The organism is Ruegeria sp. HKCCA4008 (assembly GCF_013033125.1).
In the GTDB taxonomy this organism is placed as follows: domain Bacteria; phylum Pseudomonadota; class Alphaproteobacteria; order Rhodobacterales; family Rhodobacteraceae; genus Ruegeria.
The window spans coordinates 394,965-617,136 of sequence record NZ_WQDM01000001.1; the positions used below are offsets into that span (position 1 = coordinate 394,965).

Here is a 222,172-nt window from a genome sequence, read left to right on the forward strand (position 1 = left end):
GCTTGCGGCGGAAGCGCAGGGCAAGCTGGACAAGACGGCGACGTTCATTGCCATGCTCAAAGATGCGGCCGAGGATGGGCAGCTTCGGATCGATGATCCGGAACGGGCCGGGCGCGAATTCATTGGCCTGATCAAGGCGCGCGCCTTCTGGCCGCTGCTGTTTACGGGTGGGGTGCTCAGCGAAGCCGAGATGACGGAAACGATCGAAGGCAGTGTCCAGATGGTGATGAGTCGATATGGCGTCTGATCGGAAGCAGTTGAATTCTGATGGTCGCCGTCGGGACGTCGTCAGAGGAATGTGTTAGGGCTTTTCGACTTGATTCGGATGGGCAAGGCCGCTGACAGTCCATCGGATTTCGAAGCATAGCAAGACGGAGGCGTTGCTGTGACAGGCAAGGCAACACAGTCTGCGCGTTTAAGCGTGGCACCCATGATGGACTGGACAGACCGCCACTGCCGCTATTTCCATCGGCTGCTCAGCGCGGAAACGTTGCTGTATACCGAGATGGTGACGGCGCCGGCGCTCGTGCGGGGCGGCGCGTTGCATCTGTTGGACTACTCTCCCCAGGAACACCCGATTGCTTTGCAACTCGGCGGCTCTGACCCGGAAGAACTGGCGCAGGCCGCGAGACTGGGGGCTGAGGCCGGGTATGATGAAATCAATCTGAACTGCGGCTGCCCGTCGGATCGGGTGCAATCCGGCACTTTCGGCGCGGTCTTGATGAAAGACCCGGCCCGCGTTGCCGACTGCGTGACTGCCATGCGCGAAGCGGTGAATGTGGATGTCACCGTTAAGTGCCGCATCGGAGTCGATGACCAGGAGCCCGAAGATGTGTTGCCCGCGTTTCTGGGGCACATCAGCGCGGCAGGTTGCCAAAGGGTGACAATCCATGCCCGCAAGGCGTGGCTGCAAGGGCTGAGCCCCAAGGAAAACCGGGATATCCCACCTTTGGACTATGACCTTGTGCATCGGATGAAGGATGAGTTTTCGGATCTTCACATATCGATCAATGGCGGCATCAACACGCTGGACGAGGCAGCCGCACATCTGGAAGCCGGTCTGGATGGGGTGATGATCGGCCGGGCCGCGTACCATCAGCCGGGCGATGTCCTGTCGGATGCTGACCGACGCATCTTTGGTACCGGATCGACGCGTGATCCGTTCGCGATCGTTCAACATATGGTGCCTTATGTGGAACGGCACCTTGCCAATGGCGGGCGCCTGCACCAGATCACGCGTCATATGTTGGGCCTTTTCGCAGGTCGTCCCGGAGCCCGCGCATGGCGGCGCGCCTTGTCTGAAGGGGCTGTGCAGGATGGGGCCGGACCCGAGGTGATGCTGCGGGCGCTGGATCATGTGGCGCCCATGGCAGAAATTTAAGCGGCAGGGGGAACGATGCCCGAGACGATGTTGCTGGCCCAGATGCTGGGCCTTTTGCTTGCAATCGGAGCGCTGGCCGGCGTGCTTGCCGGATTGCTGGGGGTCGGCGGTGGAATCGTCTTGGTGCCCGCCTTTTTCTATGCGTTTCAAACTCTTGGCTATGGCGGTCCGCAGTTGATGCAACTGTGTCTGGCCACGTCGCTGGCCACGATCATCGTGACATCGGTCCGATCCGTTCTTGCGCACAACAAAAAGGGTGCGGTGGATTGGGATATCCTGCGCGGCTGGGGGCCGGGGATCGTCGTCGGTGCGATCATCGGAGTTCTGGTTGCCTCGGCCCTGCGGACCGAAGCCTTGCAGGTGCTGTTCGGCATATTGGGAATGGTGATCGGGGCCTATCTGGGGCTGGGTCGTTCGGAATGGCGGCTGGGTGATGTTATGCCCGGTGGGGTAAAGCGGGCCATCCTGTCCCCCGCGGTCGGGTTTCTTTCGGTTCTGATGGGAATCGGCGGCGGTAGTTTTGGTGTGCCGCTGATGAGCCTCTACAACACGCCGATCCACCGTGCCGTCGCAACCGCCGCCGGGTTTGGTGTGATCATCGCCGTGCCCTCGGTCATCGGTTTTTTGTTTCTGGATATCGCACCGGAACACCGGCCTCCGCTGACCATCGGGGCGGTCAATCTGGTGGCCTTCTGTATCGTCGTGGCAATGACGATGATCACCGCGCCCTGGGGGGTGAAGCTGGCCCATGCGATGGATCCGAAACCTTTGAAGCGCGTTTTCGCCGTGTTCCTTACGCTGGTGGCGCTCAATATGCTGCGCAAGGCGGTGGGTTTGTGAAGGATTTTGACGTCAGGGGCTGGGTGAAATTCCCGTATGATCCAGTGCTTGCGGCCTGGGTGGGACATGCGCTGCCTGCCGCACGGGCCGCGGTGACGGACCCGGCCCATGCTGACTGGCTGGATTGTGACGGAACGTGGTTCATCGGTGTTGACGCGTTGCCCAATGACGCTCAGGGCAGGGTTGGCCAATCGGGGCCTTTGGCCGGAACCGCCATGTCATTCATTGCAGGGCGTTACGGGCAGTTGCCGCTTCACAAAGGCCAAGTCTCGGTTACGCATCCGGGATATCCACGCCCGCGTCGCGGGGAAAACGAAGCCGCCGCGCGGTATCGCAGAAATCGGGACGCGGCCCATGTGGACGGTTTGCGCCCGATGGGGCCGGATCGTCGCCGCCGGGTGGATGAACCGCACGCCTGGATTTTGGGCATACCGCTGACCGAGGCCAGCCCGGATGCGTCGCCCATGGTGTTGTGGGAAGGCAGCCATCATATCCTGGGCGCGGCGTTCAGGCACGCCCTTGCGGGGACGCCACAAGAGCGTCGGCATGAAGTCGATGTTACGGATATCTACCAATCCGCCCGTCGCGAGGTTTTCGAAACCTGCCCGCGAATCGAACTGCCGGCCAAGCCGGGCGAGGCTTACGTGCTGCACCGCCACTGCCTGCACGGGGTTGCCCCTTGGGCGGAAACGGCAAGCGCAGGGCCGGATGGACGGATGATCGCCTATTTCCGCCCGGAATGCTCCGGGGGTGTGGCGGAATGGATCGAATCCACGTAACCTCCTGTCATTGTTTGGCTTTGGAGGTTTTGACCGATGATTACGGTCCATACGAATTCTGATGGTGCATTGATAGAAGTGGAGTTGTCGGGGCAAGTCACCAGCGCCGACTATGCCGATGTCCTGGTTCCTGCAATCGAAGCAGCGCTGACAGAACACGATTCCGTTCGGCTTTTGACCATCGTGCAGCCAGAGTTCAAGGGGTATGATTTGGGCGCGGCCTGGTCCGACACCAAGCTGGGGCTCAGCCACTGGCGGGGGTTTGACCGGATCGCGGTTGTTGCCGATCAGGGCTGGGTGCAAACCAGCATCCGATTGGCCGCCCCGATCCTGCCATGCCCCGTTCAGGTCTTTGAACTGGCCGAGCTTGAAGCCGCCCGGCGCTGGATGCGCGAGTCGCTGGGATCCATTCACGTGACCGATCTTGAGGGCCCATGTGTGCAGATCAGCCTTTTGGGAAAACTGGACCCCGAGGAGTACAAGCAGGCCGAGCGCGACCTGGACGCTTTGTTGCATGACCGCTCCGGGTTTCGGTTGCTGATCGACCTGCGGGAATTTGACGGCTGGCAGGGGTTGTCCGCTCTTGCAGCGCATTTTCGTCTGGCCAGTCGCCACATCGGACAACTGGATCGCGCGGCCATCGTCGGGGACAAAAGCTGGCAGCACATGGCACAACGTGTCGCCAGTCATGTATTGGGCACACGGACTCAGTTCTTTCCGTCCGAGGAAATCGAAAACGCTAAAACCTGGCTGGCCGCGGGATAAGGCCCTGCTCTGCGCCTCAACCTGCATCCTGTGATATTGCAGCCAACAGGCGGCTTGCGTGCTTTGTTCTCTGGTCAGAACAAAGCACCTTTGAGCGCGAATTGACCAAATCTGATTGGCTTTTTTCGCGGAACGACACGCACCACATGTCTTGAAACCGGTCTTGATGCCGTACCGGTCCAGAATTGTGACGTAAGGGAACTGGTGGGTTTTTCCGTGGAATTTCTGACCTTAAGGTCAACACGGACCAAAAACCGTGTGTTTTCCCCCTAAATTTGACCGGAAATGCCCTTACCTACGCCCTGTCGCTGCGGGCCTCCACTCACGTTGAACAGATGCGTTCATGAGCTGGCCCCTTTAAGGAGCTCGAACTCGGCCCGCGGCGGCACAGTTATTGGAAGCGGGAAGTTTGCGATGACACTTAGGTTATTGATGGAAAGATTTGCGGCACGCAAGACGACAGTTTTCAAGGCGGACAAGACCAGCACGAAGCATGTCCAACGTGCAGCGAAAAAATACGGGACTGCAAAAACAAGCAGATCCGAAATCGCGGCACTGTTCGAGTCAGAGCTGCGCGGACAAGACACAAACTGGTCGGTCCGCGACGAATCCAATGACCACAGGGATACGTCCCCAAAGCAGGCTGGCTGACTTCAGGAACCGTTTATGCGCGCTGCACGCCCGCCACGACGTTTGCTGAGGCGCGGCTTTCTGGTTGGTAGATCTTCCATGATTTCGGCGCGTTCGCTGCTGTCCATCTTGGACCAACGGGTGATTTCGTCAATCGTGCGATAGCAGCCGGTACAGATGCGTTCAGTCGGGTGAACGACACAGATCTGGACACAAGGGCTTTCGACCTCATTCCTTTTCCAAACCATATTCGTCATCACTGGTCTCCGACCCGTTACAAAAAGCGCAGCCTGTCCAACGCCCCTTGCAAGATATAACTGGCCGCAACGTGATCAATAACCTGTCCGCGACGTTTTCGTGTCGTATCCGCCTCAAGTAGTGCTTTTTCTGCCGCAACCGTGCTGAGCCGCTCGTCCCAAAATCCGATGGGCAATTCGGTCAGGCGGGACAAATTGCGCGCAAATGCCCGCGTTGACTGGCATCTTGGCCCTTCGCTGCCATCCATGTTCTTGGGCAGGCCCAGCAAGATGCCCCCGATCTCGCGATCGGTGACAATTTCGATCAGGCGCGCGGAATCGAGCGTGAATTTCTTGCGCCGTACCGTTTCCAGCGGGCTGGCGACACCGCGCATGCGGTCGGACACGGCGACGCCGATTGTCTTTTCCCCAAGGTCCAGCCCCATCAGGGCACTCATCGGTTGCAGCGCAGCTGCAAATTCTTCGAAAGCGTCATGGATCATTGAGCGATCCCGGCTTGAAGGGCCGCCGCATCGATGATCTGCAACGCCTCTGAATTGCCGGCAAAGACCTCCATGGCCTCATCGCGAATATCGATGGCACGCTGGCCCTGGCCAAGAACGCCCAATGCGGCGATCAGGCGGGCCCATTCCTCGGGGGATCCGCCTTCTGTCGCCAGCCGATCAGACAGCTGGTCCACCATGCCCTGAATCATCTGCTGCCGTTCTTCGGGGCTCAGCTCTGCGGCGGCGGCCATGTCTTCCTCGCTGGGGCCGGGCGCTGTGCTCAGATCCGGTGCATTGAAAACGCCGGCCCGAAAGGCAAGTTCGTCGATCTGAGCCCGAATTGCTTCGGCCCAGGGCGCACCCGCGGGAGAATCCTGCAACGTTTCGACCCAAATGCGATAGGCAAGGTCCGGCCGCCCGATCTGGGCCAGCATCTGCCCCCAATAATAGCGCGCCGGGCCGTGACGGGGGTCACGGTTCAGCGCTTCGATCAGCGCCTGTTCCGCTTCGGGTGAGACATACCCACCTGCGGCCAGAATCATCATTTCAGCCAGATCCGCATAGGTATCAGCCGTGGCGCTGTCTCCGGACAGCTCGATCACCTTTTGCTGCGCGGTGTACCCATCCTTGAAGTTGCCCGCATTCGTCTCGTGTTGCGCCAGTAACATCTGACCCTGCAAATCGTCCGGCCGGCTCGCAACGGTTTCCCGCAACTGCTTCAGCAGGTTGGCATAGCTTTCTTCCAGCTGCGCTGGTCGAGGTGGGGTCGCCAGTTCTTCCGCGGCGCTTTGGGATGGCCGGCTGGCGCGCACTTCCTTGGCCAGTTCAAGCCGGGCGGTCAGCGGCATGTCAGGTAAACCCACGGCCCCGGTGCGATGATACATCGCCAATGCTCCGCCGATCAGAAGCAACGAGATCGCCAGGATCGACAACACCGAAACCGCACGAGATGGCCCGGCGCCGGCACCCTCTTTCTTCATTTGATCATCTGCGGCCAGTATGCGACGGGAAATTTCCGTGCGCACCCGTTCAGCGTCGGCCTCGCCAATGACCCCGCGCGCCAGATCCCGGTCCACACCGGCCAACTGTTCGCGATAAACCCGCAGATCGTATGCCGCCGCGGGTTCATCCCCACGGCGTTTGCGCAGCAGGGTAAAGCTGAGAAAAGCTGCGATCAGCAGCGCGACAAGAAAAATCAGAACCCAGAACGTCATGGTCCCTCCGAGGATGCTGCCCTGACTTAGACCTGTGAGGCGTCCGACAAAAGGGACAAATGGCCGCGAATGAGCGACATGTCGCAATAGTGCGATATTGCGGCGTTGCACGGCAGGGTTAAAATGCCGTCACACGGCATATCTGCGCCCAATCACCGAACCGGATGGATTCGCACATGAAACACTATTCAGCCTTTGCTGTGGCGCGGGAAGCTCTGCGCTATCACACCGGATGGGAGCGCGCCTGGCGCTCACCCGAACCCAAGAAGCGCTATGACGTCATCATCGTTGGCGCTGGCGGTCATGGTCTGGCGACCGCGTATTACCTTGGCAAGAACTATGGCATCCAGAATGTCGCGGTTATCGAAAAAGGCTGGCTGGGCGGCGGCAATACTGGTCGCAACACGACGATTATCCGTTCGAACTATCTGCAAGACCCGTCTGCGGCGATCTACGAGAAATCGCGCAGCCTTTACGAGGACCTGAGCCAGGAACTGAACTACAACATCATGTTCAGCCCGCGCGGTGTCATCATGCTGGCGCAGACCCAGCACGAGATCCGCGGCTACCAGCGCACGGCCCATGCCAACGCGCTGCAAGGTGTCAAGACGGAATGGATCGGCCCCGAGCGCGTCAAGCAACTGGTGCCAATCATCAATCTGGACGGCCCCCGGTATCCGGTTCTGGGCGGCCTTTGGCAGGAACGCGGGGGCACTGCGCGCCATGATGCAGTGGCTTGGGGCTATGCGCGAGCCTGTTCGGCGATGGGTATGGATATCATCCAGCAATGCGAAGTCACCGGTGTGCGCTCGGACAAAGGTCGCGTTGTCGGGGTCGATACCACCAAGGGTGCCATCGATTGTGACAAGCTGGGCATCGTCGTCGCGGGCCATTCGGGTCAGTTGGCCGAGATGGCGGGCTTCCGCCTGCCGCTGGAAGCCGTCGCGTTGCAGGCACTGGTGTCCGAGCCCATCAAACCCTGCATGGATGTGGTCGTGATGGCCAACACCGTGCACGGCTACATGTCGCAATCCGACAAGGGCGAAATGGTGATCGGCGGTGGAACCGACGGGTTCAACAACTTCACGCAGCGCGGGTCATTCCACCATATCGAGGAAACGGTGCGGGCGCTGGTCGAAACCTTCCCGATGATTTCGCGCCTGAAGATGCTGCGCCAGTGGGGCGGGATCGTGGACATGACCGGTGACCGTTCGCCCATCCTGTCGAAAACACCGTTGCAGGGCTGCTTTATTAATGGCGGCTGGGGCACAGGTGGTTTCAAGGCGATTCCGGGTTCCGGCTGGGGGATGGCACAGTTGATGGCGACGGGCCATTCACCGCTGACCGAAGCCTTCTCGATGGACCGCTTCAAGGAAGGCCGCTTCATCGACGAAAGCGTCGCCGCCGGGGTGGCGCACTAGGGGGATTCCCGAAGGTGCCAGAAAACAGAATTCAGGTCGGCCCCCGTGCCGACCGACCGCCAAAAGGATGACAACATGCTAATCCTGAATTGCCCCTATTGCGGCGTAGACGCCGAAGAAACCGAATTGGCCGCCGGCGGCGAAGCGCATCTGAAGCGTTTCGGTCCGGGCTCGTCCGATGACGAATTCCACGACTATCTGTTCATGCGTGAAAACCCGAAGGGTGTTCATTTCGAGCGCTGGCGGCACGCCAATGGCTGCGGCAAGTGGTTCCACGCCGCGCGCTGCACGCAGACACTCGAAGTGTTCGGCACCTATTCCGCGCAGGTCACCGAGCCGCCGCAAGACATCAAGGATGCCATCACTGCCAAACGGCCCGGCTGGACGTGGAGAGAGTTCTCCTGATGCTTCATCTTTTCAAAAATACTCCCGCCGGAGGCTTTGACGCCTCCACATGCGAAAGGCCCGCACAATGAGCACCCGTCTCGCAAAACAAGGCCGGCTGATTGACCGGTCGAAAAAGGTCACATTCACCTTCAACGGAACCTCGATGCAGGGCTATGAAGGGGATACGCTTGCCTCGGCTCTGCTGGCCAATGACCAGATGATGGTTGGCCGGTCGTTCAAATACCACCGTCCCCGCGGCGTTGTCGCCAGCGGCGCGGAAGAGCCGAACGCGCTTGTCGGCCTGGGGCAGGGCAACCGGTTCGAGCCGAACCAGCGTGCCACGACGACCGAGGTGTTCAACGGCTTGACCGCGATTTCACAGAACCATTGGCCAAGTCTTGAATATGATATCGGTGCGGTGAACACGGCCTTTGCCCGGTTTCTGCCGGCCGGTTTCTACTACAAGACGTTCATCCACCCCAAACCTTTCTGGAAACACGTCTACGAACCGTTCATCCGGCAGTCGGCGGGATTGGGCAAGGCGCCCGACAAAGACAACCGGGATGCCGACACCTATGAACATTTCTACGCCTTTACCGATGTTCTGGTGATCGGTGGCGGTGTGGCTGGTTTGCAGGCAGCCAAGGCGGCGGCACAATCCGGTGCCAAGGTCCTGCTGATCGAGCAGACCGCGCATTGGGGCGGTCGCGCTCCGGTTGACGGCGGCACCGTGGATGGTGAGCCTGTGGATAAGTTCGTGGAGCAATTGGTTTCCGAACTCGAAACAATGGACAACGTCATCATGCGCACGCGCTGCATGGGAGCGGGTGTTTACGACCATGGTTATGTGTTGGGATACGAACGCCTGACGGATCACACGCCGGGCGTGCAGGGCCCGCGCCACCGCTTGTGGCGTATTCGCGCCAAGCAAATTGTAACGGCAACGGGTGCAATTGAAAGACCATTGTCCTTTGCTGGCAACGATGTTCCAGGTGTGATGCTGGCATCGGCCATGCGCGACTATGTCGTGAACTGGGGGGTTACTCCGGGCGATCGGGTCATCGTCGCCACCAACAATGATGACGCTTACCGCACCGCGATTATCCTGAAACAGGCAGGTGTGGATGTTTTGCGCATTGTTGACGCACGCGCAACGGCCGGACCTTTGGCAGAGGAAGCTCGCCAGTTGGGTATCCGCGTTGATCCGGGCAAGGCCATTGCCAAGGTCAAGGGCGGCAAGCGCGTCAAGAAAGTCGCCATCTGCAACCAGGAAGGTGTTGGTGGCGCGCGTGAAGAGGTTGAGGCGGATGCAGTCGCGATGTCCGGCGGCTGGTCTCCGGTCGTGCACATGTGGTCCCATTGCGGGGGCAAGCTGATCTGGGATGATGCGAACGCGCATTTCCGGCCGGATCCTCAGCGTCCGCCGCTGGGGGCCGACGGCAAAGGGTTCGTTGTTGCTGCTGGCGCGTCCAACGGTCCTCTGGCGTTGCAAGATGTTTTGACAGACGCCCATGCCGCTGGTAAGGCGGCTGCCAAGGCGGCTGGCTTCAAGCCCAAGAACACCAAAGCGCCCGCAGGGGAAACAACCGCCGAAGCGCCGATGGAAGCGGTCTGGCTGATGCCGGCAAATGCAGAAGTCCAATTGCGCATGAAATCCTGGCTGGATTTCCAGAACGACGTCAAGGTTTCTGACGTCCAACTGGCCGCGCGCGAAGGGTATGAAAGCGTCGAACACACCAAGCGCTATACCACGCTGGGCATGGCGACAGATCAGGGTAAGTTGAGCAACATCAACGGATTGGCGATCCTTGCTGATGCGCTGGAATCCGAGATTCCCAAGGTTGGCACAACCACCTTCCGCCCGCCCTATACACCCATCTCGATGGGTGCGATCGGCGGTGAGGCCCGGGGTGAGGTCTTTCAGCCGATCCGTTGGACACCGATGCACAACTGGCACGACAGGAACGGCGCCGACTGGGAGCCGGTCGGTCACTGGCGCCGGGCCTATGCCTATGTCCGCCCCGGTGAATCCGTGCATGACGCGGTCAATCGCGAAGTCAAGAACACCCGCGAGAATCTTGGCCTGCTGGATGCCTCGACGCTGGGCAAGCTGATCGTCAAAGGCCCGGATGCCGGCAAGTTCCTGGACATGATGTACACCAATATGATGTCCACGCTGAAGGTCGGCAAATGCCGCTATGGCCTGATGTGTTCGGAAAACGGCTTCCTGATCGACGACGGCGTTGTCGCCCGCATCGACGAAGACACATGGCTGTGCCACACCACCACCGGCGGGGCCGAGCGTATCCATGGTCACATGGAAGAATGGCTTCAGACCGAATGGTGGGACTGGAAAGTCTATGTCGCCAACGTGACCGAGCAATACGCGCAGGTCGCCGTGGTCGGCCCCAATGCCCGCAAGGTGCTTGAAAAGCTGGGCGGCATGGATGTCAGCAAAGAGGCGCTGCCGTTCATGGAATGGCGCGATGGCAAGATCGGAGGCTTCGATTGCCGGGCCTACCGCATTTCGTTCTCGGGCGAGCTGTCTTATGAAATCGCTGTTCCCGCCAGCCAGGGTCAGGCGTTCTGGGATGCCTTGATGGAGGCAGGCAAAGAGTTCGGCGTGATGCCGTATGGAACCGAATGTCTGCACATCCTGCGGGCCGAGAAGGGCTTTATCATGATCGGGGACGAGACCGACGGCACCGTGATCCCGCAGGATCTGGGGCTACACTGGGCGCTGTCCAAGAAGAAAGAGGATTATCTGGGCAAACGTGCTCATTCCCGCAGCCACATGGCGGATCCTGAGCGTTGGAAACTGGTCGGTCTCGAGACTGTGGACGGATCGGTTCTGCCGGATGGTGCTTACGCGGTGGGCGAGGGCGTCAACGCCAACGGTCAGCGCAACATGATCGGCCGTGTGACGTCGACATATTACTCGGCCAATCTGGGCAAAGGCATCGCCATGGGGCTGATCAAACACGGCCCCGACCGCATGGGTGAGGTTGTCGAGTTTCCGGGCACCGACGGCAAAACCTACAAAGCCAAGATCGTGGACCCGATCTTTTATGACAAGGACGGGGAGAAGCAGAATGTCTGAACCCATCAGCGCATTGAACCACGCCAGCTATGACGGCATCGCCAAGGTCCAGGAATGCGGCCTACAAGGCATGATAACCCTGCGCGGCGACCTGTCCGACAAGGTGCTGGCCAAGGCCGTCAAGGATGCAACCGGTCAGAAAGTGCCGGGTCAGCGCCAGGTGCTTGTGACCGGCGATACCGGCGTGGCTTGGATGTCGACCGACGAGTTGCTGGTTCTGGTGCCTTATGCCGAGGTCGAAGCCAAACTGGCCGACATGGTCGGTGCCCTGAATGGCACCCATGCTTTGGCGGTCAACGTCTCGGATGCCCGCGCCGTATTCAGCGTCTCTGGTGCCAGCGCAAGAGAGGTGCTGGGCAAGGTCGCACCTGTCGATTTGTCGGCGGATGCATTCCAGCCTGGCCAAATCCGCCGCACGCGTCTGGCGCAGGTGGCCGGTGCTTTCTGGATGGATGATGAACAGACCTTCCGCGTGGTCTGCTTTCGTTCCGCTGCGGATTACGTGTTCAAACTGCTCAAGGTGGCAGCACAGCCCGGCAGTGAAGTCGGGGTCTACTGAACAAAAAGCCCCGGTTCATCCGGGGCTTTTTCTTACTTGACTGTCGAACAGGTGCCGACTCCGAAAGGTTTGTTGGCGAAATTTCCCTGAACGAACGCCATGCGAACGGCGACCGTATTGTCGGATGTTTTCAGGTTCGCCTGATATCGAACGCGGACATTGCCGCCGGCAACCATTTTTTGATCGAGGTTCCAGATAATACGATATCCTTTGGCGCCGCGGTCTTTGAATTTTGCCTTGGCCCAATCCTGGTACGACGTTGCGGCCATCGCCGAAGCCGCGGCGGGGTCGATCCGGAACGCATACTCTGGCGCAATCCAGCCATGGGCGTCCTGTTTGGTCATCTTGCAATGATAGGTAACCGTTTCTGCGGCAGCGGTTTGTGCAAGAAATGCGGCGACTGCAATCGGTAAAAGTCTTTTCATTTTATCCACTTGGGTATGATTCTTTGTAAGTGCACTCAAACTGATACACCTCAATGCCGCAAGCGGGACCTCGCGTGAACGAAGAAAAAACGCCAGACGTTCTACCCATGCAAGAGAACGGTGTGAAAACGGTTCAGGCCGTCTTCGGTCAGCAAGTCCGAAACCTTTACAGGCTGCGCCTTGTCATCCGACAGCTTTGCGTAATAACCCAGTTCATCCATCAACGCGCTGACACGTTCGTGCCTCAGGTCTTCCGGAAGCAGAGGTGCGTGAAGAGACAGAAGAAGGGCGGGGCGGTGTTCCTTCAGCCAGGCGGACAGAGTGGGGGCAACAATGAACTCCGCGCCTTCGATGTCCATTTTGACCAGCGATACCCGTGACAGGTCGTTTGCCTTTTCGAATTGGTCCCAGGCGATCGTCAGCGCGTCAGACCCATGCGCCCCGTCGTGCAGAAGCGAACTGGTGGAATCCCCGGGTTCACCGCGCACAGAGGCCATGCGTGCCACGCCAAATCGATCTGACAGGGCGACCCCGAATGCCGAAACGTTCTGAATGCCGTTCAGATCAAGGTTCCATGCCAGATGCCGAAACGCGGTCGGGTCAGGCTCAAAACACCAGACATGCCGTGCCCTTCGCGCACCATACAGCACCGTCGGGCCAATCCACGCGCCGATGTCCAGATAGTCGCTTTGAGGGGACAGGAACCGGTCAAGAACTGCAAATGTTTCAGGTTCCCAAGCGCCCGCAGTGGCTTTGCGCCAGAATTTCGAATGGTACGGGTCCAAACGAAACGGCTCGCCGTTCAGATTGCCCGCATAATATCCGCGGGCGCGATAGAACATCTTGCGCGCCTGTGTCAGCATCGCCTGCCTCCGGGTTTTCTTGCCACGCCCCTTGACCTGCGGCGGCTGTCAAAGCATTTAACCTTGGGAACCGCAACTTACATTTAAACAGGGGGCCGACATGGCTTTTGAACTTCCTGATCTTCCTTATGCACATGACGCGCTGGCAGCCAAGGGTATGTCCGCGGAAACGTTGGAATATCACCACGACCTGCACCACAAGGCCTACGTCGACAACGGCAACAAGCTGATCGCCGGCACCGAATGGGACGGCAAGTCGCTGGAAGAGATCATCGTTGGTACTTACGACGCAAACGCCGTGGCACAAAACGGTATCTTCAACAACATCAGCCAGTTGTGGAACCACAACCAGTTCTGGGAAATGATGGGGCCGGGCGAGTCCAAGATGCCGGGCGAGCTGGAAAAGGCGCTGACCGAAAGCTTCGGTTCGGTAGATGAATTCAAGTCGCAATTCAGTGCCGCCGGTGCGGGTCAGTTCGGTTCAGGCTGGGCGTGGCTGGTCAAGAACGCCGATGGCTCGCTGGCCGTCACCAAGACCGAGAATGGCGTGAACCCACTGTGCTTTGGTCAAACCGCGCTGCTGGGTTGCGATGTTTGGGAGCACTCCTACTACATCGATTTTCGCAACAAGCGTCCAGCCTACCTGTCGAACTTCCTCGACAATCTGGTGAACTGGGAAAACGTCGCATCGCGGATGTAACGTATTGAACCGACGTCGGTTTATAAAGGGCCTGCTGGCGGTGACGCTGGCAGGCCTTGTCACGGCCGCCTACGGGTTCATCATTGAACCCGCGGTTCGGTTGCGCGTGCGCAAATGGCGCATTCAGCGGGACGACTGGACAGCGCCGCCGCTCAGAATCGCCGTACTGTCCGATATGCATGTGGGCGAGCCCTATGTCGGCCTGAACCGCGTAAAGCAGGTGGTCCGTCGAACCAATGCGCTGGCTCCGGACGTGATCCTGCTGTTGGGTGATTTCTTTGCAAGCCACAAAGGTGTCTCGGACACGGTCAAGATGCAGGACCTGGCCCCTGTGCTTGCCGGGCTTGAGGCAAAAAATGGTGTCTTTGCCGTTCTGGGCAATCACGACTGGTGGGATGACAGGTCGGCTCAGCGGCGCGGGTCCGGGCCCAATCGCTATGCCGAAATTCTGGAACAGAACGGCATTTCGGTGTTGTCCAATGCCGCGATCAAACTCGAAACTCAGGGCATCTGGTTGGCCGGGCTCGAGGATCAGCTGGCGATCTGGCGCAATGGCAAGCCGCAAGGATTGGACGATCTGGAAGGTACTCTGGCGCAGATCACCGATGACGCTCCGGTTGTGATGATGGCGCATGAGCCCGATGTGTTTCCCACTGTGCCCAGTCGGGTGGCCTTGACCCTTTCAGGGCACACACATGGTGGCCAGGTTCGCCTGTTCGGCTGGTCGCCTGTGGTGCCATCGAAATTCGGCAATCGCTATGCCTATGGCCATGTACGCGAAGATGGGCGCGATCTGGTCGTTTCGGGCGGTATCGGCTGCTCGATCCTGCCGGTTCGTCTGGGCGTGACGCCCGAAATCACCGTTGTCGAGATGTCCGCCTAAAGGGTTGATGACCAGCCGGTGAAAACCCGCCGATACGTGCCCTTTCTGCATGACGGTATCTTGTTTGCTGTTTTCCAGTACACATCTCTGTAGGGCAGAGGGAGAAACTGCATATCACGTCAAACAATGATCGGGCTGCGCACTGTTCGTGCGTCAACAACCCCGCATGTCCGGCAGGTCGAGGGATACCCAGAACACAACCTAATCAGGAGATCGCAATGGTCGCACTTACACAGGGAACTTGGGTTATTGTTGCAGATGGAGAGAAAGCGCTGGTGATGGAGAATATCACCGATGCCGACGATCCCAACCTTGTCGTCGTCGCTGTCGAAGAACAAGACGGCCCGACCGGAAAACCGACGGACCGGGCAGGTCGTCGCAACGACGGCGGACCAAAACAGAAATCGGCAATTGAAGAACCCACGTGGAAGGCGCACGCAAAATCTCTGTTCGTGCAGGATCTGGCGAACCTGTTGAATCGCAAGGGGCTGAAAGGCGCCTATGACAGGCTGGTTCTGGTGGCCAGCCCTCATGTTCTGGGCCTGTTGCGGCGTCGGTTGCACAGCGAGGTGCTGGGAAAGGTCGTGGCCGAGGTCAACAAGACCCTGACCAATCATCCTTTGCACAAGGTCGAACAGGTGGTGCGCCACAGTCTGCAACCCAAAGCCAGACTGGCCTGATCAATACGGCGGGCGGTTCGACCGCCCGCATGGTTTCCCATCCTCAAGTCAGCTTGTTCCGCAGGGCGATCATGGCTGTATCGGCGTCTTCAACCCAGGTGATGAAATCCGCCAAAGACGTGTCGGCAAAGCCTTGCCCGATCACCTGATCCAACAATGTGTGCAACGCGTCCCAATAGCCGTTCACATTGACCACGACGATTGGCTTGTCATGCAGGCCAAGCTGGCGCCATGTCAGCGCTTCGAACAGCTCGTCCAGCGACCCCGGACCGCCCGGCAGAACCACGACGGCGTCGGCGTTCATGATCATGACCTTCTTGCGCTCGTGCATTGTCTCGGTGATCACGAAATGGGTCAGATCCGTTTTTCCGACCTCGCGCTTGACCAGATGCACCGGAATGACGCCGAAAGTTTCACCACCGGCATTCTGCGCGGCACGGGCCACTTCACCCATCAAACCGACATCTCCGGCTCCGTAGACCAGCCGCCAGCCTTCCTGCGCCAGCAGGCTGCCGAACTGCCGTGCAGTTTCAGAATAAGCCTTCTCGGCTCCATTGCGTGACCCGCAGTACACACAGACTGATTTCTGAGACATCAAAGAGGGGCTCCGGGGTTGTGTCAGGGGTTTTGACCCGTGATAGCGGGATTGATAGATTGGCTCAACTGTCCGTCGGAAAGCTTTTCAACGCATAGCTTTTGCCCGGCGGAGTGAAAGGAAAATAATGGACGCCAAATCGGGAAACGGAAGCTCGGGCAATTTCATCTGGGGGGTGATTGCGGGTCTTGTTGCGATATTGGGCGCGGGTGGATTGTATCTGTCCGGCGTCTTCACCAAAACGCCCGAGCCGAGCGCCCCGCAGGAAACCGTCTCTGCCGTGGCCCCGGAACCTGTAGGGCAGGATGCGCAGGTTTCGGAACCGGAAGTGGCTGAACAGGCGGCTCCTGCGGATGAAGGGCCCACGACCGAGCCTGCCGAGGACACAAGTGAAACGGCAGACGCCTCTGACGCGGATACTGCCGTTGTCAAGACGGATGATACCGAGCCCGAGCCAGCGGCCCCTCCTGCGCTGGATCAGATTTTTGTTGAGCCAGATGGCACGGCGCTGTTGTCCGGCGATGCCGAGCCCGGCAGCCGGATCGAGGTGCTGTTGAACGGCGAAACCCTGCACAGCTTTACCGTGGACGGCAGCGGCCAGTTTGCCGAATTCGTTTCGATCCCGTTCAGCGACGCGGCTCAGGGGTTGGTCCTGCAAAGCAAGGATGGCGAACGGATCACACAGTCCGACGACTATCTGATTGCGGCATTGCCAAAGCCGGTCGAAGAAGCGCCTGAAACTGAAGAATCGCCGGCATCCGATCCGGACACGACGGCCGATGCCGAAGACGCCACAATCGCGACAGCCGATGCAGAAGTTGAGCCCGAAACGGCGACCGAAGTTCCAGCGCCAGAAACTGACGTGACCGGAACCGAAACCACCGTGCCGGAGGCCGAGGAAACGCAAACCGCCGACTTGCCGCCGCAGACACCCGAACCGGATCAGCAGATTGCGGTGCTGCGGTCCGGCGAAGAAGGGGTTGAACTGGTGCAGCCGCCTGTGGTGCGGGATACGCCCCCCGATCAGATCGCACTGGATACCATCGGATATTCTGATACCGGCAATGTTCAGTTGACAGGACGTGTGCAGGACGGTGCAGCCGTTCGACTGTACCTGAACAATCGTCTGGTTGCCGATCTCGACCCGAAAGAGGATGGATCCTGGCGCAGCGATCTGGAGGGGATTGATCCGGGTGTCTACACGCTGCGCGTGGACGCGGTGAATACGGACGGGACGGTGCTGAGCCGGGTCGAAACGCCGTTCAAGCGAGAGCCGGTTGAAGTGCTGGATGCCGCCGTGGCGGCCAGCCAGGCCAACGCGCAGGGCGAAGCAGCTGCCATCCGTTCGGTTACGGTTCAACGGGGCGACACGCTGTGGGCCATCTCGCGCGACCGGTTTGGCGACGGGGTCCTGTATGTACGGCTGTTCGAGGCCAATCGCGACCTGATCCGCGATCCGGATCTGATCTATCCGGGGCAGGTCTTCACCATACCTGAATAAGCATCGCCTTTGGCCCAAGCGGGCCGGGGTCAATCTCTGACCGCAGTTAAGGTACGTGATGAGACGAACACCTACTATGACCCCGGACGATACGGCGCCGCGCGACGAACGAAGCTCGGGCTGGCGCACGATCCGCAAAGTGGCACCCTATCTTTGGCCACAGGATGAGCCATGGGTAAAGCGCCGCGTGGTGATTGCCATGGTCATGCTGGTTCTGGCCAAGCTGATCGCGGTCTATACGCCGATCCTTTACAAAGGTGCCGTTGACGCCTTGGCAGGTGAAGGCGTGCCGCCGGTGGCGCTGGGCGCGGTCGGGCTGACGGTCGCCTATGGCGTGGCGCGGATGCTGACCGTGGGTTTCCAACAACTGCGGGACGCGGCCTTTGCGCCCGTGGGGCAAAGGGCTCTGCGGGCGTTGGCGCTCGAGACCTTTCGGCATATTCACAACCTTTCGATGCGTTACCACGTGTCCCGCCGTACCGGGGGGCTGAGCCGCATCATCGAACGGGGTGTCAAGGGCGTCGAGTTCCTGTTGCGCTTTCTGCTGTTCTCGATCGGGCCGCTGATCCTGGAACTGCTGCTGGTGGCGATCATCCTGATGTGGCTGTTCGATGTCTGGTATCTGGTGGTCGTCGTCGTCACAATCGGTCTGTATATCTGGTTTACATTTGCCGTGACCGAATGGCGGGTGAAGCTTCGGCGCGAGATGAACGATCAGGACACCGAAGCCAATCAGCGCGCCATCGACAGCCTGCTGAATTTCGAAACTGTCAAGTATTTCAATGCAGAAGCCCGCGAAGCTGAACGATATGATGTGTCGATGAAAGCCTATGCTGGGGCGGCGCTGAAAACGGCTTATTCGCTGGCATTTCTGAATTTTGGCCAGTCATTCCTGATCACTTGTGGTTTGATCGGTGTGATGGTTCTGGCTGCAATCGGGGTTCAGAGCGGGAACCTGACAGTGGGCGACTTTGTCATGGTCAACGCCTACATGATCCAGATCACCGTACCCCTGAATTTTCTGGGGACGGTCTATCGGGAAATCCGGCAATCGTTGGTCGATATGGGGCAGATGTTCGATCTGCTTGAACAGCCCACCGAAGTCACCGACAAACCCTGTGCGCCCAACCTCAAGGTGAATGGCGGCGAAGTCACGCTGGATGACGTGCATTTCGGCTATGACCCTGAAAGAGATATCCTCAAAGGTGTTTCGTTGACCGTTCCTGCCGGGCAGACCGTGGCCATCGTGGGGGCAACGGGGTCTGGCAAATCAACCATCGGGCGGCTGCTGTTCCGGTTCTACGATGTGACCAAAGGATCCTTGAAGATCGACGGGCAGGATGTGCGGGATGTGACGCAGACCAGCCTGCACGCGGCCATCGGCGTTGTGCCGCAGGACACGGTACTGTTCAACGACAGCATCCGGTACAACATTGCCTATGGCCGCGATGACGCCACCCCGGAGGAGGTCGAGGCCGCCGCCCGAGCTGCACAAATTCACGATTTCATCACCTCGCTGCCCGAAGGCTATGACACTATGGTCGGTGAACGGGGGCTCAAACTGTCAGGTGGTGAAAAACAAAGAGTCGGCATCGCGCGGACTTTGCTCAAGAACCCGCCGATCCTGTTGCTGGACGAGGCGACCTCGGCCCTGGACACGGATACCGAGCAGGACATCAAGGATGCGCTGGCGCGCGCGGGAGAGGGTCGTACGGTTATCACCATTGCCCATCGCCTCAGCACCATTGCCGAAGCGGACCGGATCGTGGTTCTGGAAGCGGGCGAGGTCATCGAACAGGGCACGCATGATGAGTTGCTGGCGCGGTCGGGGCGGTATGCCCAATTGTGGAACCGGCAGCAATCGGACGGGGAGGCGGCCTAAAAATCCAAACTTGGAGCGAAACAGGGTAGAATACACCAAACCAGGAGGGTGCCTGTCATGATGAAGCGACTGAATTCACGACTATCGTCTGTTGTGATCGCGATTTGTCTGCCCGTTATTGTGGCGGCCGATCCCATCGTGGGTGTCTGGAAGACTGAACCTGACCGCAAGAACCTGATTTCGCATATCAAAATCACGGCGTGTGGAGATAAGTTCTGCGGTCGGATCCTTTCGGCCTATGACGCTTCAGGCAAGGAAGTCCAAACACCGAATATCGGCAAGAAACTGTTCTGGGACGTGGCCGGTGAAGGCGATGGAAAATACGGCGGCGGCGAATTCTGGGTCCCGTTGATCAACGTGGATGCGGTGCCACAGATGACGTTGCAGGGGGATAAGCTGCTGGTCAAAGGATGCGAACACGAGATCTGCGCACATCAGACGTGGTCCCGGTTGTGATGATGGCCAAATGAAAAAGGACCGGGAAAACCGGTCCTCTTCCTTTATTCAGCAGCTTTCAGCGGCGGGCCAGAGGGGCGACCAGACTGATCTGATCGACTGTCCTGTTCTGGTCCTTCGGAACGCGAGTCGTCCTCCCACACAATTTCAGTGGCCTGCATCTGCCGGGCAGAGCGCCCTATCGCCATGTCCTGCGCGATCTGGCTGGACCGGCCTGCCGTTACACGGGCCAGAACTCGGCTGAGCCAAATCGCATAGGTTGTCACCCAGACCCGCAAGGCCAGAAGCGATGGCGTCACGATCAGCGTCAGAACAGTTGCAATGCCCAGGCCAAAGACCACCGCTGTGGCCAGCTGTTTCCACCACAGTGCGGTGGGGCTGTCGATTGAATAGCCGCCGTTGATGAAGTCCAGCGATAGGCCGAACATCATCGGCGTCAGACCGGCCATCGTTGTCAGCGTGGTCAGCAGCACAGGGCGGATACGGGACTCCGCGGTGCGGATGATCGCCTCGATCCTTGGCATATAGCTGCTGTATTCCTGATAGGTGTCGATCAGAACGATATTGTTGTTCACCACGATACCGGCCAGGGCCACGATGCCGGTCCCGGTCATGATGATCGAGAAGGGCTGTTCCATCACGATCATGCCGATCAGAACCCCGGTAGTGGACAGAACCACCGCCAGCAGCACGAGAACTGAATTGTAGAACGAGTTGAACTGCGCCAGCAGGATCACGAACATCAGCCCCAGGGCGCCCATGAACGCGTTCACCAGGAAGGCGCCGGATTCTTCCTGTTCTTCCTGATCACCGGTCCATTCCCAGCTGATCGCGTTGGCAAACGGGCCGGTTTCCAGCCACTCCGTCAGCACCGCAATACGCTCGTTCGGGTTGATCAGCGCAAACTGAGCGTCCCCGTCTTCGATTGCGCTGCGCAGCTGGTCGACACTTTCTGCGCCGGTCAGTTGCACCAGTTCATATGACTTTCCACCCGTACCATTCAGAACGGTGCCGGTCGGTGTGTAGCCTTCCGTCACTTCACGCATGACGGCCAGCCGCACCTGTTTTCCATCGGGGCCTTCGGTCACGACCTTGCTCAGCCCCGGTTCGACATCCGCTTTGACGTCGTAGTATCGCTGCTGGTCGACGCGGTTGATTTCGGCCAGCTTGGCCACGGGTTTGCGCGTCACGAAGTTCGACAACGGCACCAAACCGTCCGGGGTACGAACCTTGAGTGTATCCAGTGTCGACAAAACGCGGTCTTCTTCGGGCAGACGAACGCGAATTTCGATCTCTTCGTCATTGCTGTCCGGGCGCATCTCGCCCAGCAATATGCCGCGCGTGACCAACTGGACCATGGCGCCGACGGTTGCCACGTCGGCTCCGAACCGACCGGCCTTGGCCACATCCACGTCAATCTGCCAGTCGATGCCGGGCAGTGGCAGGGTGTCTTCGGTCTTGATCAGGCCCGGCGTGGTGTCGAAAACCTCGCGGGCGGTGATCGCTGCCGAGGTCAGGTCTTCCCACCCGTCACCCTTGATGCGCAGATGCACAGGCTTGGCTGAAGCAGGGCCTTGCTCCAAGGGCAGAATCTCGACGATGATACCGGGGATCGTTGCAAGTTGGGCATTCAGTTCATCAATCACGAAGTCGCCGTCATATTCGGGCGCCACGAAGTGCCGCTCGAACAGGCCCCACAGAGCGGATTCCGAGATGTTGGGACGATCTTCCCACGGGATGATTTCGAACTGAACCCGGCCCACTGTATCGGCCGGCGCCTGAGCGCCACCGTTATTCTGGTTCAGGCCACCTTCGCCCGCAAAGGCAAAGACATTGATGACCGCGGGATGAGATCCGATGATCTCTTCGGCGGCAAGAACCATCGCGTCTTTTTCCGCCAGGGAAAGGTTCCCGCGGGCACGCACATATGCGGTGGCCTGTTCAGGTTCGCTTTCCACGAAGAATTCAACCCCGCGGGATTCCCGAGGAAACCAGACGAAGGCCACGAAATACACCGCCGTGAAAACCGTCAGCAGGGAAACGATCGGCATGATCGGATTGCCGACAAGGAACCGAACGACGTGGCCAAAAAACGTGTGTTCGTCCGCTGTATGAACGTGGTCCTCTTCGGCGCGTTCAATTTTGGCCGCGCTCAGGGTTACAGACCCGGCAAACGCCCCGAACAGGAACAGCAGGGCGCCGGCGATCGAGCCACCGGGCAGCAGGTAGTTGGGGTTCAGAACCTGCATCGCACCCAGAAAGATCATGTATAGCGACGGCGGCACCATAAGCACCCGGACCCACCATGGCGTGCGGGCCCGCAACCAGGTCGAAGACCGATCGAAGAGGCGGCTCAGCCGGCCGGATACACCGCCCATGACCGGCAGATAGATCAGCGCCACGATCAGTGAAGCCGACAGAACGAAGATCAGCGTGACCGGCAGCATTCCCATGAACTCGCCGGGAATACCGGGCCAGAACAACATGGGCAGGAACGCACAGAGTGTCGTTGCGGTCGAGGACACGATGGGCCAGAACATGCGCTGGGCGGCCTCGACATAGGCGTGCATCGGGCCCACGCCTTCCTTGATGCGTTTGTCGGCGTATTCCACCACGACGATGGCGCCATCCACCAGCATCCCCACCGCCAGGATGAGGCCGAACATCACGATGTTCGAGATGCTGACACCCATGACCGCCAGAAACGCAAAACACAGCAGGAACGAGGTCGGGATCGCAAAACCGACCAGCAGGGCGGCCCGCGTACCCAGCGAGGCAAGAACCACGATCATCACCAGCGCAATCGCGGTCAGAACCGAGCCTTCAAGCTGGCTGACCATCGAGCCGACGATGCGGCTCTGGTCGTTCGATGTGCCCAGGTCAACCGCCGCCTGAAGCTCGGGCGGCCACTTGGTCTTTGCATGCGCAATGGTTTCCTTCACCTGCGCGACGGTGTCGATCAGGTTATAGCCCTTGCGCTTGACCACCTGCAACGCGACGGTCGGTTCACCGTTGAAACGGGCCGTCCCTTCGCGGTCTTCGAAAGTGTAGTTGATCTGTGCCAGTTCCCCCAAGGTGACGACCCGATCACCGTTGACCTTGATGGGCAGGCCGTAAACATCCTGTGCGGTTTTAAACGACGACGGTATCTTGACCGAGAAGGTGCCTTGCGCGGTTTCAACTTCACCGGCCGCAATCAACTGGTTGTTGTTTCGCACCACGTTGATCAGCTCGTCCGCCGTCACGTTGTACGCCTCGAGCCGAAGCGGGTCGATCACGACCTCGAGCATCTCGTCGCGATTGCCTGCGATACCGGCTTCGAGAACGGAATCCAGAGCCTCAAGATCGTCCTGCAGATCCTTGGCGACACGAGCCATCGTGCGTTCGGGAACGGGACCGGTCAGGTTCACGATGACGATCGGGAATTCGGAAAAGTTGATCTCGGTCAGGGAATATTGTTCTGCGCCTTCAGGAAAGTCCGCCTGAGCTGTGTTCATCGCGTCACGCACATCGGCCATGATCGCGGTCTTGTCCCAACCGAAGTCAAATTCCAGCGCGACCCCCGCATAGTTTTCGGCAGCGGTCGATGTCATTTCCTTGAGCCCGTCGAGATCCGCCAGTTCGGTCTCCATCGGCTTGATCAGCAGGTTTTCAGAATCCTCTGCGGAAATCCCGGGAAACTGCACAGATACAAACAGGGCAGGGATTTCGATATCCGGCTCGCCTTCTTTCGGAAGCGAGACATAGGCAAATCCACCGATAACCAGCGAGATGGCGATAAATGCCAACACCATGCGGGCCCGATCAGCGGCCCATGCGACAACACCGGTCATTGTGAAGCTTCCCGATAGGTCGGCGCAACGGTCACACCGCGTGTCACGAACTCTTGTCCGACAATGATTATGTCGGCTGTTTCGGGCAGACCGTCGACCCAGACACCCTCTGCCGTGTCACGCAGAATGCGGACAGGCAGGAAATCCACCACATTGCCGGTGCCGACAGTACGGACACCCAATTGACCCTCGTTGCTTAGGGTCAGGGCGGATTGCGGCAGCAGATGTGCCTTTGTGCCTTCGGCTGCGATGCGGATGGTCGCGGTCTGACCGTCGCGAATGGTCAGATCCGGGTTCGGAACCGTGATTTCAACTTCGAACGTACGCGTTGTTTCATCAGCCGACCGGCTGAGGAAAGTGACGCGGCCGCCAAGCTGCCGACCTGTGACCAGCGTTGCCGATGCCTCGGACCCCACCTGAACACGGTTGACTTCGGTTTCCGGCACGAACCCGACCAGTTTGATCGGATCAAGCTGAATGACGGTTGCGCACAGCGATCCGGGCTGCATCAGGCTGCCCAGTTCTGCGGTGTCGCTTTCCAGCAGGCCCTTGAACGGAGCTTTGATGGTCAGGCGTCCAACCTCTCGCTGCGCGGCTTCAACTGCGGCTGTGGCTGCTTCGATTCCGGCCCGAGTCGCCTCCAGCTCGGCTTCGGCGGATTTTACACCTGCTTTGGCGGCGCTCATCGCAGCCTCGCTGGAAATCCGGCGGGTTTCCGAAGCAAACCCGGTTTCCGCCAGTTTGCGCGAAGCCGTCAGATTGATTTCGGCCTCGGCCACACGGGCATGCGCCTCCTGCAAACGGGCTTCAGCCTCGGGAATGCGGCTTTCGGCTTCGAGTTTTCCGGCCAGCGCCTCGGCCAGTTGCGCCGGACGCGTGCCGGGGTCGAGTTCACACAGAACATCCCCGGCCTCGACAAAGGCACCTTTGCGCTTGGGTTCCGAGATCACCGTGGATGTGGTTTCAGACAGAACCTCGACCTGCCGGTTCGCCTTGGTTTGTCCACGCAGCAGAACCGCACTGTCAATTTCGCGCGCCTGCGAACGCAGGGCGACCACGCCAACGGCATCAATATCGGTCTCGTCGGATTCGGCGGCTTCGGTCTGCGCCGCTTCTTCCGCTTCGCCACGCCCGGCGAAAGCAAACAAAGAGTCGCGCTCAAAAACAAGAAAATACAACGCAATAATAACCAGAAGGGCGTTGATGAAAGAAATCAAACGCATTCAGTGTTTCTCCTAGAATTCGGTGCCAACAAAAGCGGGGCCGTCTTGGTATGAAATGGGGCGTCGGCTGTGTAATTTCTACACTAAACTGAATAGTTCGGTTTAGTTTTTTTCGCAAGAGAGAAGCCAAGCGGTGAAAATGCGCAAAATCGGACCCTTGGCTTGGCGTTGGCGCCGGGGTATGACATGGCGCACTTATGCAAGACACACAGCCCAGGGGGCAGGAATGAGCGACACCGACAGTTTCATTGATGAGGTCACGGAAGAGGTACGCCGTGACCGGATGTATCTGCTGCTGCGCCGTTGGGGCTGGGTTGGTGTGGCGGCGGTCGCGCTGATTGTTGGCGGGGCGGCGTTCAATGAATACCGCAAATCCCGCGATACGGCCCAGGCGCAGGATCTGGGTGACTCGATTCTTGCGGCCCTGTCGGAAAACGATTCTGATGCACGGGCAGCCGGTTTGCGGGAAATCGAGGCGCAGTCGCCGGGCGGGAATGCTGTTCTGAACATGCTGCTGTCTGCGTCTCAGCTTGAAGCGGGATCGCGCGAAGAGGCGGTCAACAGTCTGAACGCGGTTGCCGTGCAGGGGGATTTGCCCGAGATCTATCGTGCGATCGCAAGCTTCAAGGCGCTTTTGTTGCAAAGCGACACCTTGCCCGCCGCCGACCGTCGACAGCAGTTCGAAGCGCTGGCAGCGCCGGGTGCGCCCCTTCGACTGCTGGCCGAAGAGCAGTTGGCCCTGATCGACGTGTCCGAGGGCAATGTCGATGCGGCACTGGACCGCTTGCAGGCGCTGCGTCAGGACGCCGAGGTCGGTATTGATCTGCAACAGCGTGCGGCCCAGCTGATAGTTGCGTTGGGCGGCGAACCCGAGCCATTGGTGGCGCAACAGGGCTGACCAGGCGGGACAAAAGACTTAATGACAGGCGAGTTCGGAACACCATGGTAACAAGACTAATTTCCCGCGCGGGATTGCCGGTTGCGGCACTGGCTTTGACCGCATTGACCGCCTGTGAACCTCCCGAAGCGATTTTGCCCGGAGAACGCGAAGACATCCGTCCGGCGTCTGATCTGGAAACAGTGGAAAAAAGCGGCTCTCAGCCCATCAGCCTGCCAGCTCAAAAAGCCAATGTCAGCTGGCCGCAAAGCCCTGGTACGGCTGCTTACCGAACCTCGAACGCGGCACTGCGTGGCACGCCACAGCGGGTCTGGTCTGTGTCGATCGGGCAGGGCGACTCGCGCAAGCAACGTATCACCGCCGAACCGGTGGTTGCGGGCGGGTTGATCTATACACTGGATGCGGGGGCGACGGTGTCAGCGGTCACGCCGCAGGGCCAGTTGGCCTGGGATACCGATCTGGTTCCGCCAAGCGACGGTGATGCAGACGCCACCGGTGGCGGCATGGCGTATTCGAACGGCGTTCTCTATGTGTCCTCCGGGTTCGGGCGACTGACCGCATTGGATGCAAAAACGGGCGCCGTGCGGTGGCAGAAGCGATTGGACGCAACCGGAAGCGGCTCTCCGATGGTCAATGACGGGTTGTTGTACCTGGTTGCGGGGGACGAAACCGGGTGGACCATCAACACCAAGGATGGGCGTATCGCCTGGCAAATCGAAGGCACGCCCAGCGTCGGTAACGTTCTGGGCGCACCGGCACCGGTGATTGCCTCGGACCTGGCAGTGTTTGCATTCGGGTCCGGCGATGTTGCGGCCACCTTCCGCCGTGGGGGCATCCGTCGCTGGAATGCGTCGGTCGCAGGCGGGCGGCGGGGACGGGCCGCCGCGCAGATCGTTGACGTGACCGGCAGTCCGATGGTTGTCGGAAACACAATCTATATCGGCAACCATTCTGGCCGGACCGTTGCCTTTGACGCCGCCACCGGTGAACGCCGCTGGACCGCCGATGAAGGAGCGGTTGATACTGTCTGGCCCGCAGGCAACAGCATCTTCCTGATCAGTGACCGCAGTCAGCTGGTGCGCTTGAATGCGGCCGATGGCTCGGTCATCTGGGCGCAGGATCTGCCAAGCTTTGTCAAGGACAAGCGAGGCCGCCGCGGACCGATCTTTGCACATTACGGTCCGATCCTGGCCGGAGGCCGTATTGTGATTGCGTCCAATGACGGTTATCTGCGCTTCTTCAATCCGGTTAACGGGGCACTGGTTCACCAGGTCGAAGTTCCCGGAGGTGCAACTACAGCTCCGGTTGTCGCCGGGCAAACGCTGTATGTCGTTTCCTCCAAGGGGGATCTACACGCTTTCCGTTGACGGCAAGATGCGCTAAAGGGCGCTTCTTGAGTCTTGAAAGTTGAGTATCATGTCGCTGACCCTCGCCATCGTGGGGCGCCCGAATGTGGGCAAATCCACCCTGTTCAACCGCCTTGTGGGCAAACGTCTGGCCCTTGTCGACGACCAGCCCGGCGTGACGCGTGACCTGCGCGAAGGCGAAGGGCGTCTGGGCGATCTGCGCTTTACAGTGATTGATACGGCGGGTCTTGAGGACGCGACGGATGACAGCCTTCAGGGGCGGATGCGCCGTCTGACGGAACGTGCCGTGGACATGGCTGATGTCTGCCTGTTCATGATCGACGCGCGCGTCGGTGTGACACCAACGGATGAAATGTTCGCAGAGATCCTGCGCAAACGGTCCAAGCACGTGATCCTTGCGGCCAACAAGGCCGAAGGCAATGCTGCGGATGCGGGTGTTCTGGAAGCTTACAACCTTGGTCTGGGTGAACCGGTCCGCTTGTCGGGCGAACACGGTGAAGGGATGACGGACCTCTATGCGCAGCTGATGCCTCTGGCAGACGCGGCAGAGGAAAAACAGGTCGAGGAAGCCCCGCAAACCGACATTGAACTGGACGAAGACGGTGAGGGTGAGACGCCGCTGATCACTGCGGCCAAACCCTTGCAGGTTGCGGTGGTGGGGCGTCCGAACGCTGGCAAATCCACCTTGATCAACAAGATCATCGGCGAAGACCGTCTGTTGACCGGGCCAGAAGCCGGGATCACGCGCGACGCAATCAGTTTGCGAATCGACTGGGCTGACCCGGACGGCCAAAGTACGCCGATGCGGATCTTTGACACCGCAGGGATGCGCAAGAAAGCAAAAGTACAGGAAAAGCTGGAAAAGCTTTCCGTGTCCGACGGCCTGCGCGCGGTAAAATTTGCCGAGGTCGTCGTTGTGTTGCTGGACGCCGCGATCCCGTTTGAACAGCAGGATCTGCGGATTGCCGATTTGGCCGAGCGCGAAGGCCGGGCCGTTGTCGTCGCCGTCAACAAGTGGGACATAGAAGACAACAAGCAGGAAAAGCTGCGCGAGTTGAAAGAGTCGTTTGACCGTCTGCTGCCGCAACTTCGCGGCGCGCCGCTGATCACGGTATCCGCCAAGACGGGCCGGGGGTTGGAGCGTTTGCGCGCCGCGATCCTGCGCGCCCATGACGTCTGGAACCGCCGGGTGCCGACTGCCGCCTTGAATCGCTGGCTGACCGCGATGCTGGAACAACACCCGCCGCCAGCCCCACAGGGACGCCGGATCAAACTGCGCTACATGACGCAGGCCAAAACCCGACCTCCGGGGTTTGTTGTGATGTGTTCGCATCCGGACAAAATGCCTGAAAGCTATACCCGTTACTTGGTGAACGGTTTACGGCAGGATTTCGACATGCCCGGAACACCGATCCGCCTGACGCTGCGCGGGCAAGGGGACAAGAACCCCTACAAGGGTCGACGCAAGAAAAACGCGGGCGCATTGGCCAAGCATCTGAAGGGGCGCGGGTAAGCTGCGCACCAGAATCAGGGCTTTGATGACACAGGCAGGTTGTCTCAATCGTTCCCAAGGACGAATGCGCGGTTCGCTTCTGCGGCATTGGCGATACCCTCCGACGTCCCATTGCCCTGTTCTATGGCCGTCGCCAGCTCGGTCGCGGCTGAGCCGGTCGTGAAGATCGATGCAATTCGCGTTCGACCTCCGAAAAGACCTTTGGAAGCGCCGGCATTGTCCTAGCTCAGGTCAAATGTCGAAACCAAACTGACCGCCTCATCATTGGGTCGATTGTTTTGATTGCGCGATATGGTCGGAACCAGCGTTGTCACGCGGCGCTGTATACCTGCGTTGACCTCGACAGGTAGCGCCTTGGCAGGATCAGAGCGCAAGGCGATGTTCACGCCGCTGCGTTCCCCATAGACCAAACTGCGATCCTGAATCCAGGTGCAACCCGCGACCGCGCAACTCGTGCAGGACTGCATTGCCAGTCAAGATGGCGGCAGAGGATGAGGTGCCGAAGCCGTTAAAAGAGCACCCCGCAAGCGAGACGCAGATGAATGGCGCAAATGGCAAAATATTTCTCGATAAAGTCAATCGACAGGCCTGAAAATACTGTTTGTTTTTCTGATCGGAAGCCTCCACGCGTCAACTCAGAGGGGCATGCGAATACGGTTGAAGCGTTCCGAGACACTTCAGGGCAGTATTTCTCGGGCGCTTCCTTCTTATGAGAGGCTCGCGTTTTTCAGTGCCGGTGATCCTGACGCCAGCGCGTAACTGCGCCAATTTTCAGCGTTTTCGCTCTGAGGGCGTGACAGCCCCTGTTCTGCGCGCTAGCATTCATGTGTGTGCATCTGTCAGCACATGCATTGCCTGCACGCGGTCAAGCCGCGACTCGATTTTAGCAGATTAAAACAGGGCCATCGTGGGGAGCGGACTGGATGGATCTGAGGGAATACACAAGACACTACGCAGTTCAGGACAACAGATTGGCTGCACTGAGCTATTTCGGCACGTTTGCGGTGTATTTCGCATCGCTGTCTCTGGCGATCGTATTCGTGGATCGCTGGTACATCATGATCCCGGCCGGGATCGTCTTCGCCTTTTCGGCGGTACGTCTTTATGTGTTGCAACATGATTGCGGGCACCATTCGCTGTTTGAAACGCGAATGCAGAACGAATGGGCAGGGCATGGTCTTTCGCCATTCACCTTTGCACCGTTCGAGGTGATGAAACAGAACCACAATCTGCACCACGCGGGGATCGGAAACCTCGAACATCGTGAGACCGGCGAAATTCACACGATGACATTGCGGGAATGGAAAAATGCGGACTGGAAAACACGTTTGTTTTACAGGCTGTATCGAAACCCTTTCATTCTGGTGCCGGTCGGTGCGCTGTTCACATATTTCATTCGCTATCGCTGGCCCAAGAACACTGTTCGTTTCGGTGTCAAAGGCGTCTTGCTGCACAATGCCTCGATCATCGTATTTTTGGGCCTGTTGTACCTGGTGGCGGGCATGACCGGTATTCTGGTCTGGCTGGTGTTTTCTTTTCTGGGCGGAATGCTGGGTGTGTTTCTCGTGTATCTGCAACACAATTTTGAAGATACCTATTGGGATCGCCGTCCTGATCTGAACCCGCAGACTGCAGCGTTGCATGGATCTTCTGCACTGGATTTCGGATGGTGGTTCGATACTGCCGTCGCCTGCATCACGCTACATGACATCCATCATTACAACGCACGTATCCCGTCGTACCGGTTGCGGGCCTGCCACTATAACCTGCCGCCTGAATTCACGCCTCGTCGGATCAAGTTCCCCGAGGCAGTGGCGGCTTTGAACCTCAAGCTTTGGGATGAGGATGCGAAACGCCTCGTGCCATTCCCGAAAAATGACCGAACCGCTGGGTTGGCGCATAGCTGATCCATTGGCTCTGAGAAGGCAAGCGCTGAACTGGCGTACATGCATTTCCAATGTATACGCGATGAGGCAGGGCGATAGAGAAAGGACCCTTAGATGACTGCAGTGACCGACGTAAAAGGTGTGGGAGAGGCGCTGGAAAAAGCCCTTGCAGCCAATGGCTTCAAGACCGCAGAAGCGATAGCGAAGGCGTCACCCGCAGATCTGGTCAAGGTTCCTCGGGTCGGTGAGAGCCGAGCCGCCGTATTGATCGAAGCCGCAAAAGCCGCGATAGCCGCAACACCCACTGCCGGGAAGCCTGGCGCGCGCAAGGCGCCGGCACGAAAGCCAGCGGCACGGAAGCCAGCGGCCGCAAAACCAGCCGCCCGAAAGCCGGCGACACGAAAAGCCGACCCGCGCAAGACCGTTGCCGCTGTAGCGGCAGAAAAACGGGCGGAAGAAGCTGCACGCAAAGCGGCAGAAGAACAAGCAGCGGCCGAAAAAGCCGAAGCCGCCGCCAAGAAAAAGGCCAAGGCCAAGGCGAAAGCTGAAAAAGCCGCCAAGAAACGCAAAGAAATGGAAGCAGCGTTTTCCAAGGCCAAGGATAAGGTGAAAGCAAAGTCCAAGAAGGACAAAAAATCGAAAAAGGACGAAAAGAAAAAAGACGCCAAGAAGGGCAAAAAAGACGCCGAGAAGGGCAAGAAAAAAAGTGACAAGAAGAAAGATAGCAAGAAGGACAAGAAAAAGGCGAAGAAATAAATTCCTTCGCCCCGTCTTGCATTGTGAACCGGCGCCCGGTGGTGCCGGTTTGTTTTTCAGGCCAGTGTGCCGTCCAGTTGCAGGGTCAGTTTTCCGCCCAGATAGGGGCTCAGGACTTCGGGCAGGGTCACGGTGCCGTCCGCGTTCTGGCCATTTTCCAGCACGGCAATGAGGCAACGCCCAACAGCCAAACCCGAACCGTTCAGCGTATGGACGTATTCCGGCTTGCCGCCACCTTCGGGGCGGAACCTTGCGTTCATGCGGCGGGCCTGAAAATCACCGCATGTCGAAACCGAGCTGATCTCGCGATAGGTGTCCTGACCGGGCAACCAGGCCTCGATATCATAGGTGCGGCGGGCGCCAAAGCCCATGTCTCCGGTACACAGGATGACAGTGCGGTAAGGAATGCCCAGCTTTTCCAGAATGCCCTCGGCGCAGCGCAGCATGCGCTTTTGTTCTTCATCGGATTTGTCCGGATGCGTGATCGAAACCATCTCGACCTTTTCGAACTGGTGCTGCCGCAACATCCCGCGGGTGTCTTTGCCCGCGGATCCGGCCTCGGACCGGAAGCACAGGGAATGCGCGGTGTAGCGTCGGGGCAGATAGCTTTCCTCGATCAAACTGTCGTTGACGATATTGGTCAGCGACACTTCGGAGGTCGGGATAAGCCACCAGCCTTCGCGGGTCTGATAGCTGTCTTCGCCAAATTTCGGCAATTGGCCGGTGCCCTGCATCATTTCGGACAGAACCAGAACCGGGCCGTTCACTTCGGTCAGCCCGTTTTCGGTGATATGCGTATCCAGCATGAACTGCGCCAAAGCGCGATGAATGCGGGCGACGCCACCGGACAGCAGCACAAATCGCGAACCCGAGAGTTTGGCCGCGGTTTCGAAATCCATACCTTGCTGAACGGCTTCGATCTCGAAGTGTTCCTTGGGCGCAAAATCCAGTTCACGCGGTGTGCCCCAGCGGTTGATCTCGACATTGTCGTTTTCATCCACGCCATCCGGCACATCCTCGGCGGGCAGATTTGCGATCCGGATCAACTGATCCGTCAGCAGGGCATCCAGATCCTTGGCCTCGGTCTGCATCCGCGCGATTTCGGCTTTTTTCTCGGCGACAAGCGCGCGCAGGCGTTCGAATTCGGCTTCGTCGCCTCGAGCTTTGGCAGCCCCGACTTCCTTGGACGCTTTGTTCTGTTCGGCTTGCGCTGTTTCGGCCGCCAGAATCTTGGCGCGGCGGCTTTCGTCCAGCCTGAGCAAATCTGACGACACCGGCGCGTCCCCACGGCGCGCTAAAGCGGCGTCGAATGCGGCAGGGTTTTCGCGAATGGCGCGGATGTCGTGCATGTCTCAGATCCTTGAATGCGTGAATCACTGAAACCGCTTATGCACCATCTGTGGGGCAGGGTGTAGCGCCGGTTACGACTTATCGGCCTCGTCGTGGGTTTCATGTGCCAGATGTCCGTCCCAGTCCTCGGTCGGGATTTTTGGTTCTGGCGGATCAGCCATGTAAGATGGCGTCATGATCTGCACTTTGTTCTCGTTGAAAACGGCGACAATGTTGCGATGCAGGTCCGAGCGGATTTTCGGAATGATGCTGCCGCGGGTGGTGTAACCGTTGATCTGATAATTGATGGCGTAGTCGGCCAGCGCCGTCCACAACACGAAAGGTTCAGGCTTGGCCTTGATCCCCTTGGTGCGGTTGGCCGCCTCGATCAGCATCGCTTCGACTTTTTCGGGCGGTTCTTCATATCCGATGCCAACCGTCGTGTGCAGCAGCAACCCACTGCCATCGGTCTTCTTCGAGAAATTCACGACGTCCGAATTCATCAATTGGGCGTTCGGGATCGAAATCAGCTCGTTCTTGATGGATTTCAGATGCGTCTCCATCAGTTTGATCTGAACCACGTCGCCGATATGCTCTCCGATCTGAATACGGTCGCCAATTGACGTGGAACGGCGATAGATCACGAAAAGCCCTGCCAGCATGTTGGACACGACCGAGTTGGCACCCAGCGACAGCATGGCGCCGACCAGAATGGTCAGACCCTGGAAGGCGGCCGAATCCGAACCGGGAATGTAGGGAACGGCAAAGACGAGCGCGATCAGAATCACGATAACCCGAGCGATGTTGAACGTCGGATTGACCCAGTGTTTTTCAAAATCGCCCATTTCGAACGAACCGGCTTCGACCGCGTCGAAGAACACGCGCATGCCCTTGATTATGTACAACGTGACCCATGCGATCAGGCTGAGCATAATCAGGTTTGGGATATAGCTGAGTATTCCCTTGAATATCAGCAGTACCGGTTCTGTCAGATAGGTCAGCAGCAGTTGCGCGAAATAGCGTGTTTCCGCAAAGGCCAGTAGAACGAAGGACAGGTAGTAGTAGAAGCCGAGAAAGAAGATGACCAACAGGGCAAAATTCAGCCCGTATCGGATCAGGGCTGCGATTGCTTCGGCCTGAACGCTTTTGGCCGTCGCCGTTTCGACATCCTTCAAATAACGCTTTACCAGTTTCAGAGTGCGCCGCCTGATCCGCCGGTGCAGCCAAAGGATAACCAGCACGAAGACGACAAAGCCTAAGGTCCATCCGGCGGCTTCAATCGCTCCGGATACCCGGGCTTGATCTGTACGGTTGGAGCGGTAGGCAAGGATGGCCTCTTCGATGGCCTGACCATGCAAGAAGCCGAGGACATCCAGCTCCATCTGGTCCAGTTCGGCGTCTGCAACTGTAACGATCGATACGATTTCACCGTCGGCGCGAATGCGTATACCCAGGTCGGTTTCTTCAAAGGTGATGTCGACCGTGGGGCTTTCCGAGGCTTCGGCCACCTCAATGATCTTGTTCTGCACGCTTTCGGCACGTTCCGGCGCGGGCAGGGCGCTGGAGCCGCGCAGGAAGAACAACATGTCGCCGTCCACGATGACGGGTGCCTTGAAACTTTCGGTTTGTTCCGCTTCGGGTTCGGTGGCTTCGGCAGGCAATTCCTGGGCCTTCACCGGTGCGGCCAGGCACAGGAGCAAGGTCAGCACAGACAGCAAAAGCGTCAACGATTGGAATGGTTTGTATCTAGCTCTCATTGCCCCCCCCTGATGTTCGACTATAGCCAAATTGAGATATCTGCATAGGACATATCTGCAACGATTGACCGGTTCATGTGGCACCTTTGTCAGGTTGCGGCCGATCACATGACCACCTTTGCTTGCAAACGCGCATTTCAAAGCATAGGTTCCGGCAAAATTTGCGGAACGGTGCCGCAAGATCTGAACAAAGGAATATCCCATGGAAGGTGGCGCAATCGCCCAGTTTCTCCCGCTTATCCTGATCTTTGCGATCATGTATTTCCTGCTGATCCGTCCGCAGCAGAAGAAAATGAAGGAACATCAGGCCATGGTCGATGCCGTGCGTCGGGGGGATCAGGTTGTCACCCAAGGCGGGCTGATCGGCAAAGTGTCGAAGGTCAAGGAAGGCGAAAACGAGATCGAAGTCGAGATCGCCGAAGGTGTCAAAGTGCGTGTCGTCAAATCGACCATCGCTCAGGTTCTGAACAAAACCGAACCCGCGAAATAACACCACCTTACAAATCCTTGAAAAGGCAGGGTAATGCTGCACATTGATACCTGGAAGCGGGTTCTGATCTGGCTGGTCTGCGTGACTGGCCTGATCATGGCCCTGCCAAATGCGTTTTACACACGGGTCGAGCAATCAAACGACGCCAAAGCCGCGATCGAACTGGGCGTGGACACGCCCGAGTTGCAGGCCGAGGCGGGGCAATGGCCGAACTGGCTGCCCTCGTCACTGGTCAATCTGGGCCTTGACCTGCGCGGCGGTGCACATCTGTTGGCCGAAGTTCAGGTGCAGGACGTCTACGAATCCCGGATGGAGGCGATGTGGCCAGATATCCGTGACGCCCTGCGCGATGAGCGTTCGACCGTTGGGACGGTCCGCCGTCAGGAATCGGCCCCAGATGAGATTCGCGTGCGCATCAGCCAGCCTGAGGGCATGGCGCGGGCACTGGAGGTCGTGCGCGGTCTTGCCCGTCAAGTGCAGACCCTGACAGGTGTCGGGGCAACGGATATCGAGGCACGTGCCGAAGGCGACACGATTGTCGTTCAGTTGTCCGAGGCAGAAAAACTGGCCTCAGACGACCGCACAGTGCGTCAATCGTTGGAAATCATCCGCCGCCGGATCGACGAAGTGGGCACCCGAGAGCCGACCATTCAGCGTCAGGGTGCCGATCGTATCCTGATTCAGGTGCCTGGCATCGGCAGCGCGGGTGAGTTGAAAGAGATCATCGGCACGACGGCGCAACTGACCTTTAACCCGGTTGCCGGACGCGGCACCGATCCGGATGCCGTTGCAGGCATCGGCGAAGAAATCGTGCCGTCGATTGACGAAAGCGGTGTTTACTACACAATTGAGTCCGCTCCAGTCGTTACCGGAGAGGAACTGGTGGATGCGCAGCCCGCATTCGACCAAAACGGTCGCCCCGCGGTCAATTTCCGGTTCAACACGTCTGGTGCGCGCAAATTCGGGGATTACACCCGCGACAATATCGGAGCCCCCTTTGCCATCGTTCTGGACGACGAGGTAATTTCGGCCCCCGTGATCCAAAGTCATATTCCGGGCGGCTCGGGCATCATCACCGGCAACTTTACGGTTGAGGAAAGCACCAACCTGGCCGTCCTGCTGCGAGCGGGCGCACTGCCAGCCGGTTTGGAATTCCTCGAAGAACGTACCATCGGACCCGAGTTGGGGCAGGACAGTATCGACGCGGGCAAAGTCGCCACAATCGTGGCCTTTGTGGCAGTACTGGTTTTCATGGCGCTCAGCTATGGTCTGTTCGGGATCTTCGCCAACATCGCGCTGATCATCAATGTGGGCCTGTTGTTCGGTCTGCTGTCCGTGATCGGAGCAACCTTGACCCTGCCGGGTATCGCGGGGATTGTATTGACTGTCGGTATGGCGGTGGACGCCAACGTGCTGATCTTTGAACGTATCCGCGAGGAATTGAAATCCGCCAAAGGTCCGGCGCGTGCAATCGAACTGGGCTATGAGAAGGCGCTGTCTGCCATTCTGGATGCGAATGTGACCACATTTATCACCGCCGTGATCCTGTTTGCCATGGGCAGTGGCCCGGTGCGCGGCTTTGCAATCACTCTGGGCCTCGGCATTCTGACCTCGGTCTTCACCGCGATCTTCGTGACGCGCCTGATGGTCGTGATGTGGTTCGAACGCCGCCGTCCGAAAACGATCGAGGTTTGACATGAGACTGAAACTCGTACCCCAGAACACCTCGTTCGATTTCTTCAACCGCTGGAAGGTCTGGTTGGGCATTTCCGGCCTGATGATGGTGATTGCCTTCACCTCGTTCATGCTGCAAGGGTTGAATTTCGGTATTGATTTCCGGGGTGGCACGACGATCCGGACGCAAAGCGCGGTCGAGATCGATGTGGGCACATACCGAGATGCCATCGCCCCGCTGGAACTGGGCGATGTGACCATCACCGAGATTTTCGATCCAACCTTTGCGGATGACGAAAACGTTGCGATGATCCGCATCCAGGCGCAGGAAGATGCCGAGGCTGTCGAAGCAGCGACCATCACCGCCGTAGAGGACGCGTTGCAGCAGGTAATACCTGATATTCAGTTCGTCTCCGTAGAATCCGTGGGCCCCAAGGTCTCGGGCGAGTTGATCCAGACCGCCGTCATCGCGGTGGCTTTGGCGATTGGCGCGGTGCTTGTCTATATCTGGCTACGGTTCGAATGGCAGTTCGCGCTGGGGGCCGTGGCGGCACTGGTTCACGATGTGATCCTGACCATCGGCATCTTCTCGGAACTGCAAATCCGGTTTGACCTGGCCATTATCGCGGCCCTTCTGACCATCGTCGGTTATTCGCTGAACGATACCGTGGTCGTTTTCGACCGGGTGCGTGAGAATCTGCGGAAGTACAAAAAGAAAGACCTCAAAGAGGTGCTGAACATTTCGATCAACGAGACGCTCAGCCGGACGGTGATGACCTCGGTCACCACGTTGCTGGCGTTGATCTCACTTTATGTTCTGGGCGGCGATGTGATCCGCGGCTTCGTATTCGCGATGATCTGGGGCGTGATCGTGGGCACCTATTCATCGGTCTTCGTCGCCTCGACCATCCTGTTGTGGCTGGGGGTCAAGCGCGACTGGTCCAAGCCGTCGAACACGGCGGGCAACCAGTTTGCCAATATTGATGCCTGAGGCGTTGCAACAGGCCTTGTCCCTGCCGGGGCTGGGTTGGTTGGTTCTTACCATCGGAGCCGCGGGACTTGTCCGCGGCTTCACTGGTTTTGGCACCGCGATGATCTTTGTTCCGGTGGCCACTCAATTTCTGCCGATTGCCGATGTCGTCTTTCTGATGGCGGCTACCGGGATCGTATCGACCTTTGCGCTGGCGCCGCAGGCATGGCGTGAATGCGACAAGACTGAAATCAGCACTTTGGGCGTTGCAGCGGCATTAACCGTGCCGCTTGGCCTTTGGGTCATGGCACAGGCCGACACGGTCGTTCTGCGCTGGATTGCCTGCGGTATCACCGGCGTGACCCTGTTGGCGATCGTCACTGGTTGGCGCTGGCAGGGGCGGCTGGGTGTGCCGGGACGGCTGGCCATCGGAGGCAGCGCAGGCGTGATCGGCGGCATGACCGGACTGACCGGCCCGGTCGTTATCGTATTCTATCTGGCCAGCTCTTCAGACGTACGCAAGATTCGTGCCAACACGATCATCTTTCTGGCTTTGCTGGACGTGGCCATCGTCTTCAGCATCCTGATCGGAGGCGCTGCGGATCTGTCGATCCTTTGGATTGTCCTGCTGCTGGGCTTGCCCTATCTGAGCACGACACTGATCGGCAAGGCTCTGTTCGATCCAAAGCTCGAACGGATCTATCGCGCTGCGGCTTATTCGGTCATTCTGATAGCAGTCGTTTCCGGCTTGCCGATCCTGGATTGAAGGAGGGAAGGAATGCGCCTGAACCAAGTTACGTTTTCGGATGCCAAGCCGGTTGATGGCTATGGCCCCGGGTTTTTCCGCATCGGCGGTGATGTGTTCGAAGGCGCAGTTCTGACCGGCCCCGCAGGACCTGCCACCTGGGGCGGTTATGAAGATGCGCAGCCACTTCTGGAGTTGGCCGATGGAATTGACGTTCTGCTTGTCGGTACGGGCAAAGACATGGCCCACATTCCCCAGTCTTTGCGCACCCAGCTGGAGAGTGCCGGTGTCGGCGTCGAAATCATGAATTCTCCGGCTGCGTGCCGCACCTACAATGTCTTGCTCTCTGAAGGTCGCCGAATAGCGCTTGCTCTGATCCCGGTCTGACGGGATCACTTCATCTGGCTGAAAATATCCGGGGTGTGTGAGGGGCTGGCCCCTCACTCGGACCTCTCTGCTCAGAGCTCCCACAACCGAACTGCGGCAAATCCCACCTTTTGCCTCTGATGACATTCCGATAAGCGGGTCTCATGACTCTGATTGTAACCGACCTGTCGATCACCCGTGGTGGCATTCCCGTCCTGGAGCATCTCAGCTTTCAGCTGCCTCCTGGCAAAGCGCTGATTCTGCGTGGGCCGAACGGGATCGGTAAAACGACCCTTCTTCGCACATTGGCCGGGTTGCAGCCGCCGCTGAAGGGTCAGATCCAGGGCGCGGAAGACCAGATTGCATATGCGTCCCATTCGGACGGGCTGAAACCGACGCTGACTGTATCCGAGAACCTGACGTTCTGGGCTTCTGTTTTTGGCACCAACGGCATCCAGACGGCGCTGGACGCGTTCCAGTTGAACGAGCTGGCGGATCGCCATGCAGGGAACCTGTCGGCAGGTCAGAAACGGCGGCTGGGGCTGGCACGCATGCTGGTCACCGGGCGGCCGATCTGGATGCTGGACGAGCCGACCGTTTCTCTGGACAGAAATGCGGTGCAGATGTTCGCCGATGCAGTCCGCGCGCATCTGGGGCAGGGTGGGTCAGCCCTGATCGCGACCCATATCGACCTTGGTCTGGATGGCGAGGTTCTGGACGTCGGCCCGAACAAGGCCAAACCCAAACCCATTGACGATTTCGACGGAGGCTTCCTGTGATCGCCCTTCTGCTGCGCGACCTGAAACTGGCCTTCCGTGCGGGCGGCGGATTTGGTTTGGGATTGGCCTTTTTCCTGATCGTGACCTTGATGGTGCCATTTGCAGTGGGGCCACAATCGTCACTGCTGTCCACCATTGCGCCCGGTGTGCTCTGGCTGGGGGCGTTGCTGGCTTGCCTGCTGTCTCTTGACCGTCTTCTGGCGCTGGACTGGGAGGACGGGTCACTGGACCTGCTGGCCACAGCGCCGCTGCCACTGGAATCAGTCGTGACCATCAAGGCGCTGGCCCACTGGCTGACCACAGGCCTGCCTTTGGTTCTGGCCGCACCTTTTCTGGGGGTCTTGCTGAACCTGCCTGCGCAGGGGTTCTTCTGGCTTGTCATCTCGCTGCTGATCGGCACCCCGGCCATGAGCGTGATCGGAACGTTTGGGGCTGCCCTGACTGTCGGTCTCAAGCGCGGCGGGTTGCTGTTGTCGCTCCTGGTGTTGCCGCTTTACGTCCCCACCCTGATTTTCGGGGCCGAGGTCGCCCGGCGTGGGGCAACGGGGATGGACGTGCAGACGCCGTTGTTGATGCTGGCGGGGATCACGGCGGCCACTATCGCGTTGTTGCCCTTTGCCAGTGCGGCTGTGTTACGTATCAATCTGCGGTGAACCGTCCCAACTTTGACTGATGTCAATTGAGAAAACCCCCAACTCGGACTAGATAGGGCCCATGTCGATAGCAGCCAAAGCCAATGCCCTCTGGGAATACGCCAACCCGCGCAAGTTTCTTGCATCCAGTGAACGTGTCCTGCCGTTTTTCTGGATTGTCTCGATCTTATGCATCGTCGTCGGGCTAGTCTGGGGGTTCTTCTTCACGCCGGACGACTACAAACAAGGGTCGACGGTCAAGATCATCTATCTGCACGTCCCGGCGGCCCTGATGGCGATCAATTGCTGGCTGATGATGTTGGCAACTTCTCTGGTCTGGCTGGTGCGGCGTCATCATGTCAGCGCGCTGGCGGCACGGGCGGCTGCGCCGATCGGGATCGTGATGACCCTTATTGCGTTGCTGACCGGGGCGATCTGGGGACAGCCCATGTGGGGCACCTGGTGGGCGTGGGATCCGCGCCTGACGTCGTTTCTGATCCTGTTCCTGTTCTATCTTGGCTATGTCGCATTGTGGGAAGCCATCGAGGATCCGGACACTGCGGCGGACCTGACTTCGGTTCTGTGTCTGGTCGGATCCGTGTTTGCGCTGCTCAGCCGATATGCGGTCAACTTCTGGAACCAGGGCCTGCATCAGGGCGCATCGGTCATGCGCGCGGCAGCCGTGACCGGGGCCGATACGGAAGAAAAAGTCAGCAATATATACTTCTATCCGCTGTTGCTGTGCATCATCGGATTTGTGCTGCTGTTCATCGCTTTGGTGCTGTACCGCACCGGAACTGAAATCCGCGCGCGGCGCATCAAGGCGTTGCAGGCGCGGGAAAGGGTGGGCGGATGATACCCGATCTCGGAAAATATGCTGACGCGGTTTTGTCGTCTTATGCCGTGACCATCGTGCTGCTGGTGGCATTGATCGTTTTCAGCGTGATGCGAGGGCGCAAGGTACGCACTGAAATGGAAAAGATCGAACAAAGGATTTCGCGAAATGGCTAAGATATCGCCCCTGATGATCGCGCCGCCTTTGATTTTTGGCGCTTTCGCCGTGTTGGCCGGGATCGGTATGTTCCGTGAAGACCCCAACGCGTTGCCCTCTGCCCGCGAAGGTCAACCGGCTCCGCCCGTGGTTCTGAGCGAGTTCCCGGAAAAGAAGCTGTTTGATGATGCCACGCTGCGGGATGGAGAGGTCAAGCTGGTCAACTACTGGGCCAGCTGGTGCGCGCCATGCCGTGCCGAGCATCCCAATCTGGAGGCCTTGGCCGCCGAAGGCATCCCGGTCTATGGCATCAACTACAAAGACCAGCTGGACAACGCCCAAGCCTTTTTGACCGAACTTGGCGATCCCTACGCCGCGATTGGACGTGATGAAAAGGGGCGCATGGCATTGGATTGGGGCCTTTACGGCGTTCCCGAAACCTATGTGGTTGATGGCGACGGCATGATCATTCTGCGCTTTGCCGGCCCGATTACGCAGCGTGTGATTGAAAACACTCTGCGTCCGGCGTTGGAAAAGGCTGCGGGCGGTTGAGCAATTTGAAAAACGAGGTTTAAGCTATCTTACAAGCGATAGCCTCCGGTCACGCCCAGAACCTCTCCGGTTACGAATCCCGCCGCGTCCGAGGCCAGAAACCGAACGACCCTGGCAATGTCTTCCGGAGTTCCGATCCGGCCCAGCGCCGTTTCCTTGACGAATAGCGATGTCAGATCGTCAGGACGGGGGGCTTCGGGGATGTTGATGGCACCCGGCGCAACCGCGTTGACGCGGATTCCGTCCGGGCCAAGTTCTTTCGCCATGGCGCGCGTCCAGAGGTTCAGCGCGGCCTTGCTTGCCCCATAGGTCGCGGCGTCGCGCGGTGGCAATGTTGCGTTCATCGATGAGATGCTGACGATCGAAGCGCCGCGTTTCAGATGCGGCAATGCCGCAGCAAGCAACGCGGCGGGGGCCAGCACGTTGAGGTCAAGAATGGCGCGATGGTCCTCGGCCTGAAACTCTTGTTTAGGAGTGGAGCGAACAAGACCGGCATTGTTCACGATCACGTCCAGTCGCCCGAAGTGATCGATGACCTTTTCGACCACCCGGGCGGGTTGGTTGTCTTTTGTAAGGTCCGATTGAATCGCCAGAACGTCGCCTTTCAGCACTTCAGAATCGGGGTGGCTGGCCAACCAGGTGAAGGCGACATGGTGATCACCGCGCAGGTCTTCGACTATTGCCCGCCCAATTCCACGGGCACCGCCGGTTATGAGTGCAACTTTTTCCATGAACTCAGATGACCGGCAAAGCGCCCAGGATTCAACGTTGATTTTTGCGCTGCCGGAATGCGGTCACTTGCGCAGCAATATCCAGAGCATTGCCGCGATGAACGCGAAGGTGACAAGGTTCATCAATGTGTCCGTGAGATCACCGATCAGCATTGCGTTGGCCCTCCTCTCTGAGCCCGCGGAACAGGCAAACCATCAGCAGGACCGAAATGAAGACAAAGGGCAATGCGCCAAGCGAGATGAGGATCTTAACCGAGTCCACGGATCCCGAAAGGATCATTGCAACGCTCAGCAGTCCCAGCAATCCCCCCCAGATCAGACGCACACGCGGCGGGGGGTTCTCGTCCCCGCCCGTCGAGAAGGTGCCCAGAACAAAGGCTGCGCTTACGACGCTGGTCACGATGAACAGAAAGGCGGCCAGCACCGTTGCAAGCGTGGTGATTACGGAAAGTGGAAGTCGGTCGAGCAGGGCGAAGGTTACGCGTTCGATGTTTGTCTGCGTATAGGCCAGCAATTCGCCCGCACCATTGAGTGCCTCGAACAGGCCAATGCCACCAAAGGCACCGAACCAGAGGATTGAAAACAGCGTGGGGGCGAACAGGACGCCGATCACGAATTCCCGTATCGTGCGACCGCGAGAGATGCGGGCGACAAAGACGCCCACGAACGGGCCCCAGGCAATCCACCAGACCATGTAGGTCAGGGTCCAGTCGCTGAACCATCTGGTGACGTCATCGCTGAAGAACGTAAAGGTCTGAAATCCCCTGGGAATGACATTGGTGACATAGTCGCCGAACCCCTGAACGATGGTATTCAGAAGGTATTCGGTGGGGCCAAGGACCACCGTGTAGGCAACAAGGCCGATTGCGATCAGCATGGCGGCATTGGACAGGCGCGCCATGCCCTGGCCCAGATCGATCATGAGTGCCGGGATATACGCAGCAACCATTGCCAGAAACACGACACCAATCAAAAGGGCGCCGACCGTTTCCCGACCGCCCAGCACTGCGATGCCGTCAGCCACCTGAAACACGCCCATGGCCATGGAGCCGCCAACACCAATGGATATGGCGATGATCGCCATGAAGTCCGAAAGCCACCCGACGCGTTCAGCCCAGCGTTCACCGGGAAACAGGTTCTTGATCGGCGCACTGACCATCATCCCGGTACCGCGCCGAAAGCTGAAATAGGCAATCGTCAGCGCGGTGGAGCCATAAATCGCCCAGGCATGCAGCCCCCAATGGAAATTTGTCGCCAGCATGGCCTGCTGCGCCGCGATGAAATCCGGAGCCATGCCGGAGATGAAATTGAAATGGGTCAGCGGCTCTGCCACCGCCCAAAACAGCAGGCCGACGCCCATACCGGCGGAGAACAACATTGAAATCCATGTGGCGGTGGAAAACTCGGGTTCCTCGTCATCCCGGCCGAGGCGAATGTTTCCATAGGGTGAAAACGCCAGAAACAGGCATCCGATCAACATGCCCGAAGCGGCGAGCATCACGAACCAGCCGCGGCTGTGGAAGGTCTGCTGGACGATGCCGCTTGCCCAGGTCACCAGGCTTTGAATGTCCACGACACCCCATATCCCGATCACGGCAATTACGCTGAGCGAACATACCAGCAAGGCGTTGGGTTTCTTCATGGCGTTTGGTTTTCCGTTGATGACCTTGCCCAACAGTTTCAGGTTTTCGAATGAATGACCAGAATACAAAAAAACCCCCGGCGGGTGCCGGGGGTTTGAATTGCACGCTTTGCTATTGGTTATGACGCCTTCGCAAGATTGCGCAGGACGTAATGCAACACGCCACCGTTTTCGATGTATTCAATCTCGGGGGCGGTATCGATGCGGCATTTCAGGGTGATGGTCTTTTCGGTTCCATCGCCATAAACGATCGTGCAGGGGACTTCCTGTAGCGGCTCGATCGTATCCAGCCCGTGAATCGAAACGGTTTCATCCCCTTTCAGCCCCAGGGTTTTGCGGGTGTCGCCACCTGTGAACTCGAACGGAATGACACCCATACCAACAAGGTTCGAACGGTGGATACGCTCAAAGCTCTCGGCGATTACGGCCTTGACGCCCAGCAGCGCCGTGCCCTTGGCCGCCCAGTCGCGGCTTGAGCCTGCGCCATATTGCTCGCCACCGAATACCACAAGCGGGGTGCCGTTCGCCTGATAGGCCATCGAGGCGTCATAAATTGACGTCTGTTCGCCGTCCGGGCCTTTGGTGTAACCGCCTTCGACGCCGTCCAGCATTTCGTTCTTGATGCGGATGTTGGCGAATGTGCCGCGCATCATCACCTCGTGGTTGCCGCGACGTGAACCATATGAATTGAATTCACGCGGTTGAACCTGACGTTCAATCAGGTACTGGCCTGCGGGCGAGGTCGTCGCGAATGACCCCGCGGGCGAGATGTGGTCGGTCGTGACCATGTCACCCAGAATGGCCAGAACCTTGGCGCCTTCGATGTTGGAAATCGTGCCCGGTTCGGGGCCCATGCCCTGGAAATAGGGCGGGTTCTGGATATAGGTTGAAGTCGGCGGCCAGTCATAGGTTTCCGCATCGGTGGTTTCGACCGACTGCCATTTCTCGTCCCCTTTGAAGACGTCGGCGTATTTCGACTGGAACGCTTCGCGCGTGACGGTCTGTTCGACCAGTTCCGCGACCTCCTGCTGCGTCGGCCAAAGGTCTTTCATATAGACGTCGTTGCCGTCCTTGTCCTGACCGATCGGTTCGGATGTCAGGTCGATGTCCATGGTGCCTGCCAGGGCGTACACGACGACCAGAGGCGGCGAAGCCAGATAGTTTGCGCGCACGTCGGGCGAGATGCGGCCTTCGAAGTTGCGGTTGCCGGACAAGACCGAAGTGGCGACCAGATCGCCTTCCGCAATGGCCTCCGAGATTTCTTTCTGGATCGGCCCCGAGTTGCCGATACATGTGGTGCAGCCGTATCCGACGAGGTTGAAGCCGATCTTGTCCAGATCCTCCTGAAGGCCTGCGGCCTCGAGGTAAGCGGACACAACCTGCGACCCCGGTGCCAGTGAGGTTTTGACCCAAGGCTTGCGATCCAGCCCCAGCGCGGCTGCCTTGCGCGCCACGAGACCCGCTCCGATCATCACGTAAGGGTTCGACGTGTTGGTGCAGGACGTGATCGAGGCGATCACGACCTTACCCGATTCCATGCCATAGTTTTCGCCTTTGACCTCGACCTGTTTGCCCATCGGACGCTTGAAGGTCTCGGCCATTTCCTTGGCGAAAGCGGCCTTGGCGTCAGTCAGCGCAACATAATCCTGCGGGCGTTTGGGCCCCGAGATTGCCGGAACAATCGTGCCCATATCCAGGGTCAGGGTGTCGGTGTAGATCGGCGCATAGTTTTCATCGCGCCAGAAACCGTTTTCCTTGGCGTAGGCTTCAACCAGCGCGATGCGATCCTCGTCGCGGCCGGTGTTGCGCATGTAGCGCAGCGTTTCGCCGTCAATCGGGAAAAAGCCGCATGTCGCGCCGTATTCCGGGGCCATGTTGGCGATGGTCGCACGGTCGGCCAGCGGCAGACGATCCAGGCCTTCGCCGTAAAACTCGACGAACTTGCCGACAACGCCTTTTTCGCGCAGCATTTCCACGACCTTCAGAACCAGGTCGGTGCCGGTGGTGCCTTCGACCAGATCACCGGTCAGCTCAAAGCCCACGACCTCGGGGATCAGCATCGAGATCGGTTGACCCAGCATCGCGGCCTCGGCCTCGATCCCGCCGACACCCCAGCCCAGCACGGCCATGCCGTTGACCATGGTGGTGTGGCTGTCGGTGCCGACCAGCGTGTCGGGATAGGCGACTTCTTCACCGTTCTGGTCGGTGTCGGTCCAGACGGTCTGGGCCAGATATTCAAGGTTCACCTGGTGGCAGATACCTGTGCCGGGGGGAACAACGCGGAAGTTGTTGAATGCACCCTGACCCCATTTCAGGAACTGGTACCGTTCCATGTTGCGTTCATATTCACGGTCCACATTCATCTGGAACGCGCGCGGGTTGCCGAACTCGTCGATCATGACCGAATGGTCGATGACCAGATCGACCGGGTTCAGCGGGTTGATCTTTTGCGCGTCGCCGCCCAGCGCCTTGATGCCATCACGCATCGCAGCCAGATCCACAACGGCAGGAACGCCGGTGAAATCCTGCATCAGTACGCGGGCAGGGCGATAGGCGATTTCACGAGGGTTTTTGCCACCGTTGGCCCCCCATTCGGCAAAGGCCTTGATGTCATCGACCGAGACCGAGAACCCGGCATCCTCGAACCGCAACATGTTTTCCAGCACCACCTTGAGTGCGGCAGGCAGTTTCGAGAAATCGCCCAGACCGGCCTCTTGCGCGGCGGGGATCGAATAATAGGAAATGGATTTACCATTCACGCTCAGGCTGCGGCGCGTTTTGGCGGTATCCTGTCCGACTTTGATGGGCATCTGTGGCCTCCCTCTCAAATGACTTGGATATTAGGATTTGCTGAGTGTTATCTGCATCACCAAGCCCCCGTGTTCAAGGCTGAACACGCGATGAGAGGCAATTTTGTATACTATTGTACACTTTTTCGCGGAGGGAATGTATCAAAGCCTCAAGAAACCTTGATTGGCTGTTGAGTGTCGAAGCAGCTATCCCTGAGATCCAACCACTCAACCCGAGAGTTCTCATGTTCAGATCCATTGCCTTGACCACCGTGTTTTCCTGCCTTGTGGCGGTACAGGTCGCGGCCGAGGAAGACCCGGTTGTGGTCGAGCTGTTCACGTCTCAGGGGTGTTCATCCTGCCCGCCGGCGGATCGGATCATGCATGATTTGGCCAAGCGCGACGACGTCATAGGGCTCGCTTTGCATGTCGACTACTGGGACTATATCGGGTGGAAGGACGAATATGCGAACCCCGATCATACGCTTCGGCAGCGGGCTTATGCCCGCGAGGGGGGGCGTTCCATGATCTATACCCCGCAGATGGTGATCAACGGGCAGCACGACATCGTCGGGGCGCAATCCCGTGAACTTGATCGATTGATCGAAGCGCATCTGAAAGCAGCGCCCGAAGCGCTTGTGACGGCCGTGCGCTCAGCCGATGAAGTGACAGTGGATGTGACGCCCGTCGAGTTGCCGAAAGGCGATACCTATGACGTGCATGTGGTTCAGTATTCTCCCATGCGTCACGCTTCGATCCGTCGTGGAGAGCTGGCCGGGCACGAGCTGGACTATGCCAATGTCGTTGAGGCCTGGCAGATTGCGGGGCAATGGGATGGAACTGCATCGCAATCATTCACGGTTCAGCTTGGTTTGGACCTGCCGGCAGTCGTTCTGGTTCAAAGGGCCGGGGAAGGGCCGATTGTTGCCGCCACCCGGGTCAAGTGATCAGGGCATTTCTTCCGGTTTGATGCCCAACCCGTTCCAATGTTTCCAGCGACGGTGAATCCAGAACCATTGCCCCATATGCTGCCGCACCATCTTTTCCAGATCGTCATTGGTGAACTGGGTCATGGTTTTAGGGTCCGTGTGCGGAACCGGTTCGTGCAGAACGATCTCAAAATCGATACCGTTGGGCTGACGCACCGCGTAACACGGAATCAGCTCGGCATTGTATTTGATGGCCAACTCGGCGTTCAGCACGGATGTCACGGCGGGTTTGCCGAAGAACATCAGTTCCTCACCGCCCATTGCATGAAGATCGGAAACGATGGCAATGATCCCGCCCTTTTTCAACGAGCGTACCATCTCGACCATTCCGCGCCGCCCCTGTTCGAACATCGGGGCGCCTGTCTTGTAGAAGGCTTCGACATAAGCGTCGTTGAAATACGGGTTGGCCATCCGCCGATACAGGCAGCCGATGGGCTGACCGCTGTATGTCTGCAAGGCGATGCGCGCTGCAAGGTAGTGACCGAAATGCGCCGTAATCATCATGACCGGACGCCCCTCGGCAACAGCCGCGTCTAATGCAGCGATACCTGGCCCAGAAATCTTGGCCTTGCTCTGCCGTTCGATAAAGTCTTCCGGAGAAAAATGTTCCATGATCGCACGACCGGCATTGTCCGGCACATCGCGGCAGATCTGCCTGACTTCGGCTTCAGGCAAGTCCGGGCAAGTCAGCTTCAGATTTCGACGGACACGTTTGCGAAACCCGACGACAGGTGCCAGAAACCGCACGATGGCCCCCATCGTTGCAATACGCCGCTCATAGGGAAGCATGCGCATAACGCGGATGACCCCCTGCAGAAACAGGTTGGCGACATAGTATTTCCCAAGCTCAAACCGGCTGAGCTCCGACTTTTCAACGGGCATGGAGGTGTCTCACCGCGTGTTGCGAATTGCTGAGGAAGACATACAGCCCGATGCCTGCAAGCTCAAGCGCCCAGACGGGCGGAAAACCTGAACCCGCAGCAGGTGGCCGGATCGCGCAATACCCGTGGGTTCGCGGGGTCAGGCTGCATCTTCCTCGTCATCGTTTTCGATCAGAACAATGGAACCTGCATCGACCAGAACGCGAATGGCGGCCACGACCTGTGTCATGGCATCTTCGGCTTCCGATTGTTTGACGCGCCCACGTTCGGCCATTTCCTCGCGCAGATTATCGGCCATGCGGGACGAAATGTTTGACAGAATGAATTCAACGGAGGCCTTGTCATCATCTGCGGCGGCACCTGCCAATGCGGTGACAAGAACCGGCTGTTCCACTTCACGCAGGATGGCGGGAACTTCGCGGGTCGCGATACGGTTTGGGATATGGGCAAAGGTGAAGATCGATTGGCGTACCAGATCCGCAAATTCGGCGTCGTCCTCGTCCAATGCGTTCAACAAGTCGTCGCGTGTTGCGGCCGCCGACTGGTTCAGGATCGCGCCCACGCGTGCGTCGGGACCATTGTCGAAAGCCTGAGCAGGCCGCTGATCCAGTTGCGCGGCCAGCGACCAGCCAATACGTTCAACCGCTTCGGGGGTGACATTTGTTGTTTTCGAGATGGCATAGGTAATGCGCCGCGCAACCGGGCCCGGCATATGGGCCAGCATCTGCGCCGCCTGTGCGGTATCCATCTTTGAAAGCATGACGGCCGCCACCTCGGTGCTTTCCGCCTGGGCCATTTTGGCAAGATCCTCAACGGATACCTCACGCAGGCGTTGCCATGGATCGCCGATCTGGCGCACCCCGGCAAGCTTGCGCAGGCGCGCGGCTGTCGATGGTGCGATCTTTCCGTTCACCGCATCCAATGCACCTGCAAGCCCATGCGGAAATGCCAGCCCGATGTTGTCCAGAGCTTCGCTGAATTCCTGGGCCACCGCGCCCAGAGTTGCCCGATCCACAAGGCCCATTTGCCCAAGCTGATGGGTCAATGTCTCTTGCAGGTCGTCGGGCAATTCCTCAAGTGGAATATCGGCGCCTTCGTTCAACAGAAGGCGCACGACAACGGCCGCTTTTTGCCGGCCGGTCAATGTTCGCGGAACAACTTGCGGCGCGCCGTCATCCCCCGCAGCAAGCGGCGCTGACCCCCCATTTGCCATTTGTATCAAAGCGTTTGTGTCCTGCATCTGCCCGTAGTGCCAAGTTTTCCGAACCACGGGCAGATTAACGGGAGTTGGGTTAAATAACCCTGAAGCTCAGTAGCTGTAGGTCAACCCTGTCCGGATGGCCTTGCGCAGAGACGTCTCGGCCCAGGTCCCTTCGCCGCCGCGGGCCTTGATCTCGCGCCACTGCTCGATTGCCAGATCGGTTTTTCCTTCGGTTACAAATCCTTGCGCCATGTAGCTGCGCGCCAGAAGATTGTCGGGATTGGCATTGATGGCATTCTGGTAAAAGACGTTCGCCAGCTCCAGATCGCCCATCTTGCGGTAGGTAAAGCCCCAATAGGTCAGCACACGGTCATCGTCCTGATCCATGATCCGCAGGATATCCTGCGCGTGCCCGTATTGCCCGTCATAGGCCAGTTCGCGGACGGCGTCGTAAAGCTGATCTTCTGACAGGTTGGTTTTGTTGGGTTTGACGCACCGGCCTCTGGCTTCGTCATAGACCCGACCGAACAAACATTTCTTGGTCGTATTCGTCGGTTTCGGCGGGCTGCTGCTGTCGCCGCCTGCGGCGTGGACCACCGGGGCAAAGGCGAAGGCCTGCAAAGCGAGGGCTGAAGCTAACAAAAGGCGCATATTCTTACTCCGTTCTCGGGGCTGCTCACAAAATCATAGTGCGATCTACAAAAAAGCTAACAGTGGAACGGTTGCTTTTATTCACAAGTCGGACAGAAATTTGTCAGCTGTTGACGGATTTCGCGCAACTTTGCGTTTCAGTGTCCCAGGTTGTGCCGGGTGCGCAGGATTGCGTTTGTTTGGAATGCCCGCTGCATGCAAGGCTGGCAGATGCCACACAAACAAGTGCAAGTGAGCAAAGAACGGTACGGATCATGGTGCCTCTCCCCAAAAAATCATCCACAGAATAACCGATTTCGGGCAGTCTGGCAAAAAACAAGGCCCGGCCTGTGAAATGCAGACCGGGCCGTGGGAAGGCGGCGTCGAGACCTACGTTATTCGCCGAATACCCGGGCGAAGATCGTATCAACGTGTTTGGTGTGATAGCCGAGGTCAAATTTCTCTTCGATTTCTTCGGGGCTGAGCGCGGCAGTTACATCGGCGTCCGCCAGCAGTTCCTGTTTGAAATCGGTGCGGTGTTCCCAAACCTTCAGCGCGTTGCGCTGGACCATGGCATAGGCGTCCTCACGGCTGACCCCTGCCTGGGTCAGAGCCAGAAGAACACGCTGGCTCATGACAAGACCGGGAAATTTGTTCATGTTTTCCAGCATGTTTTCGGGGAAGATCAGCATCTTGTCGATCACACCGGTCAGACGGGCCAGCGCAAAATCCAGTGTAATCGTGGCATCCGGTCCGATCATGCGCTCGACCGAGGAATGCGAGATGTCGCGTTCATGCCAGAGCGCGACATTCTCCATTGCCGGGATCACTGCCGCGCGTACCATGCGGGCCAGCCCGGTCAGGTTCTCGGTCAGTACCGGGTTTTTCTTGTGCGGCATGGCGGACGAGCCTTTCTGGCCCATCGAGAAGAATTCCGCGCCCTCCAAAACCTCGGTCCGCTGCATGTGGCGGATTTCGATGGCGATGTTTTCGATGCTGCTGGCGATGACGCCAAGCGTTGCAAAGAAGGCCGCATGGCGATCACGCGGGATCACTTGGGTGCTGATCGGTTCGGGCACAAGGCCCAGTTTGTCACAGACATGTTCCTCGACGGCGGGATCGATATTGGCAAATGTGCCGACGGCACCGCTGATGGCCCCGGTTGCGATTTCCGCTCGGGCGTCGCGCATACGGGACAGGTTGCGGTCCATCTCGGCATAGAACCGGGCAAAGGTCAGGCCCATTGTCGTGGGCTCTGCGTGGATGCCGTGGCTGCGGCCGATGCGAACCGTGTCCTTGTGTTCAAACGCGCGGCGCTTGAGCGCTGCCAAAAGCCCTTCGAGATCGGCGATCAGAAGGTCCGCCGCGCGTGTCAGCTGGACGTTGAAGCAGGTGTCCAACACGTCCGAACTGGTCATGCCCTGGTGCACGAACCGGGCCTCTTCACTGCCGACATGTTCGGCGAGATGGGTCAGAAAGGCGATGACGTCATGCTTGGTCACGGCTTCGATCTCGTCGATGCGCGCGACGTCGAATTCCACATCCTTGGCTTTCCAGACGGCTTCTGCATTCTCACGCGGGATCACGCCCAGATCGGCCATGGCATCGCAGGCATGCGCCTCGATTTCGTACCAGATGCGAAACTTGGTTTCGGGCGACCAGATGGCAACCATGTCAGGACGGGAATAACGGGGAATCATTGGCGGCAGCACCTTTATGTGATTGGGATGAGGCGTTGGCGCGGGGTTTAGCCGCCTGTGCGCAAGGGAACAAGATGTGAGAGCAGGTATGAGACGGTTTGCCCTGATTTTCGCCCTTTGGCCGGGTGTTTTGGTGGCCGGAGACTTCCAGAAACTGTCCGGAGAGGAAATCCTGTCAGCCTTGGCGGGCAAGAAGCTGGAATACGGTGCGGGTGTTTGGCAGGTTTTCGAAGCCAGCATGACCACGCAGTATTTCTCGGGCGGGCCCAGTGTCGGGCGCTGGGCGGTGAGAGGGGATCAATACTGCTCGACATGGCCACCTGCCGATTTGTGGGCCTGCTAAGACGTCTGGCGAAATGGGGACGCGATCCGTTTCGTTGATGATGCGGGCGGCCAGACCGTCGGGGTCTATGCGAAATAGAATTCATGTATTTGTCTGAAAGATTGGAGCGTGATGTTTGCAAGACTCAGGTGACATTTGTGGGGAAGGCAAATACCTGAACGCGGTTTTCCTGGGTCTTCGCAACGCAGTGCTGGACAAGTCGCGCCTTGAGCGGTCAAGCTGAGGGCGAAGAAATCATCAGGTTATTGAGATATGCGTTTTTTATCATCTCCAATTCTTGCCGCTTGCGCCGCTGTCTGGCTGGGTGGGGCAGGAACAGCACTGGCCGACACTCCGGTGACATATACCGAGGATGGTCGCGCCCTGTTTCGGTTCGACGTGCCCGATTTCTGGGTGCTGCGCACTGGTGGCCCGCGTGAGATCGAAGACACCGGGTTGGATGATCCGCGTGCGGTGGCCCGGGTCATGGGGCTGCGCCCCGTAACGGACGACAACGTCTGGATGGGGTTTGTTTCGCCTTCAGGGGTTGCAACCATTCAGGATGGGGTCCGCTACTTGCAGGACATCGACAAATTTCTGGTCAAAGACCCGACCCTTACCAGCACCAGCGACATCCGCATCGGCGGGTTGCCCGCCCGGGTCTTTCGGGGGACGGGGCGCCGGGATGGCAAGGGGGTAAACTTCACGGCCACTGTCATTGATTTGCCGCGCAACCGTGTCGCCATAGCTGTTGCCATCCTGCGGGACGGGGCAGACCCGGATTTCGCCGAAGATTTGAACGCCGTTTTCGCGTCGTTCCAGTCGCTTCTGTGAGGGGGCAAGATGCGCGTTGAACTGATCAAACGGATTTCCCTTGCATTGGGGCTGGGGGCCGCGACTTTGACGTTGTCGGCCTGTGACGGCGTAACGGTCGGCGTTGGATACGGGTATGACCCGTTCTATGACTCGATGCTGTGGAACGATTACTATCGCGATGTCGATGTGAATGTTGATATCGACCGCCCGGACCGCCCAGATCGACCCGTGCGTCCCGAGCGTCCGAATCCGCCGGTTGCCAAACCGCCTGCGCGGCCGCGACCCCCGGTGGCCCGGCCACCGGCCGCGCGGCCACCAATCCATCGTCCGGCACCACGCCGCAGATAGTCAAAAGGCCGCCTGTCCGGCGGCCTTTTCTCAGGTAAGAAGTTCGGTCGTAATATGCGCCGAACCTTCAAGTGTCCGGTGAACCGGGCATTTGTCTGCGATTTCCAGCAGGCGCTGTTTTTGTTCCTGATCAAGCGGGCCGCTCAGGCGGATTTTGCGGCGGAACTGATCCACTTTGCCCTCATTTGCCAAACCGGCATCCTGAGCATGAACTTTGTCATGGCAGACATCGACGCTGACACTGGTCAGCGGCCATTTTTTGCGGCGCGCATACATCCTTATCGTCATGGACGTGCAGGCGCCGAGGCCGGATGAGACAAAGCCATAAGGCGACATGCCCTTATCCGTGCCGCCATAAGAGGCAGGCTCATCCGCAACCGCATGATGGTGCGGGCCGGCCTGAATATCCTGCATGAAGCCATTCGGATCCGCCTCTGTCACGCGAACGACACCTTCCGGCGCACCCGGGGGTGGCGCGGGGGGGCAAAGTTTCAGATAGCGCGAGACCCAAGCCGAGATGACATCCGCGGCGTATTCAGCATCAGAGGCCCGTGTGATCAGGTGATCGGCATCGTCGAGGGTGACGAAGCTTTTTGGATGCTTTGCAGCCAGGAAGATGGTGCTTGCGTTGTCTATACTGACCGTTTCGTCCCGAGGGGCGTGCAGTATCAGCAGAGCGGCTTTGAGATCAGCGATCGAGGCAGACAGGGCCGATCCCGCAATGTCATCCACGAACGCTTTGCCAATTCGAAACGGGCGCCCGCCCAAGGTGACCTCGGCGCTGCCCTCCTGTTCGATCTGGGGCAGGGCATCCTCGAAATGATGGGACACGTGGCCGGGATCCGCCGGTGCGCCCAAGGTGACCACAGCCTTGACTGTCGGAATTCCGGCACGCGCCCGCAAAACCGCCGCACCGCCAAGCGAGTGACCGATCAGCAGGGCAGGGGCCATGTTTCGTCCGGCCAGATATTGCGCGGCCGAGATCAGGTCCTCGACATTCGACGTGAAGGTCGTGTTGGCGAATTCTCCTTCGGAATGACCCAGGCCGGTAAAGTCGAACCGAAGCACTGCAATTCCCATGGCCGCCAGGCGGGCCGAAATGCGCCGGGCCGCAGGTATGTCCTTGGAACAGGTGAAGCAATGGGCAAACAGGGCCGTCGCAAGGACCGGACCATCCGGCAAATCCAGCCGCGCGGCCAATTGGCTGCCGTCATGTCCGGCAAAAGTGATGCGTTCCGTGGGCATGTCGGCTCCTTGAACGGTTCGGGGAAACATCCCCAATACTGTGGTCAAGCCCGCCGGGTCACAACCCTTATGTCAAACGCGTCACGGGAAGGTGAGAACCAAGCGAGCGTCTTGCAATCCGAAAGATGCCACGGGCGGTGACAGGCGTGGCCGCTAATTGGGGGTGTTTGGCGCTCCATCAATGTGTGTGATGCAAAACCGAACAAACATTCGTTTCACTTATGTCGCAATCAGGCCCATCTACGGCCTACAGCAATTGATAAAGGAGACGCAGATGGCACATGCAGACGCTGCCGCACACCTTCCAAAGATACTTCCCGGTACAGTCATGGCGATTGTTCTGGCTGGCCTCGTGGGTTTTGCCGTCGGGCAATCCCGGCCCGCAGTTTTCAGCGGGCCGCAGGCTCAGGTAAGTCCAACTGTCGAAGACTGGCACGGCAACGTGCGCCGGTCTCATTGGTCAGAATGAGGCGCCGGCCTCACTCGAGCCCCATCAACCGGGCATCGAAGGGGTATTTCGTCAGGTTTTCATATCCGTCTTCGGTTATGAGAACCTGATCCTCCAGCTTGATGCTGAAATCGCCACCCACTTCGCCCACGCAGGCTTCGACACACAGGACCATTCCGGGTTCCAGCGGATAATCATAGGCCCCTTCAACCGCCTTGTCCGGATAAGCAACCAGCGGCCATTCATCGCAAAGCCCGACGCCGTGCATCAGACAGCCATATTTCTGCGCCTGGAACTTCTCGTCCAGCCTGTGGGAATTTGCGGTCAGTTCGGGGATCATCACGCCGGGCTTGAGCATCTCCATATTGGTCATGATGTGTTCATGGGCGTGTTGCATGGCATAGATCATGTCCTCGCGCGGCTTCTGATCGCCAATCCACCAACTGCGGGAAATATCGATGCAAATCCCGTAAGAACCGATCAGGTCGGTGTCGAACGAGATGATCTCGTTCTGCTGGGTGATCCGCGGGCCACATTCCTGAAACCACGGGTTGGTGCGCTGGCCCGAAGCCAGCAGACGGGTTTCGATCCACTCACCGCCACGCTTGATGTTTTCGGCGTGAAGGACAGCCCAGATATCATCTTCCGAGGTCTTGCCGTCGCCGACATTGGCACGGGCAAACCGTTCCATTTCGGCAACCGCAGTTTCGCAGGCATGGCTGGCGCAGCGCATGGCCAGGATTTCGTCGGGCCCTTTGACGGCGCGGGTCTTCTCGGTCAGCTCTTCGCCTTCCATGATGTCGAACCCTTGCGCCTCGAGCGCGCGCAATCCGTGCAGCATGATCTTGTCGACGGCCAGGCGCATGTTGCCGCCGCCGTGTTCTTCGATCAGTACGCGTACTTCGTTCGAGAACACATCCGCGGCCACGTCAACCTTGTCGCCCCGGTCGAAGTAAAACAGGTCAGCGCCCGAGCGCTGCTCGCGCACAAGTGGGTTGAAGGTGCTGAGGAAGGGGGAGTTCTTGTAATCCCAGATCACCATATAGCCATCCGCACACAGCAAAACCGCCCGAAACGGATTGTGGGTGTTCCACAGCTGCATATTCGTGCTGTCGGTGGCATAGCGGATATTCAGCGGGTCAAAAATCAGCAAACCGCCATAGCCGCGATCCACGACGGCCTGTGTCAGCCGCTTCCAGCGGTGTTCCCGCATCCGGGCCAGATTGGGAAGTTCCAGCCCCGCAGCGGTCCACTCGTCAAACGCAAGCTGCGTCGGGCCAATCTCGATCCGGTCATTTTCGTTTGGCGTACCATCGCCCAATGTCGTGCCACGGCTGGGGTCAATCTTGCGCGTGTCTCGGTAGTGCTGGTTCATGGCTGGCCTCGTTGCTTGTTCCAATTACAATTCATCCGCCACGACCAATCGTCTGAGAAAAATGCGACGGCGAGGTTGTCGTTTTCGACCGACAAGAAAAGCTGCGCATGCTAAGCCCCCGGCATGACTCGTATTCTGCAAAACAAGATCCCGTATGATGTCGAAAACCCACGCGCTTTGCCGGGTATTCAAGCGGCAACCATGGAAAACTGGCTGCATAAGGATGAGGCTTTTGCCGACCAGATGCGGCGTCGCGAAGAAATTCTGGCTGAACGGCGCGACGATGTTCTTGCGCTTGATCCTGGGGCCAAACCTGCCGCGCAAGAGTTGCTGGATCTGGTGCTGATGCAGACATATCCCACGGCCGGGGCAGAGGCCGCAAGGCCGGATGGTATATCCGTCGCGATCGACCGCGACCGACCGCTTGATACGCTGTGCAGGCTGGTGCAGGAGGACTTCTGCATTCTTCAGAAACGGGGAAATGAGCATGTTCTGACGGGTGCCATTCTGTGTTTTCCTGCCAGTTGGCGCTTGTCCGAGAAATTCATGCGGCCGCTGATTGATATCCACGTGCCCGTGGAAAGCTATGACGCCAATGTCGCGAAACGGGTACAGAGGCTGTTTGACGGTATTCAACCCGGTCGCCCGCTGTGGCGCTTCAACGCCCTGTGGTACGAAGACCCGGAGTTGTTCCAACCTCGCAGTGCCAGTGAGCCGCGCGAAATACGGGACCGGCGTCAGGCGTCTTATCTGCGAAGCGAGCGGCAGACGTTGTTGCGTTTGCCGAAAACCAACGCGGTCGTGTTTTCCATCCACACATACGTTCTGGCCGCAAACGCGATCCCAAAAACGGAAAACCCCGCCTGATGGCGGGGCCTCCTAGGAGGGTCTTCGATAATTCTTTTACATGCCCAAGGCACCCGCAACATCAGCCAACGCGTTGCTGGCGTTCAGCGCGACAATGGCGAATGTGAGCACAAGCACCTGTGTGTTCAGGCGGAAATCCTCGCCCCGGATCAGGTTGACTGCGGCCATCGATACGGCAATTGGCGCTGAAATGCTGGCCAAAACTCCGGTCATGCACCAACTGCTGAGGCGCAGGATGTCGCTTGGCTTGTCATCATTATCCGCGATGGCCCCGCGCGCGTCCATCTGGGCGGGCAGGTCTGCCTCGTCGCTTCGGAACGCAATGCTGAGCAATTGTTCGTCGGTCAGTTGAATCGGACGCGCGGCAGGAGAGTGTAGGGCAGTGATCGTGTCATCCTGTTCAGACTGCTGCATCCCGGCGAACTGTCCGGTCAGTGATTGAAAGATCTGCTTTCGATCCCGGCTTGTTCGGCTTGGTGTCAGGGTGTCAAAGGCGCTCATGAAGTGCTCGACTGTAAGAACCGTGTGCGGCGACAACCATTCAACCCGTCGGGTCGAACAGATATCGACCATGCGATACAGAGTGACCACCAGCATCAGTTCCGAAATCTCGGCGTCGTCCAAAAGTGGCGAGACTGGCGTAATTGTCAGCACCAACCTGTTTTGGGGATGCGACACGCGGGGCTTTGTTATGGTTTTCAACCCTGCGGCGCGATCCATGCGCTTGTAGCGGTCCTGCTGCCCGGAGGCGCCTGTATCCAGAGTCATCCGCACAAGATACTGGCTCGAGACGATGCTGGCCTCGGTCGCGCTGAGCAGGGCCTTGCGCTCGACCAGATGACCGTAGTCTTCCAGCGTCGTGGCAACGATGGATCCAAAGCGCTCTATTGCGCCGGTTGCGTCGCCATCAAATTGCAGGCCGCCATGGTAGCTGTGCTTCCGTGCCACTGCCCCGTCCTTTTCTGCGTTCTGTTATTCAAATACTAGCACCCCATCTTGGAGAGAATTTGGCGAAAAATGCAAAAAAGTGAAATTTCCTAGCGATTGGTTACGCTTTGGAAACCAAGCAACTAAAGGCTTTTGTTTGTCACTGTGGCGGAAATGTGGCGAAATCAGGTGCGGCGCGTGGTGCCGGTGCGGCGGGGCTAATTGTCGATTCGGGCAGCCATTATTGCGATGGATTGCTGATAGACCGAGGCAGCATTCCACTGCTGCAAGACGCGAAAATTTGGTTCTCCGGGTTGATAACCGCGTCCCGGTTTCCACCCTTTCTGGCGAAGGAAATTGGCGGTTGAGGCCAATGCATCCGTCATGTTGTAGAAGTCCACGCGCCGATCGCCCGTAGCATCGACACCATAGGTCAGGGCGTTGCCTGGCAGGAATTGCGTGTGGCCCAGTTCGCCATGTTTTGCCCCTTTTGTCGCCATTGTGATACTGCCCATGTCGACCAGTTTCAGTGCCCCAATTGCGTGCGGAATAAAGAACTCTGACCGGCGACAATCATAGGCCAGTGTTGTGATTGCGGAAACAACCTGACTGTCGCCCATGAAATTGCCAAAGCCGGTTTCCATGCCGTGAATGGCGATCAGAACACCCGCAGGAACACCATATTGCCGCTCAAAGGCGGCATAATAGTTCGGGTTGGCGGCTTTGCGTTTGCGCCCCTGTGCGACGATTGTATCGGCCCCTCGGACACGCATGAATTTGTCCAGCGAGTATTTGAAGCTTTTTTGATTGCGGTCCGCGGCGATGGTGCGCGTGGCATATTGTGTCTGGGACAGCGCTTGCAGACCTTTCTTTTTCACTCCCGCCTTGCGTGCCTGTTTGGCAAAATCGGCCTTCCATGCCTCAAATCCAGCACTGGTGTTGCCACAGGGTGCGGCCAGAACCGGGGGCGTCAGGGAAAGGGCAAGAATGGTGGCAAGGCGAAACATGGGCGTAATCCGATGGAATTGAAATCTGCGGTTAGCCTAGCGTGGGCTGCGTCTTGGGCAAAGCGGTTAATAAAGGTCCAACTCGCCCTTTTTCCTGAGCGTTTCGAACCATTCCTCAGGCGTGGCATTGATGCGGGCGTGTTTCACCATCATCGCATTCATATTTGGCAGATGGGTCGAATCCGGCCAGTCTTCGGGTTGCCACAGATGTGCGCGGATTACACACTTGGGACAGTGTGCAAATGCTGTCTCGACGTGGATGAGCAGCGCCAGTTTGGGTGGGTGCCCGTCAATGGCCATGGTTTCAAGCAAACGGGGGTCAGCACAGATGCGGGCCGTGCCGCGAATGCGGAGCGTTTCCATCTTGCCGGGAACAAAGAACAGGACGCTGACGCGCGGATCCTTGAGAACATTGTGAAACGTATCCACGCGTTTGTTTCCCGGCCGATCCGGGATCGCGATCAGGGTATCGGACAGCACCTGAACAAAGCCGGGCGGGTCACCACGGGGTGAAACATCAAGATGCCCATCCGTGCTGGCCGAAGCGATAAGGCAAAAGGGCGAGGTCGCTATGAAATCGCGACACATTTGATCGAGGGAGGACACCTCCTTGGCAGTGATCTGTGGCAGCGGATGGCCAGAGATCCTCCTCAGCTCCTGTTCGGATGTCACAAGGTTTGTGAATTTCGAGAAAGGTGAGGTATCGCAAGGCATGCTGTCGTCTCCGGTCGGGAGTGTTCTCACCAGTTTGTTGGATCAACGGCGGCGCGTCAAACCGTGTGGGCAGAAATGACAAGGGCGCCCGAAGGGGCGCCCTGCCAAATCGTTTCCTTACTCAGCTTAGCAGCTGTAGTACATGCCGTACTCCACCGGGTGCGGAGTGTGCTCGTAGGTTTCCACCTCTTCCATCTTAAGTGCGATGTAACCGTCGATCTGGTCTTTGGTGAACACATCGCCCTGAAGCAGGAAGTCGTGATCGGATGCCAGAGCTTCCAGAGCCTCACGCAGGCTGCCGCAGACGGTCGGGATGTCGGCCAGTTCCTCGGCGGGCAAGTCGTACAGGTTCTTGTCCATCGCTTCGCCGGGGTTGATCTTGTTCTTGATACCGTCCAGGCCAGCCATAAGCAGAGCGGCAAACGCCAGATAGGGGTTGGATGACGGATCGGGGAACCGCGCCTCGACACGTTTGGCTTTGGGGCTTTCAGTCCATGGGATACGCACACAACCCGAACGGTTACGTGCCGAATAGGCTCGCAGAACGGGGGCTTCAAACCCGGGGATCAAGCGCTTGTAGCTGTTGGTCGACGGGTTGGTGAAAGCGTTCAGGGTCTTGGCGTGTTTCAGGATGCCGCCGATGAAGTACAGCGCCTCGTCCGACAGGTCGGCATATTTGTCGCCAGCAAACAGCGGCTTTCCATCTTTCCAGATCGACATGTTCACGTGCATGCCGGTGCCGTTGTCACCTGCGACAGGCTTGGGCATGAAAGTGGCCGATTTGCCGTAGGCGTGCGCGACATTGTGGATGACGTACTTGTATTTTTGCAGCTCATCGGCCTGCTTGGTCAGGCTGTCAAAGACAAGACCCAGCTCGTGCTGGCACGAGGCCACTTCGTGGTGGTGCTTGTCGACCTTCATGCCCAGACGTTTCATGGTCGACAGCATTTCCGAACGCAGGTCCTGCGCTTCGTCGATGGGGTTGACCGGGAAGTAGCCGCCCTTGACGCCCGGACGATGGCCCATGTTGCCCATCTCGTATTCGGTGTCGGTGTTCCACGACGCATCCGTTGCATCAACTTCGAAAGATACTTTATTGATGCTGTTGGAAAAACGAACGTCATCGAACAGGAAGAATTCAGCTTCGGGACCCATATAGGCAACGTCACCGATACCGCTGGACTTCAGGTAGGCTTCGGCTTTCTGCGCGGTTCCGCGCGGGTCGCGGCCATAGGCTTCACCGGTGTCGGGCTCAACGATCGAGCAGTGCAGACACAGTGTCTTCTCCGCATAGAACGGGTCGATGTAAGCCGAAGTCGTGTCGGCGATCAGTTTCATGTCCGAGTTTTCGATCGATTTCCAGCCTGCAATGGACGAGCCGTCAAACATGAAGCCTTCTTCCAGGAAGTCTTCGTCGACCAGATCGACGTCCACCGTGACGTGCTGCAGTTTGCCGCGCACGTCGGTGAAGCGGATGTCGACATATGCGACGTCTTCTTCGCGGATTGTATTGAGAACTGCCTCTGCGCTCATTCCCTTGGTCCTTCTGATAGATGTGTCAGTAATGTTGTGAGTTAGAGTGCTTCCGAGCCGGTCTCGCCGGTCCGGATGCGAATGGCTTGGTCGACAGGCGAGACGAAAATCTTGCCGTCTCCGATCTTGTCGGTTTTGGCGGCCGATACGATGGCTTCGATCGCGGCGTCGACCTGGTCGTCGTCCAATACGACCTCGACCTTAACCTTGGGCAGAAAATCGACGACATACTCGGCGCCGCGATACAGTTCGGTATGGCCTTTCTGGCGACCGAAGCCCTTGACCTCGATGACGCTGAGGCCCTGGACGCCCACATCCTGCAATGCCTCTTTCACTTCGTCCAGTTTGAACGGCTTGATGATCGCTTCGATCTTTTTCATCCCGGCTCACCTTGAATGGTTGTCTCAGGGGCAGTGATCACGTCTAAGATCGGGCGGCAATGTGATTGCGATATCGTGCGGGTCGGGGTGCTTGGAAAAACGGCTGGGTGCTATTTTTTGAGCGACTTGCACAAAAAGTAATCAAAATTGAATCGAGCAAGGGGTGAAAGGATGGAATTGCTGACAGCGGCACAGATGCGGGCCATTGAGCAGGCCGCCATCAAGTCTGGTGACGTGACCGGTCTGGAGCTGATGGAGCGGGCCGGGCGGGGTGTTGTTGACGCGATTTTCGAAGAATGGCCCGTGTTGGACAGGCGAGGGGCCAGCCCCTCGCGCTCCCCGGGATATTTAGGGCCAGATGAAGAGGATCCGCTGCGCGCAGTGGTGCTGTGCGGACCGGGCAACAATGGGGGTGACGGGTTTGTCGTGGCGCGGCTTTTGCAGAAGCAGGGGTGGGAGGTTGAGGTGTTCCTTTATGGAGACCCGGAAAAGCTGCCTCCGGATGCGCGGGTGAATTATGAGAAATGGGGGGCAAAGAACGAGGTTCGCGTCTTCGCTGTCGACTCCGCCCCGTTGGCGGATGATGTTCTTGGGTTTCCACAGAGCATTGATCTGGTTGTCGACGGGGTTTTTGGCACGGGTCTCACCCGGTCATTTGCAGGGGCGTTCTCCATGCTGGCCAATGCGCCGGTCAGAGCCCTGCTGCGAGAGCGAGGCGTAAAGGTCGTTTCAATTGACGCGCCAAGCGGCCTGTGCGCCGACAGTGGTCGCATTCTTGGTCAGGCGATTGTTGCGGACATGACGGTGACGTTTCACAGCAAAAAGCTTGGGCATGTTCTGTGCGATGGTCCGGAGACCTGCGGGGCGGTCCGAACCAAGTCGATCGGGCTTGAAACACTGGAAGACGGTCAGATCGTTCACACGACCCAGGCTGACGGGGTGAAGCTGTCGAAAGGTTCGGTTGGCCACAAATACTCACATGGTCATGCTTTGATCCTGTCCGGGCGCTCGGGCAAAACAGGGGCCGCGCGTTTGGCGGCGCGGGGGGCTTTGCGGGTTGGAGCGGGGCTGGTGACGCTGGGCGTGCCGCCGTCTGCGCAGATGGAGGTGGCCAGCCAGATCACGGCCCTCATGTTGCAGCGGGTTGATGGGGCTGATCGAATGACTGAAATACTTGAGGATACGCGCCTGAATGCACTCTGCCTTGGGCCTGCGCTGGGATTCGAGCGGGCGCAGGCGCTGGTGCCGATGGCGTTGGCTGCGCGGCGGGCGACCGTGTTGGATGCGGATGCTTTGTCAGCTTTTGCAGAGGATCCCGGCGCCCTGATCGCGCGATTGCACGACAAATGCGTACTGACACCGCATGGCGGGGAATTTGCTCGGGTATTTCCGGACATCGCCGCGCAGATGAACGCGCAACCGGCCAAAGGCCCGGCGTTTTCCAAGGTAGACGCAACGCGTGCTGCCGCAAAACGGGCTGGGTGCGTGGTTCTGTTCAAGGGCCCGGACACGGTGATTGCTGCGCCGGATGGCCGGTGCGTGGTGAACTCGGCCGTTTACGAAAGAGCGGCCCCCTGGTTGGCGACGGCCGGGTCCGGCGATGTGCTGGCCGGATTCATCGCAGGGTTGTTGGCGCGAGGTTTGGCACCGATGCAGGCGGCGGAAACTGCGGCGTGGCTGCATGTGGAATGTGCGCGCCAGTTCGGGCCGGGTTTGATCGCGGAAGATTTGCCGGAACAGGTGCCGGAGGTTTTCAGAAAGTTGAATATTTGAGTTCGTTGGGCGTGGAACGGCTCAATTCCCGGCGAGTCGGCGGAAATCCGCCGTCAAGCTTCACGTCAATGCAGACCGAATGTTTGCCAGATGCATAGCTGGACGTCACAATTTATTTGCACACGGTGCCGCGGATTTTCGAATGGATTCGTAACTGTATGATATAAAATGCGAAATGACCTGTTTTTTGACATGCCATGTTGCGAATTTGCAATGTTTGCGAGGGAGCGAATGCGGGCCACTGGAACGCTCGCAGTTCGTAAACAAATGGACAGTATCTGAACCCCGAACCTTTCATGGTGAGTGAAATGACCCTTAACATCAAACCGATATCAGTAGCCGCTGTTCTGACTGCGACGACCGCCATCCCGGCTGTGGCGGAAATGAAATACGAAAACAATAGTGGCGGATATGTGCTGCTGTATGGACAGTTGCACCCCGCCTTGATCTCGGTGGATGACGGACAGGACACCGAGACCCGTGTTCTCGACAACGATCTGTCGAACAGCCGTGTTGGCCTGCGACTTGTGCAGCCATATGGAAGCAACGAATTCCAGTTTTGGTTTGAAACAGGCCTTGGCCTGCCGGGTTCGGCGTCTGCCGATCAATTCGGAACCAACGCAGATGGATGGAATCGCGAAGACATTCGACATGTGGATTTCTCGCTGAAAGGTGGCTACGGCAAGTTTTCGGCAGGTCAGGGCAGCATGGTCGCCGATGGTGCCGCAGAGGTTGATCTGTCATATGTCGGAACCGCGCTGTATTCGTTTACCAACGATGAAAACGCAGGGTTCTTCTATCGCGACACGACCGGAATGCTGAGCGGTATTACGGTTGGTGACAGTTCCAGCAACTTTGATGGCGCGCGGCGTGGTCGTGTGCGGTATGATACGCCGTCGTTCAACGGCTTTTCCGCCGGATTCGCTTATGGTCAGAACATTTTGTCCAGCAGCGACGACGACGATTACTACGATGTCGGTCTGTTTTATGAAAACACCTTTGCCGGTGGTGTGGAATTCGCTGCAGCCGTTGCCTATTCGGTAAGAGACCGGGATAACAATTCGGGGGATCGCAAAGATACGATCGGTTCCGCTTCCGTCCTGCTTCCCAGCGGGTTGGGCTTTACGATTGCGGGCGGTACACGCGACGATGATCAGGCCGGTGCCACGGATCCGAACTATTGGTACGGTAAGATCTCGTACGAAGGCAACTGGGTGTCTTGGGGCAAGACCGGCGTCGGTATCGACTATTATGATGGCTCGGATTTCCAGAGCAACGGTTCTGACACCAAAGCTTGGGGTATCGCGGTCGTGCAAAAAGTCGAGCCGATCAACACGGATGTTTATCTGAAATACCGCAACCACGATTTCGATGACGGCTCGTCATTCGACAACAACGAAGCATGGGTTCTGGGCGCACGCTGGAAGTTCTGATTGTCTGGCTGGAACAAGTGCGAGCGCCCCGGTTTCCGGGGCGTTCTTTTTTGCGGTTTTGGCGATCAAATACCACTGGATTCTGCCTTTGCCCCTTGCACGTGGGCGGCTGGGCAAATAGAAGGCTTCAAATTTGCCCGGCGCGCCCTATTTGCGCGCCCCGAATCCTATGGGGACTACCATAATGCAGGTTACCGAGACGCTGAACGAAGGTCTGAAACGTGGCTACAACATCGTTGTGTCAGCAGCCGAGCTGGACGAGAAGGTCAATGAAAAGCTGACCGAAGCGCAGCCGGAAATCGAAATGAAAGGTTTCCGCAAAGGCAAGGTGCCGATGGCGCTGCTGAAAAAGCAGTTCGGCCAGCGCCTGTTGGGCGAGGCGATGCAGGAAACCATCGACGGCGCCATGAACAAGCATTTCGAAGACAGTGGTGATCGCCCCGCGCTTCAGCCCGAGGTCAAGATGACCAATGAGGACTGGAAAGAAGGCGATGACGTAGAAGTCGCCATGTCTTACGAGGCGCTGCCAGCGATCCCGGAAGTTGATCTGAAATCGGTCAAGCTGGAAAAGCTGATCGTCAAGGCCGATGACGCCGCCGTTGAAGAAGCGCTGAACAATCTGGCGGAAACCGCTCAGGATTTTAAAGCGCGCCGCAAGGGGTCAAAAGCCAAGGACGGCGACCAGATCGTGTTCGATTTCGTCGGTAAGGTTGACGGCGAGGAATTCGAAGGTGGTTCGGCAGAGGATTACCCGCTGGTACTGGGCTCGAACAGCTTCATCCCCGGCTTCGAAGAGCAACTGGTTGGCGCGAAAGCCGAAGAAGTAAAGGACGTCAACGTTACGTTCCCTGAAGAGTACGGCGCCGAGCATCTGGCAGGCAAAGACGCTGTTTTCACCTGCACCATCAAGGAAGTCAAAGAACCGGTTGCTGCGGAAGTGAACGACGAACTGGCTAAAAAATTCGGTGCCGAAGATCTTGAAGCCCTGAAAAGCCAGATCGCAGAGCGCCTGGAAGCTGAATATGCAGGTGCATCTCGCGCCGTGATCAAGCGCGCTTTGCTGGATGCGCTGGACGAGAAGGTGTCGTTCGATCTGCCGCCGTCGCTGGTTGAAGCCGAAGCCAAGCAGATTGCGCATCAACTGTGGCACGAAGAAAACCCAGAAGTCGAAAGCCACGACCATGACCCGATCGAGCCCACGGACGAGCACACCAAGCTGGCCGAGCGCCGCGTGCGTCTGGGCCTGTTGCTGGCTGAACTGGGCCAGAAGGCCGAAGTTGAAGTTACCGACGCTGAGATGACACAGGCGATCATGAACCAGGCACGTCAGTACCCGGGTCAGGAACGCCAGTTCTTCGAGTTCGTTCAGCAGAACGCGCAGATGCAACAGCAGCTGCGTGCCCCGATCTTTGAAGACAAGGTTGTGGATTACGTGTTGGAGCTGGCTCAGGTCACTGACAAAGAAGTCAGCAAGGACGACCTGCAGAAAGCCGTTGAGGCACTGGAAGAGGAGTAATCCTCTTCCTTCCCTTCGTCAGAAGAAGGGACAAAAAACGGAGCCGCCTGCAATCAGACGGCTCCGCATGGGTGGCTTTTGTATCTATGAGGTGAGGGGGTCAGGCCTCATGAGCAAAAGCACGGGGGGTTTCCAAAAGAGCGGTTCTCTGCTCTGGCGTGAACGTATCCGTTAGCGCTTCGATCAGCTTGAGAACATCCTGCCGTTCAGCTTCTGTTTTTGCGGCGCTCATCTGTTCCACAAAATATTTCTCGAGATCGGTGAGTGGTTTGTGATCCTGGTTCGCGGGGTTCTGTGCTGCGGCTTTCTTCGCGGCGAACAGAGCTAACGCTTCTTCTTCGTCCATAAAGACGTCGTTGTGAATGCCCGCAAATTCACGCAGGCCGGCGATGCGTTCTTCGGTGCAGTCCAGCAGAGCGGCCAATGCGTGAACCTTGCCCATTGGAACTGTCTTACCGACGTAGTCGTAAGGCGCGCAATTCGAACGCTTCAACACCCGATCCATGACCGGATCAATCACGGTGATGATGTCCTGAATACCTGCATTTTTCGCATATTCCAAAGATCCGATCATCAACTCGCAAGTCGCGTAGGAGACCGAGTTCTTTTCTTTGCCACGCGTGAGCCGTTGCGTGTCGACGCAGAACCGGGTCGATTCCCACATGGTCGCACTGCGAAGTGGTGCTTCGCCGCAAAGGATCGCCGAGAAGACATCCGACAACATGTGTGGTCCGGTGGTCTGGAGGGCACGCACGGCTGCGACGACATTCCCCTCATCGTCGAGTCCGATTACATATGCCGGGTCCAAGTGATCGAACTCGTCGATCTCTCTACCATCTTCAATGTTGACATCCCATCCCAGGCGTTCGCCAAAAACTCGTGCTCTCAACTCGAACATTTCATCAAGAACTTCGCTGAACATATGTCTGTTCAGGCCATCTACCACGATGATCATTTCTTCCCCCTTCGAGTGGTTATTCGGTAACTTAGACGTTACCGGACACAGGGGATTTTTCTATTGGGGGTTTCCCGTATTTTGGCGAAATTTTGCGTTTTTTTTGTTTAACTTGGGGTAATAAGCCCAATTGCAATCGCCCGGCCAACGGCCTGAGGGGTGGTCAGCGCACTAAGCTTTTCTCGACTGGAACGCAAGTGCACTTCTACGGTTCGGTGTGAAATGGACAAAATATCGCCGATGTCCTGTTGCGATTTCCCTGCTGCAACCCACTGCAAGATCTCTGTCTCACGTCTGGAAAGTGTTGGATGATACAGCGCGCTGGTCAATTCGTCTGAGGAAACCACGTTGTCATGGATGTGCACTGCCATCGATTGCAAGTCACTGATGACATGCGTGTATAGCTTGCGCCATTCCTCTTTGCTGCAATTGCGCGTTGCGCTCAGCAGGCCGATATCTCCGTAGGGACCGCGCACGGGAATTGTAACGCCTTGGTTTGGCAATCCAAAATCATGGGCATCCCGGAATACACGTTGGAAGTCGGGGCTGCGCTCAAGTCGGCTCCAATCCACTGGCGCGATGCTGCGGCGGGCCATATGGATGGTCGGATCAATCATGATCAGACCCTGGTTTTGGTAGTGCTCATTCCAGGCGTCGTCATAGGTAACAAAGCCGGCAACCGTGCCGGCAGCAGGGTTCATGCCAGCATAAGCAGCATGATCCATATCATGCTTCTCACAGATTTGCCTTAGAAATTCGGTGTATCGAACTTCTGAATCCGGCAGAGTGCTCAGATCGACAATTTCCATGTGGTGCCTACCAGCTGCGGCCCATCTTACAGCCCGATGGTGTCGTCGAGCATGCATATAACACAGAGTGGAACCCGTTTACCTCACCGAGCCAGAACACCATACTTTCCTAAACATGACAAGGCGAGGTACTAATTGTCTGCGCAATTCCAAATAATGAGACATTCAATAGAACATTTTTGTCACTATTCGGCAAAAAGTGCTAATTTCACGCGGCTTTCTGACGCTAATCACCGTCAGTTGGCGGGTTTCAGCCCAGTTTCCACCAACAATCCGCGCGCTTTGGCCTCGGGGTAAAAGCCCTTGGCATAAAGAAATATGGCCCGATCCTGGTTGCCGTCAGCCAGAAGCCAGGCGCCACGAAGGTATTTCCCGGCGAACTCAAGGTTGGTGTCCGCGTCCAACAGACCTTTGGCGTTTCCGGTGTATCCCATGGATCGTGCGGTGGCCGGAAGGATTTGCAACAACCCATAATAGGGCCGGTTGACCGCCCAGGGGCGATGCGTGCTTTCACGAATAGCAAGCTTGTGAACAAGCTCTCGCGGAAGCTCGTAGTGGTCCGCCCATTTGTTGATCGACGCGCGAAGTTCCGGCGTTTCGTTTGGATAGAGCGGAGGATTGAATTGTTGTGTTTCCGCCTTGGATACCTCTCCTGCACCGCAGGCAACCAACGGGGCTGTCAGTAAGAGTGCCAAGAGATTGCGACGGGTGAACAGGGGCATAAGTTTCTCCGGGGTTTCGAGTTGCAATGATATGGCCTGAGTATTTAGCTGCAAGATTATGGATGGAGTTGGGCTAAAATTTGCTGGTTTGGCTCGGAGACAAGAAAAAAGGCCGCGCTTGAAGCACGGCCTTTGTTGTGTTCGAAACCTTGCCGGATCAGGCTTTGGCTTCGTCTTCCTCGGCAGGAGCGGCTTCCGGAGCCAGCTCTTCGTCCTCGGATGCAGCTGAGCCGATGTCGTCGAACAGTTCGGCGATCTCGAATTCAGCGGCTGCTTCTTCTTCGGCGGCCAGTTCCTGGATCGATTTGCCCGAGGCCTGAAGCTCGGCTTCTTCTTCCGAACGCGCCACGTTCATCTTGATTTCAACTTCGACTTCGGGGTGCAGCTTGACTGCAACCGAGTGCAGGCCCAGTTCCTTGATCGGATTGACCAGAACAACCTGCTTTTTGTCGACGGTGAAACCAGCTTCGGTTGCAGCGTCTGCGGCGTCACGCGGGGTGACCGAGCCGTACAGAGCGCCAGCATCCGATGCCGAGCGAATCACGATGAACTGCTGTCCGTCCAGCTTTTCAGCCAGCGCTTCAGCTTCTTTCTTGGTTTCCAGGTTGCGTGCCTCAAGCTGCGCTTTCTGGGCTTCGAACGAGGCGATATTGGCCTCGGACGCGCTCAGGGCTTTGCCTTGCGGCAGCAGGAAGTTGCGGGCGTAGCCGGGTTTGACGTCAACGACGTCGCCCATCTGACCCAGTTTCGCAACGCGTTCCAGCAGGATAACTTGCATGTCAGTCTCTCCTTACTTCACGGCGTAGGGCAGCAGGGCGAGGAAGCGGGCGCGCTTGATAGCACGGGCCAGTTCACGCTGCTTTTTCGCCGAAACGGCGGTAATGCGCGAAGGAACGATCTTGCCGCGCTCAGAGATGTAGCGTTGTAGCAGACGGGTGTCCTTGTAGTCGATTTTTGGCGCGTTCTCACCCGAGAACGGGCAGACCTTGCGGCGGCGGAAAAATGGTTTTGCGGCCATGGTTTAGTGTCCTTTCCTCAGGCGGTGATCAACGACGCTCGCGGCGGTCGCCACGTTCGTCACGCTTCTGCATCTGAACCGACGGGCCGTCTTCGTGACCGTCAACCTTGATGGTCAGAACGCGCATGACGTCATCATGCAGGCGCATCAGGCGTTCCATTTCCTGAACCGCACCCGAGGGCGCATCGGTCTTCATAAAGGCATAGTGGCCCTTGCGGTTCTTGTTGATCTTGTAGGCCATCGTCTTGACGCCCCAGTACTCGCTGTCGACAAGCTTGCCGCCGTTGTCAGCCAGAACGGTGCCGAAATGTTCGACGAGGCTTTCCGCCTGCGCGTTGGACAGATCCTGACGCGCGATCATTACATGCTCATACAGTGGCATGTGCACTCCTGTTTATGTCAAGGCGCATTTCATAGGCGGGGCCATTCGGTCCTTCGCGACCCTGCCACGAGAGGCTGCGCGATTCATCTGATTGCGAAGGATGGCTCCGTATACACGTTTGAACCGCAGGAGCAAGCCCCGCCACATATGCCTTTGAGACGCCGCCCAATTTCCTTTGGGCCGCCCAAATGCTGACGCTTTTCGGCTCAAAGTTGTTTTGCATACCGGACGTTACCCGGACCAAACAGAAATTCGACAGTAACCTGATAAAAGGTGAAGTGTTATGACCGCGACCAATACAAACACATACCGGGAAGAGGCGGCGGGCTCGCGCTTTGAGCATTCGGTGCCGGTAATGATTGCCTTCGCGCCAAACTGGAAGGCCCGTTTGATCCTGGCGCGGTTGGTAGGAGCGTTCTTGATCTTTTCGGCGTTTTCGATGTGGCTGATGCCGGGTTCGATCGTTGGCGCAGATGTCTGGCCGATCAAGATGGTGGCATCCATGCTGTTTCTGATCGTCGGTGTCAGTTTGCTGACAATTGAAGTTCTTGATCAGCGCCCGGATGCCTATTTTGACCCGATCCGCCGCGAAGTCCGTGTTCTGCAAAAGAACGAAGACGGACGCCCTCAGACGGTGCTGCGCCGCAGCTATGAATCGCTGGGTGGTGCGCGTTTTGAAGAAAACGAAGTCCACTTGTTTGATGTGGACGGGAGCCTTTTGATGAAGCTGCCCCTTGAATCGGCGGATGTCAGCCGAGCGCTGAAAGGGCAACTGAGCAAGAGCGTAACAATTTTCGGCTGAACTTTATTCTGTTCAAAAAGGAACAGATGTTGTGACTCGAAAAAGGTTGTGTGCCGCCGACAGGCGACACATTTTGTTTGTGAGCAACCCTACCGGGTTGCGTTCACAAAAACGCGGAGATTGTTATGAAATCCACCCTTCTTGCTGCTGCACTGGCCGTATCGGCGACCACGGCATTCGCCAGCGCCGAGAAATACGTGCTGGACCCGAGCCACAGCCAGGTTGTCTTCAGCTATGACCACCTGGGCTTTTCAACCACAACCGGTATGTTCTCGGGCTTTGAGGGCGAGATCATGTTTGATCAGGAAAATCCCGCCGCTTCCAGCGTGAGCGTGTCGATGCCGGTATTGGAGATGTTCACCGGTTGGAAGCCGCGTGAAGATCACTTCATGACCGAGGATTTCTTTGGTGCGACCGAGGGCGATCTGATCACCTTTACCTCGACGGGTATCGAAGTGACCGGTGAAAACACTGCCAAGATCACCGGCGACCTCACCATGAACGGCGTGACCAAATCCGTTGTTCTGGATGCCAAACTGAACAAGGTTGATACCCATCCAATGGCGAACAAGCCATGGGCCGGTTTCGACGCCACCACGACCCTTGTCCGCAGTGAATTTGATCTGGGCCAGTTCGCACCGTTTGTCAGTGACGAAGTGCAGGTGCAGATCTCGGTCGAAGCGCAAAAAGCCGAATAAGCGCAAGACGGCGAACACGAAAACCGCCGGTGATCCTGTCACCGGCGGTATGTATTTGGCATCACTGACTGCGGGACGCGGCGAGTTCCACAGCGACTGTGACGGTGAAGCCGAGCGAATCTTCGGTGGGCTGCGATGCGCCGATGCCGAAATCCAACCTGTTCAGATCAACCGAGCCTGTCATGGTCGCGGTGTCGTCCTGAAGGTCCAGTGAAAACGGTAGTATGATATCGATCGTCTTGTCGCGGATTGTCAGTGGTCCGCGTGCCTCATATCCGCTTTCGGTTTTGAAAAGGTCAGCCGCGAACTGGGCCGTCGGAAACTGGGCGTTGTTGAAGAAATCCGCACCCATGGCCTGTTCGGTTACGGTTCCGAGGCTGAGAGAACCTATTGCGATCGTGACCTCGACGGACCCGGCCGGGCCAGGCTCGGCCGGGTCGTCAAAAGCAATTGCGGCTGTCCAGTCGGAAAACGAGCCGGTGACCGGGCTGCCCAATTGCGAGATCGTAATGGACAAGGTGCCGTTCTGAACCTGCCAGTCTGATTGCACCTCGGCCAGTTGGACGTCGGCGTCATCATCGTCGGCCTCACGCGCAAATTCGCCGGAGACCCAGCCACCGGTGAGGACAAGCGCCCAAACGGCCACCGCGGAGACGGCGGGCACAAGGGAATGATGCTGGTGCGGAGGCTCCGGTGCGTCCGACCCACCCGGCAACATCCTGCGCAACGTGCTGTCTTTGTCTATGATGTGATGCTTCAACGCTCCGGCAACATGCAGGACCAGCGCGCCGACGAGCGTCCACATGAACAGCCAATGCAGAACGCCTGTCACCTCGGCCACAATAGTTGATTTCGGTACAAAAGGCAGGTTTTGGCCGAAGGGCCAGAGGATTGGAGCAAACCCTTCGGTTGCGGCGTGGTGCACCCAACCGGTCAGTGGCACAAGCACCAGTGACCCATAAAGAAGCCAGTGGACAGTTTCGGCGGCAAAAGCCTCGGGCTTGTTGTCGGCATTCAGCAGGCCGGGCTTGGTTTGCGTGAAGGCCCACATTATCCGAGCCAAAGCAACGAAGAACACGGTGACGCCTACGGTTTTGTGCAATGAGAACATGCGCGCCGCGCGTGCGATTTCGGCCTCGCTTGGGGCTGTGGAGGCATGCAATACGGCGTGGGCCAGGTTGTCCGCGATCCAGCCGAGCGGCAGGGCCGTGAAGATCAGCAACGCGGTGAGCCAGTGAAACGTCTTTGCGACACTTCCGTAGCTTGAGAAGGAATTGGTCGAGGCCATGGGTGCAACGCTCCAAGATTCTGTGCTGCGCCCAAGTTAAGGTTATCGGAAGTCGGCACAAGTAAGCGCTTGTGCACAGCCAAGGTGCCAGAATGCAGAACACAGGCAATGCTTGTGCCAGACGATCAGTCAGTTTACACCCCGCCGCAACCTGACATCATCCATGAGGTTGCAATGACACTCGCGTTCGTTTTTCCGGGGCAGGGCGCCCAGACCATCGGTATGGGCAAAGCACTGGCCGATGCCTATCCGGCGGCGCAAGCCGTCTTCGATGAGGTGGACGAGGCACTGGGAGAGAAGCTGAGCAGCGTGATCTGGGAAGGCGACATCGCCGACTTGACGCTGACTCAGAATGCCCAGCCGGCTCTTATGGCGACATCCATGGCGGCAATGCGTGCGCTGGAAGCCGAAGGCGTTTCGGTTGGTCAGGCGGCTTTCGTGGCGGGTCATTCCTTGGGTGAATACTCGGCCCTTGCGGCTGTGGGGGCTTTGTCGGTTGCGGACACCGCGCGCTTGCTGCGCACCCGCGGTCTGGCGATGCAAAGTGCCGTACCGGTGGGCGAGGGCGCAATGGCGGCCATTCTTGGATTGGATCTGGAGGCGGTGCGCGCCGTCGCAGAAGAAGCCGCGCAGGGGCAGGTCTGTCAGGCTGCCAATGACAATGATCCAACCCAGGTCGTTGTGTCCGGTTCCAAGGCTGCCGTGGAGCGTGCCGCCGAGATTGCCAAGGAAAAAGGCGCAAAACGTGCTGTTATGTTGCCTGTAAGTGCTCCATTTCACTGTGCGCTGATGCAGCCTGCGGCAGATGTCATGGCGGAAGCGCTTGCTGCCGTCGAGATTAAGGCGCCTTCCGTGCCTTTGGTGGCCAATGTGCGCGCCGAAGCCGTCAGTGATCCGGATCTGATACGTCAGTTACTGGTGGAACAGGTGACGGGGTCGGTTCGCTGGCGCGAAAGCGTTCAGTTCATGGCCGCGCAGGGCGTGACTGAAACGTGGGAAATCGGTGCCGGCAAAGCGTTGTCCGGCATGATCCGCAAGATCGATCGTGCCATTGCAGGCAAGGCTGTGGGCACACCGGAAGATGTTCAAAAGGCCATTCAGGCCGAATCGTAAGCTCAAAAAGCGTCGTGGCCGACGCACCAAGAGGAAAACCGAATGTTTGATTTGACAGGTAAGAATGCGCTGATCACCGGTGCTTCGGGCGGTATCGGAGGCGACATTGCACGTGCGTTGCACGGTGCTGGCGCAGCGGTCGGATTGTCCGGTACACGAGTCGAGCCATTGCAGGCTCTGGCAGACGAACTGGGCGAACGCGCGCATGTGTTGCCTTGCAATCTGAGCGATCCGGAAGCCGTTGAAGCGTTGCCAAAGCAAGCGGCCGAGGCGATGGGATCGGTGGATATCCTAGTGAACAATGCGGGTATCACGCGCGACAACCTGTTCATGCGCATGTCCGACGAGGAATGGCAGAGCGTTATTGACGTGAACATGACCTCGACGATGAAACTGTGCAAAGGTGTGATCCGCGGCATGATGAAATCGCGCTGGGGCCGGATCGTGAATGTCTCGTCCGTGGTGGCCGCAATCGGCAACCCGGGGCAGGCCAACTATGCTGCGTCAAAAGCCGGGATGATAGGGTTTTCCAAGGCGTTGGCGCACGAAGTGGCAACGCGCGGAATTACCGTGAATGCCGTGGCACCGGGTTTCATCACGACAGCAATGACCGAAAAGCTGACCGAGGAGCAGAAAAAGGGTCTGTTGCTCAAGGTTCCGGCGGGCCGCATGGGTGAACCCGAAGAAATTGCAGCGGCTGTTCTGTATCTTGCCAGCCCCGAAGCGGGTTATGTTACCGGAAGCACCTTGCATGTGAACGGTGGTATGGCCATGTTGTGATCGCCACAGGGGCAGCGCGAAAGCGTTTGCCTCTTGCGTCGACTATGCTATAGGCGGCGCATCTATGCGGGGCCGGTTGTTCAGGTCGGCCTTCGACTTCCCGGTTCGCCGGGACCCAAACCGCCCGAAACGGGCAAATCAAAGCCAACCCGTGCGGGCAAGGGCAGAATCGGGCAGACCGCCCTGTAAAGGAATGAGGAATAGACATGAGCGACGTCGCAGATCGCGTTAAGAAGATCGTTGTTGAGCACCTGGGTGTTGAAGAAGATAAAGTCGCGGAAAACGCGTCCTTCATCGATGATCTGGGCGCAGACAGCCTGGACACCGTTGAACTGGTCATGGCCTTCGAAGAAGAGTTCGGCATCGAAATCCCCGATGACGCTGCCGAGACCATCCAGACCTTCGGCGACGCGGTCAAATTCATCAGCGAAGCGTCCTGAGCGTTTCCTTCTGATCAAAAGCGGCGCTTCCGGGCAACGGAGGCGCCGTTTTTTTTGCCCGCTCAAAATTCATGCTTGCGCGTGCATTTTCGGATGCGCACTGTTTCCATTGAGGCAAAATTCAAAGTGGACAGGGCATGATAAGATCCACTCCCATGATAAATACCGCGCGTTTGACGCTGTGTGCCATGCGCCCGGAGGACTTTGACCGGTTCGCCGAGATCTGGAGAGATCCGTGCGTCGTGCAGCATATTGGCGGCTCACCCCGATCGCGCGGAGAGGCATGGGATTCCTTTTTGCGCAATGCCGGGCATTGGCACATGGCCGGGTTTGGACAATGGGGTGTGCTGCAACAATCGAATCGAAAGCTGATCGGACAGGCCGGTTTCTTTTACGGAAACCGTCAGATGGGCGATGATTTCGACGGCTTTCCCGAAGCGGGCTGGGTTCTGGCGCCCGAAGCGCAGGGGCAGGGGCTGGGGTACGAGGCGGCCAAGGCAGCGCATGACTGGTTTGACCGGGTGATTCCCGGGCCTTTGGTTGCGATGGTGAATGCGTCCAACGCCTCGTCGCAGAAACTTGCCAAAAAGCTGGGCTATGTATTGATGCGGGAAGGGGTGTATAATGAAACCCCGGTGCATTTGCTTCGGCGCAACGGGCCACCGGCGCTCGCGTAAATCCGCCACTTCGACACTATGCCGCAAAATGGCCAAACTGTGCCGATCCCGGTGATATTGGGAGGGCGTTCAAGGTGTATGCTTCCGGGGATTTTCAGAGCGATTGAGCGGAGGACCGAGCTCATGAGGATATACCCCACTATGGAATTGCAGAACGGCCGGTGTGTCACGTTGGACAAAGGTCGTTTGGACAACGCTATGATTTGGCATGTAAACCCAGTCGAAACAGCGCGAAGCTGGGCCGAAGCGGGTGCCGAATGGATGCATCTGACCGATTTCGACGCGATCGAAGGCAAGGATACCAACGTCGAATTGATTGAAGAGATTATCCGCGCGGCCGAAATCCCGGTTCAGTTGGCGGGGGGTATGCGGACCCGCGAACAGGTCGAACGCTGGATCGACAAGGGCGTCGGTCGCGTCGTGATCGGGACGCTGGCAGCGCGCGAGCCGAAACTGGTCAAGGAATTGGCCATGCTCTACCCGGATCAAATCGTGCTGTCGGTCGATGTCTGGCAAGGTTATGTAATGACGGATGGCTGGCGCAGCCAAAGCGTATTCACGCCCGAAGCGTTTATCGATGCATTCGAAGGAGCGCCATTTGCTGCTATCGTGGTGACGGATATCGACAGCGATATGGAGGACGTCGAGGCTCAGCTTGGCCTGATCTCGGGGCTTGCCAGCCATTCGCGCACCCCTGTGATAGCGAGCGGGGTTGTACGTACCGCGGATGACATCTCGCGGCTGGCCTATATTCCCAATATCTCGGGTGCAATCGTGGGACGTGCACTGTTTCGAAAGACACTTGACCTGACGGATGCACTGGAAATGGCAAAATCGGCGCATGAGCCGGTGGCACAGTTCCAATAAACACGCTTCGCCCTTTCAACTAGATCCGTGAAAGGGCGGGCACCGATTTCCGTGACCCAAAGCGGTACTGCTTCGGTTGCCCGGCGGCGGGAGGCCCGCCTGAAATCGCCGTTGCTCTTGCCCCCGCACCCCGGGCCGGGGTAAGAGCGGTTCTCATAACAGGAAGCAGGCAAGAGGCACTTCATGCGCAGAGTCGTTGTAACCGGTCTTGGATTGGTCACTCCTTTGGCCAGCGGGGTCGAGGAAACTTGGTCGCGGCTGCTGGACGGAGAGTCCGGCGCTGGTCCCATCACGCATTTTGACGCGGAAGGCAGTGGTGTCGCCACGACCTACGCCTGTGAGGTGCCCCGCGGGGACGGAACCAACGGGACCTTCAATCCCGATGACTGGATGCCGCCGAAAGAGCAGCGCAAGATCGAGGACTTCATCCTGTATTCCATCGCAGCCGCGGAAATGGCCTGCAAGGATGCGAACTGGTTGCCGGAAGATGAAGAGGATCGCCTGAGAACAGGTGTTCTGATCGGTTCGGGCATCGGGGGGCTGGGTTCAATCGCGAATACCGCCAATCTGATCCGCGACAAGGGCCCGCGCCGGGTTTCACCATTCTTTATTCCGGGTGCTCTGATCAACCTGGCATCAGGTCAGGTGTCGATTCGGCATGGCTTCAAGGGGCCGAACCATTCGGTCGTGACGGCGTGTTCCACCGGTGCCCATGCAATCGGGGACGCCAGCCGTATCATTCGGGCAGGGGACGCAGACGTCATGGTTGCAGGTGGCGGCGAAGGTTGCATCTGCGAAATCGGCATCGCCGGGTTCAACGCATGCAAGGCGTTGTCGACCAAATATGCGGACAACCCGAAGGCGGCCAGCCGACCCTATGACGTTGATCGCGACGGATTCGTCATGGGTGAAGGTGCGGGCATCGTCATCCTGGAAGAGTATGAACACGCCAAGGCCCGCGGTGCAAAGATCTACGCCGAGGTGCTTGGCTATGGCATGTCGGGCGACGCATATCACATCACGGCACCGTCCGAGGATGGTGACGGGGCAGAACGTTCGATGAAAGCCGCGTTGCGCAGCGCGGGGCTGGAGCCGAAGGACCTGGATTACATCAACGCTCATGGCACCTCGACCATGGCGGATACGATCGAACTGGGTGCGGTCGAACGTCTGCTGGGAGACCACGCCGCGAACGCCACCATGACGTCGACCAAATCGGCAACCGGGCACCTTTTGGGTGCAGCGGGGGCGATCGAGGCAATCTTCTCGATTCTGGCGATCCGCGATCAGGTCGCACCTCCGACGATCAACCTGGACAACCCTGCGGTGGAGACACCGATTGATCTGGCCCCGAACGCCAAGCGTGAGCGCGAGATCAACGTGGCCCTGTCGAACTCGTTCGGGTTTGGCGGCACCAATGCCAGCGTGATCTTCGGAAAGGCCAACTAAATGTGGCGGGCCATTGCTTCGAACGCGCTGACCATTCTGGTGGTCGGCCTGTTCCTGATGGGTGGACTGATCCTTTGGGGGCAGACCCAGTACAAGGCCGAAGGCCCGCTTGAAACCGCGATCTGCCTTCAGGTCAGAAGCGGATCGAACATGACACGTGTCAGTCAGGAACTGGAAGAGCAGGGCGCGATCCGCAGTGCCACGATCTTTCGGATGGCCGCCGATTACACGGATCGGGCGCAGCAGTTGAAAGCCGGCAGCTTTCTGGTGCGGGAAGGCGCGTCGATGGAGCAGATCATCGACGAAATTACCAGCAGCGGTGCCAGCACCTGTGGATCCGAGATTGAGTATCGTATCGGTGTGACGCGTGCTCAGACCCGTGTGCGCGAGTTGAACCCGGCGACCCTGGATTTCGTCGAAATCGCGTCGTTTGATCCGTCGGGAGACGAGGTGCCCGAGGCCTATAACGAGAAACGCAACGAGGCGGACACCCGTTACCGCGTATCACTTGCCGAAGGTGTGACCTCGTGGCAGGTGGTCCAGGCGTTGAAGGCGTTCGACGCATTGACAGGTGAGGTGACCGAGATCCCGGCCGAAGGGATGCTGGCGCCTGACAGTTACGATGTTGTGGCGGGCCAGGACCGTAACGACATTTTGCAGGCGATGCAGGACAAGCAACAATTGCGGATCAATGCCGTTTGGGAAAGCCGTCAGGACGGGTTGCCGCTGCAAAGTCCCGAAGAAATGCTGATCCTTGCGTCGATCATCGAAAAAGAAACCGGAGTTCCGGAAGAGCGCGGGCAAGTGGCCAGTGTTTTTGTGAACCGGCTGAAACAGGGGATGCGGTTGCAGACGGACCCGACCGTCATCTATGGCGTCACCAAAGGGCAAGGCACGTTGGGGCGCGGGCTGCGCCGCAGTGAGTTGAACCGACCAACCCCATGGAACACCTATCAGATAGACGATTTGCCGCCGACGCCGATTGCCAATCCGGGCTTGGCCAGCCTTGAAGCTGCTGTTGCGCCGGATGACACGGATTTCGTGTTTTTCGTTGCCGATGGCACGGGTGGCCATGCATTTGCCGAAACCTTGCAGGAGCACAATCGCAATGTCGCCAAATGGCGCGAGATTGAGGCAGAGCAGAATTCGGGGAATTGATCTGAACGAAAAATGGTTTCGTTCATCGTGTTGCGCCAACGGCGGTCATTGAACCGGCGTTGGCTTTTTTATGTTCCGATCTTAGGCGGCCGGACGTTTGCCGCGTGGGCGACGCCGTTTGTTTGCTGCGGGTTTTGACCCCGCGTCGGCGGGTTTGGGTTTGAACCCCCGGCGACGGTTGTTTGGGCGGCGCGCCGGTTTTTCAGGTTGCACGGCTTCGGGCATCGCGCCACTGGCAACTGGAATCTCGATCTTCATCAGCTTTTGAATCTGGCGCAGCAGATCAACTTCTTCCGCGGAACAGAAGGCGATGGCTTCGCCCTCGCGCCCTGCACGGGCGGTGCGCCCGATACGGTGGACGTAGTTGTCAGGCACCTCGGGCAGGTCGAAGTTGATCACATAGGCGACGCCCGGGATGTCGATGCCCCGGGCGGCAACGTCGGTGGCCACCAGAATGTTGATGTCACCCGCGCGGAACGCCTTGATCGCGCGATCGCGCTGACCCTGGCTTTTGTTGCCGTGGATGGATGCGGCGTTGTAGCCATCGGCCACAAGCCCTTTCATCAGCCGTTCCGCGCCATGTTTGGTGCGGGTAAAGACCAGTGTCAGGGCGTCCATGTCCTTCGAAAGGATTTCGCGCAGCTTGGCCGGTTTCCCGGGTTTGGAGACGAAGTGCAGAGATTGCGTAATCTTGTCTGCGGCTTTGCCCGGAGGCGAGACCTGCACCCGCTGCGGGTTGGTCAGGTAAGCGCGGCTGAGCTCTTCCATCTGCTTCGGCATGGTGGCCGAAAACAACATGGTTTGGCGTGGGGTGCCCAGCGCCGGAGCGATTTTTCGCAGCGCATGGATAAAGCCTAGGTCAAGCATCTGGTCTGCTTCGTCCAGCACCAGATGGCGCACCGCTCCGAGGTTGACCGCGCCCCGCTCCATCAGATCTATCAGGCGGCCCGGTGTGGCGACCAGAATATCGGTGCCACGGGAAAGGAACATTATCTGCTTGTTGATCGATTGGCCGCCGACAACGGTGGCCACACGCAGCTTGGTGCCTTTCGTCAAGGTGCGGAGGCTGTCGGCGATTTGATTCACAAGTTCGCGGGTGGGCGCCAGGATCAGCGCTTTGGCGGTTTTCGGGTCGGGCTTGCCGGGTTGGGCCAGAAGGTGATCGATCAGAGGCAGGCCAAAAGCCAAGGTCTTGCCGGTACCGGTTTGCGCCAGTCCCAGAATGTCGTGACCATTCAGAGCAAGCGGAATCGCTTGGTTCTGGATCGGGGTGGGTTGAGTGAAATTGGCACGTTTGAGTGCCTCGTTCAGTGCCGGGGCAAGGCCCAGCATATCAAAGTCGAACAAATAACTATCCTTTGCAGCCCGGAGCGTTGGCCCGCGGACAGGTCATGACGGGTCGCGCGTTGGCGACCGGCAGGGGTTGTGCGAGACCTCGGGACGAGCAGGCGTATCCTGCGCCATCCGGCCGCCGCGTCAAGAACCCTGCGTGATGGGGAACTGAAATGATGAGTTGGCGCTGTGGGGCGGACGAGGTCCGCTTGGGTTCACGCATCAGCGCTGTGATGTGGGGCACATGAGGGTTTCGCCATGGAATGTCAAGCGCTGGCAAGCCTTCTGGTGGTCTACTGAGTCGAATTAGGCACTGTTCGCGGCACCAGACTGCCATTGAATTACAGCGTAAAACCAACGGCCCTGTTGATCGCCATTCCAGTACTCACGGCCTGATAGGTTGGAAATGGCATCCTCTCGGCGGTGTGAATGTCGCGTCGGATCCAGTTTTGTGCTTCCAACTGGTGAAGGGATGAGGACAGCGCCCGATCTGTGATGATCGTAAGACCAGATTTGATGGCCGAGAAACGATGAGGGGTGCCTGTCAACGCCAGAACTGGCACAGTCCAGGATTTTCTTAGCAGTCTGATTTCATCCTCAGAGCGGGCAGCAGTAATTATCTTGCTGGCGATCGCGGCAGCCTCGGTTCCGAATGGCGTAAGTCGAAATTCTGGACGCAGAGGGTGCCCATGTCCGGGGTTTCTTTCGATCATTCCAAGTTCAATAAGATGAGAAAGGCTGGCTGCAAAGGCCGTTCGGCTTGCGTCGGTCGCTGCCAAAAGCGGGGCTTGCCGGCCCGGAACTTTGGCGTGCAGCAGGGCAAGAATTTTCAGGGACCAAGCCCGCGATGTCAGCTTGACAAGTGTATTTATGTCCATAAAGTATAGTAAATATATTTTTCAAAAAGGAAAAGCCTTATGTCGCTCGTTTCATTGAAAAACACCATCACACTTGCGATGTCCGTTCGGGATCGGCATGCCAGTGCGGAATGGTACGCCGCCAAGCTGGGATTTGAGCTTATCCACCACATTGATGAAGCGGGATGGAGCGAATTGCGAACCAATGTCGACCGTGTCACTTTGGGACTGGGCGAACAGGCCGAAGCCTCTCCGGGGAATTGCGTGCCTGTCTTCGAAGTCGCGGATATCGCGGAAGCGCGCGGAATGTTGGAACTTGCGGGGGTGGAATTTGACGGTGAAACGGACACGATTGAGGGGATGGTCAGCACGGCAACGTTTTATGATCCGGATAGGAATGCGCTGATGCTGGCGCAGGATTTGACAGGCCAGAGCTGAGAGTAAGAGGAAAAGGAAAACTCAACACAGCGACCGCTACGTGTTGCGTCGGCGTTGCGCAACTCATTGACTTTGCGCACTTAATACCGTATAGCTTGTGTCATGCTAGAAGAAGTGGTCAACGGCCCCGGGGCGACCCGGTGGCCGTTTTTTGCTTCTCTCGTGCGGAGAAAACTTACGCATGAGGTCACAGGCAAACATGACTTTGATTACCCCGGAAGAGCGGATTTCCCAGACGGCTGAATTGTTGCAGTCGCTTGAGAGGTCCATTCGCGATCTGCGGCAAGCGGCGGAAGAACTGCGCAAACAGATCGGAGCCGGGGAGGATGCAGATCTTGCTGGTTCAGCCAAGCAACTCGGGCAGTTAGAGGGGCTGATCCGAAGTTGTCAGAAAGTGGAGACAAGCTTTGTCGAACAACATCACAGACAAGCCGGAATTGCCCAAGGAGGGTACGCGCTCGATCTTGACCGAGCTCGGTTTGAAGTCGGGTGCAGGCTGGCTCGCCTCCGCGCTTGTTGCGGTGCAGAACAGATTTCTGAGTGAGATCGGGGAGGGAGGGCTGTGTGCCCTCCCTTTACTGTTCGAATTCTGGGCGCTGCCGCATCAGCTGGCACCCAAGGGCGACTGGCGGTCCTGGGTGATCATGGGCGGGCGCGGTGCGGGCAAGACGCGCGCCGGGGCCGAGTGGGTACGGTCGATGGTCGAAGGGTCATTGCCCTTGGAGAAGGGCCAGGCCTGTCGGGTGGCCTTGGTCGGCGAGACCTTTGATCAAGTGCGCGATGTGATGATCTTTGGCGACAGCGGGATATTGCAATGTTCACCGCCGGATCGGCGACCTGTGTGGAAGGCATCCGAGCGCAAGCTGATCTGGCCCAACGGGGCCGAGGCGCAGGCGTTTTCGGCGCATGATCCCGAGGGGCTGCGCGGCCCGCAATTCGATGCGGCATGGGTGGATGAGTTGGCCAAATGGAAGAAGGCGGGCGAGACCTGGGACATGCTTCAATTTGCTTTGCGATTGGGGGATCAGCCTCGGGTCTGCGTGACTACGACGCCGCGCAACGTGAAGGTGCTGAAGGATCTGCTGGCCTCGCCGTCCACGGTTCAGACCCATGCTCCGACCGAGGCGAACCGGGCCAATCTGGCGGACTCGTTCCTGCAAGAGGTGCGTGCTCGTTATGCGGGCACGCGGCTGGGGCGGCAGGAGCTGGACGGGGTATTGTTGTCGGATGCCGAGGGGGCGTTATGGACAGGCTCGATGCTTGATGCGGCGCGGGTCGAGGCAGTGCCCGAGCTGGATCGCATCGTCGTTGCGCTGGACCCGGCGGTGACGGCGGGATCAAACGCCGATGCCTGCGGGATCGTGGTGGTGGGCGCGCAATTGCAAGGCCCGCCCGAGGAGTGGCGCGCCTATGTGCTGGCTGATCGGACGGTGCAGGGCGTCGGCCCGGCGGGCTGGGCGCAGGCGGCGATTGACGCGATGGACGAATTCGGGGCCGAACGGCTGGTGGCCGAGGTCAACCAAGGCGGGCAACTGGTGGAAGAGGTGGTGCGGCAGGTGGATCCTCTGGTCCTGTTCCGGGCGGTACGGGCGTCACGCGGCAAGGTGGCGCGGGCAGAGCCGGTGGCGGCGCTGTATGAGCAGGGACGGGTGTTCCATGTGGCCGGGTTGGACGCGCTGGAGGAACAGATGTGCCAGATGACCGCGCGCGGGTTCGAGGGGCAGGGCTCACCCGACCGCGTCGATGCGCTGGTCTGGGCGCTGCATGAGTTGCTTGTGGGGCCTGCGGGGGTGTACCGGCGGCCGAGGGTGCGGAGTTTGTAAGGCCAGTGCGGCGAATACATCAAGCGCTTTGGACAGGGGCGAGTTCATCTGGCCATCGTCTGGGGTGTTCAGAGACAATCAGCAGAACGTCAGCCCCGGCCAATACGGTTCGAACATCGCGTATCAAATCCAGGTTGAGGCGGTCGATTTCGTGCGCGAAAACGGAACGACATGGGTCGTAGTAAACAGTCACTAAATGGGATCGGCCCAGTTTGGTAACAGACATATCCCGGATCCGCCCGCCATCTTCAATGAGAGTTGCACATACGGCGCGGCGCGCGGTCGCAATGGTGGCGGGGTTGGCGCTTAACCCTGCAAGCTCGCCCAATCCGCCTTTGAATTCACGGATGTACGCCCCGAGGGCCAGCAGGCAAAGCAGTAGGACAATCACGGAATCCCCGATCGGAGCGATCAAGGCAAGTGGTCCTTCCCTGAAATAGTAGATGGCAGCCAAGCCGATGCCTGCCGCGGCAGTGATCATCCCGTCAAAAAGCGCCGCTTTGGCCTCCAGTCGCAGGATTGCGCTGTTTCGTCCGATGCGACGCCAGGTGAAATGATGAAAGGCCCAGAGCAAGGTGCAGGTCAGCCCAATCCCTGAGAAATAGAGGATCATCGGCGCAAAGCTCAGAGGCTCGGGGGGCAGGCCGTTCAGATAGTTGTAGATGCTTTTGAGGGCGCTGGTGATCGCAAACAATACAAGACCCAACAGGGATAGAGAGCGGAGTGTTGAAAAGATGGCCTCGTCTGCGGCATAGCCAAACGGTCGTAGCTTGTCGGGTCCGGCATCAATTCGTTGGCTGATCCTTCGGCCGAGAACGGCTGAAGTAAAACCGATCAGTGAGAACAGCCCGTCCATCATGATCGCGTTCGAATTCGACAGAATGCTGGCCAGGATTCCTGCGGCACCCATGAAGAGATTTCCCCCCATTGCTACCACGAGTGCGCGGCTTTCCAGTCGTTTTCTGATGGCCAATTCTGGCTGGGTCATTCGATCGGTCCCGCTTTGCTTTCGGTACTTCTACCAATAGCCATCCATTCGGAATTGGCCACCCACTTTGGTTGTCCGTGTTGCCCAACCCCCGTACGCCCCATTCCCAAGGCTTAAACTTCTTTCCGTCATAACTCCTTTCAACAAGCCGGGCAGAGCGGCGGCAGAAAGGAGCACAGATGGTATTCGATTTCTTGCGTCGTGGATCGGCTGAAGCGGCGCCCGAGGCAAAAGCAAGCGCGGCTGGGCCGGTGGTGGCGTGGCAGACGGGCGGGCGCGTGGCCTGGAGCCCCAGGGACGCGGTGTCGCTGACGCGGACGGGGTTTTCGGGGAACCCGGTGGGGTTTCGTTCTGTCAAGCTGATTGCCGAGGCGGCGGCGGCTTTGCCGTTGGTGTTGCAGGATCAGGCGCAGCGCTATGAGACCCATCCGATCCTGTCCCTGATGCGCCGTCCGAATGCGGCGCAGGGGCAAGCGGAGTTGATGGAGGCCCTGTTCGGGCAATTGCTGCTGTCGGGCAATGCCTATGTCGAGGCGGTTCAGGCAGAGGAAGGCCTGCCGGTCGAGCTGCATGTGTTGCGTTCAGACCGGATGAGCGTCGTGCCGGGGGCGGATGGATGGCCCAAGGCGTATGACTATGCGGTTGGCGGCAAGAAGCATCGGTTTGCGGCGGAAGCCATCTGCCATATCAAATCGTTCCACCCTCAGGATGACCACTATGGGCTCTCGCCGATGCAGGCGGCGGCGATGGCGATTGATGTGCATAACAGCGCGTCGCGCTGGTCGAAATCGCTGCTGGATAATGCGGCGCGGCCTTCGGGGGCTTTGGTCTGGAAAGGCGATGGCCACGGGGTGATGGCCGAAGATCAGTTCCGGCGTCTGTCAGACGAGATCGAGGCGAACTATCGCGGGGCGCGCAATGCAGGCCGTCCGATGGTTCTGGAAGGGGGGCTGGATTGGAAGCCGATGGGCTTTTCGCCTTCGGACATGGAGTTTCAAAAGACCAAGGAAGCCGCCGCCCGCGAGATCGCGCTGGCCTTCGGTGTCCCGCCGATGCTGCTGGGGATTCAGGGTGACGCGACCTATTCGAACTATCAGGAGGCCAACCGGGCGTTCTATCGCCTGACCGTTCTGCCCCTGGTGACGCGGGTGGCGGCGGCGGTGTCGGACTGGCTGGCGGGCTTTACCGGCGAGGAGCTGGTGTTGAAGCCTGACATGGACCAGGTGCCTGCGCTGTCCGCAGAACGGGATGCGCAATGGGCGCGGGTCAACGGGGCCGACTTCCTGACCAACGCCGAGAAGCGTGCCTTGCTGGGCCTGCCGGAGCGTGCGGATGGGTGAGGGGTATCCCTCGTTCGAGTGCGCGCCGGGTCTGCGTCTGGCCGCGCACGAACGGGTGGCCGAGATCCAGCATGCACATCTGTGTCGGCGTCTGGATCAGATCGAAGAGATGATGGAGCGGCTGGAGCGTCGGCTGTGGCTGACGGTCTATGGCGTGGCGGCGGTGATTCTGGCGCAGGCGTTTCAATCCCTCTTGGTGGTGGCGCCATGAGTTCAATGGGTTACGTGGAGAAGTTCATGGATTTAGAGCACAAGTTCGCAAGGTTCGGTGACGGTTTGTCGGTTACGGATGATGCGGTAATCGAGGGTTATGCCAGCCGGTTTGGGCAGGTTGATCAGGGCAGTGACGTGGTGCAGCGTGGCGCCTATCGCGGCTCGCTTGACAGGCTGGCCAGGGCGGGGCAGCGCGTCAAGATGCTGTGGCAGCATGATCCGGCCCAGCCCATCGGCGTGTGGGACGAAGTACGCGAGGACGACAAGGGCCTGTGGGTCAAGGGGCGTCTGCTGGAGAGCACGCAGAAGGGCCGCGAGGCGGCAGAATTGATCCGGGCAGGTGCGATGGATGGTCTGTCGATCGGCTACCGCACCAAACGGGCCGTGAAGAATGACAAGGGCCAGCGGGTCCTGACCGAACTGGAGCTGTGGGAGGTGTCATTGGTGACCTTCCCGATGCTGCCCAGTGCGCGGGTGGCGGCGAAGGGAAGGACACCTGACACCGAGGAAGCCCTGCGCTGTATTGCCGACGTATTAAACGACGCCCGGCAGGAGCTGGCGCGGAACTAGCGCGCCTCAAAACCACTCAGAATAGGACATGCTGATGAGCAAGACCGAAACCCCGGCCTTGACCGGAGAGGGTGCGCCCCTGGTTCAGGAGGTGAAGCAGGCGATGGCTGTCTTCGTGAATGAATTCAAGGGCCTGAAAGCCGAAGTTAACACCAAACTGCAACAGACAGAAGAGCGACTGACCATGCTGGATCGTAAATCAAAAATCGCGGCACGCCCGCATCTTGCCGCTTCGATCGAAGACGGAGCCCCGCATCAGAAGGCATTTGACGCCTATGTGCGGTCCGGCGAAGATGACGGGCTGCGTGGACTCGAGATGGAGGCCAAGTCCCTGTCAACAGCGGTCAACAGCGATGGTGGCTATCTAGTTGATCCGCAGACTGCCGAGACGATCAAGTCGGTTTTGAACTCGACCGCCTCGATCCGTTCGATTGCATCGGTCGTGAATGTCGAGGCAAATTCGTTCGACGTGCTGATCGATCACACCGATGTAGGTGCGGGCTGGGCTAACGAAAACTCGGCCACAGCGGAAACCGGAACACCGTCGATCGATCGCATCTCGATCCCGCTGCACGAGCTGAGCGCGCTGCCCAAGGCGTCGCAGCGTCTGCTGGATGACAGCGCCTTCGACGTCGAAGGTTGGCTGGCCGGGCGCATTGCCGACAAGTTTGCACGCGCCGAGGCGGCGGCATTCATCAACGGCGATGGCGTCGACAAGCCCAAGGGGTTGATGATCCACCGAGCAGTGCCGAATGATGGCTGGTCGTGGGGCAGCCTTGGCTATGTCGCGACCGGTATTGATGCGGGTATTGATGCGGATGCGATTGTCGATGTGGTTTATGCGCTGGGCGCGCAGTACCGGGTCAACGGGACTTTCGTGATGAACTCGAAGACCGCAGGTGTGATCCGCAAGCTGAAGGACAGCGATGGTCGCTTCCTGTGGTCCGATGGTCTGGCCGCAGGTGAGCCGGCGCGTCTGATGGGGTATCCGGTTCTGATCGCCGAGGACATGCCGGATGTGGCAACCGACAGTTTCTCGATTGCCTTTGGTGACTTCCAGGCTGGTTACACCATTGCCGAGCGTCCTGATCTGCGCGTGCTGCGCGACCCGTTCAGCGCCAAGCCACATGTCCTGTTCTACGCGACCAAGCGCGTCGGCGGCGATGTCAGCGATTTTGCTGCGATCAAGCTGGCGAAATTCGGCACCGCCTGACGCGGGCTGAATCCGGGGGGCCCTGGCCCCTCGGACGGCGGGCGCGGGCCGGAGTGAGATCCTCTGCGTTGTCTAGCTGCTCCCCTCCGTCCGAGCAACGTGGGGCGGCGCGTGCCCGCCATTTTCCAAGGATGGGGCCCTGGAGGGGTCCGAGATTGCGGAGTGAGTGGATGATGTTGATCGAAGAGACCGCCATCGCGGATGCGGCGCTGCCGGTGGATCAGTTCAAGGCGCATCTGAGGTTGGGCAAGGGCTTTGCCGAAGATGATGTGCAGAATGAAGTGTTGAAGGGGTTCCTGCGGGCTGCCATCGCGGCGATCGAGGCGCGCACTGGCACGGTTCTGATCACACGGGATTTCTCGTGGAGTTTGAACAGGTGGCGCGACCCGTCGGGCGAAGTGCTGCCTGTGGCCCCGGTGGTTTCAGTGCAGGCCGTGACGCTGACTGACAAGCAAGGAGCCGAAACAGTTGCGGACGCCGCGACCTATCGTTTGGAGCATGATAGTCAGCGGCCCCGGATCCGCCCATTGGGATCCAGCCTGCCTGCCATCGAAACGGGTGGTTCCGTGAAGATTTCGTTTGTCGCTGGGATGGCGCAGGATTGGGGCGGGTTGCCTGCCGATCTTGGGCAAGCCGTGCTGCTGCTGGCGGCGCATTACTATGAATACCGGGATGAAACCTCATTGGGCGCTGGATGTATGCCCTTTGGTGTCACCAGCCTGATCCAGCGCTATTGCATGGTGCGTTTCGGGGCGGGGGTATCGCAATGAATACGCCGCATCTGAACCGTAAACTGGTGCTGGAGGCGCCAATGCGAAGTGCTGATGGGTCGGGGGGCTATACCGAAACATGGGCTGCGATGGGGACGCTATGGGCCGAGGTGACGGCGCGCAGTGGCGCCGAACGGCAGATCGCCGGAGCGTCCGTTTCGCGTGTCGGGTATCGCATCGTGGTACGTGGTGCGCCCATGGGATCTTCGGTGCGCCCCGCGCCAGATCAGCGGTTTCGCGAGGGAAATCGCTGTTTCGTAATCCGGGCCGTGGCCGAGCATGATCCGCGCGGCAAGTTCCTGACCTGTTTCGCAGATGAAGAGGTGGCGGCATGAGCTATGGCGTTTCCGCCGCTTTGCAGGCGGCCGTGTATCAACAGCTTTCAGCGGACGCAGCAGTCAGCAGCCAATCGGGGGGCGCGATCTATGATGCCGTGCCCGCGGGAACCGTGCCGCAGACCTATGTGACGCTGGGCCCCGAAGAGGTGCGCGACGCGTCGGACCGAACAGGCGCGGGCGCGATACACCGCTTCACCGTTTCGGTGGTGTCCCAGGAGGCAGGGTTCGGTGCTGCCAAAACACTGGCGGGCGCGGTGTGTGACGCGCTGGAAAACGCGCCACTTAACCTGGTTCGCGGGCGTTTGGTGGGGCTGTGGTTCGAGCGGGCCTCGGCCCGGCGCACCGGGACCGGCGGCACCATCCGCCAGATCGACCTGAAGTTCCGCGCCCGCGTGGAAGATGACTAAGCAATCAACGGAGAGAGCACATGGCTGCCCAGAACGGAAAAGACCTGTTGGTCAAAATGGATATGAACGGTACCGGCCTGTTCCAGACCATCGCGGGGCTGCGGGCCACGCGCATAAGTTTCAATGCTGAAAGTGTGGATGTCACGAGTCTGGAAAGCCAGGGTGGATGGCGCGAGCTTTTGTCCGGGGCGGGGGTCAAATCGGCTTCGATCTCTGGCTCTGGCGTGTTCAAGGATGCTGGCACGGATGAACGCGCGCGGCAGTTGTTCTTTGATGGCGAAACTCCGGCCTTTCAGGTCATCATCCCTGATTTTGGGATTGTAGAAGGCCCGTTCCAGGTGACCAGTATCGAATATGCGGGCTCGCACAACGGTGAGGCGACCTATGAGATGAGCATGGCCAGTGCCGGTGCTCTGACCTTTACGGCGCTTTGATCCGATGGCCAATCCGTGGACAGGCGAGGTGGCGCTGACCATCGATGGCGAGCAGCGGGTGCTCAAACTGACGCTTGGTGCTTTGGCGGAGCTGGAGCAGGAGCTGAATGCTGGGTCGCTGGTTGAGCTGGTGCAGCGGTTTGAGGGCGGTGCGTATTCCAGTGCGGATGTTCTGGCGCTGATCGTTGCCGGTTTGCGGGGCGGTGGCTGGAACATTGCCCGGGCCGACCTGATGCATGCCGAGATCGAAGGCGGCCCCATGGCTGCCGCCAGAACCGCAGCCGAACTGTTGGCGCGCGCCTTCATGGTGCCGGAGGGCGCATGAGCGGGTTCGACTGGCCTGCCCTGATGCGGGCCGGATTTCTGGGGCTGCGACTGACACCGGATCAATTCTGGCGTCTGACCCCGGCAGAGCTGCGGCTGATGCTGGGGCAGGGTTCCGGAGCGCCCGCAATGAACCGGGCGGGGTTGGACGCTTTGCTGGCCGCCTATCCGGACAAGACACAAGGAGAGCGTGATGACAGATCGTGACGGGTTTGAGGACCTGCAAGAACGAGGCGAAGCGCTGGGCGATTCCCTCGGCGATGCTGCGACTATGGCGGCGGCGTTTGACAGCCAGATGAAGCGCATCAGCGCCGCATTTGAAGAGACCGGCAAGGATGTCGCCACGCTGGAGCGCGGCATGTCCAGTGGATTGCGCAAGGCCTTCGATGGTGTCGTTCTGGATGGGATGAGCCTTTCCGGTGCGTTGGATATCCTGAGGAACTCGTTGATCCAAACGGCTTATGCGGCTGCGATCAAGCCGGTGACGGACCACTTTGGCGGCATGCTGGCCAACACGGTCGGCGGGTTGGTGAAGGGAATTCTGCCCTTTGCCGATGGCGGCAGCTTCAGCCAGGGCCGGGTGATGCCCTTCGCCAATGGCGGTGTGGTCAGCGGCCCGACCATGTTTCCCATGCGCGGTGGCACCGGGCTGATGGGAGAAGCCGGGCCAGAGGCGATCATGCCGCTTGCGCGCGGGGCCGATGGCAAGCTGGGCGTGCGGACGCAGGGCGCCGGGCGTGCCGTGAATGTGGTGATGAACATTTCAACACCGGACGTGCAGGGGTTCCGCCGCTCTCAGGGGCAGATTGCGGCCCAGATGAGCCGCGCGCTGGGGCGCGGCAATCGCAACAGGTAAATCAGGGAGCAGCTGATGAATTTCCACGAGGTGAGATTTCCCGCCAGCCTGAGCTTTGGCTCGGTCGGGGGGCCGGAACGGCGCACGGACATCGTGACGCTGGCCAATGGTTTTGAAGAGCGCAACACGCCTTGGGCCCATTCGCGTCGCCGATATGATGCGGGGCTGGGGATGCGGTCGCTGGACGATATCGAGACACTGATTTCGTTCTTCGAAGCGCGGCAGGGTCAGATGTTCGGCTTTCGCTGGAAAGACTGGTCGGATTTCAAATCTGGCAAGGCCACGGCGGACATCAATTTCGGAGATCAGGTGATCGCCAAAGGCGACGGAACACGCACCGAGTTCCAGTTGATCAAGACCTACCAATCGGGCGGGGTAAGCTATGCGCGCCCCATCGTGAAACCGGTATTGGGGACGGTGCGTCTGGGGCTGGATCAGGATGAGGTCCGCGAGGGCGTGGATTTTGACGTTGATCTGACGACGGGCAGGGTCACGTTCGCGGACCCACCGCCGGAAGAGGTCGATATCACCGCGGGTTTTGAGTTTGATGTGCCGGTGCGTTTTGACACCGACAAAATCCAGACCAGTGTTGCCAGTTTCCAGGCCGGCGACGTACCGAACGTTCCAGTGGTCGAGGTGCGCATCTGATGGCTGAAGATATCAAGGGCCTGCACGCGCATCTGCAAAGCGGGTTGACAACGGTCTGCCGCTGTTGGGCGATCAAACGCACGGACGGGCAGGAATACGGTTTCACCGACCACGACACGGAGCTGAGTTTTGACGGGTTGACCTTCAAGGCCAGTACCGGCCTGACGGCCGCCGCCATCGAGCAGGCCACGGGCCTGTCCATCGACAACACGGAAGCGATGGGCGCCCTGTCTGACGCGGCCATTCGCGACGAGGATATCGAAGCGGGGCGTTTTGACGGGGCCGAAGTGCGCGCCTGGCTGGTAAATTGGGCAGATCTGGATCAGCGCGTCCTTCAGTTCCGTGGTTCAATCGGTGAGTTGCGCCGCTCTGGCGGCGCGTTCCATGCGGAATTGCGTGGCCTGACCGACTTGCTGAACCGCCCTTTGGGGCGCGTTTACCAAAAGCCTTGCACGGCTGTGTTGGGGGATCGGGCCTGCCGGTTCAACACCGACACGCCGGGGTATTGGTTCGACGGTGTGATCTCGGGTTTCGATGGCGGCACCCTTTTGCATGTTGCAGGAGGTCAGACCATTGAAGAAGGCTGGTTCGAACGGGGGCGCGTGGATGTTTTGTCCGGTTCTGCCAAGGGGTTGTGGTCTTCGATCAAGAACGACAGGCAGACGGCAACTGGGCGCGAGATCACGCTTTGGTCCGGTTTCGGGGCCGGCCTGGCGATCGGTGACAGTGTGAAACTGCGGGCAGGATGCGACAAGCGCATGGAAACCTGCCAGTTCAAGTTCAACAACTTTTTGAATTTTCAAGGGTTTCCAGATCTTCCGGGCGAAGACTGGGTCATGGCTGTTCCCAAGAAAAGCAAAGCCAATAGCGGAGGCAGCTTACGGTGACGATACGTAGAGAGGATATTGTGACAGAGGCGCGCAATTGGCTTGGAACGCCTTATGTGCATCAGGCCTCGGCCAAAGGCGCCGGTGCGGATTGTCTGGGCCTGTTGCGCGGCGTTTGGCGCGCCGTGATCGGGCGGGAACCTGAATCTGTTCCGGCCTACAGCATGGACTGGTCCGAACCGCAGGGTGAGGAACGGATGTGGGTGGCTGCCAGGCGGCATCTGGTCGAAAAACCAATAGGCAAGATGACTTCGGGGGATGTTCTGCTGTTTCGGATGCGCGACGCAAGCGTCGCCAAGCATCTGGGCATCGTCAGTACCACGCACCCCGAGCCCCGCTTTATTCACGCGTATTCCGGCCACGGTGTGGTGGAAAACGCACTGAGCAGGCCTTGGTACCGCCGTATCGTTTCCTGTTTCGAATTCCCGATGGAGATGCATTGATGGCCACTATTCTTCTTTCTGCAGCCGGGGCCGCGCTGGGCGGTTCGATCGGGGGCACGGTTGCGGGTCTATCAACCGCAATTATCGGTCGGGCCGTTGGTGCGACGGTCGGGCGGGTCCTTGATCAGAAGTTCTTTAACCAGTCCGTTATGGGCAGCGGCAGTGAAGTCGTTGAAACCGGCCGCATGGATCGGTTTCGGTTGACGGAAACCGGCGAAGGTGCGCCGGTGACCACCGTGTTTGGCCGTATGCGTGTGGGTGGTCAGGTCATTTGGGCTTCGGATTTTCTGGAGACCCAGACGACCACCACAGAGGGTGGCGGCGGCGGGGGCAAGGGGAAACCCAAGACCCCTGAAGTGACTACCATCACGTACAGTTACTCGATTTCGCTGGCGATTGCGGTCGGCGCCGGTGAGATTGCCGATGTCGCGCGGATTTGGGCGGATGGAGAAGAACAAGATCGATCCAGCCTCAACATGCGGGTTTACCATGGCACGTGGGATCAGTTGCCCGACCCTCTGATCGAGGCGATTGAAGGCGCTGGAACGGTTCCAGCATATCGCGGAACTGCCTATGTCGTGATCGAGGACTTCCCGCTCGGCGCTTTTGGCAACCGGGTGCCGCAGTTTTCATTTGAAGTTGTGCGCCCCACGCAGCGGGACATGCCCGATTATGGCAGTGCATTGCCTCAGATCGTGCGCGGGGTCGCTATGATACCGGGGACCGGAGAATACGCTCTGGCCAGCTCTCAGGTGAATTATTCACAATCTGGCAAGAGCTGGCCTGCAAACGCGCATTCCGCGTCCGGCACCTCGGATCTTGTCTCCTCGACCCGAGCGCTGGAAAGCGAGTTGCCCAATTGCGATGCCGCATCATTGGTGGTGTCGTGGTTCGGCGATGACCTGAGATGCGGACACTGCAAGATCCGGCCAAAGATCGAACAGCGTGAGAACGACAGCAGCGATATGCCCTGGATCGTATCTGATCAGGCCCGAAGCGACGCCGGGCTTGTGGTGCGACAGAACGGCCGCCCGTTCTATGGGGGGACTCCGGCCGATGCGGCCGTGGTCGAGGCGATCCGACATCTGAACCAATCCGGCAAACGGGTGATGTTTTACCCCTTCATCCTGATGGAGCAATTGCCGGGGAACGGGCTGCCTGATCCCTGGTCGGATGCATCAAGTCAGCCACACCTGCCATGGCGTGGGCGGATCACCCTGGATGTGGCGCCGGGGCGTCCGAGTTCCGTGGACCAGACGGCATCGGCCGATGCACAGGTCGCCGCGTTCTTTGGAACAGCACGTGCGCAAGATTTTGCAATCAACCAGGATACGAACGGATCGGGCGGCACCGGCGGTGGCTCGGGTGGTCTGGTCAGGCCCAGACCGGGTGGTAGGCCTGACGACAGAGGGGATACCGGTTTAACCTGGGTCTCCGGGGGCGGTACCTTTGGCGGGCTGCTGGGGGACAGCGGTGTCACGGCCAAAGAAATCATCACATATTCCGGCCCTCGGGAATGGGGCCTGCGGCGTTTCATTCTGCACTATGCCATGCTGTGCAAGGCTGCCGGCGGCGTTTCGTCGTTCTGCATCTCGTCCGAGATGCGTGGCCTGACGCAGATCAGGGGGGCTTCGGGCTTTCCGGCCGTTGCGCAGCTTCGCGCCTTGGCGGCCGAGGTGTGTCAGATTCTGGGGCCGGACACGAAAATCGGCTATGCAGCGGATTGGAGCGAGTATTTCGGATACCAGCCAAAGGGCACCATCGACAGGTATTTTCACCTCGACCCTCTTTGGGCGGACGACAACATCGATTTCATCGGCATCGACAACTACATGCCGTTGTCCGATTGGCGTGACGGTGAACATCATCTGGACGCCGAGGCCGGCGCGCCTTCGATTTACGACCTGGGGTATCTTCGCAGTAATATCGAAGGCGGTGAAGGGTATGACTGGTACTACGCCTCTCCGGAAGAGGCGGAAGCGCAGATCAGGACTCCGATCAAAGATCAGGGGTATGACGAGCCGTGGATCTGGAGATACAAGGACCTGCGCAACTGGTGGTCGAATTCGCATCACGAACGGATCGGAGGTATGCGTCAACCCAACCCGACCGATTGGGTGCCCGGATCGAAACCGATCTGGTTCACCGAGTTGGGGTGTGCGGCAATCGACAAGGGCACGAACCAGCCGAACAAATTCCTGGACCCGAAGTCATCGGAATCGTTGTTGCCCGCGTATTCAAACGGGCTGCGCGACGACTTCATTCAGGTTCAGTATCTGACGGCGATGCTTGGCTATTGGAGCGATCCGAAGGTCAATCCGATCTCGGACATCTATGGCGCGCCGATGCTGGACATGGCAAACGCGTATGTCTGGGCATGGGATACCCGTCCGTTTCCGACCTTTCCGAACCTGAAAAGCCAGTGGGACGATGGCGAGAACTATCCCAGAGGGCACTGGTTGAACGGTCGGTCCGGGTCTCGCACGTTGGCCTCCGTGGTGACCGAAATCTGCCACGGTGCGGGTGTCACGGATATAGACGTCTCTGGTCTGTACGGTGTGGTCCGCGGGTATGTCATCGAAGACGTGACGAACGCTCGTTCCGCCTTGCAGCCGCTGATGCTGCGCTATGGGTTTGATGCGATCGAAAGGGATGGAGTGTTGAAGTTCCAGATGCGCGACGGGTACGGCGCGGTTGCCTTGAACCCCGACCATCTGGCGATCAGCAGCGATCTTGAGGGCACGGTTGAACACCGGCGCGAGGCCGAGGCCGAAATGACCGGGCGCGTTCGTCTGCGCTTTGTTCAGTCGGACGCGGATCATGATGTCGTCGCGGAAGAGGCGGTTTTGCCCGATGATCGCACCCATTCCGTATCCGTGAATGAGATGCCTCTGTCCATGACCCGCACCGAAGGGCGGCAAACGGCCGAACGCTGGTTGAGCGAAGCCAGAGTTTCCCGTGATACGGTTCGGTTTGCGCTTCCGCCGTCTCAAATGCACCTGGGGGCAGGGGATCTGGTTCGTTTGACAGACGCTGAAACCGGGCCGGTGTACCGGATTGACCGGTTGGAATCCGCCGACTTGCAACTGGTTGAAGCGGTCCGGATCGAACAGGGCGTGTACAAAGCGTCCGAATTGAATGACGACCCGGCAACGGTCAAACCATATGCGGCGCCGGTCCCCGTGCTGCCGGTTTTTCTGGATCTGCCCTTGATCACTGGGGCCGAGGCCCCTCATGCGCCCTATCTGGCCGTTACCGGGGATCCATGGCCCGGGGTGGCAACGGTCTATTCCTCGTCCAGTGACGATGGCTATCGCCTGAGCGACGTCATTGCCCAGCGGGCAGTGGTCGGCGTGACCGAAACACCGCTGAGACGCGCCAGTGTCGGTGTCTGGGATGAGGGCCCTGCCCTGAAGGTCAAACTGCTTGCAGGTCAGTTGGAATCCCGCCCGCGCAGCTCGGTGATGAATGGCGTCAATCTGGCTGCAATCGGTGACGGAACACCCGGTAACTGGGAGGTTTTTCAGTTCGCTGACGCGGCGCTCGAGGCCCCGGATGTATACGCGTTGTCCGGGCGGCTCAGGGGTCAACTGGGAACAGACGCCTTGATGCCTGATGTCTGGCCGGACGGATCGGTATTCGTGCTGCTGAATGACAGGGTGCAACAGATCAGCCTGCTGCGAAACGAAAGGCGTCTTGCCAAACATTATCGCATTGGGCCTGCGACCCGCGGCTATGATGACCCGTCCTATCAACACCTGATTGCCTCGTTTGCAGGCAACGGATTGCGCCCCTACGCGCCTGTGCACATGCGGGTTCGGTCTGGTGCCGCCGGGGATGAGCTTACGTGGATCCGACGTGCCCGAACGGATGCGGATGACTGGTCGGGGCTGGAGATTTCCCTGGGCGAAGAAACCGAATCCTACCTGGTCCGTGTCGTTGCGGGTGGAACCGTTCTGCGTGAAGAACTGACATCCGAACCAAGGTGGACCTATTCGACGGCCATGAAAGCGGCGGATGGTCTGTCCGGGGGCTATGAGGTCGAAGTGGCCCAGGTATCTGCTGTATTCGGACCGGGTGCCTGGTCGCGTCTTGCGGTTGGGCAAGCTGCCTGATGCGGCCGGTTCTGCATGGAGATGTCAGTGCTGCGGCGCGCGCCTTGCTGGCCGTGCCGCAGCCGGACAGGGGGGCTTTGTGTGTGCGGATGATCCACGAGGCGGAATTGGCCGATAGGCATTTGGAGCGCACGGGCAAGCTCCACCCGGTTTACGGCAATGGTTCTCTCATGGCCGTTGCGCGAAACAGGGCCCTGGCCGATGAACCCGGGTTTGACGATCTGCAATATTGCCAGTGTTTTGAGATGGTTCTGCACCAGCTTGCGAGATTTCAGGCTAGCCGGACGCGCAGCTGACGCATTTGCTGGCGGCCAGATCCAGAGTCAGCCGCCCATCCGGAATCCGCTCGCCGCAGTCTTCGCAATATCCGAACTCGCCGGCTTCAAGCCGGTCCAACGCGGCCAGAAGCCGGCGTGTTTCCACATCGCGATTGGCCTGCTGTGCCTTGGCCATGGCCTGATTTTGCAGCGCATCCATGCGGCTCAGCCGTCCAACGGCCTGTTGATCCAGCTCGACAACGGCCTGGGCCTGCTGCCCCGACGCTGACATCTGCTGCAATTCCGCCAATCGCTCGCGAATTCGTGTTTCGAAATGGGTGCGCTCTGACTCATTCATTTTCGTTACATGACCGATCATGGGTTTGCGTTTGGTCTTTTTGCCACTAAATGGCATTCTAGGCGCAGCAAAGGATCAAAGCCATGTTCGAAAAGCGCAGCCATGTGACACCGGTTGATCCGGTCTGGACCCGTATCACATCCGAGGCCCATGCGGCCGTCGAGAAAGAGCCCCTCATGGGGGGGCTCGTGCACGCCTGTATCCTGCATCACCGCAGCCTTGAACGCGCGCTTTCATATCGGGTGGCGGCGAAGCTGTGCTCGAACGAAATGTCGATGATGGTTCTGCGTGAAATCGTGGATGAGGCATATGCCGACGATCCGGGTTTGCTCGAAGCTGCTCGGGCGGACCTTATGGCCGTTTACGAACGTGACCCGGCCTGTCATCGGCTGTTGCAGCCGATCCTGTATTTCAAAGGGTACCAGGCCATGCAGGCATATCGCGTGGCCCATTGGTTGTGGCGCAAGGGGCGCTATGATCTGGCCTATTTCTTCCAGATGCGTTCGTCCGAGATTTTCGGGATCGACATTCACCCGGCAGCCAAAATCGGCAAGGGCATCATGATCGACCATGCCCATTCCATCGTGATTGGCGAGACGGCAGTGGTGGGCGACAACGTGTCGATGCTGCACTCGGTGACGCTGGGCGGAACCGGCAAGGAAGAAGAAGACCGTCATCCAAAAATCGGAGACGGTGTTCTGATCGGGGCCGGGGCCAAGGTGCTGGGCAATATCACCATTGGCCATTGCAGCCGCATCGCTGCCGGTTCGGTGGTGCTGCAAGAGGTGCCGCCCTGCAAGACGGTCGCCGGTATCCCCGCCAAAATCGTGGGGGAAGCCGGGTGCGACCAGCCTTCGATCTCGATGGATCATATGCTGGGCAAGGATCAGTAACAGTTCAGCGAGAGCGGTTGGCGCGTTTGTCCAACCGCTTGCGCAGCCGTTCTTCCCTTTTTTGTTTGCGAAGCTCCTGCCGTCTGTCCTGTACGGCTTTGTGCCGGGCAATCGCGGCCGGATCGTTTGGCTTGAACTTTGAATGCTCACCCGGATAGCCGTTGGGCTTTGCCATGGCACATTCAGGTGCCGTGGCTGCGGGTATCGCCAAAACACTCAGGCTGAGAATGAGATTTCTTGAGAGCATCGCGCACCTGCCTTCCGTCTGCTTCTAAAAGAAGGAAGTGGGGCGTTTGGATAGATCGGGCAATCGGTGCCCCGATCACGCAAGTTCAACTCAGTGAAAACACTTGAGGCTGCCCGCGCTCCGGGTGTCCGGGGCACGGGCATAATTCGGGTCGTCAGGCCAGCATGACCATCGGGTTTTCCAGGTTGTCGACAATAGCCTTGAGCAGTTCTGCCCCCAGCGCGCCGTCGATGACGCGGTGATCGACGGACATGGTAACAGACATTACGGTCGCCACCGTCAGTTCTCCATCATCCCCGACAACGGGTTTTTTCACGCCGGTACCCACCGCCAGAATACCGGCATGAGGCGGGTTCACGATGGCGTCGAAATTGTCGATGCCGAACATGCCGAGGTTCGAGATGGCAAACGTGCCACCCTGATACTCGTGCGGTGCCAACTTGCGCTCGCGGGCACGGGCGGCGAGATCCTTCATCTCGGTCGAAAGCGCCGACAGAGATTTCATGTCGGCGTCCTGAAGAACCGGGGTGAACAACCCGCCCTCGATCGCGACCGCTACGGCCACGTCCGACGGCTTGAGTTGCAGCACGCGGTCGCCCGCCCAGACGGCGTTGCAGGCTGGAACCTGCTGAAGCGCGTTGGCGACGGCCTTGATGATGAAGTCGTTGACGCTCAATTTCACGCCACGGCCTTCCAACTGCTTGTTCAACTGGCTGCGGAACTTCAGCAGCGCATCCAGCTTGATGTCGCGGCGCAGATAGAAATGCGGGATGGTCTGTTTGGCCTCGCCCAGACGCGCAGCGATGGTTTTCCGCATGCCGTCGAGCTGAATTTCTTCATACTCGCGGCCCTCATACATCCGCGCGACCATATCAGCGGACGGTCCAGAGGCCGCCGCCGGTGCGGTCGCAGGCGCGGCCGCCGCAGCTGCCGGGGCAGGGGGCGTCGCAGTGGCCGTCGCGCCCTCGACATCCGCCTTGACGATGCGGCCATGCGGGCCAGAGCCTGTGATCTGAGCCAGATCGAGGCCTTTCTGCGCAGCGATCCGTCGGGCCAGAGGGGAAGCAAAGATGCGACCGCCATCCGCCTTGACCGGAGCGGCGGGCGCAGGGGCAGGGGCGGGCGCCTCGGACGCCGCAGGGGCGGCGGCCTCGTTGCCCGCGTCGGCTGCGGGGGCAGCCTCCGGGGTCTTGGCCGGGGCCGCGGCGATGTCATCGGCGCTTTCGCCATCTTCCAGCAAAATCGCGATGGCGGTGTTGACCTTGACCCCTTCGGTGCCTTCGGGGATCAGAATTTTGCCAACGATGCCTTCATCGACGGCTTCGAACTCCATCGTGGCCTTGTCGGTTTCGATCTCGGCCAGCAAATCGCCGGAGGAGACGGTGTCGCCTTCCTTGACCAGCCATTTGGCGAGCGTGCCTTCCTCCATGGTCGGTGAAAGGGCGGGCATCAGAATTTCGGTGGGCATCTGTCTGTCGCTCCTTACCGGTAAGTCACTTGTTTGACGGCTTCGATCACCTCGTCCGTAGTGATCAAGGCCAGCTTTTCGAGGTTCGCGGCGTAGGGCATCGGAACATCCTTGCCGGTGCAGTTGATGACCGGCGCGTCGAGATAGTCGAATGCTTCCTGCATCACGACGGATGAGATGTAGCTGCCGACCGAACCTTGCGGCCAGCCTTCTTCCACAGTCACCAGACGGTTGGTCTTCATCACCGAGTTGATGATCGCGCCGGTATCCATCGGGCGGATGGTGCGCAGATCGATGACCTCGGCGCTGATGCCCTCTTCGGCCAGCCTGTCGGCGGCTTCCAGCGCGTATTGCATGCCGATACCGAAGCTGACGATGGTCACGTCCGAGCCTTCGCGCCAGATGCGGGCCTTGCCCAGCGGCACGGTCAGGTCATCGACCTGCGGCATGTCGAAAGTGCGACCGTAGAGGATTTCGTTTTCCAGAAAGATCACCGGGTTGGGGTCGCGGATGGCCGATTTCAGCAGGCCCTTGGCGTCGGCTGCGGAATAGGGCATCACCACCTTCAGGCCGGGGATCTGCATGTACCAAGCGGCATAGTCCTGGCTATGCTGGGCTGCCACGCGCGCGGCGGCGCCGTTGGGGCCGCGGAACACGATCGGACACCCCATCTGACCGCCGGACATGTACAGCGTCTTGGCGGCCGAGTTGATGATCTGGTCGATCGCTTGCATCGCGAAGTTGAACGTCATGAACTCGACGATCGGCTTCAGCCCGCCAAAGGCCGACCCCACGGCGATGCCGGCAAAGCCGTGCTCGGTGATCGGTGTGTCGATCACGCGCTTGGGGCCGAATTCGTCCAGCAGACCCTGGGAAATCTTGTATGCGCCCTGATATTCCGCGACTTCCTCGCCCATCAGATAGACGTCTTCGTCGTTGCGCATTTCTTCGGCCATCGCGTCACGCAGAGCTTCGCGAACGGTTTCGGATTTCATCTCGGCATCTGCCGGCCAGTCGGGCGACAGGTCGACCACCGGCGCAGCGGGGGCCGCAGCAGCAGTAGGAGCGGGGGCCTCGACCGCCGCCAGCGCGGCTTCGGCCACCGCTGCGGCTGCCGGTGCAGCCGCGGTCACGGCCGAGGCGTCTTCGCCTTCCTCGACCAAAACCGCAATCGGGGTGTTCACTTTGACCCCTTCGGTGCCTTCAGCGATCAGGATCTTGCCGACGATGCCCTCGTCGACAGCTTCAAATTCCATTGTCGCCTTGTCGGTCTCGATTTCGGCCAGAATGTCACCGCTGGATACGGTGTCGCCTTCCTTGACCAGCCATTTGGCCAGCGTGCCCTCTTCCATCGTGGGCGAAAGGGCGGGCATGAGAATTTCGGTTGCCATGTCTTATTCGTCCTCTCAGGCGTAAATGTCGGTCCAGAGCTCTTCAACGGCGGGCTCGGGGCTTTCTTTCGAGAATTCGGCGGCTTGGTTCACGATCTCTTTGATTTCCTTGTCGATCGCCTTCAGGTCATCCTCGGTCGCGTGTTTGCCGGTCAGCAGCAGCTCGCGCACATGTTCGATCGGGTCGCTTTGTTCGCGGACTTTCTGAACCTCTTCGCGGGTGCGGTACTTGGCCGGGTCAGACATCGAGTGGCCGCGATAGCGGTAGGTCTTGACCTCAAGAATGTAAGGGCCCTTGCCGGCGCGGCAGTGGGCAACGGCCTTTTCACCAGCGGCTTTGACGGCCAGCACATCCATTCCGTTCACGATCTCGCCGGGGATGCCGAAGGCTTCGCCGCGCACATAGATATCGGGTGACGAGGTCGAACGCGCCTGCGCTGTGCCCATGGCGTATTGGTTGTTCTCGATCACGAAAACCACGGGAAGATCCCACAGGGCGGCCATGTTGAAGGTCTCATAGACCTGACCCTGGTTTGCGGCACCGTCGCCGAAATAGGTAAAGGTCACGCCGCCATTTTCCTTGTACTTGTCGGCAAAGGCCAGTCCTGCACCCAAAGGCACCTGCGCGCCGACGATGCCATGGCCCCCATAGAAGTGCTTTTCTTTCGAGAACATGTGCATCGAACCGCCCTTGCCCTTGGACAGGCCGCCTTCGCGCCCGGTCAGTTCGGCCATCACGCCGCCCGGATCCATGCCACAGGCCAGCATATGGCCGTGGTCACGATACGATGTGATCCGCTTGTCGCCGTCCTGTGCTGCCGCTTCGAGCCCGACAACAACCGCCTCTTGACCGATGTATAGGTGGCAGAACCCGCCGATCAGACCCATGCCATAAAGCTGGCCCGCCTTTTCTTCGAATCGACGGATCAGAAGCATCTCGCGGTAGTATGTCTTGAGTTCTTCCGCAGAAACATTTGGTTTCTTTGTGGTTTTTCGCGCAGCCATAGTGGCGATCTCCCCCTTTCGGCAAGATAGTTTAGCGTTAAACTATCTCATAAAGCATTTGTGGCTTTCTGGCGAGGGGAAATGTGACGCAGCGTCCGCGCGGGCGTGGCGCAGCCGACAGGCAAAGCGGTGCGACGATGGTCCGAAGGCGTCCGGCAGCCTAAAAAGGATCAGCGGATCACGATCTCATCCGCCCGGATCATGCCAAGAACCGAACGCGCCTGCTGATCGAGCAGGTCAAGATCCAGATAGGTGTCGGACAGGCGCCGAGTCAGGTTTTCCAATTCGGCGATTTGGGCATTCAGCTTTTCCAGGTCCTGTGACAGGGCGTCCCGTTCCGCAGCAATTTCGACCCGCCGAAACAGGCCATAGTCACCTTGTACGGCGGCAAAGGTGAAATACACACCAAGCATGAAAGCCACCGAGAAGAAGATGATTGAGCCCAAACCGGGCCGATGGGAACGGGACACTCTGTTTACCGCCGTATGAAAACTAGCCTCAAAAACGTGCCCTTTGCGAGCATCTGGACACACTATGTCACAGGTGATTCGGGTTGTGAATCCCCTGTTTCGATTTTTTCATCTGTAATTTAAGCGCGTCCTGATCCGCGTCAGCGCCATGATTCCAGCGCCTGATTTCGCGCGACGGTTTGTTCTTTCATGCAGGTCCAGTAGAACATCGGCGCAGCGCTGCCGCCGCCCGACAATTCCTTGTCGCAGGTTGCGTCTCGGGCCTTCAGCCAGGCGCGTTGTTCGGTCAGAAGGGCATCACCGTCGCCGCGTGCATCGGCTGCGGGTTTGATCTGTGCCCACAGCCGGTTGAGTTCGCGATCTGCGGCCTCCCATTGTTCCTTGGCGCAGAAATTGGCGTCAAGCTGGGTTTGGCCGCTGCAACTGGATTGAGCAGCGGCAGAGCAGGGCAGCATTATTAGGACAAGAAGGTAAATTGGCTTCACGGCAATATCCCCCGTTCAAAAGGGGATACTACCATGGACCATGTCAGGCGATCAAAGGCGGCAAGTGGTGCTTACTGATCCAGAGCTGCGACACCGGGCAGCGTTTTGCCTTCCATCCATTCCAGAAACGCGCCACCCGCGGTCGAGATATAGGTGAAGTCCTTGGCGGCAACCGAGGCGTTCAGGGCAGCAACCGTGTCTCCACCTCCGGCGACCGAGATCAGCTGGCCCGAACGGCTGAGCGCGGCCGCCTTCAAGGCAGCGGCATTGGTGGCGGCGTCGAACGGTTCCAGTTCGAATGCGCCCAGCGGTCCGTTCCAGATCAGGGTTTTGCTTTTTTCGAATATCTCGATGATCGCGGCCACGCTTTCGGGGCCAGCGTCCAGGATCATGCCATCGTCGGGGCATTGATCCGCGGGCAAAACCTGATGAGTGGCATTGGCTTCAAACGTTTCGGCAACCACGACGTCACGTGGCAGAACGATCTGACAGCCGGTGCTTTCGGCTTTGGTCAGAATTTCGGCTGCGGTGTCTTTCATCGCCGTTTCGGCCAGCGATTTTCCGACATTGACACCTTGCGCGACAAGGAACGTATTGGCCATGCCGCCACCGATCACCAGATAATCTACCTTGTCGATCAGATTGCCCAGCAATTCCAGCTTGGTCGAAACCTTGGCCCCGCCCACAACCGCTGTTACGGGGCGTTCGGGCGCGCCCAACGCGCTTTCCAGTGCCTGCAACTCGGCCTGCATCAAACGACCGGCACAGGCGGGCAGCAGGCGCGCGATGGCCTCGGTCGAGCTGTGGGCCCGGTGCGCCGCTGAAAACGCGTCGTTGCAGTACACGTCACCCAGCCTGGCCATACCTGCGGCCAGATCGGCATCGTTCTTGGTTTCCGCAGCGTGAAAACGCGTGTTCTCAAGTAACAGCACCTGGCCGGGCTGCAACGCCTGCGCCGCCAGTTCGGCCTCGGTTCCGACACAGTCGGCGGCAAACAGGACTTTGGTGCCAAAAGCGCTTTCGAGGGTCGGAACCAGTTGCTTGAGCGACAGGTTCTCGCGCCGCTCGCCTCCGGGGCGACCGAAATGGGCCAGAAGGATCGGTTTGCCGCCAGCGGCCAGAATGTCGCGCACCGTCGGCACGATTCTCTGGATGCGGGTGGCGTCGGTCACGACACCGTCAACCACGGGCACGTTGATATCCACACGCACAAGTACGCGTTTGCCGTTCAGGTCCATATCGTCCAGTGTTTTCCAGCCCATTGTGCGATCCTTGTCATTGGCAAATCATTTAGGCGGTTCTTTTCCTGCAATTTGCCCTCAGGTCAATGCGTCACTTGGCATTCGTACGCGTGCGTCATAGGTATTTGCGCAAGATAAACGACAGGAGGGCCTCATGGCCGAGATCAAGGATCCCGAAAACACGATCATCATCGAGCTGAAAGACGGCAATGTCGTCATCGAGCTGCTGCCGGATGTGGCGCCTTTGCACAGCGCGCGGATGAAAGAACTGGCCCGCAGCGGAGAATACGACAACGTGGCCTTTCACCGAGTGATCGACGGCTTCATGGCCCAAACCGGTGACGTGCAGCATGGCGACATGGAAGATGGGTTCAACCTGCGTATGGCGGGGACCGGCGGTTCGTCGCTGCCGAACGTACCGGCAGAGTTCTCCAAGCTGCCCCATGATCGCGGTACGCTGGGCGCGGCCCGGTCGCAGAACCCGGATTCGGCCAACTCTCAGTTCTTCATCAACTTCAAGGACAACCACTTCCTGAACGGTCAATACACCGTTTACGGCCGTGTCATCGAAGGCATGGAGCATGTGGACGCGATCGTTCGTGGCGAGCCGCCTGCAAACCCCGACCGCATGATCAGCGTCAAGGTGGCCGCAGATGTATAAGCTTGCCGCCACCTTTGCCTTGCTGGCAAGCCCGGCGCTGGCCAGCGGTTTGCAGATCGAGGTCGAAGGGGAAGGGGCCAATGGCACGATCTCCATCGATCTGTTCGAAGATGTCGCGCCGAAGCACGTGGAACAGATCACGGTACTGGCTGCGGACGGCAAGTATGATGGTGTGGTGTTCCACCGCGTGATCGAAGGTTTCATGGCCCAGACCGGCGATGTTCAATACGGCAATTCCACCGCGAACGGCTTTGACATGCGGTATGCCGGGCGTGGTGGGTCAGACCGCCCGGATCTGCCGGCTGAGTTTTCTGATCTGACCTTTGATCGTGGCGTGGTCGGCATGGCCCGGTCGCAAAACCCGGATTCAGCCAATTCGCAGTTCTTTATCATGTTCGAACCCGGCCCGTTTCTGGATGGCCAGTACACCGTGGTCGGTCAGGTGACCGACGGGATGGACGTGGTGGATGCAATCAAACGGGGGCATTCCCAGACCGGAGCGGTTACGGGACAGCCCGACGTGATGAAAAAAGTCACCGTCACCGAATGAACCGAAACAGCCCGGCGTTCCAAAGAGCGCCGGGCTGTTCCTTATGGTCGATTGAACGAAACTCAATCGTCTTGTGACATCGCTTTCCAGATGACAGCACCGATCGCGCCGCCGATCAGCGGGGCCACCCAGAACAGCCACAGCTGTGACAGGGCAGGGCCGTCGGCAAACAGGGCGACGCCTGTGGACCGGGCCGGGTTGACCGAAGTGTTGGTGACCGGAATTGATACCAGGTGGATCAGGGTCAAGGCCAGACCAATTGCGATGGGGGCGAAACCAGCCGGCGCCTTGTCCGAGGTTGCGCCCAGAATGATCAGAATGAAGAAAGCGGTCATCACGATCTCGATTACCAGAGCGGACATCAGAGAGTACCCGCCGGGTGAGGCCTCACCATATCCGTTGGACGCAAATCCCCCGACGCCGGCGAACTCGGGCGCACCGCTGACGATCAGATACAGAACCACTGCGGCGGCGATGGCGCCGATGACCTGAGCGATCCAGTAGGGCAGCAGATCCTTTGACGGAAACCGCCCGCCGATCATTAGGCCCAGGCTGACCGCCGGATTGAAGTGCCCGCCCGAGATATGGCCAACCGTGTAAGCCATTGTCAGAACCGTCAGGCCGAAGGCGAAGGAAACGCCAAGCCACCCAATGCCGACATCTGCAACGCCCGCTGCCAATACGGCACTGCCGCAACCTCCGAGAACCAGCCAGAAGGTACCGAAGAACTCGGCCAGTAGTTTTGATGACATGAAATTTCCTCCACAATGCAATGAGCTTAAGTGTAGTTCATAAATTAACTTTTGTTAAATTGTGCAGAACGGGGAATTTTTCCGGCACCCTCGCACCAGGGGTCGAAAAGCCCTTAGTGCCATTGAGAAGGGTCCAGGTGAAACAGCTTGGACAGTTGCTTGTAAACCTCCGGGTCCGACCTGCGCAGGGCCTTTGGTCGCTCAAAGAACACTTCAACCGAAACGGCGAAAAACTCCTCGTGCCCTTCCGCGCCATAGGGGTCGATTACGCTTGGCTGCCCGGATTCAACGGCGCGGACATGCGCGTCATAGGCTGTCAGGAATGCGGATTCCCATTCTGAAAAGCTTTGGTCGTCGCTAAGTACGGGCACTCCGTTGGCCGACCCTGTCAGATCGTCGATCTGGTGGGCAAATTCGTGAAACACAACGTTTTGGCCATCATGATCGTTCATGGCGCCGCGCTGACTATGCGCCCAGGACAGGATCACCGGGCCGCGGTTCCAGCTTTCCCCTGTGCGCACGATTTCCTTCTCGGTGACGACATAGCCGCTGTGCCGGCTCTGCCTGGATTTGAATGCGCTGGGATAGATCAGGATGGTGGTCAGATTGTCATACCAGAGATCGGTATTCACAACCAGCAGACAGGCTTGCGCGGCGATGGAAAGTTGCATGTCTTCGGTAACGTCCAAGCCGTCACACCCAATGAATTCAACCTGATCCAAGAACAAGTTGATCTTGCCCTCCAGCTTTGCGCGCAGGCCTTGCGGCAGTTTCCGCAAGATCGGGACCTGAGCGTCGACAAGCTGCCGTTGTTTGTCGGTCAACGGCGCGGCCAACAGGGCGTGGCGCGCCTGTCGTTTGGACCAGAAGTAAAAGGCCAAACCTGCGGCGATCACCGCAATAAGTGTCAGAAAAATCAACATGGCCCGACCCTAACGTGATCCCGGCGGGATCAAAACAAGTTTCCCGGGTACAGGCTGCGGCGCAAGAAAGAAACGCCGCTGGTCTCCCAACGGCGTTTCCGATCTGACCTGATGGGTCGAATTACTGTTTGACGTCTGCTGCCGGGTTCGATCCGGCTTTGGCGCTGCGGCCCGGATTCAGCGGATCGTCCTGGCGCTGTACAGACCCTTCGAAATGCGCTCCGCTTTCGATGGCGATGGTCTTGTGGATGATGTCGCCTTCGACACGTGCGGTCGATGTTAGACGCACCTTGAGACCACGTACGCGACCCACGATACGTCCGTTGATCACGACGTCATCTGCGGTGACTTCACCTTTGATCGTTGCCGATTCACCAATGGTCAGAAGGTGAGCGCGGATGTCGCCTTCGACTGTGCCTTCCACCTGTATGTCACCAGAGGTTTTGATATTGCCAGTGATGTGCAGATCCGAAGACAAAACCGACGCAGGCGGCTTGGGCTTGGGTGCGGTGGCAGGTTTCGACTCGGTCGGTGCAGGGGCCGCTGGGGTCGCCGGAGCGGCTGGTTTGGCCGCCTCGGGTGCCTTGGATGCGGGCTCGTTGATTTTGCTTTTAGAAAACATTTCTCGCAGCCTTGATGTAAGTCATTGGGTTTACGGGTTTTCCGTTCACGCGCACCTCATAGTGCAAATGCGTGCCGGTCGACCGTCCGGTGCTACCCATATCAGCAATATGATCCCCGCGCGAGACCCTTTGACCAACCTTCACGTTGATCTTGGTGTTATGAGCGTAAAGTGTCTCAATTCCGAATGCGTGCTTGATTTTCACAAGCCGTCCGAAACCGGATTGCCAGCCTGCATGGGTAACGACGCCGTCTGCTGTCGCAAAGATATCCGTGCCTTGCGGCCCTGCGAAATCGACCCCGTTATGCATCCGGCGACCACCGGTTTTGGGGTCGCGCCGGCTGCCATAGCCGCTGGTGAAACGCACGGCCGAATGCACGGGATTGGCAAAGGGGGCCTTTTCCGCCGCAAGTCGGTAAAGATTCAGCTGATCCATCTGTTGCAGCAATGTGTTCGCGCGGGCTTCCTCGGCGGACAACTCGTCCACCTCACCGCGCGTGCTAACGGATAAAGGGGTCAGCGGACCGCCCATACCGCTATATCCGCGCCGGACCTCTTCAATGATACGGTCTGTTGGCATTCCCGCCTGACGGAACATCTTGTCCAGCGGCTCGACCGAGATCACCATGGCCTCTTCCAGCTGGCGGAAAATCTCGTCGCTGCGTTCCTGCATCAGGCGGATTTCCAGCTCAAGATCATCGCGCTGGTCCAGTGCTTGCCGGGCGTCGGCGGCGATCTGATCGCGTTCCTCAGCCGTACGCGCCAGAGCGTCCGTCATGAACGCCATCTGAACCGGCGCGCTGGCGGCCGTTACGTACATATCAGCGTTGCTGTTTTCCTGCTTCAGCGCCGCCAGTTCCTTCCGCGCATCTTCCCGCTGTTTCATGGTGGTGCGCAGCGTGGTCTGAATGACTTCGATCCCCGTCTCAAGTTCGCGACGGCGGTTTTCCGAGGCCAGCAGTTCGGACTGCATGGTGGATATCTGTTCCAGTGCGGCGTTGAAACGATCCTGAGCGGCGAGGGCTTCCTGCGCACGGGCGTCGCGTTCTGCGGACAGGACATTCAATCGTTCCTGATAGGTTGCCTGGTCGCGTTTCGCCTGTTCCCGGAAGTTGCCCGAACCGATGCTGTCCATCAGCAGAATGGCAGTTGCTACCGCGGTCCATCCGACCATGACGGCAACACCGGCCACCGCGACCACCTGCGTTTCCGAGCTGAGACGGATAAAACGTGTATCTTTGTCAGACTTCAGAAAAACCCGGCGTTCCGGAAAGTACCGTTCAAATGCGGAGTGTATTTTTATTGCCAGACGTGTTCGCACGCGTCCTACCTCTCATCCCCAAGATCGGGACCGGTCGTGAGTGCCGGCCGCTCCTTGGGCCGACTGCATAAAGGGCAGGCAGCGTTCGGGCAAGTTTGTTGATCAGTCTGGCGCCAACTGCGTAGAAATCCCCCCAAAGATCGGCGGGAAATTGCCGAAAAGCATGTTGAGGCGTCAGTTCGTGATTTCGCCGGGCTCGGGCAGGTCTTCGGTCAGCGGCCAGTAGAAATCGGGCGGCAACCCGGCCTCGGCCCGTTTTTCCTCGTTGAAGGGTGGTTTGAGGACGCCGTGGAAATACCGGCGCACCAATGCGTGAAACACATCCTTGGGGTCCGTGTTTTCACGGCCGCACAGGAAGTGAAACCACTTGGACCCATAAGCGACATGGCCGACTTCTTCGGCATAGATCACTTCAAGTGCGGCAATGGCCTGCTCGGCCTTGGCCTTGCGAAAGATCTCGATCATGCCGGGGGTCACATCCAGACCACGCGCTTCGAGCACCATCGGCACGACCGCAAGCCGTCCCATCAGGTCGTCTGCGGTGTCCTCGGCCGCGCGCCACATTCCCGCATGGGCGGGCAAGGCGCCATAATGGCTGTCCATTTGTTCCAGACAATCGCAGACCATCTCGAAATGGCGCGATTCCTCTTCGGCGCATTTTACCCAATCGTCATAAAACCCGATCGGCATCGGCACATGGCCAAAGCGGGCAATGATATCCCAATGCAGATCGACGGCGTTCAGTTCGATATGCGCCACGGCATGCAAAAGGGCGATGCGGCCCGCCTCGGTGCCCGGTTTGCGCTTTGGCACCTCGCGCGGAGACAGGAGTTCGGGCCGTTCCGGGCGCGCGGGCCGCAGCGGGGGTGACGCCGTCCCGATCTCGATCGGGGGCGCGTCGCCCTTGCGCGACGCAAACCACGCGGCGGCGTGCTGTTTGGACAGGGCGGTCTTTTCCCGACCTTCTGCCGTTGCAAGAACTTCGGTCGCCATCTGGGTCAGCGATTTGGACACCATTATTCTCCGCCTGGTTGATCCTGTGGCTCTTAAACCGGATGGCGACTGTGGTCGAGGGCGTTACAGCGCGCGCACGGCTTCCAGCACCTCATCCACGTGGCCGGGAACTTTGACCTTGCGCCAAACGCGGGCAATTTTGCCTTCGGGGTCGATGATGAAGGTCGAACGCTCGATCCCCATCGACTTGCGCCCGTACATGTTCTTTTCGACCCACACGCCGTAGTCTTCACAGACGGTCGAGCTCTCATCCGACAACAGCGGTGTGGTCAGCCCATGCTTGGCGACGAATTTGTCATGTTTGGCTACGCTGTCGCGCGAGATGCCGAAAACTTGTGCGCCCGCATCGGCAAAGGCCTGAAGTTGTTCCGAGAAACCGATGGATTCCTTGGTGCAGCCCGGCGTATCATCGCGGGGGTAGAAAAACAGAACCACGGTGCTACCGCGCAACGCCGAAAGCGTCACCTCGCCGCCGCCGTCGCGCGGCAAAGTGAAGTCAGGGGCGATGTCTGAAACGTCGGGCATTGGAAACTCCGCTAAAGGTTTTTAAAGGCTGCCTGATATCATAGGGCAACGCGTGCGGGTTGGAAGGCGTGGATAGCAATTTGAAGCAGCACGAAGACGGTGACGGAGCACGGCCCGTCAAGCCCGCGCGCCGTCGGTCTCGCCGCCGGGCCGCGGGTCTGTGGGCCATGCGCGGCACTTTCGTGCTGGTACTGCTGGCGCTGTTCACCGGTTTCATGGTTGTCGGGCAAAGGATGCACGCCCCCGTCTGGCTGCGGGACAGGGTCGAAGCGCGGCTTGAGCAGGCTTTGGGCGGGCTCCAAATCCGGTTTGGCGATGTGAGTTTCATCATTCACGAGGGATGGCGCCCCCGTCTGCGCCTGACGGATGTTGCCATCAGCGACGCTGAGGGTCGGCAAATTGCGCAGGTGTCCGACATGCGCGCCAGTCTGGCCATGCGCCCCTTGTTGCGGGGGCACGTCCGCCCCAAAAGGATCATTCTGAGGGGGGCGCAGATCGCCGTGACCCGAGACAAGGACGGGGCGCTGAGTCTTACGGTCGGGTCCGGCAGCGCACCGGTGCAGGAGGCCCCGAACCTGGCACGGCTTATCGAGGCTTCGGATCAGGTCTTCCTGTCTCCGGCGCTATCGGCGCTGACCTCGGTCGAGCTTGATGCGATCACACTGGATTATCGCGATCTTCGGCAGGGGCGGTCCTGGATTCTGGACGGTGGGCATATTCAAGCCAACCGAGCCGGCAACGAAGTGCGCTTGGCGACCGGGTTTTCGGTTCTGGCGGGGCGTGACTATGTCAGTGCCATCGAGGCCAATTATACAAGCGTTCTGGGCACACCTGCCGCACAATTCGGAATCTCGGTCACCGATCTTCCGGCCGAGGACATCGCGGGCCAAACGCCTGCCCTTGCCTGGTTGCAGGTTCTGCGGGCCCCGATCTCGGGTGCCTTGCGCGGTGGTGTCGACGAAAACGGAGCGATCGGAACTTTGTACGCCACGCTGAATCTGGGGGCCGGGGCGGTGCAGCCAAACCCGGAAACACGCCCGGTTCCCTTCGAATCTGCGCGCACCTATTTCACCTATGATCCCAAAGGTCAGATTCTGGATTTCAACGAAGTTTCGGTGGTCTCGGCCTGGGGTGAGGTTCAGGCTGACGGAAAGGCGTATCTGGAAGGTGCAGAAGATGGCGTGCTGGACAGCCTGTCTGCACAGTTGCGGCTGTCCGGTATCAACGTGAACCCGGCAAACCTGTTCCCGCAACCTATTCAGCTTTCGCGGGCCAGCCTGGATTTCAAGATGGTCCTCAACCCGTTCCAGCTGCATCTGGGTCAGATGACCATTGAAGATCCGGGTCACACGGTGCGTGCCTTTGGCGTCCTGACCGGGCGGCCGGATGGCTGGGCCGTCAAGCTGGACGCACACCTGGATCAAATGACGTCGGACAAGGTTCTGGGATACTGGCCCGAACGTCTGGCGCCGAAACCGCGAGAGTGGGTGACCGAAAACCTGTACGAAGGGGTTCTGTCGGATATGGACTTTGCCCTGCGCCTGCTGCCCGGATCGAAACCGGATCTATATCTGGATTTCGGATTTGAAAAGGCGAAGATTCGGTTTGTCAAAACGCTGCCGCCGATCGAAAAGGCGCAGGGTCAGGCCAGCCTGATCAACAGCAGGTTCACGGTCACTGCACAGCAGGGTGTTGTGATTGCGGATGACGGCGGTGCTGTTGATGCGTCGGGGACGTCCTTCATCATACCCGACACGGATATCAAGAAATCCGCGCCTGCGATTGCGCGCATTAAGGCCAAAAGCAGCGTGACGGCCGCGTTGTCGTTGTTGGACCGGCCTCCGCTGGAATTGCTCAGCAAGGCGGGGTTGCCCGTTGACGTAGCGAAAGGAACGGTGTCGCTGGCGGGAACCCTTTCCTTGCCTTTGAAAAAGGGTCTCAAGTTTGACGAGACCGAGTTCCATTTCGACGGAAGGTTGGCCAACCTGTTCAGTGACCGCTTGGTGCCCGGATTTGACGTTAGTGCTGATCTTCTGGACCTTTCTGGTGATCAGTCCGGCGTTCAGATTCAGGGGCAGGGGCAGTTCGGGGACGTGCCGCTGACGGCGCTCTGGCGGCAGCCGATAGACGGCAAGTCTGAACAGCGAAGCACCCTGACCGGTCAGATCGAGCTGTCGCCGCGATTGATGGATGAGATCGGCGCCGGTCTGCCTCCGGGTATGCTGACCGGCAAAGGGATTGCAGATATCACGTTGGGGCTCGGCGCCGGGGTTGCCCCGAAATTATCCGTCACATCCGATTTGCAGGGGGTCGCGCTGGCCATACCCGAACTTGGTTGGAGAAAGGGGGCCAATTCGACCGGCTCTCTGACGGCCGAAGCGACTTTGGGATCGCAGTTGAAGGTGGATAGCCTGCGGATAAATGCAGCGGGTTTGCGTACATCAGCCTCCATTACGTTTCGCGAAAACGGCGAATATGACCGGGTTCGCTTCACCTCTTTCGACCTCGGCGACTGGCTGGCGGTCCCGGCAGAGCTGATCGGGCGCGGAAACGCCATGCCGGACATCCGTGTGCTTGGCGGCGTCCTTGATATGGGCCGCGCGAATTTCGGCGAAAGCGGCGGATCGGGCGGCGGGGGCGGCGCCGGGCCTAAACTGGACGTGGCTCTGGATCGCCTACAGGTTACGGAAACCGTCGCGCTGACCGGGTTCCGGGGCGCATTTCAGACGACCGGCGGAATACAAGGGAACTTCACCGCGCAGGTCAATGGCGGCGCGCCGGTCAGGGGGCAGGTCAGCCCCAGAGGGAACCGAAGTGCTGTTGACCTTACGTCGCAAGATGCGGGGTCCGCGCTGCGATCGGCCGGAGTACTGACACAGGCGCGGGGCGGAGAAATGAATCTCAAGCTCGAACCTGTGACGGCACCGGGCAGCTATGACGTGATGCTGAAAATCACCAACACACGGATTACCGACGCCCCGGCCATGGCGGCCTTGCTGAATGCCATCAGCCTTGTGGGCCTGTTGGATGAAATGGCGGGGCAGGGTATCTTTTTTGCAGCAATCGACAGCCGGATGCGTGTCACCCCCACGGACATCAAGGTGCTAAGCGGCAGTGCTGTCGGCCCGTCGATGGGCCTGTCTTTTGATGGCACCATCGATACGGTGAACGGATTGCTGAACCTGCGCGGTGCGATCTCGCCCATATACTTGCTCAACGCGGTCGGCAGCGTGTTCACGCGCAAGGGCGAGGGCGTCTTTGGCTTCAACTACACCCTGACCGGCCCGCTTGCCTCGCCCAAAGTGTCGGTAAATCCGTTGTCCGGTCTCGCACCTCTGTTCCTGCGCGACCTGATGCGCGCGCCGGCACCCAAAGTTCAGGATGGTCCGAACGCAGTGCCGCAGAAACCGGATGAACCCAAACGCACATTCGGCTCATCCCCAAGTGACCGCTGACAGGATATGGCCGAATCTGATGCAGGGTTGTAAGGCGCGGGCATGAAACTTAGCGATTTTGATTTCCATCTGCCCGAAGACCTGATCGCCACGCGGCCGGCCAGCCCGCGTTCCTCTGCGCGCTTGCTGGTGGCGCAGGGGGATGCAATCACGGACAGCCATGTTTTCGACCTGCCCGATTTCCTGCGGCCGGGTGACCGGCTGGTGTTGAATGACACACGGGTCATTCCGGCGCGACTGAACGGCCGACGCCACCGGGACAGCGCGCAGGGGCCGGTTTCCGCAGGGATCGAGGCCACTTTGCTGGATCCACAGGCCGATGGCACGTGGTCTGCGTTGATCAAGCCGCTCAAGAAGGTGAATCTTGGGGAAGAGATTGTCTTCTCGGATGATCTCAGCGCCACACTGGACAGGGTTGCGGATGGCCAGGCGTATCTACGCTTCAATCTCAGCGGCGAGGATTTCGACGCGGCGCTGGATCAGGCCGGAGCAATGCCTCTGCCGCCCTACATCGCAGCCAAACGTCCGGCTGATGAACGGGACAAGACGGACTATCAGACCATCTGGGCAAATCATTCAGGCGCCGTGGCCGCCCCGACCGCATCCTTGCATTTCGACGAGGCGCTGATGAAGGCGCTGGCAAAACGGGGGGTAAGCTTCACGCATGTGACGCTTCACGTGGGGGCAGGGACTTTTCTTCCGGTCAAGGTTGAGGATGTCACAACACACAAGATGCATGCTGAATGGGGGCAGGTAAGCCCCGACGCCGCCGCTGAGATACAGGCAACCAAGGCCGCCGGCGGGCGGGTGATCCCGGTGGGGACAACGGCTTTGCGACTGATCGAAAGTGCGGCAAGGTCAGGAAAGATCGAACCCTGGGAAGGCGACACGGATATCTTCATCTATCCCGGTTTTGAATTCCACGTCACTGACGCATTGATGACCAATTTTCACCTGCCGAAATCCACGTTGCTCATGCTGGTTTCGGCGCTGATGGGGCAGGATCGGATGCGCGATGTCTACGCGCATGCCATCGCCCGGAAATACCGGTTCTTTTCCTATGGCGACGCGTCGCTTTTGATCCCTTGAGAGGCGCGGAAACAGCATCGCGGATCGGGAATGTCGTAGACAAGCGCGACGTAGGCGGTCTTTGATCGCAGAACGACACTAAAATCAGGTTGGCATTAGTCGGAGGCCCCAATGATTCAGGTCCTTTCCAGCGCATGGGCGCTGCTGCTCGGCATGGGGTTGCTGATGGTCGGAAACGGCCTCCAGGGTACGATTCTGGGTGTGCGGGGTGAGATCGAAGGCTTTTCGACCCTCGAGATGTCTTTTGTCATGTCGGCCTATTTTCTGGGCTTTCTGGGCGGCTCACGTCTTGCGCCCGAGATGATCCGGCGCGTTGGCCATGTGCGGGTTTTCGCGGCCCTTGCGTCGTTTATTTCGGCCGTGATGATCATGTATCCCATGCTGACCAACCCGATCGCGTGGGCCTTGGGCAGGGTGGTGATCGGATTCTGTTTTTCGGGCGTCTATGTCACCGCTGAAAGCTGGCTCAACAATGCGGCCAGCAATGAAAATCGCGGGCAGGCGCTGTCGCTCTATATGATCGTCCAGATGACTGGGATCATCAGTGCGCAGGCGCTTGTTCTTGTCGGCGACCCGGCTGGTTACGAGACCTTTGTGATCGCCTCGATCCTGGTTTCAGTGTCCTTCGCACCGATTTTGCTGTCGATCTCGCCGACACCGGCCTTTGATACCACCAAACCGATGACCCTGAAGAAACTACTGGAAACCTCGCCTCTGGGCTGCGTGGGCATGTTTCTTCTGGGGGGTGTGTTTTCCGCGCAGTTCGGCATGGCGGCGGTGTATGGCGCCCGGGCAGGGCTGTCGCTTGTTGAAATTTCAACCTTCGTTGCGGCGTTTTATATCGGCGCAGTGGTCCTGCAATACCCTTTGGGCTGGTTCTCTGACCGTATGGATCGCCGCTTTCTGATCCTGCTTGTGGCGCTCGCCGGTGCCGGTGGCGCAACGATCGCTATGATGATGGGCGGATCGTTTCCAATTCTGCTTGCTTCGGCTTTCCTGATCGGCGGTATGTCCAACCCGCTATATTCACTGCTGATCGCGCATGCGAATGACTTTCTGGATCACGAGGACATGGCGGCCGCATCCGGTGGGCTGGTATTCATCAACGGTCTGGGCGCGATTGCCGGGCCGGTGATCACCGGCTGGCTGATGGGGGATGCCGTATTCGGGCCACCGGGCTTTTTTCTCTTTATTGCGGCACTGTTACTCGCAATGGCACTTTACGCCCTGTATCGGACGACGCAGCGGGCATCGATACCCGTGGACGAAACCGGCACAATGTCGACGCTGTATCCAACAGCCTCGCCAGTTGCGTTTGAAGTGGCACAGGAAGTCGCCATCGAAGCCGCCGAGGCCGAACAGGCTGAGCAGGAAGATGCCTAGGACACAGGATTATGTCGCAAGTGTTGCAATATGTTACTGTAACAGTTCTGTAAAACGGCCTTAAATGACGTTACGTCCAAACTACGGGCACAAGACGGAGTTTAAGGCAATGGTAACGCCTGAAGAAGTATTGAGTTTTTGGTTAGATGAGGTGGGTCCAAAGGGCTGGTACATAGAGGATGAAGCGCTGGATTCAGAAATCCGCGCACGTTTTCAATCAACGTGGGAGGCTGCGGCCGAGGGCAAGTTTTCGCTCTGGCTGACCTATCCCAGCGGGTCACTGGCTTACATAATTTTGACGGACCAGTTTCCACGCAACATGTTCCGCGGGCAAGCGCGTGCTTTCGCGACGGACCGAGCGGCCCTGGCGGCTGCGAAATGCGCGGTGGACAGAGGTTGGGACAAGAAGATCGATGAACCGGCCCGGCAGTTCTTTTACCTGCCGATGATGCATTCGGAAAATCTGTGTGATCAGGAACGCTGCGTGCGTCTGATCTGTCAGAACCTAAGCGGCGATACAAGCAATCTGCTGCACGCCCGTGCGCATCGTGAAGTGATCCGCAAGTTCGGTCGTTTCCCTTACCGGAACAAAGCACTGTCGCGCAGCTCGACCCCCCATGAAGAGGCTTACGTCGACATGGGCGGCTATGGCAGCACTGTGCGAGAGCTGCAAGCAATGGCCTGAGACCGTACAAAGGTTTTGAGCCTCTGTTGTTAGTGCGGGGGGCTCAGGCTCCCGGCTCACACCCTTTGAACGACAAGACCCGTTCGGACGCGATGTCTGCTCCGGTCTGTATGGCTTGGGCGATCAAAACCTCTGGTGTCTCTGCAAGTTCTGTGAATCGCTCCTGCGCAGTTTGTAGCTTTTGTTCAACCGCGTTCAGGCGGCGCAATGTTGCCTGGATATTTTGAGCGGTTTGACTGTCCGTAACTTGGTTTTCCCTCATCAGCGTCGTTAAATCACCGCGCAACGCGGAAAGCTCGCCCCGAATGCCCTTCGCTTCATCCCGAATAGGGGCAAGAACTTGCACTGTCTCTGAGAATTCCGCCGAGACGCTTTCGACTTTCGATGCCAGCTTCCAGCCTAAAAACAAGCACAGCGCCACAAGTATCAAAGTTGCGTTTAGCAGAGCAAGCGCCAGATCTTTTAGTGTTTTGGCCATGGTAAACCCCTTGAATTCAATGTGTTCACAAATGTCCGAGCGGCGTCGGCGTTTCTGTTCTAGCCATAGCATGGGCCTGCGTATAGGCTGAAATCCGCATATTCAGGTAAGGTTTACCCTGCGTCTCATTTGTCGCGGGAACGCGTGTTGATGCGTTTCTGAAAATAGTTTAATGGTAAACTAAATTTTCACCACCTGCGCCGAGAGGAACACATGGCTGCACAATCCTATGATCTGATCGTAATCGGGGCTGGCCCCGGTGGCTATGTCGCCGCCATTCGTGCGGCCCAGCTTGGACTGAAAACCGTCGTGGTCGAGCGGGAGCACCTCGGTGGCATCTGCCTGAACTGGGGGTGCATTCCGACCAAGGCATTGCTGCGGTCCTCCGAAGTGTTCCACCTGATGGAACGCGCCAAGGATTTCGGATTGAAGGCCGACAAGATCGGTTACGATCTGGACGCGGTCGTCAAAAGATCCCGCGGCGTTGCCGGGCAGCTTTCGGGCGGCATCGGCCATCTGCTGAAGAAGAACAAGGTCGCCGTGGTGATGGGTGAGGCGACGATCCCCGCAAAAGGCAAGGTCAGCGTCAAGACCGACAAAGGCATCGAAGAACTGTCGGCCAAGAACATCATTCTTGCAACCGGCGCACGGGCCCGCGAACTGCCCGGTCTCGAGGCTGACGGCGATCTGGTCTGGACATACAAGCACGCGCTGCAACCGCCCCGGATGCCAAAGAAGCTGCTGGTCATCGGCTCGGGCGCGATTGGAATCGAATTTGCCAGTTTCTATAACACGCTGGGGGCCGACACGACGGTGGTCGAGGTGATGGACCGCGTGTTGCCCGTGGAAGATGCGGAAATCAGTGCCTTGGCTAAGAAAGCCTTCACCAAACAAGGCATGACCATCATGGAAAAAGCCATGGTCAAGCAGTTGGATCGCGGCAAGGGCAAGGTCACCGCTCATATCGAGGTCAAGGGCAAGGTTGAAAAGCACGAGTTCGACACCGTTATCTCGGCTGTCGGGATTGTTGGGAATGTCGAAAACCTCGGGCTCGAGGCGCTGGGCGTCAAGATCGACCGCACGCATGTGGTGACGGATGAATATTGCCGCACCGGCGTCGATGGCCTTTATGCGATCGGTGACATCGCGGGCGCGCCCTGGCTTGCACATAAAGCCAGCCACGAAGGTGTCATGGTTGCCGATCTGATCGCGGGCCAGCATGCGCATCCGGTCAAGCCCGAAAGCATCGCTGGATGTACCTATTGTCAGCCGCAAGTGGCCTCGGTGGGATATACCGAAGCCAAGGCCAAAGAGCTGGGCTATGACATCAAAGTCGGTCGCTTCCCCTTCATCGGCAACGGCAAGGCCATTGCTCTGGGCGAACCGGAAGGTCTGATCAAAACCGTGTTCGACGCCAAGACAGGCGAATTGCTGGGGGCCCATATGATCGGCGCGGAAGTCACGGAACTGATTCAGGGCTATGTGGTTGGGCGGCAGCTGGAGACCACCGAAGAAGACCTGATGAACACGGTCTTCCCGCACCCGACTCTGTCAGAAATGATGCATGAAAGCGTGTTGGACGCTTATGGCCGCGTGATCCACATGTAACGTCATACGCGTGTTGCGGTCGGACAGGGGGCTCTGCCCCCGCCTTGCTGCGCGCGGCTCCCCCGGGATATTTTGGGCCAGATGAACAAGGGATCCTTTATTCATCTGGCGTCAAATATCCCGGAGCGCGAGGCAGAGCCTCGCTGAAATCCGTTACTTGTTCAAAGCATCCAGAATGCGGGCCCACGAACGGATGCCCTTGTGAAAGCTTTTGACGTCGTATTTCTCATTCGGCGAATGGATGGCGTCGTCCTCGTTGGCATAGCCGACCAGCATCGAATCCAGCCCCAGAACGGTATTGAAATACCCGACGACGGGGATCGAGCCGCCCATGCCGGTAAACACCGCTTCGCGGTCCCACTCGTCCGACAGTGCTTTGCGCGCGGCTTCGAATTCCGGGCGATCGATATTCATGACCGAAGCGGGCGAACCTTCCAGATCGTTGTCCCAGACAACTTTTGCATCCGGGGACAGGCGATCCTCGACATGTTTGCGGATCTTGTTGCGCAGCGCGTCGGGGTCCATGTCGCCGACCAGTCGGCACGTGATTTTACAATGCGCTTCCGAAGGGATAACGGTTTTCGAGCCTGCGCCATTGTATCCGCCCCACAGCCCGTTCACCTCAAGTGTCGGGCGCGCCCATTGCTGTTCGAGCGTCGAATAGGCTTTTTCGCCGTGCGGCTGGGTATAGCCGACCGAATTCAGATAATCCGCTTCATCGAAACCGCAATTCTGCCACTGGCGCAGCTGGTCCTGGGGCACTTCATGAACGCCTTCATAGAAACCATCGACCGCGACACGCCCGGTTTCGTCATCATAGAATGATGCAACGATCTTCGACAGCTCGCGCAGCGGGTTCAGCCCCGGGCCACCGTAATGGCCGGAGTGCAGATCGATGCGGGGCCCGATGATCGTGAACTCGTCCTTCAGCATGCCGCGAAGCTGCGCGGCAATCGACGGAACACCTCGCGACACCATGGATGTATCGCAAACCAGCGCCAGATCCGCTTTGAGTTCGGCCGCGTTTTCTTCGAGGAAGGGGACCAGCGAGGGTGAGCCGGATTCCTCTTCGCCTTCAAAGAAGAAGGTGATGCGGCAGGGCAGGGATCCGTGCACCGCTTTCCATGCGCGGCAGGCTTCGACGAATGTCATCAATTGACCTTTGTCGTCCGATGCCCCGCGCCCGCGGATGACGGGGCCGTGCTCGGTATCTTCGATGGCAGGGTCAAACGGGTCGCGTGTCCAAAGGTTCAATGGATCGACAGGTTGCACATCATAATGGCCATAAAACAGAATATGGGGTGCATCCGAGTCCTCGCCCACATGGCCTACGACCATCGGGTGCCCCGGGGTTTCCCGTTTTTCTGCTGCAATTCCGATACTGTTGAGGTCGGCAACCAGCCAGTCGGCCGCACGGCTGACGTCGGCCTTGTACGCGGGATCGGTTGAGATCGAAGGGATGCGCAGCAGCTCCATCAGGCGGTCGATCGAGGTTTGCAGATCTTCGTCAATCCGGTTCAGCACGGTGTCTAGCGACATGGGGATCTCCTGCTTGTCTGTGTTCGCGCGAACCCTAGCAGCGTTGACAGCGCCGTCCAGAGCGGTTGATCTGAATTGTTCATGCAATCACAAGCCCGCGAATGACGTTGCGCGGGCTGCGTCGTTTCCACGCGTCCGATGGCCGGAACTATACTTGCCGTGAGCATTGCAAACTTATATTTGATGCAAATCAAAGTTGGGTTCACCTGTTCGGCTGTAACCAGCTGAACAAAGTAACACAAAGCTGCTGATACAGGTTAAGCTGTGGGATGTGGCAGACTAATTGCCCAAGGGAAACCGGAAATGGGCATTCAAGGAGGGTCCGTTGGACTATACTGCTCAGCTCGATTCAGCGATTGCCAGGCTGCATGACGAAGGACGTTACCGGACCTTCATCGATATCGAACGTCGCAACGGACATTTTCCGCACGCGGTGCGCACGCGCCCGGACGGCTCGCAGCAGAACATCACCGTATGGTGCGGCAATGACTATCTGGGCATGGGCCAGCACCCTGTTGTTCTGAACGCAATGCACGAGGCGGTCGAAGCCGCAGGTGCAGGATCGGGCGGTACGCGCAACATCTCGGGGACAACGGTCTATCACAAACGGCTCGAGGCCGAGCTGGCAGATCTGCATGGCAAGGAAGCCGCGCTTTTGTTCACCAGCGCGTATATCGCCAACGACGCCACGCTCAGCACGCTGCCCAAGCTGTTCCCGGGGCTGATCATCTATTCTGACGCGCTGAACCATGCTTCGATGATAGAAGGGGTGCGCCGAAACGGCGGGGCCAAGCGCATCTTCCGTCATAACGACGTGGCGCATCTGCGCGAATTGCTCGAGGCGGACGACCCCGCCGCCCCCAAGCTGATCGCCTTTGAATCCGTCTATTCGATGGACGGTGATTTTGGTCCGATCGAAGAAATCTGCGATCTGGCAGATGAATTCGGCGCGCTGACTTATATCGACGAAGTGCACGCGGTGGGCATGTATGGCCCGCGCGGTGGCGGCGTGACCGAGCGGGATCGCCTTGCACATCGGATCGACATCATCAATGGCACCCTGGCCAAGGCCTATGGCGTCATGGGGGGCTATATCGCCGCCAGCGCAAAGATGTGCGATGCCGTGCGGTCTTATGCGCCGGGCTTTATCTTTACGACATCTTTGCCGCCGGCGGTTGCCGCAGGCGCTGCTGCATCCGTTGCGTACCTGAAAACCGCGTCTGAACTGCGCGAGCAGCACCAGACCCAGGCGAAGATCCTCAAGCTGCGGCTGAAGGGAATGGGCCTTCCGCTGATCGACCACGGCAGCCATATCGTGCCAGTGATCGTCGGCAATCCGGTGCACACCAAAAAGCTCAGCGATATGCTGCTGGACGATTATGGCATTTACGTGCAACCGATCAATTTCCCGACCGTCCCGCGCGGAACCGAGCGTCTGCGTTTTACCCCGTCTCCGGTGCATGGACCCGACGAAATGAACCGTCTGGTGCAGGCGATGGACGAACTTTGGTCACATTGTGCGCTAAATCGCGCCGAACTTGCCGGATAACCTAACGCCAAAGTGTGCAACGAGTTTGCCGCGTGTTAAGCTTACGCTAACAAAACGAGTAGACGAATCATTGTGGGGATGATTCGCCGCTTACGCGAAATACGCGACAGGCAGAATGGGGCAGCAGGGATGATTGGGCGCAGATCTCAGCGCGAATCCGAAGAGAACGTAGATGTCAGACCAAAAGGGTTTGACGACTACGAAGTTCGCCTAGGCGACAAGATGCGCGGTGAACGCGCAACGATGGGCAAATCTCTTCTGGATGTTCAGCGCGAGCTGCGGATCAAAGCCAACTATATAGCTGCAATTGAAAACGCCGACCCCGATGCGTTTGATACACCCGGCTTTATCGCCGGGTATGTGCGTTCCTATGCGCGCTATCTGGGTATGAACCCCGATGAGACCTTCGCGACTTTCTGCGAGGAAAGCGGATTTGAGGTTGCGCATGGCATGTCCGCAGAGGCCTCGGTGGTGCGGAAACCTTCAGGGGCTTTGCCTGCGCGCGGCCCGATGGGGCGGGATCCGTTCATTTCGCCCAATACGCCCTATATCCCGGGCAAGGAGTCTCTGGTCAGTCAGATTGAACCTCGTGCAATCGGCTCGTCGCTGGTTTTGCTCGCGGTGATCGGTGGCATTGGCTATGGCGGTTGGGCTGTTTTGAACAAGATTCAGCAAGTACAGGTCAGCCCGGTTGAACAGGCACCGGTGGTTCTGTCTGATCTGGATCCGCTGGATGCGGCGCGCAGCAACGTGTCAGATGATGTTACGGAAGTAGCAAGCGCAGAAGCACTGGACCGTCTCTATCGTCCGCAGGCGCTGGATGTTCCGGTGCTGGTCTCGCGGGATGCTCCGATCTCAACGCTTGATCCGCGCGAGGTTGGAACCTTCCGCCCGCCCGAATTGCCGCAGTTCGAAGTGGCTGAACTGCACACGGTCGAAAAACCGGCCCTGCCGCAAGTGGTCGAACAGATCGATACCACGCTCAAGATCGTGGCAGTTGACCCCGCCTGGATGCGTGTGACGGCTGCGGATGGCAGCGTCATTTTCGAAGGTACGCTGGGAACCGTCGAGCAAGGCAGTGTATTCGAAGTGCCCCTGACGGAAGAACCGCCGACATTGCGTGCGGGCGCGTCGGGATCGGTTTATTTCGCGATGAACGGTGAACATTACGGCCCGGCGGGTGCTCCGGGAACTGTCGCCAAGGGTGTCGTTCTGTCGAAAGACGCCGTGTCCGAGGCCTATGCCGTCGCCGATCTGGAGGCGGAACAGAACAGTGCGCTCAAGCAACTGGTGGCGGAACTGCAAACCGAGGCGACAGAAACGCCCGCCGAGTGATCTAGCCATTGCGATAACCCCGTTGCCGAACTATCTACAGTCGCAACTCAGGCAGACGCGGATCCGTCCTTATGTCCCTCAATCACGTGCGCCCATGGCGCGACATCTATCGTCGTAAATCCCGTCAAATCATGGTCGGCAACGTCCCCGTTGGTGGCGATGCACCCATTGCCGTTCAAACCATGACCAACACGCTGACCACCGATGTGGCGGCGACCGTGGCGCAGGTACAGGCGGCGGCTGAGGCCGGCGCTGACATCGTTCGCGTCTCGGTTCCTGACGAAGCGTCGTCCAAGGCGCTGAAACAGATCGTTCGGGAAAGCCCGGTGCCTATCGTGGCGGACATTCATTTCCACTATCGGCGCGGGATCGAGGCCGCCGAAGCGGGCGCTGCCTGTCTGCGCATCAACCCCGGCAATATCGGCGACGAAACCCGCGTAAAAGAAGTCATCCAGGCGGCGCGCGACCACAACTGCTCGATCCGCATCGGCGTGAACGCGGGCAGCCTGGAAAAGCACCTGCTTGAGAAGTATGGCGAGCCGTGCCCCGAGGCGATGGTCGAAAGCGGGCTGGAACATATCCGCATCCTTCAGGACAATGATTTTCACGAGTTCAAGATCAGCGTAAAGGCCAGCGACGTGTTCCTGTCGGCCGCGGCCTATCAGGGCATTGCCGAGGCGACGGATGCCCCCATCCATCTGGGCATTACCGAGGCCGGAGGGCTGGTCAGCGGCACGATCAAATCGGCCATCGGGTTGGGCAACCTGCTGTGGATGGGGATCGGCGACACGATCCGCGTCAGCCTGTCTGCTGATCCGGTGGAAGAGGTCAAGGTCGGGTTTGAAATCCTCAAATCCCTTGGCCTGCGTCATCGGGGCGTCAATATCATCTCGTGCCCATCCTGCGCGCGACAGGGTTTTGATGTCATCAAGACCGTCGAGGCGCTGGAACATCGCCTTGAACACATCAAGACGCCGATGAGCCTGTCGATCATCGGATGCGTGGTCAACGGGCCGGGTGAAGCACTCATGACCGATGTTGGTTTCACCGGCGGCGGGGCAGGGTCCGGCATGGTCTATCTGGCCGGCAAAGCCAGCCACAAGATGTCGAACGACCAGATGATCGATCACATCGTGGAAGAGGTCGAGAAAAAGGCGGCTGAACTGGATGCGGCGGCTGAAGCGGCTGAATAGCCTGTTTCTTCGCGACATTTAAAAACCGGGAATCTGTTGTGTAGCGCAATGGATGCCGCCGCCAAGCTCTCCCAGCACATCCACGTCAAGCGTCACGACTTCACGACCGGGGTGGTGTTTTGCAAGCGTTTCCGACGCGATCCTGTCTGTTTCCGAGTCTCCGAACCGGGCTGCAATCACACCGCCATTGCAGACGTAGTAATTGGCATAAGAGGCCACGAAATCCGGGTCTTCGACACGTCGGAAATGCGGCTCGGGTATCACGTCCATGTTGATGCCCGCGGCAATGAGACGATCGTAGGTGTCCAGCGCGGCCAAGTGGAAAGGATCATCTTTGTCCGGTTCATCCGGCAAGTTGATGATGCCGCGACCGGGGCCGGTAAAGCGGGCCAGACTGTCAATGTGATAGTCGGTGATGTCTTCGCCCCAGACACCTTCGGACCAGATCATGCGTTTGGCCCCATAGGCCGCCAACAACCGGGCTTCGATCTCGTCCCGAGTGAGGCCGGGATTGCGGTTGTCATTCACCCAAGAGCTTTCATGCGCCATTAGCGTCCCATGCCCATCCTGCTCGACGCCACCGGCTTCGCCGATCAGCCCGGTCGGCAACAGGGGCAGACCCAGCCTTTCGGCCACTCTGCCGGCAATTTTCGCATCATGTGCGTGAACCTGTTTTCTTCCCCACCCATTGAACTGGATCTGTTGGACCGCAAGCGCGCCACGGTCGTTGATCGCAAAGACCGGGCCTGCGTCCCGGCACCACAGATCTTCGGTCGGGACATCCCAGATCTCGACCGCCGCAGAAAGCCGTTTGCTGATGTCTGCGTGATGTTCCGATCCGGCGAGCATTGTGACGGGTTCAAAAGCAGAGATCGTGTTTGCGATTTCCGCAATGGTCCCCTGTACCATTTCCAAAAAAACGGGGTCGGGATAGACGGTGCGGCTGACCGGCCATTGCATGAAAGTGCGATCATGCCGGGCGTCTTCGGCCGGCACGTGGAAGCCTGTCGCGGACTGCGCAATAGACTGGCCAGAGAAACACGTCATACCCAACGCTCCTCCGGCCACCAGAAATTCCCGCCGCTTCATGGCACGTCGCCGACAGATCCGGCCTTAGCCGCGTTCGGCACGTATACCGTTGACGATCTGCTGCATCTGATCGGCTGGCAAATAGCCACGCAGCATCTCTGTGCCCAACACGAACGAAGGCGTGCCCGAGATCTGCATCCGCTGGGCCAGAGCACGGGTGCGCGCAATCTCATCCGTAACGCGATCGCTGTCCATCGCCGCGATGATCTCGTCGCTGTTCAGCCCCAAACCGTCCGAGATGCGGCGCAGGGCAACTTCGGTTGGCTCGCCGGTGAATTCCAGCAGGGCATCATGGACCTGCTTGTATGCGTCGTCGCCCGCCACGTGTTTGGTGGCCACGGCAAAACGTGAGGACAGCACAGACGCATCACCCAGAATGGGGAATTCCTTGATCACAAGGCGGATGTTGCCGTCTTCTGCCAGCAGGCTGGTAACTTCGGGAACGGCACGGCGGCAATAGCCACACCGGTAGTCCATGAACTCGACCAGCGTGATGTCGCCATCCGGGTTGCCGCCAACCCAGCTGTACCCATCATCGAACAGTTCATCCGCATTGGCGGCGACCAATTCTTTGTCCGCCGCGGCTTCGGCGACGGCATTGCGCTCTTCCAGAATGTTGATGGCTTCGATGATCACTTCGGGGTTTTCCAGCAGGTATTCGCGCACCTGGGCACCAAATTCCGCCTTCTCGGCATCGTTCATCGCATTCAAGTCCAGCGCCTGCGCCGAGGTCGCCGCCATGGAAAGCCCCAGAAGGGCGGGTGCAGCATGTCTGAGGATCATTTCCGTTTCCTTTTGTCTTTGTCGAGTCGTTCCGACGCAATCAACACGTCTTGTGCCCTTTGCCAACCCGGTGAACCTTCGGGCAGACGTGCCACGGCGCGTTTCGCGTGAATTCCGGCGTCTTTCAACCGCCCTTGCAGCGCATACCGCTCTGCCGTCACGGTGGATGCCATACCATCATTGCCAACCTGAGCATAGGCCACACCCAGATCCTGCAACAGCCTGGCGTTCCGGTAGTCCCGGGCGCGGGCTTTTTCCAGCACGCTCAGGGCCTGTTTGGTTTGACCCTGCGCCAGCAACGCCCGCCCGTATCCAGCCAGGATAAGGGCATCGTTCGGAGCCATTTCAACAGCGTTCCCATACGCTTCAACAGCCGCGCCTATTTGCCTGTTTTCCAGAAGAATTTGCCCTTTCAGGTCATAATAGTAGGGGTCGTTCGGGCGCAGCGCCAGTGCCGCGTCGATGGCACGGCGCGCGCGATCCAAATCACGGTTCTGATGATGGGCCGAAGCCTCGCGCATCAGGCGGATGTCCTGGGCGGCTTCTTCTTTGGCGCGCCGTAATGTCCAACTGGGTGAGCGTAAAAAGGCCGACAGTTTGCCTTTGACGCGGGCAAACCAGTAATCGGCATTGGCATTCGGAACGGCTTTGTCGCCGAACTCATCCAGAAACGCTTCGGCGGCGCGCAATCGTTCACGACTGGTGGGATGCGACCGCATGTACGGGTCCTGATTGGCGACGCTCAGCAATTCCTGACCCGCGAATTTTCTGTGCAGCTCGACCATGCCGCTGGGGGAAATCTGAGCCCATCGCAGATAGCTTGCGGCGCTTCGGTCGGCCGAGGCCTCTTCGGCGCGGGTATGGCCCAGAAAGCTGCGGATTGCGGCGCCTTGGGTGCCTGCGGCGATGCCAATGGCGGCTTCACCCCCTCCGGCCACAGCCGCAAGAAGGGCCAAAGCGGTACCAAGGCCTGCATTGCGCCGCGCCGCCTTCAGGTTTTCGGCGCGCCGGGCCAGATGGCCGTTCGCGATATGCGCGGCCTCATGCGCGATCACTGCTTGCAGCATTTCGGGGTTTTCGACCGTAAGGATCAGCCCGTAATTCAAATAGATGGCGTTGTAGTCGATGACGAATGCATTGAACGTGTTGTCATTGACCACAAGGATTTGAACCCGATTGGTGTTCAGACCGGCGGCACGCAGAACCGGAAAGGCCAGCTCGCGCAGGCCACGCTCGATATCGGGGTCGCGGATCAGGCTTTGCCCATGGGATTGCGTTGCCGCCGCCAGCCAGACACCAACCGACAGGATCAGAGCCGGGATTGACCTCAGCAGGGATACGCGTTCAAAAGCCATGGCTGCAACATGGGAGATGGGCATGAGAAACTCAACCCGGTCCGGGGTCGATCCCTTCATCGTGATGGACGTGATGGAGGCCGCGCGCCGTGCGGAAGAAGCGGGCCGCCATGTGATTCACATGGAAGTTGGCCAGCCCGGAACCGGCGCCCCCAAGGGCGCGACCGAGGCGCTGGCCAAGGCGATGGATCAAAGCCCGTTGGGATATACGGTGTCTCTGGGTTTGCCTGCGCTGCGAAAGCGTGTCGCGCAGCTTTATGGTGAGTGGTACGATGTGGACCTGAACCCGGGGCGCGTGGTCATCACGCCCGGATCGTCCGGCGGGTTTCTGCTGGCTTTCACGGCATTGTTCGACAGCGGGGATCGCGTCGGAATCGGTGCGCCGGGGTATCCGTCTTATCGCCAGATTCTCAGGGCACTTGGATTGGTGCCGGTCGATCTGCCGACCGCGCCTGAAAACCGTCTGCAACCCGTGGCAGCGGATATTCAGGGAATGGGCCTGAAGGGGCTGATGGTGGCGTCTCCGGCGAATCCTACCGGCACGATGCTGGATCACGCCGCCATGGGGTCGCTGATCGAAGCCGCACACGGGCAGGGGGCATCCTTCATCAGCGACGAAATCTATCATGGTCTGGAATACGAGGCCAAGGCCGTGACCGCGCTGGAACTGACGGATGAGTGCTATGTGATCAACTCGTTTTCCAAGTATTTCTCGATGACCGGTTGGCGCGTGGGCTGGATGGTCGTGCCCGAGGATCAGGTGCGCGTGGTCGAGCGGATAGCCCAGAACATGTTCATCTGCGCGCCGCATGCCAGTCAGATTGCCGCACTGGCCGCGATGGATTGCGAGGACGAACTGCAAGCCAATCTGGACGTGTACCGCCGAAACCGCGCCCTGATGCTGGACGGGCTGCCCAAGGCGGGCTTTACGAAAATCGCGCCTCCGGACGGGGCTTTCTATGTATATGCCGACGTGTCTGACCTGACCGATGACAGCCGCGCATTTGCGGCCGAGATTCTGGAAAAGGCCGGGGTCGCGGTCACGCCGGGTCTGGATTTCGATCCGCAGCGCGGCCATACGACGTTGCGTTTTTCCTATGCGCGTTCGACGGCCGACATTCAGGACGGGCTGGAACGGTTGCGCGTTTTCATGACCGAGCGGAAGGTGATCGGGGAACCTGCCTGAGCCGTTCACAAATCAGCCCTTGTGGTATAGGCTGCCCGGCAAACGATCTCGGGAAAACTTGAGGCCATGAGCAGGATCTTCATTTGCATCGCCCTGATCTGGGCGCTGTGCGGCACTGCCGTCGCGCAGGATTTCAGCGCGCTGGCACGCGTTCAGCCCGACCAAAGCCGCATCACGGATGTGGGGCGAACCGGCGTTCGCGTGGATATCGGCCTGAGCCAGGGGGTGCCGTACCGGATCTTCACCTTGCAGGATCCGTACCGGATGGTTCTGGACTTCAACGAAGTGGATTGGACCGGGCTGAACCGAACGGATTTCCTGCAATCCGAACGCGTCAGCGGCGTGCAATTCGGAGCCTATGTTCCGGGTTGGTCGCGGCTGGTGTTGGAACTGGGCGCTCCGATGGCCGTAGACACTGCCGTATTGTCAGTTGCCGAGGATTCGGGGGCGGCTCTGCTGTCTCTCAACCTCAAGGGCACGGATTTTGATACGTTCAACGCAACCGCAGGTGCGCCGCGCAACCCGGGATGGGACTTGCCGGAACCGGCTGATGTGCCGCAGGCATCGGCACGCTCGGCAGACAGGCCGTTGCGCGTGATGCTCGATCCGGGGCATGGCGGGATCGATCCGGGTGCCGAAATCGATGGCGTCGATGAAAAAAACCTGATGCTGACCTTTGCCCGCGAACTGCGCGAAGTTCTCTTGCGATCAGGAGGTTATGAGGTGGTCCTGACCCGCGTTGATGACCAGTTCGTCTCGTTGGAGCGTCGGATAACACTGGCGCATCGGGCTGGCGCGGATCTGTTCATTTCGCTGCATGCGGATTCCCTGTCGGAAGGGCAGGCCCACGGGGCGGCCGTCTATACCCTGTCTGCCGATGCTTCGGATGTGGCGAGTTCAAAGCTTGCCGAGCGGCATGACCGGGGGGATTTGATCTCGGGTATCGATCTGAATGGCGCCGATGATCAGGTGGCCGATGTTCTGCTTGATCTGGCGCGCCAGGAAACGATGCCGCGGACCAGGTCCCTGGCCAGCGCGATCGCCAACGGGATGGCCCAGCAAGGCGGGCCGATGAACCGCAAACCGCTACGGACCGCTTCGTTTTCTGTTCTCAAGGCGGCCGATATTCCCTCTGTTTTGGTCGAACTTGGATTTCTGTCCAGCCGCAGAGATCGGGAAAACCTGAAAAATCCGGAATGGCGGGCTAAAATGGCCTTGGGGATCTTTCAGGGGATCGAAGACTGGCGTCAGCAGGATGTGATCCGAAAATCCCTGATTGGCCAGTGACCTTGCGACGCAAAACGGCTAGAATACGCTTGGTGTTTTGACCCTTGGGCGGTGCAACACTATATAGGCACCACCGCGAGAAAAAGGCAGTAACGTGATCCGGTTCATTCTTTCGTTTTTCGGGGCGATCTTCAGTATCGTTACCTTGGGTATTTTCATGGTCGCACTGGTGATCGGTGCGGTCTTCTGGATGTATGGCCGGGACCTGCCCAGCCACGAATCCCTGGCCCAGTACAAGCCCCCGACGATCAGCCGGATCTATTCGGGCGAAGGTCAGTTGATCGACGAATTTGCGCAGGAACGCCGCCTGTTCACGCCGTCCGCGGAAATTCCCGATCTGGTGAAGCAGGCGTTTATTTCGGCGGAAGACAAGAATTTCTATACCCATCAGGGTTACGACCCACGCGGCATCGTCGCGGCAGGTGTCGAAGCGGTGCGCACCAAAGGCGGGACCGTGCGGGGTGCATCGACCATTACGCAGCAGGTAATGAAGAACTTCCTGTTGTCGGGCGACCGCCGGGCAGAACGCAAGATCAAGGAAATCATCCTCGCCACCCGGCTCGAGGATACCCTGGACAAGGAGCAGATCCTTGAGCTCTACCTGAACGAGATCTTTCTGGGTCAGAACTCGTACGGTGTGACGGCCGCCGCACAGACCTATTTCAACAAGACCTTGCAGGAACTTGCCCCGCACGAAGCCGCGATGCTGGCCGCGATGCCCAAGGCGCCGTCGGATTACCACCCGGTTCGGGAAAAGGAACGCCTGCTGGCCCGACGAAACTATGTGCTGCGCGAGATGTACCAGAACGGTTACATCGATCAGGCGACCTATGAGTCCGAGGTCGAGATGCCGCTGCGCTCGGTTCAGAACGGCGATTTCGAAAGCTTCCGCACCGCATTGCCGCCGCGCGACTACTTCACCGATGAAATCCGTCGCCAACTGAGCGAGGACTTTGGTGAAGGTGAGTTCTTTACCGGCGGCTTCACGGTTCGTGCGTCGGTGGACGAGGAAATGCAGGTCGAGGCCGCAAAGGCCCTGCGCACGGCGTTGCAAAAATATGACCGGTCGCGCGGGAAATGGCGCGGCACCGGCGAAGTGATCTCGGAAGAAAAACTGGCGGATGAAGCGCAGTGGCGCGAGGCGCTGTCGCTTCTGGAAATCCCGCGCGATGTGGTGCTGCCGACCCGCTGGTATCCCGCCGTGGTTCTGAATGTCTCGGATCAGCAACTTACCGTCGGGATCGAAGACGGCCCTGCGGATGGCACTATTCCGCGGTCCGATATCAAGTGGATGCAGGGTGATTTTGCGGCGAACTTCAAACGCGGTGATGTGATCCTTGTTGTCGAGGGCGAAGAGGGGCAGTGGTCTGCCCGTCAGGTGCCCGAAGTTCAGGGCGCCTTTGTGGCGATGGATGTGAACTCGGGCCGCGTTCTGGCGATGCAGGGCGGGTTTTCTTATCAGGATACCGTTTTCAACCGCGCCACGCAGGCACAGCGCCAGCCGGGGTCCAGCTTCAAACCCTTTGTCTATGCCGCCGCGCTGGACAGCGGATACAGCCCGGCAACCATCGTTGTGGACGCACCGATCGAGGTGAACACGCCACAGGGCTTGTGGCGGCCCAAGAACTCGTCAAACAAGTTCTACGGGCCGACGCCCTTGCGCACCGGGATCGAGCAGTCGCGGAACCTGATGACCATCCGTCTGGCGCAAGAGGTCACGATGCCGGTGGTTGCAGGCTACGCCGAACGCTTTGGCGTCTATGACCGGATGGGCGCGTTCCTTGCAAACTCGCTGGGGTCCGAAGAAACGACGCTGTACAAGATGGTCGCCGCTTATGCGATGTTCGCGAACGGGGGTCAGCGGGTTGAACCCACTCTGGTCGACCGTATTCAGGACCGGTTCGGCAAGACCATCTATCGTCATGATGATCGCCAATGCCTGAATTGCAACTCGACCTGGCTCGAGCCCGACGAGGCCCCAACCCTTGTTACGGACCGCGCGCAGGTCATGGATGCCATCACGGCTTATCAGCTGACGTCCATGATGAAAGGCGTGGTGGATCGCGGCACCGCCTCGCGCTATGTGAACCTGCCGGTGCCGACGGCCGGCAAGACCGGAACCACCAACGAATCCAAGGATGCGTGGTTCATTGGCTTCACCTCGAACATCGTGGCGGGCTGCTATATCGGATATGACCGCCCGCGCCCGATGGGCCGGGGGGCTTATGGTGGTACCTTGTGCGGCCCGGTGTTCCAGAGCTTCATGGAAAAAGCCGTCGAAAAGTATGGCGGTGGGCCATTCAAGGTTCCAGAAGGCGGTCACTTTATTAAAATCGACCGTTTCAGCGGCGCCCGCTTGCCGGATGACGCCACCGGTGACTATGTCGTGGCCGAGTTCTTCCGCGACGGTGTCGATGGGTTCATCGACCGTGTTTACGACGGTGGTTTTGCGATTGGTTCCGACCTGCCCTTGTTCGAGGAAGCGCAGCGCGCAGGTGTGCAGGTTCAAACCTCCACCGGTCAAACCATCACGGTCGGCCCCAAGGCCACCCAAGGCGATCTGAGTACCGGCGGTCTTTACTAATCGGCCGCGTCCAGAAAAAGGCGCAAAAGGTCGGCTTCCGGGTCGTTTTCGATGGCACCGTCGGATCGCCAGCAGATGGACAAGGCGCATTTGACGGCTGCCCATTGAGCCAGCCGTTTCTCTGAAACATTCATGGCTTCGGAATAGAGCGACAGGCAGGTTTCGATCTGCCGGGGATCGCGCACCAATTCGGTCATGCCTTTTGGGTGCCGCAGTGCATTTGCCAGTTCAAAGGCCGGATCTCCTGCGTATCCTTTGGCATCGAAAACCCGCGGGCCATTGTGGGTCAGAATAGTGTTGTCCGGGTGAAGATCCCCGTGCAGGGGCACCGGCGTGGGCTGGCTGATCAACAGGTGCTGACCCAGATTCGTGGCGGACAGCACGTCCTTGCGCAGAAGGGTTGGGCAGGCCGGAGCAAAGGTGCAGCCGAACAAAGGGGCGAACACCTGGTTCAGGGGTTTCAAGCCACCGACGTCAGCGGTGGCCTTCCCATGCAGGCGCGCCGCCGTTTCTGCAAGGATCGCAACAGCGTCTTCAGGGCGTCCTGCCCGCGCAATGTCCCCCAAAGACGGGCCTTCCAGCCATTCCATCAGAACGGCATTCCGTTCCTCGTTGAGAACCCGAACCGCTCCCCGGTCATGCCAGTCCTTCAACAAAGCGGTCCCGGGTTCTTCGTTGCCGCGATCCGGTCCGCGATAGAGTTTCAGGGCGGCCGGCCCGTGTTCCGACTGTACCTTCCACACCCGCGCCTGGGCTGTCTCGGCAACCAGTTCCGGTTGATGCAATTCCCATCGGTCCAGAAACTCTTTGAATGTGCCTTGCATTCACGCTCAGCCCGTCTTGTGGTGTCTCGCACCTCTTGCTATCACGCAGGCCTGATTGAGCAAGTTGGGACAAGACCATGCGCGCCGAAACCCAGAACACTGTGGCGGAAATCGAAAAGTCGCTGGAGCTGCTGGCGCAGCGCATGGACTATGAGACCGCGCCGCATCGCCTTGAGGAATTCAATGCGCGTGTCGAAGATCCCAACCTGTGGGACAATCCCGAAAAGGCGCAGAAACTGATGCGCGATCGGCAGATGCTGGTCGACGCGATCGAGACCTACGAGGCCATCAAAACCGATCTGAGCGACAATATCGAACTGATTGAGCTGGGCGAACTGGAAGAAGACGAAGAAGTTGTCCAGGACGCCGAAGCCGCGATCAAGGCGCTTCAGGCCAAGGCCGCGAAGAAAGAGCTCGAGGCCCTGCTTGACGGTGAGGCCGACAGCAACGACACCTTCCTCGAGATCAACTCGGGCGCGGGCGGAACCGAAAGCTGCGACTGGGCCTCGATGCTGGCGCGGATGTATGTGCGCTGGGCCGAGAAAAAAGGCTATACGGTCGAGCTTCAGTCCGAAACCCCGGGTGAAGAGGCAGGGATCAAATCCGCTGCGTACAAGATTTCCGGCCACAACGCCTACGGCTGGCTGAAATCCGAAAGCGGCGTACACCGGCTGGTGCGGATTTCGCCTTTTGACTCGGCGGCCAAGCGGCACACCTCGTTCTGTTCGGTCTGGGTTTATCCGGTGGTCGACGACAATATCGAGATCGAGGTGAACCCCGCCGATATCCGCATTGACACCTACCGGTCATCGGGTGCCGGTGGTCAGCACGTGAACACCACGGACTCGGCCGTACGGATCACGCACATTCCGACCGGGATTGTCGTGACCTCGTCCGAAAAGTCGCAGCACCAGAACCGCGATATCGCCATGAAGGCTCTGAAATCGCGCTTGTATCAACTGGAGCTGGACCGCCGGAACGCTGACATCAACGCGGCACACGAGGCCAAGGGGGATGCGGGCTGGGGCAACCAGATCCGGTCATATGTTTTGCAGCCCTACCAGATGGTCAAAGACCTGCGGACCAATTACGAGACCTCGGATACCAAGGGTGTTCTGGACGGCGATCTGGACGGCTTCATGGCGGCCACACTGGCCCTGAACGTGGCGGGCAAGAGCCGCTCCGAGGCCCAGGGCGACAGCTGAGGTGAAGCGTAACAGCCCTTTCCTGAACGTTCTGAAAGGGCATTGGCAGCTTATCCTCATCACGGCCCTGGTGTTTCTGCTTTGGAATACACCGGTTGCGGTGCCACTGAAGATACTGGTCGTCTTTCTGCATGAGTTGTCTCACGCGGTGACGATCCTGATGACGGGTGGCTCGGTCGAGAGCTTTTCGATCTCATCGCAACAGGGCGGCGTTGTCCTCGGCCGGGGCGGCAATCGCTTTCTCAGCCTGTCTGCCGGATATCTTGGTTCACTGGCGCTTGGCATGGCCCTTTTGATCCTTGCCCTGCGAACAAAGGCCGACCGCGCCGTTCTGGCGGGTTTTGGCGGTGTCATGTGTCTGGTGGCGGTGCTGTATATCCGCGACCCGTTCGCCCTTGTTTTCAGCATCGGAACCGGGGCTGCGATGATTGCTGCGGCGTGGTATCTGCGTCCCGATGCAAGCGATCTGGTGCTGCGTGTGATCGGATTGACCAGTATGATCTATGTCCCTTTCGACATCTTCGATGACACGATCCAACGGTCTGGCGCGCGTTCGGATGCATTCATGCTGGCCGAGGAATTCGGTGGCTCTGCCATGTTGTGGGGCGGGATCTGGCTGGTGCTCAGCTGCATCGCGATCGTTCTTTGCTTGCGCTACTGGCTTGGGGCTGACAGCAACCTGCATTTTCGCAGATCAGCGCGCTGACATTGCCGTCTGGGACGACGCTGAAAAGATACATTTAAACAGTGGGTTTAAATGATCCGAGCTGCCCGCTAGGCTGCCGGAAACGACAATGGATTGGCGCGTCATGGACCTGACCCGGATATCGGCTACAGACCTTTTGAAACAGTTGGCCAACCGGCGGGTTTCAGCCTCGGACGTGATGCGGGCCTCGCTGGATCGCATCGCCACGGTCAATGGTGAGGTGAATGCCATCGTCGCGCTAAGGGATTCAGATGATTTGATGGCCGAGGCGAAGGCCTGTGACGATGGCCCGATCACCGGCCCGCTGCACGGTCTTCCAATCGCAGTCAAGGATCTTGTGAACGTGGCGGGCGTCGTCTCGTCTCAGGGCTCACCGATGTTCAAGGGCTTCGTGCCGGACACTGACGATCTGATTGCCACCCGGATGCGGGCCGCAGGTGCCATCCTGATCGGCAAGACCAATACGCCGGAATTTGGGCTGGGATCGCACACGTTCAATCCGGTCTATGGCGCAACGCGCAACCCTTATGATGCCAATCGCACCTGCGGTGGCTCATCCGGCGGGGCGGCGGTTGCCTTGGCGACGGGCATGGTTGCGCTGGCCGATGGCTCGGACATGATGGGCAGCTTGCGCAACCCTGCGGCTTGGAACAACGTTTATGGCTTTCGGCCAAGCTGGGGCAGGGTGCCTTCCGATCCCGTGGGGGACAGCTTTTTGCACCGATTGTCGACACTGGGCCCCATGGCGCGCTGCCCCGAAGATCTGGGTGCTCTGCTTGATGTCATCTCGGGTCCGGACCCGCGCTTGCCGCTGGCCGTTGAAAGTGCGCCCGTGTCGCCGGTGACCGCCGCGGATCTGCAAGGGCTGCGGATCGGGTGGCTTGGCGACTGGGGCGGCGCTTTTCCGACCGAGCCCGGTATTCTTGACATCTGCAAAGACGCGATGGACGTGTTCGAAACGCGTGGCGCGCGGGTTGAGGACGTCGCCCCGCCTTTCGATGCCGAAAAACTCTGGACCAGCTGGATCACCTTGCGGTCGTTCAGCGTGGCCGCCGGGCTGGAACCCTTGGCGTCGCAAAAGGAACATTTGAAAGACTCGGCACAATGGGAACTGGATCGGGGTCTGGCAATGAGTGCACTGGAGGTACACCACGCCAGTGTCATCCGCTCGGAATGGTTCCATTGCGCGGCGAAGCTGTTTGAACAGTTTGACGCGTTGGTTCTGCCGTCTGCTCAGATCTGGCCGTTTTCGGTTGATTTGCCTTACCCGACAGAGATCGCGGGCCGGGCCATGGATACCTATCACCGATGGATGCATGTCACGATACCGGTCAGCCTGATCGGCCTGCCATGTCTTGCTGCGCCCGCGGGGTTTGGCACGCAGGGGCTGCCGATGGGGTTTCAATTGTTCGGGCCCAGAGGATCGGATCGGAAACTATTGTCAGTCGGTGCGGCTTACCACGCCGAAACCAATTGGCCGAACAAGAGGCCGGCGATGCCATAACGCCGGTCAGGGAGGAGGAAGACAACATGGACAAACCCTTTGGTGTTCCGGATATGCGACCGGTCGATACCGCCATGCTGCGTACAGCATTGCAGCGCGCTTGGGCCGACTTTCGCCGCGCACCGCTGTTCGGCCTAATTTTTGCGGGGTTTTACGTACTGTCCGGGTGGGCGATGGCATGGGTGACAGTTCAGACCGGAACAACCTTTTGGCTGGTGCTGGCGGCTATCGGGTTTCCGCTGATCGGCCCGTTTGCCGCTGTTGGTCTGTACGAGGTGTCGCACAGGCTGGAACAGGGCGAGCCGCTCGATTTTGGCGCGATCTTCGGGGTCGTGATGCAGCAAAGCCGCAGACAATTGCCCTCGATCTGCGCAATCATAGTTGTCGTGTTTCTTTTCTGGTTTTTTCTGGGGCACATGATCTTTGCCCTGTTCATGGGGTTGGCGACGATGACCAACGTGTCGACCTCGCTTGAGGTGTTTCTGACACTGAATGGCCTGACAATGCTGGCCGTCGGCACGGCCGTCGGGGCGGTTTTTGCAACCGTTCTGTACATGATCACCGTTCTGTCGATCCCTCTGCTGCTGGACCGCGAGCTGGATTTCGTAACGGCCATGATCACCAGCTTCACCTACGTGTCAGAGAACTTTCCGGTGATGCTGGCCTGGGGTGCTTTCATTGCGGTGCTGACATTTCTGGCGATGGTGCCCTGGTTTCTGGGGTTGCTGGTGGTCCTGCCGTTGCTGGGACATGCCAGTTGGCATCTGTACCGGCAGATCACGCAGAATGATGAAGGGAAAACACCTACCTGAGACGATAGGTTACAGGGGCTGCGCCACGTTGTTCGTCGACAATCGCGCAGCAGCAAAAATGGCCGTCGAGTCGTGCCCAAGGTATTTCAGCACAACGGGTTCGGGCGTTGTCGCGTTTGTCGGGCTGATGACCGACCCACGCCAATGAACTGCCGTTCCCGTAGGGTCCGGAGAGATCAGATAGACCCGGCTGTTGTGACCTTCCCGCTGGGAGGTCAGCATATAGACAGTGTCACCGCTTGCGGCCGCTATCCCCTGTATTTCCCGCGCCTTCGGTGTGGCCTCGGGCATTGCTGCTCGCGACACGTAGCCACGGATCAACGTACATTGGGCCAAGGGTCGGGCGTGCAGCAGGGTCATCCGGTGTTCAGCCGACAGGCTTTCGATCACCGCGTAGAACCCGGGGGAAAACGGGGATTTCTCGATCGCATCCGCACCCGAGCCCAGAAACTCTGTCAGGGCCGGAGTTGCAGGGTGTTCTTCGATCTTCTCAATCTCGTCCAGCGGTTTCAGAAGAATGCGGGCATCGACATCGAAAAACCTGCATATACGGTCCAGCACATCCGGTCTGGGTACGCTTTCACCGGAAAGATATCTGTTGAACTGGGTACGGTTTACGCCAAGTTGTCGGCACAGCGCCGAGATCGAGCGATATCGCTTCGCCAATTGCCGAAGGTTCGCACCAAACATTGCGCGAATCTCAGCCGGACTACGAATATCGTCAGTCATGGGTGCCCACGTCTTGCTTAGTTTCCGGAAGAAACCATCGTCGCACTGAAGCCGAAGCCCGGTGCATTTTAAAAATCGTACAGAATGACCCCAAGCAACGTATCCCCACGTCGCGTTGCAGCTTCGAGGCTAACGCCCTCATGTGTAAAGGCAATAGGCTTTATCTGAAAATGCCTGATCTTTATTGGGAAAAGCCGACCATATGGCAATTATAGCGCATTCAGATCGCAAGAGTTGAATTTGAAAGGACCAGCCACCCTAAAAAGTGTTCCCGCCTTGGCTGCAAGACAAGTGCCAAGGCGGGACAGTTCGATCAATCGCCGCGCAGCAGGGCCGCCACGCCGGTACGCGCGATTTCCATCAGGCCCAGCGGGCGCATCAGGTCGGCGAATGCGTCGATCTTGTCGGGCGCACCGGTGATTTCGAAGATGAAGGAATTGAGCGTGCTGTCGACAACATTGGCGCGGAAGATATCGGCCAGACGCAGGGCTTCGACCCGCTTGTCGCCTTCACCGACGACCTTGATGATCGCCAGTTCACGCTCGACCGAGGCGCCCTCGACGGTCAGATCATGCACGTCACGCACCGAAACAATCCTGCCAAGCTGCGCCTTGATCTGTTCGATGACCTGCGGCGTGCCGGTGGTGACGATGGTGATGCGGCTCAGGTGGCCGGTATGATCAACCTCGGCCACCGTCAGGCTTTCGATGTTGTAACCACGACCCGAGAAAAGGCCGATGACACGGGCCAGCACTCCGGGCTCGTTTTCGACCAGAACCGCGATTGTATGGCGTTCCTGAACGTCCGAGAAAGTGGGCCGTAGGTTATAGGCCGAATGGCGGGTAGAGCCTTTTTTGATATGTAGGGCAGACATTTACGTCCCTTTCATCATCCTTGACAGGTTGGGTACAGCGCGGCACTCAACCAAATCCGTCGAATTTCGTTAAACCAGAACCGAACCTTTGGAGTCGATCACGCCCTGCGTCTCGGCCTCACCCAGCAGCATCTCGTTATGGGCCTTGCCCGACGGGATCATGGGGAAGCAGTTCTCGTGCTTTTCGACCAGACAGTCAAAGATCACCGGACCGTCGTAATTGATCATCTCCATGATCGCGTCATCCAGATCGGCGGGGTCGGAACACAGGATACCTTTGGCGCCAAAGGCCTCAGCCAGTTTCACGAAATCGGGCAGGGCCTCGGACCAGGAATGTGAATAGCGCTCGCCATGCAGCAGCTCCTGCCACTGACGGACCATGCCGAGGCGTTCGTTGTTCAGGATGAACTGTTTCACCGGCAGGCGGTACTGAACGGCGGTGCCCATTTCCTGCATGTTCATCAGCCAGCTGGCCTCGCCGGCGACATTGATCACCAGAGCATCCGGATGCGCCATCTGCACGCCGATCGAGGCGGGGAACCCATAACCCATCGTGCCCAGACCACCCGATGTCATCCAGCGGTTGGGGTCTTCGAACCCAAGGTACTGCGCCGCCCACATCTGGTGCTGACCCACCTCGGTGGTGATGTAGCGATCATGCTTTTTTGTCAGTTCTTCAAGGCGTTGCAGCGCGTATTGCGGTTTGATCGACTTTTCGCTGTTGGTGAAGGCCAGGCAGTTGATCTTGCGCCACTCGGCGATCTGGTTCTGCCATTGTTTGACATTCGCGGCGTCCGTCTTGCGGCCGCGCGACTTCCAGATCTTCAGAATATCCTCGAGCACATGCGCCACATCGCCGACGATCGGGATGTCCACCCGGATGACCTTGTTGATCGAGGACGGGTCGATGTCGATATGCGCTTTTTTCGAGTTCGGCGAAAACGCATCGATACGCCCGGTGATCCGGTCATCGAACCGCGCACCGATATTGATCATCAGATCGCAATCATGCATCGCCATATTGGCCTCATAAAGGCCGTGCATGCCGAGCATTCCCAACCAATTTTCGCCCGAGGCGGGATAGGCGCCCAGACCCATCAGGGTTGAGGTGATCGGAAAGCCGGTCGCATCCACCAGTTCACGCAGCAACTGGCTGGCCGCGGGGCCGGAATTGATAACGCCGCCGCCGGTATAAAAGATCGGTTTCTTTGCGGTTTCCATCGCGGCAACCAGTTCGGTGATCTCTTCCAGATCTCCTTTCATCGCGGGTTGGTAATGCGAGGTCGAAGGTTTCGGGCTGGCATATTCGCCCGACGCGAACTGCACATCCTTCGGGATGTCGATCAGCACCGGGCCGGGGCGGCCCGAGGTGGCGACATGGAATGCCTCGTGCAGGGTTTCAGCCAGCGAGTCCGTGTCCTTCACCAGCCAGTTATGCTTGGTGCAGGGGCGGGTGATGCCTACGGTGTCGGCCTCCTGAAACGCATCCGATCCGATCATGAAGGTCGGGACTTGCCCGGTCAGAACAACGATCGGGATCGAATCCAGCAACGCATCGGTCAGACCGGTGACAGCATTGGTGGCACCGGGGCCTGACGTGACAAGCGCGACGCCCGGTTTTCCCGTCGATCGGGCATAGCCTTCGGCCGCGTGGATCGCGCCCTGTTCGTGACGCACCAGAATGTGGCGAATGTCGTTTTGCAGAAAGATCTCATCATAGATCGGTAGCACGGCGCCACCGGGGTATCCGAATACCGTGTCCACGCCCTGATCCTTGAGGGCCTGAACCACCATCTTTGCGCCGGTCATCTCACGTGTCATCTGCTTTGCTCCGTTCGCGACATGTGTCTTGCGTTCGACAAAAAAAAGCCCCCGATTTTTCGGAGGCGCATGGGTTCGATTATGGTTTACCGTTACCGGCCCATGCGCGTGGTTCCTACGATTACGACTAGCGTTCTCATCGCCAGAGGCTCCTTTTTGCTTGGAGGCGACATTATGGTCGGGGGGAAGGGGCGTCAACAGGCAATTGCACCAATTTTCTATCTCAGCGGCGGTATTTTGCGACATTTTATTGCGCAGATTGCCGCATGTCGGGAATTTCCGGGAATTCGACGTGAAAATTGGCCGTTTTGTGTGCGGATAAGGCGGTCTGAAAGCGTCAGGCCGATGTCCGAAACGGGCATGATCATTACTTTTTTCTGCGCCACGCTGAACGTGCAGGGGGCAAAACCCGGAGGCTTGAAATGTTGCAGGACCTGGTTGATCTTGGCCGCTATCCAATCGATCGTCCGGATTCACCGGCTTATGATCGGCTGATCGAGGATTTGAGACGCGAGTTGGAACAGGATGGATGTGCTGTTCTGCCGGGTTTCGTGCACGAGGCAGGGGTCAAGCTTCTGGTGCAAGAAGCCGAGGGGGTGGCGCCCAAGGCGCACCGGTCCTTCAACAGAACCAACGCCTATTTCACGAAGGACGACCCAAGGCTTGGCATCGCTCATCCGATCCGCCGCTTCTATGATCGTTCGAACGCCTTTGTTCCGGCCGACAATCTTTCGAAATCCGGCCCGCTGCGGCGCATTTACGAGTTCGACGGCTTTCTTCCCTTTGTCCGCGATGCCCTGAATGAACCCGAAGACCGCTTTTTCCGCTACGATGATCCGTTGGCGGACGTGATCATCAATGTCGTGGAAGAAGGGCAGGGCTTTCCCTGGCATTTCGACACCAACAACTACACCGTGACGCTGGCCATCCAGAACGGAGAGACGGGCGGCGCGTTCGAATACGCACCCAACCTGCGGACGGCGGAAAATGAAAACTTTGATCTGGTGGCCTCGGTTCTCGATGGGAACATGGGGCGGGTTCGCCGGCTGGAACTGCGGCCGGGGGATTTGCAGATTTTCAAGGGCCGGTATTCATTGCATCGGGTTGCTCCGGTCAGTGGGAAGTGCCGTCGTTATGTCGGCATCTTTTCCTTTGTCGAGGCTGAAGGCATGTGTGGCGGTGTGGAAAGGACGCAGCAATTGTATGGCCGCGTTTTGCCGCATCACTACAAGCGCGCGGGGCTGCGAAAGGATCAGTTGCTGGATTGAGTGTTCAACCTCGGTACAATGCATCTGTTTCCTGTCCGGAGAGTCAGATGCCCAAGATTTTGCAGATTACACCATTTGTGTTGTGCTCGTCCCTGAAGGACCAGATCGACTTCTATTGTGATCGTCTTGGGTTCACCTGTGGGTTCATGCAAGACAATTATGCCTTTTTGAAACGTGGTCCTGTTGCGATCCGCCTTTTGGAGTGCCCACCCCGGGATGACGGCAAGCCATTGGGTGATGAACACTCCTTCTATATCGATGTTGAAGATATTGATGGGCTTTATGACAGCCTGCGCGACCGATTGGCCGATCTGCCCGAAGGCCGTGTCAGGCCGCCGTTCAATCAGCCCTATAATCAGCGTGAATTCCACGTTCTGGACGAAGACGGGACATTGGTTTTTTTCGGAGAAGGTCTTTGACCCGGCGGGTAGCGCTCCCGCCCATCTTCAACACGCTTGCGGCGCCTATCCTATGGTTGGGCCGGGCAGCGCTGCGGGCGCGTGCAGATCAGAAACCGACACCAGTCCCTTGCAGCACGCCATGTTCCAAAGCGTAGCGTGTCAGCCCGGCGGTTGAGGATATGCCGAGTTTGCGTTTTATATTCTTGCGGTGCGTTTCGACCGTCCGCACGGAAATATCCAGCGTTTGCGCAACTTCCTTGTTGGATTTGCCCTGCGCCAGTTCCAGCAGAATGGTCTGTTCACGTCCGGTCAGCGCTTCGCGAACGTTGTCGCCCTTGGGTTTAAGCGATCCGCTGGCGCCGGTGCACAGATACTGTTCACCCCGCATCACCGCATCAATGGCCTGCTTGATCTCTTCCGTGGGCACATCCTTGAGCACGTAACCTTTGGCACCGTGGCTGAGCGCGGTCGAGATATATTCCGGGCTGTCATGCATCGACAGGATCAGGATGCGCGTTTCCGGCAATCGTTCCAGGATGATTTCCGTGGCGCTGAGACCGCCGAGGCCGGGCATGTTCAGATCCATCAGGATCACATCCGGGGCAAGTTCAACAGCCTGATCCACTGCCGCCTGTCCGCTGCCAAGCGTACCGACCACTTGAATCTCATCATAGCTTTCAAGGATGGACTGGATGCCCTCGGCCACCATTGGATGGTCGTCGACAATAAGAACTCGGATGCTTTCGGCGCTCATGTGCCGGCCTTTCGGTTTGGAGTTGCGTCTTCCTGCGGCGGCAGAAGGTGGCTCAGCGGCAGGCTGACTTCGATGACAGTGCCGCCGCGCGGTCCGCGTGATGACAGAATGCGCAGGGACCCGTCAAGCTGTTCGATGCGCTCTTGCATGTTGCGCAACCCGATCCCGGTGCTGGGGGTGCTGGGATCGGTCCGCATGCCCCGGCCATTGTCAGTGATCCGCATGGTTGCACCTTTCTTGTGCCCGCGCAGGTCTATCGTAACATGCGTGGCGCCAGAGTGGCGCTCGATATTGGTCAGCGCCTCTTGCGCGATGCGATACAGGGCAATCTTGCTGTCCTGGTCCAGCCGGTTGCGGAACACCACGGTCGAGAATTCCGTCTCGATCCCGGTGCGGTCCCGGAAATCGTCGGTCAGAGCTTTCAGCGCTGGCCCAAGACCCAGATCGTCCAACACGCCGGGGCGCAGGTCGCGACTGATGCGGCGGACCTCGGTGATGGCGGTGCCAAGATGGTCAATCCCTTTGTCCAGCGGATCGCGTGCGCCCGCGTCATCGCCGCGGGACAGGCGGCGCCGCGCGTTGTCCAGCGCATAGCGTACACCGACCAGAATCTGGCTGATGCCGTCATGCAATTCGCGGGCAACGCGGCCTCGTTCCTCTTCCTGGGCATCGAAGACGCGCTGGGTCAGTTCCTTCAGCTTGGCGTCCGCAAGTCTGCGCTCGCGGATGTTCAGCAACATGCCCGATGCAAAGACGATGAGCACCGCCGCCACAACGATCGCGCCGATATACATGAAGGTGCGCTGAACGCGGGCTTCGACCTCGGCCCTGGCGTTGGCGACCGTTGCAACGATGTCGTCGATGAAGACTCCTGTTCCCACGACCCAGCGCCAGTCCTGAAGCCCGACGACATAGGCGATCATCTGTGCTTCCTCTCCGGTCGAGGGCTTTTGCCACATGAAGCTGTGCCAACCAGCCCCCTGGCGGGCGAGGCGGATAAACTCGTCAACGATCGGAGTGCCGTCGCTGTCCGTCAACCCTTCCCAGTTTCGGTTGATGAACTGCGTCTGGCGGGGGCTGACCAGATTGTTGCCGTCATAATCGTAGACAAAGAAGAACCCATCCTGGCCATAGATCATTGCCGACAGGATTTGGGACACGAGGTTTTTCGCGACCTCGTCATCTGGCTCGGCCCGGCCGTAGATATAGGCGAACCCGTTGCGCGCCTGTGTTACGTAGTTGCGCAACTCTTCTTTCTTGGCTTCGACCAGGCTGCGTTCCAGCGCTTCGATCTCACGCTCGGCGGTCGCGCGCGCCTCGTATGCCACAAGCACGGCAATTGCCGCTACGGCCACGACCAGCGGGATTGCGGCAACCAGCGACAATTTCTGCGCATAGGTCAGCGAGACCAGATGTCGGAGTCTTTGCATGGACGAATCGATACGCAAGCGGCGGCGAAAATGCAAAAAGATTGGGCTTTGTTCGGGGAATACAGAGATTATCGTCGGGGAAGACGTGCTTTGCGGTCTGATTTCTTGCCAGAAATCGCAAAGAATCCGATTCTCTACGCAGTAGTAGGTATTCCCTTTCAGTTCGGTCACATTAGGCTGACGCGCACTGAATGCGACAGGTCCGGTTCTGCCGGGCCGTGACTATGAAGGGGAGGAACACTCATATGGATCGTCGTTCATTTCTGAAAAAATCCGCGCTGGGCGGTTCGGCAGCTGCAGCGACAGCATTGGCGGCACCGGCTTATGCTCAGGGCCAGCGTACCCTGACCATGGTGACCTCGTGGGGTCGTGGTCTGGCGGGCGTGTTTGACAGCGCGCAGCGTTGTGCCGACAGCATCAACGCCATGTCGGATGGCAGCCTGAATGTTGAAATCAAGGCAGCAGGCGAACTGGTTGGTGCCTTCGAAGTATTTGACGCGGTGTCTTCGGGTCAGGCGGATATGTATCATGCCGCTGACTATTACTTTGTGGGTCAGCACCCGGGTTATGCGTTCTTCACGGCCGTTCCTTTCGGCATGACTGCACAGGAACTGGTGAACTGGTACTATCATGACGGCGGTATGGAGCTGCATGACGAGCTGGGCGAAATCTTTGGTCTGAAGTCCTTCCTGGCCGGCAACACCGGTGCGCAGGCGGGTGGCTGGTACTCGAAAGAGATCAACAGCCCCGAAGACTTCAACGGTCTGAAGTTCCGTATGCCGGGTCTGGGCGGCAAGGCCCTGGGTAAACTGGGCGCATCCGTACAAAACATTCCGGGGTCGGAAGTGTATCAGGCGCTGTCGTCCGGCGCGATCGACGGTACCGAGTGGATCGGTCCATGGGCCGACGAAAAGGCCGGCTTCCAGGAAATCACCAAGACCTACTACACTGCGGGCTTCCACGAGCCGGGTGCAGGTCTGTCGCTGGCAACCAACCGCGACGTGTTCAATGAACTGACCCCGGCACAGCAGAAGATCATCGAGATCGCTGCCGCCGAAGCGCACCAGTGGAACCTGGCACAGTTCCTGGCCAACAACGGCGCGGCGCTGCAGCGCCTGCAGGCGGGCGGCGTCAAGGTTCTGGAATTCCCGGACAGTGTCTGGGACGCGTTTGGTCAGGCCAGCCAGGAAGTTCTGGACGAGAACATGGGCGATGAGCTGTTCAAGAAAATCCACGACAGCGCGATGACGTCGATGGCAGCATCGTCTGCTTGGAACAACCTGTCATCGGGTGTTTACACCGCTCAGCGCGACCGTGTTCGCGGCTAAGCCATTCTGATCCAAGAAAAACCGGTTCCCCCGCGTCGCGGGGGAACCTTTCCCGTTGCGCTAAGGGGTTTGGGCAAGCAACAATAATCCCATGCACAACTGAGACGACCTGGGGACAACATGCAGGACGAAAACGGTATCTCGTTCTTCGGCGCCCTGTGGAATGGACTGGTCTGGTTCATTCAGAACATTGCCGAAGCCTTCTATAATTTCGGATACGCCATCACGCATCCGCAACTCTGGCTGGACTGGTCCGACAAGGCGTCGATCATGCGCTTTGTCTATTACGGTGGTTCGGTCGAGTTCTTCTTTGTGGTGTTCACGTTCTTTCTGGTTCTGACGGCCATCGGGCTGTACTACCGGAACTTCATGTGGGCCATCGTGCGGGGCCTTGAGGGGTTCGCCAATACCACCGGGCGCTTCTTTGCCTGGGCGGGTCTTTTGATGGTGATCCAGCAGATCGTGATCGTTTTCATGCAGCGGGTCTTTACCAGACCCGATATGTCCTTTGGTTTGGGTATCCCGTTCCAGATGGATATCAGCTGGTTCGCGGAAGAACTGAAGCTGTATAATGCGATGGTCGTGTGCCTGTGCTGTACCTACACATTCGTGCAGGGTGGGCATGTGCGCGTTGACCTCATCTATGCCGGCATCAGCCACCGTGCCAAACGGGTGGTTGATATGTGCGGTGCGGTTTTGTTCATGATGCCCATGGCGGTGCTGACCTGGATGTATGGCTGGTACTTCATGTGGCGGCATCTGATCGTGCCGAAGCCTTCGGCCAGTGACACGCTGGACCGGCTGGTGGCCAAGTCCCGCGCCCTGCGCTGGAACGTGGAAACCATCGGGTTCAGTCCCAACGGGTTCAATGGATACTTCCTGTTCAAGATCTTGCTGGTGGCTTTTGCCGCGATGGTGTTCTTGCACGCAATCGCATTCCTGTACCGCTCGTATCTTGAGTATGTGGAAGGGCCGGAAAGCACTGGAAAATACCTCGACAAGGACAGCCTTGGTGAGGGCGAAGAAGCCTATGAAGGCGCGCATTAAGGACGGAGACCAAGACAATGCTATTCGGACTTGATGGCGTCGAGATAGGCCTCATTATCGTATTCTTCTGCCTCTTCGGGGGCATCCTTTCCGGCTTCCCGGTGGCCTTTGCCATCGGTGGCGCCGGGGTGATTTCCTTCGGGATCATTGCCGCACTGGACAGCGCCGGGCTGTTGGTCCACCAGGCAATCGACACGGGCTCGCAAGCCTATCGGGATCTAGTGAATTCCGGGGTCAAAGCGGATGTGATTTCCGTGTTCCGATACCCTGAGTTACCGAGGATCGCCGAGCCGGTTTTTGTGCAAGGTTGGGAAACCGCGCTGGACCGCAACGTGTCGTTCATCGTCAATCGCATGAACGAACGTGTTCTGGCCGGTCAGTCCATCGAAACATTGCTGGCCGTGCTGATGTTCGTTCTGATGGGCATCACACTGGAGCGTTCAAAAATCGCGAACGACCTGTTGACGACGATGGCGCGCGTGTTTGGTCCACTGCCGGGTGGTCTGGCCGTGTCCATCGTGGTTGTGGGGGCATTTCTTGCGGCCTCTACCGGCATTGTCGGCGCGACCGTGGTGACCATGGGCCTGCTGGCGCTGCCAACCATGTTGCGGAACAACTACTCGCCAGAGCTTGCAACGGGTGTGATCGCGGCCTCGGGTACGCTGGGGCAGATTATTCCGCCCTCGATCGTGATCGTTCTGCTTGGCACATTGGCGGGCGATTTGTACTCGACAGCGCAGGAGACGCGGGCCGTTGAGGCGGGATGTACCGATGCGCTGACCTATTTGGGAGAGCCGGCGGTTGTCTCGGTCGGAACCTTGTTCCAGGCGGCTCTTTTGCCGGGGATCCTTCTGGCTCTGCTTTATGCGTTGTATGCCTTTGGTTATGCATTGCTGAATCCCCATAAGGCACCTGCCGTGGCGCTGTCAGGCGGGTCGGGTGAGCCGATCACCCGGTCCGAAGGTTTGACTTGGCTGCTGGGCGCACCGGTTGCGCTGATCGTCGGCACCGTGTTGCTGGGCAATGTCGGCCTGATCGGCAGCCAGAACATTTCGGTCTCGGCTTTCTCGGACATCGGACAGGGCGCATCGTTGCGTACCAACGTGTCGGAAGAATGCAAGGTATCGATGATCGATCTGCATGGTCAGGCCGCCTGGGATCAGGCCGTCGCCGAGCAAGAAGCCATCGACGCCGCTGGCGGTGCAGCTGAGTCTCAGCGCCTGACCGAAGAAGAACTGGCCGCCGCACAACAGGAAATGATTGCATCAGCCGCACCAATTGGCACGGGTGTCGCGATCACGGTCGTGCTGTTGGGCCTTACTCTGGTTCTGGGTCGTGGCATCGCCCCCTCTCGTGCGCCGCAGCCGCTTATCGTTGGTGCGATTGGTCTGCTGCTTATGGTGTTGGTCGATATTTTGCTGATTTCGCCCACAACAACTTCAGGGGCGACGTTCCTGTTGCTCGCGTTGCCATTTGCGCTGGCCATGTATGGTTGCAAGGAAGCCGCAGCGCGATGTGCGACCAATGACCTGATCCGCGTGGTCTTCCCGCCACTGGTTCTGATCATCGCGGTTCTGGGGTCGATCCTGGGTGGTGTGACCAACCCGACACCGGCAGCTGCGCTTGGGGCGGGTGGCGCGATCATGCTGGCGGCCTATCGTAAGCTGCAGGATCAGGGGCGATCGGGCAAGGTGATCATCTGGTCGACCTTTGCCGTGATCATCGCCTTGCTGATGGGGGTCAACTTTGACCTGCGGGTCAATCAGGGCAATGTGACGTTGGAGACCTGGATCGCCTTCATCATCGCGTATGCAGCCTATCTGTATGCATTGTTCGGGCTGCTGTTCGGGTGCTGGGTGCTGTATTCAAGCGGAGTTCTGACCCCGGTGGTGCGCGAGACGGCCAAGGTGACCTCGATGGTGTTTACCATCCTGATCGGATCCCAATTGCTGAACCTGGTGGTGATCTCGTTCGGAGGGGAGCACTATATCCAGCAATTCCTGAAGAGTTTTGACAACGAGTTCACGGTCTTCCTGATCGTGATGCTGGTGTTGTTCATTCTGGGCTTCGTGCTGGATTTCCTCGAGATCATCTACATCGTGATCCCCATTGTGGGGCCGGTGATCTATGGCGGGTCGTTCGACCCGAAATGGGTGACGATCATGGTGGCGGTGAACCTGCAAACATCCTTCCTGACACCGCCGTTCGGGTTCGCGTTGTTCTACTTGCGAGGGGTTGCGCCGAAGGAAGTGACGACGGGTCATATCTATCGCGGGATCATTCCGTTTGTTCTGATCCAGGTGGTAGGGATCGCAATTCTGTGGTTCTTCCCGGCGATTGTCACGATCGTACCGGACCTGATCCCGAACTGATCCGGATCATCAAAATGCAAAAGGGGGCCTGTGGGCCCCCTTTTTCTTGTTTGTTGCAGGGAAGGGGCCAGCCCCTTCTTGCCCTGCGGCCAATTCATCCCCGGGATATTTTCGGCCAGATGAAGAAGCGGATCAGGTGAATTGGATCAGATCCCAGCGGTTGCCAAAAGGATCGCGCCAGACGGCGACTGTGCCATAGGATTCGAAGCGGGGAGTTTCTTCGAAATGGACCCCGTTGGCACGCATCTGTGTGTAGTCGCGTTGGAAATCATCGGTTTGAAGGAAAAAGCCCACACGGCCGCCGGTCTGGTTGCCGATGGCGGCGCGTTGTTCAGGCCCGTCGGCTTTGGCCAGAAGAAGGCCGCCGCCGTCAGAACCCGGCGGTATGATCAGGACCCAGCGTTTTCCGCCCCCGAGATCGATGTCCTTCAAAAGCTGGAAGCCAAGTCTTTCCGTGTAAAACGCAAGTGCGTCATCGTAATCCGGCACCACTAGGGTGACGGCGTGCAGGTTCTGTTTCATCGGATGGTCAGCCCTTGGTGGGGTGGCGGTCGGGAAGCTGGATATTGGCCACTTGCTCGGCGATCGGCGCGGTGGACAGGGGGTGCCGTGAGGAAGAGCAGAAGGTATCCGGATCTTTGATCTTTTGCCATTCGCCCTGAACATAGGCCTCAAGCCCAGAGAATTTTGCCTTGTAGCCCATCTTGGGGCTGCCGGGGACCCAATAGCCCAGGTAGATAAAGGGCAGGCCGGCTTCGCGCGCGATCTCGATGTGGTCCAGGATCATATAGGTGCCCAGAGAATTCTGAGGCTGGTTCGGATCGTAGAAAGAGTAGACCATGCTCAGCCCATCATCGAGCACATCGGTCAGGCTGACAGCGATCAGGTCGCCGGTCTCAGGATCTGCATATTCCACCACCCGGCTTCGAATCGGGGTTTCCTCGATCATTGCCGCAAATTCGAACACGTCCATGTCGGCCATGCCGCCATCGGCGTGCCGGGTGTCAAGATAGCGGCGGAACAGCTCATACTGCTCGTCCGTGGCCCAGGGCGATGTGGCGCGGCGTTGCAGATATCCGTTGCGTTTCACCGCGCGTTTCTGGCTTTTTGTCGGGCGGAAAGCCGAGACGTCGATCCGGGCGGACAGGCAGGCCGCGCAATCTGTGCAGGAAGGGCGGTAGAGTACATTCTGCGACCGGCGAAACCCCTGCTGCGACAGGGAATTGTTCAACTGTTCCGCACCTTCGCCCTGGAGCGCGGTGAACAGCTTACGCTCCATCCTGCCATCGAGATAGGGGCAGGGTTGCGGGGCCGTGACATAGAATTGTGGCGCAATTGGCAGCGTGTGTCGCATGAAGTTTCCAGATAGCCTCGGGAGGGATGATAGCAACCGTTCCCGAGGCCGCCAAGTGTTTCGCGCAACCGCGTGTCAAGCCCGTCGATTGATCATGACCGTGCCCAGAAAACTGTCGGTCAGACCCTGGCCGCGGGCGCTGGTCAACATCATGATCACCGAGATGATCTGGATCACTGCAAACGCCATGCTGACGAAATAGCCGGCAGTGTGGGCGATGGCCTTGCCCATATCCATTCGTTCTCCGAATGCGTCGCGCAATTCGATTCCCATGAACCGCATGCCCAGAGTGGCCGAGCCGTTCGTGATGGTTACTACGCGATAGACAAAGCTGATCACGGCATAGATCACTGCCAGAAAAAACAGACCGAGGCCTGCGCTCAACAGGATCGCCACCGTGCAGAGCAGCGAGATGAAGGCGATATCAAACAACCACGCGACAAAGCGTTTGCTTGTCACTGAGTTGTAGAATTCTGGTTGGGTATCCGGGTCAGGCAGGTGGTTCATTCGTCAGGTCCGAAAAAATGGGTCAGGGTACCCTGTCCCGGAATGCCGGGACAGGGCAAGGTCAATTAGGCGGGCTTGCCATTTCCGTCGTCTTCATGGTTCTCGCGAGCGCGTTCGTCCATGAACTCGTCGAATTCGGCCTTGTCCTTGGCATCGCGCAGGCGGCGCAGGAACGCCTCAAAGTCCTGCTGTTCGCGTTCAAGGCGGGCCAGTGTATCTGCCTTGTAGGCGTCAAATGCGCTGTTGCCGGATGGTTTCATCGCGCTCATGTGGCTGTGCCAGGATTTGCGGCGGCTGCAGGATTTGCTGAACATGCGTTTGCTCCAGATCATGTAAGCCAGAAGGGCCAGGCCAACCGGCCAGAAAAAGATGAAACCAAGGACCATGGCAGCGATCCAGGCCCCTTTGCCTTTGTCATCCAGCCAGGCCTCGATTCGGTAAAGCCATCCCGGATTCGCGGGGACGGCGGGGTCGGACAATGCGGTCATTTGAGCTCTCCAGGGTTGATGTAAACTCTTTTCACATTGATTAGATGGGGTCGTGGGCGGGGGTTGCAAGGGGTCAATGTAAAAAAGATTTACATTTAGCAATTCGGTTGACGATGAACGTCATCAGCCGCAGGTTGCGGAAATGGATATGACGGAACACAAAACGGCACCTGCGCTGAGTGAGATTCTGAATTTGGAAAAGCAGGTCTGGATGGCGCTGGTCGACGGCAACGCTAGCGCGGACCGGGCGTTGCTGAGTGCGGATTTTCTTGGGGTCTATCCGACGGGATTTGCCAATCGTGACGATCATGTCGGTCAATTCGCAGACGCACCGACGATGGCCGAGTTTGAATTGAGCAACGAGAGATTGCGTGTTCTGACACCGGATATCGTCCTGTTGTCCTACAAGGCCGATTACCTGCGCCCGGGTGCGACAACGCGCGAGGCGATGCTGATTTCGTCATTGTGGGAACGCAGAAACGACGTTTGGGTCAACAGTTTCAGTCAGGACACGCCGGTTCAGAACACCTGATCAGAATGCCCCATTGACGATCACGCGCCGCGATGCGCAGTTTGCGCCCATGACAGACGTTTTAGCCATTTCAAGACTTCCGCGCGCTTTCGATCCATCCCTGGGGTCCGAAGCGCGGGCCCTGATGCCTGATTTGCCGGCCGAGATGGCGGATTTGGTGGCGGGCACCGCCGGTTCCAGCCCCTATCTGAAAAGTCTGATCGAACAAGAGAAGGACTGGCTGCCCGAGGCCCTGATGAACCCGGATCAGGCATTGGCTGACGTCATGACTGCTGCGCGTGATCTGCCGCCGGATCAGTTGAAACCCGGATTGCGGCAGGCCAAGCGGCGTATGGCTCTGCTTACGGCGTTGGCCGATATTGCAGGTACGTGGCCATTGGAGAAGGTCACGGCGGCCCTGACCGATTTCGGTGCGCTGGCCGCGGATGTTGCCGCCAAGGCCGAGATCGCGACGCTGATCCGGCGCAAGAAGCTGCCGGGCATGACCGAGGATGATGTCGAAACCGCAGCCGGCCTGGTCATACTGGCGATGGGAAAGATGGGCGCGCATGAGCTGAACTACAGCTCGGATATCGATCTGATCGTCCTGTTCGATGAAACGCGCTTTGACCCCGATGACTTTTACGAGGCCCGGCAGGGCATGGTTCGGGCCACGCGCAACTTCTGTGCGACGTTGAGCGAGAAGACGGCGGATGGCTATGTGTTCCGAACGGATCTGAGGCTGCGCCCCGATCCGGCCGTGACACCTGTTTGCATGGCGATGGAGGCCGCCGAGCGGTATTACGAAAGCCTCGGTCGTACGTGGGAGCGCGCGGCTTACATCAAGGCGCGGCCCTGCGCCGGGGATCTGGATGCGGGGCAGCGTTTCCTTGACGGCTTGCGCCCCTTTGTCTGGCGCCGCCATCTGGACTTTGCCGCCATTCAGGACGCCCATGACATGCGCCTGCGCATCCGGGAAAACAAAGGGACGGGCGGATCCTTGTCGATCCCGGGTCACGACATGAAACTGGGGCAGGGCGGTATCCGCGAGATCGAGTTCTTCACGCAAACCCGCCAGTTGATCGCGGGCGGGCGGGACGCTGACCTGCGGGTGCGAGGCACGGTTCCCGGGTTGGCGGCGCTGGCGGCAAAAGGCTGGGTGCCACAGGATGTGGCGGACAAGCTGACCGATCATTACCGCGCGCACCGCGAAGTCGAACATCGCATCCAGATGATTCATGATGCGCAGACCCACAAGGTGCCGAACTCACCCGACGGGATCGAACGCGTCGCCTGCCTGATGGGGATCAGCAGTGCCGAGTTGACGCAGGACCTGAAAAACCGCCTGACCGAAGTGCATGAGCTGACCGAAGGGTTCTTTGCCCCCGGGCCGGGTGCGGCGCCCGCCCATGTACAGGATGTGGAGTTCGACAAGAACGTTCTGGCCCGATGGACGACATATCCGGCCCTCAGGTCCCAGCGCGGCGCGCGGATTTTCGAACGTCTGCGCCCCGAGTTGCTGTCACGTCTGGCCAAAACCGCGAAACCCGACGAAGCATTGATGGCCTTGGACGGGTTCCTGGCGGGCCTGCCCGCCGGGGTGCAGCTGTTTTCGCTGTTCGAGGCGAATCCGCAACTGATCGACTTGTTGATCGATATCGTCGGAACCTCGCATGCTCTGGCTTCGCACCTGTCCCGCAACGCGTCGGTGTTCGATGCGGTGATCGGGGGCAGTTTCTTTGCGGATTGGCCCGGGCAAGAGGCGTTGCAAGCGGAATTGACGCAGGCTTTGTCGGAAGAAACGGATTATGAAACCCAGCTTGATCTTGCCCGGCGCTGGTGCAAGGAATGGCATTTCCGGGTCGGCGTGCATCACCTGCGCGGCCTGATCGACGGCAAGAAGGCAGGTCGGCAATATGCCGAGCTTGCGCAGTCGGTCATCGCGGCCATCCTGCCGCATGTCACCGAGAATTTTGCCCGCAAACACGGCCCTGCACCGGGGCGCGGCGCTGCCGTGCTTGGGATGGGGTCGCTGGGGGCTGGCCGGATCAACTCGCAATCCGATCTGGACATGATCGTCATCTACGATCCTCTGGATCAGGACATGTCCGACGGTCCGCGCCCTCTGGCCACGCGCACGTATTATGCGCGGTTCACGCAGGCCCTGATCACGGCATTGTCCGCGCCGATGTCGCAAGGGCGTTTGTATGAGGTCGATATGCGGTTGCGTCCCTCGGGCAATCAGGGGCCGGTTGCGACCAGTTGGGCCAGCTTTGTCAATTACCAGCGGAACGAAGCCTGGGTGTGGGAGCATCTGGCTCTGACCCGCGCGCATGTTGTTGCCGGGGACGCCGGACTGGCCGAGGAAATCGAAGCCTTCCGCACCGAGTTTCTGTCGCACCCGCGAGAGCAGGGGAAGGTTCTGCGCGAAGTGGCCGAGATGCGGTCACGTCTGGCCGCGGCCAAGGCACCCGCCGGCATCTGGGACGCCAAGAACGGCCCCGGCCGGCTGATGGATATCGAATTGATGGCCGAAACCGGTGCTTTGCTGGCAGGGTCCGCGCAGCGCGATGTCGCGTCGGGTCTGGATGGTGCCGTCGCAGCCGGGTTGCTGGATGTCGCGCAGGCGCAATCTCTGAAAGACTGCTATGACCTATTCTGGTCGGTGCAATGCGCCGCGCGGTTGCTGTCGGGCAAGACAATCGAAGCCGACAAGATCGGCGAAGGCGGTACGGCATTTTTGTGCCGCGCCACCGGGTTCGAACAGGTCGAGGCGTTGCAGGCGGCATTGCAGGAATGTTACACGACCGCGGCCGATCTGATCGGCGGCGTGATCAAGGGGGAAGAAGATGGCGCGCAGCAGTGATCCCAACGACCACAAAGGTCTGATCCGCGAAGCCTATCGAATCGACGGCATCACCCTGCCAGAGTGCCGCAGCATCTTTTTGGACTGGGCGCTGAGCCTTCCTGCGGATCGCGACCAGAACACGGCGCTGGCCGAGCTGCACGCGGGCTATGCCGAGCAGAACCCCGATCATCCGATGACACAGGTTCTGACGGAAGGCCTTCAGACGGCAAAGGCCCCAAAACGCCGCGGCGGTTGGCGATCCCGTAACCGCTAGGGCTTTCCCACCGGCGCGTTCAGGACTATGAGGGCGCCATGACCCAATCTGCCGACCGTCCCCGCATCCGCCTGAAACCCAAAGCCAATGCGCGCGGCCTGCGCCATGGCTTCCCCTGGGTCTACGCCAATGACATCGTCTCGGACCGCCGTACCAGAAAAATCCCCGCGGGCGCTCTGGCAGTGCTTGAAGATGACAAACGGGCGCCCGTCGCGCTGGTCGCGGTCAACCCCGCGTCCAAGATCATGTGCCGGGTGCTGGACCGTGACATCGACGCGCAGCTTGACGCGACATGGTTCGAGAACCGTTTGCAGCGCGCCCTCGATCTGCGGGAAAGCCTGTTTGACGCCCCGTATTATCGCCTGATCCATGCCGAAGCGGACGGCTTGCCCGGCGTCATCATCGACCGCTTTGGCGAGGCCTGCGTCATTCAGCCGAACGCGGCCTGGGCCGAGGCGCATCTGGATGTGCTGACCCAAGCTCTGGTCAAAGTCACTGGCGTGACCACGGTGCTGAAGAACGCCTCGGGCCGTACACGCGGGCTGGAGGGGTTGGACGACGTCAACCAGGTATTGCGCGGATCCGCGCCCGATGCGCCCCTGCCTGTGCCGATGAATGGCGCCACCTACATGGCGGATCTGACAGGCGGTCAGAAGACCGGGCTGTTTTACGACCAGCGCCCCAACCACGCCTTTGCCGCGCGCCTGGTTCATCCCGATGCGCAGGTGCTGGACGTGTTCAGCCATGTGGGCGGCTTCGGTCTGGCGATGCTTGCAGGTGGAGCGGGGCAGGCATTGTCCGTCGATGGCTCAGCCGCCGCGCTCGACCTCGCGAAACAAGGGGCCGAGGCGTCGGGCCTTGCTGAAAAGTTCCAGACCCGACAGGGCGACGCGTTCGAGGTTCTGACTCAATTGGGCGAAGAAGGCGCGCGATTTGACGTGGTGATCTGCGATCCGCCCGCGTTTGCACCGTCCAGACAAGCGCTGGATGCGGGGCTGCGCGCCTATGAACGTATCGCACGACTGGCGGCGCCTCTGGTCAAACCCGGTGGTTATCTGGGGCTGTGTTCATGTTCGCACGCGGCTGACCTGAGCCGGTTCCGCGATGCGTCCTCCCGTGGGATCGGGCGCGCCGGGCGTCAGGCGCAACTGATCCACACCGGGTTTGCGGGTCCGGATCATCCGCAACTGCCGCAACTGGCGGAAAGCGGCTACCTCAAAGCAGTGTTCTACCGCCTGTGAAGGCCGTTCTCGACACCTGCGTCATCTATCCCACGGTGATGCGCGAGATGCTGCTGGGCGCGGCCCGCCTTGGCCATTTCACTCCGATCTGGTCTGCCCGCATCCTCGAAGAATGGGCCCGCGCCGCGCGCAAGCTGGGCCCGACGGGCGAGGCGCAAGCCCGCGCCGAAATTGCCTTGGCGCAGGCGCAGTGGCCGCAGGCCGAACGCGCGCCGGTCCCGGGGTTGGAGCAGCGCCTCTGGCTGCCCGACGCAGCCGATATCCACGTCCTGGCGACGGCCATCACGGCCTCGGCTGACGTCATCGTCACCGTCAACGCCAAGGATTTCCCCAGAAATATTCTGGCAGAGGAGGGGCTCGACCGCCGAGATCCCGACGGCTTGCTGCATAGTCTCTGGCTATCGGACCCTGACGGCCTGGCGACCACCGCCGATCGCGTTCTGAGTGAAGCCATCCGCCTCTCCGGCCACCAATGGACCTTGCGCGCGCTGATGAAAAAGGCCCGCCTTCCACGCCTTGGCAAGGCGCTCACCCAATAGACGGCCCCCCCTTCATCTGGCTAAAAATATCCCGGAGAGCGCGAGAGGCTGGCCTCTCGCTGCGCACCCTCAGCCACGCGCCCAACGCTGCTCAAGGGCCTCCAATGCCGCAATGCGCTCACCCGTTTTCGGGTGGCTCATCAACCATGCCGGGGCAACGCCCGCCCGTTGTTGCGTCAAGTCTTCCAGCTTGTGAAACAAGGATTTCTGCGGCCCGATCCCGATTCCGGCCTTGGTCAGCAAGGCGGCGGCATATTCGTCCGCCTCATACTCATCCTGTCGTGACAGGCGCGAGGCCAGCAATGACGTCAAGGCATTCGCAATCATCGCTCCGATGAACGGAATAAACCGGTTCAGCACCATGATCAGCGCCGTCCGCATTGCGTTTTGACCTGAAAAATCAATCATCCGTCGCTTTGCATGACCCAAGGCAACATGCCCCAACTCATGTGCGATCACGCTGGCCATCTCCTCGGCCGAAACCTCTCCGTTGCGGAATTTTCGGTAAAACCCGCGCGTGATGAAAATCCGACCGTCCGGAGCAGCCAGCCCGTTCACCGGGTCGATCTCGTAGATATAGACGGGGACCCGATCGATTTCCAAAGCCGCGGCCAGCCGATCCGTCATCCGTTTCAGCACCGGGTCGGCCAATTCGGTCGATTTTGCGTCCAGCTCACGATGGGTGCGCCAGACCGAAATGCGGTACATCACGATGGCGTAGCCAATTGCCAGCAGGATCGGGGTCAATCGAAGCATGTCAAAGATATGGTCCGAACAAGGGCATTGCGCAAGTCACACCTGCGGGATGTTCGTCGGGACCCGCATGTTCGTGCGTCGAAATCAGCACAACCCTCCTCGTGCGCCGAAACAGGCACAACCTTCGATAAGTTGTGATCTTGCGACATGAGCTGTTGATTATTTCAACGATCCCACTTAACCGACGGGGCGCTATCGATGGGGGACCCATGACCGACAAGAACTATGAAGCGCGTCACCTGGAAACACTCGACCGGGATTTGCGGCGCTTTTCACGCCTCGAAATGGCGACCGCACAGGCTGGACGGCCCTTTGTGGGCTCAGGGATTGCCCTGGCATTCATTGTCGTCGCAGGCCTTGTGGCCGCTTTTTTGTTCGGGCAGGGCAACAACGCGCTTGTCGTCGTGATCGCGGCGATGTTCGGGGCCTATATGGCGCTGAATATCGGGGCCAACGACGTTGCCAACAACATGGCCCCAGCGGTCGGGGCGAATGCGCTGACCATGGGCGGTGCCATCGCCATTGCCGCCATTTTTGAAAGCGCCGGGGCGCTTATTGCCGGGGGCGATGTCGTGTCGACCATCGCCAAGGGAATTATTGCGCCGGAAAGCATGGGAACGGCCAACGTCTTCATATGGGCGATGATGGCGGCGCTGCTGTCCTCGGCGCTGTGGGTCAATCTGGCCACATGGGTCGGTGCGCCGGTTTCCACCACGCATTCGGTCGTGGGCGGCGTCATGGGGGCAGGGATCGCCGCGGCTGGATTCGGCGCCGTAAGCTGGGGTACCATGAGCAAAATCGCCGCCAGCTGGGTGATCTCGCCGCTTCTGGGAGGCCTGGTCGCAGCCGGTTTCCTGTGGTTCATCAAGGCCAGGATCATCTATCAGGAAGACAAGATCGCCGCGGCCCGCAAATGGGTGCCGATGCTGGTCGGGATCATGGCGGGCGCCTTTGCATCTTACCTGGCACTCAAGGGCCTCAAGAAGATCATCAAGATTGATCTCGGGACGGCGTTGCTGATCGGTGCGGCGTGTGGAGGGCTGATCTGGGCAGTGATGATCCCGGTGATCCGCCGCCAGTCCGAAGGGCTTGAGAACCGCAACAAATCGCTGAAGATTCTGTTTGGAATTCCACTGATCGTCTCTGCGGCGCTGCTGAGCTTTGCGCATGGCGCAAATGACGTTGCCAACGCGGTGGGGCCGTTGGCCGCGATTGTGCAGGCTTCTGCCTCGGGCGATTTCACGCATGCCGTCAGCATCCCCCATTGGGTCATGGTCATCGGTGCGTTCGGGATATCGTTCGGCCTGTTCCTGTTTGGTCCGAAACTGATCCGCATGGTCGGCAGCCAGATCACCAAGCTCAACCCGATGCGGGCCTATTGCGTCGCCCTGTCGGCCGCGATCACAGTGATCGTTGCAAGCTGGCTGGGCCTGCCTGTCAGTTCCACCCATATCGCGGTTGGCGCTGTATTCGGGGTCGGGTTCTTCCGGGAATGGGATGCCGAGCGGAGGCTGAAACGCGCAAGGCTGGCCTTTCCTGAACGCCCCCGCGTCGCGCCGGAAGAACGCCGCCGCCGCAAGCTGGTTCGCCGGTCGCATTTCCTGACCATCGTTGCCGCGTGGGTTATCACTGTTCCCGCAGCAGCAATGCTGGCAGCGATCCTGTTTCTTGGGATTCAGGTGATTGCCGGGTAAACTCTGGCGCTGACCTCAACGGGTCAGCGCTTTCATTCCCTGTTCCAGCCCTGCCAGGGTCATCGGCACCATGTGGCCTTCGAAGATTTCCTGAATCATGCCGATGGAATGGGTGTATTCCCAATATTTCTCGGGCACGGGATTGATCCACAGGTTCGACGCCCATTGATCCCGCGCGCGTTGCAGCCAGACTTGCCCAGCCTCGGCGTTCCAATGCTCGTTGGCGCCGCCGGGATAGGCGATCTCATATGGGCTCATCGAGGCGTCGCCGACGAAGATGCATTTGTAGTCGGGCCCATAGGTGCGCAACACTTCATGCGTGGGCGTCTGCTGGTCCCAGCGGCGGCGATTGTCACGCCAGACGCCTTCGTAAAGGCAATTGTGGAAATAATAGTATTCCAGATGCTTGAACTCGGACCGTGCGGCTGAAAACAGCTCTTCCACCACTTTGATATGGGGGTCCATTGATCCACCAACGTCCAGGAACAGCAGGACCTTGACCGCGTTGTGACGTTCGGGGCGGGTCTTGACGTCCAGATAGCCGTGTTCGGCCGTGGCGCGAATGGTGCCGTCCAGATCCAGTTCTTCCGCAGCACCTTCGCGCGCCCAGCGGCGCAGGCGTTTCAGGGCAACCTTGATGTTGCGCGTGCCCAGTTCAACCGTGTCGTCCAGGTTCCTGAATTCGCGCTTGTCCCAAACCTTGACCGCGCGCTGGTGGCGGCTTTCCTTTTGGCCGATGCGCACGCCTTCGGGGTTGTAGCCATAGGCCCCGAAAGGAGAGGTCCCGGCCGTGCCGATCCACTTGTTGCCGCCCTGATGGCGGCCTTGTTGTTCCTTGAGACGCTCGCGCAGCGTGTCCATCAGCTTGTCGAAACCGCCAAGCGCCTCGATCTCGGCTTTTTCTTCATCCGACAGGTGCTTTTCGGCCATTTTGGCCAGCCAGTCGCCAGGGATGTCAACGGCTTCCAGAACCTGATCGAAGCTGATCTCGTTCAGTCCTTCGAAACTGGCGGCAAAGGCGCGGTCGAACTTGTCGATGTTGCGTTCGTCCTTCACCATCGACACGCGCGCGAGATAGTAGAACGCCTCTACATCATAGGTGGCCAGACCCTTTTTCATGCCTTCCAGAAAAGTCAGATACTCCCGCAGCGATACCGGGATGCCAGCTTTGCGAAGGTTTTCGAAAAAGGGCAGGAACATCGTGTCAGGCCACCAAACGCACCAGAATCAACGAGATCACCAGACCCACCAGCGCAAAGGCAATGCCGTATCCGGCGGCATATTGCGCCATGTCGGCCCGATTGCCGCTGCGCTTTTTCGCGGCCAGTGCGCCCAAGGTCGCACCCAGTGCCGCCATTCCCAGAACTACCAACATATGTGCGTCATCCGTCTTTCGTGCCATCCGTGTTTCTTCGGCCATTGCCCCGCGACAACGACTGGGCCACCAGATCCGAGCCAAACCCGTACCGCGCCCATCCCAGGCTGTCCAGCCTGACGGCACGTGCCTGCTGTATCTGCCCCGCCTGCTTCAGCGCTTCTGATTTCAGCAACAACAACGTGGCCAGCAAAGACGCGTTTTCAGCCCGTGTCATGACATCGATGGCCCTGTTCAGCTCGGGCAGCACACTGGGTCCCTTTTCCTGTGCCAGCGCAAATGCCGCGGTTTGCGTGGTGACATAGGCCTGATGCACCTCTGTGCCGGGCGTGGCCTTCAGAAATTGCTGCGCAATCTGAAACTGGCGTTGGGCTTCGTTGGGGTCCCGGAATTGTTCCATCCGGCCTATCAGGTAATGGGGATAGGCGCGGCGGTGATCCGTCCATCCCTGCTGCTGACCGATCCGTGCCGCCTTTCGGGCAGCGCGCAGCTGTCTGGGCGACCCCGCCCCCGGTCCCAGTGATTTCTGAATCGCGTCAATCCATTCGCGCGGCGTATCCGTAAAGGGTTGAACGGGCACCCTGTCCCCGCGCGGGTTCATCCGGCTGAGAACCCCCGGGATGACCGCGGCAACCTGATCGCGGGTCATGCCGGTGCGCAGTTCCGGCGCATAGGCAGCTCGCAGGATCAACATGTCGAACCCGGTCAGAACCGTATGGATATTGTCGTCGTTGAACACCGAATCCGGCAGGTGATACAGATCGTTCAGCGGACCAAGCGCTTGGGCCAGTTCTTCATGCAGGCAATCACGTATTTCCTGCGGACTGACGTCGTATGGGATGAAAATCCCAAGCCGTTCGCGTTTGCGCAGTTCAGTCCAGCTGCTTTTGATCTTTCGGCGGTCACGGCGATATTCTTCAAGGCTGGAGGAGTTGGGGACGACGAAACAGGCCGCATTGGGCAGAATGCGCAGAATGTCTTTCTGGCTGACGGCTTCGATGGTGATATTGGCCTGCCCTTCGTCGATCTGTCGGATGTTGATCCCGGCCTCGCGCCTCAGGCGGTTGAGCAACCGGGTCAGATCCTGCTGCATGCTTGCGGTCGGTGATCCGCTCAGACGGACAGTGACCGGCGTTTCGAAACGCGTGAAAACGGGCAGGGCGGCGCCGCTTTCCAGTTCGAAATGCAGGGACAGGAAGTCAGAGGCGATGTTTTTGTTGGACCGAGCAGGCGGCGAAGGACGTGCCGTTGAAAAAGACTTGGCAGGCGGCAGGCTTGCTTCGATGGGCGCGACCTGATCGGGCAGCTCGATCGTTTCAACCGTCGCGCAGCCGGCAACAACCAGTGCCAGAAAAAGGGCACTCAATCGCTTCATGAGCGGGCGTACTTGATGAACGGTGTCAGTGTGCCGATGCGATCATACAGTTTCCGCGCGGTATGGTTGAACTCCTGGGTCAGCCAATAGACCGACGGCGCGCCCTGACGATCTGCCTCATCATAGACCGCCTGGATCAAGGCCCGGCCAACGCCTGCCCCCCGCGCCTCGGCGCGCGCGAACAGGTCTTGCAGGTAGCAGACCTTTTCCACCTTCCAAGCGTGGCGATGAAACAGATAATGTGTCAGTCCGACCAGGGCGCCATTCTGCTCGGCAACGAAACAGGAAAAATCCTGCGGGTCGTCGCCCAGCAGTCTGGAAAAGGTTGTTTCGTATACTTCATCGGGCAGGGCGGTTTCATAAAATGCCAGATAGTCCCGCCACATGTCGGCCCATTGGCTTTTGTCCTCGGCACGCAGAGTGCGGATTGTCAGTGCGTTCGCCACGCGTTTCATCCAATTCTGTGGGCGGCGAAGCTCTGTTTCGCCAGATGGACCGATGCTGGCATCCGGGCCGTCCCAAGGCAAGCCATGATCACCGACCGGTCCCCCTCTGGCTATCGTTTGCCGCGTGCCATAAAGGCCAGACGTTCGAACAGATGCACGTCCTGTTCATTCTTCAGCAACGCGCCATGCAGTTTCGGAAGCGCATCTGCGCCGCCGCGCTTGAGGTCTTCGGCACTCAGGTCCTCGGCCAGCAGCAGCTTCAGCCAATCCAGCACTTCCGACGTTGACGGCTTTTTCTTGAGTCCCTGCGTCTCGCGGATTTCATAGAACTGGGTCAGGGCGGTGGTCAGCAGCGCATCTTTGATGCCGGGGTGATGAACCTCGACGATGCGGCGCATCGTGGCCTCGTCCGGGAAGCGGATGTAGTGAAAGAAACAGCGGCGCAGAAACGCGTCCGGCAATTCCTTTTCATTGTTCGAAGTGATGATGACGATAGGGCGGTTTTTGGCCCGGATCGTTTCCCCTGTCTCGTAGACATGGAACTCCATCTTGTCGAGTTCCTGCAAAAGGTCGTTTGGAAACTCGATATCCGCCTTGTCGATCTCATCGATCAGCAGAACGACCTTTTCGTCGGCCTCGAAGGCCTGCCACAGCTTGCCCTTGCGGATATAGTTCGACACGTCATGCACGCGTTCCTCACCCAACTGGCTGTCCCGCAGGCGGCTGACCGCGTCATATTCATACAAGCCCTGCTGCGCGCGGGTGGTGGATTTCACGTTCCACTCAATCATCCTCAGCCCCAGCGCACCGGCCACCTGTTTGGCCAGCTCTGTCTTGCCGGTGCCGGGCTCGCCCTTGACCAACAACGGGCGTTCAAGTGTGACGGCGGCGTTCACGGCAATCGTCAGATCGTCAGTGGCGACATATTCGGCTGTACCTTGAAAGCGTGCGGTCATGGGCTTCTCGTGTGGTTTTTCGTGATCCGTGGGCAGTTTGTGTTGTCCGGGTTACAGACGGTCAATGATTTTGACAACCCGCGTCCCTGCGTCGGTTGAGGCGATTTTTGCAGGAACTCCAAGCCCTTTTGGTTGATTCGTGCGCGCGAATGTACCCTGCCAATTGACACCTGCCTCAAAAAGGCCTGCTAAATTTCATAGAAAAACAGGGTTTTGTTGTTGTTTGTCTCATATTTAGACAAAACAGCACGAGGGCGTGCTGAAGCAACGTTTGTGTAGTGACAATCCCACGCCCGTCGGCTAAACGCTGCGCAGAAGGGGGTGCCAAATGTCAGGTGAAACATCCGCGACCGACGTTTCTGGCCATACCGAGGGAGCAAATATGAAACAGGAAGTTTTTCTGCCGGAGGATTACCGCCCGGCCGAAGATGAACCTTTCATGAATGAACGTCAGCTTGAATATTTCCGCCGCAAGCTGTTGGATTGGAAGACTGAACTATTGGCAGGCAGCCGCGATACGATCGAAGGGCTGCAGGACAACACCCGAAACATCCCGGATGTCGCAGACCGCGCGAGCGAGGAGACCGATCGCGCTCTGGAGCTGCGGACTCGCGACCGCCAGCGCAAGCTGGTTGCCAAGATCGACGCAGCCCTGCGCCGGATCGAAGAAGGTGAATACGGTTACTGCGAAAAGACGGGCGATCCGATTTCGCTGAAACGTCTGGATGCACGTCCGATTGCGACCATGACGCTGGAGGCGCAAGAGCGCCACGAGCGCCGCGAAAAGGTCCACCGCGACGATTGATCGCCAGGTGCAACTGAAAAATTTCGAACGCCGGGGCCTGTGGCTCTGGCGTTTTTGCGTTATGCGAGGGGCATGAAGATCAATCGGTTGAATTTCTGTGTAATTGGCGGCGGCATCGGCGGTCTCGCGGCTGCGTTGGCGCTGCGGCAACACGGGGCGCAGGTCACCCTGCTGGAGCAAGCCCCGGCATTGACCGAGGTTGGCGCGGGTCTGCAGATCAGTGCAAACGGGATGTGCGTGTTGCGCGCCCTTGGGGTGGAGGATCTGTCTGCGGGCCAGAAGTCGCACGGTACGATCTTGCGCGACTACCGCAAAGGCCGCGTTGTCAGCCGGCTGCCGGGGCCTTCGGCTGGCCCGACCTATTATTTTCACCGTGCCGATCTGTTGAATCTGCTGCATTCTGCGGCCCGCGAGGCCGGTGTGGATGTCCGTCTGGGGGCCAAGGTGTCCTACGTGCAGAAACACCCCAACGAAGCCGAAGTTCTGTTGGCGAGCGACGAACGGCTGCGCGCCGAATGCGTCATCGCCGCCGACGGTGGCCGAAGCACGATTCGTCCGGCTCTGAACGGGCCCGAGACACCCGCGTTCACGCACCAGGTCGCCTGGCGCGCCACCATTCCCTGGCGACCGGATTCAGGCGTGGTGACGGCATCCCTGACCATGGGGCCGGGTCGGCATGTCGTAACCTATCCTTTGCGCGATCAGAGCATGATGAACATCGTAGCGGTCGAGGAACGCTCGGACTGGCGGGAAGAGGGGTGGAAGCTGAAAGGTGACCCGGACGAGCTGCGCGCACGGTTTTCAGGGTTCGGCGGTCCTGTCGGTGAGATTCTGTCAAAGGTCTCGGATGTGAATCTGTGGGCCCTGTTCCTGCGCCCGGTCGCAGAAAAATGGCAGAACGGTCGTCTGGCATTGCTGGGGGACGCGGCGCATCCGACCTTGCCGTTCATGGCACAAGGCGCCTGCCTGGCGCTGGAAGATGCCTGGACGCTTGCACGATCATTCGACGAACACTCGGGCGTCACCAGCGCGCTTGCCGCCTACGAGCAAACGCGCAGGCCAAGGGCCGAAAGCGTGGTTGCCGCTGCCGGGTCGAACGCACGCAATTTCCACCTGTCAGGCCCCGCCCGTTTGGCGGCCCAATGTGCGCTTATGGCCATCGGAGGGAAATTGTCACGCCGCTACGAATGGATATACAGCTACGACGTCACGGCCTGAACCGCTAAATATCCAGATCGACCCAGACAGGCACGTGATCCGAGGGTTTTTCATGCCCGCGCACGGCGGCATCAATCTGGCAATCCCGCATTAGATCTGCCGCTTGCGGGGTCAGCAGAAAGTGATCGATCCGAATTCCGTCGTTCCGGTTCCAGGCCCCGGCCTGGTAGTCCCAGAATGAATAGTGCCCCGCGCTTTGGGTGGTGGCCCGGAACGCTTCGGTGAAGCCCAGATTCAGGATCTTGCGGAATGCGGCGCGGCTTTCGGGGCGGAACAATGCATCGTCGCGCCATGCTTCGGGGCGTTTGGCGTCCTCCGCCTGCGGGATGATGTTGTAATCCCCTGCCATCAACGCGGGTTCTTCGGTTGCCAGCAAATCACGGGCACGGTCATACAGCCGTTCCATCCATGCCAGTTTGTAATCGTATTTCGGGCCGGGTGCGGGATTGCCATTGGGCAGGTACAATCCACAGATCCGAACAGCCTTTTTGCCAACGACGGTGGCTTCTATCCAGCGGGCCTGTTCATCCGCGTCATCGCCGGGAAGGCCGCGGGATACATCCTCGAGGGGAAGCTTCGACAAGATTGCAACGCCGTTGAAGCTTTTTTGTCCATGGGTTTCCACGTTGAACCCACGCTCTTCGAATATCTCGCGCGGGAAGTTTTCGTCGACCGACTTGATCTCTTGCAGCAGCACAACGTCGGGCTGCGCTTCGTCCAGCCAACGGGGCAGGGCTTCGGCCCGCGCTTTGATGCCGTTGATGTTGAACGTGGCGATTTTCATGCGCGATCCTCCGAAGACTTGGTGCAACCTATCGCGCAGAACGGGCCCAACGGCAAGGCGGAGATCGTATTTGCGAGGCTCTGCCTCGCGCTCCGGGATATTTTTGGCCAGATGAAGAAACGGATTATTAACCGAGTTTCTTCAAGCTGAAGTTGCGGTACAGGCGGGGACGCCGATGACCGCGCCAGGTGAAGCCCTCTGGTCTTTCGGTCAGAGGGCGGACTCCTGCTTCATCTGGCTGAAAATATCCTGGGGGTGTGGGGGCAAAGCCCCCACGGTTACATCGAAAAAGATGTGCCACAACCGCAGGAAGAGGTGGCGTTGGGGTTGTCGATCACAAATCGTGCACCGATCAGTTCCTGGGTGAAGTCGATAACCGCGTTTTCCAGGAAGGGCAGCGAAATGGCGTCAACAACGACTTTTTGCCCTTTGCCTTCAAGGACCAGATCATCTTCTTTTGGCGTATCCAAAGCGATTTCGTATTGAAACCCCGAGCAACCGCCGCCTTCCACTGCGACGCGCAGTGCCTGACCCTGATCCGCCGCGCCGATTTCAGCGAGGCGTTCAAAGGCGCGATCCGTGACTGTTGGGGGCAGATTCATGCCGGTCTCCAAAGGTTTCCTTCCGTTACGCCATACAATATAGAAAGTGCAAGGACAGGCGACAAGGATGGGCCATTTGGACAGAGCTAGTTTTGCCTCGGATCCGGACCGCACCAGGGGACGGCTCGTAGCCGAGGAGGAAAGCAGTTTCCGATCATGCTTTCAGCGCGACCGGGACAGGATCATTCACGCCAGTGCCTTTCGGCGCCTCAAGCACAAGACACAAGTTTTCGTTGAGCATGAGGGCGATAGCTACCGCACCCGCTTGACCCATTCCATCGAGGTGGCGCAGGTGGCCCGGACCATTGCCGGTGCCCTGGGCCTGAACCCGGAGCTGACCGAAGCCGTGGCCCTGGCGCACGATCTGGGGCACACGCCCTTTGGACACACTGGCGAAGACGCGCTGCACGCGTTGATGAAGCCCTATGGTGGCTTTGATCACAACGCGCAGGCCATTCGGATTGTCACAAAGCTGGAGCGCCACTATGCAGAATTCGATGGGTGCAACCTGACCTGGGAATGTCTGGAAGGGATAGCCAAGCACAATGGGCCGGTTGAAGACGATCTGCCCTGGGCATTGGCCGAGTGCGATCAGGAGTTTGATCTTGAACTGCACACCCATGCCAGCGCGGAAGCGCAAGTTGCCGCCCTTTCTGATGACGTAGCTTACAACAATCACGATCTTTTGGACGGGTTGCGCGCAAGGTTGTTCACGGATGACGATTTGCAGGACCTGCCGATTGTCGGGGCCTGTTACGCCGAGGTGGATGCCAGATACCCAGGGTTGGAGTCCTATCGCCGGCGTCACGAAGCGCTCAGGCGGGTTTTCGGGGTCATGGTGGCGGATGTCATCAACACTTCGAACGATCTCATTGCCGTGTCTGGCGCGCAGTCCGTCGAAGAAATCCGACATCTTGGGTATCCTGTCATCCAGTTCTCGGATGAGGTTTGGGCGCAACTGCGCGAAATCAGAGCGTTTCTGTTCACACGTATGTATCGCGCACCTAGGGTGATGTCAGTGCGGGCAGAGGTGGCAAAGATCGTGGAAGATCTGTTTCCGATCTACATGAACGATCCCAGGCAGATGCCTGTGCGCTGGCACAATGACATTGAAGCGGCCAGGGACGACACAGCCTTGGCCCGCATCGTTTCCGATTACATTGCGGGCATGACCGACCGATTTGCCTTGCAGGACCATGCGCGGCTGACGGGCTGATCACTCCACGGCTATGTAAGCGATGGCCCAGACTTGCTGAGCGGCTTGTTTCGCGGACTGTTCGGCGTTCTTCGTCGGTGGGAACACGATCATCGTCGGGCCGTAACCTCCGATCCCCATCGGTGCGCCATCAGCATGCGTTGCAACGATCGGTTTGTGCGTGGCGATACTGTCCCACTCGATTTCAGCCTGATACCCATCCAGCGCCATGGGAAGAGCGGTTTTCCCCTCGGCCCCCGCCAATGTCATGACGTCTGCCAAAAGCGGACCTGAAAACCTGTATTCCCGCTCATTGCCCGGAGGACCATAGGGGATTGTGATCTCGAACTGCTCCAGCCCGTCCAGCATGGCTGCGTCAAAACCAGCCGCGCCGTCATACGTGATCTCCAGATAGCCCAGCAGACCGCCGTCATTCTGACCCCGCGCAGGCAGGTTTGTTTCGCTGACTGCGCCGCCCAGCGTTAGCAGCACATGGCCTTTGGGCTGTGGCAGGTCGGCCAGCGCAGGCAGGGCGGTGGACAAAAGCAAGGCAAAAGACAAGGCGCGTTGCATCAACGGTCTCCGGTAGCGGCGTACAGGCCCGAGATTAGCGAGATGTTTCGCCAAACCAAGCTTAAACATTAGGCGTCCATTGACCTTGCCGGTTTGCGTGGTAAACCCCGCGACAAGCAAAAGGACATCCGAAATGAACCTGTTTTCCGAGATCCGCGGCCTTGTACTGGACGCGCTGGCGCAGATGCAGTCCGAAGGCGCATTGCCCGAGGGGCTGAGCTTTGACAACGTGGCGGTCGAGCCTCCGCGCGATGCGGCCCATGGGGACATGGCCACCAACGCCGCGATGGTGCTGGCGAAACCTGCCAGGATGAAGCCGCGCGACATTGCGGATGTTCTGGCCGGGAAACTGGCGGCGGATGACCGGATCACAAGCGCAGAAGTGGCAGGGCCCGGTTTCCTGAACCTGCGTCTTGCGCCGTCCGTCTGGCAAGGCGTGTTGGCGGCTGTGCTGGAAAAAGGCACCGATTTCGGGCGCTCGACCATGGGGCAGGGGCAGAAGGTCAATGTCGAATATGTCTCGGCCAACCCGACCGGTCCGCTGCATGTCGGGCACACACGTGGCGCGGTGTTCGGGGATGCGTTGGCAAGCCTGCTGGCCTATTCGGGCCATGACGTAACCCGCGAATACTATATCAACGACGGCGGCGCGCAGGTGGATGTGCTGGCGCGGTCGGCCTATGAGCGCTATCGCGAGGCCAATGGCCTCAGCCCCGAGATTGCCGAAGGGCTGTATCCCGGCGATTATCTGATCCCGATTGGCGAGGCGCTGAAAGAGAAATTTGGCGACAGCCTGATCGACAAGCCGGAAAGCGAATGGCTGGAAGAGCTGCGCGAGTTTTCGACCGACGCGATGATGGACCTGATCCGCGCCGACCTGAAGGCGCTGGGCGTAGAGATGGATGTGTTCTTCTCGGAAAAATCGCTCTATGGCACGGGCCGGATCGAGGCCGCGCTGCAATCGCTGACTGAAAAGGGCCTGATCTATGAAGGCGTGCTGGAGCCGCCAAAAGGAAAAAAGCCCGAAGACTGGGAGCCGCGCGAACAGACCTTGTTCAAGTCCACCGAACATGGCGATGACGTCGACCGCCCGGTCAAGAAGTCGGACGGCAGCTGGACCTATTTCGCCCCCGATATCGCCTATCATTATGACAAGGTGAGCCGTGGCTTTGACGCGCTGATCGACGTGTTCGGGGCGGATCATGGCGGCTATGTCAAGCGGATGAAGGCGGCCGTGTCGGCCCTGTCCGATGGCAAGGTGCCGCTGGATATCAAGCTGACGCAGCTGGTGAAACTGTGGAAAAATGGCGAGCCGTTCAAGATGTCGAAACGGGCCGGGAACTTTGTCACCCTGCGGGATGTGGTCGATCAGGTTGGCCCGGATGTGACGCGTTTCGTGATGCTGACCCGCAAGAACGACGCGCCGCTGGATTTCGATTTCGACAAAGTGCTGGAACAGAGCCGCGAGAACCCCGTGTTCTACGTGCAATACGCCCATGCCCGGGTGATGAGCGTGCTGCGCCGTGCCGCCGAGGCGGGGATCGACGCCACCGACGCCACCCTGCGCGGGGCCGATCTGGCGTCGCTGGACCACCCCGCCGAACTGACGGTTGCCAAGAAGCTGGCGGAATGGCCACGTCTGGTCGAGATCGCTGCGCGGACCAACGAACCACACCGTGTCGCTTTCTATCTATATGAACTTGCAGGGGATTTTCACGCTTTGTGGAACAAGGGCAATGACGAAACCCAATTGCGTTTCATTCAGGATGGCGATGTTGCCACAAGCCAGTCGAAAATTGCGCTGGCCCGGGCCGTTTCTGTTGTGATTTCAGCGGGCTTGGGTATTCTTGGCGTCACCCCGGCGCAGGAGATGCGGTAACAAATATCGCCCGAACCGCCGGTACGAGGTAGGCAAGAAATGACCCGCGCGCCTTATTTTCGGGCGCGAAGCGGGCAGTGAGGCGGACATGGCGAGTTACGATTACTCGGGGCATCAAAGCCCTGGGCAGAATGATTACCCGAATCAAGCGCATTTCGAGGATGCGTATGACTATCCCGACGAGATGCAGGATTACGACGCGCCGCGCGGCGCGTTCGGACTGGGGCGGGCCGTCAATTTCCTGGGGGCTGTTGCATCGTTGGCACTGGTCGCCGGTGTCGGTATCTGGGGATACAAGCTTGTCATGCGGGATGTCAGCGGCGTGCCGGTCGTGCGTGCAGCCGAAGGGCCGATGCGGGTGCAGCCCGAAAACCCGGGCGGAACACCAGCCGATCATCAGGGCTTGGCCGTCAATGCCGTGGCCGCCAAGGGCAGTGCTGCCGCCCCGGCGGATCGTCTGATCCTTGCGCCGCGGCCGGTCTCGTTGACGGATGAAGACGTACCTGCCGCTGATCTGAAGCCGACACCGGCGCTGCATGTTGTGGAAAAGCCGATTTCAACCCAGGAAGCCGCCCGATTGCGCCAGAACGCAGTGGATGCGCTGGTTGCGGAATTGGCTGGTGAGGCCGCCAAAACGCAGCAAAACGCCGAGGATGGCGTGCAGCTGGCATCGCTGACCACCCCCGAGGAAGAACCCGCAATTGACCCGGCCGATTTCGCAGCCGCCTTGCCGGACCCGGCCATTGCCGCGCTGCCGGGTGTGCGCCGGTCCTTGCGCCCGTTGACCCGCCCGGCACGCACCTCACGCAGCCGGGTGTCGCCAAGCGAGAATTCCGAAGACGCTATCAATGCCGCGGTGAAGGCTGCGGTTGGGTTGGATGTTGATCCTGATACGCTGGCGAAAGGCACGCGTTTGGCGCAGCTTGGAGCCTATGACAGCGTTCAGGTGGCGCAAACGGAATGGGATCGCCTGAACGGAAGGTTCGGCGAATATATGGCAGGAAAACAGCGCGTTATCCAGAAGACCTCAAGCGGTGGGCGCACCTTTTACCGCCTGCGCGTGCTGGGCTTTGAAGACCTGAGCGACTCGCGCCAGTTTTGTGCCGCGCTTGTTGCGCAAGGGGCTGATTGTATCCCGGTAGCCGTCAGGTGAAGTACGGTGCCACGATCACCGATGCAGAGGGCCTGCGCCTGACGCAACAGGAAAAAGACTTGTTTCGGCAGATGAACCCGTTCGGGTTCATTTTGTTCGCCCGCAACATCGAACACGCGGATCAGGTGCGCGCTTTGTGTGATGATTTCCGCGAGGCAGTCGGGCGCAATTGCCCGATCACCATCGATCAGGAAGGTGGCCGCGTGCAGCGCCTGCGGGCGCCGCTGGCCCGCGAATGGCTGCCTCCGTTGGATCACGTAGCCAATGCCGCCGAGCAGGCCGAGCGCGCCATGTATCTGAGGTACCGCCTGATTGCCGATGAATTGTTTGGTCTGGGCATCGACAGCAACTGTGCGCCCATGGTGGATGTCGCGCGTCCCGAGACGCACAAGTTCCTGAAGAACCGCTGTTATGACGCTGATCCTGAACGCGTTTCCAGAATTGGCAAAGCCGTGGCGCAGGGTCATCTGGATGGCGGAGTGCTTCCAGTGCTCAAGCATATTCCGGGCCATGGACGTGCCACGTTGGACAGCCACCATGACTTGCCGCATGTGGATCTGCCCCTGGATGAGCTTGAGCGCAGCGATTTCGTGCCGTTCCGGGCCTTGAACGACCTGCCGATGGGGATGACTGCGCATTTGGTCTATGACCGGATTGACCCGCAGCCTGCCACCATCTCGGCAACCATGATGGATGTGATCCGCGACAGGATTGGCTTCGGCGGGCTGATCATGACCGATGACATCGGGATGAAGGCGCTCAGCGGAACGCCTGCTGAGGTGTCGCGGCAAGCCATAAGCGCGGGCTGTGACGTCGTTCTGCACTGCAACGGAAGCTTTGCCGAGCGCGCCGAGGTGCTGGAAGCTGCCGGGGAGATGTCCGATGTGGCACAGGCCCGCGCAGAACGGGCACTGGCGATGCGCAAAGCTCCGCAGGAACTTGACATCCCTGCCGCCGAGGCGGAACTATCTGCCCTAATGGGCGGGCAGGTATATGAACGATAATCTTTTCAGCGAAGATCCTGTCTCGGTCGCGGATCGTCTTGCGGCCGAAGCGCTGATTGTTGATGTCGATGGGTTCGAAGGCCCGCTGGACGTTCTTCTGACCCTGTCGCGCACGCAGAAGGTTGATCTGAGGAAAATTTCCGTACTCGCGCTGGCGCAGCAATACCTGGCCTTTGTCGAAAAGGCGCGGGCGCTGCGGATCGAACTGGCCGCCGACTATCTTGTGATGGCGGCCTGGCTGGCCTTTTTGAAATCCCGCCTGCTGTTGCCGCCAGACCCCGAAGACGAGGGACCTTCGGGCGAAGAGCTGGCCGCACATCTGGCGTTTCAATTGGAACGCTTGCAGGCGATGCGCGACGCTGCGGCACGATTGATGGCGCGCGATCAGCTGGGACGGGATTTCTTCAAACGCGGGCAGGGCGAAGATATCACCCGAATCCGCACCGTCACCTATTCCGCCACGCTGCTGGATCTGATGCAGGGCTATGCCCGCATCCGCACCCGTGATGAATTCCGCCCGTTTGTGATGGACCGCGATTCGGTATTCACCATGGAACAGGCATTGGAACGGATGCGACCGCTGATCGGGTTTGCCGGGACATGGACCGACATGGAAACTTACCTGCCCGATGGCTGGGATTCCGACCCGGTAAGGCGCAGGTCGGCAACGGCGGCGACCTTTGCGGCCTCGCTGGAACTGGTGAAAGAAGGACATATGGAAATCAAGCAGAGCGAGACATTCGCTCCGATCCAATTGCGCAAGAGGACCGAAACACGTGACTGATGCCCCAGAAGAGACCGGTACGCTGTTCGAGGCGCCTCCGCTGGCAGAGCAGGAGCGTATGGTCGAAGCCGTTCTGTTCGCCAGCGCCGAGCCGGTGACGATTGCGGATCTTGAGGCGCGGATGCCCCATGGCAGCGACGCGGCGCAAGCAGTTGAATTGCTTCAGAAACGGTATGAGGGGCGTGGCGTGCGCGTTGTGCGCGTAGGGGATACCTGGGCCATCCGCACGGCCCCTGATCTGGGCTTTCTGATGCAGAAGGAAACGGTCGAGACGCGCAAGCTCAGCCGCGCTGCGATCGAAACTCTGGCTATCGTGGCCTATCACCAACCCTGCACACGGGCCGAGATCGAGGAAATCCGGGGCGTGTCGGTCTCGCGCGGGACCATCGATCAGTTGCTTGAGATGGAGTGGATCAAGCTGGGCCGCCGCCGCATGACACCGGGTCGTCCGGTTACGTTTGTGGTGACGCCTGAGTTTCTGGATCATTTTGGCCTGGAAAACGCGCGCGATCTGCCGGGCCTGAAAGAGCTGCGCGCCGCGGGATTGTTGGAGAATCGGCCTCCTCCGGGTGCGATCCCTTTGGGGGAAGGGCGCGAGGACGAAGTTGACGAAGACCAGAGCGAGTTGTTCGAAGAAGAGTGATCGAACAGCCCTTTTGTTGCCGCATAAAGCGCCTATCTTTGTGCGAGAGGACACGGAGTTGAGCGATGAATGCAAACCGGATCATCGACATGATTGTGCGTCAGGTCATGCGCCGTCTGGTCAACAAAGGTGTGAACAAGGGTATCGATCTGGCCAGCCGAAAGGGCGGCGGACCCGGCACATCGAATGGGCCCGGAAAAACCAGCGCACCGAGACATGCGCAGAACCTCAGGCAGGCACAGCGCGTGACCCGTCAAATGCGCAGGTTCATGAAGTTCTAGGGGTCAGCTTGCGGCTTTGAAATGCTTTGACAGTTTCAGGCCCTGACCCTGATAGTTCGAGGCAATGCCCGCACCATAAAGCTGGGTCGGCATTTCAGCCATTTTCTCATAGACCAGACGTCCGACGACCTGTCCGTGTTCCAGCACGAATGGCGCTTCGTGGCAGCGTACCTCAAGCACGCCACGGGAACCGGCCCCCCCGGCAGCGGCATGGCCAAAACCGGGATCGAAGAAGCCTGCATAGTGCACTCTGAACTCACCAACCATCGCCAGATAAGGCGCCATTTCAGCCGCGTACATCGGTGGAATATGCACCGCCTCGCGGCTGACAAGGATATAGAACGCGCCGGGGTCCAGGATGATGGAACCATCTTTGGTGCGCACCTCTTCCCAATAGTCCTGCGGGTCGTATTCACCGATTCGATCCAGATCGATCACCCCGGTATGCGGTTTGGCGCGATAGCCCACCAGATCGGTCTCGGGCAGTTGCAGGTCGACCGAAAAGCCCAGACCGTCCTGAATGACGGCAGGTCCGTCCACAAGCGGAGATTGCGCATGCAAGGACCTCAGTTCCGCATCGGACAACACGGCCTGACCCTGGCGGAAACGAAGCTGGTTCAGACGCATCCCGGGACGAACTAGAACCGAGAACGAGCGTGGGCAGATTTCGGCAAAAAGCGGGCCTGTGTAACCTGCGGGAACGCGGTCGAACTCGGTGCCGCCATCGGTGATCGTCCGCGTCAGAAGGTCCAGTCGCCCGGTCGAGCTTTTGGCGTTGGCCACGGCGCTCATGTTGTCGGGCAGGGCAAGCGATTCCATCAGGGGCACCAGATAGACGCAGCCCTTTTCCAGAACCGCGCCATCCGAGATATCGATGCGGTGCATCTCAAACTCGGTCAAGCGATCCGTGACAGTCCGGCCTTCGCCCGCAAGAAACGAGGCGCGTACACGGTAAGCCACTGTTCCCAGTCGCAAATCAAGGCTGGCAGGTTGAATCTGGGCAGGCAGAACCTCTGGTTCAGCGGTGATCTCACCGCGCGCGATCATCGCCTCTAGCTGTTGGTTCGGGCAAACACCTGTCATCTCGATCCCCCCTGGTGCCAGAGCGGGATCTGGCCTGTATGCCATAAACGTCGGTGTAATTTGGTCGGGCTAGCAGGACTCGAACCTGCGACCTTCCGTCCCCCAGACGGACGCGCTACCAGGCTGCGCCATAGCCCGACGTTGGGGTGTTCATAAAGATTTTCCCGGCAGGGGCAAGAGGAAATCAATGCCTTTTGTCCTAACCCGTTGCCTGTGTTTCAACCCGGTCCAGCCAGCGGCGCAGATCTTTCGCAATCGGAGCGATGCGCCGCAGCAGGTCGTCATCAAAATCTGTCTGATTCCACGCAAGCGACGCGATTCCCCCCATCAGGGGCGCGGCGTCCAGTTCGGGCTCTGGCTCGGGCTGTGAAGCGTCAGAGGCGGGTGCGTTTGTCTGCGCATCGTCCTTACCGGTTGGCTGGATCGGGTCGCGCAGATCCATGCGAATCTGTTTCGTGGCGGCGGCGGGCTTTGGTTCGAACGGCACCACGGTGTCCTGGGCAGGCGCAATCGGGGCCGCGCCGAGGTCATCCAGGGAAGGGGACAGCGCCGCGACATGTGCGACGCCTTGTTCGCGCAGGATACGCTGGACACCTTTGATCGTGATTCCGTCTTCGTGCAGCAGTTTTTTGATCCCGCCCAACAGACGCATGTCATTCGGGCGATAATACCTGCGTCCACCTGCGCGTTTGACGGGCTTTACCTGCGTGAACCGGCTTTCCCAGAATCGCAGAACATGAGCCTGAACACCGAGCCAGTCCGCAACTTCGCTTATGGTGCGAAAGGCATCGGGGGACTTACTCATAACCTGGACGTCCTGAACTTACTTGCGGTTCCCGGCTGCGACGCGATCTTTCATCAGATGCGACGGGCGGAAAGTCAGCACACGGCGCGGCTGAATCGGGACTTCTTCGCCAGTTTTGGGGTTGCGACCGACACGGGCGGTCTTGTCGCGAACACTGAAGGTACCGAAAGACGAGATCTTCACCTGTTCACCACGCACCAAGGCGTCGGACATGTGGTTCAGAACGCTTTCAACCAGCTGCGCACTTTCGTTTCGTGACAGACCTACCTCACGAAAGACGGCTTCGCTCAGGTCCATTCGAGTCAGTGTTTTGTCGCCCATGCTAATTCCCCTGTTGCTATTGAAGCATATGGGTATGGCAAATTCGCTGTCAATATCAATGAATTGCGGGCGGCTGTGTAAGCCGGTTTGCGCCGGTTACCAGCGCAGAACCACCGCGCCCCAGGCCAGACCGCCGCCAATGGCTTCGGTCACGATCAGATCACCCGGCTTGATCTGTCCGCGCTGCTTGCCCACGGACAGGGCCAATGGGATGGATGCGGCCGACGTGTTTCCGTGATCCTGAACGGTCACAACCACGTTTTCCATCGGCAGGTTCATTTTCTTGGCGGTGCCCTGAATGATACGGATGTTGGCCTGATGCGGCACGATCCAATCAACGTCCGAACTGCTCAGCCCCGCTCGTTCCAACGCTGTTTCCGCTGTTTTTGTAAGCTTTTCAACGGCATGACGGAAAACCTGATTGCCCTGCATACGCAGATGCCCGGTGGATTGGGTCGAAACACCGCCATCGACATAGAGAAGATCCTTGTAGCGCCCGTCCGAATTCAGGTCGGTTGCCAGAATACCGCGGTCCTCGGCGGTGCCTGTGCCCTTTTGGGCCTCCAGCACCACTGCACCGGCGCCATCGCCGAAAAGAACGCAGGTGGACCGATCGGTCCAATCCATGATCCGTGAGAAAGTCTCGGCCCCGATCACCAGCACGCGTTTGGCCTGACCGGAAACAATCAGCGCATTCGCGTTGGACAGTGCAAAAACGAATCCGGCGCAAACAGCCTGCACGTCAAAGGCAAAACCCTTGGTCATGCCCAGCCGTGCCTGAACCATGGTGGCAGCCGAAGGAAAGGTCAGATCCGCCGTTGAAGTCGCCAGTACGATTGCGTCAATATCATCCGCCGTCAGGCCCGCGTCGGCCAGCGCGGCCTGGGCGGCATTGGTGGCCAGATCGGATGTCGTCTCGTCCTCGGCAGCAAAATGGCGGCGTTCGATCCCCGAGCGGGTCTTTATCCATTCGTCGCTCGTGTCCAGGGTTTTTTCAAACTCGGAATTGGGAACAACGCGTTCAGGCAAATAATGCCCGACACCTACTACAACTGAACGGCCTGCCATTTTCCGGTACTGCCTTTTTTGTTATTTATCTGTTTGCGGCGCTGATTGCGCGGCATCTTGTGCAAGCTGGGCAGTGGATGCAACCCGCGCAGCCAATTTTTCGGAAAAGCCGGACTGCGCCAGGGTGAAGGCCAGTTTGATCGCAGCTGACACGCCTGTTGCGTCAGCGCCGCCGTGGGATTTCACCACGGTGCCGTTCAGCCCCAGAAACACGCCACCATTCACGCGTCGCGGGTCGATCCGTTTCTTCAAACGGTTCAGCGACGTGATGGCCAGAATCGAGGCCAATCGGGATAAGGGAGAGTATTTGAACGCCTGCCGCAGCAGGTCACCGATCAGGCTTGCCGTGCCTTCGCCGGTCTTGATCGCGACATTGCCGGTAAAGCCATCGGTTACAATGACATCCGCCTTGTCACCGGGGATGTCGCTGCCTTCGACGAAACCCACGAAATCGAAATTCGCCTGTTCCGCGAAGCCCGCGATCATCGAGTGCGCCTCTTTCAGTTCGGCGCGCCCCTTGTGTTCTTCGGTGCCGACATTCAGCAGCCCGATCCGAGGGCGGTTCAGGGCCAAACCGTTGCGCGCATAAGAGGCGCCCATCAGGGCGTATTGCAGCAAATCCTTGGCGTCGGCGCGCACATCTGCGCCGACATCCAGCATCACGTTGAACCCCTGAGGGTTGCGCGAGGGCCACAGTATCGCGATGGCCGGCCGGTTCACGCCCGGCAGTTTGCGCAGGCGCATCATCGACAGGGCCATCAGCGCGCCGGTATTGCCGCAGGACACCGCGCCATGGGCTTCGCCCTGGCGTACTGCTTCCAGCGTGGACCACATCGAGGTCTCTTTGCCGTTGCGCACGACCTGACTGGGCTTGTCCTCCATCGTGACCACGCCCGAGCAATCACGAAAAACGACGCGCCCCTCAAGGACACGCCGTTTGGCGACAAGCTTGCGCAATACCTGTTCGGGCCCGTGCAGCAAGAACCTGATATCCGGGTTCTTGTCGGCCGATTTCGCAAGACCGGCAACAACGACCGAGGGACCTGCGTCCCCACCCATAGCGTCGACCGAGATGGTTATCCGTCCGGCGTGCGTGGGCTGTTCAGTCATGCCTTGGTCTGCGCTCGATCAGGCTTAGGCTGCGTCTTCGTCCAGATCGATTTCATCGGCCTGAGCGACGACTTCGCGATCATCATAGTGGCCGCAGGATGCGCATACGTGGTGCGGGCGCTTCAGCTCGCCGCAGTTCGGGCATTCGTTCGGGTTTGCAGCAACCAGAGCGTCGTGTGCGCGGCGGTTGTTGCGACGCGACTTGGAAACTTTGTTCTGTTGGACGGCCATGGTCTCAACCTTTGTCTGACTAGGGGTCGCAGAATCGCTGCCGACCCGGGTTTCGTAGTTCGTTTATCGTGGTTTGACGCGCGTTTAGGCGACGGGCCCCGCAATGTCCAACCCAAAATCCGATGAGCGCGCGAAAATACTGCGATTCTCGGTATGTTCAAGCGATTTTTCTGACCGCCTGCTATGACAGGAAATCTGCGCTCTGTCACTCGTCTTTTTTGAGCGTATCGCGCAATCCCGCCAATCCGGCGAAAGGTTTGGCGTTTTCATCGGTCATCGCCTGTTTTCCGGGTTCGGTATAGTCTGCCTGACCCAGTTCCGCCCCCTCCTTGCGCGGGTATTGCGGAAGAGCCAGCGACAGCGCCTCGACCATCACCAATGCGGGGTCGATTTCCGGGCCCAAGGGCTCGGATTCGTCATCCTGGGGAATTTCGAACTCGGGCTGATCCGGGTCGGTCCAATCGGCCAGAAAGGTGCGGTGCACGGGAATGTCGATCCGGGTCGTGACCGGCTCGAGCGTCACGACACAGGGTTGGATCACGGTTGCACCGAGTTTGCCGTTGAGAACCCAGTCGCGCTTGCCTTGTGCGCGAAGCTCGCCGGAAAAGCTGAGTTTGCGCAGCCCCAGCAGCCCCAGACCCTGCCTGATCTCATCCAATGCGGCGCTTGCGGGGCGCAGTTCAAAGGGTGTCGGGGCGTTCTGGGGCAGGTCAGCCACCCGAAATGATGTAACGTTGCCCATTCGTGAGCCTTTCTATGTGTTGAACCGTGGCAGCGGTTTCTGTAATCGGATAGAAGCCGCAAGAGGCCAAGGCAAGAGGGTGTGCATGTTGAAGGTAGTGAACCGGTTGAAACCAGCGACGAAATCGCTTGTGTTTGTTGCCTGTCTGGCTGCGGCCGGGGCCTGTACGCCGATCTACAAGAATCACGGCTATGTGCCTCCGGCCGAGGAACTGGCCGAAATCAAAGTGGGCGTCGATACGCGCGACAGCGTGGAAGAAGCCATCGGCGCACCGGGTGCGTCCGGGGTCGTGCGGGATTCGGGCTATTACTATGTCCGCTCGCGGGTGCGCCATTACGGCCCGAAACGGCCCGAAGTGGTGGCGCGCGAACTGGTCGCCATCAGTTTTGATCAGCGTGGAGTCGTCAGAAACATCGAGCGTTTTGGCCTGGAAGACGGCATCGTGATTCCGCTTGAACGCCGGGTGACCGATTCCAACGTTCAGGACAAAGGCTTCCTGCGTCAGCTGTTGGGCAATATCGGCAACTTCAACCCGGCCAATATTCCTGGCGCCAACTGATCGCGGCGGAACCTTGCGTTGGTCACAAGGCGGTCACATGTCTTGTGTTAACGGTGTCGTGCCGACACTCGTGGGTCGGCACCCATGGAGGACGCGACCGTGGCGGCGGCAGTTATGTTGAGCAAAGGGCGCTATCACGCCCGTCTGGCGGAATCGGCCGAGGATATCAGGGCCGCACAAAGCCTGCGGACATTGGCATTCGGCACCCGGCAACCGGACATTGACGATTTCGACACGCAATGCAGCCATGTCCTGGTCGAAGATATGCGATCCGCCGGGCAGTTGGTCTGCTGCTTTCGGATGCTGACAATGGAACATGGCGGTGAAATCGGGCGCAGCTATTCAGCACAGTTCTACGACCTGAGCTCGTTGGAAGGGTTCAGTGGCCGCATGGTCGAGATGGGCAGGTTTTGTGTTCATCCGGGCCTGAACGATCCCGACATTCTGCGTGTCGCCTGGGGTGCAATGACGTCCTATGTCGATCAACACGATGTCCAGATGCTGTTTGGATGTTCGTCCTTTGCCGGGACGGAAACCGGGCGATACCTTGATGCCTTTGCGATGCTCAAACATCGCCACCTGGCCCCGAAACGGTGGTTGCCGCAGGTCAAGGCTCCGGACGTGTTCCGTTTTGCCGCACGTCTGCGGCGCCGGCCGGATGCGAAAAAGGCAATGTCGCGCATGCCGCCCCTGTTGCGAACCTATCTGATGATGGGGGGGTGGGTGAGTGACCACGCGGTTGTGGATCGCCACATGAACACGTTGCACGTGTTCACAGGGCTTGAAATCGGGGCGATCCCTCCGGCCCGAAAACGCCTGTTGCGGGCATTGGCCGGTTAAGATGAGTATTTCCGAAAAGGTGAAGACAGGGCGTTGACGCAGTGTGGCCGCCGGTTTAGCTGGCGGGCATGGCGAGAATTCCTTTGTTGCAGATGTCCGGCATATCCCTGACTTTCGGGGGCGAACCGGTGTTTTCCGAACTGGATCTGGTGGTACAGCCCGGTGACCGCGTGGCGCTGGTTGGGCGCAACGGGTCGGGCAAATCCACGCTGATGAAAGTGATGGCCGGCCTTGTCGAAGCTGACCGCGGTGAAATTGTCGTGCCGCCCGGAAAATCCGTAGGCTATATGGAGCAGGACCCGACGATGGAGGGGTTTGCCACCCTGGGCGACTATGCGTCGAGCGGGTTGGAGCCGGGTGAGCTCTACAAGGTTGAACGGGCGGGTGCGGGGCTGAAATTCGATCCTGCGCGCCCAGTTGAGACTGCTTCGGGTGGTGAGCGGCGGCGGGCGGCATTGGCCAAGCTGATGGCCGAGGCACCGGATCTGATGCTGCTGGACGAACCGACCAACCATCTGGATATCGAAGCCATCGCGTGGCTGGAGCGCGAGCTTGGGTCGACCCGAGCGGCGTTTGTGTTGATCTCGCACGACCGGGCCTTTTTGCGGGCACTGACGCGGGCGACACTGTGGATTGATCGGGGCGCTGTCCGACGGCAGGAGCAAGGGTTTGACGCGTTCGAAGCCTGGCGGGACAAGATCTGGGAAGAAGAAGACCAGCAGCGCCACAAGCTGAACCGTCTGATCAAGTCCGAGGCCAAATGGGCGGTCGAGGGTATCAGCGCGCGGCGCAAACGCAATCAGGGCCGGGTGCGGGCCCTACAGGCGCTGCGGGCCGAAAAGGCGGCACAGATCAAGCGTCAGGGTTCCGCTGCGATGACGCTGGAGGCCGGGCCAAAATCGGGCCGCAAGGTGATCGAGGCCAAAGGGCTGGCCAAAGGGTTCGGCGACAAGCAGATCGTTCGGAATTTTGATCTGCTGGTGCAGCGCGGTGATCGTGTGGCCTTTGTCGGGCCGAACGGGGTCGGCAAGACGACCTTGCTGAAGATGCTTCTGGGGCAGGTGGCGCCGGACAAAGGTTCGGTGTCGCTGGGTACCAATCTTGAGGTCGCGGTGTTCGATCAGTCCCGGGCGCAACTGGACCCCGAGATGAGCTTGTGGGACAGCCTGACCGGCGACCCGGACATGCGGGTTTCCGGCAAGGCCGATCAGGTGATGGTTGGCGGGCAGCCCAAACATGTCGTGGGCTATCTCAAGGAATTCTTGTTTGACGAGCGGCAGGCAAGAGCGGCTGTCAAATCCTTGTCGGGTGGGGAAAAGGCACGGTTGCTGCTGGCCAAGTTGATGGCAAAATCTTCCAATCTTCTGGTACTTGACGAACCGACCAACGATCTGGATGTCGAAACGCTGGATCTGTTGCAGGAGTTGTTGGACGACTACGACGGTACGGTTCTGCTGGTCAGCCACGACCGGGATTTTCTGGACCGCGTTGCAACGACGACCATCGCAATGGAAGGCAACGGGCGGGCGACCGTCTATGCCGGCGGCTGGTCCGACTATATTGCGCAGCGGGGCGAAGTTCCTGAGAAAAAAGGCAGCAAAACAAAGCTTTACAAGCCGAAGGTGAAGCAGGAGGCAAAAGCCAGGTCGGGATTGTCCTTTTCCGAAAAGCACCGGCTGGAAAAGCTGCCGGCCGAGATAGAACGGCTGGAGGCCGAGATTGCAAAGCTCGAAGAACTGATGTCCGACCCCGAGCTGTTTACCCGCGAGCCGGTCAAGTTCCAGAAAGCGACCGAGGCGCTTGTCGAACGGCAAGACAAGTTGTCGGCGGCCGAAGAGGAATGGCTGACACTGGAAGAGAAAGCCCAGGCTGAGTAGACGCCAACTGCGCCCGCCTTATCAGACGGCGTGGAAAAAGCTGCTTAAAAACCGGAGTTCGCCTGTTGCTTCGGTTTTGCCGGGGACTGGATCAGCGGATCCGAGTCAATTCGTTCAGCTTGCTTCGGCTGCGACCCCGTCGAGCACATTTATTCAAGTGGTGAGGTGAAGCGCCTTCAAATGCGTCTGCGACGGTTCGCGGCTGTTCCAAATTGCATGGAAGGCAACGACACCGGGATGTGCCGCAACCACATGCGGGTCGTTTTGGGTGCATTCTTCTTCGGCATAGGCGATGTCTCTTTCGAGTTCGGCGCAGTCGAAATCCACCTTGCCCGGGCGCGCGCCCCTTGGGGACACGTTGACCCGGCGCGGCTTGATCAAAAAAAACAGGCGCTGCGCCTCGTGAACAAGGCCCTGGCGGATTGGGGGAAGAGCAGGGTTATCGGTGGGCGCGTATAGGCCGGGCAGGGTTTCCAACGACGGTCTCGCCGGGGGTAACGTCTTTTGTCACCACACTGCCGGCTCCGATGATGGCATTGTCGCCGATCGTAACGCCCGGCATGATGATCGCGGCCCCGCCGATCCAGACGTTTTCGCCGATCCTGACCGGGTGGGCGACTTCGAGCCCCCGCGCGCGCAAGGCAGGATCTTTCGCGTGTTCGGCGCAATAGATTTGCACCGCAGGTCCAAGCATCGTGTCATTCCCAATCGTCACCGGCGCGGTGTCGAGCACGACACAGCCTGCGTTGAAAAACACGCGGTCTCCCAACGACAGGTTTATTCCGTAGGCACAGTGAAACGGAGCCTCGAGAAAGCAATCCCGTCCAACTCCCGCAAAAAGCGCTGCCAGTTCCGGCGCAATGGTCCCACGGGCATCCGGCGGGCATGTGTTATGGGCATGAACGGCCCGGCGCGCTTCGGCGCGAAGCGCATCCAGTTCCGGGTCAAGGCAGCAGTACCACTCACCCGCTTCCATTTTCTGCCGCTCGGTCATGAGCCCCGGTTTAGCGCATACGCAGGGCACCGTCGATGCGGATGACCTCACCGTTCAGATAGCCCATCTCGACGATGAAGCCGGCCAGTCTTCCGTATTCTTGCGGATCGCCAAGGCGGGCGGGGTTCGGGACGTCGGCGGCAAGCTGTTGTTGCACCTCTTCGGGCAGGCCCGCCAGCATCGGGGTCATGAAAATGCCCGGCGCGATGGTCATGACGCGAATGCCGGTCGAGGCCAGGTCGCGGGCCATCGGCAGCGTCATGCCCACGACACCGCCTTTCGAGGCCGCATAGGCCGCCTGACCCTTTTGCCCGTCAAACGCAGCGATCGAGGCGGTGTTGATGATCACCCCGCGTGCCCCATCTGGTTCGGGTTCATTTTTTGCCATTTCGACAGCGGCCAGCCGGGACACGTTGAAGGTGCCAACCAGATTGATGTCGATCGTACGCTGGAAAGCATCCAGAGGGTGAGGGCCATCCTTGCCGACAGTCTTGATACCATAGGCGATACCGGCGCAACTCACCGTGGCCGTGATCTTGCCCATCTTGTCCATGCCATGGCGCACGGCTGCGGCCACCGACTCTTCGTCGGTCACATCCGTCTGCACGAAATGCCCGCCAATCTCAGCGGCGACCTGTGCGCCGCGATCCGCATCACGATCCAGAATGGTGACCTGCGCGCCTTCCGAGGCGAAGTGGCGTGCCGTGGCTTCGCCCAGACCGGATGCGCCTCCGGTGATGAGGGCGGCAGTGGTGGACAGGTGCATGGTGAACTCCTCCCAAGGATATGAACACTTGTTCAATAACTGCATTTTGGGGTCAGTGTCCACAAATTTGAGAAAGCAGGATCCTGGTTGGCGGGTAAGGTCCTTGGCCCCGATGTTTCGGCCGATCCTCAACAATACTTAATGCCGACTTCACGAAAACGCGCCTGTTCGTGAGCGAAGAACGCGGCGCCTTTGTGTGTTTTTCCGCCAGGAGGATCTGTTATGGTAATAAGTACGAAACACATGCTGGGTGCAGTTGTCGCTGTGCCTATTATTGGAATGGTGATGGTTGGCGATGCTGTTGCCGCACCGGAAACCTGCAACTGGAAAACGGCTCGGACTCTTGCCAACGCGGGGGACTATGCCGGGTTGTGCGATTGTGTGCAGGTAACCCCGAGTTTTCTGGACAGGCTTCAAAAGCGGGCCGACTTTGAAACAACCTTGAGTGTAACCGGGGCGCAATGCCCGGGGCTGGCCGCGTTGCTGACGGATTTGCCGACGGCAAACCTGTCTGGTTCAGCGGAAAACCGGGGTGAAAGCCGCGGCTCTGAACCCGGTGGGTCTGGATTCGCCGATGCTGGTGGAGCTGTCGGAGGCGGTGACAGTGGCCCCGGCGGTGCGTCTGAAGAAAGCGAAAACAATGGTGGCGGCCAGTCCGGCGGCGGCGGTGAAACCGGTGGCGGTGGTGAATCCGGTGGCGGCGGTGAATCTGGTGGTAGCGGTGAATCTGGCGGCGGAGGTGAGTCCGGTGGCGGAGGTGAGTCCGGTGGCGGCGGTGAATCTGGCGGCGGAGGTGAATCCGGCGGTGGAGGTGAGTCCGGCGGCGGAGGTGAATCCGGTGGCGGAGGTGAATCCGGTGGCGGTGAAGGCAAAGGCGAAGGTAAAGGCGGCAAGGGTAAAGGTGGTGGCAAGGGCAACAACGGCCATGGCAATGGCGGTGAAGGCAGCAGCCCGGGCCGCGGTCATAACGCCAACAATGACGAAAGTGGCGACCGGCCCGGTCGTGGCGGCGGAAAAGAACGCAGATAAGCACGGCTTACCGAATGAAAACGGCCACCCGTTTGGGTGGCCGTTGCAGTTTCGTGTCTTTCAACCTTGCCGGGTCAGCCCAGTTGAACCAGCGCGTGGCGCTTTTTGCCTGCGCTCAGCTTGATCGGCGAAGACAGGGCGTTTGCGTCGATCATCAGCCCGGCATCGGTCAGCGGCGCGTCGTCCAGCTTGGCACCGTTTTCGGCGATCAGGCGCTTGGCCTCTTTGCCGGATTTGGCGAGGCCGGATTTGACGATGATCTGCACGATGGACATGCCGTCACCCAGTTCGGCCTCGCTGAGGGTCAGAGTCGGAAGATCCCCGCCCACGCCACCCTTTTCGAAGACTTCGCGCGCGGTGGCTTCGGCGTTCGCCGCGGCCTGCGCACCATGGGCCAGAGTCGTCACCTCGTTGGCAAGACGGATCTTGGCCTCGTTGATCTCGGATCCTTGCAGCGCGCCCAGACGATCGCACTCGTCCACCGGCATTTCGGTGTAAAGCTTCAGGAACCGCCCAACATCAGCGTCGGTGGTATTGCGCCAGAACTGCCAGAACTCGTAGGGCGAGCGCATGTCTGCGTTCAGCCAAACCGCGCCGTCCTGAGATTTACCCATTTTCTTGCCGTCGCTGGTGGTCAGCAGGGGCGAGGTCAGTCCATAGATCTCGTGATCCAGCACGCGGCGGGTCAGGTCGATCCCGTTGACGATATTGCCCCACTGGTCGCTGCCGCCCATCTGAAGCAAGCAGCCATAGCGTCGGTTCAGCTCAAGGAAGTCATAGGCCTGTAGAATCATGTAGTTGAATTCGAGAAAGGACAGTGATTGTTCACGGTCCAGTCGGGATTTCACCGATTCAAAGCTCAGCATCCGGTTGACCGAGAAATGACGCCCGATGTCGCGCAGGAAATCGAGGTAGTTCAGGTCGTCCAGCCACTCGGCATTGTTCAGCATCAACGCTTTGTTCTCGGCCTCTGTGTCATAGTCGACATAAGCCGAGAACACCTTTTTGATGCCCGCGATGTTTTCGTCGATCTGTTCGGGTCCCAGCAGCGGGCGTTCATCGGCGCGGAAGGATGGATCGCCCACCTTGGTGGTACCGCCGCCCATCAGGGTGATCGGCTGGTGGCCGGTTTTCTGGAACCAGCGCAGCATCATGATCTGGATCAGGCTGCCCACATGCAACGACTTGGCCGTTGCATCAAAGCCGATATAGGCCGGTTTGCACCCACTGATCAGCGCGTCGTCAAGGCCCTGATAATCGGTGCAGTCGGCGAGAAAGCCGCGCTCGATCATCGTGGCGATGAAATCCGATTTGGGGTGGTAGGTCATATCGTGCCCTTTGGGTTAATGTTGCGGGGCACTGTATAGGCGGCAGCGCGTGGGAGGAAAAGCCACCTTTTCACCTCGGGCGCGGGGTGCGGTCGAGGGTGTCGATCCAGACACGCGCGCTGAGAAAAAAATTGCCGGGCCGGTCCGGAACGCTTGCCTTTTCGCCCCAACAGAAGGCACGTTGACCGGGCTGCAACCCAAAGGTGAAATTCCGGACCCGGAGGCGGCGAAAGACACAGCCAATTCAGGAGGCAGGCTTGGGCCAGACCATCGCGAAATACGGAAAGCTCCGGGCTTTGGGCGCAATGTCCGGCACATCCATGGACGGGGTTGATGCCGCGGTGGTGGAAACCGACGGGCATTCGATTTACGGGTTTGGGGAAAGTGGATACCGCGCGTATTCGGATGCGGAACGCGACGTGTTGCGGGCAGCAATGGGCCAGTGGCACGGACCCCAGGTCGATGCGGCGGCAGAGATGGTGACAATCGCCCATGCCGAAGCACTGTCCGAGTTCGAGGATGTGGATCTGATCGGTTTTCACGGACAGACGCTGTCGCATGAGCCGCGCGGGCGCGGGACCTTGCAGGTCGGTGACGGGCTGGGGCTGACGCAGGCCCTTGGGCGCCCGGTGGTCTGGGATTTCCGCAGCGACGATGTGGCGATGGGGGGCGAGGGGGCTCCGCTTGCGCCCTTCTTTCATTTCGCCTGTGCCAAATGGTTCGGTGCGGACCGGCCGCTATGTTTCCTGAACCTGGGCGGGGTCGGCAACCTGACCTATGTGGATCCGGCGTTCGAAGGCCCCGAAGCGCCCGGAGCGTTGCTGGCCTTTGATACAGGCCCGGCCAATGCGCCGGTCGATGATCTGATGCAGGCCCGGCTGGGGCTTCCGATGGACCGTGACGGGGCGCTTGCGCGCGATGGAACGGTGGAAATGGGCGCGCTGGAGCTGTTTCTGGCCGAGCCGTATTTTTCCCGCATGCCGCCGAAATCCCTGGACCGGAACGATTTTTCGGAAATGATCGGTTTGGTCAAGGAGCTCAATGACGCTGACGCGGTGGCGACTCTGACCGGTATGTGCGCCGCAGCTGTGGTGCAGGGGATGGAGCACTGTCCGAAACCTCCGTCCTGTGTGTTGGTCACCGGGGGCGGCAGGCGCAACCCGGTGCTGATGGAGATGTTGCGCGTGTCGCTGGATTGCCCGGTCGAACCGGTTGAGGCGGTGGGGCTGGACGGCGACATGCTTGAGGCGCAGGCGTTTGCCTATCTGGCGGTGCGCGTCGCGCGGGGGTTGCCGACCTCTTGTCCCGGAACCACCGGCGTAAAGGCGCTTGTTGGTGGCGGGGTCGTCAGTACGGTGTCGATGGACCCGGTCGGATAACCCGATCCGGAAAACAGTTCAAAAAAACAACTCTTTGTGCGACGATTGCCCAGACCGATGGATCAGGGGCATGGCAGTATGGCGACCAAGGCAGAGCTTGAGGCCGAGTTGGAGAAGTTGCGAAAGCGGAATGCGACGTTGGAGGCGCAGACCGAAAAGGAAACGGGTTCCGAAGATCCGCCTGAGGGCACCAAATCGTCGGATGAAATCCGGCAGCTGCTGGAAGACCACGGGATCGACCTGAGCCAGGTTCAGTCCTTGGGGCATGACGTTGTCGAGGAGTTCGGTCGGCTTCAGAAAGACTATCCGATCACGGCGTTGCTGATTGCGTTTTCGCTTGGGTACGTCGTCGGGCGCGCGCAGGGCTAGGAGGCAGGGTATGAGCAGACTGAGCAAGAACCTGGTTACGATCTATCGGACCGAACGTTTGATTGCGCGCCGCCGTCTTGGGGTGGTGCAGCAACAGACCATACTGATGGGCATCGCGGGCATCGCGGCATTGTCGGCGGTAGTGCTTTTGAATGTTTCCATGTTCTTGGCGTTTCAAAGCTCGATGTCACCAGCATCGGCGGCGGCGCTGTTGGCCTTTGGAAACATCGTTTTCGCCGGGCTTATGGTGCTGATTGCAAGACGCCGAAATATCGACGACGAAGTCGCACCGGCCGTCGAGGTGCGCGATATGGCCATAGCAGATATTGAAGACGAATTGGAGGAGATGACCGCAGAGGCCAAAGAGGTCGTGCAGGCGGTTAAGAGCATTGGATCGAACCCTTTGGGATCGGCAGCGACGCTGCTGGTGCCGCTGATCAATTTGTTGATCAAAAGCCGAAGCGACAAATAGAGGCGCAACCCGAAGGTTCATCGACACACCGGAGCGCCCTTGCGGCGGGCCGTGTCAAAATGGAAATGCCCGACGTGATAGCGGTCGGCGTCCGGGCCAAGCACGGTTCCGAATATGCCGCAGGCGCCTTCGTGCAACTCTCGCAAGACAGCGCCTTGCGCGTTGTTCCATCCGTCCCGGACCGTGATCTGTGTTCCGTCCTTTAGAACAAAGGTCGATATGTCGATCGCCCTTCCGCGCGCATGTTCCGAGATGCGTGAACGCGGCTGGTTGTTCTGGGTCTTGCAGGCATAGTGGCCAACGATCCGCATCCCCTTCAGCCCGCCGCCCATATCGGCAAAGGCTGGCTTGGCCGTGTTTTCGATCCACGTTTTCAGCGTGACCGCTGTCTGGCAGTCCATTAATGAGAATTGGCTGAGTGCGATATCAGATATTTTGTAAACCCGAACCGGGTTCGTGATCCCGCATCCGCGGGCCTTTCCGGCGACGGGCTTGCGTGTTTCGCCCAGAATGGTCCAGTCGCCGCACACGGCGCCCCGCGCCTGCATTCGTTCACGGCCGACTTCGAATTGCCGAAACTTGCAGGGTCGCAGGGCAGGACGCCTGGAAACCAGCACCGCAGGATCGACTGTCACGGTCGCGTCAGCATCTTCAACCGTTTCTTCCCCGATCAGCTCTGGCCCGGTCAGATCGGATGCAAGACGGGCCTCGGCGCAAGCGGGCTCTGCGCTGGCGAATGCCGCGCTTTGACACAAGAACAAGACAGTCAGCAGGACCTGCTTCATTCTTACTCGTTACTCCGTCGCCTGTGGCTGCGTGTACAGCATGATCAATGGGCAACCGTCTGTAAACTCACCTTTTCAGAGATTGTTATGTGAACACTCACGCCTTGGGGATATCGAAGCCCGTTGCGGCCAGTTCGAACCCCTCGAACTGGAAACCGGGCGAGACCGTACAACTGACCAGCGTGTAATCACCCGTGCTGCGGGCGGCTTGCCAATGGCCTTGTGGGACGATCAATTGTGGTGCGCCAGAGGAAAGATCAGGTGTCAGCACATGTTCGGTGGCGGGGCCTTGGTCGGTTGAACTGAGCGACAGGACAAGCGGTGCACCGGCATGGTACAGCCAGATCTCGGTTGCATCGACGCGGTGCCAGTGGCTGCTTTCGCCTTTCTGCAACAGGAAGTAGATGCAGGTGCCGGTGGGGCGACCTTCGTTTTCGGCGCGCCATGTCTCGGCGTACCAACCACCTTCGGGATGCCGTTGCAGGTTCAAGCGTTCGATAATCTCTTGTGCGGTCATGTGGTTCCTCGTGTTTGGGTGCGATTATGCACGGGCCGGTGTGATCCGCTATGGTATTCATGCGTCCGAGGGATATGTTTACGACATGACCCTGAAAATCCCCTTCGATAACTCTTATGCCCGTCTGCCGGATGCGTTCTTTGCACGGCAGTCACCGGTTCCCGTGCGCGCGCCAAGGATGATTGCGTTCAACGGTGATCTGGCCAGGTTGCTGCGGATTTCACCCGGTGACGTCGAGGACATGGCCGAAGCCTTTGCGGGAAACAGTATTCCCGAAGGTGCCGAGCCAATAGCACAGCTTTATTCCGGGCATCAGTTCGGGCAGTACAACCCGCAGTTAGGCGACGGACGTGCGGTGTTGCTGGGCGAGACGGTCGGAAAGGACGGGGTGCGCCGGGACATCCAGCTGAAAGGTTCGGGCCCTACGCCGTTTTCCCGCCGGGGCGATGGCCGGGCCTGGCTGGGGCCGGTGCTGCGGGAATATGTGGTGTCCGAGGCGATGCATGCTCTGGGCATTCCGACCACACGCGCCTTGGCAGCGGTGGAAACCGGCGAGACCGTCTTTCGCGAGGGCCCGATGCCCGGAGCGGTTCTGACCCGGGTTGCATCCAGTCATCTGCGGGTGGGGACCTTTCAGGTGTTTGCAGCGCGTGGGCAGATGGACAGCCTGAAGCGCCTGACGGACTATGCCATTGCGCGGCATTATCCCAAGGCAGAAGGGCCGATGGGCCTGTTGCGTTCGGTGCGCGATGCGCAGGCCGGTTTGATTGCACAATGGATGAGCGTTGGGTTCATCCATGGCGTGATGAATACCGACAACTGCTCGATCGCGGGTGAGACCATTGACTATGGCCCATGTGCGTTCATGGACACGTATCACCCCAACACCGTCTACAGCTCGATCGACCGGATGGGTCGTTATGCCTATTCGAACCAGCCCGATATCGCGGTGTGGAACCTCGCGCAGTTGGCAACGGCCTTGATCCAGCAGATGGACGACAAAGAGGCCGCTGTGGAAGAGGCGACCGAGATCGTCCACGCGATGCCGGACCTGCTGCAACAGAACTGGTTGTCCCGGTTCCGGGCGAAGATCGGACTGGCAACCGCAGACGAGGGCGATCAGGAACTGATCACCGATCTTCTGAAGCGCATGGCCGAGGGGCAGGCGGATTTCACCAATACCTTCCGGGCGCTGGGCGGCGGCACGGCGCGGGATCAGTTCCTTGACCCGGCAGCGTTTGACACCTGCGAAAAAGACTGGCGCGCACGGTTGGCGCACGAAGCGACGCCACAGGAGGTGATGGCCGCCGCAAACCCTGCATTCATTCCGCGCAATCACCGGATCGAACAGATGATCCAGGCGGCGGTGCAGGGCGACTATGCGCCCTTCGACCGGTTGAACGCTGTGTTGGCACGACCGTACGAGGATCAGGGGGATGCGGAAGACCTGAGGCGTCCTCCGGCCGAAAATGAGGTGGTCCATGCAACATTCTGCGGGACGTGACGCGAGGCCTGCATCTATTTCCGCAGGATTTCCAACACCGCAGCGCTGACGATCAGGGTGGCGCCCAGAAATTCCCGCAGGCCAAATGGTTCTCCTGACAGGGCGGCGGCCGACGCGATGCCAACGACAACCTCGCTCATCAGCAGCAGACCGACCTTTGCGGGGGACAGCTTGGTTGCTGGCCAGATGGTCATGTAGATCATGGGCAGGACATAAAAGGCCGACAGCAGCGCGTATCCCGCTATGCGGATCGACTCTTCGCTTGTGATGTTCGGCAGGGTTTGGCCCCCAAGCATCAGCAGGCTGACAAGCGACAGCAACAACGCGCCAATCACAAAGGCAAAGACCTGACCCGAGATGGTCATGCTGCCAGCCTTGTAAAGGCCCAGTGTGCCCAATGCCCAGCATATGCCCGATGCTAGCGCCAACCAGTCGCCCAAGTTCTGCGGCCATGGCACGAATCCGGCGTCTCCGAGCACGACAAACAGCCCGCCAAGCCCGCAGATCAGGCCCATAAGGCGCATCACGCTCAGGCGTTCTTTCAGAAATACGACGCCCAGAATCGTGCCCCAGATCGGAGTGAGATAGAACAACAGGATCGAGCGGGCGACGTCGGTGTAAACAAGGCTGATCGAATACAGGCTGAATGCAGCCCCTGTGAACATTCCGCTGAGCATCAGATCGCGCCATTGCCGGGCCAGCATGCGCCTGTCGGGCCAGACAAAGGGGATCAACGCAATCAGGGCCGCGCAGTACATCGCGATCCCTGACCACGGGCCGGTCAGGCCCTGATCGTAGAAAAACCGCACCGGAATCCAATAAAGGCCCCACAGCGCGCCGCCTGTCACCAAAACCATACTGGCCCGGGTGCTGTTGTCGGGTTGGGTCTGGCTCAGGCTCATGCGGGCCCCGCTTTGGCTGCGATGCGTTGTCGTCACCGCATCGGGATAGAGCGTTGCAGGGCCGGGGATCAAGCGGAACCTTCGCTTTGATATCAGTCACGTTTCAATCGCCGAAATAGCAGGCAGATTGCCGGGGGCGGGTGTCGTATCGGAATTGTCGCAGCAGGAAACCGAGCACAGGGGTTGCGCCTCACGTCAGGCATGGCACTTTAGGGTCAATTCATTTGGTCAAGCCCTCATGCCAACTTCGTCCACGCTGCGTATCGCAAGCTACAACATTCAGAAATGCGTCGGGTTGGATTTCCGGCGTCAGCCCCAGCGTATTCTGCAAGTCATCGAAAACATGAAAGCGGATATCGTGGTGTTGCAGGAGGCCGACAAACGCCTGCCGCCCCGTCCGGCCGCGCTGCCGCATTTCATGTTGGATGAGGCGGGATGGCAGATCGTCGATCTGGGCGGCGCGGGAAGTCTGGGCTGGCACGGCAACGCGGTGATCTGGCGCGGAGAGGGGATCTCGGTCCGCCGAAAAGGGCATCACGAGTTGCCGGGGCTGGAGCCGCGCGGGGCGGTTCGGGTCGAGTTCGACACCCATATCGGGCCCTTGCGCGTGATGGGTATGCATCTGGGACTGCTGCCAGCGTCGCGGCGACAGCAGATTTTACACATTCGGCGGAACGATTGGGACATGGACCAGATGCCGACTGTTTGGGCCGGTGACTTCAACGAGTGGTCACGTCAGCCAGTTCTGGATCATCTGGTCCCCGAAATGCGGTTTCTGCCCCCCAGACCAAGTTTTCCCGCCGCGCAGCCCCTGGGCGCGCTGGATCGGATCGCGCTGGGCAGCGGAATACAGGCCGTGGCGCACGGTGTTCACGACACACGTCCCGCGCATATCGCATCTGATCACCTGCCGGTCTGGGCCGATCTGACGCGCGCCAGATCAGAAGGTCGCAAGAGGTGAAATCCCTGTAGCGAAACCTGCGCAGACATATTAAGACAGACACCCGAGCAAGTCTGAGGGGCATCATGTCGGAAACGATTATTGGGCGTTGTGAAGCCAAGGGGCTGCGCATGACCGGTCAAAGAAGGGTCATCGCGCAGGTGCTGGAACAGAGCGACGACCACCCGGATGTCGAGGAACTCTATGCGCGGGCGTCTGCCGTGGACAAAGGCATTTCCATTGCAACGGTCTATCGCACGGTCAAACTGTTCGAAGAGGCTGGTATTCTGGAACGCCTTGAGTTCGGCGACGGACGGGCCCGGTACGAGGACGCCGAGCGCGATCATCACGACCACCTGATCGACATGCAGTCAGGAGAGGTAATTGAATTCGTCGACCCCGAGATCGAAGCCCTGCAGGAAAGAATCGCCGCGAAGCTTGGGTACAAGCTGAAGGGGCACCGGTTGGAGCTGTATGGCGTCCCGCTGGAAAAGGACTGACCTATCACGAAACGCGATTGATGCCCTCACTTTAATTCATCAGGCGTGACGGGAATTGTCTTGCCAGATGCCGTTGGTTGAGGTTGTTGTGCATCTACAGGCACCAGATGTGCCCTTTCCAACGGACGCGCAAATGAACAACGTAAACGGCATCCTGCTGCTCATCGGGTCGATGGCGGCCTTTGCACTTGAGGACATGTTCATCAAGCTCCTGTCCGGCTCTGTGCCGACAGGGCAGATCATGGTGTTTCTGGGTGTGTTTTGCGGGCTCGTGTTTGCCACGATGTCAGTGGTCACCCGAAAGCGGATCTTTGACCCCGTGGCATGGAAAACCCTGCCATTGATCCGCGCTGCGACCGAAGGCTTTGGCGCGGTGGCGTTCGTGACGGCGTTGTCGCTGATCGACCTGTCCACCGTTGCGGCCGTGTTTCAGGCCATGCCGCTGGTCGTCACCATGGGGGCGGCCCTGTTTCTTGGAGAGCAGGTCGGCTGGCGTCGCTGGAGCGCGATTGGCGTCGGCTTTGTCGGTGTTTTGATGATCATCCGCCCGGGGATGGAGGGCTTTCGGCCCGAATCCCTGTTTGTGGTGTTGTCCGTGGTCGCAATTGCGGCGCGCGATCTGATTACCCGCAAGCTGGACCCACGCGTGGCTTCATCCGTTGTTGCGATGCAGGCCTATATTGCGGTGGCTGTGGCCGGCCTGCTTCTGATGGTCATGTCCGGGGCATCCTTCGTGCCGGTTCAAGCCGGTCAAACGGGCCCTTATGCTGGGGCGATCGGATTTGGCGTGCTGGGCTATTACGGCATTGTCACTGCGATGAGGGTGGGCGAAGCCTCGGCCCTGATGCCGTTCCGGTACACGCGCCTGGTGTTCTCTATCCTTGCTGGAATGCTGGTGTTCGGTGAACGCCCTGATGCGCTGACAATGGCGGGGGCGACCCTGATCATCGGTTCGGGTCTTTATACCTTTGTCCGCGAACGGCGTCTGGCGCGCGAATTGGCACCTGCCTGACCCTGTTGGCGCAAACAGCGAATTGTTAGCCCTAAATGTCCGTGAATATGCGTGTTAGCGTTAACGGAACCGGTTTACTTTTGGCCGGTTGCTGTTATGACGCGTGCAACCGACCGCAGTCACAGGGACCCGTATCATGAGCACGATCATCGACATCCACGCACGCGAAATACTGGACAGCCGGGGCAACCCGACGGTCGAAGTAGACGTGATTCTGGAAGACGGCACCATGGGCCGCGCCGCTGTGCCTTCAGGGGCGTCGACCGGCGCCTACGAGGCGGTGGAAAAGCGCGATGGTGACAAATCTCGTTACATGGGCAAGGGCGTGCTGGAAGCGGTTGCTGCCGTTAACGGCGAGATCGCCGAAGAACTGGTGGGCTTTGACGCGACCGAGCAGGTGGCCATCGATCAGGCGATGATTGAACTCGACGGGACGGAGAACAAGGGCCGTCTGGGCGCGAACGCTATCCTGGGTGTCTCGCTGGCGACGGCCAAGGCGGCGGCGGATTTCACCACGCAGCCTCTGTATCGCTATGTTGGCGGTACTTCGGCGCGCGTTCTTCCGGTTCCGATGATGAACATCATCAACGGGGGTGAGCACGCCGATAATCCGATCGACATTCAGGAATTCATGATCATGCCGACCGCCGCCGCGAACATTCGCGAAGCAGTGCGCATGGGGTCCGAGGTGTTCCACACGCTGAAAAAGGAACTGTCAGGCGCGGGTCTGGCGACCGGTGTGGGCGACGAGGGCGGTTTTGCCCCCAACATCGCCTCGACCCGTGAAGCATTGGATTTCATTCTGAAGTCCATCGAAAAGGCGGGCTACAAGCCGGGTGAGGAAATCCATCTGGCGCTCGATTGCGCGGCGACCGAGTATTACAAAGACGGCAAATATGTTCTGTCGGGTGAGGGCACGACCCTGACGTCCGAGGAAAACGCTGCCTATCTGGCGGCGCTGGTCAAAGACTACCCGATCATCTCGATCGAAGATGGTATGTCCGAGGATGACTGGGACGGCTGGAAGGCCCTGACCGACGCCATCGGCGACAAGGTGCAGTTGGTCGGCGACGACCTGTTCGTGACCAACCCGGAACGTCTGGCCGAGGGGATCGAGCGTGGCTGCGCGAACTCGATGCTGGTCAAGGTGAATCAGATCGGCTCGCTGACGGAAACCCTGCGCGCCGTCGATATGGCACACCGCGCGCGCTACACCAACGTGATGTCGCACCGTTCGGGCGAGACCGAGGACGCGACCATTGCCGATCTGGCGGTTGCCACCAATTGTGGTCAGATCAAAACCGGCTCGCTTGCACGATCGGACCGGTTGGCGAAATACAACCAGCTGATCCGCATCGAGGAGTCGCTGGGGGAAGTGGCCGAATACGCCGGCGCGTCGATCCTGAAATAAGCATGGAATTGGGGGCCAACGGCCCCCATTTTTCAAAGTCCGGTCTCTGATCCGTCAAGCGGTCGTTCCGCCGCCCGCGCCGTAACCCCTGTGATTGATCAATTGGCGTTGTTGACCCTTCGGACCTCTTGGATTCAAGCGTTTAATGGGCCTTGAACCAGCATCTTCCGGACGATCCCGGTGAAAGTTGCGGCGGGAAACACGACTTCAGCTGATATCCACCCTTGATTGAACCTCTCTGGTTCGATCCTTCTTTGGGTTTAAGATTGCCGGGCCTGCTTGCAGTTGAAGTTGAAAGTTTTCAAGAAATCTTGGATCTTTTCGCGAAAGAGGTGTGATCCGGATTACGCAATCATTTCAATGGTTTTTGTTTCGCAGGCGTATTGCAATGGCCCTTTTGTATCAAAAAAGAATGCAAAAATCACATTATGTGTGAACTTGTTACTAAGTAAATCACAGGCACGTGATCTAATCTGGATGCATTGCAGAAAGGAGACCACGATGTCTGTATCCAAATTCCTTCTGGTAATCGCAGCAGCTTCCGTCACAGTTCTTTCCGCCTGCGCGGGTCCGGGAACCTACCCAATTACCGGAGACCCGGTCTCGGCGAATGACCCGGTACAGGACATGAACCCGGCCAATATCTTCCGCGGCGAGTCTCGTTAAAGCAACTTGCTCATCAGCATATATCTGTCGCGTGGTTTGAACCCGGTGCGCAGATAGATTTTCTGAGCGGCTTCGTTGTGTCGGTCGACTTCCAGATGAAGGGCAGTCAGCCCGGCTTCGGACAAAGCTTTGGGCAGTGCCAGCAGAACTTCGGTCGCGATGCCGCGGCCGCGAACAGCGGGTCGGATATAGATTTCGTCCACGAAACCGTCCATCCCGCCGAATTCGACGGACCAGCCGAAGGTCAAAATGATGTAGCCCAACGGCGCCCGTCCGGGGCCGATCAGATAGACACAGCCATGGGGAATACCCTCGAGCAGGGGTGTCAGAGCATTTCGGGTCTGGTCCGGGTCTTGCGTCAATCCGGCCTCGGTATGGAAGGCGGTGACCAGTGCCATCAGACGATCCAGGTCTTCGAGGCGCGCCAGGCGCAGGGCGGCGCTCATAATCTTGCCAACCTTTCCGTCAAAAGATTGAAGAAGCCGTCGGCGTCGATTTCCCCAATGAACAGCGCATTGGGCGCGCGGTCGGTTACGCCCCACCAATCGGCGACGGTCATGCCCATTGTCAGCTCGGACTGGGTTTCAATCTCGACATTCACATGACGGCCTGAAAACAGCTCGGGCCGGATCAGATAGGCGGTCACGCAAGGGTCGTGCAAAGGCGCACCCGCGCTGCCGTATTTTTCCTTGTCGAACCTCTCAAAGAAATCGGTCATCTCGGCGACAGCGATTCCGACTTTGTTTCCCAGCGCACGGAACGCATCATTGCGGGGTTGGGTGACCAGCGCCTTATGCGTGACATCCAGCGGCATGACCACGATAGGTCTGCCTGATTTAAAAACGATATCAGCGGCTTCTGGATCGACGTGAATGTTGAATTCAGCTGTCGGGGTGATGTTGCCGACCTCGAAATACGCTCCGCCCATCAAAACGATTTCCTGTACCCGGTCCACTATGTCCGGAGCCTTGCTGAACGCGGTCGCGATATTTGTCAGTGGCCCCAGCGGGCAAAGTGTTACCGTGTCCGGTTCTTCAGCGCGCAGGGTGTCGATGATGAAATCCACCGCGTGCCCCTCGGTCAGCGGCATCTGCGGATCGGGCAGGTCCGGGCCATCCAGACCTGTCTTGCCATGCACATGCTCGGCCGTGACCAGCGGGCGGTTCAACGGTCTGTCGCAGCCCGCATAGACAGGTATGTCGGTCCGGCCCGCCAGTTCGCACACGATCCGAGCGTTCTTGGCGGTCAACTCCAAGGGCACGTTGCCTGCGACCGCCGTGATGCCAAGAACCTCGATGTCCTCCGGACTGGCCAGCGCCAGCAGGATGGCGACGGCATCGTCCTGTCCGGGATCGGTGTCGATGATGATCTTGCGAGGGGGCATGGGTGTCTCCGGTGGTCGTGAAGGTGGGACACTCGCAAGTGTCGGGTGCCTTGTCTACCCGTTTCTGGGTGCGGCCATGACGTCAACCGGCGGGAGTTTGCCGTTGGCGCGATGCTCTTCGTTTTTGACCTCGTCCCAGAGCGCATCCATCTCGGCCAGATCGCTTTGCGAGGGGGTCTTTCCCCGTTCGGCCAGCCGGGCCTCGACCTGTTCAAAGCGACGGGTGAACTTGGCATTGGTGCGGCGCAGGGCGGATTCGGGTTCGATACCCAGGTGGCGGCCCAGATTGACCATCACGAACAGCAGATCGCCGAACTCATCCTCAAGCGCATCCGCGTCCATCTTGTCACGCGCCTCTTCCAGTTCGGCGGCTTCTTCGGTGATCTTGGCCAGAACGTGGCTGGCATCGGGCCAGTCGAACCCTACGCGCGCGGCCCGCTTTTGCAGCTTATGCGCCCGCAGCAGGGCTGGCAGGTTGGCGGCGACACCGTCCAGCGCGCCTTTCTGTTCCTTGCCCGCACGTTCGGCGGCCTTGATGGCTTCCCAGTCCTTGGTCTGCTGTTCGGCGGATTTGTCGCGGGATTCGTCACCGAAGACATGCGGATGCCGGGCCACCATCTTGTCGGACATGGTGCGAACCACGTCCTGAAAGGTGAAATATCCCGCTTCTTCCGCCATTTGAGCGTGGAAGACGGATTGGAACAGCAGATCGCCCAGCTCGCCCTTCAGCTCGTCCCAGGCCTCGCGCTCGATGGCGTCGGCGACCTCGTAGGCCTCTTCGATCGTATAGGGCGCGATGGTGGCGAAATCCTGTTCGATATCCCACGGGCAGCCGGTTTGCGGATCACGCAGGCGGCGCATGATTTCCAGCAGACGTTCGATCCCTGCGTCACTGTCATGGATCAGAGGATTATCGGCCATTGCGAACCCTTTCATTCCGGTGTCAGATGCATCCATCCCGCAGTCCCGATCAGGAGTCCACCCCAGATGCCCGTCGTCAACCGAATTGCCGATTTCTCTGCCGATATGACCAGATGGCGCCAATATCTGCATACGATACCCGAGTTGGAATTCGAGTGCTTTGAGACTGCCGCGTTTGTGGCCGAGCGTCTGCGTGAATTCGGGGTTGATGAATTGCATGAAGGGATCGCAAAGACCGGGATGGTCGCGATCATCAACGGGCAGGGCGACGGCCCGACCATTGGCCTGCGTGCGGATATGGATGCATTGCCGATCACCGAAGAAACAGGCGTCGACTATGCATCTAAGAATCCCGGAAAGATGCATGCCTGCGGGCATGACGGGCACACCACAATGCTGCTGGGCGCGGCGCGGTATCTGGCCGAGACGCGAAATTTCAGCGGCCGCGTGGCCCTGATCTTTCAACCGGCCGAAGAAGAGGGCGGCGGCGCGGGCGTCATGGTCGAAGAAGGCATCATGGAGCGGTTCGGGATCTCTGAGGTCTATGGCATCCACAACGATCCGGGAAACCCGGAAGGTACGTTCCACACGACGCCGGGGCCGATCATGGCGGCGGTCGATACGTTCGAGATTCATATCCAAGGCGTCGGCGGCCATGGCGCCATGCCACATCAGACCCGTGACCCGGTCATGGCGGCCTGCGGCATTGCGCAGGCAATCCAGACCATCGTCAGCCGCAACCACTATGCGGTGGAAGACCTCGTTGTTTCGGTCACTCAGATCCATGCCGGAACGGTGAACAACGTGATCCCGGACACCGCCTATCTGAACGGCACGGTTCGTACATTCGATCCTTCGGTGCAGAAAATGGTGATGGAGCGGATGGAGCAGATCGTTCAGGGGCAGGCCGCGTCTTACGGTGTCGAGGCACGGCTGGAATATCAGGTGGGATATCCGGCGACGATCAACGATGCCGAAAAGGCAGCCTTTGCCGCGGCCGTCGCGCGCGAAGTATCGGGGCCTGAGCGGGTGGTCGACACTATGGGACGCGACATGGGGGCCGAGGATTTTTCATACATGTTGCAGTCGCGGCCGGGGGCCTATCTGTTCCTGGGGCAGGGTGAGGGTGCCGGGCTGCATCATCCGAAATACAACTTCAATGATGATATCGCGCCGGTGGGGGCATCGTTCTTCGCTCGGATCGTGGAAAAGGCGCAGCCGTTGGGCTGATGGGAGAGCGAAATGGCACTGGAAGACGCAAAGAACCAGGTGGATGAGGCATTCACCAATCCGGACCTCAAAGGGCTGTCCTATGAAAACACCTTTGGCGGGGCGACCTCGTTTCTGCGCCGGCTGTACACCAAGGACCTGACCGGCGCCGACATCGCCGTGACCGGCGTGCCGTTTGATCAGGCGGTGACCAACCGCCCGGGCACCCGTCTTGGACCGCGTGCGATCCGCGAGGCCAGCGCGCTGCAATCGCCCGATGCCCCTTATGGCTGGCCCTTCGATGCGCTCAGCGAGCTGGCGATCATCGACTACGGCGACATGGCCTATGACTATGCCAACATTCCCGCCTTTCCAGACACGCTGACCGACCATATCCGCACCATTCTGGCGGCGGATGTGGCCTCGGTCACGCTGGGGGGCGATCACTATATCAGCTTTCCGATCCTCAAGGCCTATGCCGAGAAATACGGGCCGATGTCGCTGTTGCAGTTCGATGCCCATACCGACACCTGGGCCGATGACGACATGAGCCGGGTGGACCACGGCACCATGTTCTACAAGGCGGTGAAGTCGGGGATCGTGGATCCGAAACGCTCGGTCCAGGTGGGAATCCGCACCACCAACGAGGACACGCTGGGCGTCAACATCATCGACGCACGCGAGGTCTACGAATCCGGCCCCGCTGCCGTGGCGCAGAAGATCAAGGGCATTCTGGGCGACAGCCCGGTCTATCTGAGCTTTGACATCGACGGGCTGGACCCGGCCTTTGCACCGGGTACGGGGACACCGGTCTGGGGTGGTTTGAGTTCCATTCAGGCGCAGATCATCCTGCGCGACATCGCCGGGATCAACATCAAGGGCGGCGACGTGGTCGAGGTGTCTCCGCCGTTCGATACATCCGGCGCCACGGCGATTGCGGGGGCGCATGTGGCGACGCAGATCGTCTGCCTGTTGGGGTGGAACAAGCTGGCAAAAACATAACCGTTTGGACGCGCATTAACCATTGGTTAGCCATACTGCCGGTATGTGCTGGGTAAAGAAAGTTGAAGGGATGGGGATACAACGCGCATGACTGAATTCAATCAACCGGTCAGCGGCAATGATCTGGCGCGGTTTTCGGGGCCGAATACGTTTATGCGCCTGCCCCAGGCAGGCTCGCTGGCGGGGCTGGATGTGGCGGTTCTGGGAATTCCGATGGATATCGGCACCTCGTGGCGATCGGGCACCCGGTTCGGACCCAAACAGATCCGCAGCGAAAGCGCGATGATAAGGCCCTACAACATGGCCACCTCGGCGGCTCCGTTCGACAGCTTGCAAATCGCCGACATCGGGGATCTGGCGATCAACACCTTTTCGCTTGCGGACAGCCTGAGGATCATCAGGGAAAGCTATGATGCGATCCTGGCAAAGAACGTGACCCCGGTGGCGATGGGGGGCGATCACTCGATCACCCTGCCGATCCTGCGGGCCATTGCGGCAAAGCATGGGCCGGTGGCTCTGGTGCATGTGGATGCCCATGCGGATGTGAATGACGAGATGTTCGGCGAGAAAGAGACCCACGGAACCGTCTTCCGCCGCGCCTATGAAGAGGGGCTGATTGTCCCCGACAAGACCTTTCAGATCGGCATTCGCGGATCGGGTTATGCGGCTTCGGATTTCACCGAAGCCAGGGATTGGGGCTTCCGCCAGTTCCCGGCCTGGGAGTTGTGGCAGCAGAACCTGACGCAGATCGGCTCTCAGATCCGCAAGATCATCGGGGATCATCCGGTCTATGTCACCTATGACATCGACAGCCTGGACCCGGCCTTTGCACCGGGCACAGGTACGCCAGAGATTGCCGGGCTGACCACGCCGCAGGCGCTGCAACTGATCCACGCGTTGCAGGATGTGAATGTGGTGGGGTGTGATCTGGTCGAGGTTTCACCTCCGTATGACCCGTCCGGCAACACGGCCCTGACGGCAGCCAACCTGATCTACGAGATGCTGTGCATCCTGCCGGGGGTGACGTCACGGTAAACCGCCCCGGAACGGCTTGCCCCGGCGCTTGATCCGCATAGGGTTTCTGCAAGAGGGTAAAGCGGGATGAAAAAGATGGTTCTGTGGGCAGTGATCGCGCTGGTGCTTGGGCTGGGCGCTTACATCCGGCTGGCCCCGTCTGCGCCGGCCCAATGGCATATTGCACCGGTTGCAGAGGTTGATCAGGACTTGCCGGGTGGCGTTCTGCGCGTTGTTGCAACCGGCCCGGAAGGGTTGCAAAAGCTCGATCGGATCGCCCGCGCCACGCCGCGCACCTCGGTTTTGGCAGGTTCGGTCGATGAGGGCATGATCACCTATGTCACTCGCACGAAATGGATCGGTTTCCCCGACTATACCACTGTTCAGCAGGACGGCGACACGCTGCGCATCCATGGCCGTTTGCGGTTTGGCCGCAGGGATTTCGGTGTGAACAAGGCTCGGGTTGATGGGTGGTTGGAGCAGATGTAACTGTTCTACCGGCGCTCAGGACGCCTCATCCTGTTCAAAGTGATCAACTGGATCGCTCTGCAACCCGGACGATAAACACCCCTCCTGCACCTCGCGCCACATGGGCACGTTCAGGGACATCTGGCATTGTGCCGTGAACATGCGGCCGTCGACTTGCAGGCAGATCATCTCACCCAGTTCGATGCGAGACCCGGACGTGTCGGTGCAATAGCAATCGCGGGTCTTGCCGTCGGGGCCGATGTAATCGGCGAAAACGGGCGTGGACGTCAGCAGCAGGGCAAGCAAAATCCGTTTCATGACAGCAAGCTTAGCACGACGTGGCCCTTGACCAAAGCCCTCGGATGATAGACACCGCCGGGATGATCCCCGAAGAACGTCTTGAACAGATCACCCAGCGTTTCCAATACCTCGAAGCAGCCATGGCGGATGGCGCATCGGGCGGCGATATTGCGGCCTTGGCCAAGGAATATTCCGACCTCAAGCCCGTGGTCGATCAGATCATGGCCTGGCGCCAGCTGGTGGCAGACCTGGCTGAGGCCGAGGCGATGCTGGCCGACCCGGATATGAAGGAATTGGCCGAAGAGGAAATTCCGGACCTGCAATCGCGCATCCCCGAGGCGGAACACGCGCTGCAACTGGCGCTGCTGCCGAAGGATGCGGCGGATGCGCGGCCGGCAATGCTGGAAATTCGCCCCGGTACCGGCGGGGACGAGGCCGCTTTGTTCGCGGGCGATCTGTTGCGTATGTATCAACGCTATGCCGAGGCCCGCGGGTGGCAGTTCGAGATCATCGAAGAACAGGCTTCTGATCTGGGCGGGATCAAAGAGGTGGTGGCCCATATCAAGGGCGACAACGTCTTTGCCCGGCTGAAATACGAATCCGGCGTGCACCGTGTGCAGCGCGTGCCCGAAACCGAAAGCGGCGGGCGCATCCACACCTCGGCGGCGACGGTGGCGGTACTGCCCGAGGCCGAGGATGTCGACATCCAGATAGACGCCAATGACATCCGTATCGACACGATGCGCAGTTCCGGCGCGGGCGGGCAGCACGTGAACACCACCGACTCGGCGGTGCGGATCACGCATATTCCGACGGGCTTGGTGGTCACAAGCTCCGAGAAGTCCCAGCATCGCAACCGCGAGATCGCCATGCAGGTGCTGAAAACGCGGCTTTATGACCTCGAGCGGCAGCGGATCGACAGCGAACGCTCAGCGGATCGCGCCAGCCAGGTGGGATCGGGGGATCGTTCGGAACGCATTCGCACCTATAATTTCCCACAGGGGCGGATGACGGATCACCGGATCAACCTGACGCTCTATAAACTGGATCAGGTGATGCAGGGGGATCTGGACGAAGTGATTGACGCGCTGACGGCGGATGATCAGGCCCGGTTGTTGGCCGAGATGGCGCTATGATGGGGCTGCAAACAGCAGCGCAGGCCATGGTGGCCGCAACCGCGCGTCTGAGGGCCGCAGGCGTGGATGACCCGGCGCGGGATGCGCGCCTGTTGTTGGCCCATGCCGCACGGATAGAAGCCAGCCGGGTGACACTGATTGCCCCGGAAGAATTGCAACCCGAAATCGCGGAACGCTATGACCAGTTGGTTTCCCTACGCGCCATTCGGGTGCCGGTGTCTCATCTGCTGGGCGAACGCGAGTTCTATGGGCGCAGGTTTCGCGTCAGTTCCGATGTTCTGGACCCACGCCCCGAGACTGAAACCCTGATCGAGGCCGCGCTGAGCGAACCTTTCGACCATGTATTGGACCTTGGCGTCGGGTCGGGCTGCATTCTGGTCACCCTGCTTGCGGAGCGCACCAGCGCTTCGGGCCTTGGGGTCGACCTGAGTGAAGCCGCATGTCTTCAGGCCAGCGCCAATGCCGTGCTCCACAAGGTGCAAGGACGAGCCGAGATTGCGCAGTCAAACTGGTTCGAAGACATTGAAGGCCAGTTTGACCTGATTGTTTCCAACCCACCGTATATCTCCGTAACCGAAATGGAGGATCTTTCGCCCGAAGTGCGGGAGCACGAGCCGCGCATCGCGCTGACCGATGAAGGGGACGGGCTGGGCGCGTATCGGCAGATTGCGGCCTCGGCCCCGGATTACCTGCTGCCAGGCGGGCGAATACTTGTGGAAATTGGCCCGACACAGGCAAATCTGGTGTCTGCCTTGTTTGATGCGGCGGGTTTGGCGGATATTCGCGTAATCCCCGATCTGGACGGGCGTGACCGGGTTGTCGGCGCGAAGATGCCGGGTTGAAACTGGTGTCTGAGGCCAAAAAACGCTGCCCCGAGTAAAAAAGCGTGTGAAAATTCGAGATTCCTCTTGTCTGCACGGTCAGGACATGTTTACTCAGGATTAGTCGGCGAGGTTGACGCTGTTGCAGCGCACCCCTGACGCCAAGCCCAAAAAAGTCGACATCCCGTCACGGCAAACGCCTCAGAGCAGTGCAAAACACGGGTTGAGCGACAGCGCATTGATAAGGCTGACGTAAAGTAAGATGAGATCTTCCAAATCCCGCTCGCGGGCCAAGAACAACCGCAATCGCCCTTCCGGCGGTAACGTCGTAAACCGGGTTTTTGACAGCTCGGGTCCTGAAGGCAAGGTGCGTGGCACGCCGCAGCAAATCATTGATAAATACAATCAGCTGGCGCGTGACGCTCAGCTGTCAAACGACCGCGTTGCGGCGGAAAACTTCCAACAGCACGCGGAACATTACCTGCGCATGCTGAGTGAGGCGCAGCGCGAGATTGAAGCGCGCCGCGAAGAGCAGGAACGCCAGAACCGCGAACGCCAGGCCGAGCGTGATCGTGAGCGCGCTGAGCGCCAGGAACGTGAAGCGGCCCGGCAGGCCGATCCCGCCGAAGCGCCGCAGCCGGACGTAATGGATTTCGCGGTACCGGACGCTGCTCCGGAAAGCGGTCTGGTCGAGACACCGGAAAGCAAAGGGGCCGAAGCCCCGGCAGCTGAGAAGAAGGAAAAGCCTGCGCGCAAACCGCGGGCACGCAAACCCAAACCGGCGCCAGCGGCTGAAGATGCGCCCAAAACGGATGGCGACGCACCGGAAGCGGCTGAATAAGCCGGCATCAGAACTTGCAAAGCCCCGAGGTCAAGCCTCGGGGCTTTTTTGTGATCAGGGTTTCTGGATTTCGCGCGCCAGGGCACAGAACGCTTCAAGCGGAACCTGCTCGGCCCGTTCAGTGGGTTGGATACCTGCGGCCCGCAAGCGATCCTCGATATCCGGGGCAACGCCTTTGAGCGAGGCGCGCAGCATTTTGCGGCGTTGATTGAAGGCAGAGGCCACCACACGCGACAGGGTCGCGGCGTCAGCAGGATAGCGCGGTTCTGGCAGGGCGGTCAGGTGGACCACCGCGCTGGAGACTTTGGGCGGAGGGGTGAAGGCGCCGGGGGGAAGGGACATGGCGATACGCGCCTCGGCCCGCCATTGGGCAAGGATGGCGAGGCGGCCATACGCCTTGCTGCCCGGCCGGGCCACGATGCGTTCGGCCACTTCGCGTTGGAACATCAGCGTCAGGCTCTGCCAGAAGGGGGGCCATTCCGGGGGTGTCAGCCAGCGTACCAGCAGTTCGGTGCCGACGTTGTATGGAAGGTTGGCTGCGATGCGGATTGGCGGGGTCAGGTGTTCCAGCGGGTTGATCTCGAGCGCGTCACCATTGATGACCTCCAGCCTTCCGGGATAGGCGGCGGCGATGTCGTTCAGGGCGGCGATGCAGCGGGTGTCTTTTTCAACCGCCACGACCTTGCGTGCGCCTTCGGACAGGAGCCCTCGGGTGAGGCCACCAGGACCGGGGCCGATTTCCAGTACGTCGCATTCTGCAAGATCGCCAGCCTGACGGGCGATTTTGGCGGTCAGGTTGAGGTCCAGCAGGAAGTTCTGACCCAGGGATTTGCGCGCCGAGAGTTGATGTGTGGCGATGACCTCGCGCAGAGGGGGGAGATTGTCGATAGCACTCATGATCCGATTACCGTGACGCAGGCCGCAGGGGCAGCGCCAGAAGTTTTAAGCCTCCGGCGGGGATATTTTCAGCCAGATGAAGGATCAAGAGCCTTTTGCCATGCGTTGGGCAAGCTTCAGAGCTTCGATCAGGCTGGTTGGATTGGCGATGCCTTTCCCGGCGATATCCAGTGCAGTGCCGTGATCTGGCGACGTGCGGATGAAGGGCAGGCCAAGGGTGACGTTCACACCCCGGTCGAAATCCAGTGTCTTGATCGGGATCAGCGCCTGATCATGATACATTGCGATCGCCGCGTCATAGCGGGCGCGGGCAGCGGCATGGAACAGCGTATCCGCAGGGTGGGGTCCCGTCAGGGTCGCACCTTCCGGGTTCAGATCGGCCAGCATTGGGGCGATCCAGTCAAGCTCTTCGCGGCCCATTTTGCCGCCTTCGCCGGCATGGGGGTTCAGGCCGGCTATGGCGATGCGGGGGTGCTGTATGCCAAACTGGTCGCGCAGGCCGCGCGCGGTGATTTCGATCGTCTCGCGCAGCAGGTCGGGCGTCAGCGCGGCGGGAACCTGCGCCAAGGGAATGTGGATTGTCGCCGGGACAACCCGCAACTGGTCGCTGGCCAGCATCATGACAACCCGGCGGGTGCCCGACAGCGCGGCCAGAAACTCGGTATGGCCGGGATAGGTAAACCCGGCCCCGTCGATCAGGGCCTTCTTGTGAATGGGCGCGGTGCACAGAGCGGCCGCTGCCCCGGCTTTCACAAGATCGACGCCGGTTTCGATGGCATCAATCACCGATGGGGCATTGGCCGGGTCTGGCTGACCGGGCATGTTTGCAGCAGGGAAGTTCAGTTGCAGAACGGGCAAGGCCTGATCACAGACTGCAACAGCATCCGAAGGGGATTGGATTTTCGCAATGGGCGTGCCAGCGGGCAGGTGGCTGGCATCGCCGATAAAGAAAAACGGGCAGGTTTGGCGCAGCTCGGCCCATGCTTTGGCCGCGATTTCAGGGCCGATCCCGGCCGGTTCACCGCAGCTGAGCGCAATCGGGCGTGTCATTCCTGAACAATGGTGGCGTCAGCCCGCAGCTGCTCTACCAAGCTGGACGCAAAGGCCTGTAGCCGCTGCTGCGCCAGTGCATTCGCGACATCCGCCCGCGAGGTGTCTTCGCCCAGGTCGCGGACTCGGTTGCACAGCATCAAGAACACCAGCGTCTGCCCGTTGTTGCGGGTCAGGTTTGTTGACACCTCGAAGCGATCCAGCTTGGCCAGCTCTACGGCGAAATCGCGTGGTACTTCTGAAGGGCTGGCTTCGATACGGTCCAGGACTTCGACGGGTTGATCTTTGGCGATTCCATACAAGTCATCGCAGGTGTCGATCTCCTCCCGCAGGGCGGCAGCCCGTGCCAGGGTCTCGGCGCTGCGACCACCCGGCAGGTAATAGGCAGCATAATCTAGCTTGGAAATCCGCGGCGCAGCGGTCGCCACCTCGCGCAATCCGCGCAACTGAAACAGGGCAACGGCGTTTGGCAAACTGATGGGGTCAGTGATCTCGCCGTTCTGGAGCCCAAGAATAACCGGCTGCAAGGCAGGCGGCAGGTTGGAGATATTCAGCCAGTCCAGTCGTCCGCCTTCGTTGCGCGTTGCGGCTCCGGAATATTGCGCCGCTGCGGCTGAAAACGCTTCGATAGTTTCAAGTCGCGAGATTTCTTCCGCCAGCAATTCGGTCTGTGCAACGGTTTGCGGGTTCACCGGGATGATGATCTCGGACAGCAAAACCTGAAGACCGCCGCCACCGGTCTGTCCCAGCGCGCGATCAATCTCGTCTTCGGTCGGACGGGCCTGCGACAGATAGCGCGAGCTGATATAGTCGCGCCAGGCCAGCTGATCTGCAACATAATCACGGACAGTTTCCGGGTCGACGCCTGCCTCACCCAAAAGTTGCAGGAATTGTTCGGTGGACAATTGCCCGCGCGAGGCGAACTCGTCGATACCCAGTTGTACGGCTTCCGGCGCAGCTTCCACGCCTGCTTCACGCATGGCCTGCTTGCGCAACTTTTCTTCGATCAGGGCTTCTCTGACGTCAGCTTCATTGCCGCCGGGCAGGCCCAGAACATTCAGGAATTGCAGGCGTTGTTCCAGTTCGTACCAGGTGACGATATCCTGATTCACGCGGATCGCTGGCGAGAACAGGCTCTGGGCGCTGACCTGCGGCGCTGAAAAAGCGAGGAAAACGGCGGCCAGTGCCGGCGTGACCGGTTTGTGCCAACCGGAACGAAGAAACCTGGAGAAACCTGATATCAACTGCATTTTCTCTTGTATGTGTTACCACCGCCTTCAAGGGCGTATCCTGTCAGCGATAGGGTAAAGCCGAATTCTGTCGAAGGCTCAATAGTGGATGTTGAAGTAAAGCGTCTGCTTACGGACATGTTAACCTGAACACATTCATTCTGGTAGGTTACACCAAGCCCCAGCCGGATTGGCTCTGACTGGTTCAGATCATAGCGTGCCTCGGCATTCGTAAGCCAGTTCTGGTCGACTTGATAGCGGCCCAGAAGCCAGATTTCCGAGATTTCATCCGCAATGTTTTCCGCCGGATCCTCTTCCTGCCAGATATAGCTTCCAGACAAGCCGGCAAATTCGGATGCCCAGGCGCCGCGCAATTCAGCTTTGACGAAACTGAAATCGCTGTCGATCAAACCACGCCCGCCGAGTGACCAACCGTTAGCCGTGGTGATTTGCCCCGCCACCAGCAAGTCGGACGTGGTGCCCTGCAACCCGGATGTCAGGGTGAAATTCGGGTCGGCATCCGCCCGAAACACCTGACCCACCGTTACAAGCGCTTGCTGTCCGTCTGCACCATAGCGGGCCCAGTTCAGACCGATGACCCCGGTGGCACCGTCTTCGCGCTGATCTTCCGCAGGGAATCTGGACAGGGCCAGCAGGTTACCCTGATCGAATTCCTGAAACGTGCTTTCATCATCTGGCACATCAGTGTCCGAGACATTGGTCCATCCCAACTGCGCGATCGGTTCCAGAAGCTGAACCGCGCCGATCTTTTCGCGACGGGTCATCGGATAGCGAAGCGTCAAAGCCGCGCGCGGGGTCGAGCGGGTCACATTGCTGGGAAAGTTGCTGTCATGGCGAATATTGAACGTATCCACCGATGCGCCCACCGTCGCGTCCGCGCGAAGGCCCGATGCAAATGTCCAGCTTCGCAACCATTCGGCATCAACAGTTGCCCTTGTTATGTCACGGCCAACGATATCGGCGTCGCTGGTGCGTTCATGTGCGTGGCCGATAAAAGCCAGCCGCACTTCGCCGCCAAGCGCGCCAGGGAAGAATCGCTTTTCATAGTTCAGGTCGAAGACTCGGGATGGGATTTCGTCCTGATTTTCACTTTCACGCAGAGTTTTGTAATGGATCAGGCTTGTTTTGAACGCGGTGTCGCGTTTGATCCGTTCCAGCGCTATCTCGCTGCGCAAACGATCCAGGCCCGGCAGCCCGTAGTCAGCCAGATAGGCGTCGTCCGAGGTGGTTTGCAGAGCGAATGTCAGCCGGAAATCGTTCTTCAGGTTGAACCAACCGCTGGCGAACAGATAACCGCGATCCTGATCGGGCTGGACATCATCACGGGTATAGGCCCCTTCAAGCTGAATGCGCCCGTTCACGAACGCCTGGCGATATCGATACCCCAGCGTCGTGGTCTTGCCCGACAGGTACGGCGTCAAGGTCAGATCCTTATGGTCGCCCAGCTTGAAGAAATAGGGAACCTGAACCCCCGTTCCCAGTTGTGAGGTGCTGCGGATCGACGGCACAAGAAAGCCGGTTGCGCGCTCCAATGTCGGATCCGGCAAGCGCAGATACGGGAAATAGAATACCGGATAATCAAGCACGCGAAGCTGCGCGCCTTCAAAGTACAATTGCCGCTCCAACTGGTCATGTGTGACCTTGCGGGCGCGGATCTGCCAAAGGGGTGGCTTACCGTTGTTGCAGACATGGCAGGAAGTGGCCGAGACCTTGCTGAATTGCGTATAGCGGCCCGCTGCCCGTTTCGCCTGAACCGAGGCAATCTGGATCTGCTGATCGAAAACCATCCGAGCACCGATCAGCAGACCGTTTTGGATACCGCTGTCCAGCTGTCCGGAATCGGCCAGAAGGGTCGACTGGCCCCCCTGATCAATGCGAATAGGTCCCTCGAGCGTCAGCTCACCCGTTTCCCGGTCATAGGTGACACGTTGGGCTGACAGCTTGGTATCACCCTGAAAGGCTTCGACATTGCCTTCGGCCACCAGTTTTCTATCGGGTGTAATAAAGACTTTGTCGGCAACCAAAAGGGCGGGTTCGGCCTGTGACTGCGCAGCTTGCGGGTCAGGCTCGGCCGACGTGGTTTGCGCCGCCAGAACGGTCGGTGCCGACAACGCAATTGCGCTGGTCAGCAGCAAGGAAATCATGCTCCGCATCAGCCGTCCTCCGCGTGTAGAAGCAGGCCAAGGGACAACAAGATGGCGGCGAAGGGCGGCGCCCAGGCCGCGATATAGACGGGCAATTGTCCGTTTTCCCCGAGGATTTGCGCAAAATTGCGGACGAAATAGATGGCAAAGCCAAGCAGTACGGCCGTCAAAACGGCAATTCCAGTACCGCCGAACCGAACGTGGCGCATGGTGAAAGCAGCCCCGATCAGCACCATCGAGACCAGAAAGAGCGGCCTGGCCAGTTGCACCTGCAACCAGACTTCATATTGCTTGGTCGAAAACCCGGCTTCGCGCAGATCCTTGATCAGTTGCGGCAGGTCAAAAACCGACACTGAATCCTGTTGCCCCAGAGTGTCCAGAATGCGCTGCCGGGTCAGCGAGGTCGGCAACTCCAGCCGTTCATGCTCCACCGAACTGGTTTCGGGGTTCTGCCCGTTCTGCAAATTCCAGATCTTGGCCCGCGACAGGACCCAGTTTCCGTCTTCCAGCACGGCCCTGTCGGCGACGATCTGCTGGGTGGGTTTGCCATCGCGCGCAAAGGTGATGATGGTCACGTCGTCCAGGCCCAGCGTATCCCCGTTCGAGGTGCCCCGGGCATGGATGACGGCCTGTCCGTTTTCCGCCGATTGACGCAGCCAAAGGCCTTCGCTGCTGATCGAAAGCGCTGAACTTCCGTTGTTGCGATAGGAATCGGACAGGCGTTGGAATTCCTGGGATGTGGCCGCAGCGATGGGGTTTAGCAATGCCACTGCAAGCGCACCGATGATCAGGGCCAGCGCCGCTGGCGCGACCAGTGCGCGGATACCCGAGCGACCCGTGGCGCGGGTCACCACGAGTTCAGAGGTCCGTGCCAGCCCTACGAACAAAGCGATGGTGGACAGAATGACCAGCAGGGGCAGCATTTCACTGATGGCGGCCGGTGTGTTCAGAAGCGTCAGGTGCAACAATTGGCCGAAGGACAGGTCGACTTCGTCAAATCGGCGGATCTGTTCGATCAGATCGATGAGAATCATTAAGGTCAGAAAAATACCGCCGATGACCATAAAGCTCTGTAGAAAGCGGCGGGCGAAATAGCGGTCGAGGATCACAAGACTGCCCCCGCCAAGCCTTTTGCGCCGGAAAACGGGCCGAAATCGCGCATGCATGTCTTCCTGCGCGACGGCGTATGCCTGCCCTCTCGTGTCACGTCTTTCTCCCCCGAGCCTGCCGGTTATTTTTTCGGGACCTTACTGCAATTGAAACGCGGGGAAAACTGCTATCTGGTCAAGTCGGGCGGCGCGGGCTAGGTCTTGGGGTACAGAATTCGAGGAGTTTGCAATGAGCAGTCTGATACCGGTCCGCTTTCAGGAGTTTGACTTGGATGCGATGGCGCAGGCCGAGGGGCGGGTGGCCATTATCATTCCGTCGGACGGAAAAATGAACCCTGCGGCGCGCCGGGCCAATCGCCTGACGAAAGGCGCTGTGGCGCGGCTTGTCGAAAGTGAGAAATTCGGAAAGTCCAAGACCGGCGATGTCATCTCGATGGCCTGGCCGGCTGGGATTGCGGCCGAAGCGCTGGACGTCGTGGTGCTGCCGCGCCGCCCGGAAGCCGATGAGGCCCGCAAGGCTGGTGCCGCGTTGGCCAAATCAGCGGGTGGCAAGGACATGCTGGTGATGGTTGGCAATCAGGCGCAGACCGAAAACCTGGCCCTTGGCATGGTGCTGCGCAGTTATGATTTCAACGCGCATAAAACCAAGGACAGCGAAGGCAGCGGTTCGATTACGATCGGACATTCGAAACCCAAGGAAGCCGAAGCAGAGTTTGCACCGCTATACGCGATTGCCGACGGCGTGCGGATGACCCGTGATCTGACCAACGAACCTGCAAATGTTCTGACGACCACGGAATTTGCCGATCGTCTTGTCGAGATGCAGGAGCTGGGCCTTGAAGTCGAAGTTCTGGAAGAGGGCAAGCTGGCTGAACTGGGCATGCGCACTTTGCTGAGCGTCGGGCAGGGCTCTGCCAGCCCGTCCAAAGTCGTGGTGATGCACTGGAATGGCGGCGACAAGGACGATGCGCCCTTGGCCTTGGTGGGCAAGGGCGTGGTTTTCGACACTGGTGGCATTTCGCTGAAACCGGCCGGTGGCATGGAAGACATGACCATGGACATGGGCGGTGCCGGAGTTGTCGCGGGCACGATGCGCGCGTTGGCCAAGCGCAAGGCCAAGGCCAATGTGGTGGGCCTTGTCGGGCTTGTCGAGAACATGCCTTCGGGCCATGCCACCCGTCCGGGCGATGTGGTCAAGTCGATGAAAGGCGACACGGTCGAGATCATCAACACCGATGCCGAAGGCCGTTTGGTTCTGTGCGACGTGATGTGGTACGCGCAGGAGCGGTTCAAACCGGTGGGCATGATCGATCTGGCCACCCTGACCGGGGCGATCATCATCGGGCTGGGTCATGAGAATGCAGGTGTGTTTTCCAACAATGACACATTCTGTGACGCCTTCCTGAAATCGGCCCGGGCCGAGGATGAAGGTGCGTGGCGGATGCCGTTGGGCGATGCCTATGACAAGCTGCTCAAATCGCGCATCGCCGACATGAAGAACGTCGGTGGCCGTCCGGCGGGTTCGATCACGGCGGCGCAGTTTCTGCAACGTTTCGTGAAAGAGGATACGCCCTGGATCCATCTGGATATCGCGGGTGTGGCCTCGGTGTCGTCCGAGACATCCTATGCGCCCAAAGGTGCCACGGGCTGGGGTGTGCGCGCGCTGAGCCGGTTCGTGCAGGACAATTTCGAGTAAGCGAATGGGTGCTGTCTATTTCTACCACCTGACCCGCCAGCCGCTGGAGCACACCTTGCCTGTACTGCTGGACAAGGCGCGACAGGCCGGGTGGAAGATTGCCGTGCGGGGCACCGATCCCGCACGGATGGACTGGCTGGATGAAAAGCTGTGGCTGGGCCCCGAGGACGGGTTCCTGCCGCATGGTCGCGAAGGCGGCCCGCATGACGCCGAGCAGCCGATCCTTCTGACCACCAGCGCCGAGGCCCCCAACGGCGCGGTGTGTGTCATGGCGGTGGACGGCGCGCCGGTCGAACCCGAAGAGGTGTCGGCCCTGGAGCGGGTTTGCATTCTGTTCGACGGCAATGACGACATGGCCGTGCAGCACGCGCGCGGGCAATGGAAGACACTGACCGGTGCCGGATGCGCCGCGCAATACTGGTCGGAGGAATCCGGGCGGTGGGAAAAGAAGGCCGAAGCCTGACGGGCCGTGCCATTTATCAGGAGATTTGAGGATGCAGATGAAGCCTCTGGGCCGCACCGGGATTGTCGTGAGCGATCTTTGCCTCGGGACGATGACGTTCGGGTCGCAGACCTCGGAATCGGATGCGCACCGGCAGATGGACATGGCGCTGGATGCGGGGATCAACTTTGTGGATGCCGCCGAGATGTATCCGGTGAATCCTGTCGCCAAAGAGACAATTGGTCGGACCGAAGAAATTCTTGGAAACTGGAATGCCGCGAATTCGTCGCGCCGGGCGGATTTCGTACTGGCGACCAAGCATTCGGGTGAGGGGCTGTCATATGTTCGCGACGGTGCGCCGATCACCGCCAAGACCATTCCCGAGGCCATCGAAGGGTCTTTGAGGCGGTTGCAGACGGATTACATCGATCTCTACCAGTTCCACTGGCCCAATCGCGGCAGCTATATGTTCCGTCAAAACTGGGATTATGCGCCTTCGGGCCACAATACCGCGGACGTTCTGGAAAACATGCAGGAGTGTCTGGAGGCCTTGCAGGTTCAGGTGGACAAAGGCAACATCTGTGCTTTTGGTCTGTCGAATGAAAGCGCGTGGGGTACGGCGCAGTGGCTGAGACTGGCCGAACAGACGGGCACACCGCGTGCGGCGTCCGTGCAGAATGAGTATTCGTTGCTCTGCCGTCTGTTCGATACCGACATGGCCGAGCTGAGCGTACATGAAGATGTCGGCCTGATGGCGTTTTCACCCCTGGGTACCGGGCTGCTGACCGGGAAATACCAGGGCGGGGCCGTGCCGGACGGCTCACGTATGTCGCTTTCGCCTCAATTGGGCGGGCGCAAGTCTGACCGGGTGTTTGATGCGGTCGCGGCCTATCTGGATGTTGCCGCGCGACATGGCCTGGATCCGACCCATATGGCGCTGGCCTGGTGCCGCTCGCGACCATTTATGATGTCGGCGATTTTTGGCGCGACCACGGTCGCGCAGCTTGAACACGTATTGGCCGGTGCGGATTTGACGTTGTCAAAGGAGGTGTTGGCCGAGCTGGACGCTGTCCACAAGGCGCACCCGATGCCGTACTGAGGCGAGGGGGCTCTGCCCCCGGCACGCTGCGCGTGCCTCCCCCGGGATATTTCTGGCCAGATGAAGTTGGATCCGGTCAGTGATGGGTGGGGTGCGCGCGCTCTTGCCTGAGGTCGCGGGCAGATTGGCCATGCGCGGTGCGGAAAGCGCGGGCGAAGCTGGATTGCGAGGCAAAACCGGTGGCCAGCGCGACATCCATCAGTGGAAGGTCGGTGTCTGTGACCAGACGGCGGGCCTCGGCCAGGCGCAGTTGCAGATAATGATCCTGCGGCGTGGTGTTCAGGCGCAAGCGGAACTGTTGTTGCAGGGTGCGCGGGCTGGTGCCAAGCTGCTCTGCGATATGGGCCAGTGGCAGGGGGTCATCCAGGGATGCCTGCATCAACGAATTCGCCTTTGCCGTCAGCGCGGTGTGGCGATGTGGAACGCCGGTGCGGCTTTGCGGTTTGCCCGGGTCCGGCGCGCCATCATAGAGGAACAGGCCCGAGACACGGGAGGCGAAACCCGCGCCATGACGGGCGGCGATGATGTGCAGCATCATCTCGACAGCGGGAATCGCGCCGCCAGAGGTCAGGCGACCGTCCGAGACGGTGAAACGGTCGGGGCGCACTTCGACGTCGGGGAAGCGGGAAGCGAAGCTTTCCAGGTCTTCCCAGTGGGTTGTCGCGGGGTGGCCGCCCAGCAGCCCGGCCTCGGCCAGCAGCCAGGGGCCGCCGTCAATCCCGGCCATCGTCGCCCCGGTACCGGCAATGCGGCGCAGCCCGGCCAGCAGGCTGGGGGTGGCGTGGCGGGCCAGTTGGAAGCCCGCGACGACAATCATTAGGTCGCAACCTTGCAGGCGAGCGAGCGGGATACCGGGCACTTGCAACGCGCTGGTCAGCATCGCGGGTTCGGCTGTGGCGGTCACATAGTCCCAGTCAAATGCGGGCCGGTCCGCCAGACGGTTGGCCGCGCGCATCGGATCGACCGCCGAGGCGAAGCTGAGCGTGTTGCATTCGTCCAGCACCAGAACGGCGGTTTTCAGGGCCCGATGTTCGGGTTGCAGTATGTTTTTTGCGGATTGCATCAAGTTCGATTCGCATTCTGCCAAGTGGTTTTCCCAAGGCTGCGCCAGAGTCGGGCCAGAACGCAAATCGGAATCCGGGGAGAAGCCTGGGGAAAACCCAAGGCAAAACCGGGTATAACTTGGGGAAAACGCCATGCCTCTGGAAATGAACCGCGAAGTCTTCATCACCTGCGCCGTGACCGGCTCGGGCGGGACGCAGGATCGCAGCCCTCATGTGCCGCGTTCACCGAAGCAAATTGCCGACAGTGCGATTGCCGCCGCGAAGGCGGGTGCGGCCGTGGTGCACTGCCATGTGCGCGACCCCGAAACGGGTGCCCCGTCGCGCGATCTGGCGCTGTATCGTGAAGTGACCGATCGGATTCGGGATGCCGAGGTGGACGCAGTGCTGAACCTTACCGCCGGCATGGGCGGAGACATGGTGTTCGGCGGTATCGAAAACCCGTTGCCATTGGCCGAGGCGGGGACCGATCTGGTTGGCGCGACCGAACGCGTGGCGCATGTGGCCGAATGTCTGCCTGAAATCTGCACGCTGGATTGCGGCACGATGAACTTTGCCGAGGCGGATTACGTCATGACCAACACGCCCGGCGCGTTGCGGGCGATGGGGCAGATGATGACCGATCTGGGCGTGAAACCCGAGATCGAGGCCTTTGACACCGGCCATCTGTGGTTTGCCAAGCAACTGGTGAAAGAGGGAATTCTGGAACCCAAAGCCCTGGTGCAACTGTGCATGGGGGTGCCTTGGGGCGCGCCGGATGATCTGAACACCTTCATGGCGATGGTGAACAACGTGCCCGATGACTGGACCTTCAGCGCGTTCTCGCTGGGGCGGCATCAGATGGCCTATGTGGCGGCCTCGGTGCTGGCGGGCGGCAATGTGCGCGTGGGGCTCGAGGACAACCTGTGGCTGGACAAGGGTGTGCTGGCCGAAAACTGGCAACTGGTCGAACGTGCAGGCACCATCATCGAAAACATGGGCGCGCGGGTGATCGGCCCGCAGGAAGTGCGTGAGAAGCTGGGGCTGGTCAAACGGGCGCCGAAAGGTTGACTTGTTTGCGTGCCTTGCCATGACCGGTAAGTGCAGGGGTGCCAGCAAAAGGAAGTGAGCAATGCGATCGGTGCTTGTAATCTGCGCGACGGTTCTGGCCATATGTCTGCCCCGGGTCGGGTTGGCACAGACCGCAGAAGATCCTTTGGCCCGCAAGGACTGCGAAGCCAAAGGGGGAAGCTATGAGATGGGCGGGCGGATACGGCAGTTTATCTGCTTTGAACCTTTGCCCGACGCTGGAAACTCCTGCGAAAAAGCCTCTGACTGCGCAGGGTTCTGCCTTTCGGACACCAAACAATGCAGCGCGGTGACACCGCAATTCGGATGCATTCCGCATCTGGATGAGGCGGGGCGCGCGCAGGTAATCTGTATCGATTAGAGGACAGCATGACAAAGACGGCAGCAATCATCGGGGGCGGTGTCATCGGCGGCGGATGGGCCGCACGGTTCCTGCTCAATGGCTGGGACGTTCGGGTGTTCGACCCGGACCCCGAAGCAGAACGCAAAATAGGCGAAGTGCTGGACAACGCACGGCGATCCCTGCCGGGGCTGAGTGACGTTCCGTTGCCGGCCGAGGGCGCGCTGAGCTTTCATGACAACATGGCCGACGCCGTACAGGGCGCGACGTGGATCCAGGAAAGCGTGCCAGAGCGGCTGGATTTGAAGCTGAAGGTTTACAAGGGCTTGCAGGAGGCTTGTGATCCAGATGCGATCATCGGGTCATCGACCAGCGGGTTCAAACCATCCGAGCTTCAGCACGGTGCTTTGCGGCCCGAACAGATCGTCGTGACGCACCCGTTCAACCCAGTCTATCTGCTGCCGCTGATCGAGCTGGTGCCGACCGACAAAAACCCGCCGCAGATGATTGAACGGGCCAGGGAATTGCTGACCTCGGTTGGTTTCTTTCCGCTGCATGTCAAGAAAGAGATCGACGCGCATATC

At 59.3% G+C, this 222,172-nt stretch carries 228 protein-coding genes and 1 tRNA gene (2 of these 229 only partly in view); 131 read left to right on the top strand and 98 right to left on the bottom strand.

Annotation, left to right across the window (positions count from 1 at the left end; all coding sequences use genetic code 11):
- The 5 genes from GOW60_RS01955 to GOW60_RS01975 form a co-directional block, all read left to right on the top strand.
- On the top strand, positions 1–247 hold the 3' end of the coding sequence (locus GOW60_RS01955; RefSeq protein WP_171228043.1) for a TetR/AcrR family transcriptional regulator. The gene continues 356 nt to the left of window position 1, outside the view; 247 of the gene's 603 nt are visible here — the last part of the coding sequence; the start codon falls outside the window, past its left edge; its stop codon occupies positions 245–247.
- Positions 248–385: 138 nt separating this feature from the next.
- Entirely contained in the window at positions 386–1,381 is a 996-nt protein-coding gene (gene dusA, locus GOW60_RS01960) for a tRNA dihydrouridine(20/20a) synthase DusA (RefSeq protein WP_371813318.1), read from the top strand.
- Positions 1,382–1,396: 15 nt separating this feature from the next.
- Positions 1,397–2,221, top strand: a complete 825-nt coding sequence (locus GOW60_RS01965) for a sulfite exporter TauE/SafE family protein (RefSeq protein WP_171228045.1) — start codon at positions 1,397–1,399, stop codon at positions 2,219–2,221.
- Positions 2,218–3,000, top strand: a complete 783-nt coding sequence (locus GOW60_RS01970; protein WP_171228046.1) for a hypothetical protein — start codon at positions 2,218–2,220, stop codon at positions 2,998–3,000. Before GOW60_RS01965 ends, GOW60_RS01970 begins: the two co-directional genes overlap by 4 nt.
- 36 nt (positions 3,001–3,036) lie before the next feature.
- Complete coding sequence (locus GOW60_RS01975) at positions 3,037–3,765, top strand: STAS/SEC14 domain-containing protein (RefSeq protein ID WP_171228047.1); 729 nt, start codon at positions 3,037–3,039, stop codon at positions 3,763–3,765.
- 653 nt (positions 3,766–4,418) lie between these two features.
- On the opposite strand, the gene GOW60_RS01980 is transcribed toward GOW60_RS01975, so the two are convergent.
- Genes GOW60_RS01980 through ccmI form a run of 3 tightly spaced genes read right to left on the bottom strand, consistent with a single transcriptional unit; the run spans position 4,419 to position 6,351 of the window.
- Positions 4,419–4,652, bottom strand: coding sequence for a DUF1289 domain-containing protein (locus GOW60_RS01980; RefSeq protein ID WP_152458393.1), 234 nt, complete (start codon positions 4,650–4,652; stop codon positions 4,419–4,421).
- A 17-nt stretch (positions 4,653–4,669) separates the two neighbouring features.
- The gene (gene ruvX / locus GOW60_RS01985; protein ID WP_152458392.1) at positions 4,670–5,134 is read right to left on the bottom strand and encodes a Holliday junction resolvase RuvX; all 465 of its coding nucleotides are present in this window, start codon (positions 5,132–5,134) and stop codon (positions 4,670–4,672) included.
- Positions 5,131–6,351 carry a c-type cytochrome biogenesis protein CcmI gene (gene ccmI, locus GOW60_RS01990; protein WP_171228048.1) on the bottom strand — a complete coding sequence of 407 codons (1,221 nt, stop codon included), beginning with the start codon at positions 6,349–6,351 and terminating at the stop codon, positions 5,131–5,133. The genes ruvX and ccmI overlap by 4 nt, the downstream gene beginning before the upstream one ends.
- 176 nt (positions 6,352–6,527) lie before the next feature.
- On the opposite strand from ccmI, the gene GOW60_RS01995 reads away from it, so the two are divergent.
- The 4 genes from GOW60_RS01995 (at position 6,528) to GOW60_RS02010 (ending at position 11,818) form a co-directional block, all read left to right on the top strand.
- Positions 6,528–7,772: a sarcosine oxidase subunit beta family protein gene (locus GOW60_RS01995; protein WP_171228049.1), complete on the top strand. Its 1,245-nt coding sequence runs from the start codon at positions 6,528–6,530 to the stop codon at positions 7,770–7,772.
- 75 nt (positions 7,773–7,847) lie between these two features.
- Complete coding sequence (locus tag GOW60_RS02000) at positions 7,848–8,177, top strand: sarcosine oxidase subunit delta (protein WP_152458389.1); 330 nt, start codon at positions 7,848–7,850, stop codon at positions 8,175–8,177.
- 67 nt (positions 8,178–8,244) lie between these two features.
- Positions 8,245–11,259, top strand: a complete 3,015-nt coding sequence (locus GOW60_RS02005) for a sarcosine oxidase subunit alpha family protein (protein ID WP_171228050.1) — start codon at positions 8,245–8,247, stop codon at positions 11,257–11,259.
- Complete coding sequence (locus GOW60_RS02010) at positions 11,252–11,818, top strand: sarcosine oxidase subunit gamma (protein ID WP_171228051.1); 567 nt, start codon at positions 11,252–11,254, stop codon at positions 11,816–11,818. Before GOW60_RS02005 ends, GOW60_RS02010 begins: the two co-directional genes overlap by 8 nt.
- Before the next feature lie 32 nt (positions 11,819–11,850).
- Here GOW60_RS02010 and GOW60_RS02015 read toward each other — a convergent pair whose 3' ends face one another.
- A complete protein-coding gene (locus GOW60_RS02015; RefSeq protein WP_171228052.1) occupies positions 11,851–12,282 on the bottom strand; it encodes a hypothetical protein in 432 nt (143 codons plus the stop codon).
- 62 nt (positions 12,283–12,344) lie between these two features.
- On the bottom strand, positions 12,345–13,106 hold the full coding sequence (locus GOW60_RS02020) for an FkbM family methyltransferase (protein ID WP_171228053.1): 762 nt from the start codon (positions 13,104–13,106) through the stop codon (positions 12,345–12,347).
- Positions 13,107–13,206: 100 nt separating this feature from the next.
- On the opposite strand from GOW60_RS02020, the gene GOW60_RS02025 reads away from it, so the two are divergent.
- The 3 genes from GOW60_RS02025 (at position 13,207) to GOW60_RS02035 (ending at position 15,369) form a co-directional block, all read left to right on the top strand.
- Complete coding sequence (locus GOW60_RS02025) at positions 13,207–13,806, top strand: superoxide dismutase (protein WP_171228054.1); 600 nt, start codon at positions 13,207–13,209, stop codon at positions 13,804–13,806.
- 4 nt (positions 13,807–13,810) lie between these two features.
- The gene (locus GOW60_RS02030; protein WP_171228055.1) at positions 13,811–14,689 is read left to right on the top strand and encodes a metallophosphoesterase; all 879 of its coding nucleotides are present in this window, start codon (positions 13,811–13,813) and stop codon (positions 14,687–14,689) included.
- Between the two features lie 218 nt (positions 14,690–14,907).
- Positions 14,908–15,369 carry a host attachment protein gene (locus GOW60_RS02035; RefSeq protein ID WP_152458383.1) on the top strand — a complete coding sequence of 154 codons (462 nt, stop codon included), beginning with the start codon at positions 14,908–14,910 and terminating at the stop codon, positions 15,367–15,369.
- A 43-nt stretch (positions 15,370–15,412) separates the two neighbouring features.
- Here the strand turns inward: GOW60_RS02035 and GOW60_RS02040 are convergent, their stop codons facing one another.
- The gene (locus GOW60_RS02040; protein ID WP_152458382.1) at positions 15,413–15,964 is read right to left on the bottom strand and encodes a TIGR00730 family Rossman fold protein; all 552 of its coding nucleotides are present in this window, start codon (positions 15,962–15,964) and stop codon (positions 15,413–15,415) included.
- 127 nt (positions 15,965–16,091) lie between these two features.
- On the opposite strand from GOW60_RS02040, the gene GOW60_RS02045 reads away from it, so the two are divergent.
- The 3 genes from GOW60_RS02045 (at position 16,092) to GOW60_RS02055 (ending at position 19,803) form a co-directional block, all read left to right on the top strand.
- Positions 16,092–17,465: a LysM peptidoglycan-binding domain-containing protein gene (locus tag GOW60_RS02045; RefSeq protein WP_171228056.1), complete on the top strand. Its 1,374-nt coding sequence runs from the start codon at positions 16,092–16,094 to the stop codon at positions 17,463–17,465.
- A gap of 76 nt (positions 17,466–17,541) precedes the next feature.
- Positions 17,542–19,347 (top strand): ABC transporter ATP-binding protein/permease, encoded by a 1,806-nt coding sequence (locus tag GOW60_RS02050; RefSeq protein WP_171228057.1) that lies wholly within the window; start codon positions 17,542–17,544, stop codon positions 19,345–19,347.
- Between the two features lie 57 nt (positions 19,348–19,404).
- Positions 19,405–19,803, top strand: a complete 399-nt coding sequence (locus tag GOW60_RS02055) for a DUF2147 domain-containing protein (protein WP_171228058.1) — start codon at positions 19,405–19,407, stop codon at positions 19,801–19,803.
- 44 nt (positions 19,804–19,847) lie between these two features.
- Here the strand turns inward: GOW60_RS02055 and GOW60_RS02060 are convergent, their stop codons facing one another.
- Together GOW60_RS02060 and GOW60_RS02065 are read right to left on the bottom strand one after the other, a co-directional pair.
- Entirely contained in the window at positions 19,848–23,636 is a 3,789-nt protein-coding gene (locus GOW60_RS02060) for an efflux RND transporter permease subunit (RefSeq protein ID WP_171228059.1), read from the bottom strand.
- Complete coding sequence (locus tag GOW60_RS02065; protein WP_152458377.1) at positions 23,633–24,859, bottom strand: efflux RND transporter periplasmic adaptor subunit; 1,227 nt, start codon at positions 24,857–24,859, stop codon at positions 23,633–23,635. Before GOW60_RS02065 ends, GOW60_RS02060 begins: the two co-directional genes overlap by 4 nt.
- Before the next feature lie 226 nt (positions 24,860–25,085).
- Between GOW60_RS02065 and GOW60_RS02070 the strand changes: the two genes are divergently transcribed.
- The 3 genes from GOW60_RS02070 to der are packed head-to-tail and all read left to right on the top strand — an operon-like array spanning position 25,086 to position 28,637.
- Positions 25,086–25,757 carry a hypothetical protein gene (locus GOW60_RS02070; protein WP_171115289.1) on the top strand — a complete coding sequence of 224 codons (672 nt, stop codon included), beginning with the start codon at positions 25,086–25,088 and terminating at the stop codon, positions 25,755–25,757.
- Positions 25,758–25,801: 44 nt separating this feature from the next.
- Entirely contained in the window at positions 25,802–27,124 is a 1,323-nt protein-coding gene (locus GOW60_RS02075) for a PQQ-like beta-propeller repeat protein (RefSeq protein ID WP_171228060.1), read from the top strand.
- Between the two features lie 49 nt (positions 27,125–27,173).
- Positions 27,174–28,637, top strand: a complete 1,464-nt coding sequence (der, locus tag GOW60_RS02080; RefSeq protein ID WP_171167550.1) for a ribosome biogenesis GTPase Der — start codon at positions 27,174–27,176, stop codon at positions 28,635–28,637.
- Between the two features lie 221 nt (positions 28,638–28,858).
- Here the strand turns inward: der and GOW60_RS02085 are convergent, their stop codons facing one another.
- A complete protein-coding gene (locus GOW60_RS02085; protein WP_171228061.1) occupies positions 28,859–29,104 on the bottom strand; it encodes a hypothetical protein in 246 nt (81 codons plus the stop codon).
- A gap of 456 nt (positions 29,105–29,560) precedes the next feature.
- Between GOW60_RS02085 and GOW60_RS02090 the strand changes: the two genes are divergently transcribed.
- Both GOW60_RS02090 and GOW60_RS02095 read left to right on the top strand, forming a co-directional pair.
- Positions 29,561–30,544: a fatty acid desaturase gene (locus tag GOW60_RS02090; RefSeq protein ID WP_171167554.1), complete on the top strand. Its 984-nt coding sequence runs from the start codon at positions 29,561–29,563 to the stop codon at positions 30,542–30,544.
- A 93-nt stretch (positions 30,545–30,637) separates the two neighbouring features.
- Positions 30,638–31,279: a helix-hairpin-helix domain-containing protein gene (locus GOW60_RS02095; RefSeq protein WP_171228062.1), complete on the top strand. Its 642-nt coding sequence runs from the start codon at positions 30,638–30,640 to the stop codon at positions 31,277–31,279.
- 56 nt (positions 31,280–31,335) lie between these two features.
- Here the strand turns inward: GOW60_RS02095 and serS are convergent, their stop codons facing one another.
- On the bottom strand, positions 31,336–32,628 hold the full coding sequence (serS, locus tag GOW60_RS02100; protein ID WP_171228063.1) for a serine--tRNA ligase: 1,293 nt from the start codon (positions 32,626–32,628) through the stop codon (positions 31,336–31,338).
- Positions 32,629–32,700: 72 nt separating this feature from the next.
- Positions 32,701–34,365 carry a mechanosensitive ion channel family protein gene (locus GOW60_RS02105; protein WP_171228064.1) on the bottom strand — a complete coding sequence of 555 codons (1,665 nt, stop codon included), beginning with the start codon at positions 34,363–34,365 and terminating at the stop codon, positions 32,701–32,703.
- A 202-nt stretch (positions 34,366–34,567) separates the two neighbouring features.
- Here GOW60_RS02105 and yajC point away from each other — a divergent pair, with 202 nt between their 5' ends.
- From yajC to GOW60_RS02155, 10 genes are all read left to right on the top strand, one after another.
- Positions 34,568–34,855, top strand: coding sequence for a preprotein translocase subunit YajC (gene yajC / locus GOW60_RS02110; RefSeq protein ID WP_152458368.1), 288 nt, complete (start codon positions 34,568–34,570; stop codon positions 34,853–34,855).
- 33 nt (positions 34,856–34,888) lie between these two features.
- Positions 34,889–36,550 (top strand): protein translocase subunit SecD, encoded by a 1,662-nt coding sequence (secD, locus tag GOW60_RS02115; protein WP_171228065.1) that lies wholly within the window; start codon positions 34,889–34,891, stop codon positions 36,548–36,550.
- Position 36,551: 1 nt separating this feature from the next.
- Complete coding sequence (secF, locus tag GOW60_RS02120) at positions 36,552–37,520, top strand: protein translocase subunit SecF (protein WP_171115306.1); 969 nt, start codon at positions 36,552–36,554, stop codon at positions 37,518–37,520.
- Positions 37,513–38,265, top strand: a complete 753-nt coding sequence (locus tag GOW60_RS02125; protein WP_152458365.1) for a sulfite exporter TauE/SafE family protein — start codon at positions 37,513–37,515, stop codon at positions 38,263–38,265. The genes secF and GOW60_RS02125 overlap by 8 nt, the downstream gene beginning before the upstream one ends.
- A gap of 12 nt (positions 38,266–38,277) precedes the next feature.
- A complete protein-coding gene (locus GOW60_RS02130) occupies positions 38,278–38,631 on the top strand; it encodes an Mth938-like domain-containing protein (RefSeq protein WP_152458364.1) in 354 nt (117 codons plus the stop codon).
- A 143-nt stretch (positions 38,632–38,774) separates the two neighbouring features.
- Entirely contained in the window at positions 38,775–39,389 is a 615-nt protein-coding gene (ccmA, locus tag GOW60_RS02135) for a heme ABC exporter ATP-binding protein CcmA (RefSeq protein ID WP_152458363.1), read from the top strand.
- The gene (gene ccmB / locus GOW60_RS02140; RefSeq protein WP_171228066.1) at positions 39,386–40,042 is read left to right on the top strand and encodes a heme exporter protein CcmB; all 657 of its coding nucleotides are present in this window, start codon (positions 39,386–39,388) and stop codon (positions 40,040–40,042) included. The genes ccmA and ccmB overlap by 4 nt, the downstream gene beginning before the upstream one ends.
- 61 nt (positions 40,043–40,103) lie before the next feature.
- Positions 40,104–40,877, top strand: a complete 774-nt coding sequence (locus tag GOW60_RS02145) for a heme ABC transporter permease (protein ID WP_171228067.1) — start codon at positions 40,104–40,106, stop codon at positions 40,875–40,877.
- Positions 40,874–41,032, top strand: a complete 159-nt coding sequence (gene ccmD, locus GOW60_RS02150; RefSeq protein WP_171228068.1) for a heme exporter protein CcmD — start codon at positions 40,874–40,876, stop codon at positions 41,030–41,032. Before GOW60_RS02145 ends, ccmD begins: the two co-directional genes overlap by 4 nt.
- Positions 41,025–41,564 carry a DsbE family thiol:disulfide interchange protein gene (locus tag GOW60_RS02155; RefSeq protein ID WP_171228069.1) on the top strand — a complete coding sequence of 180 codons (540 nt, stop codon included), beginning with the start codon at positions 41,025–41,027 and terminating at the stop codon, positions 41,562–41,564. The genes ccmD and GOW60_RS02155 overlap by 8 nt, the downstream gene beginning before the upstream one ends.
- A 29-nt stretch (positions 41,565–41,593) precedes the next feature.
- Here GOW60_RS02155 and GOW60_RS02160 read toward each other — a convergent pair whose 3' ends face one another.
- The 3 genes from GOW60_RS02160 to acnA form a co-directional block, all read right to left on the bottom strand.
- Positions 41,594–42,295 carry an SDR family NAD(P)-dependent oxidoreductase gene (locus tag GOW60_RS02160; RefSeq protein ID WP_171228070.1) on the bottom strand — a complete coding sequence of 234 codons (702 nt, stop codon included), beginning with the start codon at positions 42,293–42,295 and terminating at the stop codon, positions 41,594–41,596.
- Positions 42,296–42,434: 139 nt separating this feature from the next.
- Positions 42,435–43,937, bottom strand: a complete 1,503-nt coding sequence (locus tag GOW60_RS02165; RefSeq protein WP_171228351.1) for a BCCT family transporter — start codon at positions 43,935–43,937, stop codon at positions 42,435–42,437.
- A gap of 119 nt (positions 43,938–44,056) precedes the next feature.
- Positions 44,057–46,747: an aconitate hydratase AcnA gene (acnA, locus tag GOW60_RS02170; RefSeq protein WP_171228071.1), complete on the bottom strand. Its 2,691-nt coding sequence runs from the start codon at positions 46,745–46,747 to the stop codon at positions 44,057–44,059.
- A 224-nt stretch (positions 46,748–46,971) separates the two neighbouring features.
- Here acnA and GOW60_RS02175 point away from each other — a divergent pair, with 224 nt between their 5' ends.
- Positions 46,972–47,673 (top strand): thioredoxin family protein, encoded by a 702-nt coding sequence (locus GOW60_RS02175; protein ID WP_171228072.1) that lies wholly within the window; start codon positions 46,972–46,974, stop codon positions 47,671–47,673.
- On the opposite strand, the gene GOW60_RS02180 is transcribed toward GOW60_RS02175, so the two are convergent.
- The 4 genes from GOW60_RS02180 to purB form a co-directional block, all read right to left on the bottom strand.
- A complete protein-coding gene (locus GOW60_RS02180; protein WP_171228073.1) occupies positions 47,674–48,597 on the bottom strand; it encodes a lysophospholipid acyltransferase family protein in 924 nt (307 codons plus the stop codon).
- A 138-nt stretch (positions 48,598–48,735) separates the two neighbouring features.
- Positions 48,736–49,809 carry a flagellar motor switch protein FliG gene (locus GOW60_RS02185; RefSeq protein ID WP_254443836.1) on the bottom strand — a complete coding sequence of 358 codons (1,074 nt, stop codon included), beginning with the start codon at positions 49,807–49,809 and terminating at the stop codon, positions 48,736–48,738.
- Between the two features lie 96 nt (positions 49,810–49,905).
- Entirely contained in the window at positions 49,906–50,448 is a 543-nt protein-coding gene (locus tag GOW60_RS02190) for a tetratricopeptide repeat protein (RefSeq protein WP_171228075.1), read from the bottom strand.
- 374 nt (positions 50,449–50,822) lie between these two features.
- The gene (gene purB, locus GOW60_RS02195; protein WP_171228076.1) at positions 50,823–52,127 is read right to left on the bottom strand and encodes an adenylosuccinate lyase; all 1,305 of its coding nucleotides are present in this window, start codon (positions 52,125–52,127) and stop codon (positions 50,823–50,825) included.
- Positions 52,128–52,215: 88 nt separating this feature from the next.
- Here purB and GOW60_RS02200 point away from each other — a divergent pair, with 88 nt between their 5' ends.
- The 3 genes from GOW60_RS02200 to GOW60_RS02210 all read left to right on the top strand — a co-directional run bounded on the left by GOW60_RS02200 (position 52,216) and on the right by GOW60_RS02210 (position 53,613).
- Positions 52,216–52,470: a hypothetical protein gene (locus GOW60_RS02200; protein WP_171228077.1), complete on the top strand. Its 255-nt coding sequence runs from the start codon at positions 52,216–52,218 to the stop codon at positions 52,468–52,470.
- Positions 52,471–52,722: 252 nt separating this feature from the next.
- Positions 52,723–53,283: a hypothetical protein gene (locus GOW60_RS02205; protein ID WP_171228078.1), complete on the top strand. Its 561-nt coding sequence runs from the start codon at positions 52,723–52,725 to the stop codon at positions 53,281–53,283.
- Between the two features lie 9 nt (positions 53,284–53,292).
- Positions 53,293–53,613: a hypothetical protein gene (locus GOW60_RS02210; RefSeq protein WP_171228079.1), complete on the top strand. Its 321-nt coding sequence runs from the start codon at positions 53,293–53,295 to the stop codon at positions 53,611–53,613.
- A gap of 30 nt (positions 53,614–53,643) precedes the next feature.
- Here GOW60_RS02210 and GOW60_RS02215 read toward each other — a convergent pair whose 3' ends face one another.
- Entirely contained in the window at positions 53,644–54,858 is a 1,215-nt protein-coding gene (locus tag GOW60_RS02215; protein WP_152458350.1) for a bifunctional alpha/beta hydrolase/OsmC family protein, read from the bottom strand.
- Between the two features lie 274 nt (positions 54,859–55,132).
- Between GOW60_RS02215 and GOW60_RS02220 the strand changes: the two genes are divergently transcribed.
- Positions 55,133–55,327, top strand: coding sequence for a hypothetical protein (locus tag GOW60_RS02220; RefSeq protein ID WP_152458349.1), 195 nt, complete (start codon positions 55,133–55,135; stop codon positions 55,325–55,327).
- Positions 55,328–55,337: 10 nt separating this feature from the next.
- Here the strand turns inward: GOW60_RS02220 and dddP are convergent, their stop codons facing one another.
- Positions 55,338–56,681 carry a dimethylsulfonioproprionate lyase DddP gene (gene dddP / locus GOW60_RS02225; RefSeq protein WP_171228080.1) on the bottom strand — a complete coding sequence of 448 codons (1,344 nt, stop codon included), beginning with the start codon at positions 56,679–56,681 and terminating at the stop codon, positions 55,338–55,340.
- A 123-nt stretch (positions 56,682–56,804) separates the two neighbouring features.
- Between dddP and GOW60_RS02230 the strand changes: the two genes are divergently transcribed.
- Positions 56,805–57,548, top strand: a complete 744-nt coding sequence (locus GOW60_RS02230) for a DUF3445 domain-containing protein (protein ID WP_171228081.1) — start codon at positions 56,805–56,807, stop codon at positions 57,546–57,548.
- A gap of 36 nt (positions 57,549–57,584) precedes the next feature.
- On the opposite strand, the gene GOW60_RS02235 is transcribed toward GOW60_RS02230, so the two are convergent.
- The 5 genes from GOW60_RS02235 to GOW60_RS02255 form a co-directional block, all read right to left on the bottom strand.
- The gene (locus GOW60_RS02235; RefSeq protein ID WP_171228082.1) at positions 57,585–58,496 is read right to left on the bottom strand and encodes a hypothetical protein; all 912 of its coding nucleotides are present in this window, start codon (positions 58,494–58,496) and stop codon (positions 57,585–57,587) included.
- A gap of 197 nt (positions 58,497–58,693) precedes the next feature.
- The gene (locus GOW60_RS02240; RefSeq protein ID WP_171228083.1) at positions 58,694–59,482 is read right to left on the bottom strand and encodes a lytic transglycosylase domain-containing protein; all 789 of its coding nucleotides are present in this window, start codon (positions 59,480–59,482) and stop codon (positions 58,694–58,696) included.
- 66 nt (positions 59,483–59,548) lie between these two features.
- Positions 59,549–60,196 carry an MSMEG_1061 family FMN-dependent PPOX-type flavoprotein gene (locus GOW60_RS02245; protein ID WP_171228084.1) on the bottom strand — a complete coding sequence of 216 codons (648 nt, stop codon included), beginning with the start codon at positions 60,194–60,196 and terminating at the stop codon, positions 59,549–59,551.
- 126 nt (positions 60,197–60,322) lie between these two features.
- Complete coding sequence (gene glnA, locus GOW60_RS02250) at positions 60,323–61,729, bottom strand: type I glutamate--ammonia ligase (RefSeq protein ID WP_171228085.1); 1,407 nt, start codon at positions 61,727–61,729, stop codon at positions 60,323–60,325.
- A 41-nt stretch (positions 61,730–61,770) separates the two neighbouring features.
- Positions 61,771–62,109: a P-II family nitrogen regulator gene (locus tag GOW60_RS02255; RefSeq protein WP_152458342.1), complete on the bottom strand. Its 339-nt coding sequence runs from the start codon at positions 62,107–62,109 to the stop codon at positions 61,771–61,773.
- A 171-nt stretch (positions 62,110–62,280) separates the two neighbouring features.
- On the opposite strand from GOW60_RS02255, the gene GOW60_RS02260 reads away from it, so the two are divergent.
- From GOW60_RS02260 to tig, 3 genes are all read left to right on the top strand, one after another.
- Positions 62,281–63,882, top strand: coding sequence for an NAD(P)H-hydrate dehydratase (locus GOW60_RS02260; RefSeq protein ID WP_171228086.1), 1,602 nt, complete (start codon positions 62,281–62,283; stop codon positions 63,880–63,882).
- Between the two features lie 308 nt (positions 63,883–64,190).
- Positions 64,191–65,315: a porin gene (locus tag GOW60_RS02265; protein ID WP_171228087.1), complete on the top strand. Its 1,125-nt coding sequence runs from the start codon at positions 64,191–64,193 to the stop codon at positions 65,313–65,315.
- Positions 65,316–65,499: 184 nt separating this feature from the next.
- A complete protein-coding gene (tig, locus tag GOW60_RS02270; RefSeq protein WP_171228352.1) occupies positions 65,500–66,831 on the top strand; it encodes a trigger factor in 1,332 nt (443 codons plus the stop codon).
- Positions 66,832–66,931: 100 nt separating this feature from the next.
- Here tig and GOW60_RS02275 read toward each other — a convergent pair whose 3' ends face one another.
- The 6 genes from GOW60_RS02275 to rpsF form a co-directional block, all read right to left on the bottom strand.
- Positions 66,932–67,786 carry an acyl-homoserine-lactone synthase gene (locus GOW60_RS02275; RefSeq protein ID WP_171228088.1) on the bottom strand — a complete coding sequence of 285 codons (855 nt, stop codon included), beginning with the start codon at positions 67,784–67,786 and terminating at the stop codon, positions 66,932–66,934.
- Between the two features lie 107 nt (positions 67,787–67,893).
- Positions 67,894–68,595, bottom strand: a complete 702-nt coding sequence (locus GOW60_RS02280) for an autoinducer binding domain-containing protein (protein WP_152458337.1) — start codon at positions 68,593–68,595, stop codon at positions 67,894–67,896.
- A gap of 236 nt (positions 68,596–68,831) precedes the next feature.
- A complete protein-coding gene (locus GOW60_RS02285; protein WP_171228089.1) occupies positions 68,832–69,317 on the bottom strand; it encodes a lytic transglycosylase domain-containing protein in 486 nt (161 codons plus the stop codon).
- 157 nt (positions 69,318–69,474) lie between these two features.
- Positions 69,475–70,095: a 50S ribosomal protein L9 gene (gene rplI / locus GOW60_RS02290; protein ID WP_171228090.1), complete on the bottom strand. Its 621-nt coding sequence runs from the start codon at positions 70,093–70,095 to the stop codon at positions 69,475–69,477.
- A gap of 12 nt (positions 70,096–70,107) precedes the next feature.
- Complete coding sequence (rpsR, locus tag GOW60_RS02295; protein ID WP_005608650.1) at positions 70,108–70,335, bottom strand: 30S ribosomal protein S18; 228 nt, start codon at positions 70,333–70,335, stop codon at positions 70,108–70,110.
- A gap of 28 nt (positions 70,336–70,363) precedes the next feature.
- A complete protein-coding gene (rpsF, locus tag GOW60_RS02300) occupies positions 70,364–70,717 on the bottom strand; it encodes a 30S ribosomal protein S6 (protein WP_170343918.1) in 354 nt (117 codons plus the stop codon).
- A 283-nt stretch (positions 70,718–71,000) separates the two neighbouring features.
- Between rpsF and GOW60_RS02305 the strand changes: the two genes are divergently transcribed.
- Both GOW60_RS02305 and GOW60_RS02310 read left to right on the top strand, forming a co-directional pair.
- The gene (locus GOW60_RS02305) at positions 71,001–71,519 is read left to right on the top strand and encodes a hypothetical protein (RefSeq protein ID WP_171167615.1); all 519 of its coding nucleotides are present in this window, start codon (positions 71,001–71,003) and stop codon (positions 71,517–71,519) included.
- 125 nt (positions 71,520–71,644) lie between these two features.
- Entirely contained in the window at positions 71,645–72,217 is a 573-nt protein-coding gene (locus tag GOW60_RS02310; protein ID WP_152458333.1) for a YceI family protein, read from the top strand.
- 61 nt (positions 72,218–72,278) lie between these two features.
- Here the strand turns inward: GOW60_RS02310 and GOW60_RS02315 are convergent, their stop codons facing one another.
- Positions 72,279–73,505 carry a cytochrome b/b6 domain-containing protein gene (locus GOW60_RS02315; RefSeq protein WP_171228091.1) on the bottom strand — a complete coding sequence of 409 codons (1,227 nt, stop codon included), beginning with the start codon at positions 73,503–73,505 and terminating at the stop codon, positions 72,279–72,281.
- 174 nt (positions 73,506–73,679) lie between these two features.
- On the opposite strand from GOW60_RS02315, the gene fabD reads away from it, so the two are divergent.
- From fabD to mltG, 7 genes are all read left to right on the top strand, one after another.
- On the top strand, positions 73,680–74,618 hold the full coding sequence (gene fabD / locus GOW60_RS02320; RefSeq protein WP_171228092.1) for an ACP S-malonyltransferase: 939 nt from the start codon (positions 73,680–73,682) through the stop codon (positions 74,616–74,618).
- Positions 74,619–74,660: 42 nt separating this feature from the next.
- Positions 74,661–75,398, top strand: a complete 738-nt coding sequence (gene fabG / locus GOW60_RS02325) for a 3-oxoacyl-[acyl-carrier-protein] reductase (protein ID WP_152458330.1) — start codon at positions 74,661–74,663, stop codon at positions 75,396–75,398.
- Between the two features lie 206 nt (positions 75,399–75,604).
- Positions 75,605–75,838, top strand: coding sequence for an acyl carrier protein (locus GOW60_RS02330; RefSeq protein WP_008756330.1), 234 nt, complete (start codon positions 75,605–75,607; stop codon positions 75,836–75,838).
- Between the two features lie 137 nt (positions 75,839–75,975).
- A complete protein-coding gene (locus GOW60_RS02335) occupies positions 75,976–76,515 on the top strand; it encodes a GNAT family N-acetyltransferase (protein ID WP_171204962.1) in 540 nt (179 codons plus the stop codon).
- Positions 76,516–76,638: 123 nt separating this feature from the next.
- Entirely contained in the window at positions 76,639–77,382 is a 744-nt protein-coding gene (locus GOW60_RS02340) for a HisA/HisF-related TIM barrel protein (protein WP_171228093.1), read from the top strand.
- 183 nt (positions 77,383–77,565) lie between these two features.
- On the top strand, positions 77,566–78,831 hold the full coding sequence (gene fabF, locus GOW60_RS02345) for a beta-ketoacyl-ACP synthase II (RefSeq protein WP_152458327.1): 1,266 nt from the start codon (positions 77,566–77,568) through the stop codon (positions 78,829–78,831).
- The gene (mltG, locus tag GOW60_RS02350) at positions 78,832–79,989 is read left to right on the top strand and encodes an endolytic transglycosylase MltG (RefSeq protein WP_171228094.1); all 1,158 of its coding nucleotides are present in this window, start codon (positions 78,832–78,834) and stop codon (positions 79,987–79,989) included.
- 81 nt (positions 79,990–80,070) lie between these two features.
- On the opposite strand, the gene GOW60_RS02355 is transcribed toward mltG, so the two are convergent.
- Together GOW60_RS02355 and GOW60_RS02360 are read right to left on the bottom strand one after the other, a co-directional pair.
- Positions 80,071–81,336, bottom strand: coding sequence for a DEAD/DEAH box helicase (locus GOW60_RS02355; protein ID WP_171228095.1), 1,266 nt, complete (start codon positions 81,334–81,336; stop codon positions 80,071–80,073).
- Positions 81,337–81,662: 326 nt separating this feature from the next.
- Positions 81,663–82,199 carry a winged helix-turn-helix transcriptional regulator gene (locus tag GOW60_RS02360; RefSeq protein WP_171228096.1) on the bottom strand — a complete coding sequence of 179 codons (537 nt, stop codon included), beginning with the start codon at positions 82,197–82,199 and terminating at the stop codon, positions 81,663–81,665.
- A 39-nt stretch (positions 82,200–82,238) separates the two neighbouring features.
- Here GOW60_RS02360 and GOW60_RS02365 point away from each other — a divergent pair, with 39 nt between their 5' ends.
- Together GOW60_RS02365 and GOW60_RS02370 are read left to right on the top strand one after the other, a co-directional pair.
- The gene (locus GOW60_RS02365; protein WP_171228097.1) at positions 82,239–82,616 is read left to right on the top strand and encodes a VOC family protein; all 378 of its coding nucleotides are present in this window, start codon (positions 82,239–82,241) and stop codon (positions 82,614–82,616) included.
- 596 nt (positions 82,617–83,212) lie between these two features.
- Positions 83,213–84,439: a DNA-packaging protein gene (locus tag GOW60_RS02370; protein WP_171228353.1), complete on the top strand. Its 1,227-nt coding sequence runs from the start codon at positions 83,213–83,215 to the stop codon at positions 84,437–84,439.
- A 19-nt stretch (positions 84,440–84,458) separates the two neighbouring features.
- On the opposite strand, the gene GOW60_RS02375 is transcribed toward GOW60_RS02370, so the two are convergent.
- On the bottom strand, positions 84,459–85,427 hold the full coding sequence (locus GOW60_RS02375) for a cation transporter (RefSeq protein WP_171228098.1): 969 nt from the start codon (positions 85,425–85,427) through the stop codon (positions 84,459–84,461).
- A 179-nt stretch (positions 85,428–85,606) separates the two neighbouring features.
- On the opposite strand from GOW60_RS02375, the gene GOW60_RS02380 reads away from it, so the two are divergent.
- From GOW60_RS02380 to GOW60_RS02460, 16 genes are all read left to right on the top strand, one after another.
- A complete protein-coding gene (locus tag GOW60_RS02380; protein ID WP_171228099.1) occupies positions 85,607–86,767 on the top strand; it encodes a phage portal protein in 1,161 nt (386 codons plus the stop codon).
- Positions 86,760–86,978 carry a hypothetical protein gene (locus GOW60_RS02385; protein ID WP_152458319.1) on the top strand — a complete coding sequence of 73 codons (219 nt, stop codon included), beginning with the start codon at positions 86,760–86,762 and terminating at the stop codon, positions 86,976–86,978. Before GOW60_RS02380 ends, GOW60_RS02385 begins: the two co-directional genes overlap by 8 nt.
- 26 nt (positions 86,979–87,004) lie before the next feature.
- The gene (locus GOW60_RS02390; protein ID WP_171228100.1) at positions 87,005–87,550 is read left to right on the top strand and encodes an HK97 family phage prohead protease; all 546 of its coding nucleotides are present in this window, start codon (positions 87,005–87,007) and stop codon (positions 87,548–87,550) included.
- A 34-nt stretch (positions 87,551–87,584) separates the two neighbouring features.
- Positions 87,585–88,763: a phage major capsid protein gene (locus GOW60_RS02395; protein WP_171228101.1), complete on the top strand. Its 1,179-nt coding sequence runs from the start codon at positions 87,585–87,587 to the stop codon at positions 88,761–88,763.
- 170 nt (positions 88,764–88,933) lie between these two features.
- Positions 88,934–89,533 carry a head-tail connector protein gene (locus GOW60_RS02400; protein ID WP_171228102.1) on the top strand — a complete coding sequence of 200 codons (600 nt, stop codon included), beginning with the start codon at positions 88,934–88,936 and terminating at the stop codon, positions 89,531–89,533.
- The gene (locus GOW60_RS02405; protein ID WP_171115397.1) at positions 89,530–89,868 is read left to right on the top strand and encodes a phage head closure protein; all 339 of its coding nucleotides are present in this window, start codon (positions 89,530–89,532) and stop codon (positions 89,866–89,868) included. The genes GOW60_RS02400 and GOW60_RS02405 overlap by 4 nt, the downstream gene beginning before the upstream one ends.
- Entirely contained in the window at positions 89,865–90,278 is a 414-nt protein-coding gene (locus tag GOW60_RS02410; protein WP_152458314.1) for a DUF3168 domain-containing protein, read from the top strand. The genes GOW60_RS02405 and GOW60_RS02410 overlap by 4 nt, the downstream gene beginning before the upstream one ends.
- 20 nt (positions 90,279–90,298) lie before the next feature.
- The gene (locus tag GOW60_RS02415; RefSeq protein ID WP_170343937.1) at positions 90,299–90,712 is read left to right on the top strand and encodes a phage major tail protein, TP901-1 family; all 414 of its coding nucleotides are present in this window, start codon (positions 90,299–90,301) and stop codon (positions 90,710–90,712) included.
- Positions 90,713–90,716: 4 nt separating this feature from the next.
- Positions 90,717–91,037, top strand: coding sequence for a gene transfer agent family protein (locus tag GOW60_RS02420; protein ID WP_152458312.1), 321 nt, complete (start codon positions 90,717–90,719; stop codon positions 91,035–91,037).
- Positions 91,034–91,243, top strand: a complete 210-nt coding sequence (locus tag GOW60_RS02425) for a rcc01693 family protein (RefSeq protein WP_152458311.1) — start codon at positions 91,034–91,036, stop codon at positions 91,241–91,243. The genes GOW60_RS02420 and GOW60_RS02425 overlap by 4 nt, the downstream gene beginning before the upstream one ends.
- Positions 91,230–91,892 (top strand): phage tail tape measure protein, encoded by a 663-nt coding sequence (locus tag GOW60_RS02430; RefSeq protein ID WP_171228103.1) that lies wholly within the window; start codon positions 91,230–91,232, stop codon positions 91,890–91,892. The genes GOW60_RS02425 and GOW60_RS02430 overlap by 14 nt, the downstream gene beginning before the upstream one ends.
- A gap of 15 nt (positions 91,893–91,907) precedes the next feature.
- Positions 91,908–92,540 (top strand): DUF2460 domain-containing protein, encoded by a 633-nt coding sequence (locus GOW60_RS02435; RefSeq protein ID WP_152458309.1) that lies wholly within the window; start codon positions 91,908–91,910, stop codon positions 92,538–92,540.
- Positions 92,540–93,427, top strand: a complete 888-nt coding sequence (locus GOW60_RS02440; protein WP_171228104.1) for a DUF2163 domain-containing protein — start codon at positions 92,540–92,542, stop codon at positions 93,425–93,427. The genes GOW60_RS02435 and GOW60_RS02440 overlap by 1 nt, the downstream gene beginning before the upstream one ends.
- A complete protein-coding gene (locus tag GOW60_RS02445; RefSeq protein WP_171228105.1) occupies positions 93,424–93,870 on the top strand; it encodes an NlpC/P60 family protein in 447 nt (148 codons plus the stop codon). Before GOW60_RS02440 ends, GOW60_RS02445 begins: the two co-directional genes overlap by 4 nt.
- Positions 93,870–97,985, top strand: a complete 4,116-nt coding sequence (locus GOW60_RS21075; RefSeq protein ID WP_254443812.1) for a glycoside hydrolase/phage tail family protein — start codon at positions 93,870–93,872, stop codon at positions 97,983–97,985. Before GOW60_RS02445 ends, GOW60_RS21075 begins: the two co-directional genes overlap by 1 nt.
- A complete protein-coding gene (locus GOW60_RS02460; RefSeq protein ID WP_152458306.1) occupies positions 97,985–98,281 on the top strand; it encodes a hypothetical protein in 297 nt (98 codons plus the stop codon). The genes GOW60_RS21075 and GOW60_RS02460 overlap by 1 nt, the downstream gene beginning before the upstream one ends.
- Here GOW60_RS02460 and GOW60_RS02465 read toward each other — a convergent pair.
- Entirely contained in the window at positions 98,262–98,600 is a 339-nt protein-coding gene (locus tag GOW60_RS02465) for a TraR/DksA C4-type zinc finger protein (protein ID WP_171228355.1), read from the bottom strand. The genes GOW60_RS02460 and GOW60_RS02465 overlap by 20 nt on opposite strands.
- An 83-nt stretch (positions 98,601–98,683) precedes the next feature.
- On the opposite strand from GOW60_RS02465, the gene cysE reads away from it, so the two are divergent.
- Positions 98,684–99,493, top strand: coding sequence for a serine O-acetyltransferase (gene cysE / locus GOW60_RS02470; RefSeq protein WP_152458304.1), 810 nt, complete (start codon positions 98,684–98,686; stop codon positions 99,491–99,493).
- Between the two features lie 4 nt (positions 99,494–99,497).
- On the opposite strand, the gene GOW60_RS02475 is transcribed toward cysE, so the two are convergent.
- The 7 genes from GOW60_RS02475 to pgk form a co-directional block, all read right to left on the bottom strand.
- Positions 99,498–99,668 (bottom strand): hypothetical protein, encoded by a 171-nt coding sequence (locus GOW60_RS02475; RefSeq protein WP_171228106.1) that lies wholly within the window; start codon positions 99,666–99,668, stop codon positions 99,498–99,500.
- Positions 99,669–99,894: 226 nt separating this feature from the next.
- Complete coding sequence (locus GOW60_RS02480) at positions 99,895–101,208, bottom strand: pyruvate dehydrogenase complex dihydrolipoamide acetyltransferase (protein ID WP_171228107.1); 1,314 nt, start codon at positions 101,206–101,208, stop codon at positions 99,895–99,897.
- 14 nt (positions 101,209–101,222) lie between these two features.
- Positions 101,223–102,599: a pyruvate dehydrogenase complex E1 component subunit beta gene (locus GOW60_RS02485; RefSeq protein ID WP_171228108.1), complete on the bottom strand. Its 1,377-nt coding sequence runs from the start codon at positions 102,597–102,599 to the stop codon at positions 101,223–101,225.
- A 15-nt stretch (positions 102,600–102,614) separates the two neighbouring features.
- A complete protein-coding gene (gene pdhA, locus GOW60_RS02490; RefSeq protein ID WP_171115415.1) occupies positions 102,615–103,604 on the bottom strand; it encodes a pyruvate dehydrogenase (acetyl-transferring) E1 component subunit alpha in 990 nt (329 codons plus the stop codon).
- Between the two features lie 170 nt (positions 103,605–103,774).
- Positions 103,775–104,074 carry a septum formation initiator family protein gene (locus GOW60_RS02495; RefSeq protein WP_171115419.1) on the bottom strand — a complete coding sequence of 100 codons (300 nt, stop codon included), beginning with the start codon at positions 104,072–104,074 and terminating at the stop codon, positions 103,775–103,777.
- A gap of 140 nt (positions 104,075–104,214) precedes the next feature.
- Positions 104,215–104,529 carry a lysozyme inhibitor LprI family protein gene (locus GOW60_RS02500; protein ID WP_171228109.1) on the bottom strand — a complete coding sequence of 105 codons (315 nt, stop codon included), beginning with the start codon at positions 104,527–104,529 and terminating at the stop codon, positions 104,215–104,217.
- A 101-nt stretch (positions 104,530–104,630) separates the two neighbouring features.
- Positions 104,631–105,821: a phosphoglycerate kinase gene (gene pgk / locus GOW60_RS02505; protein ID WP_171228110.1), complete on the bottom strand. Its 1,191-nt coding sequence runs from the start codon at positions 105,819–105,821 to the stop codon at positions 104,631–104,633.
- A 133-nt stretch (positions 105,822–105,954) separates the two neighbouring features.
- Here pgk and GOW60_RS02510 point away from each other — a divergent pair, with 133 nt between their 5' ends.
- A complete protein-coding gene (locus GOW60_RS02510) occupies positions 105,955–106,461 on the top strand; it encodes a peptidylprolyl isomerase (protein WP_152458298.1) in 507 nt (168 codons plus the stop codon).
- Positions 106,454–107,011: a peptidylprolyl isomerase gene (locus tag GOW60_RS02515; protein WP_152458297.1), complete on the top strand. Its 558-nt coding sequence runs from the start codon at positions 106,454–106,456 to the stop codon at positions 107,009–107,011. Before GOW60_RS02510 ends, GOW60_RS02515 begins: the two co-directional genes overlap by 8 nt.
- 62 nt (positions 107,012–107,073) lie before the next feature.
- Here the strand turns inward: GOW60_RS02515 and aqpZ are convergent, their stop codons facing one another.
- The 6 genes from aqpZ to GOW60_RS02545 form a co-directional block, all read right to left on the bottom strand.
- Positions 107,074–107,763, bottom strand: a complete 690-nt coding sequence (gene aqpZ / locus GOW60_RS02520) for an aquaporin Z (protein WP_171228111.1) — start codon at positions 107,761–107,763, stop codon at positions 107,074–107,076.
- Between the two features lie 113 nt (positions 107,764–107,876).
- The gene (locus tag GOW60_RS02525; RefSeq protein WP_171228112.1) at positions 107,877–108,686 is read right to left on the bottom strand and encodes a zinc-dependent peptidase; all 810 of its coding nucleotides are present in this window, start codon (positions 108,684–108,686) and stop codon (positions 107,877–107,879) included.
- A gap of 121 nt (positions 108,687–108,807) precedes the next feature.
- Positions 108,808–109,308, bottom strand: a complete 501-nt coding sequence (locus tag GOW60_RS02530; RefSeq protein WP_117868644.1) for a polymer-forming cytoskeletal protein — start codon at positions 109,306–109,308, stop codon at positions 108,808–108,810.
- Positions 109,298–110,629, bottom strand: coding sequence for a DUF5930 domain-containing protein (locus GOW60_RS02535; RefSeq protein WP_171228113.1), 1,332 nt, complete (start codon positions 110,627–110,629; stop codon positions 109,298–109,300). Before GOW60_RS02535 ends, GOW60_RS02530 begins: the two co-directional genes overlap by 11 nt.
- 174 nt (positions 110,630–110,803) lie before the next feature.
- Positions 110,804–111,622: a ferritin-like domain-containing protein gene (locus tag GOW60_RS02540; protein WP_371813325.1), complete on the bottom strand. Its 819-nt coding sequence runs from the start codon at positions 111,620–111,622 to the stop codon at positions 110,804–110,806.
- 84 nt (positions 111,623–111,706) lie between these two features.
- Positions 111,707–112,168 carry a peroxiredoxin gene (locus tag GOW60_RS02545; RefSeq protein ID WP_171115431.1) on the bottom strand — a complete coding sequence of 154 codons (462 nt, stop codon included), beginning with the start codon at positions 112,166–112,168 and terminating at the stop codon, positions 111,707–111,709.
- 68 nt (positions 112,169–112,236) lie between these two features.
- Between GOW60_RS02545 and GOW60_RS02550 the strand changes: the two genes are divergently transcribed.
- The 4 genes from GOW60_RS02550 to GOW60_RS02565 all read left to right on the top strand — a co-directional run bounded on the left by GOW60_RS02550 (position 112,237) and on the right by GOW60_RS02565 (position 118,780).
- Entirely contained in the window at positions 112,237–115,623 is a 3,387-nt protein-coding gene (locus GOW60_RS02550; RefSeq protein WP_371813319.1) for a DUF3971 domain-containing protein, read from the top strand.
- A 42-nt stretch (positions 115,624–115,665) separates the two neighbouring features.
- Complete coding sequence (gene queA / locus GOW60_RS02555; RefSeq protein ID WP_171228115.1) at positions 115,666–116,712, top strand: tRNA preQ1(34) S-adenosylmethionine ribosyltransferase-isomerase QueA; 1,047 nt, start codon at positions 115,666–115,668, stop codon at positions 116,710–116,712.
- 111 nt (positions 116,713–116,823) lie between these two features.
- A complete protein-coding gene (locus GOW60_RS02560) occupies positions 116,824–118,095 on the top strand; it encodes an MFS transporter (RefSeq protein WP_171115435.1) in 1,272 nt (423 codons plus the stop codon).
- Positions 118,096–118,204: 109 nt separating this feature from the next.
- Positions 118,205–118,780, top strand: a complete 576-nt coding sequence (locus tag GOW60_RS02565; RefSeq protein ID WP_152458288.1) for a DUF924 family protein — start codon at positions 118,205–118,207, stop codon at positions 118,778–118,780.
- 43 nt (positions 118,781–118,823) lie between these two features.
- Here the strand turns inward: GOW60_RS02565 and GOW60_RS02570 are convergent, their stop codons facing one another.
- On the bottom strand, positions 118,824–119,258 hold the full coding sequence (locus GOW60_RS02570; protein ID WP_171228116.1) for a hypothetical protein: 435 nt from the start codon (positions 119,256–119,258) through the stop codon (positions 118,824–118,826).
- Positions 119,259–119,471: 213 nt separating this feature from the next.
- Here GOW60_RS02570 and lpdA point away from each other — a divergent pair, with 213 nt between their 5' ends.
- Complete coding sequence (gene lpdA / locus GOW60_RS02575) at positions 119,472–120,866, top strand: dihydrolipoyl dehydrogenase (RefSeq protein WP_171228117.1); 1,395 nt, start codon at positions 119,472–119,474, stop codon at positions 120,864–120,866.
- Positions 120,867–121,019: 153 nt separating this feature from the next.
- Here lpdA and GOW60_RS02580 read toward each other — a convergent pair whose 3' ends face one another.
- Positions 121,020–122,405 carry a dipeptidase gene (locus GOW60_RS02580; protein ID WP_171167681.1) on the bottom strand — a complete coding sequence of 462 codons (1,386 nt, stop codon included), beginning with the start codon at positions 122,403–122,405 and terminating at the stop codon, positions 121,020–121,022.
- A 325-nt stretch (positions 122,406–122,730) separates the two neighbouring features.
- Here GOW60_RS02580 and hemA point away from each other — a divergent pair, with 325 nt between their 5' ends.
- The 3 genes from hemA (at position 122,731) to ispG (ending at position 126,482) form a co-directional block, all read left to right on the top strand.
- Positions 122,731–123,954, top strand: a complete 1,224-nt coding sequence (gene hemA, locus GOW60_RS02585; protein WP_171228118.1) for a 5-aminolevulinate synthase — start codon at positions 122,731–122,733, stop codon at positions 123,952–123,954.
- 129 nt (positions 123,955–124,083) lie between these two features.
- Positions 124,084–125,289, top strand: coding sequence for a helix-turn-helix domain-containing protein (locus GOW60_RS02590; protein WP_171228119.1), 1,206 nt, complete (start codon positions 124,084–124,086; stop codon positions 125,287–125,289).
- A gap of 71 nt (positions 125,290–125,360) precedes the next feature.
- Entirely contained in the window at positions 125,361–126,482 is a 1,122-nt protein-coding gene (ispG, locus tag GOW60_RS02595) for a flavodoxin-dependent (E)-4-hydroxy-3-methylbut-2-enyl-diphosphate synthase (RefSeq protein WP_171204937.1), read from the top strand.
- Between the two features lie 18 nt (positions 126,483–126,500).
- Here ispG and GOW60_RS02600 read toward each other — a convergent pair whose 3' ends face one another.
- The 3 genes from GOW60_RS02600 to GOW60_RS02610 are packed head-to-tail and all read right to left on the bottom strand — an operon-like array spanning position 126,501 to position 129,733.
- Positions 126,501–127,571, bottom strand: coding sequence for an agmatine deiminase family protein (locus tag GOW60_RS02600; protein WP_171228120.1), 1,071 nt, complete (start codon positions 127,569–127,571; stop codon positions 126,501–126,503).
- A gap of 24 nt (positions 127,572–127,595) precedes the next feature.
- Positions 127,596–128,354, bottom strand: coding sequence for a DsbA family protein (locus GOW60_RS02605; RefSeq protein WP_152458280.1), 759 nt, complete (start codon positions 128,352–128,354; stop codon positions 127,596–127,598).
- A complete protein-coding gene (locus GOW60_RS02610; RefSeq protein WP_171228121.1) occupies positions 128,351–129,733 on the bottom strand; it encodes a M48 family metalloprotease in 1,383 nt (460 codons plus the stop codon). The genes GOW60_RS02605 and GOW60_RS02610 overlap by 4 nt, the downstream gene beginning before the upstream one ends.
- Between GOW60_RS02610 and GOW60_RS02615 the strand changes: the two genes are divergently transcribed.
- From GOW60_RS02615 to GOW60_RS02625, 3 genes are all read left to right on the top strand, one after another.
- Complete coding sequence (locus tag GOW60_RS02615; RefSeq protein ID WP_171228122.1) at positions 129,732–130,895, top strand: pyridoxal phosphate-dependent aminotransferase; 1,164 nt, start codon at positions 129,732–129,734, stop codon at positions 130,893–130,895. The two genes, GOW60_RS02610 and GOW60_RS02615, sit on opposite strands and share 2 nt — an antisense overlap.
- A gap of 66 nt (positions 130,896–130,961) precedes the next feature.
- The gene (locus tag GOW60_RS02620; protein ID WP_171228123.1) at positions 130,962–132,182 is read left to right on the top strand and encodes an N-acetylmuramoyl-L-alanine amidase; all 1,221 of its coding nucleotides are present in this window, start codon (positions 130,962–130,964) and stop codon (positions 132,180–132,182) included.
- Between the two features lie 94 nt (positions 132,183–132,276).
- The gene (locus GOW60_RS02625) at positions 132,277–134,766 is read left to right on the top strand and encodes a PBP1A family penicillin-binding protein (RefSeq protein ID WP_171167688.1); all 2,490 of its coding nucleotides are present in this window, start codon (positions 132,277–132,279) and stop codon (positions 134,764–134,766) included.
- Here GOW60_RS02625 and GOW60_RS02630 read toward each other — a convergent pair.
- On the bottom strand, positions 134,763–135,590 hold the full coding sequence (locus GOW60_RS02630) for an aminoglycoside phosphotransferase family protein (protein WP_171228124.1): 828 nt from the start codon (positions 135,588–135,590) through the stop codon (positions 134,763–134,765). The genes GOW60_RS02625 and GOW60_RS02630 overlap by 4 nt on opposite strands.
- Before the next feature lie 77 nt (positions 135,591–135,667).
- Between GOW60_RS02630 and prfB the strand changes: the two genes are divergently transcribed.
- The 4 genes from prfB to GOW60_RS02650 all read left to right on the top strand — a co-directional run bounded on the left by prfB (position 135,668) and on the right by GOW60_RS02650 (position 139,817).
- Positions 135,668–136,795, top strand: coding sequence for a peptide chain release factor 2 (gene prfB / locus GOW60_RS02635; RefSeq protein ID WP_171228125.1), 1,128 nt, complete (start codon positions 135,668–135,670; stop codon positions 136,793–136,795).
- 1 nt (position 136,796) lies between these two features.
- A complete protein-coding gene (locus GOW60_RS02640; RefSeq protein WP_371813320.1) occupies positions 136,797–137,501 on the top strand; it encodes a M50 family metallopeptidase in 705 nt (234 codons plus the stop codon).
- A 103-nt stretch (positions 137,502–137,604) separates the two neighbouring features.
- Positions 137,605–139,005, top strand: coding sequence for an amidase (locus tag GOW60_RS02645; RefSeq protein WP_171228358.1), 1,401 nt, complete (start codon positions 137,605–137,607; stop codon positions 139,003–139,005).
- A 26-nt stretch (positions 139,006–139,031) separates the two neighbouring features.
- Positions 139,032–139,817: a DUF2189 domain-containing protein gene (locus GOW60_RS02650; protein WP_171167694.1), complete on the top strand. Its 786-nt coding sequence runs from the start codon at positions 139,032–139,034 to the stop codon at positions 139,815–139,817.
- 9 nt (positions 139,818–139,826) lie between these two features.
- On the opposite strand, the gene GOW60_RS02655 is transcribed toward GOW60_RS02650, so the two are convergent.
- From GOW60_RS02655 to GOW60_RS02665, 3 genes are all read right to left on the bottom strand, one after another.
- Positions 139,827–140,507: a helix-turn-helix domain-containing protein gene (locus GOW60_RS02655; protein WP_254443813.1), complete on the bottom strand. Its 681-nt coding sequence runs from the start codon at positions 140,505–140,507 to the stop codon at positions 139,827–139,829.
- 352 nt (positions 140,508–140,859) lie between these two features.
- On the bottom strand, positions 140,860–141,420 hold the full coding sequence (ilvN, locus tag GOW60_RS02660; RefSeq protein WP_117868667.1) for an acetolactate synthase small subunit: 561 nt from the start codon (positions 141,418–141,420) through the stop codon (positions 140,860–140,862).
- Between the two features lie 69 nt (positions 141,421–141,489).
- The gene (locus GOW60_RS02665) at positions 141,490–143,241 is read right to left on the bottom strand and encodes an acetolactate synthase 3 large subunit (protein ID WP_152458271.1); all 1,752 of its coding nucleotides are present in this window, start codon (positions 143,239–143,241) and stop codon (positions 141,490–141,492) included.
- Between the two features lie 69 nt (positions 143,242–143,310).
- Between GOW60_RS02665 and GOW60_RS02670 the strand changes: the two genes are divergently transcribed.
- Genes GOW60_RS02670 through GOW60_RS02680 form a run of 3 tightly spaced genes read left to right on the top strand, consistent with a single transcriptional unit; the run spans position 143,311 to position 144,928 of the window.
- Positions 143,311–143,736: a hypothetical protein gene (locus tag GOW60_RS02670; RefSeq protein ID WP_171204928.1), complete on the top strand. Its 426-nt coding sequence runs from the start codon at positions 143,311–143,313 to the stop codon at positions 143,734–143,736.
- On the top strand, positions 143,664–144,509 hold the full coding sequence (locus GOW60_RS02675; protein ID WP_171228127.1) for a hypothetical protein: 846 nt from the start codon (positions 143,664–143,666) through the stop codon (positions 144,507–144,509). Before GOW60_RS02670 ends, GOW60_RS02675 begins: the two co-directional genes overlap by 73 nt.
- 47 nt (positions 144,510–144,556) lie before the next feature.
- Complete coding sequence (locus GOW60_RS02680) at positions 144,557–144,928, top strand: VOC family protein (protein ID WP_171228128.1); 372 nt, start codon at positions 144,557–144,559, stop codon at positions 144,926–144,928.
- Positions 144,929–145,016: 88 nt separating this feature from the next.
- Here GOW60_RS02680 and GOW60_RS02685 read toward each other — a convergent pair whose 3' ends face one another.
- Together GOW60_RS02685 and GOW60_RS02690 are read right to left on the bottom strand one after the other, a co-directional pair.
- Positions 145,017–145,664 carry a response regulator transcription factor gene (locus GOW60_RS02685; protein ID WP_171228129.1) on the bottom strand — a complete coding sequence of 216 codons (648 nt, stop codon included), beginning with the start codon at positions 145,662–145,664 and terminating at the stop codon, positions 145,017–145,019.
- Positions 145,661–147,094, bottom strand: coding sequence for a cache domain-containing protein (locus tag GOW60_RS02690; protein ID WP_152458267.1), 1,434 nt, complete (start codon positions 147,092–147,094; stop codon positions 145,661–145,663). The genes GOW60_RS02685 and GOW60_RS02690 overlap by 4 nt, the downstream gene beginning before the upstream one ends.
- A gap of 245 nt (positions 147,095–147,339) precedes the next feature.
- Between GOW60_RS02690 and GOW60_RS02695 the strand changes: the two genes are divergently transcribed.
- The 3 genes from GOW60_RS02695 to GOW60_RS02705 all read left to right on the top strand — a co-directional run bounded on the left by GOW60_RS02695 (position 147,340) and on the right by GOW60_RS02705 (position 151,841).
- Positions 147,340–148,422 (top strand): TRAP transporter substrate-binding protein, encoded by a 1,083-nt coding sequence (locus GOW60_RS02695; RefSeq protein WP_117868673.1) that lies wholly within the window; start codon positions 147,340–147,342, stop codon positions 148,420–148,422.
- Positions 148,423–148,542: 120 nt separating this feature from the next.
- A complete protein-coding gene (locus GOW60_RS02700; protein ID WP_171228130.1) occupies positions 148,543–149,469 on the top strand; it encodes a TRAP transporter small permease subunit in 927 nt (308 codons plus the stop codon).
- Positions 149,470–149,486: 17 nt separating this feature from the next.
- Positions 149,487–151,841, top strand: coding sequence for a TRAP transporter large permease subunit (locus GOW60_RS02705; RefSeq protein WP_171228131.1), 2,355 nt, complete (start codon positions 149,487–149,489; stop codon positions 151,839–151,841).
- 132 nt (positions 151,842–151,973) lie between these two features.
- Here GOW60_RS02705 and GOW60_RS02710 read toward each other — a convergent pair whose 3' ends face one another.
- From GOW60_RS02710 to GOW60_RS02725, 4 genes are all read right to left on the bottom strand, one after another.
- Positions 151,974–152,363, bottom strand: coding sequence for a VOC family protein (locus tag GOW60_RS02710; RefSeq protein ID WP_171228132.1), 390 nt, complete (start codon positions 152,361–152,363; stop codon positions 151,974–151,976).
- 7 nt (positions 152,364–152,370) lie between these two features.
- Positions 152,371–153,195: an arginyltransferase gene (locus GOW60_RS02715; RefSeq protein ID WP_171228133.1), complete on the bottom strand. Its 825-nt coding sequence runs from the start codon at positions 153,193–153,195 to the stop codon at positions 152,371–152,373.
- Positions 153,196–153,270: 75 nt separating this feature from the next.
- On the bottom strand, positions 153,271–153,702 hold the full coding sequence (locus GOW60_RS02720) for an RDD family protein (RefSeq protein WP_171115477.1): 432 nt from the start codon (positions 153,700–153,702) through the stop codon (positions 153,271–153,273).
- Between the two features lie 65 nt (positions 153,703–153,767).
- Positions 153,768–154,190: a DUF2852 domain-containing protein gene (locus GOW60_RS02725; RefSeq protein ID WP_171228134.1), complete on the bottom strand. Its 423-nt coding sequence runs from the start codon at positions 154,188–154,190 to the stop codon at positions 153,768–153,770.
- A gap of 148 nt (positions 154,191–154,338) precedes the next feature.
- Here GOW60_RS02725 and GOW60_RS02730 point away from each other — a divergent pair, with 148 nt between their 5' ends.
- The 5 genes from GOW60_RS02730 to GOW60_RS02750 are packed head-to-tail and all read left to right on the top strand — an operon-like array spanning position 154,339 to position 159,603.
- Positions 154,339–154,722, top strand: coding sequence for a nuclear transport factor 2 family protein (locus tag GOW60_RS02730; RefSeq protein WP_254443814.1), 384 nt, complete (start codon positions 154,339–154,341; stop codon positions 154,720–154,722).
- A gap of 49 nt (positions 154,723–154,771) precedes the next feature.
- Complete coding sequence (locus tag GOW60_RS02735) at positions 154,772–157,567, top strand: bifunctional [glutamine synthetase] adenylyltransferase/[glutamine synthetase]-adenylyl-L-tyrosine phosphorylase (RefSeq protein ID WP_171228136.1); 2,796 nt, start codon at positions 154,772–154,774, stop codon at positions 157,565–157,567.
- Entirely contained in the window at positions 157,551–157,823 is a 273-nt protein-coding gene (locus GOW60_RS02740) for a hypothetical protein (RefSeq protein WP_152458258.1), read from the top strand. The genes GOW60_RS02735 and GOW60_RS02740 overlap by 17 nt, the downstream gene beginning before the upstream one ends.
- A 38-nt stretch (positions 157,824–157,861) precedes the next feature.
- Positions 157,862–159,064: an RSP_2647 family RNA methyltransferase gene (locus GOW60_RS02745; protein ID WP_171228137.1), complete on the top strand. Its 1,203-nt coding sequence runs from the start codon at positions 157,862–157,864 to the stop codon at positions 159,062–159,064.
- Positions 159,061–159,603, top strand: a complete 543-nt coding sequence (locus GOW60_RS02750; protein ID WP_171228138.1) for an RSP_2648 family PIN domain-containing protein — start codon at positions 159,061–159,063, stop codon at positions 159,601–159,603. Before GOW60_RS02745 ends, GOW60_RS02750 begins: the two co-directional genes overlap by 4 nt.
- A gap of 69 nt (positions 159,604–159,672) precedes the next feature.
- Here GOW60_RS02750 and GOW60_RS02755 read toward each other — a convergent pair whose 3' ends face one another.
- A complete protein-coding gene (locus GOW60_RS02755) occupies positions 159,673–160,359 on the bottom strand; it encodes a M48 family metallopeptidase (RefSeq protein WP_152458255.1) in 687 nt (228 codons plus the stop codon).
- A gap of 209 nt (positions 160,360–160,568) precedes the next feature.
- Here GOW60_RS02755 and GOW60_RS02760 point away from each other — a divergent pair, with 209 nt between their 5' ends.
- Positions 160,569–162,053, top strand: coding sequence for an inorganic phosphate transporter (locus tag GOW60_RS02760; protein WP_171228139.1), 1,485 nt, complete (start codon positions 160,569–160,571; stop codon positions 162,051–162,053).
- 15 nt (positions 162,054–162,068) lie between these two features.
- On the opposite strand, the gene GOW60_RS02765 is transcribed toward GOW60_RS02760, so the two are convergent.
- From GOW60_RS02765 to GOW60_RS02785, 5 genes are all read right to left on the bottom strand, one after another.
- Complete coding sequence (locus tag GOW60_RS02765; protein ID WP_171228140.1) at positions 162,069–163,253, bottom strand: VWA domain-containing protein; 1,185 nt, start codon at positions 163,251–163,253, stop codon at positions 162,069–162,071.
- Between the two features lie 4 nt (positions 163,254–163,257).
- Complete coding sequence (locus tag GOW60_RS02770) at positions 163,258–163,455, bottom strand: hypothetical protein (RefSeq protein WP_171114672.1); 198 nt, start codon at positions 163,453–163,455, stop codon at positions 163,258–163,260.
- A complete protein-coding gene (locus GOW60_RS02775; RefSeq protein ID WP_171228141.1) occupies positions 163,436–164,803 on the bottom strand; it encodes a DUF2927 domain-containing protein in 1,368 nt (455 codons plus the stop codon). Before GOW60_RS02775 ends, GOW60_RS02770 begins: the two co-directional genes overlap by 20 nt.
- Positions 164,800–165,189: a GNAT family N-acetyltransferase gene (locus GOW60_RS02780; RefSeq protein ID WP_171228359.1), complete on the bottom strand. Its 390-nt coding sequence runs from the start codon at positions 165,187–165,189 to the stop codon at positions 164,800–164,802. Before GOW60_RS02780 ends, GOW60_RS02775 begins: the two co-directional genes overlap by 4 nt.
- A 170-nt stretch (positions 165,190–165,359) precedes the next feature.
- Positions 165,360–166,205: a MoxR family ATPase gene (locus tag GOW60_RS02785; protein ID WP_152458249.1), complete on the bottom strand. Its 846-nt coding sequence runs from the start codon at positions 166,203–166,205 to the stop codon at positions 165,360–165,362.
- A 382-nt stretch (positions 166,206–166,587) separates the two neighbouring features.
- Between GOW60_RS02785 and dksA the strand changes: the two genes are divergently transcribed.
- Both dksA and GOW60_RS02795 read left to right on the top strand, forming a co-directional pair.
- Positions 166,588–167,010 carry an RNA polymerase-binding protein DksA gene (gene dksA, locus GOW60_RS02790; RefSeq protein WP_152458248.1) on the top strand — a complete coding sequence of 141 codons (423 nt, stop codon included), beginning with the start codon at positions 166,588–166,590 and terminating at the stop codon, positions 167,008–167,010.
- 72 nt (positions 167,011–167,082) lie between these two features.
- Positions 167,083–168,228 carry an FAD-dependent monooxygenase gene (locus GOW60_RS02795; RefSeq protein WP_171228142.1) on the top strand — a complete coding sequence of 382 codons (1,146 nt, stop codon included), beginning with the start codon at positions 167,083–167,085 and terminating at the stop codon, positions 168,226–168,228.
- A 4-nt stretch (positions 168,229–168,232) separates the two neighbouring features.
- On the opposite strand, the gene xth is transcribed toward GOW60_RS02795, so the two are convergent.
- Positions 168,233–169,012 carry an exodeoxyribonuclease III gene (gene xth / locus GOW60_RS02800; RefSeq protein WP_171228143.1) on the bottom strand — a complete coding sequence of 260 codons (780 nt, stop codon included), beginning with the start codon at positions 169,010–169,012 and terminating at the stop codon, positions 168,233–168,235.
- Between the two features lie 278 nt (positions 169,013–169,290).
- The gene (locus tag GOW60_RS02805) at positions 169,291–169,614 is read right to left on the bottom strand and encodes an iron-sulfur cluster assembly accessory protein (protein WP_171228144.1); all 324 of its coding nucleotides are present in this window, start codon (positions 169,612–169,614) and stop codon (positions 169,291–169,293) included.
- Between the two features lie 67 nt (positions 169,615–169,681).
- Here GOW60_RS02805 and GOW60_RS02810 point away from each other — a divergent pair, with 67 nt between their 5' ends.
- Positions 169,682–170,830: a deoxyguanosinetriphosphate triphosphohydrolase gene (locus GOW60_RS02810; protein WP_171228145.1), complete on the top strand. Its 1,149-nt coding sequence runs from the start codon at positions 169,682–169,684 to the stop codon at positions 170,828–170,830.
- Here GOW60_RS02810 and GOW60_RS02815 read toward each other — a convergent pair whose 3' ends face one another.
- Positions 170,831–171,382, bottom strand: coding sequence for a hypothetical protein (locus GOW60_RS02815; RefSeq protein WP_171228146.1), 552 nt, complete (start codon positions 171,380–171,382; stop codon positions 170,831–170,833). It lies immediately after the preceding gene.
- 133 nt (positions 171,383–171,515) lie between these two features.
- On the opposite strand from GOW60_RS02815, the gene argS reads away from it, so the two are divergent.
- The 6 genes from argS to GOW60_RS02845 all read left to right on the top strand — a co-directional run bounded on the left by argS (position 171,516) and on the right by GOW60_RS02845 (position 177,126).
- Positions 171,516–173,261 (top strand): arginine--tRNA ligase, encoded by a 1,746-nt coding sequence (gene argS / locus GOW60_RS02820; RefSeq protein ID WP_171228147.1) that lies wholly within the window; start codon positions 171,516–171,518, stop codon positions 173,259–173,261.
- An 88-nt stretch (positions 173,262–173,349) separates the two neighbouring features.
- Entirely contained in the window at positions 173,350–174,414 is a 1,065-nt protein-coding gene (locus GOW60_RS02825; RefSeq protein ID WP_171228148.1) for an SPOR domain-containing protein, read from the top strand.
- On the top strand, positions 174,411–175,418 hold the full coding sequence (nagZ, locus tag GOW60_RS02830; RefSeq protein WP_171228149.1) for a beta-N-acetylhexosaminidase: 1,008 nt from the start codon (positions 174,411–174,413) through the stop codon (positions 175,416–175,418). Before GOW60_RS02825 ends, nagZ begins: the two co-directional genes overlap by 4 nt.
- Positions 175,408–176,202 (top strand): ScpA family protein, encoded by a 795-nt coding sequence (locus tag GOW60_RS02835; protein ID WP_152458239.1) that lies wholly within the window; start codon positions 175,408–175,410, stop codon positions 176,200–176,202. The genes nagZ and GOW60_RS02835 overlap by 11 nt, the downstream gene beginning before the upstream one ends.
- The gene (gene scpB / locus GOW60_RS02840) at positions 176,195–176,845 is read left to right on the top strand and encodes an SMC-Scp complex subunit ScpB (RefSeq protein WP_171228150.1); all 651 of its coding nucleotides are present in this window, start codon (positions 176,195–176,197) and stop codon (positions 176,843–176,845) included. Before GOW60_RS02835 ends, scpB begins: the two co-directional genes overlap by 8 nt.
- 65 nt (positions 176,846–176,910) lie before the next feature.
- Positions 176,911–177,126, top strand: a complete 216-nt coding sequence (locus GOW60_RS02845; RefSeq protein WP_171115509.1) for a hypothetical protein — start codon at positions 176,911–176,913, stop codon at positions 177,124–177,126.
- Positions 177,127–177,129: 3 nt separating this feature from the next.
- Here the strand turns inward: GOW60_RS02845 and GOW60_RS02850 are convergent, their stop codons facing one another.
- From GOW60_RS02850 to GOW60_RS02885, 8 genes are all read right to left on the bottom strand, one after another.
- Positions 177,130–178,209: a 2'-deoxycytidine 5'-triphosphate deaminase gene (locus tag GOW60_RS02850; RefSeq protein ID WP_171228360.1), complete on the bottom strand. Its 1,080-nt coding sequence runs from the start codon at positions 178,207–178,209 to the stop codon at positions 177,130–177,132.
- Between the two features lie 61 nt (positions 178,210–178,270).
- A tRNA-Pro gene (locus tag GOW60_RS02855) sits at positions 178,271–178,347 on the bottom strand.
- A gap of 61 nt (positions 178,348–178,408) precedes the next feature.
- Positions 178,409–179,014, bottom strand: a complete 606-nt coding sequence (locus tag GOW60_RS02860; protein WP_171228151.1) for a MerR family transcriptional regulator — start codon at positions 179,012–179,014, stop codon at positions 178,409–178,411.
- A gap of 18 nt (positions 179,015–179,032) precedes the next feature.
- On the bottom strand, positions 179,033–179,335 hold the full coding sequence (ihfA, locus tag GOW60_RS02865; RefSeq protein ID WP_152458234.1) for an integration host factor subunit alpha: 303 nt from the start codon (positions 179,333–179,335) through the stop codon (positions 179,033–179,035).
- A gap of 96 nt (positions 179,336–179,431) precedes the next feature.
- Positions 179,432–180,403, bottom strand: coding sequence for a beta-ketoacyl-ACP synthase III (locus tag GOW60_RS02870; protein ID WP_171228152.1), 972 nt, complete (start codon positions 180,401–180,403; stop codon positions 179,432–179,434).
- A 21-nt stretch (positions 180,404–180,424) separates the two neighbouring features.
- Positions 180,425–181,513: a phosphate acyltransferase PlsX gene (gene plsX, locus GOW60_RS02875; protein ID WP_171228153.1), complete on the bottom strand. Its 1,089-nt coding sequence runs from the start codon at positions 181,511–181,513 to the stop codon at positions 180,425–180,427.
- A gap of 24 nt (positions 181,514–181,537) precedes the next feature.
- Positions 181,538–181,744, bottom strand: coding sequence for a 50S ribosomal protein L32 (gene rpmF / locus GOW60_RS02880; protein WP_008756996.1), 207 nt, complete (start codon positions 181,742–181,744; stop codon positions 181,538–181,540).
- Positions 181,745–181,949: 205 nt separating this feature from the next.
- Entirely contained in the window at positions 181,950–182,486 is a 537-nt protein-coding gene (locus tag GOW60_RS02885; protein WP_171228154.1) for a DUF177 domain-containing protein, read from the bottom strand.
- An 85-nt stretch (positions 182,487–182,571) separates the two neighbouring features.
- On the opposite strand from GOW60_RS02885, the gene GOW60_RS02890 reads away from it, so the two are divergent.
- The 3 genes from GOW60_RS02890 to GOW60_RS02900 all read left to right on the top strand — a co-directional run bounded on the left by GOW60_RS02890 (position 182,572) and on the right by GOW60_RS02900 (position 185,762).
- A complete protein-coding gene (locus tag GOW60_RS02890; RefSeq protein WP_171167760.1) occupies positions 182,572–183,045 on the top strand; it encodes an outer membrane protein assembly factor BamE in 474 nt (157 codons plus the stop codon).
- 84 nt (positions 183,046–183,129) lie between these two features.
- Positions 183,130–183,885, top strand: a complete 756-nt coding sequence (locus GOW60_RS02895; RefSeq protein WP_171228155.1) for a GNAT family N-acetyltransferase — start codon at positions 183,130–183,132, stop codon at positions 183,883–183,885.
- A 68-nt stretch (positions 183,886–183,953) separates the two neighbouring features.
- Positions 183,954–185,762: an ABC-F family ATP-binding cassette domain-containing protein gene (locus tag GOW60_RS02900; RefSeq protein ID WP_254443816.1), complete on the top strand. Its 1,809-nt coding sequence runs from the start codon at positions 183,954–183,956 to the stop codon at positions 185,760–185,762.
- Between the two features lie 153 nt (positions 185,763–185,915).
- On the opposite strand, the gene GOW60_RS02905 is transcribed toward GOW60_RS02900, so the two are convergent.
- The 3 genes from GOW60_RS02905 to GOW60_RS02915 are packed head-to-tail and all read right to left on the bottom strand — an operon-like array spanning position 185,916 to position 187,522.
- The gene (locus GOW60_RS02905) at positions 185,916–186,239 is read right to left on the bottom strand and encodes a hypothetical protein (protein WP_171228156.1); all 324 of its coding nucleotides are present in this window, start codon (positions 186,237–186,239) and stop codon (positions 185,916–185,918) included.
- Positions 186,202–186,756: a sugar O-acetyltransferase gene (locus GOW60_RS02910; RefSeq protein WP_171228157.1), complete on the bottom strand. Its 555-nt coding sequence runs from the start codon at positions 186,754–186,756 to the stop codon at positions 186,202–186,204. Before GOW60_RS02910 ends, GOW60_RS02905 begins: the two co-directional genes overlap by 38 nt.
- 10 nt (positions 186,757–186,766) lie before the next feature.
- Complete coding sequence (locus GOW60_RS02915; protein ID WP_171228158.1) at positions 186,767–187,522, bottom strand: 3-hydroxyacyl-CoA dehydrogenase; 756 nt, start codon at positions 187,520–187,522, stop codon at positions 186,767–186,769.
- Positions 187,523–187,744: 222 nt separating this feature from the next.
- Here GOW60_RS02915 and GOW60_RS02920 point away from each other — a divergent pair, with 222 nt between their 5' ends.
- Positions 187,745–188,551 carry a hypothetical protein gene (locus GOW60_RS02920; RefSeq protein ID WP_171228159.1) on the top strand — a complete coding sequence of 269 codons (807 nt, stop codon included), beginning with the start codon at positions 187,745–187,747 and terminating at the stop codon, positions 188,549–188,551.
- Positions 188,552–188,625: 74 nt separating this feature from the next.
- On the opposite strand, the gene tyrS is transcribed toward GOW60_RS02920, so the two are convergent.
- A complete protein-coding gene (gene tyrS, locus GOW60_RS02925) occupies positions 188,626–189,879 on the bottom strand; it encodes a tyrosine--tRNA ligase (protein WP_171228160.1) in 1,254 nt (417 codons plus the stop codon).
- Positions 189,880–190,184: 305 nt separating this feature from the next.
- On the opposite strand from tyrS, the gene GOW60_RS02930 reads away from it, so the two are divergent.
- The 3 genes from GOW60_RS02930 to GOW60_RS02940 are packed head-to-tail and all read left to right on the top strand — an operon-like array spanning position 190,185 to position 192,099.
- Positions 190,185–191,258: an anhydro-N-acetylmuramic acid kinase gene (locus GOW60_RS02930; RefSeq protein WP_371813326.1), complete on the top strand. Its 1,074-nt coding sequence runs from the start codon at positions 190,185–190,187 to the stop codon at positions 191,256–191,258.
- 45 nt (positions 191,259–191,303) lie between these two features.
- Entirely contained in the window at positions 191,304–191,627 is a 324-nt protein-coding gene (locus GOW60_RS02935; RefSeq protein ID WP_171228162.1) for a hypothetical protein, read from the top strand.
- A 10-nt stretch (positions 191,628–191,637) separates the two neighbouring features.
- Positions 191,638–192,099 (top strand): hypothetical protein, encoded by a 462-nt coding sequence (locus GOW60_RS02940; RefSeq protein WP_152458221.1) that lies wholly within the window; start codon positions 191,638–191,640, stop codon positions 192,097–192,099.
- A gap of 17 nt (positions 192,100–192,116) precedes the next feature.
- Here GOW60_RS02940 and GOW60_RS02945 read toward each other — a convergent pair whose 3' ends face one another.
- Both GOW60_RS02945 and GOW60_RS02950 read right to left on the bottom strand, forming a co-directional pair.
- A complete protein-coding gene (locus tag GOW60_RS02945) occupies positions 192,117–192,884 on the bottom strand; it encodes an extensin family protein (RefSeq protein WP_171228163.1) in 768 nt (255 codons plus the stop codon).
- 97 nt (positions 192,885–192,981) lie between these two features.
- Positions 192,982–193,401, bottom strand: a complete 420-nt coding sequence (locus tag GOW60_RS02950; protein ID WP_152458219.1) for a cupin domain-containing protein — start codon at positions 193,399–193,401, stop codon at positions 192,982–192,984.
- Positions 193,402–193,486: 85 nt separating this feature from the next.
- On the opposite strand from GOW60_RS02950, the gene GOW60_RS02955 reads away from it, so the two are divergent.
- Positions 193,487–194,905: a YdiU family protein gene (locus tag GOW60_RS02955; protein ID WP_171228362.1), complete on the top strand. Its 1,419-nt coding sequence runs from the start codon at positions 193,487–193,489 to the stop codon at positions 194,903–194,905.
- 14 nt (positions 194,906–194,919) lie between these two features.
- Here GOW60_RS02955 and GOW60_RS02960 read toward each other — a convergent pair whose 3' ends face one another.
- The gene (locus GOW60_RS02960) at positions 194,920–195,879 is read right to left on the bottom strand and encodes a DMT family transporter (RefSeq protein ID WP_171228164.1); all 960 of its coding nucleotides are present in this window, start codon (positions 195,877–195,879) and stop codon (positions 194,920–194,922) included.
- A gap of 166 nt (positions 195,880–196,045) precedes the next feature.
- On the opposite strand from GOW60_RS02960, the gene GOW60_RS02965 reads away from it, so the two are divergent.
- The 5 genes from GOW60_RS02965 (at position 196,046) to GOW60_RS02985 (ending at position 200,336) form a co-directional block, all read left to right on the top strand.
- The gene (locus GOW60_RS02965) at positions 196,046–196,768 is read left to right on the top strand and encodes an endonuclease/exonuclease/phosphatase family protein (RefSeq protein WP_152458217.1); all 723 of its coding nucleotides are present in this window, start codon (positions 196,046–196,048) and stop codon (positions 196,766–196,768) included.
- 65 nt (positions 196,769–196,833) lie between these two features.
- Positions 196,834–197,247, top strand: a complete 414-nt coding sequence (locus tag GOW60_RS02970; protein ID WP_152458216.1) for a Fur family transcriptional regulator — start codon at positions 196,834–196,836, stop codon at positions 197,245–197,247.
- 133 nt (positions 197,248–197,380) lie between these two features.
- A complete protein-coding gene (locus GOW60_RS02975; RefSeq protein WP_171228165.1) occupies positions 197,381–198,259 on the top strand; it encodes a DMT family transporter in 879 nt (292 codons plus the stop codon).
- A 136-nt stretch (positions 198,260–198,395) separates the two neighbouring features.
- Positions 198,396–199,670 carry a phosphopyruvate hydratase gene (gene eno, locus GOW60_RS02980; protein ID WP_171228166.1) on the top strand — a complete coding sequence of 425 codons (1,275 nt, stop codon included), beginning with the start codon at positions 198,396–198,398 and terminating at the stop codon, positions 199,668–199,670.
- A gap of 501 nt (positions 199,671–200,171) precedes the next feature.
- The gene (locus tag GOW60_RS02985) at positions 200,172–200,336 is read left to right on the top strand and encodes a hypothetical protein (protein WP_171115544.1); all 165 of its coding nucleotides are present in this window, start codon (positions 200,172–200,174) and stop codon (positions 200,334–200,336) included.
- On the opposite strand, the gene GOW60_RS02990 is transcribed toward GOW60_RS02985, so the two are convergent.
- The 3 genes from GOW60_RS02990 to mazG are packed head-to-tail and all read right to left on the bottom strand — an operon-like array spanning position 200,333 to position 202,641.
- Positions 200,333–200,782, bottom strand: coding sequence for an N-acetyltransferase (locus tag GOW60_RS02990; protein ID WP_171228167.1), 450 nt, complete (start codon positions 200,780–200,782; stop codon positions 200,333–200,335). The genes GOW60_RS02985 and GOW60_RS02990 overlap by 4 nt on opposite strands.
- Entirely contained in the window at positions 200,779–201,720 is a 942-nt protein-coding gene (locus GOW60_RS02995; protein WP_171228168.1) for a nucleoside hydrolase, read from the bottom strand. The genes GOW60_RS02990 and GOW60_RS02995 overlap by 4 nt, the downstream gene beginning before the upstream one ends.
- Before the next feature lie 54 nt (positions 201,721–201,774).
- On the bottom strand, positions 201,775–202,641 hold the full coding sequence (gene mazG, locus GOW60_RS03000) for a nucleoside triphosphate pyrophosphohydrolase (RefSeq protein WP_171228169.1): 867 nt from the start codon (positions 202,639–202,641) through the stop codon (positions 201,775–201,777).
- A gap of 66 nt (positions 202,642–202,707) precedes the next feature.
- On the opposite strand from mazG, the gene GOW60_RS03005 reads away from it, so the two are divergent.
- From GOW60_RS03005 to GOW60_RS03020, 4 genes are all read left to right on the top strand, one after another.
- Complete coding sequence (locus tag GOW60_RS03005) at positions 202,708–203,871, top strand: M20 aminoacylase family protein (RefSeq protein ID WP_171228170.1); 1,164 nt, start codon at positions 202,708–202,710, stop codon at positions 203,869–203,871.
- 12 nt (positions 203,872–203,883) lie between these two features.
- Entirely contained in the window at positions 203,884–204,852 is a 969-nt protein-coding gene (gene speB, locus GOW60_RS03010; RefSeq protein ID WP_152458210.1) for an agmatinase, read from the top strand.
- Between the two features lie 87 nt (positions 204,853–204,939).
- Entirely contained in the window at positions 204,940–205,887 is a 948-nt protein-coding gene (gene speB / locus GOW60_RS03015; protein ID WP_171228171.1) for an agmatinase, read from the top strand.
- Positions 205,888–205,953: 66 nt separating this feature from the next.
- The gene (locus GOW60_RS03020; RefSeq protein ID WP_171167798.1) at positions 205,954–206,355 is read left to right on the top strand and encodes a DUF1499 domain-containing protein; all 402 of its coding nucleotides are present in this window, start codon (positions 205,954–205,956) and stop codon (positions 206,353–206,355) included.
- Between the two features lie 15 nt (positions 206,356–206,370).
- Here GOW60_RS03020 and GOW60_RS03025 read toward each other — a convergent pair whose 3' ends face one another.
- Positions 206,371–206,652, bottom strand: coding sequence for a hypothetical protein (locus GOW60_RS03025; protein WP_152458207.1), 282 nt, complete (start codon positions 206,650–206,652; stop codon positions 206,371–206,373).
- Between the two features lie 62 nt (positions 206,653–206,714).
- On the opposite strand from GOW60_RS03025, the gene prfA reads away from it, so the two are divergent.
- The 3 genes from prfA to GOW60_RS03040 all read left to right on the top strand — a co-directional run bounded on the left by prfA (position 206,715) and on the right by GOW60_RS03040 (position 209,432).
- Positions 206,715–207,770, top strand: a complete 1,056-nt coding sequence (prfA, locus tag GOW60_RS03030; protein ID WP_171228363.1) for a peptide chain release factor 1 — start codon at positions 206,715–206,717, stop codon at positions 207,768–207,770.
- The gene (gene prmC, locus GOW60_RS03035; RefSeq protein ID WP_171228172.1) at positions 207,767–208,612 is read left to right on the top strand and encodes a peptide chain release factor N(5)-glutamine methyltransferase; all 846 of its coding nucleotides are present in this window, start codon (positions 207,767–207,769) and stop codon (positions 208,610–208,612) included. The genes prfA and prmC overlap by 4 nt, the downstream gene beginning before the upstream one ends.
- Before the next feature lie 241 nt (positions 208,613–208,853).
- Complete coding sequence (locus GOW60_RS03040; protein WP_171228173.1) at positions 208,854–209,432, top strand: DUF4167 domain-containing protein; 579 nt, start codon at positions 208,854–208,856, stop codon at positions 209,430–209,432.
- Between the two features lie 54 nt (positions 209,433–209,486).
- On the opposite strand, the gene rsmA is transcribed toward GOW60_RS03040, so the two are convergent.
- The 5 genes from rsmA to lptG form a co-directional block, all read right to left on the bottom strand.
- Positions 209,487–210,329, bottom strand: coding sequence for a 16S rRNA (adenine(1518)-N(6)/adenine(1519)-N(6))-dimethyltransferase RsmA (rsmA, locus tag GOW60_RS03045; protein WP_171228174.1), 843 nt, complete (start codon positions 210,327–210,329; stop codon positions 209,487–209,489).
- 84 nt (positions 210,330–210,413) lie between these two features.
- Complete coding sequence (gene pdxA / locus GOW60_RS03050; protein ID WP_171228175.1) at positions 210,414–211,379, bottom strand: 4-hydroxythreonine-4-phosphate dehydrogenase PdxA; 966 nt, start codon at positions 211,377–211,379, stop codon at positions 210,414–210,416.
- Positions 211,376–212,629 carry a peptidylprolyl isomerase gene (locus tag GOW60_RS03055; RefSeq protein ID WP_171115568.1) on the bottom strand — a complete coding sequence of 418 codons (1,254 nt, stop codon included), beginning with the start codon at positions 212,627–212,629 and terminating at the stop codon, positions 211,376–211,378. The genes pdxA and GOW60_RS03055 overlap by 4 nt, the downstream gene beginning before the upstream one ends.
- Positions 212,620–214,782: an LPS-assembly protein LptD gene (locus GOW60_RS03060; RefSeq protein ID WP_171228176.1), complete on the bottom strand. Its 2,163-nt coding sequence runs from the start codon at positions 214,780–214,782 to the stop codon at positions 212,620–212,622. The genes GOW60_RS03055 and GOW60_RS03060 overlap by 10 nt, the downstream gene beginning before the upstream one ends.
- Entirely contained in the window at positions 214,782–215,882 is a 1,101-nt protein-coding gene (gene lptG, locus GOW60_RS03065; protein ID WP_171228364.1) for an LPS export ABC transporter permease LptG, read from the bottom strand. The genes GOW60_RS03060 and lptG overlap by 1 nt, the downstream gene beginning before the upstream one ends.
- A gap of 229 nt (positions 215,883–216,111) precedes the next feature.
- Between lptG and GOW60_RS03070 the strand changes: the two genes are divergently transcribed.
- The 3 genes from GOW60_RS03070 to GOW60_RS03080 are packed head-to-tail and all read left to right on the top strand — an operon-like array spanning position 216,112 to position 219,119.
- Entirely contained in the window at positions 216,112–217,578 is a 1,467-nt protein-coding gene (locus tag GOW60_RS03070; protein WP_171228177.1) for a leucyl aminopeptidase, read from the top strand.
- 4 nt (positions 217,579–217,582) lie between these two features.
- A complete protein-coding gene (locus GOW60_RS03075) occupies positions 217,583–218,041 on the top strand; it encodes a DNA polymerase III subunit chi (RefSeq protein WP_171167813.1) in 459 nt (152 codons plus the stop codon).
- A 31-nt stretch (positions 218,042–218,072) separates the two neighbouring features.
- On the top strand, positions 218,073–219,119 hold the full coding sequence (locus tag GOW60_RS03080) for an aldo/keto reductase (protein ID WP_171228178.1): 1,047 nt from the start codon (positions 218,073–218,075) through the stop codon (positions 219,117–219,119).
- Between the two features lie 76 nt (positions 219,120–219,195).
- Here GOW60_RS03080 and GOW60_RS03085 read toward each other — a convergent pair whose 3' ends face one another.
- Positions 219,196–220,182 (bottom strand): GlxA family transcriptional regulator, encoded by a 987-nt coding sequence (locus tag GOW60_RS03085; protein WP_171228179.1) that lies wholly within the window; start codon positions 220,180–220,182, stop codon positions 219,196–219,198.
- 133 nt (positions 220,183–220,315) lie between these two features.
- Here GOW60_RS03085 and GOW60_RS03090 point away from each other — a divergent pair, with 133 nt between their 5' ends.
- The 3 genes from GOW60_RS03090 to GOW60_RS03100 all read left to right on the top strand — a co-directional run.
- Positions 220,316–221,230: a 3-keto-5-aminohexanoate cleavage protein gene (locus GOW60_RS03090; RefSeq protein ID WP_171228180.1), complete on the top strand. Its 915-nt coding sequence runs from the start codon at positions 220,316–220,318 to the stop codon at positions 221,228–221,230.
- A 61-nt stretch (positions 221,231–221,291) separates the two neighbouring features.
- Entirely contained in the window at positions 221,292–221,609 is a 318-nt protein-coding gene (locus GOW60_RS03095) for a hypothetical protein (RefSeq protein WP_171228181.1), read from the top strand.
- Between the two features lie 8 nt (positions 221,610–221,617).
- Positions 221,618–222,172, top strand: partial view of a carnitine 3-dehydrogenase gene (locus GOW60_RS03100; RefSeq protein ID WP_171228182.1) — the 5' end (the start) only. The gene runs 912 nt beyond the window's last position; 555 of the gene's 1,467 nt are visible here — the first part of the coding sequence; the start codon lies at positions 221,618–221,620; its stop codon lies beyond the right edge, outside the window.

Excerpts from the sequence above, each read along its gene's own strand:
- GOW60_RS02945 (WP_171228163.1), bottom strand. The coding sequence starts at position 192,884 with ATGAAGCAGGTCCTGCTGACTGTCTTGTTCTTGTGTCAAAGCGCGGCA.
- GOW60_RS02645 (WP_171228358.1), top strand. The coding sequence starts at position 137,605 with ATGGACCTGACCCGGATATCGGCTACAGACCTTTTGAAACAGTTGGCC.
- GOW60_RS02770 (WP_171114672.1), bottom strand. The coding sequence starts at position 163,455 with ATGGCACGAAAGACGGATGACGCACATATGTTGGTAGTTCTGGGAATG.
- GOW60_RS02125 (WP_152458365.1), top strand. The coding sequence starts at position 37,513 with ATGCCTGAGGCGTTGCAACAGGCCTTGTCCCTGCCGGGGCTGGGTTGG.
- mltG (WP_171228094.1), top strand. The coding sequence starts at position 78,832 with ATGTGGCGGGCCATTGCTTCGAACGCGCTGACCATTCTGGTGGTCGGC.
- GOW60_RS21075 (WP_254443812.1), top strand. The coding sequence starts at position 93,870 with ATGGCCACTATTCTTCTTTCTGCAGCCGGGGCCGCGCTGGGCGGTTCG.
- glnA (WP_171228085.1), bottom strand. The coding sequence starts at position 61,729 with ATGAGCGCAGAGGCAGTTCTCAATACAATCCGCGAAGAAGACGTCGCA.
- GOW60_RS02985 (WP_171115544.1), top strand. The coding sequence starts at position 200,172 with ATGTCTGTATCCAAATTCCTTCTGGTAATCGCAGCAGCTTCCGTCACA.
- ccmI (WP_171228048.1), bottom strand. The coding sequence starts at position 6,351 with ATGACGTTCTGGGTTCTGATTTTTCTTGTCGCGCTGCTGATCGCAGCT.
- GOW60_RS02570 (WP_171228116.1), bottom strand. The coding sequence starts at position 119,258 with ATGGCCAAAACACTAAAAGATCTGGCGCTTGCTCTGCTAAACGCAACT.
- GOW60_RS02335 (WP_171204962.1), top strand. The coding sequence starts at position 75,976 with ATGATAAGATCCACTCCCATGATAAATACCGCGCGTTTGACGCTGTGT.
- tig (WP_171228352.1), top strand. The coding sequence starts at position 65,500 with ATGCAGGTTACCGAGACGCTGAACGAAGGTCTGAAACGTGGCTACAAC.
- GOW60_RS02760 (WP_171228139.1), top strand. The coding sequence starts at position 160,569 with ATGACCGACAAGAACTATGAAGCGCGTCACCTGGAAACACTCGACCGG.
- pdhA (WP_171115415.1), bottom strand. The coding sequence starts at position 103,604 with ATGGCTGCGCGAAAAACCACAAAGAAACCAAATGTTTCTGCGGAAGAA.
- fabF (WP_152458327.1), top strand. The coding sequence starts at position 77,566 with ATGCGCAGAGTCGTTGTAACCGGTCTTGGATTGGTCACTCCTTTGGCC.
- GOW60_RS02305 (WP_171167615.1), top strand. The coding sequence starts at position 71,001 with ATGACCGCGACCAATACAAACACATACCGGGAAGAGGCGGCGGGCTCG.
- GOW60_RS02310 (WP_152458333.1), top strand. The coding sequence starts at position 71,645 with ATGAAATCCACCCTTCTTGCTGCTGCACTGGCCGTATCGGCGACCACG.
- GOW60_RS02825 (WP_171228148.1), top strand. The coding sequence starts at position 173,350 with ATGGCGAGTTACGATTACTCGGGGCATCAAAGCCCTGGGCAGAATGAT.
- prfA (WP_171228363.1), top strand. The coding sequence starts at position 206,715 with ATGATCCCCGAAGAACGTCTTGAACAGATCACCCAGCGTTTCCAATAC.
- GOW60_RS02630 (WP_171228124.1), bottom strand. The coding sequence starts at position 135,590 with ATGCAAGGCACATTCAAAGAGTTTCTGGACCGATGGGAATTGCATCAA.
- prfB (WP_171228125.1), top strand. The coding sequence starts at position 135,668 with ATGCGCGCCGAAACCCAGAACACTGTGGCGGAAATCGAAAAGTCGCTG.
- GOW60_RS02615 (WP_171228122.1), top strand. The coding sequence starts at position 129,732 with ATGAGAAACTCAACCCGGTCCGGGGTCGATCCCTTCATCGTGATGGAC.
- GOW60_RS02650 (WP_171167694.1), top strand. The coding sequence starts at position 139,032 with ATGGACAAACCCTTTGGTGTTCCGGATATGCGACCGGTCGATACCGCC.
- GOW60_RS02160 (WP_171228070.1), bottom strand. The coding sequence starts at position 42,295 with ATGGAAAAAGTTGCACTCATAACCGGCGGTGCCCGTGGAATTGGGCGG.
- GOW60_RS02130 (WP_152458364.1), top strand. The coding sequence starts at position 38,278 with ATGCGCCTGAACCAAGTTACGTTTTCGGATGCCAAGCCGGTTGATGGC.
- GOW60_RS02705 (WP_171228131.1), top strand. The coding sequence starts at position 149,487 with ATGCTATTCGGACTTGATGGCGTCGAGATAGGCCTCATTATCGTATTC.
- xth (WP_171228143.1), bottom strand. The coding sequence starts at position 169,012 with ATGAAAATCGCCACGTTCAACATCAACGGCATCAAAGCGCGGGCCGAA.
- GOW60_RS02205 (WP_171228078.1), top strand. The coding sequence starts at position 52,723 with ATGCGTTTTTTATCATCTCCAATTCTTGCCGCTTGCGCCGCTGTCTGG.
- rsmA (WP_171228174.1), bottom strand. The coding sequence starts at position 210,329 with ATGAGTGCTATCGACAATCTCCCCCCTCTGCGCGAGGTCATCGCCACA.
- GOW60_RS03090 (WP_171228180.1), top strand. The coding sequence starts at position 220,316 with ATGCCTCTGGAAATGAACCGCGAAGTCTTCATCACCTGCGCCGTGACC.
- ilvN (WP_117868667.1), bottom strand. The coding sequence starts at position 141,420 with ATGTCTGCCCTACATATCAAAAAAGGCTCTACCCGCCATTCGGCCTAT.
- GOW60_RS02910 (WP_171228157.1), bottom strand. The coding sequence starts at position 186,756 with ATGACCGAGCGGCAGAAAATGGAAGCGGGTGAGTGGTACTGCTGCCTT.
- GOW60_RS02330 (WP_008756330.1), top strand. The coding sequence starts at position 75,605 with ATGAGCGACGTCGCAGATCGCGTTAAGAAGATCGTTGTTGAGCACCTG.
- GOW60_RS02885 (WP_171228154.1), bottom strand. The coding sequence starts at position 182,486 with ATGGGCAACGTTACATCATTTCGGGTGGCTGACCTGCCCCAGAACGCC.
- acnA (WP_171228071.1), bottom strand. The coding sequence starts at position 46,747 with ATGCCCATCAAAGTCGGACAGGATACCGCCAAAACGCGCCGCAGCCTG.
- GOW60_RS02665 (WP_152458271.1), bottom strand. The coding sequence starts at position 143,241 with ATGACACGTGAGATGACCGGCGCAAAGATGGTGGTTCAGGCCCTCAAG.
- GOW60_RS03055 (WP_171115568.1), bottom strand. The coding sequence starts at position 212,629 with ATGCAGTTGATATCAGGTTTCTCCAGGTTTCTTCGTTCCGGTTGGCAC.
- GOW60_RS02870 (WP_171228152.1), bottom strand. The coding sequence starts at position 180,403 with ATGGCAGGCCGTTCAGTTGTAGTAGGTGTCGGGCATTATTTGCCTGAA.
- ispG (WP_171204937.1), top strand. The coding sequence starts at position 125,361 with ATGTCCCTCAATCACGTGCGCCCATGGCGCGACATCTATCGTCGTAAA.
- GOW60_RS02050 (WP_171228057.1), top strand. The coding sequence starts at position 17,542 with ATGACCCCGGACGATACGGCGCCGCGCGACGAACGAAGCTCGGGCTGG.
- GOW60_RS02655 (WP_254443813.1), bottom strand. The coding sequence starts at position 140,507 with ATGTTTGGTGCGAACCTTCGGCAATTGGCGAAGCGATATCGCTCGATC.
- GOW60_RS02095 (WP_171228062.1), top strand. The coding sequence starts at position 30,638 with ATGACTGCAGTGACCGACGTAAAAGGTGTGGGAGAGGCGCTGGAAAAA.
- GOW60_RS02755 (WP_152458255.1), bottom strand. The coding sequence starts at position 160,359 with ATGCTTCGATTGACCCCGATCCTGCTGGCAATTGGCTACGCCATCGTG.
- GOW60_RS02275 (WP_171228088.1), bottom strand. The coding sequence starts at position 67,786 with ATGATCATCGTGGTAGATGGCCTGAACAGACATATGTTCAGCGAAGTT.
- GOW60_RS02805 (WP_171228144.1), bottom strand. The coding sequence starts at position 169,614 with ATGAATCTGCCCCCAACAGTCACGGATCGCGCCTTTGAACGCCTCGCT.
- GOW60_RS03020 (WP_171167798.1), top strand. The coding sequence starts at position 205,954 with ATGAAAAAGATGGTTCTGTGGGCAGTGATCGCGCTGGTGCTTGGGCTG.
- rpmF (WP_008756996.1), bottom strand. The coding sequence starts at position 181,744 with ATGGCCGTCCAACAGAACAAAGTTTCCAAGTCGCGTCGCAACAACCGC.
- GOW60_RS02740 (WP_152458258.1), top strand. The coding sequence starts at position 157,551 with ATGGCGCGCAGCAGTGATCCCAACGACCACAAAGGTCTGATCCGCGAA.
- GOW60_RS02340 (WP_171228093.1), top strand. The coding sequence starts at position 76,639 with ATGAGGATATACCCCACTATGGAATTGCAGAACGGCCGGTGTGTCACG.
- GOW60_RS02410 (WP_152458314.1), top strand. The coding sequence starts at position 89,865 with ATGAGCTATGGCGTTTCCGCCGCTTTGCAGGCGGCCGTGTATCAACAG.
- GOW60_RS02155 (WP_171228069.1), top strand. The coding sequence starts at position 41,025 with ATGGCTAAGATATCGCCCCTGATGATCGCGCCGCCTTTGATTTTTGGC.
- GOW60_RS02365 (WP_171228097.1), top strand. The coding sequence starts at position 82,239 with ATGTCGCTCGTTTCATTGAAAAACACCATCACACTTGCGATGTCCGTT.
- GOW60_RS03040 (WP_171228173.1), top strand. The coding sequence starts at position 208,854 with ATGAGATCTTCCAAATCCCGCTCGCGGGCCAAGAACAACCGCAATCGC.
- GOW60_RS02025 (WP_171228054.1), top strand. The coding sequence starts at position 13,207 with ATGGCTTTTGAACTTCCTGATCTTCCTTATGCACATGACGCGCTGGCA.
- GOW60_RS01995 (WP_171228049.1), top strand. The coding sequence starts at position 6,528 with ATGAAACACTATTCAGCCTTTGCTGTGGCGCGGGAAGCTCTGCGCTAT.
- GOW60_RS02540 (WP_371813325.1), bottom strand. The coding sequence starts at position 111,622 with ATGGCGACCGAAGTTCTTGCAACGGCAGAAGGTCGGGAAAAGACCGCC.
- argS (WP_171228147.1), top strand. The coding sequence starts at position 171,516 with ATGAACCTGTTTTCCGAGATCCGCGGCCTTGTACTGGACGCGCTGGCG.
- GOW60_RS02190 (WP_171228075.1), bottom strand. The coding sequence starts at position 50,448 with ATGCGCCTTTTGTTAGCTTCAGCCCTCGCTTTGCAGGCCTTCGCCTTT.
- GOW60_RS02560 (WP_171115435.1), top strand. The coding sequence starts at position 116,824 with ATGATTCAGGTCCTTTCCAGCGCATGGGCGCTGCTGCTCGGCATGGGG.
- GOW60_RS02955 (WP_171228362.1), top strand. The coding sequence starts at position 193,487 with ATGACCCTGAAAATCCCCTTCGATAACTCTTATGCCCGTCTGCCGGAT.
- GOW60_RS02815 (WP_171228146.1), bottom strand. The coding sequence starts at position 171,382 with ATGCAACGCGCCTTGTCTTTTGCCTTGCTTTTGTCCACCGCCCTGCCT.
- GOW60_RS02545 (WP_171115431.1), bottom strand. The coding sequence starts at position 112,168 with ATGCCCGACGTTTCAGACATCGCCCCTGACTTCACTTTGCCGCGCGAC.
- GOW60_RS02530 (WP_117868644.1), bottom strand. The coding sequence starts at position 109,308 with ATGTTTTCTAAAAGCAAAATCAACGAGCCCGCATCCAAGGCACCCGAG.
- GOW60_RS02900 (WP_254443816.1), top strand. The coding sequence starts at position 183,954 with ATGGCGAGAATTCCTTTGTTGCAGATGTCCGGCATATCCCTGACTTTC.
- speB (WP_152458210.1), top strand. The coding sequence starts at position 203,884 with ATGGCACTGGAAGACGCAAAGAACCAGGTGGATGAGGCATTCACCAAT.
- GOW60_RS02525 (WP_171228112.1), bottom strand. The coding sequence starts at position 108,686 with ATGTTGATTTTTCTGACACTTATTGCGGTGATCGCCGCAGGTTTGGCC.
- GOW60_RS02780 (WP_171228359.1), bottom strand. The coding sequence starts at position 165,189 with ATGTGGCGGGACTATCTGGCATTTTATGAAACCGCCCTGCCCGATGAA.
- cysE (WP_152458304.1), top strand. The coding sequence starts at position 98,684 with ATGTTCGAAAAGCGCAGCCATGTGACACCGGTTGATCCGGTCTGGACC.
- GOW60_RS02105 (WP_171228064.1), bottom strand. The coding sequence starts at position 34,365 with ATGAGAGCTAGATACAAACCATTCCAATCGTTGACGCTTTTGCTGTCT.
- GOW60_RS03075 (WP_171167813.1), top strand. The coding sequence starts at position 217,583 with ATGGGTGCTGTCTATTTCTACCACCTGACCCGCCAGCCGCTGGAGCAC.
- mazG (WP_171228169.1), bottom strand. The coding sequence starts at position 202,641 with ATGGCCGATAATCCTCTGATCCATGACAGTGACGCAGGGATCGAACGT.
- ruvX (WP_152458392.1), bottom strand. The coding sequence starts at position 5,134 with ATGATCCATGACGCTTTCGAAGAATTTGCAGCTGCGCTGCAACCGATG.
- GOW60_RS02610 (WP_171228121.1), bottom strand. The coding sequence starts at position 129,733 with ATGCCCATCTCCCATGTTGCAGCCATGGCTTTTGAACGCGTATCCCTG.
- GOW60_RS03005 (WP_171228170.1), top strand. The coding sequence starts at position 202,708 with ATGCCCGTCGTCAACCGAATTGCCGATTTCTCTGCCGATATGACCAGA.
- GOW60_RS02720 (WP_171115477.1), bottom strand. The coding sequence starts at position 153,702 with ATGAACCACCTGCCTGACCCGGATACCCAACCAGAATTCTACAACTCA.
- GOW60_RS02715 (WP_171228133.1), bottom strand. The coding sequence starts at position 153,195 with ATGCGACACACGCTGCCAATTGCGCCACAATTCTATGTCACGGCCCCG.
- GOW60_RS02690 (WP_152458267.1), bottom strand. The coding sequence starts at position 147,094 with ATGCAAAGACTCCGACATCTGGTCTCGCTGACCTATGCGCAGAAATTG.
- GOW60_RS02010 (WP_171228051.1), top strand. The coding sequence starts at position 11,252 with ATGTCTGAACCCATCAGCGCATTGAACCACGCCAGCTATGACGGCATC.
- GOW60_RS03070 (WP_171228177.1), top strand. The coding sequence starts at position 216,112 with ATGAGCAGTCTGATACCGGTCCGCTTTCAGGAGTTTGACTTGGATGCG.
- GOW60_RS02965 (WP_152458217.1), top strand. The coding sequence starts at position 196,046 with ATGCCAACTTCGTCCACGCTGCGTATCGCAAGCTACAACATTCAGAAA.
- GOW60_RS02175 (WP_171228072.1), top strand. The coding sequence starts at position 46,972 with ATGTTCAGATCCATTGCCTTGACCACCGTGTTTTCCTGCCTTGTGGCG.
- GOW60_RS02075 (WP_171228060.1), top strand. The coding sequence starts at position 25,802 with ATGGTAACAAGACTAATTTCCCGCGCGGGATTGCCGGTTGCGGCACTG.
- GOW60_RS02360 (WP_171228096.1), bottom strand. The coding sequence starts at position 82,199 with ATGGACATAAATACACTTGTCAAGCTGACATCGCGGGCTTGGTCCCTG.
- GOW60_RS02990 (WP_171228167.1), bottom strand. The coding sequence starts at position 200,782 with ATGAGCGCCGCCCTGCGCCTGGCGCGCCTCGAAGACCTGGATCGTCTG.
- GOW60_RS02380 (WP_171228099.1), top strand. The coding sequence starts at position 85,607 with ATGGTATTCGATTTCTTGCGTCGTGGATCGGCTGAAGCGGCGCCCGAG.
- der (WP_171167550.1), top strand. The coding sequence starts at position 27,174 with ATGTCGCTGACCCTCGCCATCGTGGGGCGCCCGAATGTGGGCAAATCC.
- dksA (WP_152458248.1), top strand. The coding sequence starts at position 166,588 with ATGAAACAGGAAGTTTTTCTGCCGGAGGATTACCGCCCGGCCGAAGAT.
- GOW60_RS02670 (WP_171204928.1), top strand. The coding sequence starts at position 143,311 with ATGGGTTCGATTATGGTTTACCGTTACCGGCCCATGCGCGTGGTTCCT.
- GOW60_RS03060 (WP_171228176.1), bottom strand. The coding sequence starts at position 214,782 with ATGCGGAGCATGATTTCCTTGCTGCTGACCAGCGCAATTGCGTTGTCG.
- GOW60_RS02895 (WP_171228155.1), top strand. The coding sequence starts at position 183,130 with ATGGAGGACGCGACCGTGGCGGCGGCAGTTATGTTGAGCAAAGGGCGC.
- GOW60_RS02280 (WP_152458337.1), bottom strand. The coding sequence starts at position 68,595 with ATGGAAATTGTCGATCTGAGCACTCTGCCGGATTCAGAAGTTCGATAC.
- GOW60_RS02745 (WP_171228137.1), top strand. The coding sequence starts at position 157,862 with ATGACCCAATCTGCCGACCGTCCCCGCATCCGCCTGAAACCCAAAGCC.
- GOW60_RS02430 (WP_171228103.1), top strand. The coding sequence starts at position 91,230 with ATGACAGATCGTGACGGGTTTGAGGACCTGCAAGAACGAGGCGAAGCG.
- GOW60_RS02390 (WP_171228100.1), top strand. The coding sequence starts at position 87,005 with ATGGATTTAGAGCACAAGTTCGCAAGGTTCGGTGACGGTTTGTCGGTT.
- GOW60_RS02970 (WP_152458216.1), top strand. The coding sequence starts at position 196,834 with ATGTCGGAAACGATTATTGGGCGTTGTGAAGCCAAGGGGCTGCGCATG.
- GOW60_RS02230 (WP_171228081.1), top strand. The coding sequence starts at position 56,805 with ATGACTCGTATTCTGCAAAACAAGATCCCGTATGATGTCGAAAACCCA.
- GOW60_RS03025 (WP_152458207.1), bottom strand. The coding sequence starts at position 206,652 with ATGAAACGGATTTTGCTTGCCCTGCTGCTGACGTCCACGCCCGTTTTC.
- GOW60_RS02440 (WP_171228104.1), top strand. The coding sequence starts at position 92,540 with ATGGCTGAAGATATCAAGGGCCTGCACGCGCATCTGCAAAGCGGGTTG.
- purB (WP_171228076.1), bottom strand. The coding sequence starts at position 52,127 with ATGATTCCCCGTTATTCCCGTCCTGACATGGTTGCCATCTGGTCGCCC.
- serS (WP_171228063.1), bottom strand. The coding sequence starts at position 32,628 with ATGCACGACATCCGCGCCATTCGCGAAAACCCTGCCGCATTCGACGCC.
- secF (WP_171115306.1), top strand. The coding sequence starts at position 36,552 with ATGAGACTGAAACTCGTACCCCAGAACACCTCGTTCGATTTCTTCAAC.
- GOW60_RS02850 (WP_171228360.1), bottom strand. The coding sequence starts at position 178,209 with ATGACAGGTGTTTGCCCGAACCAACAGCTAGAGGCGATGATCGCGCGC.
- GOW60_RS02890 (WP_171167760.1), top strand. The coding sequence starts at position 182,572 with ATGTTGAAGGTAGTGAACCGGTTGAAACCAGCGACGAAATCGCTTGTG.
- GOW60_RS02710 (WP_171228132.1), bottom strand. The coding sequence starts at position 152,363 with ATGAAACAGAACCTGCACGCCGTCACCCTAGTGGTGCCGGATTACGAT.
- GOW60_RS02040 (WP_152458382.1), bottom strand. The coding sequence starts at position 15,964 with ATGTCTCAGAAATCAGTCTGTGTGTACTGCGGGTCACGCAATGGAGCC.
- GOW60_RS02065 (WP_152458377.1), bottom strand. The coding sequence starts at position 24,859 with ATGCGTTTGATTTCTTTCATCAACGCCCTTCTGGTTATTATTGCGTTG.
- GOW60_RS02005 (WP_171228050.1), top strand. The coding sequence starts at position 8,245 with ATGAGCACCCGTCTCGCAAAACAAGGCCGGCTGATTGACCGGTCGAAA.
- GOW60_RS02730 (WP_254443814.1), top strand. The coding sequence starts at position 154,339 with ATGACGGAACACAAAACGGCACCTGCGCTGAGTGAGATTCTGAATTTG.
- GOW60_RS02265 (WP_171228087.1), top strand. The coding sequence starts at position 64,191 with ATGACCCTTAACATCAAACCGATATCAGTAGCCGCTGTTCTGACTGCG.
- ihfA (WP_152458234.1), bottom strand. The coding sequence starts at position 179,335 with ATGGGCGACAAAACACTGACTCGAATGGACCTGAGCGAAGCCGTCTTT.
- GOW60_RS02255 (WP_152458342.1), bottom strand. The coding sequence starts at position 62,109 with ATGAAAAAGATCGAAGCGATCATCAAGCCGTTCAAACTGGACGAAGTG.
- GOW60_RS02480 (WP_171228107.1), bottom strand. The coding sequence starts at position 101,208 with ATGCCCACCGAAATTCTGATGCCCGCCCTTTCACCGACCATGGAGGAA.
- rplI (WP_171228090.1), bottom strand. The coding sequence starts at position 70,095 with ATGCAAGTTATCCTGCTGGAACGCGTTGCGAAACTGGGTCAGATGGGC.
- GOW60_RS02085 (WP_171228061.1), bottom strand. The coding sequence starts at position 29,104 with ATGCAGTCCTGCACGAGTTGCGCGGTCGCGGGTTGCACCTGGATTCAG.
- tyrS (WP_171228160.1), bottom strand. The coding sequence starts at position 189,879 with ATGACCTACCACCCCAAATCGGATTTCATCGCCACGATGATCGAGCGC.
- GOW60_RS02420 (WP_152458312.1), top strand. The coding sequence starts at position 90,717 with ATGGCCAATCCGTGGACAGGCGAGGTGGCGCTGACCATCGATGGCGAG.
- GOW60_RS02415 (WP_170343937.1), top strand. The coding sequence starts at position 90,299 with ATGGCTGCCCAGAACGGAAAAGACCTGTTGGTCAAAATGGATATGAAC.
- GOW60_RS02580 (WP_171167681.1), bottom strand. The coding sequence starts at position 122,405 with ATGTCGCTAGACACCGTGCTGAACCGGATTGACGAAGATCTGCAAACC.
- GOW60_RS02035 (WP_152458383.1), top strand. The coding sequence starts at position 14,908 with ATGGTCGCACTTACACAGGGAACTTGGGTTATTGTTGCAGATGGAGAG.
- GOW60_RS02675 (WP_171228127.1), top strand. The coding sequence starts at position 143,664 with ATGTTGCAGGACCTGGTTGATCTTGGCCGCTATCCAATCGATCGTCCG.
- GOW60_RS02185 (WP_254443836.1), bottom strand. The coding sequence starts at position 49,809 with ATGGCAAATGGGGGGTCAGCGCCGCTTGCTGCGGGGGATGACGGCGCG.
- rpsR (WP_005608650.1), bottom strand. The coding sequence starts at position 70,335 with ATGGCCGCAAAACCATTTTTCCGCCGCCGCAAGGTCTGCCCGTTCTCG.
- GOW60_RS02060 (WP_171228059.1), bottom strand. The coding sequence starts at position 23,636 with ATGACCGGTGTTGTCGCATGGGCCGCTGATCGGGCCCGCATGGTGTTG.
- rpsF (WP_170343918.1), bottom strand. The coding sequence starts at position 70,717 with ATGCCACTGTATGAGCATGTAATGATCGCGCGTCAGGATCTGTCCAAC.
- GOW60_RS01965 (WP_171228045.1), top strand. The coding sequence starts at position 1,397 with ATGCCCGAGACGATGTTGCTGGCCCAGATGCTGGGCCTTTTGCTTGCA.
- plsX (WP_171228153.1), bottom strand. The coding sequence starts at position 181,513 with ATGACTGAACAGCCCACGCACGCCGGACGGATAACCATCTCGGTCGAC.
- GOW60_RS02435 (WP_152458309.1), top strand. The coding sequence starts at position 91,908 with ATGAATTTCCACGAGGTGAGATTTCCCGCCAGCCTGAGCTTTGGCTCG.
- GOW60_RS02975 (WP_171228165.1), top strand. The coding sequence starts at position 197,381 with ATGAACAACGTAAACGGCATCCTGCTGCTCATCGGGTCGATGGCGGCC.
- GOW60_RS02515 (WP_152458297.1), top strand. The coding sequence starts at position 106,454 with ATGTATAAGCTTGCCGCCACCTTTGCCTTGCTGGCAAGCCCGGCGCTG.
- GOW60_RS02020 (WP_171228053.1), bottom strand. The coding sequence starts at position 13,106 with ATGCTGACACAGGCGCGCAAGATGTTCTATCGCGCCCGCGGATATTAT.
- secD (WP_171228065.1), top strand. The coding sequence starts at position 34,889 with ATGCTGCACATTGATACCTGGAAGCGGGTTCTGATCTGGCTGGTCTGC.
- pdxA (WP_171228175.1), bottom strand. The coding sequence starts at position 211,379 with ATGACACGCCCGATTGCGCTCAGCTGCGGTGAACCGGCCGGGATCGGC.
- GOW60_RS02400 (WP_171228102.1), top strand. The coding sequence starts at position 88,934 with ATGATGTTGATCGAAGAGACCGCCATCGCGGATGCGGCGCTGCCGGTG.
- GOW60_RS02725 (WP_171228134.1), bottom strand. The coding sequence starts at position 154,190 with ATGACCGCATTGTCCGACCCCGCCGTCCCCGCGAATCCGGGATGGCTT.
- GOW60_RS03085 (WP_171228179.1), bottom strand. The coding sequence starts at position 220,182 with ATGCAATCCGCAAAAAACATACTGCAACCCGAACATCGGGCCCTGAAA.
- GOW60_RS02920 (WP_171228159.1), top strand. The coding sequence starts at position 187,745 with ATGGTAATAAGTACGAAACACATGCTGGGTGCAGTTGTCGCTGTGCCT.
- GOW60_RS02775 (WP_171228141.1), bottom strand. The coding sequence starts at position 164,803 with ATGAAGCGATTGAGTGCCCTTTTTCTGGCACTGGTTGTTGCCGGCTGC.
- GOW60_RS02915 (WP_171228158.1), bottom strand. The coding sequence starts at position 187,522 with ATGCACCTGTCCACCACTGCCGCCCTCATCACCGGAGGCGCATCCGGT.
- GOW60_RS02055 (WP_171228058.1), top strand. The coding sequence starts at position 19,405 with ATGATGAAGCGACTGAATTCACGACTATCGTCTGTTGTGATCGCGATT.
- GOW60_RS02510 (WP_152458298.1), top strand. The coding sequence starts at position 105,955 with ATGGCCGAGATCAAGGATCCCGAAAACACGATCATCATCGAGCTGAAA.
- GOW60_RS02220 (WP_152458349.1), top strand. The coding sequence starts at position 55,133 with ATGGCACATGCAGACGCTGCCGCACACCTTCCAAAGATACTTCCCGGT.
- GOW60_RS02165 (WP_171228351.1), bottom strand. The coding sequence starts at position 43,937 with ATGAAGAAACCCAACGCCTTGCTGGTATGTTCGCTCAGCGTAATTGCC.
- eno (WP_171228166.1), top strand. The coding sequence starts at position 198,396 with ATGAGCACGATCATCGACATCCACGCACGCGAAATACTGGACAGCCGG.
- prmC (WP_171228172.1), top strand. The coding sequence starts at position 207,767 with ATGATGGGGCTGCAAACAGCAGCGCAGGCCATGGTGGCCGCAACCGCG.
- GOW60_RS02995 (WP_171228168.1), bottom strand. The coding sequence starts at position 201,720 with ATGCCCCCTCGCAAGATCATCATCGACACCGATCCCGGACAGGACGAT.
- fabG (WP_152458330.1), top strand. The coding sequence starts at position 74,661 with ATGTTTGATTTGACAGGTAAGAATGCGCTGATCACCGGTGCTTCGGGC.
- GOW60_RS02695 (WP_117868673.1), top strand. The coding sequence starts at position 147,340 with ATGGATCGTCGTTCATTTCTGAAAAAATCCGCGCTGGGCGGTTCGGCA.
- pgk (WP_171228110.1), bottom strand. The coding sequence starts at position 105,821 with ATGGGCTGGAAAACACTGGACGATATGGACCTGAACGGCAAACGCGTA.
- GOW60_RS02180 (WP_171228073.1), bottom strand. The coding sequence starts at position 48,597 with ATGCCCGTTGAAAAGTCGGAGCTCAGCCGGTTTGAGCTTGGGAAATAC.
- GOW60_RS02460 (WP_152458306.1), top strand. The coding sequence starts at position 97,985 with ATGCGGCCGGTTCTGCATGGAGATGTCAGTGCTGCGGCGCGCGCCTTG.
- GOW60_RS02620 (WP_171228123.1), top strand. The coding sequence starts at position 130,962 with ATGAGCAGGATCTTCATTTGCATCGCCCTGATCTGGGCGCTGTGCGGC.
- dddP (WP_171228080.1), bottom strand. The coding sequence starts at position 56,681 with ATGAACCAGCACTACCGAGACACGCGCAAGATTGACCCCAGCCGTGGC.
- GOW60_RS02245 (WP_171228084.1), bottom strand. The coding sequence starts at position 60,196 with ATGCCTTGCGATACCTCACCTTTCTCGAAATTCACAAACCTTGTGACA.
- GOW60_RS02795 (WP_171228142.1), top strand. The coding sequence starts at position 167,083 with ATGAAGATCAATCGGTTGAATTTCTGTGTAATTGGCGGCGGCATCGGC.
- GOW60_RS02940 (WP_152458221.1), top strand. The coding sequence starts at position 191,638 with ATGAGCAGACTGAGCAAGAACCTGGTTACGATCTATCGGACCGAACGT.
- GOW60_RS02000 (WP_152458389.1), top strand. The coding sequence starts at position 7,848 with ATGCTAATCCTGAATTGCCCCTATTGCGGCGTAGACGCCGAAGAAACC.
- GOW60_RS02845 (WP_171115509.1), top strand. The coding sequence starts at position 176,911 with ATGAATGCAAACCGGATCATCGACATGATTGTGCGTCAGGTCATGCGC.
- GOW60_RS02765 (WP_171228140.1), bottom strand. The coding sequence starts at position 163,253 with ATGTTCCTGCCCTTTTTCGAAAACCTTCGCAAAGCTGGCATCCCGGTA.
- GOW60_RS02605 (WP_152458280.1), bottom strand. The coding sequence starts at position 128,354 with ATGATCCTCAGACATGCTGCACCCGCCCTTCTGGGGCTTTCCATGGCG.
- fabD (WP_171228092.1), top strand. The coding sequence starts at position 73,680 with ATGACACTCGCGTTCGTTTTTCCGGGGCAGGGCGCCCAGACCATCGGT.
- GOW60_RS02200 (WP_171228077.1), top strand. The coding sequence starts at position 52,216 with ATGAGACGGTTTGCCCTGATTTTCGCCCTTTGGCCGGGTGTTTTGGTG.
- GOW60_RS02145 (WP_171228067.1), top strand. The coding sequence starts at position 40,104 with ATGTCGATAGCAGCCAAAGCCAATGCCCTCTGGGAATACGCCAACCCG.
- yajC (WP_152458368.1), top strand. The coding sequence starts at position 34,568 with ATGGAAGGTGGCGCAATCGCCCAGTTTCTCCCGCTTATCCTGATCTTT.
- GOW60_RS01975 (WP_171228047.1), top strand. The coding sequence starts at position 3,037 with ATGATTACGGTCCATACGAATTCTGATGGTGCATTGATAGAAGTGGAG.
- GOW60_RS02485 (WP_171228108.1), bottom strand. The coding sequence starts at position 102,599 with ATGGCAACCGAAATTCTCATGCCCGCCCTTTCGCCCACGATGGAAGAG.
- GOW60_RS02070 (WP_171115289.1), top strand. The coding sequence starts at position 25,086 with ATGAGCGACACCGACAGTTTCATTGATGAGGTCACGGAAGAGGTACGC.
- aqpZ (WP_171228111.1), bottom strand. The coding sequence starts at position 107,763 with ATGTCATCAAAACTACTGGCCGAGTTCTTCGGTACCTTCTGGCTGGTT.
- GOW60_RS02835 (WP_152458239.1), top strand. The coding sequence starts at position 175,408 with ATGAACGATAATCTTTTCAGCGAAGATCCTGTCTCGGTCGCGGATCGT.
- GOW60_RS02375 (WP_171228098.1), bottom strand. The coding sequence starts at position 85,427 with ATGACCCAGCCAGAATTGGCCATCAGAAAACGACTGGAAAGCCGCGCA.
- GOW60_RS02565 (WP_152458288.1), top strand. The coding sequence starts at position 118,205 with ATGGTAACGCCTGAAGAAGTATTGAGTTTTTGGTTAGATGAGGTGGGT.
- GOW60_RS02240 (WP_171228083.1), bottom strand. The coding sequence starts at position 59,482 with ATGTTTCGCCTTGCCACCATTCTTGCCCTTTCCCTGACGCCCCCGGTT.
- GOW60_RS02700 (WP_171228130.1), top strand. The coding sequence starts at position 148,543 with ATGCAGGACGAAAACGGTATCTCGTTCTTCGGCGCCCTGTGGAATGGA.
- speB (WP_171228171.1), top strand. The coding sequence starts at position 204,940 with ATGACTGAATTCAATCAACCGGTCAGCGGCAATGATCTGGCGCGGTTT.
- GOW60_RS03095 (WP_171228181.1), top strand. The coding sequence starts at position 221,292 with ATGCGATCGGTGCTTGTAATCTGCGCGACGGTTCTGGCCATATGTCTG.
- GOW60_RS02680 (WP_171228128.1), top strand. The coding sequence starts at position 144,557 with ATGCCCAAGATTTTGCAGATTACACCATTTGTGTTGTGCTCGTCCCTG.
- GOW60_RS02600 (WP_171228120.1), bottom strand. The coding sequence starts at position 127,571 with ATGAAGCGGCGGGAATTTCTGGTGGCCGGAGGAGCGTTGGGTATGACG.
- ccmA (WP_152458363.1), top strand. The coding sequence starts at position 38,775 with ATGACTCTGATTGTAACCGACCTGTCGATCACCCGTGGTGGCATTCCC.
- lpdA (WP_171228117.1), top strand. The coding sequence starts at position 119,472 with ATGGCTGCACAATCCTATGATCTGATCGTAATCGGGGCTGGCCCCGGT.
- ccmD (WP_171228068.1), top strand. The coding sequence starts at position 40,874 with ATGATACCCGATCTCGGAAAATATGCTGACGCGGTTTTGTCGTCTTAT.
- GOW60_RS02930 (WP_371813326.1), top strand. The coding sequence starts at position 190,185 with ATGTCCGGCACATCCATGGACGGGGTTGATGCCGCGGTGGTGGAAACC.
- GOW60_RS02395 (WP_171228101.1), top strand. The coding sequence starts at position 87,585 with ATGAGCAAGACCGAAACCCCGGCCTTGACCGGAGAGGGTGCGCCCCTG.
- GOW60_RS02590 (WP_171228119.1), top strand. The coding sequence starts at position 124,084 with ATGATTGGGCGCAGATCTCAGCGCGAATCCGAAGAGAACGTAGATGTC.
- GOW60_RS02810 (WP_171228145.1), top strand. The coding sequence starts at position 169,682 with ATGGGCCATTTGGACAGAGCTAGTTTTGCCTCGGATCCGGACCGCACC.
- queA (WP_171228115.1), top strand. The coding sequence starts at position 115,666 with ATGAAACTTAGCGATTTTGATTTCCATCTGCCCGAAGACCTGATCGCC.
- GOW60_RS02465 (WP_171228355.1), bottom strand. The coding sequence starts at position 98,600 with ATGAATGAGTCAGAGCGCACCCATTTCGAAACACGAATTCGCGAGCGA.
- GOW60_RS03080 (WP_171228178.1), top strand. The coding sequence starts at position 218,073 with ATGCAGATGAAGCCTCTGGGCCGCACCGGGATTGTCGTGAGCGATCTT.
- GOW60_RS02425 (WP_152458311.1), top strand. The coding sequence starts at position 91,034 with ATGAGCGGGTTCGACTGGCCTGCCCTGATGCGGGCCGGATTTCTGGGG.
- GOW60_RS02500 (WP_171228109.1), bottom strand. The coding sequence starts at position 104,529 with ATGCTGCCCTGCTCTGCCGCTGCTCAATCCAGTTGCAGCGGCCAAACC.
- GOW60_RS02405 (WP_171115397.1), top strand. The coding sequence starts at position 89,530 with ATGAATACGCCGCATCTGAACCGTAAACTGGTGCTGGAGGCGCCAATG.
- GOW60_RS02385 (WP_152458319.1), top strand. The coding sequence starts at position 86,760 with ATGGGTGAGGGGTATCCCTCGTTCGAGTGCGCGCCGGGTCTGCGTCTG.
- GOW60_RS02260 (WP_171228086.1), top strand. The coding sequence starts at position 62,281 with ATGGAATTGCTGACAGCGGCACAGATGCGGGCCATTGAGCAGGCCGCC.
- GOW60_RS02735 (WP_171228136.1), top strand. The coding sequence starts at position 154,772 with ATGACAGACGTTTTAGCCATTTCAAGACTTCCGCGCGCTTTCGATCCA.
- GOW60_RS02315 (WP_171228091.1), bottom strand. The coding sequence starts at position 73,505 with ATGGCCTCGACCAATTCCTTCTCAAGCTACGGAAGTGTCGCAAAGACG.
- GOW60_RS02215 (WP_152458350.1), bottom strand. The coding sequence starts at position 54,858 with ATGCCCACGGAACGCATCACTTTTGCCGGACATGACGGCAGCCAATTG.
- GOW60_RS02685 (WP_171228129.1), bottom strand. The coding sequence starts at position 145,664 with ATGAGCGCCGAAAGCATCCGAGTTCTTATTGTCGACGACCATCCAATG.
- GOW60_RS02045 (WP_171228056.1), top strand. The coding sequence starts at position 16,092 with ATGGACGCCAAATCGGGAAACGGAAGCTCGGGCAATTTCATCTGGGGG.
- GOW60_RS02090 (WP_171167554.1), top strand. The coding sequence starts at position 29,561 with ATGGATCTGAGGGAATACACAAGACACTACGCAGTTCAGGACAACAGA.
- GOW60_RS02860 (WP_171228151.1), bottom strand. The coding sequence starts at position 179,014 with ATGAGTAAGTCCCCCGATGCCTTTCGCACCATAAGCGAAGTTGCGGAC.
- GOW60_RS01980 (WP_152458393.1), bottom strand. The coding sequence starts at position 4,652 with ATGACGAATATGGTTTGGAAAAGGAATGAGGTCGAAAGCCCTTGTGTC.
- GOW60_RS02785 (WP_152458249.1), bottom strand. The coding sequence starts at position 166,205 with ATGACCGCACGCTTTCAAGGTACAGCCGAATATGTCGCCACTGACGAT.
- GOW60_RS02285 (WP_171228089.1), bottom strand. The coding sequence starts at position 69,317 with ATGCCCCTGTTCACCCGTCGCAATCTCTTGGCACTCTTACTGACAGCC.
- GOW60_RS02475 (WP_171228106.1), bottom strand. The coding sequence starts at position 99,668 with ATGGCAAAGCCCAACGGCTATCCGGGTGAGCATTCAAAGTTCAAGCCA.
- GOW60_RS02210 (WP_171228079.1), top strand. The coding sequence starts at position 53,293 with ATGCGCGTTGAACTGATCAAACGGATTTCCCTTGCATTGGGGCTGGGG.
- GOW60_RS02950 (WP_152458219.1), bottom strand. The coding sequence starts at position 193,401 with ATGACCGCACAAGAGATTATCGAACGCTTGAACCTGCAACGGCATCCC.